This is a genomic window from Novosphingobium colocasiae, from assembly GCF_014652555.1.
GTDB lineage: Bacteria > Pseudomonadota > Alphaproteobacteria > Sphingomonadales > Sphingomonadaceae > Novosphingobium > Novosphingobium colocasiae.
This window is the reverse complement of the sequence record NZ_BMZA01000001.1, coordinates 102758-329406: the sequence shown is the minus strand read 5'-3', so window position 1 is coordinate 329406 and position 226649 is coordinate 102758. Positions and strand designations below refer to the sequence as shown.

At 65.7% G+C, this 226649-nt stretch carries 215 protein-coding genes, 3 tRNA genes, 1 pseudogene and 1 riboswitch (2 of these 220 running past the window's edge); of the genes and pseudogenes, 108 read left to right on the top strand and 111 right to left on the bottom strand.

The window, feature by feature from the left end; all coding sequences use genetic code 11:
- Nucleotides 1–10 carry the 3' portion of an acyl-CoA synthetase gene (locus tag IE122_RS01615; protein ID WP_189619336.1) on the top strand. Its footprint begins 1478 nt before the window's first position, so only the last 10 of its 1488 coding nucleotides appear in the window; its start codon lies off the left edge, out of view; it ends in the stop codon at nt 8–10.
- Nucleotides 11–186: 176 nt separating this feature from the next.
- The gene (locus tag IE122_RS01610; RefSeq protein WP_189619335.1) at nt 187–891 is read left to right on the top strand and encodes a GntR family transcriptional regulator; all 705 of its coding nucleotides are present in this window, start codon (nt 187–189) and stop codon (nt 889–891) included.
- Between the two features lie 63 nt (nt 892–954).
- Here IE122_RS01610 and IE122_RS01605 read toward each other — a convergent pair whose 3' ends face one another.
- From IE122_RS01605 to IE122_RS01590, 4 genes are read right to left on the bottom strand one after another with little or no spacing between them, the layout of a single operon-like run.
- Nucleotides 955–1359: an acyl-CoA carboxylase biotin carboxyl carrier protein subunit gene (locus tag IE122_RS01605; RefSeq protein WP_189619334.1), complete on the bottom strand. Its 405-nt coding sequence runs from the start codon at nt 1357–1359 to the stop codon at nt 955–957.
- A gap of 1 nt (nt 1360) precedes the next feature.
- A complete protein-coding gene (locus IE122_RS01600) occupies nt 1361–3073 on the bottom strand; it encodes a pyruvate, phosphate dikinase (protein WP_189619333.1) in 1713 nt (570 codons plus the stop codon).
- A 6-nt stretch (nt 3074–3079) separates the two neighbouring features.
- Nucleotides 3080–3697, bottom strand: a complete 618-nt coding sequence (locus tag IE122_RS01595) for a hypothetical protein (RefSeq protein WP_189619332.1) — start codon at nt 3695–3697, stop codon at nt 3080–3082.
- A complete protein-coding gene (locus tag IE122_RS01590; RefSeq protein ID WP_189619331.1) occupies nt 3694–4443 on the bottom strand; it encodes a PEP-utilizing enzyme in 750 nt (249 codons plus the stop codon). Before IE122_RS01590 ends, IE122_RS01595 begins: the two co-directional genes overlap by 4 nt.
- Before the next feature lie 161 nt (nt 4444–4604).
- Here IE122_RS01590 and surE (IE122_RS01585) point away from each other — a divergent pair, with 161 nt between their 5' ends.
- Together surE (IE122_RS01585) and IE122_RS01580 are read left to right on the top strand one after the other, a co-directional pair.
- The gene (surE, locus tag IE122_RS01585) at nt 4605–5417 is read left to right on the top strand and encodes a 5'/3'-nucleotidase SurE (RefSeq protein WP_229813625.1); all 813 of its coding nucleotides are present in this window, start codon (nt 4605–4607) and stop codon (nt 5415–5417) included.
- Nucleotides 5414–6091, top strand: coding sequence for a GntR family transcriptional regulator (locus tag IE122_RS01580; RefSeq protein ID WP_189619330.1), 678 nt, complete (start codon nt 5414–5416; stop codon nt 6089–6091). Before surE (IE122_RS01585) ends, IE122_RS01580 begins: the two co-directional genes overlap by 4 nt.
- Before the next feature lie 135 nt (nt 6092–6226).
- Here the strand turns inward: IE122_RS01580 and IE122_RS01575 are convergent, their stop codons facing one another.
- The 6 genes from IE122_RS01575 to IE122_RS01550 form a co-directional block, all read right to left on the bottom strand.
- Nucleotides 6227–6775, bottom strand: coding sequence for a hypothetical protein (locus tag IE122_RS01575; protein ID WP_189619329.1), 549 nt, complete (start codon nt 6773–6775; stop codon nt 6227–6229).
- 599 nt (nt 6776–7374) lie between these two features.
- Nucleotides 7375–8304 (bottom strand): hypothetical protein, encoded by a 930-nt coding sequence (locus IE122_RS01570; protein ID WP_189619328.1) that lies wholly within the window; start codon nt 8302–8304, stop codon nt 7375–7377.
- Nucleotides 8297–8860 carry a DUF6932 family protein gene (locus tag IE122_RS01565; RefSeq protein WP_373299100.1) on the bottom strand — a complete coding sequence of 188 codons (564 nt, stop codon included), beginning with the start codon at nt 8858–8860 and terminating at the stop codon, nt 8297–8299. The genes IE122_RS01570 and IE122_RS01565 overlap by 8 nt, the downstream gene beginning before the upstream one ends.
- Nucleotides 8861–8992: 132 nt before the next feature.
- Complete coding sequence (gene thiC / locus IE122_RS01560) at nt 8993–10918, bottom strand: phosphomethylpyrimidine synthase ThiC (RefSeq protein WP_189619326.1); 1926 nt, start codon at nt 10916–10918, stop codon at nt 8993–8995.
- Between the two features lie 42 nt (nt 10919–10960).
- A riboswitch (TPP riboswitch) is annotated at nt 10961–11071 on the bottom strand.
- Between the two features lie 237 nt (nt 11072–11308).
- The gene (locus tag IE122_RS01555; RefSeq protein ID WP_189619325.1) at nt 11309–13762 is read right to left on the bottom strand and encodes a TonB-dependent receptor; all 2454 of its coding nucleotides are present in this window, start codon (nt 13760–13762) and stop codon (nt 11309–11311) included.
- A 197-nt stretch (nt 13763–13959) separates the two neighbouring features.
- A complete protein-coding gene (locus IE122_RS01550; RefSeq protein ID WP_189619324.1) occupies nt 13960–15714 on the bottom strand; it encodes a tetratricopeptide repeat-containing sulfotransferase family protein in 1755 nt (584 codons plus the stop codon).
- Nucleotides 15715–15838: 124 nt separating this feature from the next.
- Between IE122_RS01550 and IE122_RS01545 the strand changes: the two genes are divergently transcribed.
- The gene (locus IE122_RS01545; protein ID WP_189619323.1) at nt 15839–16231 is read left to right on the top strand and encodes a group II truncated hemoglobin; all 393 of its coding nucleotides are present in this window, start codon (nt 15839–15841) and stop codon (nt 16229–16231) included.
- Nucleotides 16232–16477: 246 nt separating this feature from the next.
- Here IE122_RS01545 and IE122_RS01540 read toward each other — a convergent pair whose 3' ends face one another.
- Genes IE122_RS01540 through maiA form a run of 3 tightly spaced genes read right to left on the bottom strand, consistent with a single transcriptional unit; the run spans nt 16478 to nt 18465 of the window.
- A complete protein-coding gene (locus tag IE122_RS01540; RefSeq protein WP_189619322.1) occupies nt 16478–17287 on the bottom strand; it encodes a crotonase/enoyl-CoA hydratase family protein in 810 nt (269 codons plus the stop codon).
- A gap of 60 nt (nt 17288–17347) precedes the next feature.
- Nucleotides 17348–17818 (bottom strand): Lrp/AsnC family transcriptional regulator, encoded by a 471-nt coding sequence (locus IE122_RS01535; protein WP_189619321.1) that lies wholly within the window; start codon nt 17816–17818, stop codon nt 17348–17350.
- Nucleotides 17815–18465 (bottom strand): maleylacetoacetate isomerase, encoded by a 651-nt coding sequence (gene maiA / locus IE122_RS01530; protein WP_189619320.1) that lies wholly within the window; start codon nt 18463–18465, stop codon nt 17815–17817. Before maiA ends, IE122_RS01535 begins: the two co-directional genes overlap by 4 nt.
- A gap of 136 nt (nt 18466–18601) precedes the next feature.
- Here maiA and phhA point away from each other — a divergent pair, with 136 nt between their 5' ends.
- The 5 genes from phhA to surE (IE122_RS01505) all read left to right on the top strand — a co-directional run bounded on the left by phhA (nt 18602) and on the right by surE (IE122_RS01505) (nt 23037).
- Nucleotides 18602–19489: a phenylalanine 4-monooxygenase gene (phhA, locus tag IE122_RS01525; protein WP_189619319.1), complete on the top strand. Its 888-nt coding sequence runs from the start codon at nt 18602–18604 to the stop codon at nt 19487–19489.
- The gene (gene hppD / locus IE122_RS01520; RefSeq protein WP_189619318.1) at nt 19486–20607 is read left to right on the top strand and encodes a 4-hydroxyphenylpyruvate dioxygenase; all 1122 of its coding nucleotides are present in this window, start codon (nt 19486–19488) and stop codon (nt 20605–20607) included. Before phhA ends, hppD begins: the two co-directional genes overlap by 4 nt.
- Nucleotides 20604–21164 (top strand): VOC family protein, encoded by a 561-nt coding sequence (locus IE122_RS01515; protein ID WP_189619317.1) that lies wholly within the window; start codon nt 20604–20606, stop codon nt 21162–21164. Before hppD ends, IE122_RS01515 begins: the two co-directional genes overlap by 4 nt.
- Nucleotides 21161–22165, top strand: a complete 1005-nt coding sequence (locus IE122_RS01510) for a fumarylacetoacetate hydrolase family protein (protein WP_189619316.1) — start codon at nt 21161–21163, stop codon at nt 22163–22165. The genes IE122_RS01515 and IE122_RS01510 overlap by 4 nt, the downstream gene beginning before the upstream one ends.
- 89 nt (nt 22166–22254) lie before the next feature.
- The gene (gene surE / locus IE122_RS01505) at nt 22255–23037 is read left to right on the top strand and encodes a 5'/3'-nucleotidase SurE (RefSeq protein ID WP_229813624.1); all 783 of its coding nucleotides are present in this window, start codon (nt 22255–22257) and stop codon (nt 23035–23037) included.
- A 276-nt stretch (nt 23038–23313) separates the two neighbouring features.
- Here the strand turns inward: surE (IE122_RS01505) and IE122_RS01500 are convergent, their stop codons facing one another.
- From IE122_RS01500 to IE122_RS01485, 4 genes are all read right to left on the bottom strand, one after another.
- Nucleotides 23314–24273 carry a DUF7064 domain-containing protein gene (locus IE122_RS01500; protein ID WP_189619315.1) on the bottom strand — a complete coding sequence of 320 codons (960 nt, stop codon included), beginning with the start codon at nt 24271–24273 and terminating at the stop codon, nt 23314–23316.
- 12 nt (nt 24274–24285) lie between these two features.
- A complete protein-coding gene (locus tag IE122_RS01495) occupies nt 24286–24813 on the bottom strand; it encodes a hypothetical protein (protein ID WP_189619314.1) in 528 nt (175 codons plus the stop codon).
- On the bottom strand, nt 24810–25997 hold the full coding sequence (locus tag IE122_RS01490; RefSeq protein ID WP_229813703.1) for a phosphotransferase family protein: 1188 nt from the start codon (nt 25995–25997) through the stop codon (nt 24810–24812). Before IE122_RS01490 ends, IE122_RS01495 begins: the two co-directional genes overlap by 4 nt.
- Nucleotides 25998–26070: 73 nt before the next feature.
- Nucleotides 26071–26250, bottom strand: coding sequence for a hypothetical protein (locus tag IE122_RS01485; RefSeq protein WP_189619312.1), 180 nt, complete (start codon nt 26248–26250; stop codon nt 26071–26073).
- 228 nt (nt 26251–26478) lie between these two features.
- On the opposite strand from IE122_RS01485, the gene IE122_RS01480 reads away from it, so the two are divergent.
- From IE122_RS01480 to IE122_RS01465, 4 genes are all read left to right on the top strand, one after another.
- Nucleotides 26479–27360 (top strand): helix-turn-helix domain-containing protein, encoded by an 882-nt coding sequence (locus tag IE122_RS01480; RefSeq protein ID WP_189619311.1) that lies wholly within the window; start codon nt 26479–26481, stop codon nt 27358–27360.
- A complete protein-coding gene (locus tag IE122_RS01475) occupies nt 27357–27776 on the top strand; it encodes a GFA family protein (protein WP_189619310.1) in 420 nt (139 codons plus the stop codon). Before IE122_RS01480 ends, IE122_RS01475 begins: the two co-directional genes overlap by 4 nt.
- Before the next feature lie 13 nt (nt 27777–27789).
- A complete protein-coding gene (locus tag IE122_RS01470; RefSeq protein WP_189619309.1) occupies nt 27790–28896 on the top strand; it encodes an NAD(P)-dependent alcohol dehydrogenase in 1107 nt (368 codons plus the stop codon).
- Between the two features lie 347 nt (nt 28897–29243).
- Nucleotides 29244–30476: a cytochrome P450 gene (locus tag IE122_RS01465; protein WP_189619308.1), complete on the top strand. Its 1233-nt coding sequence runs from the start codon at nt 29244–29246 to the stop codon at nt 30474–30476.
- Nucleotides 30477–30554: 78 nt separating this feature from the next.
- Here the strand turns inward: IE122_RS01465 and IE122_RS01460 are convergent, their stop codons facing one another.
- Nucleotides 30555–32765 (bottom strand): KAP family P-loop NTPase fold protein, encoded by a 2211-nt coding sequence (locus tag IE122_RS01460; RefSeq protein WP_189619307.1) that lies wholly within the window; start codon nt 32763–32765, stop codon nt 30555–30557.
- A gap of 325 nt (nt 32766–33090) precedes the next feature.
- Nucleotides 33091–34074: a LysR family transcriptional regulator gene (locus IE122_RS01455; RefSeq protein ID WP_189619306.1), complete on the bottom strand. Its 984-nt coding sequence runs from the start codon at nt 34072–34074 to the stop codon at nt 33091–33093.
- Nucleotides 34075–34126: 52 nt separating this feature from the next.
- On the opposite strand from IE122_RS01455, the gene IE122_RS01450 reads away from it, so the two are divergent.
- The 4 genes from IE122_RS01450 (at nt 34127) to IE122_RS01435 (ending at nt 37357) form a co-directional block, all read left to right on the top strand.
- Nucleotides 34127–35356, top strand: a complete 1230-nt coding sequence (locus IE122_RS01450) for an acyl-CoA dehydrogenase family protein (protein WP_189619305.1) — start codon at nt 34127–34129, stop codon at nt 35354–35356.
- A gap of 408 nt (nt 35357–35764) precedes the next feature.
- Nucleotides 35765–36493, top strand: a complete 729-nt coding sequence (locus IE122_RS01445; protein ID WP_189619304.1) for a hypothetical protein — start codon at nt 35765–35767, stop codon at nt 36491–36493.
- A 67-nt stretch (nt 36494–36560) separates the two neighbouring features.
- The gene (locus IE122_RS01440; RefSeq protein ID WP_189619303.1) at nt 36561–37088 is read left to right on the top strand and encodes a cytochrome c oxidase subunit 3; all 528 of its coding nucleotides are present in this window, start codon (nt 36561–36563) and stop codon (nt 37086–37088) included.
- Nucleotides 37085–37357 (top strand): cytochrome C oxidase subunit IV family protein, encoded by a 273-nt coding sequence (locus tag IE122_RS01435; RefSeq protein WP_189619302.1) that lies wholly within the window; start codon nt 37085–37087, stop codon nt 37355–37357. The genes IE122_RS01440 and IE122_RS01435 overlap by 4 nt, the downstream gene beginning before the upstream one ends.
- 4 nt (nt 37358–37361) lie before the next feature.
- Here IE122_RS01435 and IE122_RS01430 read toward each other — a convergent pair whose 3' ends face one another.
- The 5 genes from IE122_RS01430 to IE122_RS01410 form a co-directional block, all read right to left on the bottom strand.
- A complete protein-coding gene (locus tag IE122_RS01430; protein WP_189619301.1) occupies nt 37362–37895 on the bottom strand; it encodes a DUF2478 domain-containing protein in 534 nt (177 codons plus the stop codon).
- An 85-nt stretch (nt 37896–37980) separates the two neighbouring features.
- Nucleotides 37981–38430: an NUDIX domain-containing protein gene (locus tag IE122_RS01425; RefSeq protein ID WP_229813623.1), complete on the bottom strand. Its 450-nt coding sequence runs from the start codon at nt 38428–38430 to the stop codon at nt 37981–37983.
- A gap of 17 nt (nt 38431–38447) precedes the next feature.
- Nucleotides 38448–39065 (bottom strand): 6-phosphogluconolactonase, encoded by a 618-nt coding sequence (locus IE122_RS01420; RefSeq protein WP_189619300.1) that lies wholly within the window; start codon nt 39063–39065, stop codon nt 38448–38450.
- A 21-nt stretch (nt 39066–39086) separates the two neighbouring features.
- Entirely contained in the window at nt 39087–39545 is a 459-nt protein-coding gene (locus tag IE122_RS01415) for a Dps family protein (RefSeq protein WP_189619299.1), read from the bottom strand.
- Between the two features lie 83 nt (nt 39546–39628).
- Complete coding sequence (locus IE122_RS01410) at nt 39629–40186, bottom strand: hypothetical protein (protein WP_189619298.1); 558 nt, start codon at nt 40184–40186, stop codon at nt 39629–39631.
- Nucleotides 40187–40408: 222 nt separating this feature from the next.
- Here IE122_RS01410 and otsB point away from each other — a divergent pair, with 222 nt between their 5' ends.
- The 5 genes from otsB (at nt 40409) to IE122_RS01385 (ending at nt 45905) form a co-directional block, all read left to right on the top strand.
- Nucleotides 40409–41182, top strand: coding sequence for a trehalose-phosphatase (otsB, locus tag IE122_RS01405; protein WP_229813622.1), 774 nt, complete (start codon nt 40409–40411; stop codon nt 41180–41182).
- Nucleotides 41179–43023 carry a glycoside hydrolase family 15 protein gene (locus IE122_RS01400; protein WP_189619296.1) on the top strand — a complete coding sequence of 615 codons (1845 nt, stop codon included), beginning with the start codon at nt 41179–41181 and terminating at the stop codon, nt 43021–43023. Before otsB ends, IE122_RS01400 begins: the two co-directional genes overlap by 4 nt.
- Before the next feature lie 47 nt (nt 43024–43070).
- A complete protein-coding gene (gene otsA, locus IE122_RS01395) occupies nt 43071–44507 on the top strand; it encodes an alpha,alpha-trehalose-phosphate synthase (UDP-forming) (protein WP_189619295.1) in 1437 nt (478 codons plus the stop codon).
- 194 nt (nt 44508–44701) lie between these two features.
- A complete protein-coding gene (locus IE122_RS01390; protein WP_189619294.1) occupies nt 44702–44956 on the top strand; it encodes a hypothetical protein in 255 nt (84 codons plus the stop codon).
- Nucleotides 44892–45905 carry a M48 family metalloprotease gene (locus IE122_RS01385; RefSeq protein WP_189619293.1) on the top strand — a complete coding sequence of 338 codons (1014 nt, stop codon included), beginning with the start codon at nt 44892–44894 and terminating at the stop codon, nt 45903–45905. Before IE122_RS01390 ends, IE122_RS01385 begins: the two co-directional genes overlap by 65 nt.
- A gap of 4 nt (nt 45906–45909) precedes the next feature.
- On the opposite strand, the gene IE122_RS01380 is transcribed toward IE122_RS01385, so the two are convergent.
- Complete coding sequence (locus tag IE122_RS01380) at nt 45910–46533, bottom strand: (d)CMP kinase (protein ID WP_189619723.1); 624 nt, start codon at nt 46531–46533, stop codon at nt 45910–45912.
- Between the two features lie 131 nt (nt 46534–46664).
- Here IE122_RS01380 and galE point away from each other — a divergent pair, with 131 nt between their 5' ends.
- On the top strand, nt 46665–47669 hold the full coding sequence (galE, locus tag IE122_RS01375; RefSeq protein WP_189619292.1) for a UDP-glucose 4-epimerase GalE: 1005 nt from the start codon (nt 46665–46667) through the stop codon (nt 47667–47669).
- 21 nt (nt 47670–47690) lie between these two features.
- On the opposite strand, the gene IE122_RS01370 is transcribed toward galE, so the two are convergent.
- Complete coding sequence (locus tag IE122_RS01370; RefSeq protein ID WP_189619291.1) at nt 47691–48542, bottom strand: NTP transferase domain-containing protein; 852 nt, start codon at nt 48540–48542, stop codon at nt 47691–47693.
- Nucleotides 48543–48799: 257 nt separating this feature from the next.
- Between IE122_RS01370 and IE122_RS01365 the strand changes: the two genes are divergently transcribed.
- The 3 genes from IE122_RS01365 to IE122_RS01355 are packed head-to-tail and all read left to right on the top strand — an operon-like array spanning nt 48800 to nt 51715.
- Nucleotides 48800–49798 (top strand): glycosyltransferase family 2 protein, encoded by a 999-nt coding sequence (locus IE122_RS01365; protein ID WP_189619290.1) that lies wholly within the window; start codon nt 48800–48802, stop codon nt 49796–49798.
- Nucleotides 49799–49817: 19 nt separating this feature from the next.
- Nucleotides 49818–50207, top strand: a complete 390-nt coding sequence (locus IE122_RS01360) for a GtrA family protein (RefSeq protein WP_189619289.1) — start codon at nt 49818–49820, stop codon at nt 50205–50207.
- Nucleotides 50204–51715: a hypothetical protein gene (locus IE122_RS01355; protein ID WP_189619288.1), complete on the top strand. Its 1512-nt coding sequence runs from the start codon at nt 50204–50206 to the stop codon at nt 51713–51715. The genes IE122_RS01360 and IE122_RS01355 overlap by 4 nt, the downstream gene beginning before the upstream one ends.
- A 12-nt stretch (nt 51716–51727) precedes the next feature.
- Here IE122_RS01355 and IE122_RS01350 read toward each other — a convergent pair whose 3' ends face one another.
- Nucleotides 51728–52345: a hypothetical protein gene (locus tag IE122_RS01350; protein WP_189619287.1), complete on the bottom strand. Its 618-nt coding sequence runs from the start codon at nt 52343–52345 to the stop codon at nt 51728–51730.
- A gap of 206 nt (nt 52346–52551) precedes the next feature.
- Here IE122_RS01350 and IE122_RS01345 point away from each other — a divergent pair, with 206 nt between their 5' ends.
- The gene (locus IE122_RS01345) at nt 52552–52797 is read left to right on the top strand and encodes an AbrB/MazE/SpoVT family DNA-binding domain-containing protein (RefSeq protein ID WP_189619286.1); all 246 of its coding nucleotides are present in this window, start codon (nt 52552–52554) and stop codon (nt 52795–52797) included.
- Complete coding sequence (locus IE122_RS01340; RefSeq protein WP_189619285.1) at nt 52794–53183, top strand: type II toxin-antitoxin system VapC family toxin; 390 nt, start codon at nt 52794–52796, stop codon at nt 53181–53183. Before IE122_RS01345 ends, IE122_RS01340 begins: the two co-directional genes overlap by 4 nt.
- A 27-nt stretch (nt 53184–53210) precedes the next feature.
- Here the strand turns inward: IE122_RS01340 and IE122_RS01335 are convergent, their stop codons facing one another.
- Nucleotides 53211–54263, bottom strand: coding sequence for a ribonucleotide-diphosphate reductase subunit beta (locus tag IE122_RS01335; RefSeq protein WP_189619284.1), 1053 nt, complete (start codon nt 54261–54263; stop codon nt 53211–53213).
- A 290-nt stretch (nt 54264–54553) separates the two neighbouring features.
- On the opposite strand from IE122_RS01335, the gene IE122_RS01330 reads away from it, so the two are divergent.
- Nucleotides 54554–54799 (top strand): DUF2171 domain-containing protein, encoded by a 246-nt coding sequence (locus IE122_RS01330; protein WP_189619283.1) that lies wholly within the window; start codon nt 54554–54556, stop codon nt 54797–54799.
- A gap of 193 nt (nt 54800–54992) precedes the next feature.
- On the opposite strand, the gene IE122_RS01325 is transcribed toward IE122_RS01330, so the two are convergent.
- Nucleotides 54993–55250, bottom strand: coding sequence for a hypothetical protein (locus IE122_RS01325; RefSeq protein ID WP_189619282.1), 258 nt, complete (start codon nt 55248–55250; stop codon nt 54993–54995).
- 221 nt (nt 55251–55471) lie between these two features.
- Between IE122_RS01325 and IE122_RS01320 the strand changes: the two genes are divergently transcribed.
- On the top strand, nt 55472–55693 hold the full coding sequence (locus IE122_RS01320; protein ID WP_189619281.1) for a DUF2171 domain-containing protein: 222 nt from the start codon (nt 55472–55474) through the stop codon (nt 55691–55693).
- A 695-nt stretch (nt 55694–56388) separates the two neighbouring features.
- Here the strand turns inward: IE122_RS01320 and IE122_RS01315 are convergent.
- Nucleotides 56389–58302 (bottom strand): ribonucleoside-diphosphate reductase subunit alpha, encoded by a 1914-nt coding sequence (locus IE122_RS01315; RefSeq protein ID WP_229813701.1) that lies wholly within the window; start codon nt 58300–58302, stop codon nt 56389–56391.
- Between the two features lie 703 nt (nt 58303–59005).
- Here IE122_RS01315 and IE122_RS01310 point away from each other — a divergent pair.
- Nucleotides 59006–59251 carry a GlsB/YeaQ/YmgE family stress response membrane protein gene (locus tag IE122_RS01310; RefSeq protein WP_189619280.1) on the top strand — a complete coding sequence of 82 codons (246 nt, stop codon included), beginning with the start codon at nt 59006–59008 and terminating at the stop codon, nt 59249–59251.
- A gap of 32 nt (nt 59252–59283) precedes the next feature.
- Here IE122_RS01310 and IE122_RS01305 read toward each other — a convergent pair whose 3' ends face one another.
- On the bottom strand, nt 59284–60168 hold the full coding sequence (locus tag IE122_RS01305) for a LysR family transcriptional regulator (RefSeq protein WP_189619279.1): 885 nt from the start codon (nt 60166–60168) through the stop codon (nt 59284–59286).
- A 251-nt stretch (nt 60169–60419) separates the two neighbouring features.
- On the opposite strand from IE122_RS01305, the gene IE122_RS01300 reads away from it, so the two are divergent.
- From IE122_RS01300 to glcF, 3 genes are read left to right on the top strand one after another with little or no spacing between them, the layout of a single operon-like run.
- Nucleotides 60420–61913 carry an FAD-linked oxidase C-terminal domain-containing protein gene (locus IE122_RS01300; RefSeq protein WP_189619278.1) on the top strand — a complete coding sequence of 498 codons (1494 nt, stop codon included), beginning with the start codon at nt 60420–60422 and terminating at the stop codon, nt 61911–61913.
- Entirely contained in the window at nt 61913–63055 is a 1143-nt protein-coding gene (locus IE122_RS01295) for an FAD-binding protein (RefSeq protein WP_189619277.1), read from the top strand. Before IE122_RS01300 ends, IE122_RS01295 begins: the two co-directional genes overlap by 1 nt.
- Complete coding sequence (gene glcF / locus IE122_RS01290; RefSeq protein WP_189619276.1) at nt 63033–64352, top strand: glycolate oxidase subunit GlcF; 1320 nt, start codon at nt 63033–63035, stop codon at nt 64350–64352. The genes IE122_RS01295 and glcF overlap by 23 nt, the downstream gene beginning before the upstream one ends.
- Nucleotides 64353–64654: 302 nt before the next feature.
- On the opposite strand, the gene IE122_RS01285 is transcribed toward glcF, so the two are convergent.
- From IE122_RS01285 to IE122_RS01275, 3 genes are all read right to left on the bottom strand, one after another.
- Nucleotides 64655–66970: a CDC48 family AAA ATPase gene (locus tag IE122_RS01285; protein ID WP_189619275.1), complete on the bottom strand. Its 2316-nt coding sequence runs from the start codon at nt 66968–66970 to the stop codon at nt 64655–64657.
- A 333-nt stretch (nt 66971–67303) separates the two neighbouring features.
- Nucleotides 67304–70147, bottom strand: coding sequence for a DNA methyltransferase (locus IE122_RS01280; RefSeq protein WP_189619274.1), 2844 nt, complete (start codon nt 70145–70147; stop codon nt 67304–67306).
- Nucleotides 70148–70224: 77 nt separating this feature from the next.
- Nucleotides 70225–70298, bottom strand: a tRNA-Gly gene (locus tag IE122_RS01275).
- 195 nt (nt 70299–70493) lie between these two features.
- Between IE122_RS01275 and IE122_RS01270 the strand changes: the two genes are divergently transcribed.
- Nucleotides 70494–71849: a malonyl-CoA decarboxylase domain-containing protein gene (locus tag IE122_RS01270; protein WP_189619273.1), complete on the top strand. Its 1356-nt coding sequence runs from the start codon at nt 70494–70496 to the stop codon at nt 71847–71849.
- Nucleotides 71850–72102: 253 nt separating this feature from the next.
- Here IE122_RS01270 and IE122_RS01265 read toward each other — a convergent pair whose 3' ends face one another.
- From IE122_RS01265 to IE122_RS01235, 7 genes are all read right to left on the bottom strand, one after another.
- Nucleotides 72103–72639 (bottom strand): adenine phosphoribosyltransferase, encoded by a 537-nt coding sequence (locus IE122_RS01265; RefSeq protein ID WP_189619272.1) that lies wholly within the window; start codon nt 72637–72639, stop codon nt 72103–72105.
- A gap of 100 nt (nt 72640–72739) precedes the next feature.
- Nucleotides 72740–73576, bottom strand: coding sequence for a cytochrome c1 (locus IE122_RS01260; protein WP_189619271.1), 837 nt, complete (start codon nt 73574–73576; stop codon nt 72740–72742).
- 28 nt (nt 73577–73604) lie between these two features.
- Entirely contained in the window at nt 73605–74891 is a 1287-nt protein-coding gene (locus IE122_RS01255; RefSeq protein ID WP_189619270.1) for a cytochrome b, read from the bottom strand.
- Between the two features lie 23 nt (nt 74892–74914).
- A complete protein-coding gene (gene petA / locus IE122_RS01250) occupies nt 74915–75448 on the bottom strand; it encodes a ubiquinol-cytochrome c reductase iron-sulfur subunit (RefSeq protein WP_189619269.1) in 534 nt (177 codons plus the stop codon).
- A gap of 218 nt (nt 75449–75666) precedes the next feature.
- Complete coding sequence (pgeF, locus tag IE122_RS01245) at nt 75667–76458, bottom strand: peptidoglycan editing factor PgeF (RefSeq protein WP_229813620.1); 792 nt, start codon at nt 76456–76458, stop codon at nt 75667–75669.
- Nucleotides 76451–79105 (bottom strand): aminopeptidase N, encoded by a 2655-nt coding sequence (gene pepN / locus IE122_RS01240; protein ID WP_189619268.1) that lies wholly within the window; start codon nt 79103–79105, stop codon nt 76451–76453. The genes pgeF and pepN overlap by 8 nt, the downstream gene beginning before the upstream one ends.
- 384 nt (nt 79106–79489) lie before the next feature.
- Complete coding sequence (locus IE122_RS01235; RefSeq protein ID WP_189619267.1) at nt 79490–80812, bottom strand: NAD(P)/FAD-dependent oxidoreductase; 1323 nt, start codon at nt 80810–80812, stop codon at nt 79490–79492.
- 360 nt (nt 80813–81172) lie between these two features.
- Here IE122_RS01235 and IE122_RS01230 point away from each other — a divergent pair, with 360 nt between their 5' ends.
- Together IE122_RS01230 and IE122_RS01225 are read left to right on the top strand one after the other, a co-directional pair.
- The gene (locus IE122_RS01230) at nt 81173–82384 is read left to right on the top strand and encodes an acetyltransferase domain-containing protein (RefSeq protein WP_189619266.1); all 1212 of its coding nucleotides are present in this window, start codon (nt 81173–81175) and stop codon (nt 82382–82384) included.
- Between the two features lie 51 nt (nt 82385–82435).
- Nucleotides 82436–83155 carry a cupin domain-containing protein gene (locus IE122_RS01225; protein ID WP_229813619.1) on the top strand — a complete coding sequence of 240 codons (720 nt, stop codon included), beginning with the start codon at nt 82436–82438 and terminating at the stop codon, nt 83153–83155.
- A 183-nt stretch (nt 83156–83338) separates the two neighbouring features.
- Here the strand turns inward: IE122_RS01225 and IE122_RS01220 are convergent.
- Nucleotides 83339–83412: transfer RNA gene (locus tag IE122_RS01220), tRNA-Gln, on the bottom strand.
- Nucleotides 83413–83577: 165 nt separating this feature from the next.
- Between IE122_RS01220 and IE122_RS01215 the strand changes: the two genes are divergently transcribed.
- Both IE122_RS01215 and IE122_RS01210 read left to right on the top strand, forming a co-directional pair.
- Nucleotides 83578–84930 carry a Ppx/GppA phosphatase family protein gene (locus tag IE122_RS01215; RefSeq protein WP_189619265.1) on the top strand — a complete coding sequence of 451 codons (1353 nt, stop codon included), beginning with the start codon at nt 83578–83580 and terminating at the stop codon, nt 84928–84930.
- The gene (locus IE122_RS01210; RefSeq protein WP_189619264.1) at nt 84927–85592 is read left to right on the top strand and encodes an RlmE family RNA methyltransferase; all 666 of its coding nucleotides are present in this window, start codon (nt 84927–84929) and stop codon (nt 85590–85592) included. Before IE122_RS01215 ends, IE122_RS01210 begins: the two co-directional genes overlap by 4 nt.
- A gap of 287 nt (nt 85593–85879) precedes the next feature.
- Here IE122_RS01210 and IE122_RS01205 read toward each other — a convergent pair whose 3' ends face one another.
- Entirely contained in the window at nt 85880–86482 is a 603-nt protein-coding gene (locus tag IE122_RS01205; protein WP_189619263.1) for a c-type cytochrome, read from the bottom strand.
- Nucleotides 86483–86616: 134 nt separating this feature from the next.
- Between IE122_RS01205 and IE122_RS01200 the strand changes: the two genes are divergently transcribed.
- The 14 genes from IE122_RS01200 (at nt 86617) to IE122_RS01135 (ending at nt 99191) form a co-directional block, all read left to right on the top strand.
- Nucleotides 86617–87525 carry a prephenate dehydratase gene (locus IE122_RS01200; protein ID WP_189619262.1) on the top strand — a complete coding sequence of 303 codons (909 nt, stop codon included), beginning with the start codon at nt 86617–86619 and terminating at the stop codon, nt 87523–87525.
- Between the two features lie 60 nt (nt 87526–87585).
- Nucleotides 87586–87939 carry a type II toxin-antitoxin system RelE/ParE family toxin gene (locus IE122_RS01195; RefSeq protein ID WP_189619261.1) on the top strand — a complete coding sequence of 118 codons (354 nt, stop codon included), beginning with the start codon at nt 87586–87588 and terminating at the stop codon, nt 87937–87939.
- A gap of 5 nt (nt 87940–87944) precedes the next feature.
- Nucleotides 87945–88304, top strand: coding sequence for a type II toxin-antitoxin system RelB family anti-toxin (locus IE122_RS01190; RefSeq protein ID WP_189619260.1), 360 nt, complete (start codon nt 87945–87947; stop codon nt 88302–88304).
- A 102-nt stretch (nt 88305–88406) separates the two neighbouring features.
- Entirely contained in the window at nt 88407–89063 is a 657-nt protein-coding gene (locus tag IE122_RS01185) for a hypothetical protein (RefSeq protein WP_189619259.1), read from the top strand.
- Nucleotides 89060–90379 (top strand): DUF4350 domain-containing protein, encoded by a 1320-nt coding sequence (locus IE122_RS01180; protein ID WP_189619258.1) that lies wholly within the window; start codon nt 89060–89062, stop codon nt 90377–90379. Before IE122_RS01185 ends, IE122_RS01180 begins: the two co-directional genes overlap by 4 nt.
- Nucleotides 90376–91350 (top strand): AAA family ATPase, encoded by a 975-nt coding sequence (locus IE122_RS01175; protein WP_189619257.1) that lies wholly within the window; start codon nt 90376–90378, stop codon nt 91348–91350. Before IE122_RS01180 ends, IE122_RS01175 begins: the two co-directional genes overlap by 4 nt.
- 13 nt (nt 91351–91363) lie before the next feature.
- Nucleotides 91364–92701 carry a DUF58 domain-containing protein gene (locus IE122_RS01170; RefSeq protein WP_189619256.1) on the top strand — a complete coding sequence of 446 codons (1338 nt, stop codon included), beginning with the start codon at nt 91364–91366 and terminating at the stop codon, nt 92699–92701.
- Entirely contained in the window at nt 92698–93744 is a 1047-nt protein-coding gene (locus IE122_RS01165; protein WP_189619255.1) for a stage II sporulation protein M, read from the top strand. Before IE122_RS01170 ends, IE122_RS01165 begins: the two co-directional genes overlap by 4 nt.
- Nucleotides 93741–94646, top strand: coding sequence for an RDD family protein (locus IE122_RS01160; RefSeq protein ID WP_189619254.1), 906 nt, complete (start codon nt 93741–93743; stop codon nt 94644–94646). Before IE122_RS01165 ends, IE122_RS01160 begins: the two co-directional genes overlap by 4 nt.
- Nucleotides 94646–95161 (top strand): GNAT family N-acetyltransferase, encoded by a 516-nt coding sequence (locus IE122_RS01155; protein WP_189619253.1) that lies wholly within the window; start codon nt 94646–94648, stop codon nt 95159–95161. Before IE122_RS01160 ends, IE122_RS01155 begins: the two co-directional genes overlap by 1 nt.
- 5 nt (nt 95162–95166) lie before the next feature.
- Nucleotides 95167–95817, top strand: coding sequence for a tetratricopeptide repeat protein (locus IE122_RS01150; protein ID WP_229813618.1), 651 nt, complete (start codon nt 95167–95169; stop codon nt 95815–95817).
- A 98-nt stretch (nt 95818–95915) separates the two neighbouring features.
- Nucleotides 95916–96791, top strand: a complete 876-nt coding sequence (locus tag IE122_RS01145) for a VOC family protein (RefSeq protein WP_189619252.1) — start codon at nt 95916–95918, stop codon at nt 96789–96791.
- A gap of 37 nt (nt 96792–96828) precedes the next feature.
- Complete coding sequence (locus IE122_RS01140) at nt 96829–98499, top strand: FAD-dependent monooxygenase (protein WP_189619251.1); 1671 nt, start codon at nt 96829–96831, stop codon at nt 98497–98499.
- A 158-nt stretch (nt 98500–98657) separates the two neighbouring features.
- Nucleotides 98658–99191, top strand: coding sequence for a VOC family protein (locus IE122_RS01135; RefSeq protein ID WP_189619250.1), 534 nt, complete (start codon nt 98658–98660; stop codon nt 99189–99191).
- Nucleotides 99192–99208: 17 nt separating this feature from the next.
- Here the strand turns inward: IE122_RS01135 and purU are convergent, their stop codons facing one another.
- The 3 genes from purU to ispG all read right to left on the bottom strand — a co-directional run bounded on the left by purU (nt 99209) and on the right by ispG (nt 101852).
- Nucleotides 99209–100063: a formyltetrahydrofolate deformylase gene (gene purU, locus IE122_RS01130; RefSeq protein WP_189619249.1), complete on the bottom strand. Its 855-nt coding sequence runs from the start codon at nt 100061–100063 to the stop codon at nt 99209–99211.
- An 88-nt stretch (nt 100064–100151) separates the two neighbouring features.
- Nucleotides 100152–100679, bottom strand: coding sequence for a retropepsin-like aspartic protease family protein (locus IE122_RS01125; protein WP_189619248.1), 528 nt, complete (start codon nt 100677–100679; stop codon nt 100152–100154).
- Nucleotides 100680–100724: 45 nt separating this feature from the next.
- Nucleotides 100725–101852: a flavodoxin-dependent (E)-4-hydroxy-3-methylbut-2-enyl-diphosphate synthase gene (gene ispG, locus IE122_RS01120; RefSeq protein ID WP_189619247.1), complete on the bottom strand. Its 1128-nt coding sequence runs from the start codon at nt 101850–101852 to the stop codon at nt 100725–100727.
- Nucleotides 101853–101927: 75 nt separating this feature from the next.
- On the opposite strand from ispG, the gene IE122_RS01115 reads away from it, so the two are divergent.
- A complete protein-coding gene (locus IE122_RS01115) occupies nt 101928–102950 on the top strand; it encodes a zinc transporter ZntB (protein ID WP_229813617.1) in 1023 nt (340 codons plus the stop codon).
- A gap of 92 nt (nt 102951–103042) precedes the next feature.
- Here the strand turns inward: IE122_RS01115 and rpsI are convergent, their stop codons facing one another.
- The 4 genes from rpsI to IE122_RS01095 all read right to left on the bottom strand — a co-directional run bounded on the left by rpsI (nt 103043) and on the right by IE122_RS01095 (nt 105564).
- Nucleotides 103043–103549 (bottom strand): 30S ribosomal protein S9, encoded by a 507-nt coding sequence (gene rpsI / locus IE122_RS01110; RefSeq protein WP_189619246.1) that lies wholly within the window; start codon nt 103547–103549, stop codon nt 103043–103045.
- Nucleotides 103549–104028 (bottom strand): 50S ribosomal protein L13, encoded by a 480-nt coding sequence (gene rplM / locus IE122_RS01105; RefSeq protein WP_189619245.1) that lies wholly within the window; start codon nt 104026–104028, stop codon nt 103549–103551. The genes rpsI and rplM overlap by 1 nt, the downstream gene beginning before the upstream one ends.
- Nucleotides 104029–104159: 131 nt before the next feature.
- Entirely contained in the window at nt 104160–104501 is a 342-nt protein-coding gene (cutA, locus tag IE122_RS01100; RefSeq protein ID WP_189619244.1) for a divalent-cation tolerance protein CutA, read from the bottom strand.
- Nucleotides 104494–105564 carry a COX15/CtaA family protein gene (locus IE122_RS01095; protein ID WP_229813616.1) on the bottom strand — a complete coding sequence of 357 codons (1071 nt, stop codon included), beginning with the start codon at nt 105562–105564 and terminating at the stop codon, nt 104494–104496. The genes cutA and IE122_RS01095 overlap by 8 nt, the downstream gene beginning before the upstream one ends.
- Before the next feature lie 166 nt (nt 105565–105730).
- Between IE122_RS01095 and IE122_RS01090 the strand changes: the two genes are divergently transcribed.
- From IE122_RS01090 to IE122_RS01045, 9 genes and pseudogenes are all read left to right on the top strand, one after another.
- Entirely contained in the window at nt 105731–106096 is a 366-nt protein-coding gene (locus IE122_RS01090; protein WP_373299078.1) for a MerC domain-containing protein, read from the top strand.
- A gap of 224 nt (nt 106097–106320) precedes the next feature.
- Nucleotides 106321–107359, top strand: a pseudogene (thiS, locus tag IE122_RS01080) (sulfur carrier protein ThiS).
- A gap of 142 nt (nt 107360–107501) precedes the next feature.
- Nucleotides 107502–108029 carry a hypothetical protein gene (locus IE122_RS01075; RefSeq protein WP_189619240.1) on the top strand — a complete coding sequence of 176 codons (528 nt, stop codon included), beginning with the start codon at nt 107502–107504 and terminating at the stop codon, nt 108027–108029.
- A 69-nt stretch (nt 108030–108098) separates the two neighbouring features.
- Nucleotides 108099–109379 carry a murein hydrolase activator EnvC family protein gene (locus tag IE122_RS01070; protein WP_229813615.1) on the top strand — a complete coding sequence of 427 codons (1281 nt, stop codon included), beginning with the start codon at nt 108099–108101 and terminating at the stop codon, nt 109377–109379.
- A 116-nt stretch (nt 109380–109495) separates the two neighbouring features.
- Entirely contained in the window at nt 109496–110872 is a 1377-nt protein-coding gene (locus tag IE122_RS01065; protein ID WP_189619239.1) for a S41 family peptidase, read from the top strand.
- Nucleotides 110873–110889: 17 nt separating this feature from the next.
- Nucleotides 110890–111399: a disulfide bond formation protein B gene (locus IE122_RS01060; protein ID WP_189619238.1), complete on the top strand. Its 510-nt coding sequence runs from the start codon at nt 110890–110892 to the stop codon at nt 111397–111399.
- A 2-nt stretch (nt 111400–111401) separates the two neighbouring features.
- Entirely contained in the window at nt 111402–111923 is a 522-nt protein-coding gene (locus IE122_RS01055; RefSeq protein ID WP_189619715.1) for a demethoxyubiquinone hydroxylase family protein, read from the top strand.
- A 141-nt stretch (nt 111924–112064) separates the two neighbouring features.
- Nucleotides 112065–112628, top strand: coding sequence for a hypothetical protein (locus IE122_RS01050; RefSeq protein WP_189619237.1), 564 nt, complete (start codon nt 112065–112067; stop codon nt 112626–112628).
- A gap of 240 nt (nt 112629–112868) precedes the next feature.
- Entirely contained in the window at nt 112869–113705 is an 837-nt protein-coding gene (locus IE122_RS01045; protein WP_229813614.1) for a sulfite exporter TauE/SafE family protein, read from the top strand.
- Nucleotides 113706–113783: 78 nt separating this feature from the next.
- On the opposite strand, the gene fabI is transcribed toward IE122_RS01045, so the two are convergent.
- From fabI to IE122_RS01030, 3 genes are all read right to left on the bottom strand, one after another.
- Complete coding sequence (gene fabI, locus IE122_RS01040; RefSeq protein ID WP_189619235.1) at nt 113784–114587, bottom strand: enoyl-ACP reductase FabI; 804 nt, start codon at nt 114585–114587, stop codon at nt 113784–113786.
- A complete protein-coding gene (locus IE122_RS01035; RefSeq protein WP_229813613.1) occupies nt 114584–115621 on the bottom strand; it encodes a YihY/virulence factor BrkB family protein in 1038 nt (345 codons plus the stop codon). Before IE122_RS01035 ends, fabI begins: the two co-directional genes overlap by 4 nt.
- A gap of 71 nt (nt 115622–115692) precedes the next feature.
- A complete protein-coding gene (locus IE122_RS01030) occupies nt 115693–116643 on the bottom strand; it encodes a DnaJ C-terminal domain-containing protein (protein ID WP_189619234.1) in 951 nt (316 codons plus the stop codon).
- 240 nt (nt 116644–116883) lie between these two features.
- Here IE122_RS01030 and pdxH point away from each other — a divergent pair, with 240 nt between their 5' ends.
- The 3 genes from pdxH to IE122_RS01015 all read left to right on the top strand — a co-directional run bounded on the left by pdxH (nt 116884) and on the right by IE122_RS01015 (nt 118804).
- A complete protein-coding gene (gene pdxH, locus IE122_RS01025; RefSeq protein WP_189619233.1) occupies nt 116884–117510 on the top strand; it encodes a pyridoxamine 5'-phosphate oxidase in 627 nt (208 codons plus the stop codon).
- On the top strand, nt 117507–118478 hold the full coding sequence (locus tag IE122_RS01020) for a cation diffusion facilitator family transporter (protein ID WP_373299077.1): 972 nt from the start codon (nt 117507–117509) through the stop codon (nt 118476–118478). Before pdxH ends, IE122_RS01020 begins: the two co-directional genes overlap by 4 nt.
- An 89-nt stretch (nt 118479–118567) precedes the next feature.
- Nucleotides 118568–118804, top strand: a complete 237-nt coding sequence (locus IE122_RS01015; protein WP_189619232.1) for a hypothetical protein — start codon at nt 118568–118570, stop codon at nt 118802–118804.
- A 73-nt stretch (nt 118805–118877) separates the two neighbouring features.
- Here the strand turns inward: IE122_RS01015 and IE122_RS01010 are convergent, their stop codons facing one another.
- Entirely contained in the window at nt 118878–119549 is a 672-nt protein-coding gene (locus IE122_RS01010; protein ID WP_189619231.1) for a glutathione S-transferase family protein, read from the bottom strand.
- Between the two features lie 180 nt (nt 119550–119729).
- Here IE122_RS01010 and IE122_RS01005 point away from each other — a divergent pair, with 180 nt between their 5' ends.
- The 6 genes from IE122_RS01005 to IE122_RS00980 all read left to right on the top strand — a co-directional run bounded on the left by IE122_RS01005 (nt 119730) and on the right by IE122_RS00980 (nt 125602).
- Nucleotides 119730–120125: a hypothetical protein gene (locus tag IE122_RS01005; protein ID WP_189619230.1), complete on the top strand. Its 396-nt coding sequence runs from the start codon at nt 119730–119732 to the stop codon at nt 120123–120125.
- Nucleotides 120126–120215: 90 nt separating this feature from the next.
- A complete protein-coding gene (locus tag IE122_RS01000; protein ID WP_189619229.1) occupies nt 120216–121385 on the top strand; it encodes a glycosyltransferase family 4 protein in 1170 nt (389 codons plus the stop codon).
- Nucleotides 121386–121420: 35 nt separating this feature from the next.
- The gene (locus tag IE122_RS00995; protein ID WP_189619228.1) at nt 121421–122752 is read left to right on the top strand and encodes a replication-associated recombination protein A; all 1332 of its coding nucleotides are present in this window, start codon (nt 121421–121423) and stop codon (nt 122750–122752) included.
- Nucleotides 122753–123640 (top strand): hypothetical protein, encoded by an 888-nt coding sequence (locus IE122_RS00990; RefSeq protein ID WP_189619227.1) that lies wholly within the window; start codon nt 122753–122755, stop codon nt 123638–123640.
- Nucleotides 123641–123702: 62 nt separating this feature from the next.
- The gene (locus IE122_RS00985; protein WP_229813612.1) at nt 123703–125451 is read left to right on the top strand and encodes a DUF885 domain-containing protein; all 1749 of its coding nucleotides are present in this window, start codon (nt 123703–123705) and stop codon (nt 125449–125451) included.
- A 76-nt stretch (nt 125452–125527) separates the two neighbouring features.
- Nucleotides 125528–125602: transfer RNA gene (locus IE122_RS00980), tRNA-Thr, on the top strand.
- Between the two features lie 20 nt (nt 125603–125622).
- Here IE122_RS00980 and IE122_RS00975 read toward each other — a convergent pair.
- The 9 genes from IE122_RS00975 to IE122_RS00935 all read right to left on the bottom strand — a co-directional run bounded on the left by IE122_RS00975 (nt 125623) and on the right by IE122_RS00935 (nt 133996).
- Nucleotides 125623–126444 carry a cupin domain-containing protein gene (locus IE122_RS00975; RefSeq protein ID WP_189619225.1) on the bottom strand — a complete coding sequence of 274 codons (822 nt, stop codon included), beginning with the start codon at nt 126442–126444 and terminating at the stop codon, nt 125623–125625.
- An 8-nt stretch (nt 126445–126452) separates the two neighbouring features.
- Nucleotides 126453–127256 carry an enoyl-CoA hydratase/isomerase family protein gene (locus tag IE122_RS00970; RefSeq protein ID WP_189619224.1) on the bottom strand — a complete coding sequence of 268 codons (804 nt, stop codon included), beginning with the start codon at nt 127254–127256 and terminating at the stop codon, nt 126453–126455.
- Nucleotides 127257–127276: 20 nt separating this feature from the next.
- The gene (locus tag IE122_RS00965) at nt 127277–128446 is read right to left on the bottom strand and encodes a thiolase family protein (protein ID WP_189619223.1); all 1170 of its coding nucleotides are present in this window, start codon (nt 128444–128446) and stop codon (nt 127277–127279) included.
- Nucleotides 128443–130029, bottom strand: a complete 1587-nt coding sequence (locus tag IE122_RS00960; RefSeq protein WP_189619222.1) for an AMP-binding protein — start codon at nt 130027–130029, stop codon at nt 128443–128445. The genes IE122_RS00965 and IE122_RS00960 overlap by 4 nt, the downstream gene beginning before the upstream one ends.
- Before the next feature lie 10 nt (nt 130030–130039).
- Nucleotides 130040–130444, bottom strand: a complete 405-nt coding sequence (locus IE122_RS00955; RefSeq protein WP_189619221.1) for a Zn-ribbon domain-containing OB-fold protein — start codon at nt 130442–130444, stop codon at nt 130040–130042.
- A gap of 3 nt (nt 130445–130447) precedes the next feature.
- Entirely contained in the window at nt 130448–131674 is a 1227-nt protein-coding gene (locus IE122_RS00950; RefSeq protein WP_189619220.1) for a thiolase family protein, read from the bottom strand.
- Nucleotides 131675–131677: 3 nt separating this feature from the next.
- Nucleotides 131678–132151: a MaoC/PaaZ C-terminal domain-containing protein gene (locus IE122_RS00945; protein ID WP_189619219.1), complete on the bottom strand. Its 474-nt coding sequence runs from the start codon at nt 132149–132151 to the stop codon at nt 131678–131680.
- 72 nt (nt 132152–132223) lie between these two features.
- Nucleotides 132224–132820: a TetR/AcrR family transcriptional regulator gene (locus IE122_RS00940; RefSeq protein WP_189619218.1), complete on the bottom strand. Its 597-nt coding sequence runs from the start codon at nt 132818–132820 to the stop codon at nt 132224–132226.
- A gap of 36 nt (nt 132821–132856) precedes the next feature.
- The gene (locus IE122_RS00935) at nt 132857–133996 is read right to left on the bottom strand and encodes an acyl-CoA dehydrogenase family protein (RefSeq protein ID WP_189619217.1); all 1140 of its coding nucleotides are present in this window, start codon (nt 133994–133996) and stop codon (nt 132857–132859) included.
- A 127-nt stretch (nt 133997–134123) separates the two neighbouring features.
- On the opposite strand from IE122_RS00935, the gene IE122_RS00930 reads away from it, so the two are divergent.
- Nucleotides 134124–135776, top strand: a complete 1653-nt coding sequence (locus tag IE122_RS00930; protein WP_189619216.1) for a class I adenylate-forming enzyme family protein — start codon at nt 134124–134126, stop codon at nt 135774–135776.
- A 7-nt stretch (nt 135777–135783) separates the two neighbouring features.
- On the opposite strand, the gene IE122_RS00925 is transcribed toward IE122_RS00930, so the two are convergent.
- The 12 genes from IE122_RS00925 to IE122_RS00870 form a co-directional block, all read right to left on the bottom strand.
- Complete coding sequence (locus IE122_RS00925; RefSeq protein WP_189619215.1) at nt 135784–137022, bottom strand: spinster family MFS transporter; 1239 nt, start codon at nt 137020–137022, stop codon at nt 135784–135786.
- Between the two features lie 163 nt (nt 137023–137185).
- A complete protein-coding gene (locus IE122_RS00920; RefSeq protein WP_229813611.1) occupies nt 137186–138358 on the bottom strand; it encodes a CaiB/BaiF CoA transferase family protein in 1173 nt (390 codons plus the stop codon).
- 69 nt (nt 138359–138427) lie between these two features.
- The gene (locus IE122_RS00915) at nt 138428–139444 is read right to left on the bottom strand and encodes an amidohydrolase family protein (protein ID WP_189619213.1); all 1017 of its coding nucleotides are present in this window, start codon (nt 139442–139444) and stop codon (nt 138428–138430) included.
- An 18-nt stretch (nt 139445–139462) separates the two neighbouring features.
- The gene (locus tag IE122_RS00910; protein ID WP_189619212.1) at nt 139463–140257 is read right to left on the bottom strand and encodes an SDR family NAD(P)-dependent oxidoreductase; all 795 of its coding nucleotides are present in this window, start codon (nt 140255–140257) and stop codon (nt 139463–139465) included.
- Nucleotides 140254–141930 carry a flavin-containing monooxygenase gene (locus tag IE122_RS00905; RefSeq protein WP_189619211.1) on the bottom strand — a complete coding sequence of 559 codons (1677 nt, stop codon included), beginning with the start codon at nt 141928–141930 and terminating at the stop codon, nt 140254–140256. The genes IE122_RS00910 and IE122_RS00905 overlap by 4 nt, the downstream gene beginning before the upstream one ends.
- Before the next feature lie 105 nt (nt 141931–142035).
- Nucleotides 142036–142938, bottom strand: a complete 903-nt coding sequence (locus tag IE122_RS00900) for an SMP-30/gluconolactonase/LRE family protein (RefSeq protein WP_229813610.1) — start codon at nt 142936–142938, stop codon at nt 142036–142038.
- Between the two features lie 37 nt (nt 142939–142975).
- Nucleotides 142976–144436 carry an aldehyde dehydrogenase family protein gene (locus IE122_RS00895; RefSeq protein ID WP_189619210.1) on the bottom strand — a complete coding sequence of 487 codons (1461 nt, stop codon included), beginning with the start codon at nt 144434–144436 and terminating at the stop codon, nt 142976–142978.
- On the bottom strand, nt 144433–144873 hold the full coding sequence (locus IE122_RS00890; protein ID WP_189619209.1) for a hypothetical protein: 441 nt from the start codon (nt 144871–144873) through the stop codon (nt 144433–144435). Before IE122_RS00890 ends, IE122_RS00895 begins: the two co-directional genes overlap by 4 nt.
- A complete protein-coding gene (locus tag IE122_RS00885; RefSeq protein WP_189619208.1) occupies nt 144870–145892 on the bottom strand; it encodes a phosphotransferase family protein in 1023 nt (340 codons plus the stop codon). The genes IE122_RS00890 and IE122_RS00885 overlap by 4 nt, the downstream gene beginning before the upstream one ends.
- The gene (locus tag IE122_RS00880; RefSeq protein WP_189619207.1) at nt 145889–147010 is read right to left on the bottom strand and encodes an Rv3169 family protein; all 1122 of its coding nucleotides are present in this window, start codon (nt 147008–147010) and stop codon (nt 145889–145891) included. The genes IE122_RS00885 and IE122_RS00880 overlap by 4 nt, the downstream gene beginning before the upstream one ends.
- A 25-nt stretch (nt 147011–147035) precedes the next feature.
- On the bottom strand, nt 147036–148100 hold the full coding sequence (locus IE122_RS00875) for an LLM class flavin-dependent oxidoreductase (RefSeq protein WP_189619206.1): 1065 nt from the start codon (nt 148098–148100) through the stop codon (nt 147036–147038).
- 73 nt (nt 148101–148173) lie between these two features.
- On the bottom strand, nt 148174–149703 hold the full coding sequence (locus IE122_RS00870; RefSeq protein ID WP_189619205.1) for a class I adenylate-forming enzyme family protein: 1530 nt from the start codon (nt 149701–149703) through the stop codon (nt 148174–148176).
- Between the two features lie 158 nt (nt 149704–149861).
- Here IE122_RS00870 and IE122_RS00865 point away from each other — a divergent pair, with 158 nt between their 5' ends.
- Genes IE122_RS00865 through IE122_RS00855 form a run of 3 tightly spaced genes read left to right on the top strand, consistent with a single transcriptional unit; the run spans nt 149862 to nt 153403 of the window.
- Nucleotides 149862–151109, top strand: coding sequence for a cytochrome P450 (locus IE122_RS00865; protein ID WP_189619204.1), 1248 nt, complete (start codon nt 149862–149864; stop codon nt 151107–151109).
- Nucleotides 151106–152746, top strand: a complete 1641-nt coding sequence (locus IE122_RS00860; RefSeq protein ID WP_189619203.1) for a thiolase C-terminal domain-containing protein — start codon at nt 151106–151108, stop codon at nt 152744–152746. Before IE122_RS00865 ends, IE122_RS00860 begins: the two co-directional genes overlap by 4 nt.
- Before the next feature lie 18 nt (nt 152747–152764).
- Nucleotides 152765–153403: a TetR/AcrR family transcriptional regulator gene (locus IE122_RS00855; RefSeq protein ID WP_189619202.1), complete on the top strand. Its 639-nt coding sequence runs from the start codon at nt 152765–152767 to the stop codon at nt 153401–153403.
- Nucleotides 153404–153409: 6 nt separating this feature from the next.
- On the opposite strand, the gene IE122_RS00850 is transcribed toward IE122_RS00855, so the two are convergent.
- Genes IE122_RS00850 through IE122_RS00840 form a run of 3 tightly spaced genes read right to left on the bottom strand, consistent with a single transcriptional unit; the run spans nt 153410 to nt 157575 of the window.
- A complete protein-coding gene (locus IE122_RS00850) occupies nt 153410–155533 on the bottom strand; it encodes a 3-hydroxyacyl-CoA dehydrogenase NAD-binding domain-containing protein (RefSeq protein ID WP_229813609.1) in 2124 nt (707 codons plus the stop codon).
- A gap of 10 nt (nt 155534–155543) precedes the next feature.
- Entirely contained in the window at nt 155544–156749 is a 1206-nt protein-coding gene (locus IE122_RS00845) for an acetyl-CoA C-acetyltransferase (RefSeq protein WP_189619201.1), read from the bottom strand.
- Between the two features lie 31 nt (nt 156750–156780).
- The gene (locus IE122_RS00840; protein ID WP_189619200.1) at nt 156781–157575 is read right to left on the bottom strand and encodes a TetR/AcrR family transcriptional regulator; all 795 of its coding nucleotides are present in this window, start codon (nt 157573–157575) and stop codon (nt 156781–156783) included.
- 134 nt (nt 157576–157709) lie between these two features.
- Between IE122_RS00840 and IE122_RS00835 the strand changes: the two genes are divergently transcribed.
- The gene (locus IE122_RS00835; protein ID WP_189619199.1) at nt 157710–158870 is read left to right on the top strand and encodes an acyl-CoA dehydrogenase family protein; all 1161 of its coding nucleotides are present in this window, start codon (nt 157710–157712) and stop codon (nt 158868–158870) included.
- Entirely contained in the window at nt 158867–159955 is a 1089-nt protein-coding gene (locus IE122_RS00830; RefSeq protein WP_229813608.1) for a CaiB/BaiF CoA transferase family protein, read from the top strand. Before IE122_RS00835 ends, IE122_RS00830 begins: the two co-directional genes overlap by 4 nt.
- 817 nt (nt 159956–160772) lie before the next feature.
- On the opposite strand, the gene IE122_RS00825 is transcribed toward IE122_RS00830, so the two are convergent.
- Genes IE122_RS00825 through IE122_RS00815 form a run of 3 tightly spaced genes read right to left on the bottom strand, consistent with a single transcriptional unit; the run spans nt 160773 to nt 163862 of the window.
- Nucleotides 160773–161918 carry an Rv3169 family protein gene (locus IE122_RS00825; RefSeq protein ID WP_189619198.1) on the bottom strand — a complete coding sequence of 382 codons (1146 nt, stop codon included), beginning with the start codon at nt 161916–161918 and terminating at the stop codon, nt 160773–160775.
- Nucleotides 161915–163144, bottom strand: coding sequence for a cytochrome P450 (locus IE122_RS00820; protein ID WP_189619197.1), 1230 nt, complete (start codon nt 163142–163144; stop codon nt 161915–161917). Before IE122_RS00820 ends, IE122_RS00825 begins: the two co-directional genes overlap by 4 nt.
- Nucleotides 163145–163187: 43 nt before the next feature.
- A complete protein-coding gene (locus IE122_RS00815; RefSeq protein ID WP_229813607.1) occupies nt 163188–163862 on the bottom strand; it encodes a TetR/AcrR family transcriptional regulator in 675 nt (224 codons plus the stop codon).
- A gap of 221 nt (nt 163863–164083) precedes the next feature.
- On the opposite strand from IE122_RS00815, the gene IE122_RS00810 reads away from it, so the two are divergent.
- Nucleotides 164084–165691 carry a class I adenylate-forming enzyme family protein gene (locus IE122_RS00810; RefSeq protein WP_189619195.1) on the top strand — a complete coding sequence of 536 codons (1608 nt, stop codon included), beginning with the start codon at nt 164084–164086 and terminating at the stop codon, nt 165689–165691.
- A gap of 374 nt (nt 165692–166065) precedes the next feature.
- On the opposite strand, the gene IE122_RS00805 is transcribed toward IE122_RS00810, so the two are convergent.
- The 7 genes from IE122_RS00805 to IE122_RS00775 form a co-directional block, all read right to left on the bottom strand.
- Nucleotides 166066–168405 carry a TonB-dependent receptor gene (locus IE122_RS00805; RefSeq protein ID WP_189619194.1) on the bottom strand — a complete coding sequence of 780 codons (2340 nt, stop codon included), beginning with the start codon at nt 168403–168405 and terminating at the stop codon, nt 166066–166068.
- 98 nt (nt 168406–168503) lie between these two features.
- Complete coding sequence (locus tag IE122_RS00800) at nt 168504–170117, bottom strand: Vgb family protein (protein ID WP_189619193.1); 1614 nt, start codon at nt 170115–170117, stop codon at nt 168504–168506.
- Nucleotides 170110–171063 carry a PDR/VanB family oxidoreductase gene (locus IE122_RS00795; RefSeq protein WP_189619192.1) on the bottom strand — a complete coding sequence of 318 codons (954 nt, stop codon included), beginning with the start codon at nt 171061–171063 and terminating at the stop codon, nt 170110–170112. The genes IE122_RS00800 and IE122_RS00795 overlap by 8 nt, the downstream gene beginning before the upstream one ends.
- Nucleotides 171060–171470 (bottom strand): hypothetical protein, encoded by a 411-nt coding sequence (locus IE122_RS00790; RefSeq protein ID WP_189619191.1) that lies wholly within the window; start codon nt 171468–171470, stop codon nt 171060–171062. The genes IE122_RS00795 and IE122_RS00790 overlap by 4 nt, the downstream gene beginning before the upstream one ends.
- Nucleotides 171457–172467 carry a phosphotransferase family protein gene (locus IE122_RS00785; protein WP_189619190.1) on the bottom strand — a complete coding sequence of 337 codons (1011 nt, stop codon included), beginning with the start codon at nt 172465–172467 and terminating at the stop codon, nt 171457–171459. Before IE122_RS00785 ends, IE122_RS00790 begins: the two co-directional genes overlap by 14 nt.
- Nucleotides 172464–173246 (bottom strand): SDR family NAD(P)-dependent oxidoreductase, encoded by a 783-nt coding sequence (locus tag IE122_RS00780; RefSeq protein WP_189619189.1) that lies wholly within the window; start codon nt 173244–173246, stop codon nt 172464–172466. The genes IE122_RS00785 and IE122_RS00780 overlap by 4 nt, the downstream gene beginning before the upstream one ends.
- Nucleotides 173247–173253: 7 nt before the next feature.
- On the bottom strand, nt 173254–174054 hold the full coding sequence (locus IE122_RS00775) for an enoyl-CoA hydratase/isomerase family protein (RefSeq protein ID WP_189619188.1): 801 nt from the start codon (nt 174052–174054) through the stop codon (nt 173254–173256).
- A 286-nt stretch (nt 174055–174340) separates the two neighbouring features.
- On the opposite strand from IE122_RS00775, the gene IE122_RS00770 reads away from it, so the two are divergent.
- Complete coding sequence (locus IE122_RS00770; protein WP_189619187.1) at nt 174341–175987, top strand: flavin-containing monooxygenase; 1647 nt, start codon at nt 174341–174343, stop codon at nt 175985–175987.
- 63 nt (nt 175988–176050) lie between these two features.
- On the opposite strand, the gene IE122_RS00765 is transcribed toward IE122_RS00770, so the two are convergent.
- The 9 genes from IE122_RS00765 to IE122_RS00725 form a co-directional block, all read right to left on the bottom strand.
- Nucleotides 176051–176308: a cytochrome C oxidase subunit IV family protein gene (locus IE122_RS00765; protein ID WP_189619186.1), complete on the bottom strand. Its 258-nt coding sequence runs from the start codon at nt 176306–176308 to the stop codon at nt 176051–176053.
- Nucleotides 176301–176915: a cytochrome c oxidase subunit 3 gene (locus IE122_RS00760; RefSeq protein WP_189619185.1), complete on the bottom strand. Its 615-nt coding sequence runs from the start codon at nt 176913–176915 to the stop codon at nt 176301–176303. The genes IE122_RS00765 and IE122_RS00760 overlap by 8 nt, the downstream gene beginning before the upstream one ends.
- An 83-nt stretch (nt 176916–176998) precedes the next feature.
- Nucleotides 176999–177739 (bottom strand): hypothetical protein, encoded by a 741-nt coding sequence (locus IE122_RS00755; RefSeq protein WP_189619184.1) that lies wholly within the window; start codon nt 177737–177739, stop codon nt 176999–177001.
- 154 nt (nt 177740–177893) lie between these two features.
- A complete protein-coding gene (locus IE122_RS00750; protein ID WP_189619183.1) occupies nt 177894–178640 on the bottom strand; it encodes an SDR family NAD(P)-dependent oxidoreductase in 747 nt (248 codons plus the stop codon).
- A gap of 106 nt (nt 178641–178746) precedes the next feature.
- Nucleotides 178747–179229: an acyl-CoA thioesterase gene (locus tag IE122_RS00745; protein WP_189619182.1), complete on the bottom strand. Its 483-nt coding sequence runs from the start codon at nt 179227–179229 to the stop codon at nt 178747–178749.
- Between the two features lie 37 nt (nt 179230–179266).
- Nucleotides 179267–179470 (bottom strand): ferredoxin, encoded by a 204-nt coding sequence (locus IE122_RS00740; protein WP_189619181.1) that lies wholly within the window; start codon nt 179468–179470, stop codon nt 179267–179269.
- Between the two features lie 34 nt (nt 179471–179504).
- Nucleotides 179505–180284 (bottom strand): enoyl-CoA hydratase/isomerase family protein, encoded by a 780-nt coding sequence (locus IE122_RS00735; protein WP_189619180.1) that lies wholly within the window; start codon nt 180282–180284, stop codon nt 179505–179507.
- A gap of 4 nt (nt 180285–180288) precedes the next feature.
- Nucleotides 180289–181530 (bottom strand): cytochrome P450, encoded by a 1242-nt coding sequence (locus IE122_RS00730; RefSeq protein ID WP_189619179.1) that lies wholly within the window; start codon nt 181528–181530, stop codon nt 180289–180291.
- A 171-nt stretch (nt 181531–181701) separates the two neighbouring features.
- Nucleotides 181702–182679: a hypothetical protein gene (locus IE122_RS00725; protein WP_189619178.1), complete on the bottom strand. Its 978-nt coding sequence runs from the start codon at nt 182677–182679 to the stop codon at nt 181702–181704.
- Between the two features lie 72 nt (nt 182680–182751).
- Here IE122_RS00725 and IE122_RS00720 point away from each other — a divergent pair, with 72 nt between their 5' ends.
- Nucleotides 182752–183552 (top strand): crotonase/enoyl-CoA hydratase family protein, encoded by an 801-nt coding sequence (locus tag IE122_RS00720; protein WP_189619177.1) that lies wholly within the window; start codon nt 182752–182754, stop codon nt 183550–183552.
- 3 nt (nt 183553–183555) lie between these two features.
- On the opposite strand, the gene IE122_RS00715 is transcribed toward IE122_RS00720, so the two are convergent.
- The 3 genes from IE122_RS00715 to IE122_RS00705 are packed head-to-tail and all read right to left on the bottom strand — an operon-like array spanning nt 183556 to nt 186326.
- On the bottom strand, nt 183556–185055 hold the full coding sequence (locus tag IE122_RS00715) for an AMP-binding protein (protein WP_189619176.1): 1500 nt from the start codon (nt 185053–185055) through the stop codon (nt 183556–183558).
- A gap of 25 nt (nt 185056–185080) precedes the next feature.
- Nucleotides 185081–185572: a MaoC family dehydratase gene (locus tag IE122_RS00710; RefSeq protein WP_229813606.1), complete on the bottom strand. Its 492-nt coding sequence runs from the start codon at nt 185570–185572 to the stop codon at nt 185081–185083.
- Entirely contained in the window at nt 185556–186326 is a 771-nt protein-coding gene (locus IE122_RS00705) for an IclR family transcriptional regulator (RefSeq protein WP_189619175.1), read from the bottom strand. The genes IE122_RS00710 and IE122_RS00705 overlap by 17 nt, the downstream gene beginning before the upstream one ends.
- Nucleotides 186327–186412: 86 nt before the next feature.
- Here IE122_RS00705 and IE122_RS00700 point away from each other — a divergent pair, with 86 nt between their 5' ends.
- From IE122_RS00700 to IE122_RS00685, 4 genes are all read left to right on the top strand, one after another.
- Entirely contained in the window at nt 186413–187210 is a 798-nt protein-coding gene (locus IE122_RS00700; RefSeq protein ID WP_189619174.1) for a 2-keto-4-pentenoate hydratase, read from the top strand.
- 1 nt (nt 187211) lies between these two features.
- Nucleotides 187212–188168, top strand: a complete 957-nt coding sequence (locus IE122_RS00695) for an acetaldehyde dehydrogenase (acetylating) (RefSeq protein ID WP_189619173.1) — start codon at nt 187212–187214, stop codon at nt 188166–188168.
- Nucleotides 188165–189205, top strand: coding sequence for a 4-hydroxy-2-oxovalerate aldolase (dmpG, locus tag IE122_RS00690; protein ID WP_189619172.1), 1041 nt, complete (start codon nt 188165–188167; stop codon nt 189203–189205). Before IE122_RS00695 ends, dmpG begins: the two co-directional genes overlap by 4 nt.
- Nucleotides 189206–189332: 127 nt before the next feature.
- Entirely contained in the window at nt 189333–190475 is a 1143-nt protein-coding gene (locus IE122_RS00685) for an acyl-CoA dehydrogenase family protein (protein ID WP_189619171.1), read from the top strand.
- Nucleotides 190476–190520: 45 nt separating this feature from the next.
- On the opposite strand, the gene IE122_RS00680 is transcribed toward IE122_RS00685, so the two are convergent.
- The 5 genes from IE122_RS00680 to IE122_RS00660 all read right to left on the bottom strand — a co-directional run bounded on the left by IE122_RS00680 (nt 190521) and on the right by IE122_RS00660 (nt 196474).
- A complete protein-coding gene (locus IE122_RS00680) occupies nt 190521–191528 on the bottom strand; it encodes a phosphotransferase family protein (RefSeq protein ID WP_229813604.1) in 1008 nt (335 codons plus the stop codon).
- Nucleotides 191525–192445, bottom strand: coding sequence for a DUF7064 domain-containing protein (locus IE122_RS00675; protein ID WP_189619170.1), 921 nt, complete (start codon nt 192443–192445; stop codon nt 191525–191527). The genes IE122_RS00680 and IE122_RS00675 overlap by 4 nt, the downstream gene beginning before the upstream one ends.
- Nucleotides 192446–192478: 33 nt before the next feature.
- On the bottom strand, nt 192479–193273 hold the full coding sequence (locus IE122_RS00670) for a FadR/GntR family transcriptional regulator (protein WP_189619169.1): 795 nt from the start codon (nt 193271–193273) through the stop codon (nt 192479–192481).
- Nucleotides 193274–193407: 134 nt separating this feature from the next.
- Nucleotides 193408–195627 carry a TonB-dependent receptor gene (locus IE122_RS00665; RefSeq protein ID WP_189619168.1) on the bottom strand — a complete coding sequence of 740 codons (2220 nt, stop codon included), beginning with the start codon at nt 195625–195627 and terminating at the stop codon, nt 193408–193410.
- A 178-nt stretch (nt 195628–195805) separates the two neighbouring features.
- Complete coding sequence (locus IE122_RS00660; RefSeq protein WP_229813603.1) at nt 195806–196474, bottom strand: class II aldolase/adducin family protein; 669 nt, start codon at nt 196472–196474, stop codon at nt 195806–195808.
- A gap of 151 nt (nt 196475–196625) precedes the next feature.
- Here IE122_RS00660 and IE122_RS00655 point away from each other — a divergent pair, with 151 nt between their 5' ends.
- From IE122_RS00655 to IE122_RS00630, 6 genes are all read left to right on the top strand, one after another.
- Complete coding sequence (locus IE122_RS00655) at nt 196626–197879, top strand: aromatic ring-hydroxylating oxygenase subunit alpha (protein ID WP_229813602.1); 1254 nt, start codon at nt 196626–196628, stop codon at nt 197877–197879.
- 1 nt (nt 197880) lies between these two features.
- Nucleotides 197881–198372: an aromatic-ring-hydroxylating dioxygenase subunit beta gene (locus IE122_RS00650; RefSeq protein ID WP_189619166.1), complete on the top strand. Its 492-nt coding sequence runs from the start codon at nt 197881–197883 to the stop codon at nt 198370–198372.
- A gap of 23 nt (nt 198373–198395) precedes the next feature.
- Nucleotides 198396–199319 (top strand): VOC family protein, encoded by a 924-nt coding sequence (locus IE122_RS00645; protein WP_189619165.1) that lies wholly within the window; start codon nt 198396–198398, stop codon nt 199317–199319.
- Complete coding sequence (locus IE122_RS00640; RefSeq protein WP_189619164.1) at nt 199312–200073, top strand: SDR family NAD(P)-dependent oxidoreductase; 762 nt, start codon at nt 199312–199314, stop codon at nt 200071–200073. The genes IE122_RS00645 and IE122_RS00640 overlap by 8 nt, the downstream gene beginning before the upstream one ends.
- A gap of 52 nt (nt 200074–200125) precedes the next feature.
- Complete coding sequence (locus IE122_RS00635; RefSeq protein ID WP_189619163.1) at nt 200126–200971, top strand: alpha/beta fold hydrolase; 846 nt, start codon at nt 200126–200128, stop codon at nt 200969–200971.
- A gap of 66 nt (nt 200972–201037) precedes the next feature.
- Nucleotides 201038–201688: a TetR/AcrR family transcriptional regulator gene (locus IE122_RS00630; protein WP_189619162.1), complete on the top strand. Its 651-nt coding sequence runs from the start codon at nt 201038–201040 to the stop codon at nt 201686–201688.
- Nucleotides 201689–201712: 24 nt separating this feature from the next.
- Here IE122_RS00630 and IE122_RS00625 read toward each other — a convergent pair whose 3' ends face one another.
- Both IE122_RS00625 and IE122_RS00620 read right to left on the bottom strand, forming a co-directional pair.
- Nucleotides 201713–203014 carry a dihydrolipoamide acetyltransferase family protein gene (locus IE122_RS00625; RefSeq protein ID WP_189619161.1) on the bottom strand — a complete coding sequence of 434 codons (1302 nt, stop codon included), beginning with the start codon at nt 203012–203014 and terminating at the stop codon, nt 201713–201715.
- A gap of 3 nt (nt 203015–203017) precedes the next feature.
- Entirely contained in the window at nt 203018–205360 is a 2343-nt protein-coding gene (locus IE122_RS00620) for a thiamine pyrophosphate-binding protein (RefSeq protein WP_189619706.1), read from the bottom strand.
- Between the two features lie 148 nt (nt 205361–205508).
- Between IE122_RS00620 and IE122_RS00615 the strand changes: the two genes are divergently transcribed.
- The 10 genes from IE122_RS00615 to IE122_RS00570 all read left to right on the top strand — a co-directional run bounded on the left by IE122_RS00615 (nt 205509) and on the right by IE122_RS00570 (nt 217158).
- Entirely contained in the window at nt 205509–205955 is a 447-nt protein-coding gene (locus IE122_RS00615; protein ID WP_308430381.1) for an Lrp/AsnC family transcriptional regulator, read from the top strand.
- A 490-nt stretch (nt 205956–206445) separates the two neighbouring features.
- Nucleotides 206446–208947, top strand: a complete 2502-nt coding sequence (locus IE122_RS00610) for a TonB-dependent receptor (protein ID WP_189619159.1) — start codon at nt 206446–206448, stop codon at nt 208945–208947.
- Nucleotides 208948–209112: 165 nt separating this feature from the next.
- A complete protein-coding gene (locus IE122_RS00605; protein WP_189619158.1) occupies nt 209113–211494 on the top strand; it encodes a membrane-bound PQQ-dependent dehydrogenase, glucose/quinate/shikimate family in 2382 nt (793 codons plus the stop codon).
- A complete protein-coding gene (locus tag IE122_RS00600) occupies nt 211491–212258 on the top strand; it encodes an SDR family NAD(P)-dependent oxidoreductase (protein ID WP_189619157.1) in 768 nt (255 codons plus the stop codon). The genes IE122_RS00605 and IE122_RS00600 overlap by 4 nt, the downstream gene beginning before the upstream one ends.
- A 7-nt stretch (nt 212259–212265) precedes the next feature.
- Complete coding sequence (locus tag IE122_RS00595; RefSeq protein ID WP_189619156.1) at nt 212266–212673, top strand: nuclear transport factor 2 family protein; 408 nt, start codon at nt 212266–212268, stop codon at nt 212671–212673.
- Nucleotides 212674–212705: 32 nt separating this feature from the next.
- Nucleotides 212706–213116 (top strand): nuclear transport factor 2 family protein, encoded by a 411-nt coding sequence (locus IE122_RS00590; RefSeq protein ID WP_189619155.1) that lies wholly within the window; start codon nt 212706–212708, stop codon nt 213114–213116.
- Nucleotides 213117–213262: 146 nt separating this feature from the next.
- Entirely contained in the window at nt 213263–215050 is a 1788-nt protein-coding gene (locus tag IE122_RS00585; protein WP_189619154.1) for an FAD-dependent monooxygenase, read from the top strand.
- Complete coding sequence (locus IE122_RS00580) at nt 215047–215391, top strand: hypothetical protein (RefSeq protein ID WP_189619153.1); 345 nt, start codon at nt 215047–215049, stop codon at nt 215389–215391. Before IE122_RS00585 ends, IE122_RS00580 begins: the two co-directional genes overlap by 4 nt.
- A 59-nt stretch (nt 215392–215450) precedes the next feature.
- Entirely contained in the window at nt 215451–216710 is a 1260-nt protein-coding gene (locus IE122_RS00575; protein ID WP_189619152.1) for an aromatic ring-hydroxylating oxygenase subunit alpha, read from the top strand.
- A gap of 22 nt (nt 216711–216732) precedes the next feature.
- Nucleotides 216733–217158, top strand: coding sequence for a nuclear transport factor 2 family protein (locus IE122_RS00570; RefSeq protein WP_189619151.1), 426 nt, complete (start codon nt 216733–216735; stop codon nt 217156–217158).
- Between the two features lie 74 nt (nt 217159–217232).
- Here IE122_RS00570 and IE122_RS00565 read toward each other — a convergent pair whose 3' ends face one another.
- The 3 genes from IE122_RS00565 to IE122_RS00555 form a co-directional block, all read right to left on the bottom strand.
- Complete coding sequence (locus IE122_RS00565) at nt 217233–218180, bottom strand: DUF7064 domain-containing protein (RefSeq protein ID WP_189619150.1); 948 nt, start codon at nt 218178–218180, stop codon at nt 217233–217235.
- A gap of 1 nt (nt 218181) precedes the next feature.
- A complete protein-coding gene (locus IE122_RS00560) occupies nt 218182–219108 on the bottom strand; it encodes a DUF7064 domain-containing protein (protein ID WP_189619149.1) in 927 nt (308 codons plus the stop codon).
- 74 nt (nt 219109–219182) lie between these two features.
- On the bottom strand, nt 219183–220802 hold the full coding sequence (locus IE122_RS00555; RefSeq protein ID WP_189619148.1) for an FAD-dependent monooxygenase: 1620 nt from the start codon (nt 220800–220802) through the stop codon (nt 219183–219185).
- A gap of 298 nt (nt 220803–221100) precedes the next feature.
- Between IE122_RS00555 and IE122_RS00550 the strand changes: the two genes are divergently transcribed.
- The 6 genes from IE122_RS00550 (at nt 221101) to IE122_RS00525 (ending at nt 225873) form a co-directional block, all read left to right on the top strand.
- Complete coding sequence (locus IE122_RS00550) at nt 221101–221859, top strand: SDR family NAD(P)-dependent oxidoreductase (protein ID WP_189619147.1); 759 nt, start codon at nt 221101–221103, stop codon at nt 221857–221859.
- Nucleotides 221860–221950: 91 nt separating this feature from the next.
- Nucleotides 221951–222706 (top strand): SDR family NAD(P)-dependent oxidoreductase, encoded by a 756-nt coding sequence (locus IE122_RS00545; RefSeq protein ID WP_189619146.1) that lies wholly within the window; start codon nt 221951–221953, stop codon nt 222704–222706.
- An 11-nt stretch (nt 222707–222717) separates the two neighbouring features.
- Nucleotides 222718–223098 (top strand): EthD domain-containing protein, encoded by a 381-nt coding sequence (locus IE122_RS00540; protein WP_189619145.1) that lies wholly within the window; start codon nt 222718–222720, stop codon nt 223096–223098.
- Nucleotides 223099–223110: 12 nt separating this feature from the next.
- Complete coding sequence (locus tag IE122_RS00535; protein ID WP_189619144.1) at nt 223111–224127, top strand: zinc-dependent alcohol dehydrogenase family protein; 1017 nt, start codon at nt 223111–223113, stop codon at nt 224125–224127.
- 40 nt (nt 224128–224167) lie between these two features.
- Nucleotides 224168–225376 (top strand): phosphotransferase family protein, encoded by a 1209-nt coding sequence (locus IE122_RS00530; RefSeq protein WP_189619143.1) that lies wholly within the window; start codon nt 224168–224170, stop codon nt 225374–225376.
- Nucleotides 225376–225873, top strand: coding sequence for a hypothetical protein (locus tag IE122_RS00525; protein WP_189619142.1), 498 nt, complete (start codon nt 225376–225378; stop codon nt 225871–225873). The genes IE122_RS00530 and IE122_RS00525 overlap by 1 nt, the downstream gene beginning before the upstream one ends.
- Nucleotides 225874–225944: 71 nt before the next feature.
- Here IE122_RS00525 and IE122_RS00520 read toward each other — a convergent pair whose 3' ends face one another.
- On the bottom strand, nt 225945–226649 hold the 3' portion of the coding sequence (locus IE122_RS00520; RefSeq protein WP_229813600.1) for an SDR family NAD(P)-dependent oxidoreductase. The gene runs 51 nt beyond the window's last position; 705 of the gene's 756 nt are visible here — the last part of the coding sequence; its start codon lies beyond the right edge, outside the window; it ends in the stop codon at nt 225945–225947.

Here is a 226649-nt window from a genome sequence, read left to right as displayed (position 1 = left end):
CTGGGAATAGGCGATCACCCGCTCCCGCCCGACCGCGGCGTGGCGGGTGCAGTTCGTTCGCCAATATCATTCGACGATGTAATGGGTCTCCTTTGGGCAGCCGGCTATCCAGCGACTTTGTGCCGGGATATGGACGCGAGGGCCCGGCAACGGTAATGCCCGCCCATGGAGGGCTCCGAACCAACGATGACGAACGCCGCGACAAATGGATCTGCGCGCAGCGCTGCTGCGGAACCGGAAAGCGCAACCGACAAGGTCGCCGACGCCATCACCCAGGGCATCCGTTCGGGCGTGTTCGTGCCTGGCCAGCACCTGCTCGAACCCGATCTGACGCGCCGGCTCGGCATCAGCCGGGGATCGCTGCGTGAATCGCTCAAGCACCTGGCGGCGGCCGGGATCGTCACCCTCAGCCGTTATCGCGGGGCCTATATCGGCCTGCTGGATCGCACCGCCGTCGCGCAATTGCTCGATACGCTGGAGCCGCTGGCACGCCTGGCCGCCCGGCTGGCGGCGGAAAACTGCACCACGCCCGCCACGCGCAGCCAGATGGAACGGGCCGACGCCGATCTGGAGGCCGCCGCCCGCAGCGGCAACCGCGCCACCTATCTCGAAGCGCGCCGACGCTTTTACGACGCGATGATCGACATCGGCGGCAACCGCGAACTGGCCCGGGTCATCCCGCTTTCGCGCACCGACCTGATGCGGGCGCAGATCGAGACGGTGCAGACCGAAGTCCACCGCAAGCGCCACGCTTCGGGATATGGTCCGATCGCGCGGGCGATCATCGCCGGAGACGCGAAAAAGGCCGATCTCGCCGTCAAAAAGCACTTCGACGGCACCCGCAGGACGATGCTTGATCTGCCGGACAGCGCCTTTCCCGGCATGTCCTGATCGCGGACAGCGGACAGCCGCCGGAGCAGGCCGAAACATCGTCCCGCCGCCTTTTCTGCGCGCTCAGGCCGCCAGCAAGCGGACCAGCGGCGCGGAATATTCGACCAGCGCGCCAGCTTCGGCCAGCACTTGGCTAACGGTGCCGGCGCGGTCAGCCGGCACGGCAATCTCTTCGCCGAGCAGCTCGATCCGGGCTACGGCCTCGCCCGCCGCAACGGTGCTGCCGACCGGCAGAGCGGACAGGAACGAGGCGATGTGCGGGGCCACCACGATCAGGTCTGCGCCGGGATCGCCCGCAGGCGCTGCGTCTGCGCCTGCCGTCACTTCGCCCGCCAGCAAGGGATTCGCTGCGCCGTCTGGCGAGGAGAAGAACGCCTCGTAATCGCCCAGCCGGATGTGCATGTCCTTGTACCCGGAATGGCGGAACAGCCGCAGGAACGTGCGGGTATCGCTGACAAGCTCGCTCATCTCAGGCCACCTCCTCGATCATCGCCAGCAGCGCCGGCAGGACCGGCTCTGTCACGATGGTGCGCACGCCCTGTGCCCGCGCCAGCCGCGCCGTATCGGGATTGGCGAGCGCCGCGCCTTTCGCCGCGACCGCGCCATGCAGCAGGCTCTTGAGCCCATCCGCCTCGCCATCCGACAACTGCGCATCGACATCGACGCAGCCTTCGACACCCCCGGCATCGGCCGGACGCAGCACCTGAACCGTGCTGCGGGCGCGGGCCCAGTCGATCAACCGGGCAAGCCGCGCGTCCGCCGCCTCATCGGGCATCTCTACCGGCAACTGCCCGGCATAGACCCGCCCGCTTTCACCATCGACGGTCACGATCGCGCCGGGTTGCGGACCCTTGCCGACGCCGACCACGCACGGCCGCCCGAGGGCCCGGCTGACGACGGCGGCGTGCGAAGTGGAGCCGCCCTGTTCGGTGACCACGGCAACTGCCGCGATCATCCCGTGGATATCGTCTGGGCTGGTGGTCGAGCGTACCAGCACCACCGCTTCGCCGGTGCGCGCGCGCCTTTCAGCCTCGTCGGGGTCGGTCACCACCACGCCGCAGGCAACGCCGGGACAGGCCCCCTCGCCCTGCGCGGCAACCGCAGCCGCGTCGAGCGCGCCGGAACCCAGCCGTGGCAGCAGCAGCGCCTGCACCTGTTCGGGGCTGACCCGGGCCAGCGCCTGGCCGACATCGATCAGGCCCTCGCCCACCATGTCCACCGCCGCACGCACCGCCGCGTCGGGCGCGCGCTTGGCCGAGCGGGCCTGCAGGAGATAAAGGACGCCGCTCTGCACCGTGAACTCGATATCCTGAATATCCCGGTGCTCGGCCTCCAGCCGGGCGCAGGCAGCCAGCAGCGCGGCATGCGCCTCCGGCTCCATCGCCGCCATCGCATCGAGGCCGAGCGGCGTGAACTTGCCGGAGACCACGTCCTCGCCTTGCGCACGCGGCAGGTATTCGCCGTAGGGCAGCGGTTCGCCGGTCAGCGGATTGCGGCTGAACAGAACCCCGGTGCCGCTGTGCTCGTCAAGGTTGCCGAACACCATCGCCTGGATGGTAACCGCAGTGCCCATATCGTGGGGAATGTTGTTGTGATCGCGGTAGCGCTTGGCCCGGCGGGTGTTCCAGCTTTCGAACACCGCTCGCACCGCGCCCAGCAGCGCCTCGCGCGGGGTGGCCGGGGCAGCGACCTGCTCGCGCCAGCTTTGCGGCGCGGCGCCATGGTCGAGTTCGACCGGCAGCTTGAGCACGATCGAGGCGTAGAGTTCCAGGAACCGGCGGTGTGTATCGCGGGCAAAATCGGGCAGGCCCGATTCCGCCGCCAGTGCCGCTTCGGCGGCATCGTCGATGCCCAGGTTCAGCACGGTGTCCATCATCCCGGGCATCGAAATCGCCGCGCCCGACCGGACCGAGAGCAGCAGCGGCCGCTCCGCCCCGCCGAACTGGCGGCCGGTCGCGGCATCGAGCCAGGCCAGCCCGGCATCGATTTCCGCTTCGAGGCCGGCGGGAAACGCGCCCTGCTCCAGATAGGCGAGGCAGGCCTGCGTGGTGATCACGAAGGCCGGCGGCACCGGCAGGTCCATTGCCCGCATAAGGGCGATGGACCAGGCCTTGCCGCCGATAAGGCGGCGGTCAGGCAGCGTCGATCCGTCCAGGCGGACGGTCCAGTTCTCGGCAGTCATCAGGGCTTATTCCTCCCGGACCCGCCCCATGACGCGGAGCAGGTCCTCATGCAATTCGAACCATACGGTGTGGTAGCTGTCGCGACGGATATCGCTGACCCATTCGTGCTCGCCATCCTCGGCGGCCTCGAGCGCGGCCAGCAGCTTCTGCGCGTAGATGGCAAGGCGCGGCCATCGGGCCGAGAGCGCCGCCAGGATCGGCTCGACCTGTTCGTGAATTTCACCCAGCCGGTCGATCACGTCTTCGTCGTGCGCGCGATCGCTGTGGTCGTTGGCCACCTTGTTGCCGCCGATCGTGACGGTCTGCCAGTCGGTGATGACCTGCTTGAGCGTCTTGTTGACCCGTTCGAACGCGAGATAGGCGGTTTCAAACGCCTTGTCGGCGCGCAAGTGGCCGAAGTGGCGGCTGTAGCGCCCTTCCAGCGCCACCCGGGTCAGCGGTGCCAGGATATAGGCTCCGCCCGCATCCACCACCCGCCCGGTTGCCACGGCCTGGTCCAGCAACGCGGACACGCGCGGTTCGGGCAGGCCGACCAGTTCGGCGATGGCGGCCGGACCCGCGTGGCGCTTGATCGCGACGCCGTGGAACACGAGATCGCGCTCGTCGATCACAGCCCCGCTCATGCCACCGCTTCCTCTGGAACGATCCGCCACACCCGGCCCACCCGTTCCACACCCTGCTGGTAATCTTCGGTGGTCTTGGCCTGCGCGCTCGCCTCGATAATCACCGTGTCGCCGTCGGCGATCCCGGCGATTTTGGCGTTCATCAGGCAGGGAATGTTGTATTCGCGCGTCAGGATGCCGAGGTGCGAGCGGACGGTTCCGCCGGCGCAGATGACCCCGGCAAACTGTTCGATGATCGGCGCGGTCAGCGTGCCGCCCGAATCGTCGATCACCGCGACGGTGCCCGGGGGCACCCCGTTGGTCAGGTAATCCAGCACCCGTTCGTTCGTGCGGATGAACCGGGCGACGCCGCGCCGGTCGGCTTCGTGGCGGACCACGTTATCGCCCACTCCGGCCAGCGCCCGTCCTTCGCCATCGGGCTCGCCCTGCGGCGCGTCGGGATGCGCGAAACTCTCGTCGATCCGGTCGCCATCGCCGCGCGGGCGGTAGATTTCGGGCGCTTCCGCCACCGAGATACCCGCCGACCAGTCGAACCGGTAGCCGGTCGAGAGGACGCGCCGCTCGATCTCGGCCGCATCAGCGGCGGTGAAAGCTTCGGCGCTGCCCCGGAACGTGTCCCAGTCCTGGCCCGAAGCGGCCAGCCGACCGCGCAGGGTTTCATGCATCAGGCTCAGTGTCGCCTCGACCAGCGGCGATGCCGGCGGCTTGTCGCCGATCCTGGCATCCATCGGCAAACCCGCCTCCATGCCTCTCTCCTTGTCTTGTCCGAGTCCGTTGCCCGTCATCGCGGATGTGCCGCGTCGGCACCGGGCTGTCAAGCGTATGACGGATGAAATCGTCCGACGATATTGACGGAAAAGACGAATCCGATTAGCCTGCCCGCAAAGAAATATCGTGGAGCGAATGCGTGAACGCCAAGGCCGTGCTGTCCAAGCCCAACCCCCGGGTGCTGATCGTCAACGACGACGGGATCGATGCGCCCGGCATCGTCCTGCTCGAAGAGATCGTGCGCCAGTTCACGGATGACATCTGGGTCGTCGCCCCGGACGAGGAGCGCTCGGGCGCGGGGCATTCCCTGTCACTCTCCTATCCGATCCGCATCCGCCAACGCGACGAACGCCATTTTGCGGTCAAGGGCACGCCGACCGATTACGCGCTGCTGGGCGTTTACGAACTGCTCGGCGATCGCAAGCCGGACCTCCTCCTTTCGGGCATCAACCGCGGCCCCAATCTGGCCGAGGACATCACCTATTCGGGCACCGCTTCGGCTGCCATCGAAGGGGCGATGCTGGGCATCCCGTCCATCGCGCTCAGCCAGATCTGGTCCTACAACACGCCGGTCCACTGGGAGACCGCGCGCCATTATACCGCGCAGATCCTGCCCGGCCTGATCGACATGGCATGGACGCAAGGCAGCTTCGTCAACGTCAACTTCCCTCACTGCCCGCTCGACGAGGTGACCGGGGTGCGCGTGACCACGCAGGGCATGCGGCCGCCCGGATCGTTCCGTCCCATGCGCCGGGTGGATGAACGGCATGTGCCCTATTACTGGATCAAGATCGCCTTCCCCGATGGCGGCGCGGCCGAAGGCAACGACCTTGCCGCCGCGCGCGACAAGGCCGTTTCGATCACGCCGATGCAGCTCGACATGACCGCTTACGACCAGCTCGACGCGATGCGCGCGCGGTTCGAACGGGCCGGGATCGTCCAGCCGGCATGACCGCCACCCCGGCCCCGCGCGATGCCACCACCGGCACGACCGAGAAAGTGGCCGATGCCATCCGCAACGGCATCCGCACCGGTCAGTTCGTGCCCGGCCAGCATCTGGTCGAGGCCGAGCTGACGCTGCGCCTGCAGATCAGCCGATCCTCGCTGCGCGAGGCGCTGCGCCACCTCAACGGCGATGGCATCGTTGCCATCCACCGCTATCGCGGCGCGCATATCTGCCGCCTGAGCCGGCGCGACACCCGCGATCTGCTGGCGGTGCTCGAACAACTGGTGCGCCTCGCCGCGCGGCTGGCGGCGGCTTCGACCCACGAAAAGCGCGCGCTGATGGACGCCGCGCTCGACGCCGCGCGCCGCCATGACGAGGACGGCGACCACCGCTCCTACATCGCGATCCGCCAGGCGTTCTACGATTGCCTGTTCGAAGTGGCCGCGAACCGCGAACTGCCGCGCGTCACCCCGCTGCGCCGCGCCGATCTGTTCCGCGCCCAGATGCGCCCCTACCAGAGCTGGGAACAGCAGCAGATCCACACCGCCGGCTACCGCCGGATCGCCCAGGCCGTCGTCGCCGGCAACGTGGAAGCCGCGGAAGCGGCGGTGCAGGCGCTGTTTGCGGAAACCCGCGCGATGGTGACGGCCCTGCCGGACGCGGCGTTCGAAGAGGGGTAGGCCGCGACGCCTTGCGAAGTTTACAAAGGTTACACCTTGTAACTTTCCAGATCGGCCATATCATATTGAATTATATATTTTTTATGGCGATTTGCGAAAGTTACAGATGAACGGGCAAAATCACTCGCCAGCCGCTCACGCCGAGCCGGTATCGCCCGCCCTGCCGCCATCCTCGTCCCAGTCATCGCCATCGTCCGACGCGCTGTTGCGCCAGATTTCGGGCCCTTGCGCGACGCGCGACAGAAGCGCGCGGAAATCGTCGACCTCATAGCCGGCCGCTTCATGCCAGTGCGGTGCCGGCGGGCGCAGGAGCGCGTGGCGCATGGCGAGCAGCGCCACGGTCAGCCGCTCGTCGAACCGCCGCGAAGTACCGACCAGTTCGCCCTTGTGGAAATGCGGCACCTCTACGCCATTGAGCGCCCGCTCCATGGCCGCTTCGGCAAGCCGGTCGAAAGCGGACTGAAAGGCGGCATCCCACGCCAGATCGAACGGCTCGCCGCGCAGGCGCGCGCGCAACCGATAGGCCGACTGCCGCGTCATGCCGACGCTGCGCGCCGCCTGATCGACGCTATGCGTGGCGGCAAGGGCGCGCAGGAACCCGGCCTGGCGTTCGAGCGTCCAGCCGTCGCGGCGGACGGCGGGCAGGGAAACGGCCCCCTGCTGGCCTTTTCGCGATGTGGTCATCGGCCAGTTTAGGACAGATTTTCGGGGAGTAGGAAAGTGGGAAGTGGGATGGGCGGTGTGAGCCATCGGACCTGTTCAGTGAATGAAGGCGTCGATAATGGTGCCTGGCCCACCCCGCTGCGACTAGCTTCGCCTGCGGCTCAGCAAGTCTCGCTCCCCTCCCGCAGCGGGCGGGGACACGCGCGTTCGCCCGCCCGCTTGCGGGAGGGCCGGAAGGCTTGGCGGTGTACCGCCTAGCCGGACGGGGTGGGCCGAGGCGATGTGCGCAGCCGCCGGAGGGCCCCGGAAACAAGTGCCGTAGGTGTCCGGGATGACGAGGAAGGAGATCTGTGCAGCGTGGCCGATCAGACGAATGCTGCCTGCCTCAGTTAACCCTCGACAATGCGTTGCCGGAACCAGTCGGCCAGTTCATCCTCGGACAGATGCAGCACATCACCGGGACCCACACGCAAACGCGCCAAAAAGCCCTTGAACAGGACAAACCCGGCGGAATTTGCCGATCTTGAGGGTGGTGGTCGTACGAGAATTATAACAAACGCAAGTTAGGGGAAAATAACGAGAATGAGGCACATCCCAACCTTCAAGGACCACCCAACGCATTATTCTGGATGGATGAGGCCTGTTAGTATGTATTCAATCTTCTCGCGACCGTCAGGACGACGAACATTCCTGACCCTTACAGAGGCGCGCCACGCCCTTCCGATGAATTGCTCGTCATTTTCGATGCGCTCAAGAAAATCGGCACTAAGACGTGCATCTATTGGGCCAGAGATGATCTCTTCTGTCCCTCCCAAGTTAAACTCGAACCTACGCGCTACCGGCATGACCCCAACCAGCGTGCCTGCAATTTGGTCTTCACTTTCAGTTACTTCAGTCCGCTCAACGCGCTGATAAGCGCGCTCGACCTTGGCTTCATCAAGTTCTATTTCATTATTATCCTCAACAAGTTTGAACTTTGCACCTTCATTCCTCAATAATTCGATAAAATATTTCACTGAGAGAAAGGTCCGACTATCAATATCGTCTATGGCTTTCTCAAATATTGCGTCTGAAGGATCCGAAAAATCGTGGATGATTTGGGATATAGCAGTCACGGCATCACGCAGCGAAGTGTCGAACATTTGAGCTTCCTCGCTGTCTTCCTCAAGCCGAAAGCCAAACGAACCATGCACAACGTCGACAATATTCATACGGGACAAGCTACGCTCTGGTACCGGCCCCCTCCTTCCAAGCGCTCTACCCGTCAAAGAATTCATGTGCTTCGACAGTGCAGATTGGTATGATTGGAGGGCTTTGCCAGCAAACTCTGCGTCAATACCCCTGGAGCCATCGACGGGTTTGCCATAGAAAAGCAGGGTCACATCGGCGTGATGCTTCTGTTCGCCAAGCTCGGCGAGTTTTTCCTCTATCTTTTTAACCCGCTGACGTAATGAAAGTACCCCTAGCGGGTCAGCATCGCCGGCCTCTGCAATCAGCGATTGGAGGCTCGCAAGTTCGCTCTCCAATGCGGCACGATGGAGCTTACTCATTTTCGGTAACTCCACCCAATGCGACTATTGCCTCAGTGTCGTCTTCATGTAGCGGTAAAGCTAACATACCCTTCCATTGAAATGTTTCGCGTCGGTGCGAGAACAGCCCGCTCCAATACGCAGCCTGCCGAGCGACCAGATACGGAACCGAGTTCAAGTCGACAAAAAAAGTATCGCAAGTAAATTCTTCGCGATTTCGAGTTCGATCAAAAATCCCGCCATTTCCCTGCTCATGCACGAAATCCCTCCAACCCTGCAAATTCAGGGCCAAGCTTTCGGGACGATATGCCAGCGTCACCACGTCGATATCATTTGGTTGCCTTCCGTCTGCCTCGACATCTTCAGTGAAGCTACCGTCCAACCACTGGAAACCTGATACGATACCCTTTTCACGCAGTTGAGAACGAAACTGGAACAATCCTTGTAGTAATCTACGCCGGTGGCTGGATGTGGAAAAACGCTGCACAAGCTCAATAGCAGTGCAATTATAAGGGGAAGACCATGCCATCTGAGCGCCGGGTGTTCCGCCAACGAATGGCGGCAAAACGCCGTTCAAGTTAAACGGTGGTATCAAGCTATTCCCCTTTCCCCGTACAAAGACGGAAATCGGGAAGTAAATCAAGGAATTTAAGCAATCTATTCCGGAAAGTTCGCCTTCTTGACCTTCGTCTTCACCCCACTCAAACCCTCAATCCCGCTCCCGGTCCCCTGCGCCGATGTAGAGCTGGCGGCCGATTTCCTCGTACTTCTCGCTCATCTCCGCCATGCCCTTTTCGGCGGCGTCGGCGGTGAGTGCCTGTGCCTCTCCACCATGCTGCGCATGGTCCCCCTCCCCGGCACGGGGAGGATTGGCGGCGACGAACGCATCGACCGGCTGGTTCTGCTTTGCCGCGAATTCGCGGACTTCCTGGGTGATCTTCATCGAGCAGAACTTGGGGCCGCACATCGAGCAGAAGTGCGCGCTCTTGGCGCCTTCGGCGGGGAGGGTCTGGTCGTGGTACTGCTCGGCCGTATCGGGATCGAGGCTGAGGTTGAACTGATCGCGCCAGCGGAATTCGAAGCGGGCGCGGCTGAGCGCATCGTCGCGCAGCTTGGCGGCGGGGTGGCCCTTGGCAAGATCGGCCGCGTGGGCGGCGAGCTTGTACGTGACCACGCCGACCTTGACGTCATCGCGGTCCGGCAGGCCAAGGTGTTCCTTGGGCGTCACGTAGCAGAGCATCGCCGTGCCGTACCAGCCGATCATCGCCGCGCCGATGCCGCTGGTGATGTGATCGTAGCCCGGCGCGATATCGGTGACGAGCGGCCCGAGAGTGTAGAACGGAGCCTCGCCGCAGGCTTCGAGCTGCTTGTCCATGTTCTCCTTGACCTTGTGCATCGGCACATGGCCCGGACCTTCGATCATCACCTGCACGTCCTGTTGCCAGGCGCGCTTGGTCAGTTCGCCCAGCGTATAGAGTTCGGCGAACTGCGCTTCGTCGTTGGCGTCCGCGATCGAGCCGGGGCGCAGGCCATCGCCCAGCGAATAGGCGATGTCATAGGCCTTCATGATCTCGGTGATCTCGTCGAAGTGCTCGTAGAGGAAGCTCTCCTTGTGGTGCGCAAGGCACCACTTGGCCATGATCGAGCCGCCACGGCTGACGATCCCGGTGACACGCCTGGCGGTCAGCGGGATGTAGGGCAGGCGCACGCCGGCGTGGATGGTGAAATAGTCCACGCCCTGTTCGGCCTGTTCGATCAGCGTATCGCGGAAGATCTCCCAGGTCAGATCCTCGGCGACGCCGCCGACCTTTTCGAGCGCCTGATAGATCGGCACGGTGCCGATCGGCACCGGGCTGTTGCGGATGATCCATTCGCGCGTGTCATGGATATTGCGGCCGGTGGACAGGTCCATCACGGTGTCCGCGCCCCAGCGGATCGACCAGACCATCTTGTCCACTTCGCTCGCCACATCGCTGGCGACGGCGGAGTTGCCAATGTTGGCGTTGATCTTGACCAGGAAATTGCGGCCGATCGCCATCGGTTCGCATTCGGGGTGGTTGACGTTGCTGGGGATGATCGCCCGGCCGCGCGCCACTTCCTCGCGCACGAATTCGGGGGTGACATAGTCCGGGATCGCCGCGCCCCAGTCCTGCCCGTCACGGACGTATTCCTTGAGCATTTCGCGGCCGAGGTTCTCGCGCACCGCAACGTATTCCATCTCGGGCGTGATGATGCCGCGCCGGGCATAGTGCATCTGCGACAGGTTGGCCCCGGCCTTGGCCCGCAGCGGGCGCTTGACGACGTTGGGGAACGCGGGAACCCCGGCCGAACGGTCAGGCCCCTTGAGGCCGTTGTCTTCCGGCTTCACCGCCCGCGCATCGTAAGCTTCGACGTCGCCGCGCGACAACTGCCATTCGCGGCGAAGCTGCGCCAGCCCGGCGGAGATATCGATGGTGACGGCAGGATCGGTGTACGGGCCCGAGGTGTCATAGACACGCACCGGCGGCTCACCGCTGGACGGCTCCAGGTGAATTTCGCGCATGGCGACCTTGAGCGGGCCGACATGGACCTTGTTCGATCCCCGGATCGGTCCGGTGGTGACGCCGATTTCCAGCTTGGAATTGATGTCGGCCATGCGCTTCTTCTCCATCGGGACGGAAAACGAGCGGATTGCCGGAATGCAGGCCGTCCAACTCCCTCCGCCCGTGCTAACGGGTTCAGGTTCGACGGGTCGTGCGGAGCTTAACCCGCACCTCTCAGCCACTAGCTGGCTCCCCGGTGGTGGGCGGATGATAGAGAGAGTGGAGCGGCGCGTAAAGGGGTGGCGGGCGGAGGCCGGCAAAAGGCCCCCGCCCGCGACGGATCATACCAATGTCGCTCTCTCCCCTTCAGGGGAGAGATACGCAGGCTTGGCGGCTTGCCGCCTAGCCGGAGTAGAGAGGGGGCAAAGCGGCGCAGTCCCCCTCTCCCAACCCTCTCCCCTGAAGGGGAGAGGGCTCTGCGTTCGGATCAATGAGCCTTGGTATCAGTAGTCGTAGCCCAGCTTGATGCCGAACATCTGCGGTGTGGTGGGATAGGCGCGCGAATATTGCCCGCAGATCTGCGTCGCACAGACCGAATTGAGCGACAGAACGCCGTGGCTGCTGAACGCATTGTCGAGGAACGCGGAGACGCGATAGTGGTCCCAGTTGATGCCGATCGAGAAATCGACGGTGGTGAAGGCCTTGGTCGGCCCCACCGCCGCGAAGTCCGCATCGGTGAGGAACGAACGGGTGCCGCCCTGATGCGAAACGGTTCCTTGCGCGAAAGCTTTCCCCGATCCGACCGGCACTTCATACCGGGCGGTGGCGTCGCCCTTGAACCTGGGCATGATCGGCAGGCGGGTCCTCTTGGGCGCGGCGGGCGGATCGCCGGGGTTGCAGACGATGTTCTTGGTGACCGGATCGACCTGGCAGAAGTCAGTCGTCAGCTTGGCGTCGACGTAGGTGCCCGCCGCCGACAGAATCAGCCCGCCGAACCGCGCGGCGATATCGCCTTCGATGCCGTAGATCCGGGCGTCACCCGCATTGTAGGTGTTGGTCACCCCGTTCTGGCCGAGCGGGACCAGACCGAACTGGAGCTTCTTCCACTTCTCGTAGAACGCCGCGCCATTGAGGGTGACCGGCCCGAAGCGAGTCTTCCAGCCCACTTCATAGTTGTCCAATGTGTCCGACTTGAACGGATTGACGCCGGGGCGGCGGTTGTTGCCGCCAGGGCGGTAGCCGCGTGACACGGTGGCGTAGACCATGACGTCGGGCGTCATCTGGTATTTGACGCCGGCCTTGTAGATCATGCCCGATTCGTCGCTCGCCTTGTCGACGTTGTGGCATGGCACGGCGGGATCGGTGGACGGCGTGGAGATCAGGCAGTTCCTGGCCGTGGCCGTGCCGGAAAAGCCTGAGATCGTGTTGTGCGACATGAACCCGCGCATGCCGGCAATCAGGGTCACATCGGGGACGATGTCGTATTCCGCCTGCGCGAACACGGCGTAGTCCTGATCCTTGCGCTTGATGCGGGTGCGGAACATCGTATCCGACCCATCGGCGAACTGCGGCAGCCAGATGGGGCTGACGACGCTGCCGAAACCCTTGACGTTGTAGTCCGCAAAGATCTTGTCGGTCTGGATCTGCATGAAGGCACCCGCCGTCAGCCGGAACGGCTTGTCGGACGGCGAGGCGATGCGCAGTTCCTGCGTGAACTTGGTGTACTTGTCCTTGAGGATCGCGTTCTGGGTGGGATCAAGGAATTCGCCGGGGTTGTTCGGGTCCGGGAAATAGGTGGCGTAGCCGTGGTAGCGCGATCCGCTGCTGGTGTAAGTATAGGTATCGTAAGCGACCGAGTAATAGGAATAATCCGGCCGGTTATCGACCTTGCGCCCGAAATAGCCGCCCGCATAGGTCACGTCCCAGTCCGACAGCTTGCCGGTAATGGTCAGCGCCGCCTGATACCATTCATCCTTGTTGGAGCTGGGCAGGTAATCGGTAACCTTGAGGTAGCCCTTCTTGGGATCATACAGGAAGCCGCCGTTGGCCTTCTGGTGCTGGTAAATGATGGACGGCGTGACCGACCAGTTGCCATCGAGATCGATACCCAGCGCGGCGCGGCCGCCGTAAGTCTCGACATCGTTATAGTCATCCTTGACCAGCGCGGCGTTCGTGACCGTCTTGTTGGTCGCGGTATTGCCGGGATCGTTTGCGTTCTCGGGGGTGTCGGGAACCGGCGGGCCATCGTCGAGCGTGAAGGTGCGGGTGCCGGGGATATTGTCGATATACCCGCCGTCCTTCTTGTAGAAGCCGCTTACGCGCAGGGCCATCGTCTCGCTCAGCGGGATATTGACGTAACCTTCCAGGCTGCCGCCAAAGTCGCCCTTACTGAACTTGTTCGCTTCCGCATCGACCGAGGCGCTGAACGCGGTGGGATCGGGCTTGTTCGTGATGAGCCGCAGCACGCCCGAGAGCGAGGACGCGCCGAACAGGGTGCCCTGCGGGCCGGCCAAAGCTTCGATGCGGGCGATATCGTAGACGTGGAAGTCCACCGTGCCGCCGATGGTGGTGACGGGGATATCATCGATGTACATCGAACTGGTGGGCAGCGGGCCGATATGCAGGCCATCGCCGCCCGAGGAAACGCCCCGGAAGAATATCTGCGACTGGCTGGGGCCGAACGACTGGAAGCTGACGCTGGGCAGAATCTTGGCATAATCGTCGAATGAGGCGACGTTCTGCTCCTTGAGCTTCTGCTCACCCAGCACGTTGATCGAAAGCGGCACCTTCTGGAGGCTTTCCGATCGGCGCTGTGCGGTGACGATGATATCGCCGCCGCTGTCAGCCTCTGACGCCGCCGCAGGTTCGGCCTGCGCGCGTGCAACGACCGGTATGACCAGCGACGTGGTGGAGAGCAGCGCACAGGCGAGCGGTGCCGTGCGGATTGCCTTTATCATGTGTGAACCCCCTGAGACCCTGCAGGAAGCGCCATCATTTGTTACATTTGCCTGCGCGCAAAGCTTTTTTTGCGGTGCGACATGAACGAGGTTTCATTTTTTGGCCACAGTGGCCACAAGGACACAGTGCGGAGGCGGAGGCCGAGGCACGCCCCCGCCCCGTCCGTTCGGATTCTTGAGCCGGTACGGAACCCTGCCTACCGCGCGTAATCCTCCAGCACCGGGCCGAGCGCGGTGCGCAAAGGTTCCAGCCGATCGTCCACCGCGCGCCATACGCCCGCCCCGTCGCGGTTGATCGGGCGGCGGACCTGTTCGGAGCTGGCGGTGCGGACGGCGCGGGCGTTTTCGTGAAAGCGCAGGCACGCTTCCTCGAACGGCAGATCAAGCGCGGCGAGCAGGGCGCGGGTGCCGCCTTCCGGATCATCGAGCAGGTCTTCGTGGATCACCCGCACGATCCGCCCCGGCAGGACGGCATCGAAGTGGCGCATCAACCGGACGTAATCGGCATAGTAGCGCCCCACATCGGTCAGATCGTAAGCGAAGGTCTGGCCCTGGGCATAGTGCTGCCGGAAATTGGAATAGCAGCAATCGAGCGGGTGGCGGCGCGCGTCGATGATGCGCGCGTTAGGCAGCATCAGGTGGATAAGGCCGGCGTGGAGCCAGTTGTTCGGCGTCTTGTCGATAAACAGCGGCTTGCCTTCGCGCCGCTGCACGCGGGTGCGATCGAGATAGGCTTCGCCCAGCGCCCGCAGACGTTCCGGCGGCAATGTGCGGACCACCGCAGGATAGTTGCCCTCATCCGAAAGCTCGCCGACCAGCGCGATCACATCGGGCAGTTCCATGGTGCCTTCGACTTGCGAATGGCTCGACAGGATCTGCTCGATCAGCGTCGATCCGGCGCGCGGCATGCCTAGCACGAAGACCGGATCGGCGGCCGGGCAGCCCTGCCCCGCGCGGCTCGCCAGAAACGCCGGGGTATACAGGGCGATCGCCCGGTCGACCGCGCGGGTGGTCGTCTCGGCCCGGTACGGCTGCTGGCGCAGGCGCAGGGCATTGGCGGTGGCATAGCGATCGAACGCCTCGCGCGGGGAGCCGGCATCCTCCAGCGCCTTGGCCAGCGCGAAGTTGAGATGCATCACATCATCTTCGGACGCGTCCGGATCGGCCAGCGCGGCGGTCATCGCGGCGATGTCCCCGGCATCCAGCCGGACCGTCTTGAGGTTGGCGATCGACCACCAGGCATCGCCGAGCGAGGGCTGGATGGCGATGGCGCGGCGATAGGCGGCAATCGCATCGGCTTGCCGCCCCACGGTCTTGAGCGCATGGCCATAGCTGGTCCACACGCGCGGCTGGCGATCGCCGCCGGCCTGCGCCAGCACCTGTTCGTACAGCGCGATCGCCTCGGTAAATTCGCCGAGGCGGCCCAGCGCCGCTGCGCGCAGGACGGCATTGGCGGGGGCATCGGAACTGAGCCGGTCCAGCTCCGCCAGCGCCTCCAGCGTGCGTGCCTGGCGATGCAGGACGAGCGCGAGGTTGGTGCGCGCGGCGACGAAACCGGGTGCCAGTTCGAGGGCGCGGCGCAGCAGTGTTTCGGCGTCGCCTAGCCGGCCCAGCCGCCCGGCCACTTCGGCCAGCATGCGGATCGCCGCCACATCGAACGGATTTTCGCGCAGGCGCTGGCGCAGGATCGGTTCCGCCACCTCGATGCGCTTTTCCACCATCGCCCGGCCCGCCGCGACCAGCACCGGATCGAGCACAGAGGCATCGATGGCGGCCAGTTCAGCGGCGACGGCGCGTTCGTCATCGCCCACCGCCCGCCAGGCGCGGCCCGCCAGCCGATGCGCCTCGGCATCGTCCGGATTGCGGGCCAGCAACGCGGTGCAACCGCGCAGCGCGGCCTGGGGATCGGCGGCGAGCTCTTGCCGGATGGCGGAATAGGCGGACTGCGTCATGGCTGGAACGGCGGGTGCTCCTCGTATCCTGCCCGGCAGGAAGGCATCGCGCGATTGTTAGCCGCGCCGCCGGATTGTGCAAGCGCAGCAGGCGATGCTAGGCGGCATGCAAAGGAGCGCACGAATGAGCGAGGAACAGGCCAGCCTTTACGACCGGATCGGCGGTGCCCCGGCGGTGGACCGGCTGGTCGAGGCGTTCTACGCCGCCATGGACGCGCTGCCGCAGGCGCGCACGATCCGCGCGATGCATGCCGATGATCTGGGCCCGGTGAAAGCGGTGCTCAAGGACTATTTCACCCAGTGGCTGGGCGGCCCCGCGCTCTATTCCGCCCAGCGCGGCCACCCGCGCCTGCGCCAGCGGCATCTCGGCTTCCCGATCGGTGACAACGCGCGCGATGCCTGGATGGCGTGCATGGACGCGGCGCTGGAACAGGCGGTTCCCGATCCGGCGCTGCGCGCGGCTGTCCGCGCCCCGCTGGCACCCCTGGCTGACTGGATGCGCAACACCGCAGACTGATCCTGCGGCCGCATACCAAGGCTCGTTGATCCGAACGCATAGCCCTTTCCCCTTCAGGCTACCGCATGCACACATCGCGGTTCGAGCCAACTTCGCTTTCGAAAATTGCGCGAAAGTGGCGGCTGGGATTCTAAATCGAATCCATTTGGCCGTCTCCGGATTCCATCCAGCATCCTAAAATGAGCCAAAACACGATGTGTGCATGCGGTAGCCTGAAGGGGAGAGAGCTGCATGTGAGGCTTGATATCAACCGGAAGGATCGGCGAAAACTGCAGGCCGCCTCGCCAGCCCCGCCGCCACCGCTTCGCGGTGAGCGGCACCCGTCAGCAGCGCCTGCTGCTCTCGCGCTTCGCACAGCAGCAGTTCGGCATCGGGCAGGCCGGCATCGGCGGCATTGCACAGGCGCTTGGCCGCGCGCACGGCATCGGGGCTGAACCCGGCGATGGCGCGCGCCATGGCGCGGGCGGCGGCCAGCGGATCGGGATCGACCCGGCTCGCCACGCCCAGCGCCACCGCTTCATCGCCGTTGAAGGTGCGCCCGCTGAACAGCAGATCGCGCAGCACATCGGCCCGCACCAAAGAGCGCAACAGCACCAGTCCGGCCATGTCGGGGATCAACCCCCAGACCACCTCCTTGACGCTGAGCGCGGTATCAGGCGCAACGATCCGCACGTCCGCGCCCAGCATGAGTTGCAGCCCCCCGCCCAGCGCATGGCCGTGAACGGCAGCGATCACCGGCACCGGCAGCGTGCGCCACTGCATCGCCGCCTGCTGGAACAGGTTGCATGCACCGTGGGTGCGGGTTTCCAGATGGGCCAGCGGACCGTTACCCACCGCCGCATCGCCGCCCAGCGATGCCAGATCGATGCCGACGCAGAACGACCGGCCATCGCCGCTGAACACCACTGCCCGCACGGTGGGATCGGCCCGCACCTGATCGCCCGCCGCCACGATCGCCTCGAACATCGCCATGTCGAGAGCGTTGAGCTTGTCGGGTCGCGACAGCCGGACTTCGGCCACGCCGTCCACGATGTTGACGGTCACACGCTCGGTCATGCTTGATCCCTCCCCTTAAGCACCGCCCTGTCGTGGCGTTGCCCGGCTCCGGACGCAAGCTTACACCGGCACGGCGGTCGTGTATTTCACCTGAGACAGCGCGAAATGCGTAGATCCGGTGGCAACCGAAGGATGGCGCAGCACGGTGCGCATCAGGAAGCGGTTGTAGTCCTCCACATCGGCGACCAGCACGCGCAGCAGATAGTCCCAGTCACCTGACATCGAATAGCACTCGATGATCTCGTCCCGCGCGGCGACAAAGTTCTCGAACGCCTCGGTCGTCTCGGCGGAGTGGTTGCGGATCTTGATGTGGCACAGCACGTTCACCCCCCGCCCGACGCGCCGCGCATCGACCAGCCGCACCGGCGGCCCCAGCACGCCGTCCGCCTCCAGCGCGCGGATACGCCGCCAGCACGAGGCGCTGGACGCGCCGACCCGTTCGGCCAGTTCGGCGTGGCTCAGCGAAGCGTCGCGCTGGAGTTCGTGGAGCAGGCGGCGATCGATCGCATCGAGGGTGCGTCCCTGCGTCAAGCGTCCGGTCCCGGCGCATCGGGCTGGTTTTCCGGCGCGGCGGCGGCAAACGCCGCGAGCGCCTGGCAGGCGCCATCGATAGCGACGAGGCGCGGATAGGGTTCGAGATCAACCCCGAAGCGGCGGGCGTTGTAGATCTGCGGGACCAGGCAGCAATCGGCGAGCCCGGGTTCATCGCCGAAGCAATACTGCCCGCCATGGCGCGCCACCATGGTTTCCAGCGCCGCGAACCCTTCGCCGATCCAGCGCGCCACCCAGCGGTCACGCGCCGCTTCATCCAGCCCCAGATCGTGCTTGAGCACCTGCAGCACGCGCAAGTTGTTAAGCGGATGGATATCGCAGGCGACGCACAGCGCCATCGCCCGCACGATTGCCCGCTCCCCCGCCCCGGCCGGGAGCAGGGCGGGAGCGGGATGCGTTTCCTCCAGCCATTCGAGGATGGCGAGGCTTTGCGTCAACACCTGCCCATCGGCTTCCAGCGCCGGCACCAGCGCCTGCGGGGCCAGCGCGCGATAAGCGGGCGCGTGCTGCGCGCCGCCGCGCAGATCGTGGCTGACCGGCTGATATTCCAGCCCCTTGAGAGCGAGAGCGATGCGCACGCGATAGGCAGCGGACGAGCGCCAGTAGCCATGAAGGACAAGAGACATCGGCAGCGATCCTTTCCCGACAAGAAATGATACAGTTTAACGAATTTCCGCACCGATGTGAAATGATTCCATCATAATGCTGCGCAGCATCGGTATATGTGAAACGGAATTTCGCACCGGTGCGTTATCCTGCATCATGGCCATTCATCACGCCCCGCCGCCCGAGGCCGCGCCGGACTGGACGATCCCGCAGGACTGGCGGTCCTATACCGCGGCCGAGCATGCGGTGTGGGACCGGCTGTTCGCCCGGCAGACGCGCATGCTGCCGGCGCGGGTCATTCCGGCGTTCATCGACGGGCTCGACATACTGCGCATGACCCGCCCCGGTATCCCCGATTTCGACGAGTTGAACCCTCGGCTGATGAAGGCGACCGGCTGGCAGGTGGTGGCAGTGCCCGGACTGGTGCCGGACGAGGTGTTCTTTTCCCACCTTGCCCGGCGCCGGTTCGTTGCCGGGCGCTTCATCCGCCGGGCCGACCAGAGCGAATATCTGGAAGAGCCCGACGTGTTCCACGACGTCTTCGGCCATGTCCCGCTGCTCGCCCATCCGGCCTTTGCGGATTACATGCAGGCCTACGGCGAGGGCGGGCTGCGGGCGGCGAAGCTCGGGATGATCGAGGCGCTGGCGCGGCTCTACTGGTATACGGTGGAATTCGGGCTGGTCCGCGATGGCGACGCCCTGAAGCTCTATGGCGCGGGGATCGTCTCGTCCCGCGGCGAAAGCCTGTTTGCGCTCGACGACCCTTCACCCCACCGGATCGCCTTCGACCTCAAGCGGGTGATGCGCAGCCGCTATCGCATCGACGATTACCAGCAGAGCTATTTCGTCATCGACAGTTTCGAGGACCTGCTGCGCCAGACCCGCGATGTCGATTTCGCGCCGCTTTACGAACAGTTGCGCGATTGCCCGCCGATCGCGGTGGGCGAACTGATCCCGACCGACCGCGTGATCCATCGCGGCACCCAGGCCTATGCCCGCTTCAGAGCGGCCGGCCAGCCCCCTTTGCCGGAGAGATGCCCATGACCAGTACCACGACCCAGCCCGCCACGCCGCCGCCGTTCGACAACCCGCTGGGTCTTGACGGGTTCGAGTTCGTGGAATTCTGCGCGCCGGAAAAGGGCGTGCTGGAAGCGGCTTTCACGGCCATGGGGTTCACCCGCATCGCCCGCCACCGGTCGAAGGACGTGACGCTGTGGCGGCAGGGCGGGATCAACCTCATCGCCAATTACGAACCGCGCAGTCCGGCCGCCTACTTCGCCGCCGAACACGGTGCTTCGGCCTGCGGCATGGCGTGGCGGGTCCAGGATGCCGCCCGCGCCTATGCCATGGCGATCGAACGCGGGGCCGAGCCGGTGGAAGTGCGCACCGGGCCGATGGAACTGCGCCTGCCGGCGATCCGGGGCATCGGCGGTTCGATCATCTACCTCATCGACCGCTACGAGCGCACACCCGGCGATCTGACGATCTACGACATCGATTTCGTCTACCGGCCCGGCGTTGATCGCCACCCGGCGGGAGCCGGGTTCCAGACGATCGATCACCTGACCCACAACGTCTATGGCGGACGCATGGCGCACTGGGCGGCCTTCTACGAACGGATCGCGGGCTTTCGCGAAATCCACTATTTCGACATCAAGGGCGAATATACCGGCCTGACCAGCAAGGCGATGACCGCGCCGGACGGCAAGATCCGCATCCCGCTGAACGAGGAAGGAAAGGCCGGCGGCGGCCAGATCGAGGAGTACCTGCGCGCCTACAACGGCGAGGGCATCCAGCATATCGCCTTCATCTGCGACGATCTTGTCGCGGCATGGGACCGGCTCAAGGCCATGGGCACCCCGTTCATGACCGCCCCGCCCGCCACCTATTACGAAATCCTGGACGAGCGGCTGCCCGGGCACGGCGAGCCGACGGCGGAGCTGCAAAAGCGCGGCATCCTGCTCGACGGATCGACGAAGGGCGGCGATCCGCGCCTGCTGCTGCAGATCTTCTCCGAGACGATGGTGGGCCCGGTGTTCTTCGAGTTCATCCAGCGCAAGCGCGACGAAGGCTTCGGCGAAGGCAACTTCACCGCCCTGTTCGAAAGCATCGAGCGCGATCAGATGCGGCGCGGCGCGCTGAAGGCGGGGGAGCCGGCATGACCGCCGCGGCCGCCACCAGCGCTCCGTCGCTCACGCGCATCCACCACGTCGCCTATCGCTGCAACGATGCGGCGGAAACGGTCGAATGGTACGCCCGCGTGCTGGGCATGACCTTCACCACCGCCTTTGCCGAGGACACCGTCCCCTCCACCGGGGAGGACGATCCCTACATGCACGTGTTCCTCGATTGCGGCGGCGGCAATGTGCTGGCGTTCTTCGAACTGCCCGGCCAGCCGCCGATGGGCCGTGATCCCAACACCCCGGCCTGGGTCCAGCACCTGGCCTTCGAAGTTCCCGACGAAGCGGCGTTGCTGGCAGCGAAAGCACATATCGAGACGCAGGGTATCGATGTGCTGGGGCCGACGTTCCACGGCGTGTTCCGGTCCATCTACTTCTTCGATCCCAACGGCCACCGCATCGAACTGGCCTGCAACATCGGCACCGACGATCAGTACGCCGAACTGCGCCGGGTCGCGCCGCTGATGCTGGACGAATGGAGCCGGACCAAGCGGGCTCCACGCCATGCCGAATGGCTGCACCGGGACCCGGACGCATGAAGCTTGCCAGCCTTCGCCACGGCCGCGACGGGCGGCTGGTGATCGTCTCCGACGATCTCTCCCGCTATGCGCCCGCCAGTGCCGTCGCCCCGACGATGCAGGCCGCGCTCGACGAGTGGGACGAGGCCGCGCCCCGCCTGGAAGCGCTGGCGGCTGATCTGGATAGCGGCATGATCGCCGCCCGACCGCTGGACCACGCCGCGCTCGCCGCGCCGCTTCCCCGCGCCTATCAGTGGGCGGACGGATCGGCCTATGTGAACCACGTCGAACTGGTGCGCCGCGCGCGCGGGGCCGAGCTGCCGGACAGTTTCTGGCACGATCCGCTGGTCTATCAGGGCGGGTCCGACCGCTTCCTGGCCCCGCGCGATCCGATCCCGCTGGCCGATCCGGCATGGGGCTGCGACATGGAGGCCGAAGTGGTGGTGGTGACCGGCGACGTGCCGCAGGGGGCCACCCGCGCCGAGGCGCTGGCAAGCATCCGGCTGGTCGGCCTCGTCAACGACGTATCGTTGCGCAACCTGATCCCGGCGGAACTGGCCAAGGGCTTCGGCTTCTACCAGTCCAAGCCGGCCAGCGCGCTGTCACCCTTGCTGGTGACGCCCGACGCGCTGGGCGAACGGTGGCGCGACGGCAAGCTGCACGGCACGCTGGCGGTGGACCTCAACGGCCGGCCCTTCGGCCGCGCCGACGCCGGGACCGACATGACCTTCGATTTCGGCACCCTCATCGCCCATCTCGCCAAGACCCGCTCGCTGGGTGCGGGAACGATCGTCGGATCGGGCACCGTCTCCAACCGCGATGCCGATGGCGGGCCGGGCCGCCCGGTGGCGCAGGGCGGGCTCGGCTATAGCTGCATCGCCGAACTGCGCATGGTGGAGACGATCCGCGACGGCGCGCCGTCCACCCCCTTCCTGCAGCCCGGCGATCGGGTGCGCATCACCATGGACGGACCGGACGGCGCATCGCTGTTCGGCGCGATCGAGCAAGTGGTCGGCACATAAATTATCGACCAAAACGGTTTCGGCACCGGCGGTTTCTGGTACGAGCGGCTCCATCGCCCGATCTTTCCCGATCCGGCCAGGAGCACCTGATGACGCACAAACCGTTCCGGCACGTTCTGGTTACCAACGATGACGGCATCGATGCCCCCGGGCTGGCGGTCATGGCCGAAGTGGCGGCGCAGGTTGCCGAAACGGTGTGGGTGGTAGCCCCGGCGCAGGACCAGAGCGGGGTGTCGCACGCGATATCGCTCCATGCCCCGCTGCGGGTCCACCAGCGCGCGGAGCGGATATTCGCCATATCGGGCACGCCCGGCGATTGCGTGGCGATGGGCGCGCGCCATCTGATGGGCGATGCCAGCCCCGATCTTGTCCTGTCGGGCGTCAACCGGGGCGCGAACCTGGGCCGCGAGACGGTGTTTTCCGGCACCGTCGGCGCGGCGATGACGGCGCTGCTGCTGGGCATGCCGGCGATGGCGCTGAGCCAGGCGTTCACCAAGGGCAACCCGATCAAGTGGGATACCGCCGCCACCCTCGCCCCCGATGTGATCCGCCGGTTCGTCGATACCGGGTGGGCGCGGGAATGCTGCCTCAACATCAACTTTCCTGATGTCGCGGCGGACCAGGCGGTCGGCGTGGAACTGACCCGGCAAGGGGCGGGATCGATCGACGATGTCGGGGTCGTCACCATGCAGGATCCGCGCGACATTTCGGCGCACTGGCTGCAACTGCGCCGCAGTTCGCGCGATGCCGAAGCGGGATCGGAAACCGCCGCGATCCGCGCCGGGAAGGTCAGCGTCACGCCGCTGCAATTCGAACGCACCAACCGCGAGGTGCTGGCCGCCCTGCAGGCCGGCGCGGCCACCATCGGCTGAACCGGACGGCGGCGCGCAAACAGGGCGCTCTGCCGCCTTTGCTAGAGCAGCGAGCCTTTAATCAGCATCGCAAGTTCCGTTCGTGTCGAGCGCAGTCGAGACACGGAAAGCACAGTGCCAGCGTGTCTCGACTGCGCTCGACACGAACGGAGATAATTCAGATTTCACGCGCTTGCTATAGAGCGTGACGGCGTTTGATTGCACCGCTTGCTCCCCCTCCCCCAGCCCCTCCCCGCCGGGGAGGGGAGATGCAAGGTGCGGTAATCAAACCCTAATTCAGAAGTATTCGCCCACGTACTGCTGCGCGAAGTCGAAGTAGTTGCGGTTCCAGCAGAACTCGCACCAGCCGGTCCCTTCCTCGCCGACCATCGCCACGGTCACCGCGCCTTCCTTCAGGTAGATCATCGGATCGGCCTGGAACTCGGTGGTGGCATAGATCTTCGTCTCGATCCGGGTTTCCCGGCCCGCTGCGTCGGTAACGACCACGTCGAAGCGCTTCTGGTGCATCGTATCGTCGAAGGCGTAATCGTAATCGATGCGCCGGATTTCTGACATCAGGCCATCGCGGGCCACGAACCCGCGCACGAGCGCCCGCCCGAACGACTGCATCTCGAAAAAGTGGACGTAGGCATTGGCAGTGGTCGCATGGAACCACTTGTAGTGCTGGTTGAGCCCCCACACGCGCGGGCCCCAGCTATGATCGCGCTGCATGAAGTGATCCAGCGCGATCTCCTCTCCGTCGAGCACCATCGTGCCGGTAACCCGGCCATGCTGCTCGGTGCGATCGTCGGCATAGTACGGCGGGCAGCCGTCCTTGTGCGAGCTGAACGCGTAGGGCGGATGGAACGCTTCGTAACGGGCGTCGATCTGGACCCGATCACCGGCGAAGGTGAAGTCCATGGCCTGGTGCACATCGCCTAGCCGCGCGGTCAGCCCCTGCACGTCCCAGTCGGTGAAATCCATGTCGTCCGGGACTTTGACCGAATCGTACCGCTCGATCACCGGCACCGCGATGCCGGGGCCGAAGGCGTAAGCCGCCGCGCCGGCCATGCCGTCCTTGTCGACCCAGAAATAGACGAAGCCGGCCAGTCCGCGTTCGGGCAACTGGAACATCAGGGCGTTCGCCTCGCGGCAATGCGGGACATCGCGCAGCTTGTGGCGGTTATCGTCAGCCGCAGGCACCGGCGGCAGGTCCGAACGCATGGCGAAGGCGGGGGCAAGGGTGGCGGAGGTCATTGGGGGCTCCTTTCAGAACTGTGCGGGCGTGAACATGGTGGCGAGCGACGGCAGCGCGACATCGCCGGTTTCGAAGCCGGTGCTGCGGAACCAGGCGCGATCGCGCTTGGAGGAGAGGCGGTTGTCGGCGATGATCAGGTCATGCGAGACGGCCAGAAAATCCGCATCGCCGTCGGTTCCGCTGGCATCGACGAGACGTTCCACCAGCCCAGAAAGCGCGACCGTGCGGGTTCGCCGCGCCCCGGCATCGGCGGTGCCGCGGTTCTCCAGTTCGGCCCGCAGCGTTGCGGCCGCGGCGATCGTCTGCGCGCCGCCCCCGGCCGCCTGCGCCAGCGCGGTCGCCAGCCGTTCCAGCGCGACCAGTTCGGCCGCTTCATAAAGCTCTGTGTAATCCGCCTGTTCCGCGATCAGGCCAAGGTGGGCCAGCATCAGGTGCGCCTGCTCCATGGCCAGGCCGTTGTCCGGCGCGATCGCCGGGATGATCACGTTGTGCAGCGCGCGCTGCATGCTCGAAATCCGGTCGGCAAGCGATGGGATCATGGCGCGGGGTTCCTCGACAGCAGATCACCGAGTTCGGCGGCAAAGATATGGGCGATCGGGGCAAGCCAGCTCAGCACCACTTCCTGATGGTTATGGTGGTCGCGCACGGCCTTGATCCCGGTGGCGAGCGTGATGACGATGCATTTGTAGGCGGAAAAGACCTCATAGAAATGCAGCGCGGCACGGTCCACGACCCGGCCGGTCCGGGCGGTATAATCGGCGATCAGTTCTTCCCGCTCGAACAGGCCGCCGGCAAGCTGCCGCCCGTCCTCGACGGTGCCGAACAGGCGCTGCAGCGTCCACGCAAGGTCCTCGTGATAATCGCCGAGATGGCCCAGTTCCCAATCGAGGATGGCGGTGATCCGCCCGGTCTCATCATCGAACAGATAGTTTCCGGTGCGATAATCGCCATGGACCAGCACGATTTCGCGGGCCGCGGGCAGGTTCGCGCGCATCCAGCGTTCGGCCAAAGCCACGATCGGCAGCGACTGCGTGCAATCCTCGCGCCAGACCCGTGACCACCAGTTGACCTGCCGCAACGCCGCCTGGCGAGGATCGGCATCGGGGGCATCGAGCGATGCGATAGGGCCCGCCCGCCAGTCATAGCCATGGATCGCGGCCAGATGTTCGAGGAACTGCGGCTTGATGATCGGCCGCAGACGCTCACCGATCACCGTCCCCAGACCGGTGACGCCGCCCTGGCTGCCGCTGGGCTTGGTCACCCCGCCGATGAAGCGGAAAATCGCCGCCGGCTGGCCGAAGCCGGCCCCCTCCTCATCAAGCCAGACCGGCTCCGGTGCCGGAACCGCAGCACGCAGCGCGGCGATGACCTCGAATTCAAGCCGGCGGCTCGATTCCGAGATCGACTGGCGCGGTTCCATGCGCAGGACATAGCGGCCTGCCATCGGATGGCCGGCGGTGATCTCGAACCCGAACTGTTCCTTGGAAGCGCCGCCACCGAGCCGGCCGACATTCATCACCTTCGCGCCCGGACATTCCCGTTCAAGGAACGCGACGATGCGTTGTTCCACCGCTTCGACCGAGATCGGCTGGTAAGCGCCCAACCGCTTGCGCGCCGCGCGCCGTTCCAGCGTCTGTCTGACCGCAGGGTCCAGATCATCGCGGTTATCGGCCCGGAAAGCGGTCGCGGGCTGCAGGTCCAGCGGAGCATCGTCAGTTCGCACGTTCAAGACTTTCTCCCAATCTTCAGGCTGACGCGGTCACTGGGCCGGTCTGTTATTGCCCCTGGCAACGCCTCTAAATCTTCGAAAAATCCCATGGCGGCACGGGGATCGCCACGGCGACCATTTCCAGCAGGGTTTCGAATAGCGACTGGCCTGCCGCATCCGAGGGGGTGCGCATCGAAATCGCCTCGATGATCGCGACGCGGGTGTCCGTGGTGCTGGGCCGGAACTTCTTCGATACGACTGGGGCCATGCGGACTTTCTGGCAGTTCGGCCGGAATTCGCAAGAAACAAATCGTCCGATCGGTAAGTGTCTATGCCGAGAGGATGTCCTCGCAGTGCGCGTTCCGCGCAAGAAATGTCAAATTCGCGCGCAACGCTGTATAATGCTTTCGTGCGCGATCGCCGCTAGACGGAGGGCGTGCGTTCAGGCGTCCGTCTGCCCCGTCAAGAGCGGCAGCGCCGCCACGGGAGAGCAGGCATGGCACGAGTTCGCGCGCCGAACGACGAGGATATCATTTCCGATGCGCTCGGCCGCGCCCCCGATATCGAGATGGGGGCCGAGCATGGTCGCTGGCGGCTGTGCCGGTGGCGTCAGTTCGTAGGCAGTTATACCTTGCCGGCCCTGCCCGATCCGATGTTCGTGGTCCACATCGCCGGCAAGCCGAACGTGCGCACCTGGATGCGCGACGGGTGGAGCGAGACCGCATCGCTGCCGGGCTGCGCGACGATCGTGCCGGCGGGCCAGCCGACCGGGTGGCTGGTCGATGGCGAACTGGACGTCGTGACGCTGAGCGTCGCGTCCGAGGAACTGCAGCGCGCGCCGATCCACGATCAGTTCAAGCGGATGCGCTTCGCTTTTTCCGATCCGCTCGGCGTGGCCCTGACGCGGCAAGTGCTGGGCGAACTCTACACCCCGCAGACCCCGGCGCGCGACGTCTATGTCGGCGCGCTGGTCGATGCGCTCAAGGCGCATATGCTGCGCGGGCCGGCCAGCGCCACCGCCGCCGACATTCCGACCGCCGCGTTCTCCTCGCACCGCATCCACACGATCATGAACGCCATTCTCGACCGCCCCGAAGACAGCCACAACCTGGAGGCGCTGGCCGAGCGGGCGGGGCTGACGCCCACCCATTTCTGCCGCGTGTTCAAGCGGGCGACCGGCGTCTCGCCCCACCAATACGTGATGCGCGCCAGGCTCGACCGGGCCCGGCTCATGCTGGAACAATCCGATACGCCGATGGCGCGGATCGCCGATGCGCTGGGGTTCACCAGCCAGAGCCACTTCACCCGCGCCTTCCGCCAGTTCGCCGGCGAAACCCCCAGCGATTTCCGCAAGCGCCGTCAGGAGACCGTCCAATGAGTACCAGGCCGATCCATGAAGGCGGCTGCCTGTGCGGGCAAGTGCGCTACAGCTTCGCCGGCGATCCGCTGCTGGTGGCGGTGTGCCACTGCCGCAACTGCCAGAAACAGTCCGGCGCGCCGTTCTCGCTGGTGGGCGCGGTGGCCGATGCCGATTACGCCGAGAGCGGCGAAACCCGCGTGTTCGTCGATCATGGCGAAAGCGGCGCGGCGGTGGATCGTCATTTCTGCCCGCAGTGCGGCTCGCCGATCCGGTCGATGGCGGCGGCGCTGCCGGGGCTGACGATCGTCAAGATGGGAACGCTGGATCGGCCCGACCAATGGCCGCCGGTGCTCGAAGCCTATTGCGACAGTGCCGCGCAGTGGATGCCCGCGCTGGCGCAGCAGCGCTTCCCCCGTTCCAATATCGAAGCCTGACGGAGCGCCGGCTATGACCACCACAACCGCCGCCGTTGCCCGTGCTGCGCACGCCCCGTTCAGCATCGAGCCCGTGTCCATCGAGGCACCGCGCACCGGCGAGGTGCTGGTGCGGATCGCCGGCGTCGGCCTGTGCCACACCGACCTGATCGCGCGCGACCAGTTCATCCCGATCCCGCTGCCGGCGGTGCTGGGCCATGAAGGGGCCGGCATTGTCGAGGCGGTCGGCGACGGCGTCGGCAAGGTCGCCCCGGGTGACCGGGTGGTGATCGGCTTTTCAAGCTGCGGCAGTTGCCCGCGCTGTGCCGAGGACCTGCCGTCCTATTGCCAGTCGTTCCCGGCGCTCAACTACGCCGGCTGCCGCGTCGACGGCAGTTCCGGGCTGGACGCGGCCGGAGAGCGGGTTTCGGGCCATTTCTTCGGCCAGTCCTCGTTCGCCGGGCTGGCGCTGGTGAGCGAGCGCAATCTCGTCAGGGTGACGCACGAAGACGTGCCGCTGGATATCCTCGGCCCGCTGGGCTGCGGCTTCCAGACCGGCGCGGGCAGCGTGCTGCGCTCGCTCGACTGCCCGCCCGGATCGACGATCGCGGTGTTCGGCGGCGGGCCGGTGGGGCTGGCGGCGATCATGGCCGCGGCGATCCGCCAGTGCGCCACGATCATCCTGGTCGAACCGATCGCCGCCCGCCGCGCCCTGGCGCTGGACCTTGGCGCGACGCATGCGATCGACCCCGCGGCCGGAGACCTGGCCGCGCAGATCCGGGCGATCCTGCCCCAGGGCGTGGAATTCGCGCTGGAGAGCAGCGGCCGCGAGACGGTGATCGAGACCGCGCTGGCCAGCCTGACCAGCCACGGCCTGCTCGGCCTTGTCGGCGTGCCGCCCCGGCCCGACAGCGCCCTGTCGGTCAACATCGCCGCGCTGATTACCTATGGCCACCGCATCCACGGCATCATCGAGGGCGACAGCGACCTCGATACCTTCATCCCCGAACTGATCGACCTCTACCGCGCCGGACGGTTCCCGTTCGACCGGCTGATCACCCGCTATCCGCTGGACCGGATCAACGAGGCGATCGCGGCGCAGGCGCGCGGCGATTGCGTGAAGGCGGTGCTGATCCCCTGACCTACAAACAAATTATTGAAATATATATGATTATCCGTTCGTATCGAGCGAAGTCGAGATACGGGTAGTGCAGCGCCAAGCATGTCTCGACTTCGCTCGACACGAACGGAACTTGTAGTGCCGACTAATACCAAGGCTCGTTGATCCGAACTCATAGCCCTCTCCCCTTCAGGGGAGAGGGTTGGGAGAGGGGGGTAGTGCCGCTGCGCCCCCTCTCTACTCCGGCTAGGCGGACAAGCCGCCAAGCCTGCGTATCTCTCCCCTGAAGGGGAGAGAGCAACATGAGTCAAAGCATTGAGACTTGGTATAAACGCACGATGCTCTAACTCGCCCAACAAGGTGCGCCCATGACCACGAACACCCTTTCCATCGATCTCAAGAACCCGGACCTCTACGTCGACGCGGTGCCGCATGCGGTGTTCGACCAGTTGCGCCGCGACGATCCGGTGCACTGGAACCCGGAAAGCGACGGTCCCGGCTTCTGGGCGCTCACCCGCTACGAGGACATCGTCGAGGTTTCGCGCAACCCGGCGCTGTTCTCCTCGGCCTATGAAAACGGCGGTCACCGCATCTTCAACGAGAACGAGGTGGGCCTGACCGGGGCGGGCGAGGCGGCGATCGGCATTCCGTTCATCTCGGTCGATCCGCCGGTCCATACCCAGTATCGCAAGTTCATCATGCCGGCGGTCTCGCCGGGGCGGCTGGCCGGGATCGAAGGCCGCATCCGCGAGCGCTGCCTGGCGCTGATCGACAAGATCCCGCTGGGCGAGGCGGTGGACATGGTGCCGCTGCTGTCCGCGCCGCTGCCGCTGCTGACGCTGTGCGAACTGTTCGACCTGCCGACCGCCATGTGGACCGACCTCTACCACTGGACCAACGCCTTCGTGGGCGAGGACGACCCCGATTTCCGCCAGTCCCCCGAAGCGATGATGGCGACCCTGGGCGAGTTCATGACCTTCGCGCGCGAGCTGTTCGACACCCGCCGCGCCAACCCCGGCGAGGATCTCGCCACCCTGCTCGCGACGATGGAAGTGAACGGCGAGCCGGTGGCGTTCCGCGAGTTCCTCGGCAACATGATCCTCGCGCTGGTGGGGGCCAACGAGACCACGCGCAATTCGCTCAGCCACACCATGACCGCGTTCGCCGCGCATCCCGAGCAGTGGGACGCGGTGCGGGCCGAGCCGGAACTGCTGCGCAACGGCGTGCGCGAGATGGTGCGCCATGCCAGCCCGGTGATGCACATGCGGCGCACCGCGATGGCCGATACCGTGGTGGGCGGCCGGCCGATCCGAAAGGGCGACAAGGTGGTGATGTGGTACATCGCCGCCAACCGCGACGAGAGCGTGTTCCCCGATCCGCACCGCTTCGATATCCGGCGCGGCAATATCCAGCACCTGGGCTTCGGCACCGGCCAGCACGTCTGCGTCGGCTCGCGGCTGGCGGAAATGCAGTTGCGGGTGGCCTTCGGCATCCTCGCGGAGCGTGTGAGCCAATTCACCCTCCTCGCCCCCCCGCGCCGCTTCCGGTCGAACTTTATCAACGGGCTGAAGAACCTCGATATGCGGCTGACGGCGGGTTAGGGGGTGGGGGCGAGGGGATGGTTGGGGGATGTAAAAGGTTGGGACATTTCTGCGGTTCAGCGTGGGAATGGGAACGCTTTAAAAGCCGTCGTCATCTCTAAATGCGCGCGCCAATGCCTTAGCGCGAACCTCCAGCGCATTATTCCCAATGCGCAAAGCTTCAATCCGCTGACGGGCATCGTCGAAATCCAGGAACGCATCGAGGTTGCCTCTGCTGAGGACAGAATAGGAGCCGCGATCACTGCTGGTGTGAATGGTTGTCATTTTCTCCAAAACGCCGATGAGGCCTGCGTCAGTCTCGATGCCCCTTCTCAACATTTCCCGTGGACCATCCTCATCGCCAGCCTGCTTCCATGCGAACAGGATGTCTAGCGGGCGTACCGTTGTAAGCAGTTCGTCGATGGTCAGTCGCCGAATCCTTTCCAACATGAGCTCGAAAATTTCGTCCAGCTCCTCATTCGTAAAGAGCCACTCGGAATCGGGCTTCGCTCGATTCCCGTATCGACCATGCGCAAAAGTCTCTTTGCGCATGAGCGTGGTCAACCAGCCCAGTGCCCGCCCTTCGCCGAAGATATGCCGGATCAGCACTGCCCGCGGATCGGGTTCCAATCGGGCAACCATCCGGGCGATCAAGGCCGTTGCGCGACTCCACAACGAAACGATCCACCCCTGATCAAATGGCCGCGCGCGATAGGCATCGTCCATTACGTCAGCGAAACCAGCTAGGATATTCCAACATCGGTTTGGCGTCAGCATTTCGTCACCCACGCCCCCCAGTCGCTCCAAAAGCAAGTCGGCCTTGCTGAGCGAGCCGGTAAGTTCGATGGCGTACAACTGCAACAGGACTGCAGCGACACGGTCGGGCGACTTATCGGCTGCGGCCCAAAATGCGTCATAATCGCAATGGGTCAGCGCATGTGACGGCCCCGACAGTGCAAAATATAGGCGGTAGTGATCGGGGCTCGCTAAGCGCCCAGCGGTGATGGCAGCATCTCGTTCCACATCGCTCACGCGTTGGAAGAGCGTGAAACCATTGCCGTCCTGGGCAAAATCCACACTGGCGGCGGGGAGAGGATCAGCAAAATAATAGCGGTAATTATGGTCGGCGAAATGCTCTGGCGCGACGGCTGCATGCAAGGCTTTAAGCTGCTGCGCACGCTCAGCGTCATCAACGCGCACCGTTCCGAGGGTTAACACGGCGGCGGTAGCGCAATAATCCTCTATCCACCGATAGAGTGCTGGGTTGCTGTCTTTAATTAATTGAACCCAAACTAGATCTGCGAGATCGCCCCCGGCGTCACGGATCGGCGGCCAGAAGAAGCGCAGCGAATCGAGCGCCCGAACAACCGACCGAGGCGTTCTGAGCTGGCGCCCACCCTCGACATCCACGACGGAACGCAGCCGTGACAACTCGTCTTCGGATCGCGTGGATGAAAACTGGCGCAATTCGTCGCCAAACCATTGTCTGAGGCGAAACGGCTCCGGCTGGGGCACCATCACGGTAAGCTGGACGATCTTTTCAAGGTACGCCCGCCCATCTTGCACGCGCGAAGCCTGTTCGACGCTGTGTGCGAGGATGTCACAGTCGTAGCAAAGTAGATAGATGACATTGGGGAGGTCAGCGACGGAGCGGGCCAGCCGCAGAACTTCGATAACTTCAGCCGGTTCGAGCCGATCGACGTCATCGATGGTGATGATGAACCGATGCCCCAGGTCTCGGAGCGATTGGACCAACCGGTCCTTGAGAACGTCCAGAGACGGATCGGCTGATTTACCTTTCGCCCAGCTACCGGCCACACGCAGACCTTGTCCGATCCATTTCAGTGGCGCGAACGCTATTGCGTCTCCGGCTAATTCAACAGCCGACCCTGCATTGCCAAGGCCCGACACGAACTTTCGCAGCGCTTCACCTGCCGCTTTCGCCTTTTCTTTGGATATGCCGCTGGCATCACCCGCCCGGAGTGCGACAAGGTTTATCTCTTTGGACAGGGATGCAAAAATATTGGCCAGCAACGCATCGCGATTGCCAACAAGCCAGGGACGGAAATTGATAACTGACGGACGTTGCGCTTGCGGCAGTTTGGCCAATTCGTCTTCGATCAGGAAGAGCAGGCTTGATTTTCCGGAGCCCCATGCCCCTTCAATCCCAATCACCAATCCCTTGTCGGAGGCATGATCTACAAGCGATTGGGCTATCCGACGCGCTACATCACGAAAGCCAAGCTCATCCTCGCCACCTGTCCCCAGCGGCCGGTCCCCCGCCACACCGCTATGTTTGGTTGATACCATGATTTCAGATACCAGCGCGTTTGCATCTAGTCAGCATCATTGTACGAGTTTGCGCATATCCATCGACGATGCTGGTGCGCAAGTGGAGCAAAAGCGATCGAGGGGATTTGACTGAACGAACGGCAAGTTCCAAGCCTTTTAGCTTGGTGATTGGAATGACTGCTTAGTCAGCGTGAGTGGGCCAAATGGTTGAGCACATTCATTGACAGGTTTCGGCATAAGTGGGCGTTGAAATTGTTTGCTTTGAGCGGCAAGAGTTGGGCGCAGACGTCCGTTCAAATTACCCACCCGCCCGCAGCGCAAAGCCCCAGTACCCTCACCACCCTCACCCCCCACCCGAACCGTCCGGCATAAAACCACCCTCACCCGGCAGCCATTCGCTGCGCCCTTGCGCCACGATGTCCTGCAGTTCGGCCCGCAGCCAGGCGTGGATGGGATCGTTGCGGTGGAACGAGGACCAGAACGCGCAGACCTCCAGTTGGGGGAACGGGATCGGCAGTTCGTGCAGCGCGATCGGCAGGAAGGCCGCGAACCAGTTGGCGACGTGGCGCTGCACCATCGCCACCGCGTCCGAGCCGGCCACCATCATCGGCAGCAGGGTGAACTGGGAGACCTGGATCTGATCGGGCCCCCGCCGCCCCGGCAGCGCGCCGTGCAGGTAGCTCTGGTTGTCCAGCCGGCAGGCGATCGACGGCAGTTCGTCGAGCAGTTCGAGGGTGAGCACGCCGTCGATCCGGGGGTGGTCCTTGCGGGCGATGCAGACCCAGTCCTCCCAGTAGACCGTGAAGCGATCGAGGCCCTCTTCATCGAACACGGTGTTCGGCACGATCCGCCGGGGGATGATGAGGAAATCGATCTTTCCCTCATCCAGGTCTGATCGGGTCACCGCGTCCACCGTCACGAAGTGGACGGTGGTGCGCGGGGCGTGGCGCGCCAGCCGGTCGATCAGGCCCTGCGCCAGCGCCAGCGACACCGTATCGCCGGTGGCGATGACGATCTCGCGCTCGTTGTCGGCGGGATCGAAGCGGGCGGGTTTGAGCAGATCCTCGGTCGCGCCGAGGATATCCTCCAGCCGGGGCGCCAGCGCCAGCGCGACGGCGGTCGGCACCATCTTGCGCCCGGCCTTGACCAGCAGTTCGTCATCGAACTGCGCGCGCAGGCGGCGCAAGGCTTCGCTGACCCCGGACTGGGTGAGGTTGAGATGCTCGGCCGCCAGCGTGACGCTGCGGTGCCGGATCAGCTCGCGCAGGATCGGCAGCAGGTTGAGATTGACCGCCCTCAACGATCGCGCGCCGTCCCGTCCGCTCATGTCGTCAATTCATCAACATTCATGATACATTGCATACTATTTATCGAATTCAATGATGGCACTCAAGCCGCTACACCCGGGTCCATCGCTGCCTGACAGCGCGGGATGGGAGAACGAGATCATGAACCTTTCGGAAACGCTGATCGGGCGCGCGCGCGATATCGCGCCGATGGTCGCCAGTGCCGCTTACGACACCGACCGCAACCGCTACGTCAGCAGCGACGTGATCGACGCCTGCCTGGATGCCCAGTTGTTCGAGATCCTCGTCCCCAAGGTCTACGGTGGCCATGAACTGAACTATTCGACGATGGCATCGGTGGTGTACGAATTCGCCCGCCACTGCGTATCCACCGCCTGGGTCGTCTCGTTCTACATCGGCCACAACTATCTGCACGCGCTGTGGCCCAAGGGCTTCCAGGACGAGGCGTTCGCCAAGGGCCCCTGCTCGTTCACGCCCGGCACCATCGCCCCCAACTTCCGGCTGACCCCGGTCGACGGCGGGTTCATCGCCAATGGCCTGAGCCAGTGGAATTCGGGCAGCGCGCGGGCAGACTGGTTCCTCAACAGCGGCCTCGTCATGGTGGACGGCAAGCCGCAGGGGGCCAAGGCGTTCATGGTCCCGGTCGCCGATGTCGAGGTGATCGACAACTGGGACATGGCCGGGATGCGCGGCACATCCAGCGGCGATGCCCGGCTGACCGACGTGTTCGTGCCGATGCACCGCGTGGTCGATGTCTCCGATCTGCTGGAAGGGACCACGCCGGGCGCGCAGCTCCACGCCAACCGCATCTATGGCCTGCCGGTGCTGCCGTTCGTGTTCGGGGAAACCATGCCGGTGATGGTCGGCGCCTATCGCGGCGCGGCCGAAGCGTTCCAGCGGCTGACCGAAGAACGCTATACCACCTTCACCTCGTCCAAGGTGCAGGACAAGCAGACCGCGCAGATCCGCATCGGCAAGGGCCTGGCCGGGGCATCGGTGGCCGAAGTGCTGCTGCGCGATTACATGAACCTGCTCGACACTGCCGACCCGCAGGACCTGCGCCCGATCGCCCGGCGCGCCGAAATCCGCGCCCGGATCGGCATGGTCAGCGATTACGTGAAGACCGGCATCGACGATCTGATGCTGGGCGCGGGCGGCGGCGCATACCGCAACACCAGCCCGCTCCAGCGCTTCTCGCGCGATATGAACGTGCTGCGCGTCCACGGCTTCCTGGACACGGAAACCGCCGCCGAAAACCTTGGCCGCGTGACCCTCAACCTGCCGCCGAACTGCCCGCTGTGATACCAAGGCTCGTGATCCGAACGCATAGCCCTCTCCCCTTCAGGGGAGAGGGTTGGGAGAGGGGGGCCGCGCCGCTTCGCCCCCACTCTACTTCGGCTAGGCGGACAAGCCGCCAAGCCTGCGTATCTCTCCCCTGAAGGGGAGAGAGCGGCCAGAGTCAAAAATATATCGAGACTTGGGATAAGCCCGGACCCTCTCCCCGGGCGGTCATTCGCAATACTCGGCTGCCAACCCTTGCAGCCCGCAAGCAACTGGCTGTTGCCATCGCGCGCAAGCCGGGGCATCAAACAGTGCGAGCGCTCGGTTTGTGTTGGACCCCTTCGGCCACCCGCAACCCCAGCCGCACACCGGGCAATTTCACGGCGTCACAACAATGAACGGGATGCGCCCCCACGGAGAGGACATGGCATGAACCCTTATCGCTACGGCAGGTTTCTGGGCTGGACCGGCATTATCATGCTGGTCGGAACGATCGTGTTCTGGGCCATTCTCGGCCAGAACATCCCCCCCTATTCCCCTGCGCTCAGCGCGGATCAATTCGCCGCGCAGATCAGGGCGCACCAGGGCCAGATCAGGCTCGGCATGATCGGCCAGCTCGCGATATCGGGCATGTGGCTGACCTGGGGCATCGCCATCGCCATGGTCATGCGCGCGATCGAAAAGGAAAACGGCGATAACGACATCCTGTCGACGCTCCAGATCTGGGGTGCCGGCTTCACCACGCTGGTGTTCATCGTCCCCTGCTCCGCCTGGCTGGCCGTCGCCTATCGCCCCGACGTGATGGACCCCAGGACGCTCCAGATGATGTTCGATTTCGGCTGGATGATGTTCGACTGCTCGTATGCGCTCACCACCTTGCAGATCATCGCCTGGGGCGTGTGCGTGCTGCAGGACAAGCGCGAGACGCCGCTCTATCCCGGCTGGGCCGTGTGGTTCTCGATGTTCGTGGTGGTCAGCTTCGCGCTCGAAACCTTCATGCCGCTGGTCTATGACGGGCCGTTCTCGCGCAGCGGTCTGGTCAACTACTACGTCGAATTCGGGCTGTTCTTCGTGATGTGGATCGTCATCGCGGTCTATACCCTGAAGGCCCTCACCCGCCTGCAACTGGAACACCTGGCCAATCATGCACGCACATGACGGCGGGCCGGTAACGACCGCGGGGGCGCGGCACCAACGCGCCCCCGCGATCTGGATTTTCATCCTGATGGACTGCAGCAGCTTCGGCCTGCTGTTCCTGGTGTTCATGATCGAGCGCATGCGCCAGGTGGCGCTGTTCGATCAGTCCAGCCATCATCTCAACGCCGGGCTCGGCTTCTTCAACGCCTGCGTGCTGATCACCTCAAGCTGGTTCGTGGCGCGGGCCAACGTGTTCGGGCGCGAAGGGCAGTTCGACGCGGCACGGCGGCAGTTGTGGATCGGGATGGCGATCGCCGCGATCTTCGCGGTGGTGAAGGTCTTCGAATATTACGTGAAGGTATCGGCCGGGATCACGGTCAAGACCAACGCGTTCTTCCTGTTCTATTACGCCCTCACCGGCATCCACCTCGTCCACTATCTGGGCGGGATGGTGATCCTGGGCATCCTTGCGCAAGGGCCCAGCCCGTTCCTGCCCGATGCCGAGGCGAGGCCGCATTACCTGCGGTGGCTGGAAGGCGGCAGCCTGTACTGGCACATGGTCGATCTGCTGTGGATCTTCATCTTCTCGATCCTCTATCTGATAGGTGCGCGATGACCGGAAAGCTGCTGGCCGCGCGCAATGCCTGGGTGCTGCTGCTGGTGATCTCCGCCGTCAGCTTCCTGGCGGCCGAACTGGTGGGCCAGCGCACGGTGGCGATCGCGGCGATCATGATCATCGCGGCGGTGAAGATCGCGGTGATCCTCGTCCGCTTCATGGACGTATCAACCGCGCCTGTGGCTATCCGCCGCTATCTCTATGTCTGGACCGGGGCGGTGGCGGCCGCAGTCATCGCGCTGTGGCAGGTATCGGCGACCGCCGGCTGAACGCTCAGCCGGTGGCGCGGGCCGCCGCCCAGCTATCCCACCAGCCCCCGATCGCCGCGTCGTCGCACGCTACTTTCATGAACAGCGGCGCGGCGAACCGTTCCCACTGCGGCCAGTAGCGGGACGAGACCGAGGTCAGCACCGGCAACCCGGCATCGAGCGCGGCGGCGAACGCAGGCACCAGCCCGGAGCCGCTCTCTGCCTCCAGCTTGCCGAACTTGCTCAGCACCACCAGATCGCAGCCCTGGGCGATATCGTCGCACACCGTAAGCCCGGCCTGCACAACGGCGGCGGGGAGCAGGTTGCAGCCGGATGCGGCGCAACCGCGCGCCTCGAACAGGGTGAAATCCTCCCCCCGCGTCAGCGAGCGCAGCGACACTGCCTTGTGCGGCTCCGCCGCCGCATCATCGAAAATCTCGATCACCCCGGCGATCCGCGACCGGGTACCTTGCGCGGCGACGAATGCCGCGAGACAGCCCTGGACCGCGCGCGGATCGTCGCCGCTGACGACGGCGAGGGGAAGCTGACCGGAAAGCATCGCCCGCCCTTTCAGCGCAAACGCCGCGATCGGTCCAGTGCTTTGCGGTCGAAGCCCGCGCGCTTGATACGCAGTGCCCGGAGCGCTATGGCGCGGCGCTTTCCAGCCAAGCGGGCAGCGCCGCGGCCAGGCCTGCGGGGAGAGCTTCCGGCAACCCGTCGAGCGCGAAAAAGGCACCCTCCACGATCTCGCGGCCGTCCACCCGCAGGATGCCGCGCGCTGCGCCGACGACGATGTGGACGCGGTTGCTGGCCCCGTGAAGGTCTTCGGTGGAAACGGCCACAAGCCGGGCCTGCGCCAGGACGATGCCGGTCTCTTCCGCCAGTTCGCGGCGGGCCGCGTCCAGCGGATCTTCGCCCGATCCGAGACCGCCGCCCGGCGGCAGCCATAAGCCCGAACGATAGGAATGGCGGACGAGCAGCACCCGCCCCTGATCGTCACATGCCAGCACGCGCACGCCCTCCACGCTGGGCCGGCGGACCTTCCACACTTGTCGCCGTGCCCAATCGGCGACGCGGTAAAGCAGCCGGTGCAAGGGCGCGGGCAGGAACTTCAGCAGAAGCAGGTGACCTTGTGATGCAGCGCCCGCAGCAGCCGCGCCACCGGCAGATCGTTCTGCCCGGCAGCAGCGGCCGCGAACAGCGCCCGCTTGTCCGCCCCGCGCATGACGAACAGCGCCTCGTCACAATCAGTCAGCGCCGGGATCGTCATGCTCAGCCGATCGAACGGCGCTTCGGGCGGCAGCGGATCAGGCGTCAGCCGGCGGACGGGGCGCGGATCGTCAGCGCGTGGATCGGTGTTGGGGAACAGCGAGGCGATGTGGCCGTCCAGCCCCATGCCCAGCCACGCCAATGCAAAGTGCGGCGGGCGAGCGTCCGGCGTCAACGCGACCACCCGCGCGCCCGCAGGTTCCAGCCGGGCGCGGATCTTGCCGACGTTGCTGGCCGGGTGGTCTTCCGGCACTACCCGATCATCGCCCGGCCACACTTCCACCCGCGACCATGGCAGTTCCATCGCCGCCAGCCGATCGAATATCGGAAACGGGGTGGAGCCGCCCGGCACCGTGATCGCGATGTCGGGCGCGATCGCCAGCGCCGCCGTCAACCGCCCGGCAATCCACGCGGCGATATCGGCCTCTGAGGCATGTTCAATGAAGTCGACCGGGGGCACGCGGCGAACTGCGCTCCGGCTTCAGGCCATGATCTCGCGCAGGAACCACGCGCGCTGTTCGGCCTGATCGGTCCAGTCATCGACGATGCCGTCCGTGGCGTTGTCGCCCGCTTCGCCCGCCGCTTCCTTCACTTCGCGCAGGCGTTCGATATAGGCGAGATTGTCGGCATGCAGTTCCTTGACCATCGCCATGGCATCGAGCCCGGTCGCGTCCTGGGGCTTGATGCGGGTCTTGGCGCTGATCGCATCGGGGCTGGTCAGCGTGGTGCCGCCCTGCTTGCGCACCCGTTCGGCCACCAGATCGGTCAGCGCGAAAATCTCGGTCGCGTGCTCGTCGAACAGCAGGTGAAGATCGCGGAACTGCGGGCCCTTGACGTGCCAGTGGAAGTTCTTGGTCTTGATGTAGAGCGCGAACGTATCGGCGAGCAGGCCGTTCAGGCTGTCGATCAAAGCGCCCTGGGCGTTATCCTTGGAAGTCATCGGTCGGTTCCCTCGTCTGACGTGAAGATCAATATACGCGACAAAACCCGAAGTTTAAGCTTCGGTTCTATCGGTTTTTCCGATCAGAGAATGCCGAATTCCGAAAGCGCGAGGCCGATCGCCACCATCAGCAGCACCGCACCCACCAGCCGCCGTGCCACGCGCAGTGCCGGTCTGGCGAACAGGTGCGGCCAGCCCCAGGCGACGGCGGCCAGCACCACCCCGCCGATCACCCCGCCGATCCCCGCCGGCACCACCGCGTTCGTGCCCACCGCCACCCCGAAAATCATGAACCGCGCGGCATCGGTGACCTGGTGGATCAGCAGCACCAGAAAGGTCGCGAACAGCGAATGCGTCGGCTCTTCAAGATCGCGGCGGGGGACAAGCACCAGCGATTCGAGCCCCGCCATGCCCAGCGCGATCCCGGCGAAGATCGCCCGCGCCGGGGCAGGCAGTTCGGTCAGTATCACCTGCGCGGCATAAGCGGCGAATCCGGCGGTGAGGACGGCGGCCAGCACGGCCACCAGCAGCAGCCCCGGATCGCGCCCGCGCCGTGCGGAAAGCGCCGCCATCGTCATCTGATCGCGCGAGCCGAGCCCCGCCAGCAGGACCGCAATGAACGTGAAATAGAGTGCGGGCATCGCGGTCGGAAAGCTCCAACGGGCCGGCACGGGGCCCCGGCCCCGCTCTATCCGCCATATCGCTCCACCTGTCCACCAGTGCGTGGCGGGCGCGAACAAGGCGCGGAACCCTTCCCCGCCCGGCGGGTTAGGCCCGGCAATGCGGCATTTCCCGGCGCGACGACGCGCCTTCCCGGCCGCGAAGGGTGGCCCCGTTGCGGTGAAGGTGGAAGAATGGACACGATGACTGACCCGACCGATCGTGTTTCGACGGCAGCCACTGCGCTGCCACAGCCGCCACTACTCTCGTGCATCGCTTCGGAGACTGCGCTGTTCCTCGATTTCGACGGCACCCTGGTGGAGATCGCCGATCATCCCGATGGCGTCCGCGTAGCGCCGGGCCTGATCGGGCTGGTCGAACGGCTGGCGCGGCGGCTGGACGGCCGGCTGGCGATCGTCACCGGGCGATCGCTGGAATCGCTCGAACGCCTGCTGGGGCCGCTGGCGATCGCCGTGGCAGGATCGCACGGCGGTGAATTCCGCCCGGCCGGGGCGGCAGAGGCGCAACCGCTGGCACCGCTTTTGCCGGCCGGGGTGCTCACCCGCCTGAACCGCATCGCGCAGGACCATGGCGGCTTGCTGGTGGAGGCCAAACCGTTCAGCGCCGCGATCCATTACCGCCACCACCCCGCCGCGCGCGATGCCCTGCTGGCTGAGGCACGCCGCATCGCCGATGACGAAGGACTGGGGTTGACGCACGGCAAGATGGTGATCGAACTGACCACGCCGGGAGCCGACAAGGGCAGCGCGCTGACCCGATTCATGGACCTGCCGCCGTTTGCCGGCGCGACCCCGCTGTTCCTGGGCGACGATACGACTGACGAACATGCCTTTGCCGCCGCGCGCACGCTGGGCGGCGGCGGCGTCCTGGTCGGCCCCTCGCGCGAGACGGCGGCGCAGTGGCGGCTCTATGGCGTGGCGGCCGTCCACCATTGGCTCAAGGAGGCGCTGACTTGACCGGTTCAACCCCCGCCGCGCGGCAGGAAACCACGCTGGAACTGTGGCCGATCGGTAATTGCCAGGTATCGGGCCTCATCGACACCAGCGGCGCGCTCGTCTGGGGCTGCGTCCCGCGCGTGGACGGCGATCCGACGTTCTGCGCTCTGCTGCGCGGAGCGGACGGGCAGGACGCCGGGACCTGGCGCTTCGAGCTGGAGCATCAGGTATCGGTCAGCCAAGGCTATATCCGCAACACCCCGGTGCTGGTCACCCGGCTGACCGACCGCGACGGCGGCGCGGTGGACGTTATCGATTTCTGCCCGCGCTTCGAACGCGCCGGGCGCATGTACCGCCCGGTGGCCTTCGCGCGGATCGTGCGGCCGGTGTCGGGATCGCCGCGCATCCGCTGCGTGCTGACGCCGATGAGCGGGTTCGGCGCGGAACTGGCTCCGTTTACCCGCGGCTCCAACCACATCCGCTATCTGGTCGAACGCAACACCCTGCGGCTGACGACCGACGCACCGGTGGGCTATGTGCTGGACGAGCGCTGGTTCCGGCTTGAGCGGCCGCTGCACTTCTTCCTCGGCCCGGATGAGGCGTTCGACGGCAATGTCGAGCATGAACTGGGCCGGATGCACCAGCAGACGCGCAGCTACTGGGCGCACTGGGTGCGGGGCCTTGCCACCCCGCTCGAATGGCAGGACGCGGTGATCCGCGCCGCGATCACGCTCAAGCTGTGCCAGCATGAGGAGACCGGCGCGATCGTCGCCGCGCTCACCACCTCGATCCCCGAAGCCCCCAATTCGCAGCGCAACTGGGATTATCGCTACTGCTGGATCCGCGATGCCTATTACACCGTCCAGGCGCTCAACCATCTGGGGGCGCTGGACGTGCTGGAAAAGTACCTGGGCTACCTGCGCAACATCGTCGACGATGCCGAAGGCGGGGCGATCCAGCCGCTTTACGCGGTCAGCGGCGCGCGCGAGATCATCGAGTGGGAGGCGGCGAACCTGCCCGGTTATCGCGGGATGGGGCCGGTGCGCATCGGCAATGCCGCCTATTACCAGATCCAGAACGACTGCTACGGCCAGATCGTCCTCCCCTCGATCCAGGCGTTCAGCGACCAGCGGCTGCTGCGCATGGCGAACAAGGACGATTTCGCCAGCCTGGAGCAGGTCGGCGAAATGGCATGGAAGACCCATGCCGATCCCGATGCCGGCCTGTGGGAACTGCGCACCCGCACCGCGGTGCACACCTATTCGGCGGTGATGAGCTGGGCCGCGTGCGACCGGCTGGCCAATGCCGCCGAACACCTGGGGCTTGAAGAGCGCCGGCAGGTCTGGGCCGAACGCGCGCAGGCCATCCGGGCCGAGATCGAGACGCAGGCGTGGCACGCGGTTGAAGAACCGGCGTTCGAGGATTTCGGTGCCAAGGGCCATTTTGCCGCCGCCTTCAACACCAGCCTGCTCGACGCCAGCCTGCTGCAGATGGTGGAACTGCGGTTCGTGGCCCCTGACGATCCCCGCTTCCAGGCCACGCTGCACGCGGTCCAAAAGGGCTTGCGGCGCGGCGAACACATGCTGCGGTATGACAGCGAGGACGATTTCGGCCTGCCCGAGACCGCGTTCAACATCTGCACTTTCTGGCTGATCGAGGCACTGCACCGCAGCGGCAAGGACGACGAGGCGCGGGCGCTGTTCACCGCGATGCTGACACATCGCACCGCTTCCGGCCTGCTTTCCGAGGACATGGACTTCGAGACCGGCGAGCTGTGGGGGAACTTTCCGCAGACCTATTCGCTTGTTGGTATCATCAACTGCGCCGGGCAACTGTCCCGGTCGTGGCGGGACTGGCGCTGAGCGCGGCCTCCCGCGCGCTGGCCGGCAGTTGCCCGGGGGATTATCGCATGAGCCGACTGATCGTGATTTCCAACCGCGTCTCCGTGCCGAAGGCAGCGGGCGCGGCTGGGGCACAGGGCGGGCTCGCGGTCGCGCTCAATTCGGCGCTGCGGGAACATCGCGGCATCTGGTTCGGCTGGTCGGGGCAGGAAACGCAGGAGTTCACCGGCCACCTCGACATGCAGCGCAACGACGACGTGACCACCGCAACGATCGACCTGGAACCGCAGGACATTGACGAATACTATAACGGCTACGCCAACCGCACGCTGTGGCCGCTGTTCCATTTCCGCATCGACCTGACCGAATACAACCGCGATTTCGGCGAGGGGTATGAACGGGTCAACCGCCGCTTTGCCGATAGTGTCCATCCCCTGATAGAGCCGGACGATCTGGTCTGGGTCCACGATTACCACCTGCTGCCGCTGGGTTCGATGCTGCGCGCGAAGGGCGTGAACAACCGCATGGGCCTGTTCCTGCACACACCGTGGCCGCCCACCCGACTGCTGGTATCGCTGCCGTTCCACGAGAAGCTCGTCACCTCGATGCTCGAATACGACGTGATCGGCTTCCAGACCACCGAATGGCTCGAAAGCTTCCTGCACTATGTACAGAAGGAGCTGGGGCTGAAGGTCAACCTCGACAATTCGATCAGCTATCAGGGTCGCCGCGTCGTTGCCCGCGCGTTCCCGATCGGGATCGACCATGCCGAATTCACCGAAGCCGCCGCCAGCGAGGAAGCCCAGGAGGCGCATGATCGCCTCAAGTCGAGCGTGCGCGGGCGCAAGCTGCTGATCGGGGTCGATCGGCTGGACTATTCCAAGGGGCTGGGCGAACGCTTCCAGAGCTTCGGCCGTTTCCTGACCGATCACCCGGCCGAAGCCGGGGCGGTCGTGTTGCTCCAGATCGCCCCCCCGAGCCGGGGCGATGTGGCCAGCTATCAGCAAATCCGCGAGGACCTTGAACGCAAGACCGGCCATATCAACGGCGCGCATGCCGATGTGGCCTTCGTGCCGATCCGCTACGTCAACCGCGGCTATCCGCGCGCGCAACTCGCGGGCTTCTACCGCGCTGCCAACATCGGTCTGGTGACGCCGCTGCGCGACGGCATGAACCTTGTCGCCAAGGAATTCGTCGCGGCGCAGGACCCCGAGGACCCCGGCGTGCTGATCCTGTCGCAGTTCGCGGGTGCTGCTCTCCAGCTTACCGATGCGTTGCTGGTCAATCCCCACTCCGTCGAACACGTCAGCGAGGCGATCCGCCGCGCGCTCGACATGCCGCTGGCCGAACGACAGCGCCGGCATGCCAAACTACTCGCCTCGGTCCGCGATTTCGACGTCATCCACTGGCGCAACGCCTTCGTCTCGGCGTTGGAGGGCAAGGGCAATAATGGCGGGCGCAATGCCGAAGAACAGGCCGCTTCCGCCTCTGTAAGGGCCGCCTGACGGGCCATCTGGAAAGCTCCGCAATCGATTATTAATGGCTTAGGTGATAAAAGTCACCTAAGTGTCGCTGGTGTGCCGCCGTAGTGACCTTTAAGAAGGCTAAGGGACTGGATGACCAGAGGTGCTGGCCGATTTTGGTCAAGTGCCCTAACAAAATAGAGAAAGGGCTCGGGAAACCGGGCATACGTTACGGCATGGCCAAGGTTCTTTATGGTGATTGTGTCGCGGATCGCGATTCGGCCCAGGTTCGGATTTCCGAGCTTGCCGGTGCCGGTTGCGAACTCCGCACCGTCGCGGCATCCAGCCCGATCGAAGGCGATGTGGCCCTGTGGATCGGAGCCGTCGGCCCGATCGAGGCGACCGCCGTCCGCCGCGATCGCGAGCATGTCTCGCTCCGCTTCAAGGAACCGCTCAGCAGCGAGATCCTGTATCATTTCGGCTGCGGCTAAAGCTGTCCGCACCCTGACGCGCACCGGCACCCTGCTTGCCGCTGCCGTTGCGATCTCCCTCATTCCCGCCCCCGCCAGTTCCGGTGAGGCACCACCGCTATCCTGGCCCAAGGCCCTGCGCGGGCAGATCGTCCGGCTGACCGAAGTCGGCTATCGGCTCAACGCTGCGGCAAGCCCGCTGTGCCCGCGCCAGGCGTCGGCCACGGGCATCACGGTCGACTACATCGAGGCCTATCCGCAAGCGAGCCGCGCCCTCGTTGCCGCCGAGCTGGCGATGGGCGGCGCGCCGCAAGTGGCGGCAGTCGCCCCCGGCAGCCCGGCACAGGCGGCCGGCGTGCGCGCGGGCGATGCGATCCTGGCGATAGACGGCGTCACCAGCGCGGCCATGGCCGCAGCCTCGCCCCAGCCCGCCCTGCTGGCCGACCAGATCGAGGACCGGCTGGCGGCGACGCCGCAAGGCCGCCGGATCGCGCTGGTGCTGGAGCGCGATGGGGCGCAGGTACCGGTCACGATCGATCCGGTGCAGTCCTGCGCGGCGCGGTTCCTCGTCAAGCCGGAGGCGGGGATGAACGGGTTCAGCGACGGCATCAACGTCGCCCTCGGCAGCCGCCTGATCGACTTTGCCCGCAGCGATGACGAGATCGCGGTGGTTGCCGGGCACGAACTGGCCCACGTGGTCAACGCCGATGGCGACGCCGGCGGGCTGAACCGGCGGCGCGCCATGGAAGACCGGGCCGATGTGCTGGGGGCCGCGCTGGCCCGCTGCGCCGGCTATGATGTCGAGCGCGGGCTCGATATCTGGCGGCGGTTCCGCAAGACCGACGTGTTCGGCTTTCTGGCGGTCCCCGAGCACCGGGGATGGAAGGCCCGCATCGCCAACATGCAGGCGCGGTCGCTCACCGGCCCCTGCCCGCCCTCCCGGGGGCTGGCGAAAGGGCCGCAGACCTGACCGATCAACCCGCCCGCTTCGCCTCGACGATGGCGACGGCAGCGGCAATCGCCTCGTCCGGGCCCAGCGCCGAGGTATCGAGCACCACCGCATCGGCCGCCGCCACCAGCGGCGCGTCCTTGCGCCCGGTATCGCGGGCATCGCGCGCGGCGAGATCGGCGGCGATATCCGCCAGCGCCGCTTGCCGCCCCTGCCCCAGCATCTCGCGGTGCCGCCGCGCCGCGCGGGCATCGACCGAGGCGATCACGAACAGCTTCACATCGGCCTCCGGCGCGATCACCGTGCCGATATCGCGCCCGTCCAGCACCGCACCGCCGGGCTGGCCGGCAAAGGCGCGCTGGCGATCGAACAGCGCACGCCGCACGCCGGGATGGATCGAAACCCGGCTGGCCAGCCCGCCGCTGGCTTCAGAGCGCAGTTCGGGATCGGCCAGCAGGCTGTCGGCGAAGTCGCAGGCCTGCACCGCTTGCGCCGGATCGTCCGGATCGAGCCCGCGCGCGGCGCAGGCGAACCCGACCGCGCGATAGAGCAGCCCGGTATCGAGGTGCGGCACTCCATAGCGCGCAGCCAACCCCCGTGCGATCGTGCCCTTGCCCGAGGCAGTAGGCCCATCGACAGCTATGATCATCGCCACCCCTTCAGTCCGCCGGCCGGTTACCAGCAGCAAGGCCGATTGCACGGTTGCGCGATTGACGCAATGCAGCAAGGGCCATATCCCGGCCCCACGCCTCGCAATCCAACGAAATGAGACGCGCGCACATGACCTCGAAGCCCTCTGTCCTCGTCACCGGCGGTGCCGGCTATATCGGCAGCCATGCGGTGCTGGCGCTTAGGGACGCCGGCTGGCCGGTGGCGGTGATCGACAACCTGACGACCGGCTTCCGCTTTGCCGTGCCGGACGACGTGCCGCTTTACGAAGGCGATATCGAGGATGGCGCGCTGCTCGCCCGGATTTTCGCCGAACAGGGCACCGGCGCGGTCATGCATTTCGCCGGGTCGATCATCGTGCCGGAATCGGTCGAGAACCCGCTGAAGTACTATCACAACAACACCGCCAAGAGCCGCGCGCTGATCGACGCGGCGGTCAAGGCCGGGGTGCGCCACTTCATCTTCAGTTCCACCGCCGCGACTTATGGCGTGCCCGAGGTTTCGCCGGTGGCAGAGGACTGCCCGCAACGGCCGATCAACCCCTACGGCATGTCCAAGCTGATGACCGAGATCATGCTGCGCGATGTCAGCGCCGCGCACCCGCTCAACTTCTGCGCGCTGCGCTACTTCAACGTGGCCGGGGCCGATCCGCAGGCGCGCACCGGCCAGTCGACGGCCGGGGCCACCCACCTCATCAAGGTCGCGGTCGAGGCAGCGCTGGGCAAGCGCGATCACGTTGCGGTGTTCGGCACCGATTTCGACACGCCCGACGGCACCGGCGTGCGTGATTACATCCACGTCTCCGATCTGGCCGATGCCCATGTTCTGGCGCTCGAAGCGCTGATCGCCGATCCCGCCCGCTCGCTGACGATGAACTGCGGCTACGGGCGCGGGTTTTCGGTGCTCGAAGTGCTCGACGCGGTGGACCGGGTGACGAACCAGACCATCGACCGCCGCCTGGAAGGGCGTCGCGCCGGCGATCCGGATTCGCTGATCTCGGACAACCAGCGGATCAAAACCACCCTGCCGTGGGTGCCCAAGCACGCCGATCTGCCCACCATCGTCAGCCACGCACTGGCGTGGGAACGGCGGCTGACGGAACTGCGCGGGAGCTGAAGCGCGCCGTCGGGGCCGCGTTTAGCCGACGGCCCTACGCAGAGGGACCGCGACTGAGATAGCGATCACCGGCGCTGCACTGCGGGCCGCCAGGCAGTCTCCGGCGATGGCATAAGAACGATCGTCATGGACATCGATGGCCTGTGTCCCGTCGTCCAGGATCACCGCGCGCAGCCGCGCGCCCAATCGCGCGGCCAGCCGGTCGGTCAGCGCCTGCACATCGAGCAGCCCGGCGCGCGCCAGGACGAGGTTGAGCAGGCCCAGCGCCCGCACCCGGGCAAGCGCGCTGCGGCCGAGCGGGCCGCGCCGGAACAGGTCTACAGCACGCAGCCCCGCCGGTCCCGTCAGGCCATAGAGATTGCACGGAACGAACGCCCCATCGGCCAGGATGTGACCGGGCCCGGATGCGCGCGGGTGCACCGCGTCCACCGCCTTGCGCCGGACCAGCGCGGCCACCGCATCGGCGGTGGTCAGCGCCTGTGCCACCGCATCGATCGACGCGGCGGTCAGCAGCGGCGTATCGGCGGTGGTGACGATCACCGGCCCGTTCCAGCCGCGCACCGCATCGCGCACGCTATCGGCAAGGTTATCGCGCGCTTCGACCAGTTGCACGGTGCCACGCCCCGGCAGGTGGGTCAGTTCGTCATAGATCGCCTCGAACGCCGCGCGCTCGATCGATACCGCAAGGCTGACGACGCGCGGGTGCGATGCCGCGACGTGCAGGACATGCCCGATCAGCGAACGACCGGCCAGCGGGGCCAGGCAGGCATGGCTGACCGCGAACCGCTGGGCCAGCCGCCCCTGCGCCTTGCCGCCGTTGCCGGCAAGGATGACGAGCCGCAGCCCGGCCACCGCGTCCTGCTCCCCGCTCACCACCCGCGCGCCCGCAGCGGCGGCACGGGTCTATCGGCAGGGCGGGCAAATCGCACGATCATGGCAAGGGCAGCTATGCGGGGCGCGTGTGACAGGTGCGTGAAACGCGCCCGATATGGAAACTTTGCGCCCATCGCGTTCGATCGGGCGATCGCCGGTCGCGCCCCATATCAGGGTAAATACCGCAGTGGGAAATCGCGGATCGCGGCGCTGGGGGACTGGAGCGGCGCGTCCGGCTGCGGTAGAGCGTCCGTGCCATGGGGACTGACGCCACACCGCCTGCAGACGCGCCGCCGAAGCTCTCGGTGGTCGTCCCCTGCTATAACGAAGCGCTGGGGCTCGATGCGCTCGACCGGCGGCTGAACGCCGCCTGCGCCGCCCGCTTCGGCGGCGATTACGAGATCGTCATGGTCAACGACGGATCGAAGGATGCGACGTGGGAGGGCATCCGCCGCCTCGCCGCCGCCAATCCGCGTATCGTCGGCGTCGATCTGTCGCGCAATCACGGCCACCAGCTCGCCGTCACCGCCGGGCTGCAGATGGCGCGCGGCGAGCTGGTGCTGATTATCGATGCCGACTTGCAGGACCCGCCCGAAGTGCTGGGCGCGATGGTCGACCGGATCGAGGAAGGCTATGACGTCGCCTATGGCCAGCGCATCGCCCGCAAGGGCGAAAGCGTGTTCAAGCGCGGCACCGCCAGCCTGTTCTACAAGCTGCTGGGCAAGCTGGCCGATCACGAGATCCCGCTTGATACCGGCGACTTCCGGCTGATGACCCGCCGCGTTGTCGACCAGCTTAACGCGATGCCCGAACGCTTCCGCTTCATCCGCGGCATGGTGAGCTGGATCGGCTTTGCGCAAGTGGCCGTCCCTTACGAGCGCGATGCCCGGTTTGCCGGGGAAACCGGCTATCCGCTGCACAAGATGATCCGCCTTGGCCTGGATGCGATCACCAGCTTTTCCACGCTGCCGCTGCGGCTGGCATCGCTCCTGGGCATGGTGATGGGGGTGTTCGGCATGGTCCTGCTGATCTGGGCGATCAGCGTCTATTTCGCGCATGGCACCGTGGCCGGCTGGACCAGCACGGTGGCGGTGGTGCTGATCATGGGCAGCGTGCAACTGCTGATCCTGGGCGTGTTCGGCGATTACATCGGCCGCCTCTATCTGGAGAACAAGCGCCGCCCGCTGTTCATCGTGCGCGAAGTCTGCGGGGGCACGCCTCCGCCCCCGCCCGCCGCCGCGGCAGCGCGGGACTGAGCACCGGATAGCCGGCGCGATGCTGCAACTTGTCCGCTTCGGCCTGGTCGGCCTCGCCAACACGGCCACCAGCGCCTGCGTGATCTTCGCGGCGATCCGGCTGGGCTCGGGCGACTATGCGGCCAATGCGCTGGGCTATGCGGTGGGGCTGTGCCTGTCGTTCGCCCTCAACCGGGGCTGGACCTTCGGCGTGCGCGGCGCGGTGCGCCTGTCCGAGATCGTCCGCTTCGGCGCGGTGGTCGGCCTGTCCTATCTGGTCAACCTGACCGTGCTGTCGATCATGCGCGACCACGGCTTTCGCGAAAGCGTGATCGGCCAGGGCGCGGCGATGGTGGCCTATTCGGTGTGCTTCTATATCCTGTCGCGCCGCTTCGTGTTCCGCACCCCGACTTCGGAGGCGCGACAGTGAGCGCCACCACCGTCTCGTGGCGCTGGTGCCTGGCGCTGGTGCTGCTGTGCGCGGTGCCGCTGCTCTATCCGCACACCCCGCCGCTGACCGACCTGCCCGCGCACATGGCCCGCTTCATGGTCCAGCTCGACGCCGGCCGTTCGCCCGATATTGCCCGCTGGTATTCGTTCCACTGGAACCTGATTCCGAACCTTGGCACCGATCTGCTGGCGCAGGCGCTGGTGCCGCTGATCGGCCTGGAACCGACGATGAAGGCGATCGCGCTGCTGATCGTCATCCTGCAGGTTTCGGGATACCTGCGGGTGGCGAAAGCGGCGCATGGCCTGCCCGGTGGCGCGGTGCCGATCACCGCGCTGCTGGCGCTGCCGCTCGCCTATGGCAACCCGTTCCAGTACGGCTTCCTCAACTTCACTTTCACCGTCGGCCTCGCCTTTCACGCGCTGGCGTTCTGGATGGACCCGCGCCTGGCCGCACGCCCGCGCTTGCGCTGGGCGATCTTCGTGCCGGTGGGCTGCGCCATCTGGGTCAGCCATCTGGCGGGCTGGGCGGTGCTGTGCCTGATGACCGGTTCGGTCGAATGGATGGCCCGGCTCGACCGCACCGGCCGGCCCATCCCCGCCCTCATCCGCGCCGGCCTTGCCTGTTCGTGCCTGCTGGTGCCGCAAGTGCTGCGAATGGTCTTCCCCGAAGGCGATCCCGGCCACTTGCCGACCGAGGGGCTGTTCCATTTCGACGAGAAGCTGTTCCTTCTCCTCAACGTCCTGGCCGACCGCTGGCAGCAGCTCGACATCGCCTTTGCCGCCGTGCTGATCGGCGCGATCCTGACCCTGTGGGTCAGCCCGCGCTACAAGCTGCACAAGGGGCTGGCACTGGCCGCGCTGGTGCTGTTCACCGCCTTCCTGCTGCTGCCGCGCCGGGTCTACGGGTCGTTCTATACCGATATGCGCATGGCGCCGACGATGCTGGCGCTGGCGGTGCTGGCGGCGGGGCCTCGCCTCGATGCGGTGAAGCGCGGCCTTGCCGTCCCCGCCGCCGCCGTGATCGCCTTCCTGGCCGCGCGGCTGGCGCTGATCGGGGTCAGCATGGGGCTGTGGGATGCGCAGTTCCGGGCCGACCTCGGCGTGCTGGACCGCATCCCCTACGGCACGCAGGCGGTGACCTTCACCGCCATGCCTTGCCGCACCTTCGTGTTGCAGGGGCGCGAACGGCGCACCCACCTTGCCAGCTTCGCGCTGGTTCGCCGCCACGCTTTCGCCAACGACCAGTTCGAGATGCCGGGCGGCCAGCTCATCACCATCCACAACCCCGCCGCCGAGCCGTTCCGGGTCGATCCCTCGACGCTGGAGATCGGCGAGGAATGCTATGGTGCCATCCCGGTGCTCGACAGCGTGGCGAAAGTGCCGCGTGCCACGCGCACGATGTGGATCATCTGGGACGTGCCCGAACTGCCGGTGCGCGGCTGGCGGGTGGTGGCCCGATCAGGCGATTCGGTGCTGTACCGGCGCTGATCCGGGCGGAGGTTACCCGCCCTTCTGCAGATCGGCGCGGGTCAGGCGGCTGGCGATATAGTCCGCGCCGCCGACGTTGTAGCTGTAGAGCGCGACCAGCGGCACGCGCAACTGCCCTTGCCCGCTATCGACGATCACATCGGTCCCCATGACGTTGATGACCTTGCCGATCAGCACGCCGCCCTGCGCATAGATCGGCATGCCCGGCGAAAGCTCGCGCCAGTCGATATTGCGCACGGTGACGACGCGGACATTGGCGAGCTTCGCTTCGGTTTCCGGATCGGTGGCAGTGATCGCCGGATTGGGGACGACTTCGGGTTGCGGGACATAGACGGGCTGCGGCGCTTCCGCAGCCACCGCCACGGCCGGATCGGCAGCCGCCTCGGGCTCAGACGCGCCGGCCTCAGGTGCAGCGGGTGGTGGCGGCAGAGGTTCGGCCGGTTCGGCGGCGGGTGCTTCGGCGGCGGGTTCCGGCGGCGCAGGCTGCTCGGCCGCCGGGTCGGGTGTTCCCTCTGGCGGCAGCGCCGAGACCAGACCATAATCACCCCCCGCCTCCGGTTCGGCCGCATGGAGCGGGAACAGCGGAACCGCCGCAAGGGCAAGGGCGAAAAGGTGAGTCCTGGCAGTCATACGGGAACTCCCGTTGCACAAGTGTGGTGCACTGCACAATACGCCGGATTGCTGCGGGGTTCCATAGGTTCGCGGGCAGGAAGCAAATTATATGGCTGGAGATCGCATCGGACTTGGATGACATATCCGAGCGTGACACAATTTCGATTTCATGACACAAACATCAAGCTAGGCCACACCCGGCAACTTGCGCCATGGAGAAACCGATGACCGTGCAAGTGACGATCACCGCTAGCGGCCGGATGAGCCTGCCCGCCGATATCCGCAAACGGCTGGGCCTCTCCGGGGGTGGGGCACTGCTGGTCGAAGAAACCGAAGATGGCGTCGTCCTGCGGACATTGGCGCAATCCATCGCCCATGCGCAAACGCTGGCGAAGCAATATAGCGCCGGCAAGGCGGACGCTTCGGTTGACGGATTTCTCGATCGCCGCCGGCAAGATTGGGGCGAATGAGCGCGGTCGTGCTGGATGCCTCGGCGCTTCTGGCGCTGCTGCATGACGAGCCCGGGGCTGACAACGTCGCACAGGTGTTGACCGACGCCCGGATGGCAAGCGTGAACTACGCCGAAGTGGTCAGCCATTTCATTCACAATGGCATGCCGGAAGATCAGGTCGAGGCGATGCTTCGGCCACTCCCGATCGCCATCATCGCCGCGGATCGTGCGCTGGCGATGATGGCCGGAGGGTTGCGGGCCGTGACTGCATCCGCAGGCCTGTCGCTGGGCGACCGCTTCTGCCTAGCCCTGGCCCGGCGCGACCGCCTGCCGGCGCTTACCGCAGACAGGAAATGGCGCGATGTGGCGCAGGCGGCCGGCGTGACGGTGTCGGTTATCCGGTAACCGACCGGCCGGGCGCGGAGCTTTACCTCACTCCGCCGCCACGCCCTCGCCGAACAGGCCCGGCTCGCTGCCGTCGTCCTCAACCTCTTCGTTTGCGGCCTTGGCTTTCTGGCGCTTGTCGAAGCTGGTCCAGACGGTGTTCCAGTCACCCCGGGTCGCGCCCTTGGAGTATTCGGTGGCGCGGGTTTCGAAGAAGTTGGCGTGTTCCACGCCGTTGAGCAGCGGGGTCAGCCAGGGCAGCGGGTGTTCGTCGATCATGTAGACCGGATCGAGGCCAAGCTGGCCCAGCCGCCAGTCGGCGATGAAGCGGATGTACTTCTTGATGTCCTTGGCGCTCATCCCCGGCACCGGGCCCATTTCGAAGGCGAGGTCGATGAAGGCGTCTTCGAGCCGCACGGTCTTCTGGCAGCAATCGATGATATCCTCGCGCACGGCCTTGGTCAGGCAGCCGCGTTCCTTGACGAAGGTGTGGAACAGCTTGGTGATGCCTTCGCAGTGCAGGCTTTCATCGCGCACCGACCACGAGACGATCTGGCCCATGCCCTTCATCTTGTTGAAACGCGGGAAATTCATCAGCATCGCGAAGCTGGCGAACAGTTGCAGCCCTTCGGTGAAGCCGCCGAACATGGCGAGGGTGCGGGCGATATCCTCGTCGTTATCCACCCCGAAGGTGTGCATGTAATCATGCTTGTCCTTCAGCTCGGCATATTCGAGGAACGCGCCATATTCGCTCTCGGGCATGCCGATGGTGTCGAGCAGGTGCGAATAGGCGGCGATGTGCACCGTCTCCATGTTGGAGAAGGCGGTGAGCATCATCTTGATCTCGGTCGGCTTGAACACGCGGGCGTACTTTTCGTGGTAGCAATCCTGCACTTCCACGTCGGCCTGGGTGAAGAAGCGGAAGATCTGCGTCAGCAGATTGCGCTCGCTCTCGGAAATCTTCTGCGCCCAGTCGCGGCAATCCTCGCCCAGCGGCACTTCCTCGGGCAGCCAGTGGACCTGCTGCTGGCGCTTCCAGAAATCGTAGGCCCAGGGGTACTCGAAAGGCTTGTAGGTCTTGCGGGCTTCGAGCAGCGGCATGGGACGACTCCGGGTTATGGCGATTCGTGGTGCAGACCCGGCGGAACCGGGCGGAATTTCCGTTGCGCAGCCGGGACATGGGTGTCCCCGGATGCGCGGACGGTCACGATACCCAAATTCATCAGCCTGGGGAGATGGGCAGACCACATATTCACAGGCCAGTGCGACAATATCTTGCGCTTGTGAGGATATGGGAACGCAAGGTCTAGTGACAAGGCGCGGCCTCCGGGAAGCGGGAACCGACCGGCCCCGCCGCTCATTCCACCGGAGCAGACCAGGAGAGACCAGCCATGCCCAGCACCCGCGAAGCTGAAACCAGTTGGCAGACCGCCGCCGGCACGATCCGCAAGGGCATGAAGGTCCTGGCCCCGGACGGCACCAGCATCGGCCGGGTCGCGGCGGTGGCCGGAAATGAGTTGCAACTGACGGGCGGCAGCCACGCCTTCGTGCTGGTCTCGCAAGTCGATGGTGTCAGCGATGACGCGGTGCTGCTGGAGCGACGCGGCGATGACAGTTTCGGGATCGCCGCGGGATAAGCCGCTTCGCCAAGAGATTTCCCGCGCCGCCGGAGCGGGACCGGTGGCAAACCCTGCCGAAACGCACCACGGGCGGGACACACAGTGCCCGGGGTGCGCTCCGGCGCAGGCTTGCCGCCGATCGCGGCACCAGCGGCGCGGGGGCCTCGGGGTCGGCGCTATGCGCGCCCCGCAGCCTCCCGGTCTTCGGAAATCATTTCCAGAACCAGCGCGGGGTCACGATCCGCGCGGCCCGGTTGCGCCACATCTGCATGTAGAGCCAGATCCCGGAGGCCGAAAAGAAGACGAGCGCCAGGCCCGAGAGCACCGAGATGGCGGTGCCGAGGGGGCCAAGGCTTTCGCCCGAATGGAGAGGATGAAACACGCCGGCGAACGAGCCCGTGCCGGTCACCGCGATCCGCAGCATGAAGATGCCGAAGATAACCGATAGCCAGCGGTGCCATGTGTGCATGAGAGATAAAGTCCCGGCGGAGTGCTTAATCCTTGTTGCGTATGGCTCGCAATACGCACCGACTCAAGCCGCAAATTGTCGCAAAGGGTAGCGGGGGATATCCGGGGCGGTTTTCCGCGCTTTCCACGAAGCGTGTGGGCGCTGCGGCCAGTGCCGGAACGAACCGCTTTCGCGCGCCGTTACCCCTTCACAACCCCCGAATACCCTTGAGGAGAATACCCATGTTCGAGAAACTGCGCATCCGCGAACATATGGAAGTCACCACCGCCGGTGGCCAGCACGTCGGCACGGTGGACGAAGTGAAGGACGATCAGATCAAGCTCACCCGCACTGACAGCGCTGATGGCGCGCACCATTTCATCGCCTTCGACGCGGTCGACAAGATCGACGACAACCGGGTCTACCTGAAAGCCGGCACCCAGATCCCCGCCGGCGTGGACTAATCCAAAGCGCTACCCCATAAGCAGGACGGCTGTCCGGTCCCTCGACCCCGGACGCCGTTATGCGGGGGTGCCCCGGCCTTCCTATAGGAAGGTCGGGGTTTTTCGTTTCAGCATGTATGCTGATGATATTAAGCGTAACGGATAAGCTTCCAAGTCACTGCGCGCCCGTTGTGGGGCGGCATGCGATTACCCTTAGCAATCGGTGCAGTCGTCGACGGAACATCCATCGACTGCCAGACCCCGGACTCAGGGCAGGTTTCGCCAGTGTGCGAGGTAGTGCCAATCGGCTTCTTGGAGGCGTAGTAGTTCATAACTTTATTCCTTCATTAATGCGTACCCGCCCTCCGGGGCAGGAAGCGCGTTTCAATGAAGCAAGCAAAGTCGGTGAGTTGGTGTGCTGCGGATGATGACAGCGAACTGCCTTTTCCACAGGATATGCACATGCCCATCCCGCCTGAATCCGGAGACTTCAGGTTGACCAGAACGTCGGCACATGCGATTCAGAGGTTGCAAACAGCAGACTCGAATGCACCGCGTTCAGCTTGCTAGGGGGTCGGTCGAAAGACCGGCCCCCACTTGATTCTTTTTTATCAAAAAAGAATCAAGTAACCTTATTTAGTTGCTCGCCCATATATGAGCGAGTCAACCAACGCACTATATGCGCACTTTTCCACAGTCTAAGCGAATGCCCTACCTCACTGGCAGGCGAGGCACTCGTCATAGTCGGTCGTCTCGCCGATCTCGAACTTGGGCGCTTCGCTGGTGTTGTCAGCCTCTACCCCGCCCGCGAAACCGGCGCGCTGGACCGACTTCGAGCGCAGGTAATAGAGCGACTTGATGCCCTTCTCCCAAGCCTGGAAGTGCAGCATCATCAGGTCCCACTTGTCGACATCGGCGGGGATGTAGAGGTTCAGCGACTGGGCCTGGTCGATATAGGGCGTGCGGTCGGCGGCGAATTCGAGCAGCCAGCGCTGGTCGATCTCGAAGCTGGTCTTGTAGACCGCCTTTTCCTCGGTGCTGAGGAAATCGAGGTGCTGGACCGAACCGCCGTGTTCAAGGATCGAGTTCCAGACATTGGCCGAATCCTTCGACTTGGCCGCCAGCAGCTTCTGCAGATAGGGGTTCTTGACCACGAAGCTGCCCGAAAGCGTCTTGTGGGTATAGATGTTGGCCGGGATCGGCTCGATGCAGGCCGAGGTGCCGCCGCAGATGATCGAGATCGACGCAGTGGGCGCGATCGCCATCTTGCAAGAGAAGCGCTCCATCACGCCCACGTCCGCCGCGTCGGGGCACGGCCCGCGCTCGTTCGCGAGCAGCATCGAGGCCTCGTTGGCCTTCATGTTGATGTACTGGAACATCTGCATGTTGAGCGCCTTGGCCATCGCGCTTTCGAAGGCGATGCCGCGCTTTTGCAGATAGGAGTGGAAGCCCATCACGCCCATGCCGACCGAGCGTTCGCGCGCGGCCGAATACTTCGCGCGGGCCATCTCGTCCGGCGCGCGGTCGATATAGTCCTGCAGCACGTTGTCGAGGAAGCGCAGCACGTCCTCGATGAACACCTTGTCGCCCTTCCACTCTTCCCAGGTTTCGAGGTTGAGCGAGGACAGGCAGCACACCGCCGTGCGATCCTTGCCGAGATGATCGCGCCCCGTCGGCAGGGTGATTTCCGAGCACAGGTTGGAGGTGGAAACCTTGAGCCCCAGTTCGCGGTGATGCGCCGGCATCATCCGGTTCACCGTGTCCGAGAACACGATGTAGGGCTCGCCGGTCTGCAGCCGGGTTTCGACCAGCTTCTGGAACAGCGCGCGGGCGTTGACGGTGCTGCGCACTTCGCCGGTCTTGGGGCTGCGCAGGTCGAACTCGGCCCCGTCGCGCACCGCTTCCATGAATTCGTCGGTCAGCAGCACGCCGTGGTGCAGGTTGAGCGCCTTGCGGTTGAAATCGCCCGAGGGTTTGCGGATTTCGAGGAACTCCTCGATCTCGGGGTGCGAGACGTCGATGTAGCAGGCGGCCGAACCCCGGCGCAGCGAGCCCTGGCTGATCGCCAGCGTCAGCGAATCCATCACCCGCACGAACGGAATGATGCCGCTGGTCTTGCCGTTCAGGCCCACCGGCTCGCCGATGCCGCGCACGTTGCCCCAGTAAGTGCCGATGCCGCCCCCGCGCGAGGCGAGCCAGACATTCTCGTTCCAGGTGTTGACGATGCCTTCCAGGCTGTCGTCCACCGAATTCAGGTAGCAGGAGATCGGCAGGCCGCGCCCGGTGCCGCCGTTCGACAGCACCGGCGTTGCCGGCATGAACCACAGCCTGGAGATATAATCGTACAGCCGCTGCGCATGGTCCTGATCGTCGGCATAGGCATCGGCCACGCGCGCGAACAGGTCCTGATACTTTTCGCCGGGCAGCAGATAGCGATCGTCCAGCGTATCCTTGCCGAATTCGGTCAGCAGCGCATCGCGCTCATGATCGACGGTCACCGCAAAGCGGCGCGCGTGGATCGACTTTGAATCGCCCTTGGGCGCGGATGCGGCGGCGGTGAGTGCGCCGGCCATGGCGGCCGCGGTCGCGCTGGCGACCAGATCGGCGGTTCCCTTGTCGGTCTTGTCCATCGCGATTGCCGGGCGCTCGCCCGTCTCCCTGGTTGGTTGGGCCGCTGCCGGAGCTGCCGGCGCGGCAAAGTTCGAAAGCAGATCACCCTGGCTCATGTCGTCATGCTCCGCGCCGTTTGCGAGATCGGCTCCCAAGTCGGCACTGCCCGTGTTCCTGAAATCCATGTTCGCCCCGCCGTGTCCGTCCGTGGCCGCAGCGGCCACAATGCCCGCGCCCGCCCGAAGGCAGACGAACGATAGCGCCGCGCGCGGGGCCGACCGGACGACAGGGCGGACCATTGCGGCCAGCCTTACCATCAATCGGCACATAAAGGGAACGAAATCCCCTCCCCTGCCCGGAAATCGCCGCAGCCGGAGCCCGCTCCACCCGGAGTCAGGACCGCCAGGCGATTTCCCCACCTGCCTGCAGTCCGATCTAGGTGTTGAGCCCCGGCAGCCACGCCGCCACTACCCATAGTGCCTGTTCTGAAATTCCGTTCAAGACCTCGCCCGCTGCCGCCGGGCCACCGCCGGGCCGGCCCCGAAGCCGCGACGCGCCGGATTTCCTCCGCCGCCGGGCGACGCAAGGGGAAATTGTGCCGCCGGGAAAACCTTTTTATCCACAGTTGCAAGGCCCGTCTGCCAGCGAACCCGGCCGCCCACGCAACTTTGCCCGGCGTCGCGCATTATGGCGCGCAGGGAACACCAAGGAGGGAACCGTTCCATGCTCAACATCATCGGTGCCATCGTCAGCGGCCTGGTCATCGGCATTCTGGCGCGCTTTTTCTACCCCGGCCCGGTGCCGATGAGCTGGCTGGCAACGATCCTGCTGGGCGTGGCCGGGTCGCTGGTCGCCGGACTCGTCACCACCCGCGGCCGCCGGGATTTCGAGCGCGCCGGATGCCTGGCATCGGTGATCGGTGCGATCGTGCTGATCTTCATCGGCAGGGCGATCGGCATCGGCATGTGAAGGCGGAGACGGCCCACTCCGCGCAGCTAGCTCTAAAACGTGAATCCGCCGGAGTTTTCCTTGAGATGCTCGATGAATAGCCGGAACCTCGCCGGTACCACGGGCCCGGGCAGATGCACCGCGAAAATGCCGACTTCCTGCGATCCCTGGTAGTCCGGGAGTACCTGGACCAGTTTCCCGCCGGCGAGTGCCGCAGACACGTCCCACAGCGACCGCAGGGCAATTCCACAGCCCTCCAGCGCAAGTTCTCGCACGACCTCGCTTGAATTGGTGCGCACATGGCTGCAGCCGTCCTGGACGACCTGGCCGTCACTCCCCTCCAGATGCCAGGGAAGCTGGCTCTCGGTGGCGAGCAACCGGTGGTGTTTCAGATCGGCCAGCGTCTGCGGCACGCCGAAACGGGCAAGGTAACCCGGCGCTGCGCACAGTACCCTTCTGCTGGTGCCGAGTCTGTAGCTGACCAACTGGAGATCGATCGTCGCCGCGATCCGTATCGCAACGTCGTGGCCGCCTTCGCGCAAGTCGACGAATTCATCGGACAGGTCGATCTGCAGATCGATCTGCGGATATCGTTCCAGGAAAGCGGGAAGGTGCGGAACCACATGCATGCGGCCGAACGATGTCGGTGCGGTAAGCCGCAACGGCCCGCTCGCGTCGGCGTGCCGCCCGGAAATCCTGTCCTCTACGCCTTCGAGCGAAGCGCCCAGCAGCAGGAGCGCATCGTAGAGCTCCTTGCCTGGAACAGTAAGGGCAAGACGCCTGGTCGTGCGATGGATCAAACCCACGCCCAGCCGCTCTTCCAGCCGGCTCAGGCGCTTGGACAGGCCGGCAACCGAAGCCCCTCTTGCACGTGCAGCCGCAGAAATCGATCCCGCCTGGATGATGTGCACAAACAGGTCATAATCGGGATCGAACATCTTTAACCCAGGCTCAAAGGTCATTTCGTTTTTTTCATTCTAGTGCAAGCCGCGCTTTCCGCCTAGCGCACAAGAGACCTAAAACAAGGAGCGGGAGTCATGTCCGCAAAGGTTGTCAGGGCCGGACTGCAGGGAGCGGTTGCGCAATCGTTCGGTATGCCCTGCACAGAGCTGGCGGCGACAAGTTGTCCGAACACGCCGGCAAAAGCAGCCTGAAGTCTCCCGCACCGTTCTTCTCGCCGAGGCATCCCATGTCCATAAAAATGCCCGTCCCCGACCAAGCGACCCTCGCCAAACGCGCCCGGATCGTCGCGGCGATGCGCAGCATCGTGCCGGGCGAAGGCGTGATCGATGATCCCGATGCGCTCCGCCCGTGGGAATCGGATGGCCTCACCGCCTATCGCCAGCCGCCGATGCTGGTCGTCCTGCCGGAGACGGTGGAGCAGGTGGCCGCCGTGCTGCGCTGGTGCCACGCCGAGGGGGTAAAGGTGGTTCCCCGCGGTTCCGGCACTTCCTTGTCGGGGGGTGCGCTGCCGCTGGCCGACGCTGTGTTGCTGGGCATGGGCAAGTTCAAGAAGATCTTGCGGATCGACTACGAGGACCGCATCGCCGTGGTGCAGCCGGGCGTCACCAACCTTGCGATCACCCAGGCTGTGGAAGGACGCGGTTTCTACTACGCGCCCGATCCATCAAGCCAGATCGCCTGTTCGATCGGCGGCAATGTCGCGGAAAATTCCGGCGGGGTCCATTGTCTCAAATACGGGCTTACCACCAATAACGTGCTCGGCGTGGAACTGGTGACGATGGACGGTGAGATCGTGAGGCTGGGCGCGGACTATCCCGACGCCGGCGGGCTCGACCTGCTCGGTGTGATCGTCGGCTCGGAAGGGCTGCTGGGCGTGGTGACCGAAGTCACCGTGCGCATCCTGCCCAAGCCGCAAACCGCGCGGGCGGTTCTGCTCGGGTTCCCGGACGCGGAAAGCGCCGGTGCCTGCGTCGCTCACGTCATTGCCGAGGGAATCATCCCGGCCGGCATGGAAATGATGGACCGACCGGCAATCCATGCCGCCGAGGCTTTCGTCAAGGTCGGCTACCCGCTCGATGTCGGCGCGCTGCTGATCGTCGAGGTCGATGGCCCGGCGGCGGAGTGCGATCACCTGATCGATGAAATCGCCCGCATCGCCGATGCCAACGGCGCTACCAGTTCCCTCATCTCGCAGGACGAGGCCCAGCGCGTCGCGTTCTGGGCCGGCCGCAAGGCGGCTTTCCCCGCGGTGGGGCGCATCTCGCCCGACTACTACTGCATGGACGGCACGATTCCACGCCGACGCCTGCCCGAAGTTCTGCGACGCATGGAGGCGCTGTCGCAGAAGTACGGTCTGGGTGTCGCCAACGTGTTCCATGCCGGTGACGGCAACCTTCACCCGCTGATCCTCTATGATGCCAACATTCCCGGCGAGCTTGATCGCGCCGAGGAGTTCGGCAACGATATCCTGCGTCTGTGCGTCGAGGTTGGTGGCGTGCTGACCGGCGAACACGGTGTCGGCATCGAGAAACGCGACCTGATGCCCGAAATGTTCGCGCCGGACGATCTGGCGCAGCAACAGCGCGTGAAATGCGCATTCGATCCCGAACTGCTGCTCAATCCCGGCAAGGTCTTCCCGACGCTCCACCGCTGCGCCGAGCTGGGCCGGATGCACGTCCATCACGGGCAGCTTCCCTTTGCCGATCTTCCGAGGTTCTGATGGCCTTCCTGCAACCAAGAGACGCGGACGACCTGACCGAAATCGTGCGCAGCGCTGCAAGCGCCGGAGAAAAGCTGGAACTGCGCGGCGGCGGTACCAAGGCCGACTTCGGTGCCCCGCGCGCGGCGACGGTAGTTTCCGTGGCCGCGCTGTCGGGCGTCATAGACTATGACCCGGCCGAACTTGTGCTGACCCTGCGCCCCGGCACTCCGCTTGCCGAGGTCGAAGCCCTCCTCGCGGCGGAGGGCCAGATGCTGGCGTTCGAGCCCTGGGGCGCACCCGGCGCGACGATCGGCGGCGTCATTGCAGCAGGCGTCGCCGGCTCCCGCCGCATTACGGCAGGCAGCGCGCGCGATCACTTGCTCGGTTTCCAGGCGGTTTCCGGCCGGGGCGAAAGCTTTGTCGCGGGTGCCAAGGTGGTCAAAAACGTCACCGGATATGACCTGCCGAAGCTTATGGCCGGATCGTGGGGCCGCATCGGCGCGATGACCGAGCTGACCCTCAAGGCCCTGCCCGCCCCGCGCATGACCACGACCATGGTCGCTGAAGGTCTGGGCCCGGCTGCGGCCCATGCGCTGATGGCCTGCGCGCTTGGCAGCAACGCCGACGTATCGGCAGCGGCCCACCTCGCACGCGGGTTGACCTTGCTGCGCGTTGCGGGCTTTGCCCCATCGGTGGAAGCGCGCTGTGCCAGCCTTCCCGGCATCGTTTCCGCGCACTGCACTGTCCGGCGTGTCGCTGACGACGAGGCTGCCGGGTTGTGGGACGAGGCGATGACCGGATCGGGGCTCGCGGGAGAAACCTGTTGGCGCGTGCATCTGCCCCCGCGTCATGCGCCCTCTCTGGTCGCGCGCCTTGAGCCGCTCGGGATCGACTGGGCGATGGACTGGGGCGGCAGCCGGGTGTGGATCGCCCATGCCGGAAGCTCGCTCGCTGTGCGCCAAGCCGCCGCGGACCTCGGCGGCGAGGCCACGCTGGTGCGCGCCGATGCCGCGATGCGCGCGGCAGTCCCGCCGTTTCAGCCCCGTGCGCCGGGCCTCGCCGCGCTTGAACAGCGGGTCCGGCTGGCGTTCGACCCCAAGGGCGTCTTCGCCACCACCCGTTTTGCCGAGGATGCCCATGCAGACCTGCTTCCCGCCTGAACGTCTCGCCGATCCGGCGATGCGCGCCTCGGAAGAGGTGATCCGCAAGTGCGTGCACTGCGGGTTCTGCACGGCAACCTGCCCGACCTACGTCCTGCTCGGTGACGAGCTCGATAGTCCGCGCGGCCGCATCTACCTGATGAAGGATATGCTCGAGAACGGGAGCGAGCCGACGGCGGAGATCGTCAAGCACGTCGATCGCTGCCTTTCATGCCTGTCGTGCATGACCACCTGCCCGTCGGGCGTGAACTACATGCACCTCGTCGACCACGCGCGGGCCTATATCGAGGAGCGCTATACCCGGCCTTTGAGCCAGCGGTTCTTCCGGCGGCTGCTGGCCACCGTTCTGCCGCATCCCGGACGGTTCCGGCTGGCGCTCCTGTTCGCGCCGCTGGGCAAGCCGTTCCGGCCACTTCTGAAAACGATCCCGGCGTTGCGCCCGCTCGCCGCAATGATCGATCTTGCACCGCTCAGCCTGCCCGACGCCGCGCCGCTGGATAACAGCCGCCTGCCCAATGCCAAGGGCCGCGTCGCCCTGTTGCAGGGTTGCGCCGAGCCGGTACTCCGGCCGGAATTCCAGGCCGCCGCTGTCCGCCTGCTCGAGCGCTGCGGTCACGCCGTGATCTTCGCGCCGGGCGAAGGCTGCTGCGGCGCGCTCGTCCACCACATGGGCAGGGAAGCCGACGCGCTCGACGCGGCACGGCGCAACGTCGATGCGTGGACCCGTGAATTGGAGGGAGAAGGGCTCGACGCGATCCTCATCACCGCGTCAGGCTGCGGTACGACGATCAAGGATTACGGCTTCATGCTGCGCGAGGACCCCGCCTATGCCCAAAAGGCGGCGCGGATAAGCGGGCTGGCGATGGATGTCAGCGAGTATCTCGCGCGGATCGATCTGCCGCCGGGCGACGGTCGCGGACTGGTGGTGGCCTACCACCCGGCGTGCTCGCTGCAGCACGGCCAGAAAGTGACCGAGCAGCCCAAGCGGTTGCTCGCGCAGGCCGGCTACGACGTGCGCACCCCGGCAGAGGCGCACCTGTGTTGCGGGTCGGCCGGAACCTACAATATCCTGCAAGCCGAGATCGCAGGCCAGCTTGGCCGGCGCAAGGCCGATGCGATCGACGCTCTGAAAGCTGACGTCATCGCCACGGGCAACATCGGTTGCGCGACCCAGATAGGCCGGTTTTCCGGCACGCCTGTCGTCCACACCGTCGAACTGCTGGACTGGGCAACCGGCGGCCCGGCACCCGCCGCATTGCGCATGAAAACTGAATCACTTGCCGTTCGTGTCGAGTGAAGTCGAGACACCTGAGCACAGCGCCAGCGTGTCTCGACTTCGCTCGACACGAACGGAACTTGTGGTGCTGATGAAACGCTCGACGCTCGAGCACAAAGGCTCGTTGATCCGAACGCATAGCCCTCTCCCCTTCAGGGGAGAGGGTTGGGAGAGGGGGTGGTGCCGCTTCGCCCCCCCTCTCTACTCCGGCTAGGCGGACAAGCCGCCAAGCCTGCGTATCTCTCCCCTGAAGGGGAGAGAGCGACATGAGCCAAAGTATCGGGACCTGGTATAACCAGCCCGCGTCAGCGTTCGCCCTCCGGTCAGTCGCCGTGCTTTCGTTCGCGGCGGCTTTCGAGCATGCCGGGCGCGATGAAGCCGATGGGGGTGACTTCCATCGCCCGCTTCTTCAGCTCGCCCTTCATCCGGGCGTACTCGGTCTCCATTTCCTCGGTCACCGTGGCGCGGCTGTCGGCAAGGGCCTCGGCGAAGTCTTCGCCGGTTACCGCATCGACCTTCGCGCCACGCTTGCGGATGGCGATCAGGCCGGCGCGGCGGACCACGTCTTCCAGATCGGCACCGGTAAACCGCTCGGTCTCGCGCGCGATCTGCGCCAGATCGACATCATCGGCGAGCGGCATGCGGCCAGTGTGGATGCCCAGGATATGCTCGCGCCCGGCCGCGTCGGGGGTGCCGACGTAGACCAGTTCATCGAACCGGCCGGGGCGCAGCAGCGCCGGATCGACCAGCGCCGGGCGGTTGGTCGCGCCGATCAGCACCACCGATTGCAGTTCCTCCATGCCGTCCATTTCGGCCAGGATGGTGTTGACCACCCGCGCCGTCACTTGCGGCTCGCCCATGCCGCCGCCCATGCCCCGGGCGGGCACCAGACTGTCGATTTCGTCGATGAAGATCACGCAAGGTGCCACCTGCCGGGCGCGGGCGAACAGCTTGGCAATCTGCTGCTCGCTCTCGCCATACCACTTCGACAGCAGGTCGGACGACTTGATCGAGATGAAGTTCGCCTCGGCCTCCTTGGCGACGGCCTTGGCCAGCAGGGTCTTGCCGGTGCCGGGGGGGCCATAGAGGAGGAAGCCCTTGGCCGGGCGGATGCCCAGCTTGTGGAACGCCTCGGGGTTCTTGAGCGGCAGCTCGATCCCCTCCTTCAGCTTGAGCTGCGCATCGTCGAGGCCGCCGATATCGGCCCAGCCGATGTTCGGCACCTGCACCATCACCTCGCGCATCGCGGAAGGCTGGACGCGCTTGAGCGCGGCGAGGAAATCCTCGCGCTCGACCGACAGCGTTTCGAGCACTTCGGCGGGGATGGTGCGCGCCTCCAGGTCCAGCTTGGGCATGATCCGGCGCACCGTCTCGATCGCCGCCTCACGGGTGAGCGCGGCAAGATCGGCACCCACGAAGCCGTGCGTGGTGCGCGCCAGCTCGTTGAGGTCGATCCCCGCGCCCAGCGGCATGCCGCGGGTGTGGATGCCGAGTATTTCGCGACGGCCGTTCTCGTCCGGCACCCCGATCACGATCTCGCGGTCGAAGCGGCCGGGGCGGCGCAGCGCCTCGTCGATCGCCTCGGGGCGGTTGGTGGCGGCGATGACGACGACATGGGCACGGCTGTTCAGCCCGTCCATCAGCGTCAGCAACTGGGCGACCAGCCGCTTCTCGGTCTCGCCATGCACCTGATCGCGCTTGGGGGCGATCGAATCGATCTCGTCGATGAAGATGATCGCCGGCGCGGCCTTGGCCGCTTCCTCGAACACGGTGCGCAACGCCTTCTCGCTCTCGCCATAACCGGAGCCGACGATTTCGGGGCCGTTGATCGAGAAGAACTGCGCCTCGCTCTCGTTCGCCACCGCCTGCGCCAGCCGGGTCTTGCCGGTTCCCGGCGGGCCGTGCAGCAGCACGCCCTTGGGCGGGGCCACGCCGAGCCGGGTGAACAGTTCGGGATAGCGCAGCGGCAGCTCCACCATCTCGCGCAGCGCGCGGATGGTATCGCCCATGCCGCCGACATCGTCATAGTTGACGTCGCCGCGCGCATCGTGCGCTTCCTCGAAGGTCTCGCGCAGTTCCACCTCGGTGTTCTCGTCGATGTGGACGATGCCGCGCGGGGTGGTGGAGACGACGTTGAGGCGGATCTGGGTCAGCGCATAGGCGGGCGCGTTGAACATCCGGCGCAGTTGCGGCGGGATATCCGCCACCTGCTGCTGCCCGGTGGTGGCGACGAGATCGCCCTGCACCATCGGCCGCCCGGCGAAGTTGCGCTTGAGCGCCAGCGCCGGCCCCTGCAGCCGCATGTCCTTCTGCGCCGGGGCAAACACCACGCGCTGCGCCGGCCTAGATTCGGCCTTGCGCACGGTCACGTGATCGCCCGAGCCGACTTCGGCGTTGCCGCGCTGCAGGCCATCCAGCCGGATCACCTCCAGCCCTTCATCCTCCGGATAGGCCAGCATCGCGCGCGCCACGGTCACCGCCTTGCCGGTGATTTCCAGCACGTCGCCCTCCATCGCGCCGAGTGCGCCGAGCGCCTCGCGCGAGAGGCGGGCGATGCCGTGCCCGCTTTCTTCCTGCCGTGCGGCGGCGACCTGCACCTTGACGGTGCGCGTTTCGACCTGGGTGTCGGTATCGGCCATGCTATCCCTTTCGTGCCCGCCCCTCGTTGCGGAACCCCGGACCTGGGCGTTCGCGTTCGGGTGCTGCTGGGAGACGAAGTAAGCATCCCCTCCGGCGTTTTCAAACGGCCGGCGCAGCGCCCTGTTCCGGCACGGCATTGGCGCGCGAAGTCATACCAAGGCTCGTTGATCCAAACGCATAGCCCTCTCCCCTTCAGGGGAGAGGGTTGGGAGAGGGGGATGGCGCCGCTTCCCCCCCTCTCTACTCCGGCTAGGCGGACAAGCCGCCAAGCCTGTGTATCTCTCCCCTGAAGGGGAGAGAGCGGCATGAGTCAGAGTTATCGGGATTTGGTATCAGCCGGTCGGCGGCTCCTGCTGCTGCGCCTTGCGGCTGACCCGGCGGTTCTTTGCCGCTCCCAGCCGCTCCAGCGGGTTCACCATCGCCTCGTAGCGGCCGAACAAGTGCTCCACCCGCTCGCGATCGGAAGCGAACGGCGCAGGGCGATAGAGCCGGTCCACGGCCGCATCGAGCGCGGCATGGGCCTTGCGCAAGTTGGCGGGCATCGTGTCGGGATCATAGAGATCGGCCAGGCTGGAGGTGGGATGCGCGGCGCGCGCATCGAGCACAGCCTGCGCCAGCACCTCGACTTTCGCGCGCTGGGCCGGCGTGGCGTCAGGCCAGGGGAAGGTGTTGTAAACGAGGCCGATGGAGTAGCGAAATCGACTTTCTAACCGCCCACCAATGTGAGCCAGCCACGCCATGTGCGCGCGGCTGGTCAGGATGGCGAAGTCGAACAAAGTTGTTTTGGGCTGAACGAACAGAAGATCGCTGGCGATCGTGGGCGGTTGCAGCCACCCCATTGGCACGTATTCCCTGCGCTCTGAACTGACCTTGGGGATTACAAGATATGCATCTTTGGGAACAACGGTGACGTGATAACGTGTTGGGTCCGACGCTAGCATCTGTGTCGCTTTGCTTTTGCTAGCTGCTCGCATAGCCCGGACATTCGCAATTCGCTCCAAAACTTTGGGCAGTCGCCTGATTTCATGTGGTGGAGCTTCTGACAGGTGCAGAATGAACCTGACGCCTCCGTTGATGAACTCTTGGCTTCCAAGATAGGGGCGCATAAACACCGTTGCGCCCGGCTCTTCAGCTATGAAGCGCGCGCGCTCATCTGCGTCGAAAATGTAGTGGCCACCATCGATGGGCTTCGAGCCGATCACAATCTTCCCGGCCCCATTGATCGGCCTGCCCTCCTCCTTCACCACAAGATGCCGATTCGCGACGCCCTTCGCATCGAACAGGTACGCCGTCAGCGCCGCGTGGCGGCTCTCCACCGGATCGCCCTTGATGTCCGGATAGCTGAACAGCCGTTTTTCGGCAGGCTCGTGATCGCGGTGGGCCAGTCCGACGATGATGACATGCACATGCGCCTTGCCGCGCGCCTCGCTGCCCCAGGAAAAGGTGCGGTGGGCGAAGGCGATTTCCAGCCCGCACCGGTCGAACAGGATCGGCCATAGCTGCGCCACCTGTTCGCCCTGGCAGATCGAATTGGTCGAAACGAAAGCGATGCGGATGCGGCGGTTGTCCTGCACGAACTGCCCCGCCTTGATGAACCACGCCGCGACATAGTCCAGCGTGCCGCCGCTGCCGCCCAGCCCGGCGATCCGGCGCACCTGTGCCCGCTGCAACTCGTTCTGGTACTTGGCCCCCACGAACGGCGGATTGCCCATGACATAGCTGCACCGTTCGGGCGGCAGCAGGTTCTCCCATGGTTCCTCCAGCGCATCCCCGTGCAGGATATGCGCGCTGTCCTTGAGCGGGATGCGGGCATAGTTGGCCGAAAAGCTCTCGTTCAGGGCGTTGTTGGCGATATGGTCCATCATCCACATCGCCACTTCGGCGATGCGGGCAGGAAATTCCTCGTATTCGATGCCGAAGAACTGGTCGACGGTGACGCGCGAGAGCAGCGCGGGATCGAGAAAGCCCTGGCGGCTGATCTCTCCGGTATCGGACATCGCCTTGGGCCAGCGCGCCTCCAGCGCCTCAAGCTCCAGCCGGCGCAGCTCGCGATAGGCGATGACCAGGAAATTGCCGCAGCCGCAGGCGGGATCGAAGAACGTCAATCGCGTCAGCCGGGTAAGGAACTTGTCCAGTTCCTTGTCGCGCCCGGTCTTGCGCCCGACGATCACCGCCAGTTCGGCCTTCAGGTCGTCGAGGAACAGCGGCCCGATCACCTTCAGGATATTGGCTTCGGTCGTATAGTGCGCGCCCTTGGCCCGGCGTTCCTTTGCGTCCATGACCGACTGGAACAGCGAACCGAAGATCGCCGGCGAAACGCCCGACCAGTCGTGCCTGGCGGCATCGAGCAGATGGCCGCGCATGGCGGCGGTGAAGTGGGCCGTCCGCAGCCGTCCGGCAAACAGCCGTCCGTTGACATAGGGAAATGCGTTCAGTTCCGCTGCCAGCGTGCTCTGCCGCGCGGTTTCCGGGGTATCGAGCACATCGAACAGATCGTTCAGCATGCGGCCCACATCGCTGCCGTCGGGCCGGGTATCGTTTTCTATGAGTTGAAGGAAAATGTCCTTGGGCTGGAAGATGCCGGTATCGTCCGCGAACAGGCAGAACAGCAGCCGGACCAGCAACTGCTCCAGATCGTGCCCGACATAGCCGGATTCCTCCAGCGCATCGTGCAGCTTGCCCATCAGCTCCGCCGCCTTGATGGTGACGCCCGCCTGCGTGGCGAACGTGACCTTGCGGCCCAGCATGAAATCGAACGCGGTAACGTGCTTGTGCAGGTCTTTCAGCGCGAAAGACAGTTCGCGGCCGTTATCGTCCAGATCGATCAGCCGCCAGCGCTGGAAATCGCAGGTCAGGATATAGCGCGGCTGATCGCGCTGCGGCAGCCAGTTGAAATATTCGCTTGCCTGCATCTGCGCGGCCAGCAGATCGCGGCCCGCGCTTTTCTGCTCGACGATCAGCGTGCCGGGCCAGAACAGATCGATGAAGCCGCGACGATTGCTGTCGATCGCCTGCACCTGCTTCTCGTAGACGGCAACCTGCCGCCGCCGGATGCCGAAAATCTCGAAAAAGTCGTTGTAGAAGCTTTGCGTTTCGCCCTTTTCGTAACGGGCGTCCTTCCAGTCCTCGCTGAATGCCTTGGCGCGTCGCCGTATCTCGTCCCAGCCAAGCCGCATCGCCGTCCCCTGTGTGAGACACGGGCTTAGGCGGCAGCGGCCAATTCCGCAACGATCAGGCGAGGGGGTGGGGAAGTTGGAGCGGGTAGCGGGAATCGAACCCGCATAACTAGCTTGGAAGGCTAGGGCTTTACCACTAAGCTATACCCGCCCGTTCCGGTGTGCCGGCGATTGCCCGAGATTGACGGGTTCGTCAACGGCTGACTTGATCCGGATGGCCCGCCCTCACCTCCCCCGTCGCCCTGGCATAAATCCCGCACTGCTCGGCGGGCGGCGGCGGGAAGGTCTTGATATTCTCGCACATGCAGCAATGTTAGGGGCAGATGCCAGACCTAAGGACCCTGCGATGACCGCCGCCCGCACCAGCCTGCCCGCCGAAGCTGCCGCCCCTTCGCGCAAAGGAGGAGCGTTCGACCGGATTTTCGGAGCGGGGCTGGGCAAGTTGCTGCGCGGCTTCGGGGTTTCTACCAAGCGCGACCAGCATGCCGGGTTGTTCGACCTCGCCGATGCGCTGCTGTCGCCGCGCGGGCGCGCTTCGGGTCCGGCACTGGCATCGGCGTTTTTCACGCTCTACGAGCAGAGCCCGATGGACGCGCGCCAGGCATTTCTGGCCAAAGTCCACGATCTCCATCCGGCTGACGCGCAGGCGATCGCCGCCGCGATCGCGCGGTGGCAGCGCGATGGCGATGAAGAGGCCGCCCGCGCGCTCAACGCCGCCACCGAATCGCCCTCGCGCCGGCTGATCCGCCTGCTCAACCTTGCCCCTCAGGGCACCCAGCGGCTGATCGGCATGCGCGAGGATCTGCTGGCCGCGCCCGATCGCAGCCCCGGGCTCAAGGCGTTCGATCGCGAGCTGGAAAGCGCCTTTGCCAACTGGTTCAACGCCGGCTTCCTGGAACTGCGGCGGATCGGCTGGGATACCTCGGCCCGGCTGCTGGAACGGATCATCGCTTACGAGGCGGTGCACGAAATCAAGGGCTGGGACGATCTGCGCCGCCGGCTCGAACCGGTAGACCGGCGCTGCTACGGGTTCTTCCATCCACAGATGCAGGACGATCCGCTGATCTTCGTCGAAGTGGCGCTGACCGATCACCTGCCCGGCGCCATCCACGATGTCATCGCGGCGGAACGCGAGCCGATCGACCCACGGCAGGCGAGCCATGCGATCTTCTATTCGATCAGCAATTGCCAGGTCGGGCTGAAAGGCATTCCCTTCGGCAATTACCTCATCAAGCGGGTGGTCGGCCTGCTCAGCGACGAGCTGCCGCAGCTCAAGACGTTCGCCACGCTGTCGCCGGTGCCGGGCTTTGCCAAGTGGCTGGCCAAGGACCGTCCGGGTGCCGCGGTGCCGGACGGCGACGAACTGCGCTCCATCGCGGCGCGCTATCTGGTCGAGGCCAAGGGGGCGGGGAACCAGCCGGTCGATCCCGTGGCGCGGTTCCATCTCGGCAACGGGGCGCGGCTTGAGGCGGTGCACGCCGGGGCCGATCTTTCGGCCAACGGGCGCAAGCAGGCGCACGGGGTGATGGTAAATTACCTCTATGACCTGGACGACATCGAAGCCAACTACTTCGCGCTGACCGAGACCGGCACCGTGGCCACCTCGAAAGCGGTGCGCGCACTGCTCGAAGAGACGCAAGACGCCAAACCGGCCAAGGGCAAGCGCAAGGGTGATGAACCGAAGACAGCGGAGGTCGCCTGAACAGCGATTGATGGGCGCGCAGAGACGCGGAGACGCAGAGGGATGTAGGGCATCGTGTGCTTAATGAGCACCCCAAGTTCCGTTCGTATCGAGCGAAGTCGAGATACGGAAAGCACAGCGCCAGCGTATCTCGACTTCGCTCGATACGAACGGAGAATGATTCAGATTTGATGCGCTCGGCTTTAAGCCCGACAATCTCTGCGTCGCCGCGTCTCCGCGTGAATCCAAAAATCCTGCTACGGCAGGATCAGGGTCAGTGCCCCGGAAAGTCCATCAGCGACTGCACCGCAACCCCGGCACCACGCAGCCGGTCCGCGCCGCCCAGGTCCGGCAGGTCGATCAGGAACAGCGCATGATCGGCGCGGGCAGTGGCCTTGCGCAGCAGTTCCACCGCCGCCAGCGCGGTGCCGCCGGTGGCGACGAGATCGTCGATCACCACCACCTGTTGCCCGGCGTGGACCGCCCCCGGATCGACTTCCAGCGTGCCCGTGCCGTATTCAAGCGCATAGTCCAGTGCCAGCACCGGCACCGGCAGCTTGCCGGGCTTGCGCACCGGCACGAACGGCAGACCCAGCCGCGCCGCGACTGCCGCGCCGAAGATGAAGCCGCGCGCCTCGATCCCGGCCACCGCTTCGGCCCCGATTGCGGCAGCCTGCTGTGCCAGCAGCGTCACCGCCACAGCGAAGCCTTCGCCATGGCCGATCAGCGTGGTGACATCGCGGAACAGGATGCCGGCGTGCGGGAAATCAGGAACGGTACGGACCAGTGCCTTCAGTTCATCCTGCGTCATCTTCCGCGCCTCATTTCACGATTTCATCACGCCCGAACAAGGAAACGCCCCTGACATCGCGAGGATGCAGGGGCGTTGCCGTTTGGATCGGACGGGAAGCTTAGTGCTTCTTGCCGGCCCAGATGTTGCGATAGGACATGTAGCCCAGGATCGTGGCGAAGAGCAGGAAGCCCAGCACGGCCCAGCCGGTCTGCTTGCGCTTGTCCAGCTTGGGTTCGGCGGTCCAGGTCAGGAAGGCCGAAACGTCCTGCGCCATCTGGTCCACGGTCGCCTTGGTGCCGTCGGCATAGGTCACCTGACCTTCTGCGGTCAGCGGCGGTGCCATCGCCAGATTGAGGTTGGCGAAGTACGGGTTGTAGTGCAGCCCGTTCGGCGTCTTGGCATCCGGGAACTCCTTCAGGAGTTCGGCGGGCTGCTCCTGATAGCCGGTGATCAGCGAATAGACATAGGCGGTGCCTTCGTGGCGGGCCTTGGTCATCAGCGACAGGTCCGGCGGAACCGCGTTGTTGTTCGCGGCGCGCGCGGCGATGTCGTTCGCAAAGGGCTTGGGGAAGTAGTCGGTCGGCAGGCCCGGACGGGTATTCGCCTCACCCGTTGCGGGGTCGATGCCGGGGACCTGGAAGCCCTTGGCAATCGCCTTCACTTCGGCGTCGCTATAGCCGATCGCCTTCAGGTCGCGGAAGGCGACGTGGCTGAGCGAGTGGCAGGCCGAGCACACTTCCTTGTATATCTGGAAGCCGCGCTGCAACTGCTGGTTGTCATAGCGGCCAAAGGGACCGTCGAACGAATGGCTCACTTCCTTGGGGTGGAGGTGGAATTCGTGCTCGGCAGTGGCTGCGGGCGGCTCGGTGATCTGGGTGTAAGCACCCTTGCCGAAGGACCACGCCAGGGCGACCGTGAAGAACAGCCCGACGAGGATCGAGAGAATGCGTGCCATGTCTTTCGTCTTTCGTTCTAGCTGTCGATCAGTGAGCCGCCGGAGCGAGCGCGGCACCCTCGTCCGAACCCAGCACGGATTCGGTGATGGAGAAGGGCAGCGGCTTGGGCTTCTCGATCGCGGAGACGATCGGGATGATGATCAGGAAGTGCGCGAAGTAGTAGAGCGCCGCAAGCTGGCTCAGCATCACGAAGGGTTCGGCCGCCGGCGCACCGCCGCAGTAGAACAGCACCGCCATCGCCGGCAGCAGGCCGAAGAAGAAGAACTTCTTGTACAGCGGGCGATAGGTGCCGGACCGCACGGGCGACTTGTCGAGCCAGGGCAGGAAGAACCACACCAGGATCGCGCCGAACATGGCGAGCACGCCCATCAGCTTGGCCGGGATGAAGAAGAAGTCCTGCGTGAAGGCGCGAAGGATCGCGTAGAACGGCCAGAAGTACCATTCGGGAACGATGTGCGCCGGAGTGCTCATCGGGTTGGCGGGGATGTAGTTGTCCGGGTGGCCCAGCGCGTTGGGGAAGAAGAACACCATCGCGCAGTACAGGATCGCGAACACGCCGATCGCCCAGCCGTCCTTGGCGACGTAATAGGGATAGAACGGAACGGTATCGCTCTCGCTCTTCACTTCGACGCCGGTCGGGTTGGACGAGCCGGGGATGTGCAGCGCCCAGATGTGCAGGATGACGACACCCAGGATCACGAACGGCAGCAGGTAGTGCAGCGAGAAGAAGCGGTTCAGCGCGGCGTTATCGGGGGCAAAGCCGCCGAGCAGCCACTGCTGGAGCGGTTCGCCGACCAGCGGAATCGCGCCGAACAGGCCGGTGATGACCTTGGCACCCCAGAAGCTCATCTGGCCCCAAGGCAGCACATAGCCCATGAAGGCGGTGGCCATCATCAGCAGGAAGATCACGACACCCAGCAGCCACACCATTTCGCGCGGGGCCTTGTACGACCCGAAGTAGAAGCCGCGGAAGATGTGGATGTAGATGACGACGAAGAATGCCGAGGCCCCGTTGGCGTGCGCATAGCGCATCAACCAGCCCCAGTTGACGTCACGCACGGTCATCTCGACGCTGTCGAACGCGACGGCGGTGTTCGAGGCATAGTGCATCGCCATGACGATGCCGGTGACGATCTGGAGGACGAGGCACAGCCCCGCGAGGAAACCGAAGTTCCAGAAATAGTTGAGGTTGCGCGGAACCTCATAACCGCTGCCGACGGCATTGAAGACGAGACGCGGCAGGGGCAGCCTCTCGTCCATCCACTTCATGAAGGGATGGCTCGGCGTGTATTGCTTGGCCCAGGGAAAGCTCATGTCTGGTGATCCTCTCGCTTGGCTCAGCCGATCTTGACGACGGTATCGGAGGCGAATTCGTATTCCGGAACCTCAAGGTTCTTGGGCGCGGGGCCCTTACGGATACGGGCTGCGGTATCGTAGGCGGAACCGTGGCAGGGGCAGAAGTAGCCGCCGAATTCACCCTTGGCCTCACCCTCGCCGGCGCCGAGCGGCACGCAGCCCAGGTGGGTGCAGACGCCCATGGTGATGAGCCAGTTGGTCTTGCCTTCCTTGGTGCGTTCTTCCAGCGTCTGCGGATCGCGCAGCGAGGACACGTCCACGGCATTGGCTTCCTCGATCTCCTTGGGAGTGAGGTTGCGCACGAAGACCGGCTGCTTGCGGAATTCGGCCTTGATCGCCTGGCCGGGCTTGATCGCCGAAATGTCGATCTCGGTGGAAGAGGCCGCGAGAACGTCGGCCGATGCCGACATCTGGCTGACCAGCGGAACCACGATCCCGACGCCGGCCACGCCGGCCGCGCTGACTGCGGCGATATTGATGAAATCGCGCCGCCGAACGCCTTCTGCTTCTGTCATGTTAGCCCTTGCCTTGCTTACGCCAACCACTGGAGGAGGCCCCTGCAAGGTCGGCCGGAACGACCGATAGCATGACTGGAACCCCCATTATCGCTGGCGCACGGACACACTCCGGGCGCACGGCGACTTGGGGGGCCTGATAAACGCGAATGCCCGCGCTGCCAACCGCCTTTTTGGGATGATTAATCGGAGAGTCAGGCGCGGCTTTCGAGCGGGGTTCAGCCGAGGGAAATCACCGAAATCTGCCGACCGTAAGCCGGCTCTCCCCGGTGCGTGGCGCGGCGGAACGAATAGAATCGCCCCGGCGCGGCATAGGTATCAAGGCCCAGGCTTTCGACCGGGCCGATTCCGGCAGCGCGCAGGCGGCCGGCGACATATCCGGCCAGATCGAACTGATGGTGCCCTGCCCGCCCGGCCAGGAACCGGGCAGCATTGGCCGGGTCATCCGCGACGAAGCGCGCGCGGAACGCATCGTCGACCTCGTAGGAAGCCTGGGCAATGCACGGGCCCACCGCCGCCGCGATCCGCTCGCGCTGTGCCCCCAGCGCTTCCATCGCGGCGATCGTGCTGTCGGTCACCCCGCCGATCGCCCCTTTCCAGCCGGCATGGGCCGCGCCGATCACCCCTGCCGCGCGGTCGGCCAGCAGCACCGGCGCGCAATCGGCGGTCAGCACGCCCAGCACCAGTCCCGGCTGATCGGTCACCAGCGCATCGGCCTCGGGCCGGTCGGTCTCCGGCCAGGGCTGCGGGCCAACGGTAGCGCACAGCGCCGAATGGATCTGGTAGACCGTGACCAGCCGCCCGCCGGGCCGCACTGCCTCGGCGGCGCGGCGGCGGTTCTCCGCCACCCGTTGCGGATCATCGCCTGATCCGATGCCCACGTTCAGCCCGGCCACCGCGCCGGTGCTGACGCCGCCGCCACGGCCCAGAAAGCCGTGCACCACGCCATCCAGCACCCCGGCGCGGAAGTGGTCGATCGTCGGCCCCGGCCCCGGCTCGACCTCAACCAAGGCTCTTGGTCACCTGTTCGCGCACGTCGCGCGACAGCGTAGGCTCGGCAGCGATCGCCTTGAGTTCCTCCACCATCAGCGCCCCGCGCGCCGCATCGACCCGCCGCCAGCGCCCCAGCGAGGGCACGAACCGCGCCGCCGTCTGCGGGTTGATCGGATCGAGCTTGCGGATCACCTCGCCGATGATGCGATAGCCTTCGCCCCCGGCGGCGTGGAACGCCTTGGGATTGACCGCCATCGCCATGTAAAGTGCCCGCACCCGGTTGGGATTGCTCATGGTGAAATCGGGATGGTTGGCTAGCGCCTTGACGTGTTCCAGCACGTCCTTGTGGAGCGATCCTGCCTGGAGCGAGAACCACTTGTCGATCACCAGCGCATTGCCGGCATAGCGCGTATGGAAATCGTCGAGGGCGGCGGCGCGCTCCGGCACGTCGAGCCCGCACAGCACCATCAGCGCGCCCTGCCGGTCGGTCATGTTGTCAGCCGCGTCATACTGCGCCCTGGCGCGCGGCGCGGTGCCAACGGCATCTGCCGAGGCGAGATAGATCAGCGCCTGCGTCTTGAGCTTGCGTGCGCCGCGTGCGGCGGCATCGCGCCCGTAGGGGACCGCCCTGACCCGATCATGCAACGCTTCAAGTGCCGCGCCATGCTCACGGCCGAGCCACGCCTTGAGCGCTTCGCGCTGCGCATGGATCGCCAGCGGATCGGCAACCAGCAACTGTTCTGCCAGATAGGTCTCCGAAGGCAGGATCATCAGTTCGCCGCGCATCAGATCATCAAGCGCATCATCGGCCAGGATCGCGCCGAACGCCTCACCGATGGCGGCACGGCCCCGGTCCTGCGCGGCGGCATCGAGCCTGCCGCCGACGATGCCGACCAGATGGCCGACGACCAGGCTCTGCATCGCTTCATAGCGCGCGAACGGATCATCATCGTGCGCGGCCAGGAACACCAGATCGGCAGGATCGCGCTGCGCCTCGATCTGGACCGGGGCGGAAAAGCCGCGGTTGATCGACAGCACCGGCGGTTCTGCCCAGCCGTCGAAGCGCACGGTCTGCCTGGCCTGGTCCAGCACCACCAGTTCCTCGACCCGGTGCGTGGCGGTGGCGCGGTCGAACAGCGCCAGCCGCAGCGGGATCGGCATCGGCTGCTTGTCGGGCTGGCCCGGCGTGGCCGGAACCTGCTGCGCCAGCTCCAGCACCGCCGCACCATCCTCGTGCCGCAGTTCGACGGTCACTTGCGGGGTGCCCGCCTGACCGTACCACAAGCGGAACTGGCCAAGGTCAAGCCCGGTGCCATCCTCGATCGCGCGGACGAAATCCTCGCAGGTCGCCGCTTCGCCATCGTGGCGATCGAAATAGAGGTCGGTCCCTTTGCGGAAGGTTTCGGCACCGGCCATCGTCCGCATCATGCGGATCACCTCGGCCCCCTTGTTATAGACCGTGGCGGTGTAGAAGTTGCTGATCTCCTGATAGGAATCGGGCCGGATCGGATGGGCGAGCGGGCCCGAATCCTCGGGGAACTGCGCCCCGCGCAAGACCCGCACATCCTCGATCCGCTTGACCGCTTCGGAGCCCATGGCGGCGCTGAACAACTGATCGCGCAGCACCGTGAAGCCTTCCTTGAGCGAAAGCTGGAACCAGTCGCGACAAGTGATCCGGTTGCCCGACCAGTTGTGGAAGTATTCGTGCCCGATCACCCCCTCGACCGCGTCATAATCGCCATCGGTGGCAGTCTCGGGGTCGGCCAGCACATAGCGCGTGTTGAAGACGTTGAGCCCCTTGTTCTCCATCGCCCCCATGTTGAAATCCGACACCGCGACCACGTTGAACAGATCAAGATCGTACTCGCGGCCGAACGCTTCCTCGTCCCACTTCATCGAGTTGATGAGCGACGCCATCGCGTGACCGGTGCGGTCCTTGTCCTCCGCCCGCGTCCAGATGTTGAGATCGACGGCGCGGCCGTTCATCGTCGTGAATTGGGCATGGTTCGCCACCAGATCGCCAGCAACGAGCGCGAACAGGTAGCAGGGCTTGGGCCAGGGATCGTGCCATTGCGCCCAGTGGCTGCCGTCCGGTCCCTCGCCGGTCTCGGTGCAGTTGCCGTTGGACAGCAGCACCGGGAACAGCGCCTTGTCCCCGCTCATCCGCACCGAATAGGTCGATAGGACATCGGGCCGGTCAGGAAAGAAAGTGATGCGGCGGAACCCTTCGGCCTCGCACTGGGTGCACAGCATCCCGTTGGAGGCATAGAGCCCCATGAGCTGGCTGTTGGCGGCGGGGTTGAGCGCGGTCTCCACCTCGATCGCGTGGGCATCGCCCGTCAGATCGATCAGCAGGTCGGGCCCGTCCATCCGCCAGTCATTCACCGCCTCGCCATCGACCCGCACCGCCAGCGCGGCGATCTGATCGCCGTTGAGGCGCAGCGTCGGCGTGCCGTTCCCCGCCGGATTGCGCGTGACCGAAAGCCGGGCAATGACATGGGTGGCAGAAAGCCCCAGCCGGAAATCGAGGGCGATTTCAGGCACCAGCCACGCCGGTGCCTGATAATCCTCGCGCCGGATCACTTGCGGCGCGGCGGGGGGCGGCGGGGCATCGGCCAACTGGGTGTCGGCGACGGGCTCTGAAGGTCTGCTGGCAATATCCATAGCCGCTAACCTAGGCGGCGTGGACACATTCCGCAACGCCACGGCTGGAGGCAAAAACCGTCAATTCAAGGAGGCGAGGCGCAGGAATATGTCCATATTTCCAGCCGAGCCGACGCGGAAGTGGCGGTTTTTGGTCCAGCCCCTTCGGGGTTTCCCTGCAAAGCGCCCCGGCAGCGTTGCTCGGCCTTGAAAGAGGCCCACTCTTCCTGCGGCCTCGCGCCTCGCCGGGGCGCTTTGCAGGGAAACCGTGGCGATGCGGAATGTGTCCACGCCGCCTAAACCGTAAACCGGTGGTGTCAAAGCGCCCGCGCGGGGCCGACGCGACCGGGGCACGGGGTGTCGCATCAGCGAGATGCGAGAGCAGGCAGCACTTCGCGTTTCCCGTCAGATCGGCCCGACTTCCACCTTCGATCCATCCAGCAGCCGCGACAGGCGGAACGGGGTCGGATCGATGCTCGGTGTGTCGCCGGCCACCATTTCGGTGATGAGATGGCCGATGCCGGGGCCGACGCCGAAGCCGTGGCCCGAGCAGCCGGCGGCGAGGAACACCCCGCCGAGGCGATCGAGCGCCGAGATCACCGGCACCGAATCCGGGGTGCAATCGACGTAGGCACCCCAGGCCTGTTCGATCTGGACATCGGCAAGTTCCGGAAACGTGCCCCGCACGTTGGCGACGATCTGCTGCACCTGCCGGGCCAGCGGCTCGGGATCGAGGACGCGGGTCTTCTCGAACACCGTGTTGTCGTTCGTCAGCGTCGCGCCCAGCGATTCCGGGCCGGTGACGAACGATTTGCCGATGCTCATCTGCACCGCCTTCAGGCGCTGGATGAACTGCGGCATGAACTGGCGGCCGAAGCGGATGCCCTGCGGCGTCAGTTCCAGCACGGCGCGGCCGCTGATGGCGCAGGTGTAGCTGCCGTCAAGCCTCCGGGTCATCGCGAAATCGGGGGAATAGAGCACTTCGCCGACGTTGGCGGTCGGCCGGGTCCGCAGCGCGGTCTGGCGCACCGCCGCCTGCGGGAAAGTCACCTCGTGCGGACGCAGGAACCGCGAGGCCCAGGCACCGGCGGCGCAGACCACCGCATCGGCCCGGATCAGGCCCTTTTCCGTCACCACGCCGGTGACGCGGCCGTTCGTCACGTCCAGCCCGCGCGCGGCGCAGTTCTGGTGGATCGTCGCGCCCAGCGCCCGCGCGCCCTCGGCCAGCGCCGAAGAAGCCAGCGCCGGCTCGGCCTTGCCGTCTTCGACCGAATGGAGGCCGCCCAGCCACTTGCGGCGGGTTTGCGGGATCAGCGAGGCAGCTTCGGCTGCACCCAGCATGCGGGTGTTGACGCCGAACTCCTCGGCGATCGGCCGCCAGCTTTCCCAGCCCGCCAGCATCTTGGCGTCGTCCGTCGCATAGACGAGGCCGGTGCGCCGGAACCCGAGATCGCGCCCGATTTCGCCGGCCAGCCCGTCCCAAAGCCGCATCGACAGCAGCGACAGCGGCATTTCGCGCCGGTCGCGGTTCTGCTGGCGGCACCAGCCCCAGGTCCGGCTCGACTGCTCGCAGGCCACCGATCCCTTTTCGATCAATGCCACCTTCAGCCCGCGCTTCGCCAGATAATACGCCGAGGCCGTGCCGACGATGCCGCCACCGATGACGACCACGTCAACGGCATCAGGCAGGGTCTCGTCGCTGTGGACGGGCAGGACGGCTGGGATCATCGACTGGAACCTCGACTGCGCAGGGAAAAGGAACGGCGGGGCCCGTGCCCCGGCGGCAAGACTCGCACCGCCGCCCCGGAAGATTGCACCGAAATCGCGCGTGCATACGGCACAAGCGCATGGCCGCCACATGCCGCGCGGCAAACCCGGCGCATGCGGCGGGACCCGCTCCTCAAACCCTGGTACCGGGTCCGGTAGATCGTGCCGACACCTCCGGCGGCGCAAGGCGGCGGTGCCCTGTCATCCGCGCAACTTCCACAGGAAATGCCGTCCGGTTGCCAGCACCATAACGACACCCTACGCAATGCCGCCCGGCCGCACAACGCGCGCGGGATCGCTGCGCAAAAGACGAGAACAGCCATGGCCAACGCCACCGTCATCGCCCCGGACCCCGCGCATGCCCCGACTGCGGGCCCGACCCCTGCCGCCGTGCCCAAGGCGGTCAGCCGCCGGTTGCAGAGCATCGATGCACTGCGTGGCTTCATCATGGTGGTCATGCTGCTCGACCATGTGCGCGAGACGTGGTTCCTCTACATGGCCACGCCCGACCCCATGGATGCGAGCGCCATCGCGCCGTCGCTGTTCTTCACCCGCTTCGCCAGCAATATCTGTGCGCCCAACTTCGTGTTCCTGACCGGGCTCGGGGCCTGGCTGTTCTGCCAGAACCACGGCAAGGCGGAAACCTCGCGCTTCCTGCTCAAGCGCGGGCTGTTCCTGCTGGCGGTGGAAATACTCTACATGTCGCCGGTGTGGACGCAGAAGCTGCCGATGACCTTCTGGCTGCAGGTGATCTGGGCGATCGGGCTGTCGATGATCGTCCTCGCCGGGCTCATCCACCTGCCGCGCAAGGCGGTGGCGGCGATCGGGCTGGTCATCGTTTGCGGACACAACCTGCTCGATCCGATCCGCCTTGTCCCCGGCGACGCGTTCTACGTGCCCTGGGCGATGCTGCACCAGCGCGATCTGATCGCCCTGCCCTTCGGCATGGCCGCCAAGACCTCATACCCGGTGCTGGCATGGATCGGCGTCATCTGCCTTGGCTTCGCGGTCGGCCCGTGGTTCGGCAGGAACGCGGATGTCGAAGCCCGCCCGCGCAAGCTGATCCTGTTCGGCACCGCGCTGATCGCCGCATTCGTCGCGATCCGCCTGCTCAACGTCTATGGCGACAAGCCTTGGGTTCCCGGCATCGACGGCATCCACACCGTGATGGCGTTCCTGGCGCTGACCAAATATCCGCCCTCACTGCTGTTCCTGCTGTCCACCATCGGGGCCGGTTTCGTCCTGCTGGGGCTGTTCGAAAAGGCCGGATCGGCGCGCTGGATCGGCCTGCTCTCGGTCTTCGGGGCGGCGCCGATGTTCTTCTACCTGATGCACATCACCGCGCTGCAGGTGCTGTACCACATCGCCTACGCGATCTACGGCCCCAACCACGGCAGCGTGTTCGGCGTGAACCGCATCGAATGGGTCTGGGCCTGGTACCTGTTCCTGATCCCGGTGTTCTACGTGCCGACCGTGTGGTTCTCGAAGTTCAAGCAGCGCAACCGCCACATCGCCATCCTCAAATACCTCTGATCCGTGCCTCCCCGCGCGATCCCTTTCCCAACCCCGCCGGAGAACTGCCCCGTGATTGCCGAAACCCGCTGCCCCTCTTTCATCGACCTGCGCGCCCTGGCGGCCGGCGCGGCTGCCCCGGCTGCCGACGCCGAACCGTTCGGCCGTGACATGCAGATCCTGCCGATCCGCGCCGGCGAATGCGAAGTCGGATTGTTCAACGTGCCCGCCGGCACCGGCACCGCCACCGAAACCCGGGGCGACGCATTCGTGATCGCCACCAGCGGCGCAGTGGTCCTTACCGACGCGGCCGGCAGCACCGAACTGGCCGCCGGCCAGAGCTGCGTCATCAACAACGGCACCGCCTTTTCGTGGAGTGCGCAGGCCCCGGCGTCGCTGGTGTTCATGCGCTACCTCGGTGCCGGGCCCGGCACGCGCGGGATCACCTTCATCGATAACGCCGCGCAACTGTCCCCGTCCGGCTCCCCCGCAGCAGACCTGCTGACCAGCCCCGCCCCCTCCTGCCGCGCCAACTCGATGTTCATTTCCGACGACGAAGCCTTCAAGTGCGGCGTCTGGGATTCGACGCCCTACAGCCGCAAGGCGCTGTTCTTCCATCACTGCGAACTGATGCACCTGCTCGACGGCGAAGCCAGCTTCATCGACGATGACGGCAACGCCGCGACCTTCACGAAAGGCGATACCTTCATCATCGAACACGGTGCCAACACCACCTGGAACAGCCCGGTGGACGTGACGAAGATCTACGCCACCTGGCGGCGTCCCGCTTAACTGCAAGATCGTTTGGCATACCCCTCGCGATAGCAAGCGGGGTTCCGTTCCGGCTCCGAAACCCTGGGTTTCGGAGCCGTTTTCGTAGGTCGACTTTGTGAGACCCGGTCCATCGGGCGCAGCCGCGCCTCAACGCTGCAGCGCAAGCAATGCGCTCGAATGAGGCCGGATGAAAAAGGAGAGTGGATGCCCCGCGAGGATTCGAACCTCGATAGACGGAATCAGAATCCGTAGTCTTACCTTTAGACGACGGGGCAGCGAGGGGGCCCCTCTAGGGTCGTGTGCGATTCGGGTCAAGCCGGGTCTATACGAATAGGCGCTCTCCTTGCGCGCCCCTTGCGGCAGGGGCGGCGGCGCTATAGCATCGGGGGCAGGTGCCCGGCCGACATGGCCGGGATGATGATTGAAGAGACACGAACCCCATGGCGGAGCACGATCCGCCGGCAGCGAAAGTCAGCGCAGCGGGCCGCAAGGCCCGGCGGAGCAGGGACAAGCGGCGCAAGGCCGCGCGGGGCAAGGCCCGCAAGTCCGCTTCCGGCGCGCCAAAGCCCGAAGTCCGCCCCACCGGCGGCGCTCCGGGCGAGACCGCAGCATCGCCGCGCGAACCCCAGCAGGCGGCCCTTTCGCCGCCACAAGCGCCGCCCGAGCGGACCGCCGCACCGGTGCGCGCCGCCGCGTTCGAGGACCGCGGGCCGGTGGCTTCGGCCAACGGGCTGCCGGGCCGGCCATCCGGGCCGGGGCCGCGCCAGGCCTATGCCGCGATCGATCTCGGCACCAACAACTGCCGCCTGCTGATCGCCCGGCCTTCGGGCGACAACTTCACCGTCATCGATGCCTTCAGCCGCGTGGTACGGCTGGGCGAAGGCGTGGCGCAGACCGGCCGCCTTTCGGATGCGGCGATGGAGCGCACGCTCTCGGCGCTCAAGGTCTGTGCCGACAAGCTGATGCGCCGCAACGTCTTTCTCGCCCGCTCGGTCGCGACCGAGGCGTGCCGGCGGGCCAGCAACGGGGATGAATTCATCGAGCGGGTGCGCCGCGAAACCGGCATCGCGCTCAACGTCATCAGCGCGCGCGAAGAGGCGCGGCTGGCGGTGCTGGGCTGCCATGTCCTGCTGGAAGACGGGCTGGGCCCGGCAATGATCTTCGATATCGGCGGCGGATCGACCGAGCTGGTGCTGATCGAGAGCACCGGCACGGTGCCGCGTATCCTCGACTGGCAATCGGTGCCCTGGGGCGTCGTCTCGCTGTCGGAAAGCTGCGGCCAGGAAGGCGCGACCGAGGCCGAGCGGCTGGCCCGTTATCGCCACATGCGCGAGCTGGTCGCGGAAAGCTTCGCCGCCTTCGCCCGGCGGATCGAGCCATCGCGCGACGGCGCGGCCGAAGCCGGGCCGCTGCGACTGCTGGGCACCAGCGGCACGGTGACGACGCTGGCGAGCCTGCACCTTGAACTGCCGCAATACGATCGCCGGCTGGTTGACGGGCTGGTGGTGCCCGCCGCGTCGATGCGGGCGATCAGCACCCGGCTGTCCTCGCTCGATCTGGCCGGGCGACGCGACATCGCCTGCATCGGCCGCGAGCGCGCCGACCTGGTGGTGGCTGGCTGCGCCATTCTCGAAACCATTCTCGACCTGTGGCCGGCGGACCGGCTGGGCGTCGCCGATCGCGGCATCCGCGAGGGCATCCTGCGCGGGCTCATCGCCGCGCACGGCGGTGCGGGCGATCAGCCGCCACGAACAGCCGGCGGCGCATTCGCCGCAGCGGGAGACCCGTCATGAGCAGATCCGGCCGCGATCCGGGCGAGCGGCTGCGCTCGGCAAAGAAACGCACCTCCAGCTCGGCGCGCTGGCTGACCCGCCAGCTCAACGATCCCTATGTCCGCCAGGCCAAGGCCGAGGGGTATCGCAGCCGTGCCGCGTTCAAGCTGATCGAGCTGGACGAGAAGTTCGACATCCTCAAGGGCGTCACCCGCGCCGTCGATCTCGGCATCGCGCCGGGCGGGTGGAGCCAGGTGCTGCGGCTCAAGTGCCCCAAGGCCAAAGTGGTGGGCATCGACCTGCTGCCGACCGACCCGATCGAGGGGGTGACCATCTTCGAGATGGACTTCATGGCCGACGAAGCGCCCGCCGCGCTGGAAGGCGCGCTGGATGGCCCGCCTGACCTGGTGCTGTCGGACATGGCCGCAAACACCGTGGGCCACAAGCAGACCGATCACTTGCGCACGATGGGGCTGGTGGAAACGGCGGTGGACTTCGCGATCCAGTCGCTCGCGCCGGGCGGCACCTTCGTCGCCAAGGTCTTCGCCGGCGGCACCGATACCGGCCTGCTGACCCTGCTGAAAAAGAACTTCGCGAGCGTGAAGCACGCCAAGCCCCCGGCCAGCCGCAAGGATTCGTCCGAATGGTACGTGATCGCGAAGGGCTTCAAGGGGCGGGAATAGGCGGCGCGGACAGCCGCTCTTCCGAGGAGCGGAAAAAGGAATCGCGCAAAGGCGCAGAGGCGCAAAGGTGTCGCGCTTGCGGCAAAGCCGCCTTCGCTCTTCAACGGGGCGTTTGACGCAATGTCGATGAGAAGGAGGGGCCTGCGGCGCAGGCCGACACCTCTGCGCCTTCGCGCCTTTGCGTGAACCTCATTTTTTTTGTTCTGCTCGACGGCCTCGACCCAAACGAAAAGGGCCCGGAACTCCTCGTCCCGGACCCTTTCTACCCGTTTTCGCAGAGGCGAGACTTACTCGGCAGCAGCGCTCGCGTCGGCGGCCGGAGCGGCGGCGGCGTCAGCGGCCGGGGCTGCGCCTTCCGCGACCGGTGCGGGCAGCGGCACGTTCGAGCCTTGCGAGTTGAGGTAAGCGATCACGTTGGCGCGGTCTTCCGCCTTGGACAGGCCGGCGAAGGTCATCTTGGTGCCCGGCGCGAAGGCCTTGGGGCTCTTGAGCCATTCGTTCAGCAGGTCGAAGTTCCAGGTGCCGCCCTTGCTCTTGAGCGCATCGGAGAAGGCGAAGCCGCCGGCACCCTGGCCGATGCCTTCGCCGACAACGCCATGCAGGTTCGGGCCGAGGCCGTTGGCACCGCCCGCGTTGATCGTGTGGCACGAGGTGCACTTGGCGAACGTCGCCTCGCCCTTGGCCACGTCGGCCTTGGCGAGGAGGTTGGCGAGCGGCTCTTCCTTGGCGCCGCCGCCCTCTTCCTCGACGCCTTCGATGGCATAGCCCATCGTGGCCGGGCGGTTGTGCTTGTCGGCCTTGAAATACATGCCGCTGCCGATGCTCAGGCCCAGGCCGACAATACCGGCAAACAAAGTCCAGCCGGCGATGGTGTTGAAACGGTCGTCCATTCGCGTGTTGCCCCGCAGATGATGTTGCCTGTGGCGATTGCGCTGCGCTCTAGTGCCCGCAATCGCCAAGCGCAAGAGCGCACGTGCATAGGCAATTGCTCTCTTGCGAAAGCTGCCGTAATCGCGCGGCCATCATGCACTCCTATCCCGCACCCGCCATGGCCCTCGTCGCCCGGATGGTCGAAGCCGCCGAGGCCGAACCGGCCCGCGCCGTGGCCTTCCAGGGCGCGCCCGGCTGCAATTCGCACCGCGCCGCGCTCGAATTCGATCCCGCATGCCTGCCGCTGCCGTGCTTCGCGTTCGAGGATGCGCTGGATGCGGTGAAGGAAGGGCGCGCCGCGCGGGCGATCATCCCGATCGAGAATTCGCAGCACGGCCGCGTGGCGGATATCCACTTCCTGCTGCCCGAAAGCGGCCTGTCGATCATCGGCGAGCATTTCATGGGCATCCACCATGCGCTGATGGGGCTGGCGGGCCCCGACGGGGCGGTTGGATCTATCGCCGCCGCCTACAGCCACCCGCAGGCGTTGGGACAGTCGCGCCACTTCCTGCGCCAGCGCGGCATCGTGCCGCTGTCCTATGCCGACACCGCCGGTGCCGCCGCCTTCGTGGCGGAACAGGGCGATGTCTCGGCTGCCGCCATCGCGCCGCGTCTGGCGGCCGAGCTTTACGGGCTGGATGTGGTGGAGGACAATGTCGAGGATTCGCCCGACAACACCACCCGCTTCGTGGTGCTGTCGCAGGAGCCGCTCGATCCCTTCGTGCTGCAGGGCGAGCAGGCGATGACCACCTTCGTCTTCGAAGTGCTCAACATCCCCGCCGCGCTCTACAAGGCGCTGGGCGGCTTCGCGACGAACGGCGTCAACATGACCAAGCTGGAAAGCTACCAGCAGGGCGCCAGCTTCGCCGCCACCACCTTCTTCGCCGACATCGAAGGCGCGCCGGGCGACCCGCGCATCGACCGCGCGCTGCAGGAACTGGCCTTCCACTGCAAATACGTGCGCCCGCTGGGGACGTACAAGCAGGCGCGCAAGCGGGGGTGAGCGCTCAGGAGCAGTCCCGCTCCCTCTCGACAAATGATAACCTTGAGGTTATATAGCCTCATGGCATGGACCGTCTTCTTCCATCGGGCTTTCGAGGACGAGTTTACGGGGTTGCCTCTGGAAGTACGCGAAGCTCTCGCCGCAAGCGCGGGGCTGTTGCAGCTTCAGGGGCCGCTCCTGGGCCGTCCTCATGCCGATACCCTGGCGGGGTCCAAGCATGCCAACATGAAGGAACTGCGGTTCCGCGCGGATGATGGGGTGTGGCGGGTGGCGTTCGCCTTTGATCCCGAGCGCCGTGCGATCATCCTCGTTGCCGGAGACAAGGCCGGGGCGGCGCAGACGCGGTTCTACAAGGGGCTAATCGCCCAGGCCGATGCCCGGTTTTCCGAGCATCTTGATACGTTGAAAGGATAAAGAACATGGCAGCCAGCCAGAAGGCCAGCGTTCTTGGCCGCACGCTCGACGAAGTGATCGCGGCCATGCCGCCCGATAGCCGGGCACGCATCGCCGGGCATACCGCGCAATTGCAGGCAGAGGTGGAAGGGCTGAAGGCGCTCCGCAAGCTTGCCCAGCGCAGCCAGGAGCAGATCGCCCAGAGCCTGGGCGTGAAACAGCCGGCTGTGGTCAAGATGGAGCGACAGGCCGATCTCTACCTCTCGACGCTGCGCCGGTTCGTCGAGGCGGCGGGCGGCACGCTGGAACTGCGCGTCGAACTGCCCGGAACCGGTGCGTTCACGCTCACCGGCGTGGGCGAAATCGCGGTTGCTCAGCACGCTTGATCATTTGAATAAACCAACCAGCTCGTTGCTTCCCCTCCCCCCAACCACAACTTGCCGGACCGTAACTTGCGCCCACCCGCAGGCCATGCCAATCATGGCGGCGTGAGTGCGGGGCAAGGCCAGATCGAACCGGGCGGGAGCGCCGAGGCTGCGTGGCATGCCGTGCGTCGGGGCGGCGATATCCAGTTTTCGCCGCTGGCACCCATGCCGGAGCGCCCGCCGACCCCGCCGCCGGGCTGGCTTGAAGCCTTGCTCAAGGCGCTGGAAGCGCTGTTCAAGCCGATCGGCCGGCTGCTGGGGATGTCCTGGCCGGTGTTCCAGTATGTCCTGATCGGTGGTGCCGCGCTGCTGGTGCTGTTCATCGTCTGGCGCGCGATCCAGCCGCTGCTGGCGCGCCGGGCGGACAGCGGTGGTGAACAGGAAGCCGGCTGGGCCCCGGTCCGCGCCGAGGCGGAAGCGCTGCTGTCCGATGCCGATCGCCTGGCCGCCGAAGGGCGGTTCGACGAGGCGACGCATCTGCTGCTGGTGCGCAGCGTGCGCCAGATCGGCGATGCGCGGCCCGATGCCCTCCACCCGGCCAGCACCGCCCGCGAGATCGCGCGGCTGAGCTTTCTGCCCGCGATCGGGCGCGAGGCCTTCACCACCATTGCCGTGCGGGTCGAGCGCAGCCTGTTCGCACTGCGCGCGCTCGATGCCGAAGATTGGGGCGCGGCGCGTGCTGCCTATGCCCGCTTTGCCCAGGTGGGATTGCCGGGATGAGCGAGCGGCCGGGCCAGCCCGTCACCGTCGGGGCCGATCCCTTCTCGCGCCGCGCGGTGCTGGCGCTGGTGGTGCTGGGCAGCGCGCTGTTCGTGGCGCTTCTCTACATGATCGGCAGCGGGACCGGGCAGGGTTCGGCCAACGATGGCGGCGGCCACGCGGGATCGCGCGGGCTGACCGGCTATGCGGCGATGGCCGATTATCTGCGCGGGCGCGGCTTCGCGGTGCGGCTGGTGCGCAACGAAGGGGCCTTGCGCGCGCCGGGGCTGCTGGTGCTGACGCCCGGGGCCTATGTCGATGGCAAGAAGCTGGCCAAGATCGTCGATGCCCGGCGCGGGATCGGCCCGACCATGGTTGTCACCCCCAAGTGGTTGGAGCAGCCGGCCTTGCCGGGCCAGAGCGCGCGCGCCGGCTGGGTGCGGATCGTCGGCACGGTCGCCCCGCAATGGCGCGGTTTTCTGGATGAGCTGTCGGTCTCGGTCGATCAGCAGGACAAGAGCGAACGGGGCTTGCCGCGTTGGCACGCGCAGGGGCTTTCTGGCAAGCTGCCGGACGGCCGGGCGCTGATGTCGGGCGCGGGGACCGGGCTGGTGCGGCTGGTCTCCGGCACCGGCGGGCGGCACACGCTGGCGGGGTTCATGGACGATGGCGGAGAATATCCCGAGCTGGAAGCCATGGCGCTGGACCGGGTGCTGCATTCCGGCGAGGAAGACTGGCGCTACCCCGTGATCGTGGTGTTCGAACCCGATCTGATCGACAACTATGGCCTCGCGCGGTTCGAGAATGCCCGGCTGGCCGAGGCGCTGGTGCGCGCCAGCGGGGTGAAGCCGGGCGACCAGGTGCTGTTCGACCTGACGTTCAACGGCCTGGGGCAGAGCGACAACCTGCTGACCCTGGCCTTCCGCCCGCCTTTCCTGGCGGCAACGCTGTGCTTCCTGCTGGCCGCACTGGTGCTCGGCTGGCGGGCGCTGCTGCGCTTCGGCCCGCCGCTGCGGGGCGGGCGGGTGATCGCGTTCGGCAAGCGGGCGCTGATCGCCAATGCGGCCGGTCTGGTGCGCCGATCGGGTCGCCTGCACCTGATGTCCCGGCCTTACGCCGATGCCGCGCGCGAGCGGCTGGTGCGTGCATTGGCGCTGCCGCGTCATCTTGCCCCCGAACAGGCCGATGCCGCGATCGACAGCGCGCTCCATGCCCGCGACCGCGCCGCCGAACCGTTCTCCGCCGTCGCCGCCCGTCTGCGCGCGGCGCGCAATTCCCACGATCTTGTCCATGCCGCGCGCGAACTCGCCGCGCTCGAAAGGAAGCTGACCCGATGACCGAGCATGCCCCGCTCAGCCTGACCGACCTTGCCGCGCTGGCCGAAGCGATCCGCGCCGAGATCGGCAAGGCCGTGGTCGGCCAGACCGAGACTGTCGATCATCTGCTGATCGCGCTGATGGCGCGCGGTCATGTCCTGCTCGAAGGGCCGCCGGGCACCGCCAAGACGTTTCTCGCGCAATGCTTTGCCGCCAGTCTCGGCCTCGATTTCGGGCGCATCCAGTTCACCCCCGATCTGATGCCCGGCGATATTCTGGGCTCCAATCTGTTCAACTTCCAGACCAGCCAGTTCACGCTGACGCGCGGGCCGATCTTCCGCGATCTGGTGCTGGCCGACGAAATCAACCGCACCCCGCCCAAGACCCAGGCGGCGCTGCTGGAAGCGATGCAGGAACGCCGCGTCACGCTGGACGGGACGGCGCACATCCTGCCCCCGCACTTCATGGTGGTGGCGACGCAGAACCCGATCGAGAACCAGGGCGTCTATCCGCTGCCCGAAGCCCAGCTTGACCGGTTCCTGTTCAAGCTGCTGATCGCCTATCCCAGCATGGAGGAGGAGCGCCGCATCGTCAGCCGCTATGGCGAGAACCGCGGCGCGCCCAGCCCGGCCGAGCTGGGCATCGCCCCGGTCGCGTCCGCGGCGTTGCTCGCGGCGGCGGCGGAGACGGTGGCCGGCATCACCCTGGCCGACAGCGTGACCGACTATGTCGTGCGGCTGGTGCGCGCCACTCGCGAAAGTCCGGACCTGGCCTGCGGGGCATCCCCGCGCGCCGCCGTGCTGCTGGCCGGCGCCGCGCGCGCCCGCGCCGCGCTCGACGGGCGCGATTATGTCCTGCCTGATGACGTGAAGGCGCTCGCCACCGGCGTCCTGCGCCACCGCCTGCTGCTCAGTCCCGCCGCCGAGATCGAGGGCAAGCAGGTGGAAGCGCTGGTGGCGACGCTCGTCGAACAGACCCAAGCGCCGCGCTGACCGCCCGCCCCCCTTGTCCCGCTTCTCCGCCCCGATCGTCCCCACCGCGCGCGCTGCCGCCCTGCTGGCGCTGGCCGCGCCGCTGGCGCTGGTGATCGCCGCCGTGTCGCCCGGTGCCTGGGTCATCGCGCCGCTGCTCGGGCTGGCGCTGGTGCTGCTGGTGGTAGTCGATGGGTTGCTGGCCGGCGGGCTGGAGAGCTGGGATCTGCTGGTCCCGGCTGATGCCGAGGTGGGCGATCCCTTGGAACTGGTGGCGCAGGCGCGGGTCCGCTCGCGACTGGCGCGGGGGATGGATTGCGCGTTCTCCTGCGATCCCCGGCTTGCTCCAGGTGGCCGGGCCGGGATCGCGCTGGCCCCGCTGCCGGATGACGGGCGGGCGTGGCGGGGCGAAACGGTGCTGGAACCGGCCAGGCGCGGCACCTGCGCGGTCGATCGGGTGTGGCTGCGCTGGACCGGCCCGCTGGGGCTGGGCGCACGCACCGCGCAGGGCCCGCTCGACCGGGCGGTGCGGGTGCGGCCCAATTTGTCCTATGTCCGCTCGCCCGCGTTGCAGACGTTCCTGCGCGATGCCCAGTTCGGCCTGATCGCCCGGCGCATGCGCGGCGAGGGGACGCAATTCGAGGCCTTGAGCGAATACCAGCCGGGGATGGACCGCCGCCGGATCGACTGGAAGGCATCCGCCCGCCACGTCCATCTCTATGCCAAGGAATACGAGACCGAGCGCAACAACCAGATCGTCTTCGCCTTCGATTGCGGCAACGCCATGTGCGAGCCGGTGGCCGGGCTGCCCCGGCTTGATCGCGCGGTTTCGGCGGCACTGGCCACGGCTTATGTCGGCTTGCGGGGCGGTGACCGCGTGTCGCTGTTCGGGTTTGCCGCAAGGCCGGAGGTGGCGACCCCGTTTGTCGGCGATTCGCGCGCGTTTCACCTGCTCCAGCAAGCCGCCGCCGGGCTGGAGTATCGGGCGGAAGAGCCCAACTTCACGCTGGCGCTGGCGACGCTCGCCGCCCGGCTGCAGCGCCGCTCGCTGATCGTGCTGTTCAGCGAATTCGCCGATCCGATCGGGGCCGAACTGATGATCGAAAGCATCGGCCGGCTGGTGTCGCGCCATGTCGTGCTGTTCGTGACCCTGGCGGACGAGGAACTGGAAACGCTCAGCACCGCCCGGCCCGATGATCTGGAAGTGCTGTCGATGGCGGTCGGGGCCGATCAGTTGCTGCGCCAGCGCGCGCTGGTGACGCAGCGGCTGCGGCAGATCGGCGTCGATGTGATCGAGGCGCGCTACGATACCGTGTCCAATCGCCTGATCGACGCCTACCTTCGGATCAAGCGCAGCGGAGCGATCGGATGAGCGCGGTACTTTCACCCGGGATGGGCGCGATCGAACAGGCGGCGCTGCGTTCGGACCGGTTCCGGCTGGAGCGGGAGGGCGACTGGAAGCGGCTGGACGCGATCGTCACCCGGATCGAGAAGGGCCGCGCCAAGGGCCTGCCCGATGAAGATCTGCTGGCGCTGCCGGGCCTGTACCGTGCGGTTGCCTCAAGCCTGTCGATCGCGCGCGAAACCTCGCTCGATGCGGCGACGCTCGCCTATCTCGAAGCGCTGGTCCAGCGGGCCTGGTTCCAGGTCTACGGTCCGCGTTCGTCGCTGGGCGAATGGCTGGCGGGGTTCATCGGCGGCGGCTGGAGCGCGGCGGTCCGGGCGATCTGGATAGACCTGCTGGTGGCGCTGGCGGTGATGGTGGCGGGCACCGTGGTCGGCTGGCTGCTGGTGGCGCACGATGTCGAATGGTACCAAGCGCTGGTGCCCGGCGGGCTGGGCGAAACGCGGGTCCCCGGTGCCAGTGCCGCGGTGCTGCGCGAAACGCTGTTCGGCCATACCGAAGAACAGGGGATGTCCGTATTCGCCGCCTATCTGTTCAGCCACAACGCGCAGATCGCCATCCTCGCCTTCGCGCTCGGCTTCGCCTTCGGGCTGCCATCACTGATGCTGCTGGTCCAGAACACCGCCACGCTGGGCGCGCTGCTGTGGCTGTTTGCCGACAAGGGCCTGCTGATCGACCTGTGCGGCTGGCTGAGCGTCCACGGCACCACCGAACTGTTCGCGATTCTGCTGGCCGGGGCCGCCGGCCTGCATATCGGGCGCGGCATCGCCTTTCCGGGCGATCGGCCGGTGCTCGAATCGGCGGCGCTGGCCGGGCGGCACGCCGCCACGGTGATGGCCGGGGTGGTGCTGATGCTGGTGATCGCCGGGTTGCTCGAAGGCTTCGCGCGCCAGTTGATCGACCAGACGGCCGGCCGCTTCATCGTCGGCGGGTTCATGCTGGCGTTCTGGCTCGCCTATTTCTTCGCCTATCGCGGCCGCCGGCAGACCGCAGGCGGCCACTTCGCATGACCAGCGTCCCCACCAGCCTGCGCCGCTCCAAGCGCGATCGCACGCTGATCACGCCTGAAGGCATCGCCGTGCCGGTGGCGGTGGCCAGCCGCGGCGCGCGGGCGGGGGCGCTGGCGCTGGACCTCATGTTCATCGTCCTGATTATGATCGGCGGCTCGATGGCGCTGTTCTATACGGCGGGCGGGGCGATGGGCCTGCGCGCGGCGGACAAGGGCGTGGCCGGCCATGTCTTCCAGTTCCTGGCGATCGTCTGGATCATCGCCATGTTCCTGCTGCGCAATGCCTACTTCCTCTATTTCGAACTTGGCCCGCGCGGCGCGACGCCGGGCAAGCGCATCGCCGGCATCCGCATCGCCGCGCGCGATGGCGGGCGGCTGACCGCAGAGATGGTGCTGGCGCGCAATCTCCTGCGCGATATCGAAATCCTGATGCCGATCGCCTTCATCGCTTCCGCCGGGGCGGACAGCGGCCTGGCCTGGCTCACTGCCGCCGCGTGGTTCGCGATCTTCCTGCTGTTTCCCTATTTCAACCGCGATGCACTGCGCGCCGGAGACATCATTGCCGGGACCTGGGTACTGGAACGGCCGCGCCACAAGCTTCTGGCCGCGCTGACCAGCCGGCAGGCCGATACGCCCCCTGCCCCGTCGTATGCCTTCAGCGAGGCCGAGTTGGCCGTCTATGGCGAGTTCGAGCTGCAGGCGCTGGAGCGGGTGCTGCGCGATCGCAAGAACATCTCGCTCGATCAGGTCTACCAGACGATCGCCGGCAAGATCGGTCGCAACGATGGCTGGGGCGATGAACGCGCATTCCTGGAGGCCTATTATGCCCAGTTGCGCGCCCGGCTTGAAGCAGGCATGCGCATGGGGCGGCGCAAGAGCGACAAGTACTCCGGAGAAGCTTGATGGACCTCAGACCCGCCCGCCCCACCGATGCCGCCGCGCTCGCCGATCTGGGCGCGCGCAGCTTCATCGCCAAGTTCGGGGACCTTTACAGCCCCGAGGATCTCGCCGGCTTCCTGCGTGATGCCCATCATGCCGACACAGTGGCCCATGAGATCGCCAATCCCGCCTATCGCATCATGCTGGCGATGGAAGGCGATGCTCTGCTCGGCTTCTGCAAGATGGACATGACCTGCGGCTGGCCGGACCACGCGCGCGGCAGCCGGGTGGTCCAGCTCAAGCAGCTCTATACCGAGCCTGATGCGACCGGCCGGGGCATCGGCGCGGCGCTGACCGAATGGGCGCTGGCCGAAGCGGCCGCGTTCGGGGCCGATGAAGTGCAGCTTTCCGTCTATTCCGCGAACGAAGGCGCGCAGCGCTTCTACCATCGCCATGGCTTCACCAAGATTGCCGACATCTTCTTCATGGTCGGCAGCCAGCGCGACGACGAGTTTCTCTACGCGCGGATGCTGGGGTGATCGCTGTGGCACGTCCCCTTCGCCGCTGCGCCCTCGCGGTGCTGGCACCGCTGCTGGCGTTGCTCGCGCCGACTGCCGCATGGGCCGACATGGCCTCCGACGTGAAGGCCCTGCAGGACGGCTGGGCGCACATGACCTATGAAGTCAAAGGCGGGGCTCCTCAGGCCAAAGCGCTCGATCAGCTTGCCCGGCAGGCCGATGCGATGCTTGCGCGTTATCCCGGCAGGGCCGAGCCGCTGCTGTGGGTCGGGATCGTCGCCAGCGAGCGCGCCAACCGCGCCAGCATCTTCCGCAAGCTCAGCTATGCGACCAAGGCGCGGGACCTGATCGCCAGGGCCTATACCATCGATCCGCAGGCGGCGGGCGGCGGCGTCGCGCTTACGCTGGGCGTGCTCTACTACAAGGTCCCCGGCTCGCCCTTCGCCTGGGGCGATGACGAGCGCGCCGGAAAGCTGCTCCGCCAGGCGCTGGCGCTTGACCCCGATGGCCTTGATGCCAACTATTTCTACGGCGATTACCTGCTTGCCCAGGGCGACAAGCCCGGCGCGCGCAGCCATTTCCAGCGGGCCTTGCGCGCTCCGCGCGATGCCAGCCGTCCGGTCTGGGACGCCGGCCGCCGCCGCGACTTGCGCAATCTCATCGCCAAGGCGGGCTGATCCATAGCCCACTCCATTGCATGCTAATTTCCTCCAGTTGATCCCCGTCAAATCCTGCGCGCCCTTTATTGGCCAAATGGTCAGCAAAGGAGAGGCTCATGGAAAAGCCGGTAGTGCGTTTGGGGTATGCAGGATTCCGGGGCGACCGGGCCGAATGGCAGCGCTTCGCTTGTGACATCTTCGGACTGCAGGCAGTCCCGGCCCAGGATAACAACGAACTGCGATTGCGCGCTGACGAGCGGGCCTGGCGGCTGGCGGTGCGCGAAACCCGCGATCCAGGGCTCGACTATCTCGGCTTCGAGGTGGCCAGCCACGAGGACCTCGACGGCATCATGGCCCGCCTGCACGCCCATGGCTTTGCCGCGCACGAGGACCCGGCGCTAGCCCGTCGGCGCGATGTGCAGCGGCTGGTTACCACCACCGCCCCCGATGGCACGCCGCTGGAATTCTTCATCGGCGGGCTGATCGTCTCGCGCCCCTTCGCATCGCCGACCGGCGCGCGCTTCGTCACCGGCGAGGCGGGGCTGGGCCATGTGCTGCTGATCGTTCCCGATGCGGCGGAGGCGCTGCACTATTTCACGCAGGTCATCGGCCTCAGGCGCTCGGATTCGATCGAAGTCGCGCCGGGCTGTGACGGCCACTTCCTCAACGGCGGCCTGCGTCACCACATCGTGGCGGTAGCGGAGATTCCCGGCCTCACCGGCTTCGACCACATCTACGTGGAGGTGGAAGACCTCGTCCATGTCGGCCAGGCCTGGGACAAGGTTTCCGGCGGGGCCGCTCCGGTGGCGCGCTCGATCGGCCAGCACGCGAACGACCCGGCGATCTCGTTCTACACCGGATCGCCCTCGGGCTTCCTGTTCGAATACGGCTGCCATTCGCGGCTGATCCCCGACGTCAACACCTGGGTCGAGACGCGGTGGGAGTCCGCATACCTCTGGGGCGGCACTTACGGCACCCACGCGGTCGGCTGACCGGACGACACCTTCATCCTATCATCGGAGAGCAGACATGCCTGAAGTTATCGAAGTTCCCGTGCTGGTCGTCGGCGGCGGCCCGGTCGGCCTGACCATGGCGATCGAATTGTCCCACTACGGCGTCGGCTCGCTGGTGATCGAACGCAACGCGTCGACCACGCGCCACCCCAAGATGGACCTGACCAACGGCCGCTGCATGGACCTGTTCCGCCGCACCGGCGTGGCCGATCGCATCCGCGCCGCCGGTGTCGATCAGGACAACAGCTATGACATTGTCTGGACCACCGATCTCAAGCCCGGTTCGCACGAACTGCACCGCTTCTGCTATCCCGGCAACCGCGCCGAATACTGGCGGCGGCGCAACTGCAACGACGGCACGCTCTCGCTCGAAGCGCCGCTGCGGGTCAGCCAGATCCTGATCGAGCCGGTGCTGCGCGATATGGCCGAGGCCTGCGCCGACGTCGATGTCCGCTTCGGCCATCGCCTCGAAAGCTTCGTGGACGGCCCGGACGGCATCGTCGCCACCGTGATCAACGAGCAGACCGGCGAGACGCTGATCGTTCGCGCCGGCTATCTGGCCGCTTGCGATGGCGGCAACAGCACCGTGCGCAAGCAACTGGGCGTCGATAGCGACGGCATGCTGGGCGCGGCGCACATGTACCTCGTGCACTTCCGCTCGCGCGATTACGAGCTACTGCACCAGTTCGGGCAGGCCTGGCACTACCAGACCGGCTGGGGTCAGATCGTCGCGCAGGACGATGTGGAGCAATGGACGCTGCACTGCCTGGTGCCGCCCGATGCCGGATTCGAAGCGATCGATCCGCGCCGTCTGGTGATCGACCTGATGGGCAAGGACTTCGATTTCGAGGTGCTGGTCGCCAACCCGGTAACGCTGAACTATCAGGTCGCGCACCAATATCGCGTCGGCCGCGCGTTCCTCGTCGGCGATGCCGCGCACCAGTTCGTGCCAACCGGCGGCTACGGCATGAACACCGGCATCCCCGAGGCCGCGAATCTCGGCTGGAAGATCGCGGCGGCGGTGCACGGTTGGGGCGGCGATGCGCTACTGCAATCCTATCATGACGAGCGCCAGCCGATCGCGCACATATCCAGGGCCACCTCCGAAAGGCATCTGGGCATCCGCGCCGCGATCTACCGGCTCTATGCGGAAGCGGGCGATCTGGCGGGGACCGGCCCGGAGGCCGAGGCGGCGCGCAGCCGCATGGGCCACCGCATCGGCCTTCTGGGCAATATCGAGAATGAAGCCTGGGGCACCGAGCAGGGCTATCGCTACGAAAGTTCGCCCGTGATCCCGGACGAGCCCGGCTATCCGCCGGCGTTCGACATGCTTACGGTCAAGCCTTCGACCTGGCCGGGCCGCATCCTGCCGCATGTCTATCTGGAAGACGGCACCGCCGTGTTCGATCGGCTGGGCAAGTGGTTCACCCTGCTGGTGTTGGACGGGAGCGATGCCGCCCCGCTGGCAGCGGCCGCCGAGGCCGCCGGGCTGCCGCTGGATGTGCTCCACCTCAACGATGCGGTGGCGCGCCGGGTCTATGAAAAGCCGCTGGTGCTGGTCCGTCCCGACCACCACGTCGCCTGGCGCGGCGACAGCCTTCCCGCAGGGGCCGGGCAAGGGAGCTGGCGGATCGGCCAGCCGGTGGAAAGCTGCGCGGATCTGATCGATCTGGTACGCGGGGTCTGAGGTCCATCACGAGGTGCCAACCGGCCCGCGACGGCAAGTCCGCTGCGGGCCGAATACTGACGCGCGACATTGCCCATTGCGAGCGAGGCACCTGACTGTATGGTCAGGATAGTCACCGGCACAGGCCGGGCCCGAAAGCCGCATGGGAGTGCGATGCAATGATCACCACCGGAACCTGCCAGATCGCCTATTTCGTTCCGGATGTGCACGCGGCGGCGCTGCGGCATCACCAGATGTTCGGGTCAGGCCCCTATTACGTGCTGGACGAAGTCTCACTGCCGTTCTGCGAGTATCGCGGGGAGCCGGCACGCTGGAGCATCAGTTCGGCGTTCGGTCAGTGGGGCGATATCCAGGTCGAATTCATGCAGCAGAACGATGCCCTGCCCTCTTTTCTCTACGATGTCTTTCCCGCCGGGTCCGGCCGTTACGGGCTGCATCACCTTGCGATCACCGTCCCGGACCTTCGCGCGGCCGCGGACGAAATGGTGCGCGATGGCCATGACATCGCGCTGAACGCCCGGATGGACAACGGCATCGAGGCGATGCTGATCGATACCATCGCCGAAAACGGCCACATGATCGAACTCTATCAAGACTGCGCGCCGCTGCGCGATTTCTACGATTTCGTCCGGGCGCAATCGATCGGCTTCGATGGCACCGATCCGGTCCGGTCGTTTCCCGCCGCCGGGTAAGATGACCGCCGCCGCGGTCAGGCCTTGAACACCACGGTGCGCGACCCGTTGAGGAATACGCGCGAATCGAGGTGATGGGCCACCGCCGTCGCCAGCACCCGGCGTTCGATATCGCGGCCCTTGCGCACCAGATCGTCAGGCGTATCGGCATGGCTGATCGCTTCCACGTCCTGATGGATGATCGGCCCCTCATCGAGGTCTGCGGTCACGTAGTGCGCGGTCGCGCCGATCATCTTGACCCCGCGTTCGTGTGCCTGATGATAGGGCTTGGCCCCCTTGAAGCCGGGCAGGAACGAGTGGTGGATATTGATGCAACGCCCTGACAGGAACGCCGCCAGATCGTCCGACAGGATCTGCATGTAGCGGGCGAGCACGATCAGTTCCGCCCCGGCCTCCTCGACGATCGCCTTGATCCGCGCTTCCTGCTGCGGCTTGGTGTCCTTGGTGATCGGCAAGTGGTGATAGGGGATGTCGCCGATGGTGGTGGCGAGCGCCTCGCGCGGGTGGTTCGAGACGATGCCGACTACCTCCATGTCAAGTTCGCCGATGCGGTTGCGATAGAGGAGGTCGGCCAGGCAGTGGTCGAACTTGCTGACCAGCAGCAGCACCTTCTGGCGGATACCGTTGCTGCGCAGGCGGATTTCGACGTTGGGGGCATCCAGCTTGGCGGCCAGGTGGCCTTCCAGCCGCTCCATGTCCGCCACTGACCCGCATTCGAACACCACGCGCATGAAGAAACGATCGTTCGCGCGATCGTTGAACTGCTGGGCATCGATGATATTGCCGCCAACCCCCGCAATCGTCGTCGCGACATCGGCGACAAGGCCCTTGCGATCGTCACACTGCAAGGCGAGCGTACAAATTTCGGTCATCGCGGTTTTCGGGCCCCTGGGATTTCGCCTGCGACTTACCGCACCGGGCCCGAAAAGCAATGCGATGGTGCATTGCGGCAGGAGCAGCTCAGTTCTGGCCTTCCAGCGTCATGCGGTCGCCCTCTATGCGCACGCTGTGGACGTGCGACAGGAACGACTGGCCAAGCAGCGAGACGGGCAGACCCTGCGGGATGATCGCGCCGCTGATGCTGCGTGCCATGGTGCCGCCCAGTTCGACACTGTCGAGCGCGACCGGCACGCCGTAGACGGTGCCGCTGGCTCCCTTGCCGATGGGGACGAGATCGTCGTTCGACCACGAAAGGCCCGCCGCGCGGGCATCGTCTGCGGTCAGCGCGACGATGCTGGCCCCGGTATCGACAAGAAACCGGGTGGTGGTGTGGTTGACGCTGGCGCGGACATAGAAATGTCCGTCGGATTGCCGCTCCATCACTGTCGGATCGGTCAGCCAGCCGCCCTCTGCCGCTGCCGGGGCGGGCGACGCGGTGCCCGCTGTCATCGGCGCGGCGATCCCGGCCGGCCCCGCAGACGGCCCGGCCGAAGTCCAGCCGATCGCCAGCGCGACCGCGAAAAGAAGGATGACAAGGCCGCGAACCATGCCCCCGGCATAGCGGCCTTGCCTTAAGCCGGCGTAAAGCGCGCGCTATTCGGCGGCCTGCGCCTCAAGCGAAGCGGCCGCTTCCATCTCGGCGGCCTTGGCTTCGACCAGCGCGACGATGTGGTCCAGCATATCCTCGCTCTGCACATGATGGTCGGTCACGCCGGAGAGATAGACCATGTGCTTGCCGTTGCCGCCGCCAGTGACGCCGATGTCGGTCTCGCGCGCTTCGCCGGGCCCGTTGACCACGCAGCCCAGGACCGACAACGACAGCGGGGTCTTGATATGCGACAGCCGCTTCTCCAGCGCCTCGACGGTACGGATGACATCGAAACCCTGCCTTGCGCAACTGGGGCACGAGACGACGCGCACCCCGCGCGTGCGCAGGCCCAGCGACTTGAGGATTTCGAACCCCACCCGCACTTCCTCTTCCGGCTCGGCCGAGAGCGAGACGCGCAAGGTATCGCCGATCCCGGCCCACAGCAGGTTGCCGATGCCCAGCGCCGACTTGACGGTCCCGCCGATCAGCCCGCCCGCTTCGGTGATACCCAGGTGCAGCGGGCAATCGACCGCATCGGCCAGCCCCTGATAAGCGGCGACGGCAAGGAACACGTCGGAGGCCTTCACCGCCACCTTGTATTCGTGGAAATCGTGGTCCTGCAGCAGCTTGATATGATCGAGCGCGCTTTCGACCAGCGCCTCGGGGCACGGCTCACCGTACTTTTCGAGCAGGTCGCGCTCGAGGCTGCCGGCGTTGACGCCGATGCGGATGGCGCAGCCGTTGGCCTTGGCGGCGCGGACCACTTCGGCCACCCGTTCGCTGCTGCCGATGTTGCCCGGATTGATCCGCAGGCACGCCGCGCCCGCATCCGCCGCTTCGAGCGCGCGCTTGTAGTGGAAGTGGATGTCGGCGATCAGCGGCACCTTGGCGGCGCGAACGATCTCGCGCAGCGCGGTGGTGCTTTCCACGTCCGGGCAGGACACGCGGACAAGATCGGCCCCGGCATCCTCGCAGCGGCGGATCTGGTCGATCGTCGCGGCGGCGTCCGAGGTGGGTGTGTTGGTCATGGTCTGCACCGTGATCGGCGCATCGCCGCCGACGGGGACCGCGCCGACCATGATCTGGCGGCTCTTGCGGCGCTCGATATCGCGCCAGGGACGGATGGATGACATGGCCGGCCTTATAGGGCGGCTGCGTTGCAGTTTGAAGGGCCCTCACGCGACTTTGCGAAAACGCCGTAATGCGGCATGAACCGGGGTATGGACGATGCCGAACCAATCGCAGATTTCGCCACCACACCCCCGCTGCTGTTCGCCCGCGTGCTGGACGGCAAGGGCGGGGCGCGCCCGGCCGGCTGGGAGGAAGTGCAGCACTGGCGGCCGCACGATCACGAGCCGGTGCTGTGGCTCCATCTCGATCGCACCGCGCCCGGCGTCCGCGAGTGGCTGGCCGACCGCTTCGACATTCCCGCGCCGACGATCGAGCTGCTGACCAGCGAAGCCACCCGCCCGCGCGCCTTCCACGAAGGCCACGCGCTGGTCGCCACCCTGCGCGGGATCAACTTCAACCCCGGCGCCGAGCCGGAAGACATGGTGTCGATGCAGCTCTGGGCAAACGGCCACGTCGTCCTCACCTTGCGCCGTCGGCAATTGCAGACGCCCAAGCTGGTGCGCGATGCGCTGGACAACGGGCGTGGCCCGGTCGACGCTGGCGGGCTGGTCACCACGATCACCGAACACCTGATCGACCGGATGAGCGAAACGATCATCGAACTGAACGCCGAGATCGACCGGCTCGACGATGAGGAGTGCGAACTGCCGGCGTCCGAGGTGATCTCCGCGATCGCCGGTATCCGCCGCAGTTGCCTTGCCCTCAAGCGCCACATGTCGCCGCAGCACGAGGCGCTGGAAAACATCGCCCGCGACGCGCCGGCGTGGTTCGAACGGCATGATCGCCGCCAGATCGTCGAGACGATCGACCGGCTGCGCCGCTTCCTCGACGATATCGACATCAGCAAGGAATCGGCGCTGGTGCTGCAGGACGACATGCGCGCCCGCGCCGCCGCGCAGACCCAGCAGACGCAATACCTGCTCACCATCGTTGCGGGCATCTTCCTGCCGCTGACGTTCATCACCGGTCTGCTGGGGATCAACGTCGGCGACATTCCGCTGGCGGAAGCGGGCAGTCACGGGTTCTGGATCATCGTCGCGATTTGCGGCGGAATCTTCGGGGCGGAACTGCTGATCGCCCGCAAGCTGAAGTGGTTCTGACGGGGCGCACTTGCGACCCCGAAACGAAAAAAGGGGCCGTTGCCGACCCCTTTTTCCTGTTTCCTTGCGGGCCGTGAAGCCCGGTTTCCAGCTTAACGCTTGGAGAACTGGAACGAACGGCGGGCCTTGGCACGGCCGTACTTCTTGCGTTCCACCACGCGGCTGTCGCGGGTGAGGAAGCCGGCGGCCTTCACGGCTGCGCGCAGAGCGGGCTCGTAGCGGGTCAGCGCCTGGGCGATGCCGTGCTTGACGGCACCGGCCTGGCCCGAAAGCCCGCCACCCTTGACGGTGGCAATCACGTCGTACTGGCCTTCGCGGCCACCGACGACGAACGGCTGGTTGATGACCAGACGCAGGGTCGGACGGGCGAAGTAGACTTCCTGGTCACGGCCGTTGACGATGACCTTGCCCGAGCCGGGCTTGATCCACACGCGGGCCACGGCGTCCTTGCGGCGGCCGGTGGCATAAGCGCGGCCCTGCTTGTCGATCTGCTGTTCGCGAAGAGGGGCGTTGGAGGTGAAGACCGGGGTTTCCGGGGCCACGTCACCGGCGATGCCGGCGAGATCGGACAGGCTGGAGAGGGTATCGGTGTCAGACATTACGCACCCACCTTGTTCTTGCGGTTCATGGAAGCGACGTCGAGCGCTTCGGGCTGGGTGCCACCGTGCGGATGCTCGGCACCGGCGTAGATGTGCAGGGCGCGCATCTGGGCGCGGCCGAGGGGGCCGCGCGGAACCATGCGCTCAACCGCCTTTTCAAGCACGCGCTCGGGGAAACGACCGGCCAGGACCTTGTCCGCCGTCACTTCCTTGATGCCGCCGGCATAGCCGGTGTGCTTGTAATAGGTCTGCTGCTTGAGCTTGTTGCCGGTGAACTTCACCTTCTCGGCGTTGATCACGACGACATGGTCACCGCAATCGACGTGGGGGGTGAAGCTCGGCTTGTGCTTGCCGCGCAGCAGATCGGCGACGATGACGGCCAGGCGGCCAACCACCAGACCTTCGGCATCGATAAGATGCCACTTCTTCTCCACCTCGGCCGGCTTGATCGACCGGGTGACCTTCGTGAGCGCCTTCATGGCTGGTCAATCCCTACTATTTCTGGCGCGAGGGGAAGCGAATCCCTCCCTTCGCGGGAAGGGGCCAACTCGTCGATCGGCCGCGCAAAGTCAAGCCACGGGCGGGTTTGCAGAGAGGTAAAATGATACCGTCAGATTGCGGCGGGGCTAATCCCGCCCAGCCAGACGCGGGTGCCGGCGCTGGCGGCGTCGCAGATCCAGCCCGTGATCGCGGGCTCCTCGTAAGGATGCAGCATGCCCAGCCGGGCGACGGCCGCATCCAGCAGGGCGGCGTTGGTCTTGACCAGCATGCCGATCTCGCGCGCTTCATCGCGCGCGCCGTTCCACACGAACAGCGAGGTGAGGCCCGGCACCAGGTTGGCGCAGGCGGCCAGCCCTTCATCCAGCAGCGCGCCGGCCACCGCGCGCGCCGCCGCCTCGTCCGGGAACGGGCACCAGATCAGCGCCGGTGCCGGAAGCTGCGCCTCAGCCACGCCGGCTCAGCGTGTGTGCGCCCCACACCGTCGCCACCACCAGCAGCGCGCCGCACAACTGGTGCGCCACCGCCAGCCACAACGATACGCCCGACCAGATCGTCGCGATGCCCAGCAGCACCTGCGTGCCGAAAGCGATGTGGACGGCGACCGAAACGTCGCGGCGATGGATTGCTTTCAAGCGCCGCCCCATCACCACCAGCACCGCGACCACCGCCCAGGCCCACCAGCGGTGGATGAAGTGTGACAGATAGGGATCGCCGAACATGGCGTGGGCCAAGCCCTTGTCCCACTCTATCCCCCCGGGGACAAAGCTGCCCTGCATCAACGGCCAGGCGTCCAGCCGGAACCAGCCGGCCCCGGCGACCTGCCCGGCCCGCTGCCCGGCGACGAGCGCGCCCATGAAAAGCTGGAAGCCCAGCATCGCCAGCGCGACCAGGGTGAAGCGGCTGAGCCCGGCGCGCGGCTGGCCCCGGCTCAACTGGTATAGATCGAGCGCGGTCCAGACGAGGCCGCCCAGGGTGAACAGCGCGGTGACGAGGTGGGCGGCCAGCCAGTAGTGGCTAACCCGGTCCAGCGCATCGGGCGAGAGGCCGGAAGACACCATCAGCCAGCCGATCGTCCCCTGCAGCCCGACCAGCGCGATCAGCGCCAGCAGCCGCGCCTTGTAGCCGAGCGGGATCGTCCGCTTGAACCAGAACCACGCGGTGCCGCCGATCATGGCCAGGCCGATCAGCCGCCCCAGCAGGCGGTGCGCCCATTCCCAGAAATAGATGAACTTGTACTGCGCCAGCGTCATCCCGGCGGGTCCGTTGACGTCGATATACTGGGGGATGCGCCGATAGCCGGCGAACTCGGCCTGCCACTGGGCATCGGTCAGCGGGGGCAGCGCGCCGGTGACCGGCTTCCACTGCGTGATCGACAGGCCCGATTCGGTCAGCCGGGTGATACCGCCGATAGCGACGATCAGGACGACCATCGCCGCCACGACCAGCAACCAGCGGGCCATGGGCAGGATATCGTCGGTGGTGCCGATGATCGGCTTGGCGTGGGCGGATCGCATGGCGCAACTCCCTGATACCTTGCACCGCCCTTGGCAAGAGCGGCGAACGCCCGCCGGGCACGGCCCGCCGTCGCGCTTGCGCCGGAGCGCACCGCCGCCGCGCCGGTCAGTGCTTGATTGATGATACAACATTACATATGTGGAGTGCATGCGGACGGCCATCGCCTTGATTCGAAAGCGTCTCGACCGGGCAGGGATCGTCCTGTCCGGGCTCTGTGCCGTGCATTGCGTGCTCGGCATCGTGCTCGTCGGGTTCCTGGGGCTGGGCGGCGGGGTGCTGCTGTCGCCGGCGATCCATCGCGTCGGACTGGGCGTGGCGGTCGGGATCGGGGCGGTTTCGCTCGGCTTCGGCGTGTTGCGCCACGGCCGCATCGCGCCGCTGGTGATCGGCGGCTGCGGGCTGCTGCTGATGGCGGCGGGCATCCTCGTCAGCCACGGCTGGCCCGAAGCGGTGCTGACGATCTGCGGCGTCACGCTGGTTGCCATTGCCCATCTGCGCAATCTCCAGGGCCACTGCGCACCCGCCCGCTGAGCGTCGGCCGGTCAGCGGCGCGCGCACGATTCCTGCCTTTTTCGTCTCCCCGGGCTTGCCCCCGGGTCCCGCTTCCGATGCGCTGCACCCGAAGAAAAAGCGGGGTCCCGGATCGCGTCCGGGACGACGAAGGTGATGCCGCAAATCCCGGTTTCGTGCGAGACGGTGCTAACCGGTGTGCGCGCCCTTGCGCTTGGCCTCCCGGGCGCTATCTGCAACGGGCCATGGCCGACCAACTTGCCCTTACCGTCAACGGCGAATCGCGCCGCATCGCCGCCGGGGCGAGCATTGCCGATCTCGTCGTCTCGCTGGAACTCGATCCGAAGAAAGTCGCGGTCGAGCATAACGGCGAGATCGCCCCGCGCTCCACGCTGGCCGCAGTGATGCTGGCCGACGGCGACGTGCTGGAGATCGTCCACTTCGTCGGCGGCGGGTGAGGCCGCAGCCTCGTCCCGCAATCTTTTTGAAGGAACCCCTGTCTTGACCGCCACCCCTGCCGATACCTGGACCGTCGCCGGCCGCACGTTCACCTCGCGGCTGATCGTGGGAACCGGCAAGTACAAGGATTTCCGGCAGAACGCCGCCGCCGTCGCCGCATCGGGGGCCGAGATCGTCACCGTGGCGGTGCGCCGGGTCAACATCTCCGACCCCAAGGCACCGATGCTGAGCGATTTCATCGACCCCAAGGTCATCACCTATCTGCCGAACACCGCCGGGTGCTTTACGGCGGACGAGGCGATCCGCACGCTGCGGCTGGCGCGCGAGGCGGGCGGCTGGGATCTGGTCAAGCTGGAAGTGCTGGGCGAGGCGCGCACGCTTTATCCCGACATGCGCGAAACGCTCAAAGCCTGCGAAGTGCTGGCCCGCGAAGGGTTCGCGCCGATGGTCTACTGCGTCGATGATCCGATCGCGGCCAAGCAACTGGAAGAGGCGGGCGCGGTGGCGATCATGCCGCTGGGCGCGCCGATCGGATCGGGCCTGGGCATCCAGAACCGGGTGACCGTGCGGCTGATCGTCGAAGGGGCGAACGTGCCGGTGCTGGTCGATGCCGGCGTCGGCACCGCGTCGGACGCGGCGGTGGCGATGGAGCTGGGCTGCGACGGGGTGCTGATGAACACCGCCATCGCCGAGGCCAAGGACCCGGTGCGCATGGCGCTGGCGATGAAGCTGGCGGTCGAAGGCGGGCGGCATGCCTACCTTTCCGGGCGCATGGCGACCCGCAAATACGCCGATCCGTCGAGCCCGCTGGCCGGGCTGATCTGAAGCTTAACGAAACCCTTGCGGGCGGCTTACGCTGCGGGCCGTAGACAAACCTTTGCATAGTTAATCGCTTGGAAACCTATCTGTGGTGATCATGTCATCGGCGGGAAACGGAGTCTTGCCCCGCCAGATAGGGATCACGACCATGGCTTATGCGGGTACGGCAACTCTGACGATCAGCGAACTGCGCGAGTTCGCCAGCTTCAGCCCTTGCGAGCAGCGCTATATCCGGCGCAGCCTCGATGTCGGACTGGGCCGGCAGGACGCGTTCAAGCTCTGGGCGCGCGATGCCGACGAGATGGCCTCGATCCGCCGCCAGTATGTCGCCTATCAGGACCTCAAGACGCTGCGCACCTGCCGCCCTAACGATGCCGGCTTCGAAGGGCTGGACGATTTCATGGGCAAGCTGATGCGCATGGCCGCGTTCGATCTGGCGCAGGGCAAGCTGACCAGCTTTTCCGCATTCCGCTTTCTCTATGAACGCCTGCTTGGCGCATGGTCGCGGCCGTGGCTGCCCGGGGCGTTCTGCGGGGCCGCCGCGCTGCCGCAGATCCGCCCGGACCGCCGCAAGGTGCTGCTCCATTCGATCAGCGAAGCCGCCGCCACCGCGCCCGGCTGGTCCGATCGCGAGCCCAGCTTCTATCCTGAGTGGATCGAAAAGGAAGCCGCCTGACCGGCTCGCCGTCCACGGCTGATTCTTAACCTGATTTCCCTGGCACGCGATCTGCTTTAAGCGGGTCGCGTGACCGTTTTGCGCGCACTCCTTCCTGCCGCCCCGCGCCGCCGCGCCGCGTTGCTGCTTGGCGTGCCGGGGCTTGCGATCGGAATGATGCTGTCGGGCGGCTGGCCTCGGGCACAAGGGGTCGATCCGGCGCTGCTGGCGACCAACGCCGCGCTCGATGCCCGTCAGGCCGGGGCCGATCTGCGCGCAGCCCAGGCCGAAGGGGGCATCGCCCGGAAACGGGCCGAGCGGCTGGAGGCCAATGCCCGCGCCGTCACTGCCCAGGCCGAGAAGACCGCACGCGAAGCCGCTGCCGTGGCCGCGCGCATTCAGGAAACGCAGGCCGCCATCGCCGCCCAGCAAGCCCGCACGCGCGGCATCGCCGCCGAGCGGGCGGGCTTGCGTGCGCGGATGGCGGCGCGGCAGGCCCCGCTGGCGCGGCTGACCGGCTCGCTCCAGCGGCTGTCGCGCCGCCCCCCGCTGCTGGCGCTGCTGCGGCCCGGATCGGTAAGCGATGTGGTCTATCTGCGCGCATTGCTCGATACGATGCTGCCGCAGGTGGAGGCGCGCACCGCCGCCCTGCGCAGCGAGATCGAGAAAGGCCGCGCGCTCGAACGCAAGGCGCAGGCGGCCGAGGCGGACTTGCGCAAGGTGCAGGGCGAGCTGACCGCGCGCCGCCAGCAACTGGCGGTGATCGAATCGCGCCAGCGGCTGGCCGGGCGCGAGGCTTCGGGCCTGGCCGCGCGCGAAGCCGAGCATGCGCTGGCGCTGGCCGAAAAGGCGCGCGATCTGGGCGGGCTGCTGGACGATATCGGCCGCCAGGGCGCGCTGCGCGATGCGCTGGCCGGACTTCCCGGCCCGGTCATGCGCCCGCCCGATCCGGCGCGCGCGCAAGTGATCGAGGCAGAGGACTTCGCCCCGCCGCCCGAAGGGCTGCCCGGATACATGCTGCCGGTGGTGGGCCGGGTGCTGTCCGGCTTCGGGGAAACCGCCGCCGGGCAGGCGCGATCGGCAGGGCTGACGCTGGTAACCCGGCCGCTGGCCCAGGCCGTTGCCCCCGCGCCCGGCCGCGTCGCATTCGCCGGACCTTATGGCGGCTATGGCCGGATCGTCATCATCGAGCACGATGGCGGCTGGACCTCGCTGGTCACCGGCCTCGCCCGGCTTGACGTGCGGGTGGGGGACACCATCGTCGCCGGATCGCCGCTGGGCATGGCCGGGCCGGGCGCGCCGCGGATCGGCGTCGAATTGCGCCGCAACGGCCAGCCCGTTAATCCCCTGCAATATTTGCAGGCGCTATGATGCGCCCCGGACGCCCCCTGCGCCCACTGGTAATGCCGATAGCGCGCCGGTAGAGTGCCCCCATCCCCTGTGCGCCGGAACGGTATCCGGCCCGCGAACGAAAGCTGATACGCCCGATGAAGCTTGCAGCCCTGATCCGTGCCGGCATGCTGGTGTCTGCGGTCGCCCTGCTGCCCACCGCCACCGCCGGCCTTGCCGCCGTCGATGCCAGGTCCGCCGAAGAGTTCAACAAGCTGTTCGAGGTCTACCGGCTGGTAAAGCAGTACTACGTCGATCCGGTGAACGACGACAAGCTGCTCAAGGGCGCGATCGACGGCATGCTGGCCAGCCTCGATCCGCATTCCAACTATCTCGACGGCAATTCGTTCGACCGGCTCGAAACGATGATCGACGGGAATTACTCGGGCCTCGGCCTGTCGGTGCAGGAGGATGACGGCGCGGTAAAGGTGATCGCTCCGTTCAAGGGCAGCCCGGCGGAGAAGGCCGGCATCAAGGCGGGTGACTACATCACGCACCTGGACGGCGTGCTCTATTACGAACGCGATCTTGATGAAGCGGTCGAAAAGATGCGCGGCCCGGCCGGCACCTCGATCCGGCTGACGATCTTCCGCCCCGGCCGTGATGCGCCGTTCGACGTGACGGTGACGCGCGGGGTGATCGATCTTGAGCCTGTCACCAGCGCGCTCAAGGACAATTCGATCGGCTATATCAGCGTCAACGAATTCTCGCGCGATGTCGGGGCCGATGTCCAGGCGGCGCTGGTGGACTTGCGCAAGCAGGCGGCCAAGGGCCCGGTCGGCCATCTCAGCGGGGTCGTACTGGACTTGCGGCAGAACCCCGGTGGATCGCTGGACGAGGCGGTGGCGCTGTCCGACCTGTTCCTCGACAAGGGCGATATCGTCTCGCAGCGCGGCCGCATCTCCAGCGAGAACCAGGTTTACCGCGCCGAATCGATGATCAAGGGCGATGCCGCCAAAGGCCTGCCGGTGATCGTGCTGGTCGATGCCGGATCGGCCTCCGCCTCCGAAATCGTCGCCGGCGCGCTGCAGGACCAGCGGCGCGCGGTCATCATGGGTGAGCGCACGTTCGGCAAGGGCAGCGTGCAGTCGCTGCTCCAGCTTGACGCCAAGAGCGCGGTCAAGCTCACCACGGCGCGCTATTTCACGCCTTCGGGCCATTCGGTGCAGGAAGGCGGCATCCTTCCCGATATCCGCGTTCCGCAACTGTCCGACCCCGATGCGCGGGTGCGCGCGCAGAACGAGATCCGCGAATCCGATCTGCGTGGCCACCTCATCAACGAGGCGGCGATTGCCGACAAGGATCTGGAGTCAGACAAGACCGATGATCCGCGCTTCAAGGTGACCGCCGAGCAGCTCAAGAAGGAAGGCGTGACCGACTTCCAGCTCGACTATGCGCTGCGTACCCTGCGCCGGACCGATGCCAAGGCGATGCTGGCCGCAGCGCAAGCCAAGGCCCAGGCGCAGAAGAACTGACCGGCGAGTAATTCGGGATGACCGTTGCAACCGTTCCGCAGGATGTCCGCGCCGCGCGCTGGCTGGCGCTGCTGGTGCCTGCCGCGCTGCTCGGCGGGGCCTATGTCAGCCAGTACGGCTTCGGGCTCTATCCTTGCGAGATGTGCTGGTGGCAGCGCTATCCGCATATGGCCGCGATCGTGCTGGCGCTGCTGTCGTTCTTCTGGCGGCCGGTGCGCCCGCTGGTGGCGGTGGCGGCGGTGGCGATCGGCATTTCCGGCCTGATCGGCGCGTTTCACGCCGGGGTGGAATATCACTGGTGGCAGGGTTTCACCGCCTGCACCGCCGAACGGACCACCGGCGGCGGCGATCCGCTGGCGGCAATCCTCGATTCGCCGCTGATCCGCTGCGATACCGCGCAGTGGACGCTCATGGGCATATCGCTGGCCGGCTTCAATTTCATCCTGTCCGGACTCGGTGCGATCGCTATCCTGGCGCTGCTTTCGCGTCGCGGCGCGGGGCCCGAAGGTGCAGGAGCAGGATCATGACCATGCCGCAAGACACCCGCCGCCGCGACCGCATGCTGCGCGTCGATCAGGCCGGCGAATATGGCGCGATCCGCATCTATGCCGGGCAGATGGCGGTGATGGGCACCCGCGCCCCGCTGGCCACCGAAGTGGCCCGCATGGCGGCACAGGAGGAAGATCACCGCGCCCGCTTCGACGCGATGATGGCCGAGCGCGGGGTCCGGCCGACATTGCTCCAGCCGGTATGGTCTGTCGCCGGCTTCGCGCTCGGCGCGGCAACCGCGCTGCTCGGCCCCGAAGCGGCGATGGCCTGCACCGCCGCCATCGAAACCGAGATCGACGAGCATTACAGCCAGCAGCTCCAGGAACTGGGCGACGACGATCCCGAGCTTTCCGGCGTGATCCACGAATTCCGCGAGGACGAGCGCGAGCACCGCGATACCGCCCTCGCCTCGGGCGCGGAGAAGGCTCCGGCCTATCCGCTGCTGTCCGGCGCGATCCGGCTGGGCTGCCGTCTGGCGATCAGGCTGTCCGAACGGATATGAAGCACTGATTTTGCCCCTCCCCCGTTCGTGGGCTTGGTTTGATCTGGGCCATTGACCGCCCGCGCTTCAGCAACCATTCAATCGCTGCGCACCTTATACAAGTCGACGGTACCGGAGCGCGTACCCATGGAGAGCCTCGCGATGATCCGCCCCCTGACTGCCGCCCTTCTTCTCGCCGGCGCGCTTGGTGCCGCGCCCGCCGCACAGGCGCAGGAACAGACCACCGCCGATGGTGAGAAGTACAACATGGTCATCGTCTATGGCGACCAGCCGTGCGAAGCGTCTGCGGACCCGGCGGTGATCACCGTCTGCGCGCGCGTGGGCGATCAGTACCGCATCCCCGAACCGCTGCGCGGCGTCGATTCGCCCAAGAGCGATTCGTGGACCAACAAGGTCACCGCTTACGAAACGGTCGGCGCATTCGGCACCCTGTCCTGTTCGCCGGTGGGCGCGGGCGGTTCGCTGGGCTGCACCCAGAAGCTGATCGATCAGGCTTATGCCGAGCGCAAGAACGGGTCGAACGTGAAGTTCGGCGAACTGATCGCGGCCGAGCGCGAGAAGCGGCTGTCGACGATCGATACCGATGCCGCCGATCACCAGAAGCGGGTCGAAGAGGCGGAAAAGGTCTACCTCGAACAGCAGAAAAAGCAGCAGGCGGCGCAGGATGCCGCCGAAGGTTCGGCCCCCGCCACCCCTCAGCCATGAGGCATCGGTGCTTTACCGGGGCCAAGAAAAACGCGCTTGCGCAACTCTACTTTACCGGTAGATATTCGCGCCACTGCGGTGGACCCCAAGGTTGACCGGAAGGACAAGGCCGGGCCTCGGGCTCCGGGACGGTAGCCGACGAGCGGCCCGTTCGCGTGCGTGGCGCAGGCAGCTTCCGATCAGTCGTGCTGCCGCGATCAAGGGGTCGCCCGAATGAATGCAGTGCAGGTTTTCGACAGCATGCATGCTGTTGCAGGGCTGCTGGTCGGCGTGCTGGTCGGCCTGACCGGCGTCGGCGGCGGGTCGCTGATGACGCCGCTGCTCGTGCTGATGTTCGGCGTTGCCCCCGGCACGGCCGTCGGGACCGACCTGCTGTTTGCCGCCATCACCAAGATCGCGGGTTCAGCCGTCCACGGCAAGCGCGATACGGTGGACTGGCAGATCGTCCGCCGCCTCGCCACCGGCTCGATCCCTGCCGCGCTGCTGACGCTGGGCGCGCTGGCGTGGTTCGGCAAGGTCGGCAAGAACACCGAACATGTGATCCTCGTCTCGCTCGCCGCGCTGCTGGCGCTGACCGCTGTGGCGGTGCTCCTGCGCAAGCGCTTGTTCAAGGCGGCGGTCGATCACGGCCCGATGCAGCCTGCGGGCCGGATCGTGGTGTGGACCGTGGTGCTGGGCGCGTGCATCGGCACGGCAGTCTCGATCTCCTCAGTGGGCGCCGGCGCGATCGGCGTCACCGCGCTGCTGATGCTCTATCCCCGCAGCCCGATGGTCCGCCTGGTCGGCTCGGATATCGCCCATGCCGTGCCGCTGGCGCTGATCGCCGGCTTTGGCCACTGGTTCCTGGGCGATGTGAACCTGGTGCTGCTGGGCAACCTTCTGATCGGCTCGATCCCCGGCGTGATCGTCGGCAGCTATCTGTCGAGCCGGGCCCCGGACCGCGTGCTGCAGCCGCTGCTGGCCTGCGTGCTGGCGGTTTCGTCTTGGCAGCTCTTCCTCAAGGCGCGTGCCGAGGACAAGGCCGACAAGGTGGAAGTGGCGGCCGCCCCGGCCAGCGTCGCCGCGCAGCCGCATTGATCGGGTAGCCGGCACGAAAAGGGGGAACGGCACGAAGCCGCTCCCCCTTTACTTTTCCGGTCTGTCCAGCAGGCGGGCTCAGCTCAGTGCGATATCCGGGGCGTCTTCCTGCTTCATCCCGACGACGTGGTAGCCGCAGTCCACGTGGTGGACTTCGCCGGTGACGCCCGAAGCCAGGTCCGACAGCAGATAGAGCGCGGACCCGCCGACATCCTCGATGGTGACATTGCGGCGCAACGGCGCGTTCAGCTCGTTCCACTTGAGGATGTAGCGGAAATCGCCGATCCCGCTGGCGGCCAGCGTCTTGATCGGCCCGGCCGAGATCGCGTTGACCCGGATGTTGCGGGGGCCAAGATCGTTGGCAAGGTACTGTACCGAGGTTTCCAGCGCCGCCTTGGCCACGCCCATGACGTTGTAGTGCGGCACCACCTTTTCGGCCCCGTAATAGGTCATCGTCACGATCGAGCCGCCATCGCGCATCATTGCGATCGCCCGCTTTGTCACCGCGACCAGGCTGTAGGCCGAGATGTTCATCGTCATCAGGAAGTTTTCGAGGCTGGTATCAACATAGAGCCCGCGCAGCTCGTTCTTGTCGGAAAAGCCGATCGCGTGGACGACGAAATCGAGGCTGTCCCACCGCTCGGCCAGGGCGGCGAACGCGGCATCGATCGAATCCATCTGCGAGACATCGCATTCGATCAGGAAATCGCTGCCCAGGCTTTCGGCCAGCGGCCGCACCCGCTTGGCCAGCGCCTCGCCCTGATAGGAGAACGCCAGTTCGGCACCCTGCTCGTGCAGCTTCTTGGCTACGCCCCAGGCCAGCGACTTGTCATTGGCCAGGCCCATGATGAGCCCGCGCTTTCCCTGCATCAAACCGGTCATTCTTGTCTTTCCCGTGTAGTTTTCGCCTGTGGCCCCGCGGCCGGGGCGGCGCTTTCGTGCATGTCGCGTTCTTCCGGGGTTTCCGCAAGAGCCGCGTTAAGCTCGGCGCCGACGACCATCCCTAAGCCCACCAGCCAGAAAAAGAAAAGCGCGATCATCACTCCGGCAAGGCTGCCATAGGTCAGATCGGTGGCGAAAAACGTGTGCAGGACGCGCGGCATGGCGTTGGCGACCAGCAGCCACCACCCGGTGACCAATGCCGCGCCGGGCCACTTGGGATAGAGCCGCGAGCGGTAGGCGCGCGGGGTCAGCAGCAGGAACACCACATAGATCGAGACAAACAGCACCCCCGCCCCGATCATCCGCGTCAGCACAATCCCGTCGATCACCCAGCCCAGCCGCGGGAACAGCGCCAGCACGATCTCCTCCACCGCCGACACCGTGACCTGGAGCGAAAGCGCGACCAGCAGCAGCAGGACCGAACCGAAGATCACCGCGCTCGACATCGCGCGTTCGCGCCAGAAGCCGTAAGTCCGGCGGGTGCCATATGCCCGCCGCAGGATATCGCGCAGGGTCTCGATCAGGCTGGAGGCCGACCACAGCCCGAACACCCCGCCGATCCACAGCAGATGACCGTGGCGCGCGCCGGCGACATCGCGCGCCACCGGCACGATCACATCGGACACGCGCGGCGGCACGGCGGCGAGGAACGCGGCGATCGAATCGTCCAGCTTGCCCTGCGCCCCCAGCAGCGAGAAGATCGCCGCCAGGACGATGAAGAACGGAAACAGCGAGATCAGCGTCATGTAGGCAAGGTTGCCGGCATGGACGAATCCGTCCTTCCACGCCCCGGTCAGCACCCGCTCGAAGATCACCACCGCCCGGCGGATGCGCCCCCGGCGGCCGGGGATGGACGGGCCATCGCCTTCGCGGGCGCGCCGGGCATGGCGTCGCCGCGCTTCGGGGGTATCCCGCTCGCCCAGATCGGCTGGGTTGCCATCAGCCGGATCGGCAAACGCGCTGTCATCAGCCACCGGCGGCTCGCAAGCGTCGGGTGCCCGCAGCTCCTTCGCGGCGGCGGGGTACTGCTCGTGGCCGGTCCCGGTCAGACGCCCAGCCGGCCGCGAATGTCGCGGGTGTCCCGCCAGCCTTCAAGGCGGCGGGCCAGATCGGCATCCGCATCGGGCAGGACGATCTGTAGCGCGAACAACTGGTCGCCGCGCGATCCGTCCTTGCGGCTCATGCCCTTGCCCTTGAGCCGCAGGACCTTGCCGGAACTGGCACCCGCCGGAACCGTCAGCATGACCGCGCCGGATGCGGTGGGAGCCTTGATCTTGGCCCCGGCCAGCGCTTCATCCAGCGTGATCGGCAAATCGATCCGCAAATCATCACCATCGCGGCGGAAGAACGGGTGCGGCTGGATCTGGATGGTCACAATCGCATCGCCCGCGCCACCGGGGCCCTGCTCACCCTTGCCGGAAAGGCGCATCTGGGTGCCGTCTTCCACCCCGGCAGGCAGCTTGAGATCGATCGTCTTGCCGTCCGACAGGGTGATCCGCTGGTCGCGGCGTTCTGCCGCGTCGGTCAGCGAGACGGACAGGCGATAGGAGACGTTGGCCCCCTTGGGCGCGCGGCCACCGCGCGGGCCGCCGCCCATACCGCCACCCATGCCGCCGAACCCGCCGCCCCGCTGGCCACCGCCGCCGAAGATACCCCCCAGGATATCCTCGAAATCGACGCCGCCGCTTTCGAAGCCGCCGCCAAAGCCGCGCTGGCCACCGCCGAACCCGCCACCAAAGCCGCCGCCGCCCGCGCCGAACGGCATCGACGGATTACCGTCCGCGTCAATCTCGCCCCGGTCGAACTGGGCGCGCTTGGCCTTGTCGGACAGCAGGTCGTAAGCGCGGGTCACGTCGCTGAAACGCTCGGCCGCGCGGGGATTGTCCTTGTTGGTATCCGGGTGCAGTTCCTTGGCAAGCTTGCGATAGGCGGATTTGATATCCTTCTCGCTCGCGCCGCGCGCCACGCCCAGGACGGTATAGGGGTCTGATGCCATGATGCGCCATAGCTAGGGGCCGGGCGGCGGCGCGGCAAGCGCTGCCTTGCGCAAATTGCCATGGAATTGGCCCACATTTTCGTAAATCGTGCGCTTTCCTGACCGCACTTTCCGTCCTAAACGATCGACCTCACGCCGGATGCACGGCGATTTGTCTGCGATCAAGGCATTCGCCGGCTATCGCTGACAAGCTGCCCTGCGTGCCCCCGCCGTTTGCCAGTTTGCTCATCAGGAATTCCCATGGACGCCGATCAGGCCCGCGAGGTCATCCCCCATACCGATCCCTTCAGCCTGTTCCAGACCTGGTACGACGAGGCGCGGGCGAGCGAGCCGAACGATTCGAACGCCATGGCGCTGGCCACCGCCACCCCGGACGGCCACCCGTCAGTGCGCATGGTCCTGCTCAAGGGCCACGGGCCGCAGCTCGGCCCGCGCGGCGGTTTCGTGTTCTACACCAACGGCCACAGCCGCAAGGGCGGAGAGATCGCCGCTAATCCGCACGTGGCGCTGCTGTTCCACTGGAAGAGCCTGCGCCGACAAGTGCGGGTCGAAGGCTCGTTGACCCCGGTGACCGAGGCCGAAGCCGAGGCATACTTCCATTCGCGCGCCCGCGATTCGCAGCTTGGCGCGGTGGCCTCGGACCAGTCCGCCCCGCTCGACAGCCGCGAGACCTTCCTCGCCCGCTACGAACAGGTGCGCGAACGGTTCGAGGGCCGCGAGGTCGACCGGCCGCCGCACTGGACCGGCTACCGCGTCGAGCCCGAGGCGATGGAGTTCTGGCACGACCGGGAATTCCGGCTCCACGAGCGCCGGCGCTTCACCCGCAGCGGCGATGCGGGCTGGACCAGCACGCTGCTGTATCCATGACCACGATGGCGGCACCCGCAGCGGAAAAGGGCGCGCTCAACCGGGCGGCGGCGATGGCGAGCATCGCGGCGGCGGTGACGCTGCTGGCGCTGAAGGCGTGGGCGGCCTGGTCCACCGGATCGACCGCGATGCTCGGCAGCCTGGCCGATACCGCGCTCGATCTGGTCGCCAGCATGGCGACGCTGCTGGGCGTATGGATCGCGGCCCAGCCGGCGGATGACCGGCACCGCTTCGGCCACGGCAAGGCCGAGGCGATCGCCGCGCTGTTCCAGATCGTCCTGATCTCTATCTCGGCGATCGGCATCGCCGCGCGCTCGATCGAACAACTCTTGCGCGGCAGCCGGGTGCAGGAAGCCGAATCGGGGATCGTCGTCTCGCTGGTGGCGATCGCCGTCACCTTCGCGCTGATCGGCTGGCAGCGCTACGTGATCCGGCGCACCGCCAGCCTCGCGATCACCACCGACAGCGTGCATTACCAGTCGGACCTGCTGCTCAACCTCTCGGTCATCGCCGCCCTGCTGCTCGATCATTTCGCCGGGCTGTCCATGGCCGATCCGCTGTTCGGCCTCGGCATCGCGCTGTGGCTCGGCTGGGGGGCGTGGAAGGCTTCAAGCCGGGCGTTCGAGGAACTGATGGACCACGAATGGCCGGTCGAGAAGAAGCGCCGCTTCCTGGAGGTGCTGGCCCGCAACCCCGACATCATCGGCGTGCACGATCTGCGCACCCGTTCGTCCGGCCACCGCGATTTCGTGCAGTTCCACGTCTGGGTCGATCCCGACATGACGGTGCGCGACGCCCACAAGGTGATGGACGATATCGAGGCGCGGCTGCACCGCGAATTTCCCGATATCGAGATCCTGATCCATCCCGATCCCGAAGGCCTGATCGACGAGACCGGCCCGGCCGCGCGCGACGAGCTTTCGGAGGTTAGCGAAGGCCCTGGGCCGGTGCCGGGCACGGCGGCCTAAAGCGGCACGGCGAAAGCAGAGTATGTTCTGCATGACGCAGCGCTGTCAGCCGGTGGCTCCACCCGACCGCAAAAGGATGAGGAGACCAAATGGACAAGGACATGGCCCGAATTTTGGCGAACGGCGGAACCACGGCTTCTCGTGATCTGATGCGGCTGCATGACATTGTGAAGCATCATCTGCCGGAAGATATCGATCTTCGGCAAGGCATAGCGAGCGCAATCGCCGAGGTGGGGCAGCACATTATCCAGCCAGCGTTTGACGCTTGGCCAGAGTTGCAGGAGGAGTTTGAACTTCGGCTCGACAAATACGGCGTAACGACCTGACCGAAACCGTTTTGCCCATGCCGCTCAGGTGTTTTCCGCCTCCAGACCAACACCGCAAGGTTTCAAGCGCCGGTCAGGCGTCCACTTCGGCGTAATGGCTGGGTGGCTGGATCACTTCCATCCGCTCGGATAAAAGCGGCTGAAAGCTGGGCCGCGATTTCATGACCAGATACCAGGCGCGCGCCTGTTCGTGCGTGGTCCAGTCGATCCCGCCCAGATAATCGGCGACGCTGATCTGCGCGGCGGCGGTCAGGTCGGCGAGCGACATCGTCGATCCCGCCAGCCACGGACGGTTGTCGATCAGCCAGTCCACATAGTCCAGATAGTCATGCGCCAGCTTCATCGCCTCGCGCAGCGCCTTGGCGTCGGGAGACTGGCGCAGCACCAGCCGCTTCTTCATCCGTTCGTGCAGCAGCGGGCCCGAGACGTCGCGGAAGAAATTCTCGTCGAACATGGCGACCAGCCGGCGGATTTCGGCGCGCTGCTGCGCGGTGCCGCTGATCTGCGGGTTGCGATCGACGGTTTCCTCGAAATATTCGCAGATCGCCCGGCTGTCGGACAGGACGATATTGCGATCCGGGTCCTTGATCACCGGGGTGCAGCCCGCCGGGTTCATCGCGAAGAACCGGTCCTCTCCCTCCCAGGGGCGGGCGGACTGGAGTTCGTAAGCGATGCCCTTTTCGGCCATGAGCAGGCGCACCTTGCGGCTGAACGGGCAGAGCGGAAACTGGTAGATATGCCACATGGTCGATCGGGAATGCCAAAGCGCGCGCAGGGCGTCCACCCGAAGGGGGAAAGGAGTGGCCGGGAAACAGGTGGATAAGTCGAGCCGCGCCGGCCGAAGCGAAAACGAGGACTCGACAAGCGCTGTGCTTGCCTTCACCCGGCAGAGCGTCGGCCGCCCGGGTCCGGCAGGCGAGGCCGGATGCACGATTTCTTGAGCGAACTGGCAACGGCCGAGGAAATGCAGGCCTTCGAGGCCGGCAGGCCTCTGGCGGGGCCAACCGGGGCGCTGGCAGGCATCGGTTTCGATACCGCCGAAGACGCGCTGGAACTGGCGCTGCGGATATCCACGACGATGTGGAAGATGGCGCGCGAATTCAAGGCATCGTTGGAGGAAGGCGAACCGGGCCGCGCCCTGGACGCGGCCTATTGCTTCCGCATGGAAGGCGAACTGCTGGCCGCCCTGCGCGCGGCGTTCGAGGCGGATACGGGATGCAATGCCGACGGCATCTACGAATTCATGCCCTTTGCACAGAAAGTGGCGCACCACATCAAAACGCAGCTCCCGCCGCCCGAGGGGCGGGTGGAATGGGATTGAGGCGTCAGGCGGAGTGGGTGGGCTGGGCGTTCTGCGCCGAAACTTACTCCCCTCGCCAAGCGGCGATGAGGCCGCTATGCCGACCCCGACATGCAGACGGCCGACCTTCGCATTGCCCTGTTTACCGGCAACTACAACTACGTCCGGGACGGGGCCAATCAGGCGCTGAACCGGCTTGTCGGTTATCTGCTCAGCCAAGGTGCCAGCGTCCGGGTCTATGCCCCGACGGTTGCCGAGCCCGCCTTCCCGCCCACCGGCGATCTCGTCAGCATCCGCTCTATCCCGTTCCCCGGCCGCTCCGAATACCGCTTTCCGTTGCGGATCCAGCGCTCCGTCCGGGCCGATTGCGCCGCCTTCGCGCCCAACGTGGTGCATGTCGCATCGCCCGACGTTTCCGCGCATCACGCCGTCTCGTGGGCCCGCAAGCGCCAGTTGCCGATCCTGGCCAGCGTCCATACGCGGTTCGAGACCTACCCGCGCTACTACAACATGGCCTGGGGCGAGCCGATCATCGAGGCAATCCTGCGCCGCTTCTATCGCCGCTGCGATGCGCTGGTCGCGCCGTCCGAAAGCATGGCGCAAGTGCTGCGCGAGCAGCGGATGAACTACGACATCTCGATCTGGTCGCGCGGCGTCGATCGCGAGACCTTTCACCCCGGCCGCCGCGACAACGCCTGGCGGCAGGCGCTCGGCATCGCCGACGATGTGGTGACGATCGGCTTCCTCGGCCGGCTGGTCATGGAAAAGGGGCTCGACGTGTTTTCCGACACGATCGACGAACTGACGCGGCGGAATGTACGCCACAAGGTGCTGGTGATCGGTGACGGGCCCGCGCGCGGCTGGCTGGAAGCGCGGTTGCCGGATGCCGCGTTCGCCGGGTTCCAGACCGGGGCCGACCTCGGCCGGGCAGTCGCGTCGATGGACGTGCTGTTCAACCCCTCGGTCACCGAAACATTCGGCAACGTCACCCTGGAAACGATGGCCTGCCGCCTGCCGGTGGTCGCCGCCGCCGCTACCGGCAGCCAGAGCCTTGTCGATGACGGCGTTTCCGGCCGGCTGATCCCGCCCGGCGCGGTCCACCAGTTTGCCGAGGCGCTGCGCGCCTATATCGAGCAGCCGCAGCTACGCCTGGCGCACGGCGCGGCCGGAGAGGCGCGATCCGGCGAATTCAGTTGGGACCGCATCAACCAGACGGTGGCGGATACCTATCTGCGGCTGATCCGCCAGAAGCGCGCGGGCTCTCGTCGCGGTCAAGAGTGAGTGCAATCGCGGCCCGGCGTCGCTAGATAAGGGCGATGGCCGACCTTTTCGCCGATGACCTGCCGCAAACGCCCGCAGCGCCCGACCGCGATGACCCACGCGCCGATGCCCCGCTGGCGGATCGGCTGCGCCCGCGCGCGCTCGAAGAGATCGTCGGGCAGGATCACCTGACCGGCCCCGAAGGCGCGATCGGGCGGATGGTGAGTGCGGGGCGGCTGACCTCTATGATCCTGTGGGGCCCACCGGGCACCGGCAAGACCAGCATCGCGCGGCTGCTGGCGGATGCGGTGGGCATGCGGTTCGCGGCGATTTCGGCGGTGTTTTCCGGCGTCGCCGATCTCAAGAAGGCGTTCGCCGAGGCCGGCGTCGCGGCGCAGGCGGGGCGGCGCACGCTGCTGTTCGTGGACGAGATCCACCGCTTCAACCGCGCCCAGCAGGACGGCTTCCTGCCGTTCGTCGAAAGCGGGGTGGTGACGCTGGTCGGCGCGACCACCGAAAACCCCAGCTTCGCCCTGAACGCGGCGCTGCTGAGCCGGGCGCAAGTGCTGATCCTGCACCGTCTGGACGCGGTGGCGCTGAACCGCCTGCTCGACAAGGCCGAAGCGCTGGAGGGGCCGCTGCCGCTGGATGGCGATGCCCGCGCGGCGCTGGTCGCATCGGCAGACGGCGATGGCCGGTTCCTGCTCAATCAGGCCGAAACCCTTTATGCGGCGCGGATCGACGGGCAGCTCGACCCCGCCGGACTGGGCGCGTTCCTGCAGCGCCGGGTGGCGGTGTACGACAAGGATCGCGACGGGCACTACAACCTCATTTCCGCCCTGCACAAGTCGCTGCGCGGGTCGGACCCGCAAGCCGCGCTCTATTACCTCGCCCGCATGCTGACGGCCGGGGAGGAGCCGCTTTACGTCCTGCGCCGGCTGGTTCGTTTTGCCAGCGAGGACATCGGCCTCGCCGATCCGCAGGCGCTGGTGCAATGCCTGGCCGCCAAGGACGCCTACGACTTCCTGGGATCGCCCGAAGGAGAACTGGCGATCGTGCAGGCCTGCCTCTATCTGGCGACCGCCCCCAAATCCAACGCCGCCTATGCCGCGCAGAAAGCCGCGTGGAAAAGCGCGAAGGAAACCGGATCGCTGTCCCCCCCGGCCAACATCCTCAACGCACCGACCAAGCTGATGAAGGATATCGGCTACGGCAAGGACTATGCCTATGACCACGAAGCGCCGGACGGCTTTTCCGGCGATAACTACTGGCCCGAGGGAATGCCCCCGCAGGACTATTACCGCCCGGTCGAACGCGGGTTCGAGCGCGAGGTGGTAAAGCGGCTGGAATGGTGGGACAAACGGCGCAAGGAACGGCGCGAAGCTTAGGTGGCCCGGTTCCGGCACTTCATCGGGATCGACTGGTCCGGCGCGGCCGGTCCCCGGCAAAAAGGCATCGCGGTCGCGCTGTGCTCGCTGGACGGCGCTGCCCCGCGCCTGCTGGAACCGCCGGGGCATCGCCACTGGTCGCGCATGGAGGTGCTGGACCTGCTGCTCCACGGCCTGCCCAGCGATGCGCTGGTCGGAATGGACCTCGGCACCGCCCTCCCCTTTGCCGACGCGGGTGCGTTCTTCCCCGGATTGCCCTCCAGCCCGGCCGACGCGCGGGCTCTGTGGGCATTGATCGATGCCGTCTGCGCCGACGACCCGCACTTGGGTGCCGCCAGCTTCGTCGATCATCCTGACTTCGCGCCCTACTTCCGCCGTCACGGCGGCCGCGAGGGCGCGCTGTTCCACCTGCCCGGCGCGGCCCACCGCCAGGGCCGGATGCGCCTTACCGAGATCGCCCAAGCTCGTGCGGGTTGTCGGCCGACATCGAACTTCAACCTCGTCGGCGCGGCGCAAGTGGGCAAATCGAGCCTGACCGGCATGCGCCTGCTGCATCGGCTGGCGGGGCGAATTCCGGTCTGGCCTTTCGACCCGCTCGCCGGATCGGGGCCGGTGGTGTTGGAAATCTACACCGCGCTGGCCGCCATCGCCGCCGGTCGCCGCGCCGGGGCGGCGAAGATGACCAGCGCTGACGCACTGAACGCCGCGCTCGCCGCGCTCGGCTCGCCACCGGTCACCGCCATGGGTCAGCTTGACGATCACGCCTGTGATGCACTGGTCACGGCCGCGTGGCTGCGCCGCGCCGCCTTTTGCGACGAGCTGTGGTGCCCGCAGGAAATGACGCGCGAAATAGCCTTGACCGAGGGGTGGACGTTCGGCGCGCGATAGTTGAAAAGCAATTCATGTTCTGCCGCCCCCGGCAAGATCGTCCCCATGGTGAGAGGCTACCCGTGACCCGCAAAACCCTCCTCTTCCCCGGCCTGTGCGCGCTTGCGCTGGCCGGTTGCACCACCGTTCCGGCAACGCCGCCCGCCCCCGCCGATGCCGCCGCACCGAGCGCCCCCACCGCCGCTGCCGGCGACTGGAACGGCTTCGTCAAGTCGACCATCGACAAGTGGTTCGCCATCGATCCCGCCTTCGCTGTCTACGAAGGCGCGCACGCCTATGACGGCAAGCTGCCTGACTGGAGCGAGGCCGGGCTCAAGGCCAAGGGTGATTTCCTGCGCGCGGTGATCGCCGATGCGGGGACATATACCGGGCTGACCAAGACGCAGGCGTTCGAGCGCGATTATCTTATCATGGTCGCCAAGGGGCAGTTGTTCTGGCTGGAAGATGCCGACCAGCCGCACCACAACCCGGAATACTATATCAACGGCGGGCTCGATCCCAACGTCTACGTCAGCCGCGCTTATACCGACAAGCCGACCCGGATGAAGGCGATGATCGCGTTCTTCAAGGCGGTGCCCGCCGCCGCCCAGGCGGTGCGCGCCAACCTTCGCGCACCGATGCCGGCAAGCTATGTCAAGCTCGGTGCTGAAGCCTTCGCGGGCTATGCCGATTACTACAAGGGTGACGCCCGCGCCGCGTTCGCCGATGTCGCCGACCCGGCGTTGCAGGCGGAATTCAGGACCACCTCGCAAGCAGCATCAGATGCGATGGCGGGGCTGGCGAAGTGGATGGAGGCCCAAAAGGCCGGAGCCACCCAGGATTTCGCGATGGGGCCTGAGCGCTTCTCGCGCATGTTGCTGGCGACCGAAGGGGTCGATGTGCCGCTGGCCGAACTGGTGCGCGTGGGGCAGGCGGACCTCGCCCGTAATACCGCCGCGATCCGCGAAGCCTGCGCACGCTACGCCCCCGGCAAGACCATCCCGCAATGCGTCGCCCGGATGAATAGCGACAAACCCAAGGACGGCCCGGTAGCCGAAGCGCGCCGCCAGATCCCCGAACTGGTCGCCTTTGTGAAGGCCAGGGACGTGCTGACCATCCCCGGCGACAAGATGGCGCAGGTCGAGGAAAGCCCGCCCTACAACCGCGCCAATTCCGCCTACATGGACCCGCCGGGGCCGCTCGAAGCCAACGGATCGTCGATCTACTATATCTCGCCGCCCGACCCGACGTGGTCGAAGGCGATGCAGGACGATTATATCCCCGGCAAGTCGGACCTGCTGTTCACCACCGTGCACGAGGTGATGCCGGGGCATTACTTGCAGTTCCTCCATTCCAACGCGGCGGCATCGCCGGTAGGGCAACTGTTCGTCGGCTATGCCTTTGCCGAAGGCTGGGCGCATTACACCGAAGAGATAATGTGGGAGGCCGGGCTGGGCGATGGCGCGCCCGAAGTCCACATCGGCCAGCTCACGAACGCGCTGCTGCGCAACTGCCGCTTCCTGTCCGCGATCGGCCTGCATTCGGGCACGATGACGCAGGCGCAATCGAAGCAGATGTTCATCGACCAGTGCTTCATCGACGAAGGCAACGCCGAGCAGCAGGCCGCGCGCGGCACATACGATCCGGCCTACCTCAACTATACGCTGGGCAAGCTGATGATCCGCAAGCTGCGCGAGGACTGGACCGCGACGCGCGGCGGCCGGGCCGCGTGGAAGCAGTTCCACGATGAATTCCTGAGCTATGGCGGGCCGCCGATCCCGCTGGTGCGCCAGGCGATGATGGGCGAGGATACACCCCGCGCGGTATTCTGATCGCGGCGCGCGCGTACAAAACCACTGGACCGGGGCCCATGCCGCAAGCTAAGGGCCCCGGACTGTCAGCAGGCGGGCCGGGTTAGCACAGCGGTAGTGCAGCGGTTTTGTAAACCGAAGGTCGGGGGTTCGATCCCCTCACCCGGCACCAGCCCCCCCCACCAGCGGCGTTCAGCGCGGCCAGCAGTGTTCATCCGCGATCACCAGCACCGCCACCTGCACCGCGCTTTCCACCCGGTCGATATGCCCGATGCCGATCCGGTCCTCGGCCAGGCATACGTCGCCGGCGCGGAACACCTGCACCTCGCCGCTGCCGCTCACTTCCAGTTCGAGCCCGCCGGACATCACCAGAACCAGGTTGTTCGTCACTTCGGGGTGCCAGTCGACGAAGGTGTCAGCCGCCATGGCGATGAACTTCAGACCGAGCGCGGGGCGCACCGCGCTCCAGCCGCCGGGTGCCCCGAACAGATCGGCGAAATCGTGGTAATAGGACAAGCCGTCCGGTGCCGTGGTCATCCGGCGCAACAGCGGCTCGCGCCCGGCTGCAGAGGCGGAGGTTTCGCCTGCAGCAGGCACCGGCCGCGCCCTGGGGCCCGGCCAGTCGGCATCGACGCGTATCTGGACCAGCCGGCAATGCCCGCCCACCCGTGTCGCCGGTGGCCGATCCGCCGCCGCATCGGCGAGGAATAGCGCGCCAGCCCCGAGCCGCAATTCAGTGCCGTCGGCAAGCGCCAGCACGACTTCCCCGCTGACGACAAAGGTGAGCAGCGGGCCGGGCAGGTCGAACAGCGCCACAGTCCCCGCTTCCGCCCCGGCATCGAGCGTGCGCAGGCCGCCGACCGCAGCCATCGATTCGCGCAAGGGCGGGCCACCCACGGCAGCCACGCGGAACGGTTCGGGATCGACAACACCGGATGCCTGCGGCATGCGCAGCGGCAGATCGGCCACCACGAAACCGCGCCCGGCCTCATGCGTCAGGCGCAGCGCCGCCACGGCCGACGTCAGCCGTCGGTCTGGTTGTAGCGGGGCGCGCGCTTTTCCAGCGCCGCGTTGACCCCTTCGCGCAAGTCCGCCGTGTGGGTCATCGCCGCGACACCCCAGAAGCTCATGTTCATCGAGCCAATGAGGTCCATGTGCCAGGACTGGCGCAACTGGTTCTTGGTCGCCTCGATCGCCAGGCGCGGACGCTCGGCAATCCGCGCTGCCAGTGCGACCGCGCTGTCGATCAGGTCTTCGGGGGCGACCACCCGGTTGACGAGGCCGATCTCCAGCGCCCGGTCGGCGTCGATGATGTCCCCGGTCAGCGCCAGTTCCGCCGCCATGCCGCTGCCGATCAGGCGGGGCATGAAATAGGTGCCGCCATTGCCCGGGTTCAGCCCCAGCTTGATATAGGTTTCGCCCATCTTCGCCGCTGTCGATGCGATGCGCATGTCGCACGCCAGCGCCAGGTCGAGCCCGCCGGCGGTGGCCCCGCCATTGATCGCCGCGATCACCGGCAGCCGGCACGAAGCGAGGCGCTGGGTGACCGGGAACAGCACGCGGGCGTTGTAAGGCTCCTGCGTGCGGGCGTGGTCGGTCTCCAGGTAGCGCTTGAACTCGACCAGATCGGCCCCGGCGCAGAATTGCTTGCCGGCACCGGTGAGGACCAGCACACGCACCGAAAAGTCCGCCTCCAGCGCGGCCAGGGCGTGGACCAGATCGGCGGCCATCTCCGGCACCACGCCGTTCCCGCGTTCGGGCCGGTTCAGCGTGATGAGGGCAACGCCGGGGGCCGGACGGTCGAGCAGGATCGTTTGGTAAGTCATGGCTGTATCTGCGACTCGTCTCAGAGGCGTTCGAGGATGGTCGTGATGGTAAGCGCGTAGCTGTTGTCGAGCCAGCCGCCGCCGTTCACCGCCATGGCGATGCGCGCATTGTCCACCTGCCGCTCGCCCGCCTCGCCGCGGAGCTGGGTGACGATCTCGTGCAACTGGGCGCAGCCGGTCGCGCCGAGCGGATGGCCACGGCTCAGCAGGCCGCCGGAAAGATTGACCGGGTAGCGTCCCCCGGCCGCAGTCACCCCGTCGCGCAGCAGCAGGTGGCCCTGCCCCGCTTCGCACAGCCCGATATCGGCATATTGCGTCAGTTCGGCCGGAGCCGCCGCATCGTGGAGTTCGAACAGATCGCAGTCCTTCGCGCCCAACCCGGCCCATTCGAACGCGCGATTGGCCGAATCGAACACCGGGCGGTTGCGCGCGCCCGAGGCGTTCTGGCAGGCGCGGATGACGACCATCGGCACGTCCAGCGTCCGTGCCCGCTCTTCGGAGCAGACCAGCACCGCCGCCGCGCCGTCAGTAATCGGCGAGCACATCGGCAGGGTCAGCGGATCGGCGATCATCCGCGCGGCCAGCACGTCCTCGATCGTCTGGGGGTTGCGCATGAACGCCAGCGGATTGTGCATCGCGTGGTTGCGGTTCTTGACCGCCACGCGCGCGAAATCCTCCGGGCTGGCACCGTAATCCGCCAGATAGCTGCGGGCGACGCCAGCGTAATACTCCATCAGGATGGAATTCGTTGCCTCGGTGCCCGGCGTCTCCTCGCCGATATCGTCGATATCGGTCGATCCGCGTAGGGCGTGGAACGGCCGGGTGCGATCGGTGTGCGACATCTGCTCGACGCCCAGCGCCAGCGCCACTTCGACACAGCCGCTGGCCACCGCCTCGACCGCCAGCAGGAACGCCGAACCTGACGAAGCGCAGGCGTTCTCGACGTTGATGAGCGGAACTTCGCCGAGCGGGTGGTTGCGAAAGATCACCTGCCCTTTGATCATGGTCTGCTGGACGACGGTCCCGGCGATGGCATTGCCGACATAGATCCGTTCGACATCGGCAAACCCCAGCCCGCGCGCCGAGCGGAAGGTCGCGTCCAGCGCCTCCATCGACAGCGCCCTGAGGCCCGCACCGGTTCGCCGACCGAACGCCGACATCCCCGCCCCGGCGATCGCTACCTTCTTCATCCCTGCACTACCTTTGCCCCGGCTCCGCCGCCGATCCGGCTGGCGTGCCCCTCCCAATAGCGATCGCGCACTTCGCGGCGCAGGATCTTGCCGTATCCGCTGACCGGCAGTTCAGCGACGAAATCGACGGCCTTGGGCTTCTTGTAGCCGGCCATGTATTCGCCGCAGAAATCGATGATCTCGCGCGCGGTCAGCGTCTCGCCCGGCTTGGGAACGACGACGGCGTGGACCGCCTCGCCCCAATATTCGTCCGGAATGCCGAAGACGACGCAGTTGGCGACGCGCGGGTGGAGGATGATGACCTCCTCCACTTCGCGCGGATAGACGTTGTTGCCGCCGGAAATGACCATGTCCTTGGCCCGGTCAAGCAGGAACAGGAACCCGCGTTCATCGAAGTAGCCGACATCGCCGGTATGCAGCCAGCCGCCGCGCAGCGCTTCGGCGGTGGCTTCCGGGTTGGCCCAGTACCCGGGCATCACGACATCGCCGCGCGCCACCACTTCGCCCACTTCGCCGGGGGGGAGCGGGTTGTCATCGGCATCGACGCAGTGCGCTTCGACATCGGTGCGGATCTGCCCGGCGGAACCGATCCGCGCATCGCCCGCATCCAGCAGTTCCTGATGCAGGCGCGCGCTCATCCCGGTGATGGTGATCGGGCTTTCGCCCTGCCCGTAAAGCTGGACGAAGATCGAGCCGAAGGTTTCGACCGCCTTGCGCAACTGATCGACATAGATCGGCGCGCCGCCATAGCAGATCGCCTTGAGCGAGGAGATATCGTGGCGGCCCGGTACGTATTCTTCCAGCATTTTGACGATCTGGGTCGGGGCCATGAACGCGATATGCGAAACTTTCAGCCGCTCCACCGTCGCCAACAGGGCATCCACGTCGAAGCTGGCGGAATCCATGATCGCGTTGACCGCCCCGCGCGCCACCGTAGGCAGCGCGATGATGCCGCTGCCGTGCGACATCGGCGCACAGTGCAACACCATCTCGCCGGGCTGGATATTGTGCAGATCGGCCAGGTAATTCATGATCACGCAGCGGACCATGCGGTGGTTCCACATGGCACCCTTCGGCTTGCCGGTCGTGCCCGAGGTGTAGAACAGCCAGCACAGATCTTCCGGCTTCGCCTCAACACCGGCCGTCAGGGCCCTGGCCGGGTCATACAGGTCGTCCAGCGGGTTCGCCCCTGCTGCCGGCTCGGTACAAAAGCGGGTGACGCCTTCGAACAGCGTCTCGTTCTCGATGATGCCGTCCTGGTATTCGGCACCATGGATCAGTACCCGCGCGCCGCTGTTGCCGACGATATAGGCGATCTCGCGGGCGTGCAGCCTTGCGTTCACGGGCACCACGATCAACCCGGCGGCGAAGCACCCGTAGATCACTTCCATGATGCGCGGCGAATTGGCGAGACAGAAAGCGACGCGATCCCCCGCGCCCAGCCCCAGCGCCAGCAGGTTGCCGCCGACCGCGAGCGCGCGATCGTGAAACTCGCGGTAACTGACAACCTCGTCCCCCTGGACGAGCGCCGGCGCGTCAGGCCGCTGGCGGGCAGCCTTCTCGAGGAATGCGAAGGTGTTCACGGGTCTTCCCTCAGGCGGCCAGGCGGCGGAAGCGGGCGCAGGGCCGGCGTTCGATCTGCTCCGCATCGACGGCGACGAACGACACCCGGTCGTCGCACCGGTAGCTTGACCAGTCGTCCGGGGCATCCGGCTCCAGCCGGACCAGCAACTGCACGCCTTCGTCCAGCTTCACCACGCCGATGGCATAAGGCAGATCTTCCTCGAACCCTTCGGGCGCGCCCTGACGCAGCACGCAGAACGTGTGCAGCGTGCCCTGCCCGGCGGATTCCACCCAGCCCAGGTTGTCGGACTGGCAATGCGGGCAGGCATAACGCGGCCACATGTTGGGCTTGCCGCAATCCGAGCAGTTCTGGATCAGCAGCTTGCCGGAGGCGAGGCCGGCGCGGAAATCGGCGACGATCTTGGGCGTATTCATCGATCAGGCCCCCAGCTTGGTGCGTTCGAGAAGGAGGATCTGGGCGTCCATGTAGCTGCCGCCGGAACCGCCGATGATGGCCCGCTGGCAATCTTCGACCTGGCGCTTGGCCGGGGCCCGGTGGAGAAGCTGGCGGATGCCTTCGACCAGCAGCGCGGTGCCGCCACCGACGCCGGTGTGGCCGGCAGACAGCAGACCGCCGTTCGTGTTCATCGGCAGCTTGCCGCCGGGATTGCCATGGCCGGCGGCGAACCAGCGCGCGCCTTCACCCTTTTCGCAGATGCCGATACCCTCGATCGCGATGGCGGTGACGGCGGCGTAGCTGTCATAGATCTGGGCGATGTCGGCATCCTGCGGCCCCCAGCCGGACTGGTTCCACGCCCGTTCCGCTGCCAACGGCCAGCCCAGCACGGCCTGGTCGCGTTCCTGGCTGAGGCAGTAATGGCTGACGCAGCCGCCCGAACCCGCCACGCGCACCGCATTGGTGATGCCGCGCTTCCTGGCGTTTTCGCTGGTGGTCATGACGAATGCGCAAGCGCCGTCGGCCATCGGCGGGCATTCGTAGCTGTGCAGCGGATCGGCCACCATGCGCGAGGCGAGGATCTGCTCGACCGTCAGCGGCTTGCGGTAGAACATCGCGTTTTCGTTGAGGTTGGCCCAGTTGCGCAAGGTGACGCAGATCGAAGCCATCTCTTCCGGGGTGGACCCCGAAGCGTGCATGTAGCGTCGGGTGATCATCGCCCCGATCGCGTTGAACTGAGTGCCGGTGGGCAGTTCCCATTCCCCGGGGATGCCGTTCTTGGACAGCATCGTGATCATCTCGTTGAGGTCCGCCGAACCCCAGCGCTCCGCCTGCAGGACCAGCACCGTCTGCGCGTGTCCGGCGGTAATAAGACCATGGGCCGAGCGCACCGCATTGTCGCTAGTGGAGCCGCCCGAATGGACCATGTAGCTCGACTTGCATGAACCGTGGATGCCCAGTTCCTCGACCATCCGCGAAAACACAAGGTCAGCCTGGTCCGCCGCACCATGCAGGTTGGGGATCAGCAGGATGGTATCGACATCCTTGGGTGCCATTCCGGCATCCTTGAGCGCCAGCAGGGCGACCTTGGTCAGCGCCTCGATAAAGCCGCGATCCGGGAACTTGCCTGTCGGCAGTTCGCCGACGCCGACGAAAACCGGATCATTCGGCGCACCGGGCCCCACGTGCAGCGTCCACTGCTCTGCCATTTCTCAGTTCTCCCCCTGGCGACGTTTCGCCAGCATTGTCTGGAGGAAGCTCATCACCTCCTCGTCGTTCTGGTTGCGCACGGAATAATTGACGCCGAGCGTCCCGTATTTCGGCCCGCTGGCGTCATGCGTGACGACGGTGGCGACCACGTGGACGGTATCGCCGGCGAACACCGGCTTCATCGCCTTGAGCGCGGTAATCTCGATCAGCGCGGCGATGGCATCGCCATAGAACCCGCTGAGCCCGATCAGGCCGACCGCCAGCGTGAAGGTCAACGGCCCGTGCGCGATGCGCTGGCCAAAGCGGTTGCCGGCCATGAAGGCAGCATCGGTGTGCAACTGATAGTGATCGCCGGTCAGCCCCGCGAAGGTTGTGATATCGCCGATATCGACCGTCCGCCCGCGCGTGGTCATCACATCGCCGAGCTCGAAATCCTCGAACCACTTCGGCTCCGGATCTACGAAATTACGTGCCATTCCCCACCTAAAACAATCATTTGTTTTTGACTAGACCCGGAAAAGTGCCGAGTCAAGCGGATGCGCTGGCTGTCAGGCCAGAATTCCGCGCAGCAGGGTGTTGGCCATATGCTCACCCACCTCCCCTGCGCCGAGTTTGCCGTTGGGTGAAAACCATTCAGGCGTCCAGTTGAGCGCGCCCAGGATCGTGCGCACTTCGATGCGCAGGTCGATATCGCTGCGCATCTCACCACTGCTCACGCCCTGTTCGACGACGGTGATGAACAGCGATTCGTACTGCCGCCGCCGATCGACCGCGACCGGGAGATTGCCTTCGCCAAGGAAGCGCCACTGGTGGAACACCACTTGCGAGCGTTCGGGATTGTCCGCCACCACTTCGACGTGCGCGACGATCATCTTGCGCAGGCGTTCGGCCGGGGTGCCGCTGCCGGCGGCGAGCGGCCCGACCGCCGCGAGGAACCGGCCGATACCGTCCGAGACGATCGACAGCAGCAGCGCTTCCTTGCTCTGGATATGGGCGTAAAGGCTGCCGGGCAGCAGGCCGACTGCATTGGCGATATCGCGCATGGACGTACCGGTGAAGCCCTGCTTGCCGAACAGGTGCATCGCCACATTCATGATCGCGCCCCTCGGCCCGCCTTCCTGATCCGCATTCGGGGCAATAGCCATTACGTCAACGCTCTCCTTCACGCGGCGACCCGCGCCTCAGATTCCCATCGACTTGGCGATGATGCTGCGCAGGATTTCGTTCGTTCCGCCGCCAACCATGCCGTGCTTGGCTTCCCTGAAATAGCGTTCCATATGGTATTCTGGCAACTGGGCATAGCCACCCAGCGCCTGCATCCCGTTGGTCGTTATATCGAAAAGCGTCTGCGAGGTGATGAGCTTGGCCTGCGCGACCAATGCAGTGGCGTCCTCGCCGCGCGCCAGCGCCGAGGCGGCGGCATAGACCAGATAATAGGCAGCAGAGAGCCGCGCCTGGTCTTCGGCCATGCGGTGCTTGAGCACCTGGAAATCCGAAAGCTTGCGCCCGAACGCCATCCGTTCGCTCAGGTATTTGACGGTATCGTCGAGCGCGGTGCGGGCGCTGCCCAGATGCGAAGCGGCGATCGACAGCCGCTCGAAGTTGAGATGCTCGCCGATATACTGCCAGCCCCTGCCCACTTCACCCAGCAGCGCATCCTGCGGCAGCCGCAGATCGTCCATGAACAGCGACGTGGTGCCGAGGCTCTTGCGGACCAGCGTGTCCATCTTCTGGATTTCGAGGCCCGGCGTGTCGTTGGGGATCAGCAGCACGCTGAAATCGTAGCGCCCTTCGCCGGTGCGCAGCATCATCTGGATGCAGGTATCGGGATGGTGGGCGCCCGAACACCACACCTTGGAACCCTTGACCACCCATTCATCGCCGTCGAGCCGCGCCGTCGAGCGGGCACCGGCGGCGTCCGAACCCGATTGCGGTTCGCTGATCGAGATCGCGAACTTCGCCTCACCGGCCAGGAACGGATCGAGATAGCGGGCGCGCTGCTCTGCAGTGCCGTGCCGGGCGACGTTGCCGGCGGTGAACATCGAGGTCATGATGCAGGCGGCGGTATCAAGGCTGTACTTGCCGATCGCTTCGCAGAAGATCGCGAACATCACCGGATCGCGGTCCATGCCAAGGCCACCCTGCTCTTCAGGGATCAGCAGGCCCAGCCAGCCTTCGGCGGCCATCTTGCGATAAAGCTCTTCCGGAAATTCGCGCGAGAGGTCATGCTGGAGCGTCAGGTCGCGGCCGAATTGGCGATCCATGAAACTGTTGACCACATCGCGCCACATGCGCTGCTCTTCAGTGAAGCTGAAATCCATCGATCCTATCCCGACGGCGCTGGGGGAAGCGCCAACTTGTCATTGAACAAACATTTGTTATGAGAATGTCCGGACGGAGTCAACGAGGGAGAGCAGGCTTGTGAACACGCCGCAGGAACGGCGCAAAATGCTGGAATCGCGTTATCCGCAGTGGCCGGATTGCCGGCTTCACGTGCTGTTCGAACGGATCGCCACTCAGTTTCCCGATCGCCCGCTGATCCTGACCGACACGCACTGCTGGACTTACGCCGAAGCCGCCCGCGCTTCGCGCGCCGTTGCCGCCGGGCTGGTCGCGCTCGGGGTGCAGCCGGGTGACCGGGTGGCGCTGATCATGGCCAACCACCCCGAATTCGTGATCGCCAAGCTGGCCATCGCGCGGGCGGGCGCGGTGGCGGTAGCGATCAATTACCTGCTGCGCGAGGACGAGCTGGCTTACGTGCTGGAGCAATCGGGCTCCCGATTCGTCTTCGCCATGGATGCCTTGCGCGATCGCGATTATCGCCCCGATCTCGCCGCCGTGCTGCGCCGGGTGGAGGGCCTCGAACAGGTGATCCTCCAGGGTGCTGTGGGCCAGACCGGATTCCTCAACTTTGACGCGCTCGCCGCGATGGCGAGCGCGGATGACGATGCCGCGCTGGCAGCGCACGAAGGCCCCGGGCGCGCCGATACGCTGAGCGACATCGTTTACACCTCCGGCACCACCGGCCGCCCCAAGGGCGTCATGCTCACGCACGACATGATCCTGCGCGCGGGCTATTCCTCGGCCCTGACGCGTGCTTTCGAGGACGGCCGCCGAGTGCTGTTCGCGCTGCCGATGTATCATGTGTTCGGCTATGTCGAATGTTTCGTGGCGGCGCTGTTCGCCGGCGGCGCGATCATCCCGCAGACGGTGTTCGATCCCGCCGCAATGCTCGATCTCGCCGATCGCCATGCCGCGACCGACATGGTGTGCGTACCGGTAATGACGCACCAGCTCCTGGAAGCGGCGCAGGCACGCGGGGCCCGCCCTGCGCATCTTCTCGCCTATTTCAACAGCGGCGGAGCGAACGTGCCCGGCGTGTGGGACCAGATCCGCACCATCCTCGGCCCCCGCGAAATCCACACCGCCTATGGCATGACCGAAACCACCGCGTCTGCGGTCTGCACCCGGGCCGAGGACGGCGACGGGCCGCTGCTGGACACCAACGGCCGGGAAAAGCTGGCCGGGATTGCCGGCGATCCGGCGCTGGACGGGTTGGTCGCCCGTTACCGCGTCGCCGATCCGGTCAGCGGCACTGTCCTGCCCGAAGGCGCGGACGGGGAACTGCAGGTGCGCGGGCCGGTGGTGACCTGCGGATACTTCGGCAAGGACGACGAAACGCGCGAGGCATTCACCCCCGATGACTGGCTGCGCACCGGCGATATCGGCCGGCTGCTGCCCGGCGGGCACTTGCGGCTGACCGGGCGGATCAAGGAAAGCTACCGCTGCGGCGGCGAAATGGTGATGCCGCGCGAGATCGAGGACCTGGTGTCCGGCCTCCCCGGGGTGCAACAGGCGCTGGCGGTGGGCGTGCCGGACCCGCGCATGGGCGAGACGGGCTGCCTGTGCATCGTGGCGGCGGGTGACGGCGAGGCCGCACTGGCCGATACGATCCTCAGCCACTGCGCCGCCCGTCTGGCGCGCTTCAAGGTACCCCGCCACGTGCTGTTCATCTCAGCCGCGGAAGTTCCGCTCACCCCCACCGGACGCCCCCAGAAGTTCCTCCTCGCGGCGCTGGCAAGGGAGCGGTTGGGGCTATGATGTCCGCCTAAAACTCCAGGTTCGCCAGCGTATGGCGGTAAGGGCGGCGGCACAGCCAGAACAGCAGGGCCGCGAAAGGCCCGGCCAGAGCCACGGTGGCGGTGATCGAATGGCCGATCGCCATTTCGTTGCCGAACACATGATCGGTGAAGGCTGCCACGACCGTGGGACCAAGGCCGATCCCGAACAGATTGGCGAGTAGCAGATAGAGTGCCGTCATCTGGCCGCGCATCTGGTTCGGGGTGATCTCCTGCAACGCCGCCGCAAGGCCGCCGAACGGGATGGCACAGCCGAACTGAAACACGAAGACCAGTGCCAGTACCACCCAGGCCGACCCTACCAGCCCGCTCACCAGCCCGGCGGGAACTGCCAAGGCGCAGGCGATCAGGCCAAGGAGGATATAGGCATCGGCAACGCCTTTGCCGCGCAACCACCCCGCCAGCACACCCCCCGAAAGCACGCCGCACACCCCGGAAATCAGGATCACCGTTCCGAACCGCGAACCGACCTCGGCGGTAGTCCACCCGAACACGCGCATGAGATATGTCGGGTACCACGCCAGCGGCGCGTTCCACACCAGCGTCAGCATCGAAGCCGCCAGCATCAGCAGGCCGTAAGTGCGCAGATGCGCGAAGAAATAGCGGCGGGTATCGGCAAACCCGTTTACCGCTCCCGCCTTGACCCGGGTGCGCCGGGGTTCGCGCAGCGTCAGCACCAGCGCGGCGACGAGAACGCCGGGCAGGCCGATCACGATGAACACCGCCTGCCATGGCTCCAGATGGCCGATCACCGGCACCGTCGTCGCCGGCATGGCGGAAATGATCGCACCGCCGATGATCGTCGCCAGCCCCGCGCCCAGATAGATGGCGCAGTTGTATATGCTGAGCGCCAGCGGCAGCCGCCGCGCCGGAAAGCTGTCGCTGATCAGCGAATAGGCCGCCGGAGACAGCGCCGCCTCGCCCGCGCCCACGCCGACCCGGGCGAGAAACAGGTGCGTGAAATTGCGGGCCAGGCCGCAGGCGGCGGTCATCACGCTCCACACGACGATGCCGATCGCCACGATCCGGGTCCGCTTGCGGCTATCCACCAGACGGCCGATCGGCAGGCCCAGGATCGAATAGAAGATGGCAAAGGCAAAGCCGTGAAGCAGGCTGAGGTGGGTATCGGAAATGTCCAGCGATGCCTTGATCGGCCCGACCAGCAACGTCAGCGACTGGCGATCGAGATAGGAGAATGTGTAGGCCATAATGAGTACGCCTAACATACACCAGGCCCGCAGACCGCCCGAGGGCTCATCCTGAATATCGACTTGTGGCGACTGCGCCTCTGGTCCTGTCATCGCACCTGATCTCCCGTCCGTATGCCCGGATTTCCGGTGCTTTTTGCTGGCTGAGGCGGCCAGTTCACTATCAGTCTGCGGCGACTGTCGAGCCGGGCGCACAGCGGATCACACCGTCACGCGCCAAGCCTTCGATCTCCTCCATGCTGAAGCCGAGCTCATTAAGCAAGACCGCTGCGGTATCCTGCCCCAGTTCGGGCGGCGGCGCGGCGGGCCGCGCGGGCGTCCGGCTCATGTGCTGGAGCGGGTTCGCGATCAGCCGCATGCCATCCGGACCAACCGGCCAGATCAGGTTTCGCGCACCGCTCTGCGCGTCGGCCATCGCCTCGGCGATGTCGAAGATCGGGCTGAGCGGCACCATTGCTGCCCGGAATGCAGCTTCCCACTCGGCGGTCGGGGCAGTTATGAAGCGCGGCGCCAGCAGGGCGGAGAGTTCGGCACGGTTGCGCACGCGATCGGTGTTAGTCATGAAGCGGGCATCGTCCGGCAATTCGGCAAGGTCCATCGCCTTGCACATGCGCCGGAACTGGTCGTCGTTCGCCACAGCCAGGGTGACCCAGCCGTCGCTGGTCTGGAACGGCTGCCCGGGAGAGAAATTGCGGTTGATCCCGCCCAGCCGGCTCTGCACGTGGTCATGGTCGAGATAGTCCTGCCCGGCATCGACCAGCATCATGATGCCGACATCGAACAGCGAAACGTCGATCCGCTGCCCCTTGCCGCTCCGCGCACGTTCGTTCAGCGCGGCAAGGACGCCGACCGAGCCGACCATGCCGGACATGATATCGACCATCGGCAGGCCCGCGCGGGCGGGCGGGCGATCGGGCTCCCCGCACAGCGTCATGATCCCGGTCATCCCCTGGATGATCGTATCGTACCCGGGCTGCGCGCTGCGTGGTCCGGTCTGGCCGAAGCCGGTGACCGAGAGGTAGATGAGGCCGGGGTTGGCCTCGCTCAGGCTTTCATAGTCCAGCCTGTAGCGGGCGAGATCGCCCACCTTGAAATTTTCGAGCATGATGTCGGAACGCAGCGCCAGCGTGCGCACCAGTTGCTGCCCGCGCGGATCCTTGAGATTGACAGCGATGCTCTTCTTGCCGCGATTGATGGCGCGGAAATAATGCGTGCCCCAAGTACGGGTATCGTCCCCGCCCATCGCCTCGACCTTGATGACCTCCGCCCCCAGATCGCTCAGCATCTGTCCCGCGAACGGGGCGGCAAGGACGCGCGACAGGTCCAGAACCTTCAAACCTTGGAGGGCATGCGAAACCATGGCGGGACAGCAACCTTTTGATGATGCGAAGGGGCAGCCGCCCCGTCAGATGCGATAGACGGCGCGCGCGTTACCGGCGAAGAACGCCTGCTGCCCGTCGCTGCCGAGGGGCGCGGTCAGATGCTTCATGGCGTTGACCAGCGTCAGCAGCGGCATAGCCGCCTTGTCGACCGGGAAGTTGCTCCCGAACATGCAGCGCCCCGCCCCGAAGCCGGCCAGGCAATGATCGACCCAAGGCTGGCACAGATCAGCCACTTCGTGCGATGATGGCGGAGCCTCGCGGCCATCGGCGCTCACGATGGCCAGCCGCGAAATGGCGAATCCGCCGATCTTGACAGAGACATTGGCGAGCGGGGCCAGCCCGGCCATGCCTTCCGCCCAGCGCGCGAAGACCTGTTCGCGTTCGTCGGCATAGTGGCTGATGCCCAGCGGCCCGCCGATGTGGTTGAGCACGATCGGCAGGTCCGGGAAAGCCCGGGCCAGGTCTGCCACCTCGCCAAGCTGGGTATGGAAGGCATAGAGATCGAGAACCTGGCCCGCTGCCTGCACCTGCGCAACGCCCCTGCGGAAGTCGTCGCGCAGCATCAGCCCCGGACCGATGCCGTCCGCGCCATAGCCGGCCCTGGGGTCCGGATCATACGTAGCGCGCGCGCGAACGCCGCGAAACCGCCCGCCACCGGCCTGTTCCAGCGCCGCCAGCACCGGAGCCACCGCATCACCCAAAGTGAGGTCAGCCCAGCCGACGATGGCCGCCGCGACGTCTACGGGGCCAGGCGCCGCCTCGGCCTGGGCGCGGGCGAAGGCCACCTCGCCGACCGGCTCGAGTTCAACCGGGCCATCCTCGCGATAGGCCATCGTGCAATCGACATAGACCGAGGCCGTGATTCCGGCCGATACGGCATCGCGCGTATAGGTTTCCACGAAGTAGGCAGGATCGCTGAAATCCCACAGGTGAATGTGGGAATCGACGATTTCGATCACCGGACCCACCGGCACTTCCGCGCCGCGCGCCAGCCAGGCTTCGTCCACCGGATGGACATGAGGCTTCTTGTGCTTGGACATGACTGCAGCTCTTTGCGATCAGGACAGCAGGCCGCCGTCCACGGGAATGATCTGGCCGGTGACCATCGATGCGCCCTCGCCGGCGAGGAAGGCTATCACCCAGCCGATCTCCTCCGGTTCGGCAAGCCGGCCGAGCGGGACTTTCTCGGCGGTCGCCGCCTCGCGGGCAGGATCGTCGGTCAGGCGCTTGATCATTGGCGTGCGGACATAACCGGGCGCGACGGCGTTGACCCGGATCCCCTTGCCCGCCCACTCCACCGCCAGCGCGCGGGTCAGGTTGACTACCCCGCCCTTGCTGGCGCGATAGGAAGGGTTGGCATTCGCCCGGCCCGTGATCCCGGCGCTCAACCCGCCAACGGATGCGACGTTGACGATCGCCCCGCCCACCCCGCGATCGATCATCGACCGCGCGGCACAGCGGCTGGCTACGAACAGCCCGGTCAGGTTGACGTCCAGCACCTTGTGCCAGGTGTCGAGTTCGTAATCGACGCTGGCCCCCGATACGTTCATCGCCGCCGAATTGACCAGCACGTCGATCCCGCCGTGTTCCCCGGCGATGCCGGCGAACGCCTGCTCTATCGCGGCTGCATCGGACAGGTCGATCAGCACACCATGCGCGGCACCACCCCGCGCCCGGCATTCCGCCACCGCCTCGTCCAGCATGGCCCGGTCGCGGTCGAGAAAGACCGTCGTCGCACCAAGCTGGGCCAGCAGAGCCGCAGTGGCGCGGCCGATGCCGCTGGCCGCACCGGTGACCAGCGCAACCTTGCCCGCAAGCGAAAGGCGCGCTTCAAGGAACCCGGCTACGTTCACGCAGGCTCGCCAAGCTTTTCGGCAGGCGCGCCATCGAACAGGAAGCCGCGCCAGTTATCGCCCTCGATGTCCTTACACAGGTCCTTGAACGCCTGGTTGCCGCCGGCATAGAACAGCACCTCGCGCTTCTGCGCCCCGGCCACGTTCTTGTTCACGCCGGTGAACCACGAATTCACCTTGCCGATCAGGCCATGGCTGAGCAGTTCGTGGCACAGCTCGTTCCATTCCTCCTGCGCCTCGGGTGCCGCTTCCAGCACCTTGACGTGGTGCTCCTTGACGAAGTTCATCAGCCCTTCGTTCCAGTCGATCGCGGTCGCCGAGCAGCGCGGGATGTTGCAGAAAACGGTGCCGTTCTGCGGGCCGACCAGCGTGAAGAAGTTCGGGTAGTTGTCGATCATCAGGCCCAGGTAGGTCTTGACGCCGTCTTCCCGCCACAGCTCGTTCAGCGACTTGCCGTCCTTGCCATAGACCTCGATCCGGCTGAGCGAACCCCGGATAGCGTAGAAACCGGTGGCGTAGACGATGACATCGACTTCGTAGAGCTTGCCGTCCGAAGTGCGGATGCCATTGGCCTCCACCTGCTCCATCGGCGTTTCCCGCAGGTCGATCAGGTGGACGTTATCCTGGTTGTAGCATTCGAAATACTTGGTTTCCTGCGGGATGCGGCGGGTGCCATAACCGTGATCGGTCGGGATCAGCTTCTCGGCGATCGCCGGATCCTTCACCCGCTGGCGGATCTTCTTCTTGACGAATTCGGTGACGAGCGCGTTGGATTCCGGGTTCTCCAGGTAATCCTTGTAATTGCCCAGCCACAGCCGGAACCCCGGCCCCTGATAGAGATCCTCCCAGGTCGCCTCACGCTCCTCGGGCGAGACATCGACCGCGTTCTTGTCGATCCACTTGTGCGGAAAGCCCGACAGCGTGGTGTTGCAGAAGTTGTTGAGCTCTTCGTAATTCGCCTTGATCTCGTCCATCTCTGCCTGGCTGAGCGGCGCGTTGCCGAGCGGGCAGCACCAGTTGGGCGAGCGCTGGAAGACGTAAAGATCCTTGGCGACCTTGGCCATTTCCTGGATCACCTGCACGCCCGAAGCGCCGGTGCCGACAACCGCCACGCGCTTGCCGGTGAAATCGATCTTGGCCCCAAAGTTGCTGTCGGGATCGCGCGGCCAGCGGCCGGTGTGCCACCACTGGCCCTCGAACGTGTAGATGCCCGGCACGTTGGGCATCTGCGGGGCCGAGAGCGGGCCCATCGCGGAAAACAGAAAGCGCGCGGTCATCGGGATCGAGCCGCCTTCTTCAAGCTGGATGATCCAGTAGCTGTTCTCGTTGTCCCAGCGTGCCCAGCGCACGCGCTGGTTGAAGATATAGTCCTTGCGGATGTCCATCAGGTCTGCGGCGGTCTGGAGATAGCTCAGCACTTCGGGCTGGCCGGCGAACCGCTCCGTCCAGTTGAACCCCTGCAGCAGTTCCTCGGACCAGTAATAGCTGTAGGTGTGGCTCTCGGAATCCACCCGGCAACCGGGATAGCGGTTCCAGAACCACGCACCACCGACATCGGGCGCGCCTTCGATGCCTTTCACGCGGAACCCCTGCTCGCGGAGGCGATAGGTCTGGTACATTCCGGTAATGCCGGCACCGATCACAACAGCGTCAAAATCCGGTTCCTTGCTCATCATTCTCTCACCTAAAACAACTGTTTGTTTTTACTGAAATGCGCGGACACCGGCAGATTGTCAAGTGGGTCGATGCCGGATGGGCGCTGGCTTGCACAGGCACTTTCATGCTTTGGATACCATGAAAGCCGGCAGGTCGATGATGAAAAGCTGGGCCTCGCGCACGGCGGCCCGTTTCAGGTCGTCGTAATCGGGGGCGCAGCAGACCAGCAACTGGTTGCCGTCGGCCCCGCCCAGTGCGCAGGAATAGAGCCCCATCCCGGGCGGCGCGGCGATTTCAGCAATGATGCCACGGCCTTCCGCCACCCGGACCACCCGCGCGCCCATCGCATCGGCCATCCACACGCACCCTTGCGCCTCGATCGCGCAGCCATCAGGCATGATGTCGGTCTGGAGCAGCGAATGCAGCTCGTCCCATGGTGGCATCCGGCCGACTTCGGCCCAGACCCGCCGATCGCCCAGCGATCCGTCCGGCCGAATCGCGAATGCGGACAGCCGGGCCCCGAAGGTTTCCGCCACGATCAGCGTCTGGCCATCCGGGGTGACGACCATGCCGTTGGGGAACAGCAGATCGGCCGCGACGATCCGCGCCGTGCCGTCGGGCGCTACGTGGACGAGGTCGGCGGGGCGCGGCTTCTCGCCTACGAACAGGTCGAAGCCGAGATTGCCGACCCAGGCGTTGCCGCGCGCATCGGTGACCATATCGTTGGCATAGCAGGCGGTTAGCGCGCGGATATCGGCGTGCACCCGCGTGGTCCCGTCCGCCGCCACCGCGATCACCCGGCGATCCTTCATGGACACCACCAGCAAGGTGCCATCCGCCAGCCACCCCAAGCCCGAAGGCTGGCCATCCACCCGCGCGATGACCCGCGTCGCGCCGTCCGGCGCGATGCGCAGCACCTCGTGGGCATAAAGATCGGACACCCACCAGGCACCGTCGCGCCAGCGGGCCCCTTCGAAGAAGTGGCCCTTGCCGCCCAGCGGCGTCATCGTGTGCGTGATCGCCATTCCTGCCTCCATCTCCCGCTCTCCCTTTGCTGTCGGGCTATCCCGCCTTGCGCGGCAGGGCGACGCTCAGCGTCTGCAGCTCGGCATAGGCATCCATCCCGGCCTGGCCGTTGGCCCGGCCGATCCCGCTTTGCTTCATGCCGCCGAACGGCACCTCGGGCTGCACCAGCCCGTGGCGGTTGACCCAGGCCGAGCCGGCCTCCAGCCGCCGCGCCAGCGCGAGCCCGCGTTCCACGTCCTCGGTCCAGATCGAGCCGCCGAGGCCGAACTGGGTGCCGTTGGCCGCCGCGATCGCCTCCTCCTCATCGTCATAAGCGATGACCGGCAGCGCCGGGCCGAACTGCTCGTCGGCCACCAGCGGGTTGTCCGCCGCAGCATCGCGCACGATCGTCGGTTCGAAGAAGAACCCGGCGCGATCAAGCGCTTTGCCGCCGCTGGCGATCACCCCGCCCGCTGCCACTGAAGCCGCCACCAGCGCCTGCACGCGATCGAACTGCGCCCGGTTGGAGATCGGACCCAGCGTGGTCTCTGGATCGAACTGCCCGCCCGGCACCGCCTGGCGCGCCAGCGTGCCGAGCGCATCAACCCAGCCATCGTACTGCGCGCGGGGCACGTAGAGCCGCTTGATCGCGGCGCAGACCTGCCCGGTGCGGTAGAAAGCTCCGAAGAACAGCTTGGCGGCAGTCTTGCGCAGATCGGCATCGGCCAGCACGATCGCGGCGTCGTTGCCGCCCAGTTCCAGCGACAACCGCTTCAGCGTTGGCGCGGCGGCAGCCATGATCGCGCGCCCGGCGCGGATGCTGCCGGTGAACGACACCATGCCAACACCGGGATGTTCCACCAGCGCCCGCCCGGCAGCATCATCGCCGTTCAGCACCTGCAACACCCCGTCGGGCACTAACGGCTGCACCAGTTGGGCAAGGTAAAGCACCGCCAGCGGGGCCAGCGGCGAAGTCTTGACGACCACCGTGTTGCCGGCGGCGAAGGCGCTGCCGATCTTTTCGCAAGCGATCATGATCGGCGCATTCCACGGCAGGATCGCGGCAACGACCCCGGCCGGATGGCGCGCCACTTCGATGCGCTGGCGACCATCATCAACCAGCGTGTCGACCGGCGCGACATAAGCCGCGCGGCGGCGCAGGAAAAACTCGCCCACCGAAATCTCGTCCGTCGCCACCGCCAGCGGGAGCCCGGTTTCGAGCGCGAGGAGATGCGCCAGCGCGGACCTGGCCCCGGCCACCGCATCGGCCATCGCCGTAAGCGCAGCAGCCCGCACTGCCGGATCGGCCGCCCAGCCCTGCCGCGCGGCTGCCGCGCGCCCGACGGCGGCATCGATCAGCGTGCCCCCGGCCAGCGGCGCTTCGAACACCACCGCATCGCGGGCAGGATCGACGACGGCATGCGTGCCTTGCGCCGCCCCGCCCAGTCCGTCCAGCAGGGTATCGGGCCGCAGCAGTTCCAGCGCGCGGGTGGCGGCATCCGCCAATGGGGTGGTCATCCGGGTTCCTCTCCAGTTGCGAATACCGATTGCCAGCCGAGCCGGGCCTGCGCCTGGCCGGCGAGCGTGGCGACGATGCGCGCGGCAAGATCGGCGGCGGCGGGATCGCTGCGCCCGTGCAGCGCGCACAGCACTTCCCCGACCCGGATGCCGATCGCGTCCTGCAACGCCAGTTGGTCCGTCAGCGCAGCCGGCCCGGCCGCAAGGCGGCAGCGGAGGTCTTCGGTTTGCGTCGCCCCGGCTTCGTCGATCAGATCGAGCAGCGCGCCGCTTTCCGCAGGCAACAGCGCGGGCAGGGCGTCGAGCTGGGCCCCGGTTTCGGCGAGCAGCTTGATCGCGGCGCGCAGTTCGCTGCGCAAGTGCGCCGGGGTTTCGGCCAGCAGCGTATCAGCGAGGAAGGCACGCACCGCGTCCAGCGTTTCAAAGGGTGAGATCATCGCACCGCCTCCGCTGCGACCGGTGCCAGCGCCGCGATCTGCCGCGCCAGTTGCGCATCGATCCACGGCATTGCGCGCAACAGCATCGCATGGGTCGGGCGCAACCGGGCAGCCCCGCCCTCGCCTGCCAGGCTGGCGGAACGCACGAAGATCGCCGCGAGCTTGACTAGCGCGAACAGGTTCCAGAACGCCAGCCGTCCGCGATCGACCGACCTACCGGCCACCGCTTCGTAAGCGGCCAGATAAGCGTCGGCCGGATAGATGCCGCCGACCAGATCGAACGGCGTGGTCCACAGCATCGTCCAAGCCAGGTCCTCCAGCGGATCGCCGAGATGCGCCAGTTCCCAATCGATCACCGCCAGCCGGCCATCATCATCGCAGACCACGTTGTTGGTCTTGAAATCGCCGTGGACGAGCCGTGGTTCGCCCGGCGCGGGGCATGCGCGGCGCAGCCGGTCGATGGCGGCGACCAGCAGCGCGTCGCCCGCGCCGATACCGTCCAGCGCGATGGCGGACCAGGTATCGACCTGCTGCGCCGGGCTGCGATATCCGTGCTCAGACAGGAACCGCGCCGGCAGCCGCGCCACCTCGCAATCGTGGAGGCGCGCCTGGGCTGCCACCAGCGCCAGCCCCAGCGCCGGCCGGTCCGGCTCGGGGCCCGCCAACCGCTTGCGCAGATCGCCGCCCGACAGCCTTTCGCAAATTGCGTAGGCGGTACCGACCGGCGACCCGGCGGCTCCCTGCGCGATCGTGCGCGGCACCGGCAACCCTTGCGCATGGAGCGCGTGCAGCAGATCGCATTCCGCCGCCAGCGACACATCGAGCGCCGCCCCCGCGAATTCGCGGCGCAGGATCAGCGGATGCACCACCGCGCCATCATCGGCATCGAATGCCCAGCTATCGTGCGACGTGCCGCCGGTCAGTCGCCTGAGAGCACTGATCGCAACGTCCCTGCCCCATTGCGTGCCCAGCACGTGCGTCAGCGCCCGCGCCATGTCCTGCGGCGTTGCCCCGGTCACTCGTGGAACCCGTAACGCGGATAGGCCCCGAACACTTGGGTTTCGAACGTGCCGTAACCCACCGCGCCATCGTCGCGCTCCATCCGGCACAGCACATGGGTCGGGCCGATCTTGGCGGTCACCGCCGGATCGGAGAGGTCATAAGTGACCGAGTGGCACCAGTCTTCGCCCATATACATTCCGTGCCGCCACGGATCGGGGCCGCCATAGCCGGTGCCTGCGCGCAGATAGGCCCGGCGCAGCGGCGTCAGCCTGACGTGACGGCGCGTGCCATCCGCCTCGAGATAGCTGATCGAAGACCCTTCCAGCAGTTCGCGGGTTTCGAGATCGAACCGCAGGTCATGCTCGGCACCGCCCAGCATTTCCTCGACCGCGGCCGCACCATCCGCGCCGAAGCCGGGCATGCGCCGCACCGTCTCGATATCGCGGCGACCATCGGGATACTCGGAGAGCGAGAAATGTACCGTCTCGTCGCCGAATTGCATCGGCGACCAGATCCACAGCGTCGTGCGGGCCTTGTTCGCGCCCTTGGCCTGCTGGATGCCCTTGGGTTCGCGTTCAAGGCCGATCGAGCGAACGCCCCAACTGCGATCGCGCGCGCCCCAGGCGGTGTCCGGATCGAGCTCTATCACCTGCCCCTCGCAGGCGATGTAGCCGCTCCAGGTGCCGGTCTGGATCAGGCGGGTGGCCTGTTCCATCACCCGGCCCATCACGCGCTGGAGGATCGGCGGCTCCTCGAAGGCGGGAACCGCCGCGTTCCATTCCAGCGCGAAATGCACCGCCTGCCCCTCTGCCGGGTCGCAGCGCACCGACAGGCGCTTGAGCCCCTCGTGCACTTCGACATGGAACGGGCCGATGGCGCGCGTGTTCATCCGGTCCGAGCCCAGCTCGCGCGAGGCGCGGGTTGTGTACTGCCGCGATCCCAGGGCAACCGAGCCGAAGGCATCGATGACCCCCAGGTTCGGATAAGCCCCGATCCCGATCATGAAGAACAGATCGTCGGCGCAACGGTGGCCGGTGAAGAAGTAGCGATCGTAAAAACGACGATCGCTGGTTGCCGCATAGCGAACCGGCTCATGCGTCTGGTGGATCAGGAAATCGTCGGCCGGACCGATCATGCTCATACTCTCCGTGTGGGCCCGTTCACCAGGTCTTGAGTTCGGGGATGACGTGCTTGCCCAGCATGCGCATCGAGTTCTCGACCTCAGCGTAAGGCAGGCCGGCGTAGCTGGTGATCGAGTTCCATTCGAAATCGCCGATGATCGCGCGGCGTGCATCCAGCTTGTCGAGGATCTGCTGTGGCGTGCCCCAGCACTGGTGCTGGATGTAATCCTGCACGGCATCTTCAAGACCAAGCGAATTCAGGAACTTGGCGGATTCGCCATAGGCTTCGTAGCCCTTCAGTTCCTTGTGGTAATCGGCCATGAATTCATAGTGCTTGAGCAGCGAGACGTAGTTCGCCGCCATGTGCTTCTGCATCATCTTTTCGGCGTGACCGGCATCTTCGTGGCAGTAGGTGAAGTCTACCAGCAGCGTCGGGCCCGGCTCCTTGCCGTGGTTCCTGCGGAACTCGTTGCGGAAGATGTCGATGTTGCCCAGGTGCTTTTCCATGGCGAACTGAACGAAGGTCATCATCCGGCAATCGTGCATCGCGATCTGCTTCGCCGAATCCGGCGACATCGCCACGCAGTAGAGCCGGTCCTTGAGCGACACCGAAGGCAGCGGCCGGATTTCCGTCGCCGGGGTCGGGAAATGCGGGCCATCACCCTGGATCACGCCGGTTTCCAGGCCCTTCACCAGCATCGCCGCCATTTCATCGAAGCGGGTGCGCGATTCGTCCATCGGCACACCGAAAACTTCGAACTCCTTGCGGGCCAGGCCGCGCGCGAAGCCGATCACGTAGCGCCCGTTCGTCATCGCATCCATCGTCGTGATGCGGCCCAGCACGCGCGCAGGCTGGGTCCACCAGGGCAGGACGATGCAGGCGCTGCCCAGCTTGATCTTTTCGGTGCGCGCGGCGAGCCAGGACAGGATCTGGTGGCTGTCGACCGCCATCGAGTAGTCCTCGAAGTGGTGTTCGGGACAATAGATCGTGTTGTAGCCCAGCCCTTCGGCCATTTCCGCGATACGCAGTTCCTCGCGGATCATGGCGTCGTCCGGCATGTTGTCATGCAGGTTGGACAGGAACATCATGTAGCCTACTTCCATCGGGCATCCCTCCTCTTGTGCGTTGCCCCTCCGCGATGTCCCTCATGCGCGAAGGGGAATTCCTCCCAAAATCTCAGCTTCCCGCAACGCGGCGGCCGGCTCCCTGCCAATAGGGTTCGCGCAACTGCTTGCGGTTGATCTTGCCCACGGCGCTGCGTGGCAGCGGCGCACGGCTGAACTCCACGCGGGACGGCTTCTGGTATCCTCCCAGTTCGCGGGCCACGAGATCGATCACGTCACGCTCGGCCATCTCGGCCCCTGCCGCGAGCACGCACAGCGCCATCGGGCTTTCGCCCCAGCGAGCGTGCGGAACCCCGAACACGGCAACTTCAGTGACCCGCGGATCGTTCGCGATCACCCGCTCGATCTCGCCGGGATAGATGTTGTATCCGCCCGAGATGATCGTGTCGGCGGCCCGATCGATCAGGTAGACATAGCCGTTAATGTCGATCCGGCCGATGTCACCGGTCTTGATCCAGCCATCCACCATGCGCTCGGCGCTGGCCTCGGGATCGTTCCAGAACTGGCTCATCATCCCGTCGGACTGGGCAACGATCTCGCCTATCTCGCCCAGCGGCAGCGGCCGGTTCTCCTCGTCCCAGATTTCCACCCGCGAAAACGGCATGACCATGCCGCAGGCGCGCAGCGGCGCTGACCCTTCGACTTCGGCGAACCACTGCTGCGGCCCCATGAAGGCGATCGGCAGCACTTCGGTTTCGCCGTACCCCTGGTACAGTACATCGCCGAGCAGGGCGCGAGCCTCCAGCGCGGTCCGATCACTGACCGGCGCTGCACCGACCAGAACGCATTTGAGCGAGGAGAAGTCGCGGGCGGCGGAACCGGGGAAATCGATCATCGCCCGCAGCATCGCCGCCACCGCCTGGAAATAGCCGATCCGTTCGTGCTCGATCAGGTCCAGCACCAGTTCGGGCTCGAAATGGTCGATCAGCACGTTGCAGCCACCGGCGAACCACACCGGCAGGAACTGATAGCCCGATGCGTGCGAGATCGGCCCGCAGTGCAGGCAGGAATCGCCGGCGACGACTTGCGGGAAGATGTAGAACCAGTCGCGGCAGGCTGAGAGCCAGCTCCGGTGCGAATAGGCGACCGCCTTGGGGCGGCCGGTGGTGCCGCCGGTATGGCGGATGATGTACCAGTCCTGCGGCTCGATGCGGATGTCAGGCTCAATCGCGCTCTGCGCCGCCAGCCACCCTTCGTAGCCGGCATCACGGACCAGCACATGCTCGACCACATCGCCCAGCGCCGCCGCTTCGGCTGCATAGCGGTCGCTCGCCACCAGTGCGCGACACTGGGTATTGGCCAGCATGTGCGCATGGATATCGACCGCGTTGCGGGCGTAGAGCGGCACGCGGACCAGATTGGCGATCGCGCAACCGGCGATGATATCGACCGATTCGAAGCTGTTGTCCTCCAGCACGCCGACCCGATCGCCCGGCTGCAACCCCAGCGCCAGCAGGCCGTTGGCGAACCGCGTCGCCCGGTCCCACGCTTCACCGAAGGTGATGCGCCGCGCATCATGGACAACGGCCGTGCGCCGGCGGTTCGTGGTCACGGCCTGTCGCATGAGATCGCGCACGTTCATCGGTCCAACTCTCTCCCGTGATTGCGGATCACGATTGACTTCGTCCGCACTGTTCTCTTATTTTGGTATATCATGATATAAAAAGTGCAACGGGTTTTTTCGAAGGAATTGAAAACCGGCAAAGGCGGTGATCGACACCAGCGGCGAGGGGAAAGAAGATGCCTGAAATCAGCGAGATAGCGGTGCCGGAGTATGATCTCGATATCGTCGGCCCAGACGCGGTGCGCGATCCTGCGGGCTATTTCGGGGCGCTGCGCGATGCGAATCCGGTGGTATGGGACCGCCGCTCGCGATCGTGGATCGTGACCGGCTATCCGCAGATCGCCCGTGCCCTGCGCGATGACCGCGCATTTTCCTCGGATCGCATCCGGCCGTTCATCGACCGCAAGCTGAGCGGCCCGGACACCGACCCCAAGGTACGCGCCGCATTCGACGTGCTGGCGAACTGGCTGGTGTTCAACGACAAGCCCAAGCACCTGCGGCTGCGCAAGCTGATCAACCAGGCCTTCATGAGCAAGGCGATGGAGCGGCTCGCCGGGCGCTTTGCCGAACTTTTCGAAACCGTGATCGCCGCTGCGCCCGGTTCCGGCGAGATCGATCTGCTTCAGGACGTGGCCGTGCCGTTCTCGGCCTCCGTCATTTCCGAAATGCTGGGGGTGCCGCCGGAAGACCGGTACCGATTCGCCGACTGGCACCGCCTGTTCGGACCGATCATCGGTGCCAGCCTGGACGATGCCAGCCGCTACGACCTGCTGGCGCAGGGGGTGGAGGAACTGCTGATCTATGTGCGCACGCTGCTGGCGCGCTATCGCGAAACGCCGGGCGACAACCTGCTGAGCGAACTGATCCGCGCGCGCGACGCGGAAGAGGCGCTGAGCGAGGAGGAAATCCTCGCCACCTGCACGCTGGTGCTGTTCGCCGGATCGGAAACCACTGCCAACCTGATCTGCAACGCGATCATCGCCCTGATCGAGCACCCGGGTGAAATGGCAAGGCTGCGCAACGGCGAGGTCGCTGCCGGGCCGGCGGTTGAGGAATTCCTGCGCTACAACGGCTCGGGCAAGGCGATCACCCGCGTGGTGCGCGAGGGTACCGATGCGCTGGGGGTGCCGATGAAAGCGGGGCAGCGAGTGTTCCTGATCGTCGCCGCCGGCAATCACGATCCGCTGGTGTTCGACGATCCCGACGCGCTGATCCTCGACCGCATGAGCGAGCGCCAGCATCTCGGCTTCGGCTATGGCCTGCATAGCTGCATGGGCCTGCAACTGGCGCGGCTGGAAACCGCGATCGCGGTGCCCGGCATCCTTGGTAGGTGGGGGCAGATCGAGCTGGCCGGGCCGATCGAGTGGCACCCGCAACTGCTGGCGCGCGGGGTCAAGGCGCTGCCATTGCGCGTCTCGCCATGAACGCACCCGCGCCCCCACCGCGCCCGTTACCGACGCTGGATGAAGAGACCGGCTGGTTCTGGACCGCCAGGGCCGGAGGCCGGCTGCTGATCGGCTTCTGCGAGCCTTGTGCGCGCTGGCTGCACCCGGCGCAGACGCTGTGTCCTCACTGCCTTGGCGAACCGGACCACCGCCCGGTCTCCGGGCGGGCGACGGTGCTGACCGTCACCCGCAACGACCAGCCTTGGCATCCCGCCCTGCGCCCGCCTTACATCATCGCTATCGTCGCCCTGGCCGAAGATCCCGCCGTCCGCCTGACCACAAATCTCGTCGGCGAAGGCGCAGCGGCGCTGGGCCCGGGCTCACCGGTTCGCATTCGTTTCGAGCAGCACGGATCGGTGTGGCTGCCGCTGTTCGAAGCCGACGCGGACACCGGTTCTGCGCCGCCGTCAGTGACGCTCGATCCGCCGGTACTGCCACCGATGCCCGCGATCATCCAGCCGCGCCCGGAAGACCGGGTGGTGATTTCCGGGGTCGGTGCCTCGGCGATGGGACGCAGCCTTGGCCGCCCCCAGACCGCGCTCGCCGTGGATGCGGCGCTGGCCGCGCTGGCGGATGCGGGGCTGGAGCGCACCGATATCGACGGCATCTGCTGCTATCCCGGATCGGACGGGATGCCCGGCCTGTCACGCGGCGGGGTTCGCGGGCTGGAGCAGGCGCTGGGGATCAACCCGGTCTGGCATAGCGGCGCTAACGAAGTGCCGGGACAGATCGGCGCGGTCATGGCCGCCATGCTGGCCGTCGCCGCAGGCTTGTGCCGCCATGTCTTGTGCGTAACCAGCTTCGCGGCGCGCAATCCGCCGCGCGCGCTGGCCGACCCGGATGGCCGCGTGGCCGGCGAGCCCGCCTTTGCCGCGCCGTTCGGCTGCTTCTCTCCAGCCAACTGGCTGGCGTTGTACGCCGGAGCCTATTGCCACCGCTATCAGGTCGATCCCGAATTCCTCGGCACCATCGTCAGCGCATCGCGGGCGCAGGCGGCGCGCAATCCGCTGGCGCTCCAGCGCGAACCGTTGACGCTGGACGGCTATCGCGCATCGCGGATAATCTCGACGCCGCTGCGGCTGGCCGATTGCGACATGCCGTGCGACGGGGCCAAGGCGGTGGTGGTCTCTGCCCGCCAGACCGCGCCGGACTTGCGCGGCCCCGCGGTCCGCGTCCTGGCGCTGGGGTCGCGCATGGCCGAACCGCAATCGTGGGACCAGGGCACCCTCACGCATCAGCCGCAAGTCTTCGGTGCCGCTGCGCACATGTGGTCGCGCACCGATCTGACGCCCGACGATATCGACGTGGCAATGCTGTACGACGGCTTTTCGTTCAACCTCGTCTCGTGGCTGGAGGCGCTGGGCTTTTGCGCGCCGGGCGAAGCTGCCGCGTTCATCGGCGATGGCAGCCGCATCGGCCCCGGCGGCACGTTGCCGGTCAACACCGATGGCGGCCACCTTTCGGCCGGCCGTTCGAACGGCTGGGGTCACCTGATCGAAGCGGTCCAGCAACTGCGCGGAGACGCGGGAGCACGGCAGGTTCGCGGCGCGCGCACCGCCGTCGTCACCACCGGCGGCGCGATTCCGGCAGGCTGCTGCTTGCTTCAACGCAACTGACAGGGCTAGGTCATAATCGTGACCCAGATCAGCAAGCGCGAACAGCAGAAGAATTTACGGCGCGGAACCATCCTCGACGTGGCCGAACGGCTGATCCGCGAGACCGGCGGGACGGACTTTCCGATCCGCACCCTCGCCGCTCAGGCCGACGTGGCCTTTGCCACCCCGTTCAACCTGTTCGGCTCGAAAGAGGGCCTGCTCTATTCGCTGCTGGCACGCTCGCTCGATCAGATCACGGCAGCCGGCCTCGCCTTCACCGAGCCGCGCCCGGCCGACCGGGTGATCGAGACGACCCGCAGCGCGGTCGCCTCTTTCCTCGCCGATCCCGAACTGCTGCGTCCGCTCTATCTGGTGCTGCTCAGCGTGTCGCACCCGGACCATCGGCCTAGGTTCATGGCGCGGGCGCTGCGGTTCTGGCACACCGCCGCGCGCGCCGCCAGCGATCCGGCGCGGACCATCGACGATGCGCTGGTCGATGCCGTCGCGCGCTCGATGATGGCGCACTTCGTCGGCGTGCTTGAACTATGGGTCCACCGCGACATCAGCGACGAACAGTTCGAGCGGCAGACAGTGATCGGCACCAGCCTGCTCGCCCGCGCCATCGTCAGCCCCGAGGACAGCGAACGCCTGCTGCACCTGGCCGAAGCGAACGCCTGATCCGCTTCAGGCCGCCGCCTTCTCGCGCAGCGAGGCGGGCGGCGTGAAGCGGGGGCCGAACCGCGCGGCAAAATCGTCCGCCCGGGCAACGAACGCCTTGACGCCGACAGTATCGATGTACCCCAGCGCGCCGCCGGTCCAGGCGGGATAGCCGATCCCGAAGATCGAGCCGAGATCGGCATCGATCGCGTGTTCGATGATCCCGTCTTCCACACAGCGCGCGGATTCGAGCGCCTGGGCATAGAGATAGCGTTCCTTGAGCGTCGCGCTGTCGGGCTGTTCGGCCGCCGCCGGGAACTCCGCCGCCAGCCCCGGCCACAGCCGCTTGCCGCCCGGCGCGTCGTATTCGTAGAAGCCGGCCGAGGTCTTGCGGCCCAAACGGCCCAGCTCCTTCATCCGGCGCAGGATTTCGACGCCGGGCGGCACCTCGTAAGCATCGCCCTCCTGCGCGATGGCCTGATCGACGATGCGGATCGCCAGATCGATCGCCACTTCGTCCAGCAGCGCCAGCGGGCCAACCGGATAGCCGGCCGAACGCCCGGCATTCTCGATCCGCGCCGGTTCCACCCCTTCGGCCAGCATTGCCGCGCCTTCGATGATGTAGCGCTGCACTACCCGGCTGGTGTAGAATCCGCGCCCATCGTTCACCACGATCGGCAGCTTGCGGATCTGCCGCAGGAAATCGAGCCCCGCCGCGAGCGTGACCGGCGAGGTCTGCCGGCCCATCACCACTTCGACCAGTTCCATCAGTTCGACAGGCGAGAAGAAGTGCAGGCCGATGACCTGATCGGGCCGCGCGGATTGGCCGGCAATGCCGGTGATCGGCAGGGTTGAGGTATTGGTGGCATAGATCGCATCGGCGGCGATCACCGCTTCCACCTTGTGCAGCGTTTCCGCCTTGATCGCGGCATCCTCGAACACCGCCTCGATCACCAGCTCGCACGGGGCGAGCGCGGTGAAATCGGCGGTCGGCGATACCCGCGAAAGGATGGTTTCCGCCTGTTCAGCCTTGAGCCGCCCCTTGGTCACCAGCTTTTCAAGCCCGGTGCCGACGCGGGCCTTGCCGGCCTCGGCCGTCGCCTGGTCGCGATCGACCAGCACCACCGCGATCCCCGCCTGCGCCGCCGCCGAAGCGATGCCGCAGCCCATCAGCCCGGCCCCGACGACACCCAGCGTCTTTACGTCGCGGCGCGGCACATCGGCCGGACGGCGTGCGCCCTTGAGCGCGGCGTTGCGACCGAGGAAGGTGGTGCGGATCAGGTTGCGCGCCACCGGATCGACCAGCAATCGCGCGAAATACTTGCTTTCGATCGCAAGGGCGCGATCGAACGGCAGTTGCAGGCCTTCGAACAGGCACGACAGGATGGCGACCGGCGCTGGCATGTTGAACCCCGCCTTCCCGGCCACGGCGGCCGTTGCCATCGAAAAGCCGACCGCGACTTCGGGTATCGCCAGCCCCCGGCTTTCCGGCATCGCAAAGCCCTTGCGATCCCACGGCTTGGTGGCGTCCGGGCCGCTGGCAATCCACGCCTTGGCTGCCTCAACGCCCTGTCCGGCGGCGAACAGTTCGTCCACCAGCCCAAGCTCCAGCGCCTCTGCGGGCCGCACGCTGCGCCCGCTCAGCAGCAGCTCGCCGGCCTTGCGCGAACCGAGCATCCGGCCCAGCCGCTGGGTGCCGCCGGCACCGGGCAGCAGGCCGAGTTGCACTTCGGGCAGGCCGACGACAGCCTTGGCATCATCAAGCAGGAACCGGCGATGGCACGCCAGCGTGAGTTCATAGCCCCCGCCCAGCGCCGCGCCTTCGATCACGGCGGCGGCAGGCTTGCCGAGCAGTTCGAGCCTGCGCAACAGCTTGCTGATCTGCTGGCTGAGCGCAAAGCCCGAAGCCAGCGTCATCGTCGGGAAGGCGGCGTCGAGCATCGCCAGGTCGGCCCCGGCCAGGAACGTCGACTTGGCGGAAACGATCACCACACCGCGACAGCCTTCGGCTGCGCCGAGCTGATCGAGGACAGTGGCAAACTCGGCCATCCACGCATCGGAGATGACGTTGGCCGCCGCGCCCTGCTGGTCCAGCGTCAGAATGGCGATGCCGTCCTGGCCGATGTCGAGCCGCATGTGCTGCATGGTCATGTCCCCCTCCTCAAACCCGTTCGATGATGGTGGCCGAACCCAGGCCATTGGCTGCGCACAGCAGCGCCATCGCGGTCGATTTTCCACTGCGCTCCAGTTCGTCGAGCGCGGTCCCCAGGATCATCACCCCGGTCGCGCCCAGGGGATGCCCCATCGCGATCGACCCGCCGTTCACGTTGATCCGGTCATGCGCAATGCCCAGCCGGTTCATGAAGCGCAGCACCATGCTGGCGAACGCCTCGTTCAGCTCGAACAGGTCGATATCCGCGACCGCCATGCCGGCCTTGGCCAACGCCTTCATGGCCACCGTCTCGGGCGCGGTGAGCATGATCGTCGGCTCGGAACCGACCGTGGCCCACGATACGATCCGCGCGCGCGGCTTCAGACCCGCCTTTTCGCCGAACGCGGCATCGCCCAGCAACATCGCGGCGGCCCCATCGACGATGCCGCTGGAATTGCCGCCGGTGTGGACGTTCTGCAAGGCCTCGATCTGCGGGTAGATTTCCTGAGCGATCCGCTCGTACCCGGCCTTGGCCAGCGGGGCGAACGCGGGCTTCAGCGCGGCCAGATCATCGGCGCTGGTGCCGGGGCGCATCGCCTCGTCGCGGTCCAGCACGACTTCGCCGATGAGGTCGGTCACCGCGACGATCGAGCGGGCGAACCGCCCTTCAGCCCACGCCTGCCCGGCGCGGCGCTGGCTTTCGGCGGCGTACTCATCGACGTCGCGGCGGGTGATGCCGTCGATCGTGGCGATGATATCGGCACCGATGCCTTGCGGCGCGAAATGGTTGTGAAAGGCGATGCGCGGATCGCTGGTCCAGGCCCCGGCATCGCTGCCGAACGGCACCCGGCTCATCGATTCCACGCCCGCGCCGATCCCCGCTCCCGCCATCCCGGCACGCACGTTGGCGGCGATGAAGTTCACCGCATCGAGCCCCGAAGCGCAGAACCGGTTGAGCTGGATCGCCGCGACCGACTGCGCATATCCCGCCGCCAGCACCGCCGCGCGCGGCAGCACGCCGCCCTGCTCGGCCACTGCTTGCGCCACGCCCAGGGCGACATCATCGAGCAGCGCGGTGTCGAGCGCGTTGCGGCGCTGCAACGCCTGCAATTGCTGCGTGACAAGCTGCACCGCCGGGATTTCGTGGAGCGCGCCATCGGGCCGCCCCTTGCCGCGCGGCGTGCGCACATGGTCGTAAACGAAAACCTCGTTCATGGTCCTGTCCTCTTCCCGCTTTTTTCCAAATCTAGCCCGGCCGCGCCATCGCGTCGACATCATCGCCGAGCAGCCGGGCCAGCCAGTTTTCTATCCGGCCGATCCGCTCATCCAGCAGGCGGCGGGGACCGCGCACGTCGGCGAGCAGTTCTTCGACCCGCTGCCCGGCTTCGCCCTGCGTGACCCCGGCCAGATAGGTATAGACCGCTTCGAGCAGCACCGGCAGCAGCGCCGCGCCGTCGATATCGTCGGCCAGCCATTCCTGGTTCACCGCGAACTGCAACGCCGCAAGGTTGGCGATCACGCGATGGGTGTCGACCCCGTCCCGCAACTGCCGCCGCGCCCGCGCCACATCGAGCCAGGGCCGGAAGAACCCCGCCCCGACCCGGCGCAGTTCCACCCGCACCTCCGGCCCTGACTGGCTGGAGAAATAGAGCGATACGACCGCGGCGAGATAGGGCCGGATCTGCAGGTTGCGCAGATTGAGCGCCACCGCCGTATCGATCACGGTTTCGAAATCATAGGGATTGCGCTGTTCCGTCACCGCCACCAGGAACTTGTCGTAATACTGGCGGATCGCCGCCAGGATCAGCACTTCCTTGCTCCCGAACGCATTGTAGAGCGTGCGCAGCGAGACGCCCGAGCGGTCCGCCAGTTCGCGCATGCCGAAGCCATCCGCCCCTACTTCGCTCATCAGCCGCCGCGTTTCGCCCAGGATGCGCCGCCGCCTGGCGTACATCGCCGGGCTGGCCCGCTGCATCGCCCCCAGCGAAGCGATCGCGGCATCGTCTGCCGAAGACGGGACATCGGGTGCGGGCCTGCTCATAATTGCACTCGTTACATTTTTGACTTGTCAAAACAAGCCAAACTTCAGCATGGTCGCTTCATAACCAACCAATTCACGACGATTCTCTGCAAATCCATGTTGCAGGCGTTGAAGCATTTTTCGGGAGAGCACGGATGGCGACGGGAGGCCTGGGACAACCCGCCTATATGGCGGACGAAGAACTGGCGATCTTCGCCGATTCGGTGGCGCGGTTTGTCGCGGACGAATTTCCGCCCGAACGCCTGGCCGCCTATCGCACCGCCGGCATCGTCGATCGCGCGGTATGGACGCGCGCCGGGGCTGCCGGGCTGACCGCGATCTCGCTGCCCGAGGAATATGGCGGGGCGGGCGGCGATTTCCGCCATGAAGCAGTGCTGATCGAGGCACTGGGCCATGCCGGTGTCGAAGGCTGGGACATCACCCTCAGCAACGCGGTGATCGCGCCGTATATCGTCCACTACGGCACCGAGGAACAGAAGCAGCGCTGGCTGCCCGGCATCGCTTTGGGCGAGATCGTGCTGGCCATCGCCATGACCGAGCCGGGCACCGGGTCCGACCTTCAGGGCATCCGCACCCGAGCGGTGCGCGATGGCGAACACTTCGTGCTCAACGGCGCGAAGACGTTCATCACCAACGGCCAGACCGCCGATCTCGTCATCGTCGTCGCCCGCACCGGCGACCAGCCGGGAGCCAAGGGGCTGTCGTTGATCGCGGTGGAAACCGCCGATGCGCCGGGCTTCGAACGCGGCACCAATCTCGACAAGATCGGCCGCGAGTGTGCCGATACCTCGGAACTGTTCTTCAATGACGTGCGCGTGCCGGTCGCCAACCTGATCGGCGGCGAAGGCAACGGCTTTTCCGCGCTGATGGAAAAGCTGCCGCGCGAACGGCTGGTGATCGCGATGCAGGCGCTGGCGGGGATCGAATATGCGCTGACCCTCACCATCGCTTACGCCAAGGAGCGCAAGGCCTTCGGCAAGGCGCTGATCGAGTTCCAGAATACCCAGTTCGTGCTGGCCGAATGCAAGACCGATGCGGTGATGGCGCGCGCCTTCGTCGAACGCTGCGTGGCGCTGCATCTGCAGGGTGATCTGGACAGCGCCACCGCATCGATGGCCAAGGCCGCCGTGACCGAGATGCAGGGCCGGATCGTCGATCGCTGCCTGCAACTGTTCGGCGGCTATGGCTACATGGCCGAATACCCCATCGCCCAGGCTTACAAGGATGCCCGCGTCACCCGGATATATGGCGGGACGACCGAAATCATGAAATTGCTGATCGCGAGGACGCTGTGAGCGGCCCGCTGTCCGGCATCCGCGTGGTCGAATTCGCCGGGCTCGGCCCCGCGCCGTTTGCGGCCATGCTGCTGGCCGACATGGGGGCCGAAGTCCTGCGCATCGACCGGCCCGACCTGCCGCCCGACCCGCGCGACGTCGGCCTGCGCGGCCGCCTGTCGCTGGCGCTGGACCTCAAGGACCCGGCCGCCATCGCCACCTGCAAGGCGCTGGCGGACAGCGCCGACGTGCTGATCGAAGGCTTCCGCCCCGGGGTGATGGAGCGGCTCGGGCTGGGGCCCGATACCCTGCTCGCCGGCAATCCCCGCCTCGTTTACGGGCGGGTGACCGGATGGGGGCAGGACGGCCCGCTGGCACAGGCGGCCGGGCATGACATCAACTATATCGCGCTGACCGGCGCGCTCGCCGCGATCGGTGGAGCCGATGGGCCGCCTTTGCCGCCGCTCAACCTCGTCGGTGATTTCGGCGGCGGCGCGCTCTATCTGGCGCTCGGCGTGGTCTCCGCGCTGTTCGAGCGCAGCCGCTCGGGACAAGGGCAGGTGATCGATGCCGCCATCGTCGATGGTACTGCATCGCTGATGAACTTCTTCATGGGCGTAGTTCCGCAGGGCATCACCACGATGGATCGCAAGGATTCGTTGCTGGCCGGGCAAGCGCCGTTTTATGGCTGCTACGCCTGCGCTGACGGGCTGTTCATCGCGATTGGCCCGATCGAGCCGCACTTCCACGCCAGGCTGCTGCGCCTGCTGGAGATCGACCCGGCCAACTTCCCGCCGCAGTATGAAAGAGCCCGCTGGCCCGAAGCCCGGGCACTGCTGGAACAGGCCTTCGTCCGCCGATCGCGCGCCGCATGGTGCGCCTTGCTGGAAGGTACCGACGCCTGCTTCGCGCCGGTCCTGACTCTGGACGAAGCGCCATCGCACCCGCACATGATGGCCCGCGGCGTCTACCGCGAACGGGACGGCCGCGTGGAAGCCCAACCCGCCCCGCGCTTCTCACGAACGCCCGGGGCCGCGGGGGATGCGGTGTGTGGCGATAGCGATGCGGTTGCGGCGCTGCTCGAGCGGTGGGGGATGGGCCTTTAGGGTGGAGCGGCCGGAAACGCCGAAGCCGCTGGCACCGCGCTGGGCCCACCCCGCTGCGACTATCTTCGCCTGCGGCTCAGCAAGTCTCGCTCCCCTCCCGTGAACGGGAGAGGAAATCCGGATTTGCCCGCCCGCTTGCGGGAGGGCCGGCAGGCTTGGCGGCTTGCCGCCTTAGCCGGACGGGGTGGGCATGAGCGACGCCCACCCCTCGCCGCTCTCGCGGACGTGAGCCGGGAATCGCAAGAAGGAAAAACGGGTTCACGCAGAGGCGCGAAGGCGCAGAGATGCCATGCTGGCCGCAGCGTCGCTATCCTTTCGGTGGTGCGTTTGCCATGCCGTTGAAACCGGGAGAAAGCCTGCGGCGCTGCACGATACCTCTGCGCCTTCGCGCCTCCGCGTGAACCACTCTTTCGTCTTCAGGCCGACCGGATGCGGATGCCTCGCGCACGGGGCTGGCAGGTGAACCCGATTCAGGGCCCATCAGTTTCCTACACGCCCCATTCCCGCTACAATCGGCGCGCTGCTCTTTCCTATCGTCGTACCCCTTTTCCCGCACCCCGGACGTAAATCGGGCGCAAGACTGTAACTTTCGCAAAGTGCGCCTGACATCATGACATTGAACAGAAATATGGCCATTTTCAAAAGTTACACGGTGTAACCTTTGTAAACTTCGGACGGCGAAATGAAGCCGCTGGACGCGGCCGCGCCTCATACCCACGCCTGCTGCTTCCGACCCAATTCTCCGCGCATGGGTTCGGATCGACGAGCGCGCGATGGGAGGGTTATGAAGACCCGGTGGCCATCGGCCGGGGTACCCCTACAGAAACCTCCAGCCCGGCTCGCCCCGGCGGCAGGCCTCGTAAGCGTCCGGCTCCAGCGGTTGCAAAATTCCGGTGGTGTCCTCGCCGTCGCAGGTGATGCGGCAATGGTGTTCGTTGAGGCCGCGCAGCGCGAGGCGGGTGGCGGGATCGTTGAGGTCGAAGCAATCGCCTTCCACCCGCTCGCCCACGGAGTCGCCTTGCCAGATCGTGCCGTCGGGCGAGCCGCCGTAAAGGCCGCATTTCATGTACGCACTCTGCTGGCCGATCTTCTCGAAACGGACCCGCTTGACGCTGCCATCATCAAGCGTGAAGTCGGCTTCGCCGTGAGAGAAAACCTGCGTGCCTTCCTCGAAGGCCAGCCGGCGCGCAACCTTGCGCACCTTGCCATGACGGCGGCGGACATCGCCGAACGGATAGAGGACGATCGGCCCCCAGATGGCGAAGCTGGGAAAGGCGATCCAGACGCCGCCGATCCAGCCGGCCTTGGGTGCCCGCCCCCCCGGCTGGAAGCGCGGCCCGCCGACGCCGCGGCCGATGCCCCAGTGCCGATCGCGGGTGCCGCGCCCGGTCAACTGGTGGCGTTCCCCGGCGATCTCCACCCAGCCGGAAACGGTGCCGAACCCCTCGAACCCGGCGGTGACATGGCGTTGGCCGCCGGATGGGCTGCCGGTTTCCAGCGATCCGTAAGCGGCGCGATAGACCTGGCGGTGGCTGTCACGCCAGTCCAGGTCATAGGCGATGCCGAACGCGTTCGCGGCCAGTTCGTGCCGCCAGCGCCGCATCCCTTCCAGCACCGTCGGGCGGATCGGTCCGACCTGGATGTTGCCCCGGTTCGCCCCGATCGGGCGGAACGCGCGGACAGAGCGCTGCACGCCCTTGTGCGTGACGATCGCGAACGCCTCGGCCGTATCGAGGTTGGGGTAGAAGCTGCCGCCGGTGACCACCAGCAGGTCGCCGGTCTGGTCATGGAAGACGTTCCAGTGCCGTTCGAAGAAGCGCGGATCGGTGGATGCCACGATCCGCATCGGATCGGGGGTCTGGTGGATCAGGTGATCATCGAGCGGGGAAAGCGGGAACTGCTCGGCGAAATGGTCGTCCGCTTCGAAGGCCCAGTCGCTCCCCGCGCCCGGCCCGGCGGTCATCGCGACAGGCGCAGCGGCAGCCGCGAGGGGCCGCGCGTGACCAGCGAGTTGATCCAAGGCACGTTCTCGATCGGCTCGGCCAGTTCGATGCGGCTGAACCGTTCGAGCACCTGGCGCAGCACGATCTGCCCTTCGATCCGGGCCAGCGGCGTGCCGAGGCAGAAGTGCGGCCCCTTGCCGAACGCCATGTGCGGATTGGGATCGCGGGTGACATCGAGAGTGAAGGGATCGTCGAACACCTCGGCATCGCGGTTGGCCGAAAGCAGCATGAAGAACACCCGCTCGCCCACCGAAAGCTGCTTGCCGCCCAGTTCGGTCTCTTCCTTGACGATCCGGCCGACCGACAGGATCGGACTGTCGTAGCGCAGGAATTCCTCGACCGCCGTCGGCATCGCCTCGGGCCGGGCGCGCAGCCAGTCGGCCACCTCGGGATGGCCGGCCAGCGCGGTCAGCGAGTTGTTGATGAGGTTGGCGGTGGTTTCGTGCCCGCCGTTCAGCACCATCATCAGGCAGCCGATCAGTTCATCGTCGCCCAGCCGGTGCCCCTGCACTTCCGAGACGATGAGCTGCGAAAGCATGTCGCCCTGCGGATCGGCACGGCGGCGGGCGATCAGCTCGCGGAACAGCGCCGCCATCTCGGTCGCCCCGCGCCGGGCGCGCTCGTACTTGTCAGGCACGCCGCGGGCGCTGCCGATGAACAGCATCATGTCGTCCGACCAGCCCTTGACCTCGAGCAGGCGGCTGCGATCGACGCCCATCAGCTCCATCACCACCATGCCCGGCAGCAGGATCGAGAAGCGGCGCAGCATATCGAAAGGCTCGTCGGCCGGGAGGGTGTCCAGCAATTCCGCGCTGAGGCTTTCGATGGTGCCGTGCAGTGATTCGAAGACCGGGAGGTTGAGCACGGCGGCCATGTGACGCCGCAGCCGGGTATGATCCGGCGCGTCGCGAAACACCATCCAACTGCTGAGATAGCGCAGCACTTCCTCGGCCGAAGCCATCGCCGGTGCAGGCAGATGCTTGCGCACGTTGGTCAGCCGCTCGGCCGAGAAGGTCCGGCCATCGGTCAGCCCTTCGGTGATGTCGTCATAAGTGGAGACGATCCAGCCGGACATCGGCTCGCTCCAGTGCACCGGATCCTCTTCGCGCAGCCGGGCAAAGACCTGGTGCGGATTGCGCAGGATCGCGGGATCGCCGGGATCGTATACCAGTTCATCCAGTGTCATCTCTCACCCCCATTGTTGTTTTCGTGCGCCCGCCGGCGACAGGCTATTCGGCCGCCGGCAGCAGGCGCGACAGGATCAGATCAAGCTGCTCGGCAAAGACATCGTCGCGTTCGCGATCCTTGAAGGCATAGCCCTTGAGCGCGCGCATGTGCGAAAGCAGGATGATCTCGTAAGCGAGCACGCGATCATCGACTTCGCGGAATTCGCCCAGGATCGTCCCGGCCCGGATCAGATCGCCGAGGTATTCAGCCAGCCGGCGCTCTTCCTCGCGATAGCGCTGCTGGGCTTCTTCGCTGAACGACGGATATTCGCGGTACGCGACCAGGATTGCGGCTGAGCATTCCCAGTGGCGCATCCAGTACGTGCGCACCGCCGCTTCGAGCTTGGCGGAGACGCCGGCCTGAGCGGCGGCCGCTTCCTTCATCTCTTCCAGCAGGCCAAGGTTGATTTCATCGCAAACGAGTTCGAGCAGATCGCTTTTGGTAGCGATGTGGCGATAGAGACCGCCGACGCTGATCGACGCGCGCTCCGCAACCTCGTTGATCGAGATGCCGGCGAAGCCCTTTTCGCGCACCAGTTGCATCACCACTTCGGACAGCACCTGCCGCCGCCGTCGCGATCGTTCCTGCTTGGCATCGCGGTTGCGGCCCGGCCCTTTTGCACCATCCACCACGCTGAGTCGCGCCGCCATCTTGTTCCCGCTTTCGATCAAGGTCATCATGCAGCGAGCGCTGCCATCAGGGCCGATATGTCAAAGCAAAAGGCGAGCGTCAACTCGCTTTGCGATCCCAGCGAAAAACCAGTGCGAATTTGCCACTTTTTTTCAGCTTAGATCGCGATATTGACGTTGCCTATCGAACCCATTATCCGGATAAAAGTGAGCGTTTGATCGCATAATAGAAGCCGGATGTCCGGCCGGTCGAAAGGGGGAGTGGCACCATGTCCGAAACACCAGGCAGCGACCGGGCCGGAACCGGCACGCCGGTCTACCGCCACGATCACCTCGTGCCCGATGCCATCGCCCGCCACGCCCGGCTGAACCCGCAGCGCATCGCCGTGACTTGCGGCGACGAACGGCTGTCGTGGGCCGAGTTCGACCAGCGTATCAATCGCCTGGCCCATGCGCTGATCGGCCGGGGCTGCGCGAAGGGCGATCGGGTCTGCATGATCCTGCCCAACGGCATCCCGTCTTTCGTGCTGTTCTGGGCTGCGATCCGCGCCGGCGGGGTCATCGTCCCGCTCAACCCGATGCTGGATGATGAAGCGCTGGCCCGACTGGCCGGGGACTCGGGGGCGCGGCTGATCTTCGCCGGCGATACCACCGCCGCACAGGTCGATCGCATCCGCAACCGGCTGGCCCACATCGGTGCCGATGGCTATTTCCTGTTCGGTGCCGACACACCCGGCTGGGCCGATGCTGCTGCCTTCGCCGAAAGCGGCGCGGCGCATGCGCCGGACGTCCCGCTCTCGCCGGGCGATCCGATGACGATCTTCTATTCATCGGGCACCACCGGGGAGCCCAAGGGCATCGCCCATACCCATTTCGGGCGGCTCAACTATTGCTACGGCTTCGGCGCGGGGCTTGGGGTTAACCGCTATACCGTGGCGGTCTGCACTACGCCGATCTACGCATCAGGCACGCTCATCACCATGCTGCCGACGCTGTACTATGGCGGCAAGGTGGTGCTGGTCGAAAAGTTCAGCGCACCCGCGTTCTTCGAAGCGGTCACGCGCGAAGGGGGGACGCACGCCTTCATGGTGCCCGCCATGTACGTCAGCGTGGTGCAGCATGACGACGATGCGGCGGATCTGTCCAGCCTGCAGGTGCTGATCAGCGCCGGCCAGTCAATGCCGCTGGCGCTGCGCGAAACCCTGGCGGCGCGCATTCCCGGCTCGGGCGTGTACGAAGTCTATGGGATGACCGAAGGGTTCTTCACGCTGGCCCTGCCCGGCGATTTCGCGGGTGGAAAGCGCAACACCGTGGGGCAGCCGGGGTTTCTGGAGGACATCCGGATCATCGACGATGAAGGCCGCGAACTGCCGGCCGGAGAGACCGGAGAAATCGTCGCCTATGGAGCGGGGATGATGACCGGGTACTTCGGCAAGCCGGAGCTGACGGCGGAGAACCTGTGGATCGGACCCGGCGATCGGACCTTCCTGCGCAGCGGCGACCTCGGCCACCTCGACGAGGACGGGTTCCTCTATGTCTCGGGCCGCAAGAAGGAAATGATCAAGTCCGGCGGCATCAACATCTATGCGATCGACATCGAGGAAGTACTGGCACGCCATCCCGATGTGCGCGAGGCGGCGGTGGTCGGCGTGCCGCATCCGCGCTGGATGGAGACGCCGGTGGGCGCGGTAGTGCTGAGAGCCGGGGCGCTGACCGATGCCGACGCCTTGCTGGAATGGGTCAACACGCGCCTCGCCCGCTATCAACGGCTGAGCGCGATCCACCTGCGCACCGATTTCCCGCGTGCCACGTATGGCAAGATCCGCAAGGACCGCCTGCGCGACGAACTGGCCGAAAACGCACCCAATCCCGCCTGATACCGGGGCTGGCCGCACCGTTTGCGGCGAGCGGCCGCTGCAGGTACCGTAGCGCTCCGGACTTGCTCCGGCGTATGCGGCGGGATGGATGCTGAAACGAGGTAAACATGACGGGGTGAGGTAGGCCTGTCACCACCTGCAAGATCACTGCCTGGTCAACCTGAACTTGTTTCAGGGCCCATTCCTCGGTCTACACCGAAGCGGAGGGACGCCCAGCGTTCCGGCGCAACCATCGTGCTCTTGTCGCGAAACAGGGCGCCACCGCTGCGGTGACGCCCTGTTGCCCTGTATCCGAAACACTGCCCCGCCCTTGTCGCCCCCACGACGTGGGCAGAGCCTTGCGCCGCCCCGGCAGGGCCGGCGCAAGGTTGGGATCAGAACTTGTAGCCGACCTCGACACCCCAGGTGCGCGGCGGCGCGACGAGTGCCGCATTGGCACCGAACACGGCGCTGAGCGCGATGCCGCCCGAGTAGTACTTCTCGTTCGTCAGGTTCTGCACGAAGGCCGCGACCGACAGGTCGGTGCCCAGCATGTCGTTCCATTCGGCGCGACCGTTGAACACGGTATAGCCGGGCAGCTTCGTGCCGGGGGAAATCGTGTCGTTGGCATTGCTGTAATAGAAGCTGGCCTGCGAATACATGTCGCCGCGCAGGGCCAGTTCGCCGGCATCGCCGGGGAGTTCGTCATGCAGACGGAAATACGCCGATCCCGAAGTCTTGGGCGTATCGGCATAGGGCCCGAAGTAGAACACCTGCGGCGGCGAGGTCGGAACCGTGGCAAGCGGGTTGGTATACCTCGCCTTGGTGTAGGTGAAGGCACCGCCCAGTTCGAGGAAGTCGGCAGCTTCGATCATAGCGTCCACCTCGACGCCGCGCACGCGCGCCTTCTTCACGTTGCCGCCCACGGCCGCGATGCCGATATACGGCGCGCGCTGCACGTCCTTGATGTACTGATCGTAGACGGCGATGTTCATCCGGGCGCGACGCCCGCCGATCATGCCGGCATACTTGGCACCGATTTCGAAATCATAAGTGGTTTCGGGTTCGAACGTCGAAGGCTTGGTCGGATCGACGAAGTCGTTCGAGGTTCCGTTGAACCCGCCGGTGCGCCAGCTTCCCCGTTGGGCGGCATAGATCATCAGGTCCGGCGTCACCTTGTAGTCAAGGCTGAACAGCCAGCTCGGCTTGCTGTCCTTGCGCTTGCCGTAACCGCCGGGGTTGTTGCTGGACATGGTGTGCTGCAGCGAGATGTTTTCCCATGTATAGCGACCACCGGCCGTGAAGTTCAGCGCATCGGTGATGTGATAGGTTGCCTGCGCGAAGATGGCCTTCGACTTGTCCGTGATGGTGAATTCGTAACGCCCAGCCAGAAAGCCTGCAACCGTATCGGGCAGCACCGCGAGCGGAATGTTGTTGTAGGTCTTTTCTTTGGAGTAAAAGACGCCGGCGATGAAGTTCAGGGCACCCAGATCGCCCGTGATCTGGAACTCGTCCGAGAACTGCTTGGTGCCGTAGTTGTAGCCGCGATCCTTCTGCGCGATCGCCGAATTATCGGTGAACGGCTGATCGTGGCCGATCGTCAGCCACTGGAACGGGCTGCCGTCAACGTCGGTCGGATCGAACGAGAACACCTTGTTGTAACCCAGGATGTTCTTGATCGCGAGACCATCGCCGAACTCGTAGACGGTCTTGTTGGACAGGAACTTCTGCGTGGCGCGGTGGGTATCCTCGCGGTCGTTGTAGACGTCCCAGAAACCGATCTTCTTCTGCTTGGTCAGGAAATCGCTGATCCCGGTGAAGCCGAGTTCGGCGATGCGTGGATCAAGCGAGGGCAGCGCATCATAGACCGCGAAGCTGGTGTTGAGCGGATGCGTCAGACCATCGATCGGCGAGACATAAGTGCTTGGCGCACCGTTCACGCCGTTGGCGTTCTGCATCTTCAGGCCGATCGACGATCCGCGATACTTGCCGTACTGGAACACAAGGTTGTTGCTGAAGCCCGATCCCGGGGGGGCGATCAGCAGGCTGGCGCGGATCACGCTGTTGTCCAGCTCGCCCAGATACTTGTCGTTATACAGGTTGTGCTGGAAACCATCGCGGACCTGATACTTGCCGGCCACACGCAGCGCCGCCATGTCGTTGACCGGCAGGTTGACCGCGCCTTCGAAGCTGCGATCGTTGAAGCGACCGAACCCGGCCTTCATGAAACCGCTGACCGCATCGAGCTTGGGCGCGGCCGACTGATAAAGCACCGCGCCGCCGGTGGCATTGCGGCCGAACAGAGTGCCCTGCGGCCCCTTGAGGACCTGCACCGATTCGAGGTCGAAGAACGAGGTGGCCGAGGTGCCGTTAGTCGGAACTTCGTTGAAATAGGGCAGCACCGCCGGTGCCGAATAGGAGAACGAATCGATCGACTGGCCGCGGATCGAATAGTTGAGCTGGTTCGACGAGCTGGTGGCGCGCACGGTCAGGCCCGGCGTTGCCTGCTGCAGCGAGGTTTCGCTGGTGATGTGCTGTTCACTCAGCGCCTTGGCACTGATCGCGGTGACGGCCACGGGAACGTCCTGAAGGCGTTCCTCGGCGCGCCGCGCGGTCACGATGATGTCACCGCTGTCGGTGGCGGCTTCCGCCAGGGCTACGTCGGCAAAGCCGATCGCGCCGCACGCGGCGCTGGCCGCCAAGGCGCAGCGAAACAGGTGAGTACGGGTCTTCATGCTATTCTCTCCCCTCATGTTCACGGGCGGCTTCACTGACCACCACTGACAAACAATCATTTGTTTAGATCGCAATACAGATAAAAGATCAAGAGGCTTTACGCAGGACTGATCGACAGCAACGAACCATTGGTGTCGGCACCGGCAATCAGCGATCCGCACGGCATCGCGCACAGATCGGCGAACGGCAGCAGCGGGCCGGGCATCAGGTCGGCTATCCCCGGCAACACATTGGGATGAATGCCTTTTCCCGGCCCTGTCGGCAGGTCTTCAGCGATCACCGATGCGACCCCGTGCGGATCGACACAGTGCAGCGAGGCGGTGGCGCGATCGATCACGAAGATGCTGCCGCGCGTGCAAGCGACGCCATGCGGCTCGCTCATGCCGTTCATGACTGTTGCCGCCTCGCCACAGGCAGACAAGTGCAGCAGACGCCCCCCAGCAGCTTCGGTGACGAGCAATCCGCCGTCGTTAGCGACAGCGATGCCTGTGGGTCGCTCTAGCCCGCCGGCGACGACCCGGACCGCCCCGGCGGAATCGATGCCGAGGACCCGGCCCGCGCCCGCTTCGCACAGATAGATGTCATCGCCGTGGCGCAGCACACCCATCGCTTCATCGAGCGAATCGGCCAGCACTTCCGCCTCGCCGCCGGGCCGGTAGCGGCAGCACTGGCCGGCACTGTTCGTGACGATCCACGCCCCCTCGGCACCTTCGGCCACCCCCCGGACATAACCGGGAAAGCCATGCTGCAGCAGCATGGCCGGGCGATCGACGGTGCCATCGGTGGCCACGGCCGCAATACTCATGCCGTCCGCCACGCGCACCGTGCCGTCTGCACCGGCGCACAGGCCATAGGGCCCGGACAGGCCGCCGGCCACGGCCACACGCCGGGTGCCGTCCGGCGCGATCTCGATCACCTCGCCGTCCGTGAAGTGCGAAACGAACAGCCGTCCGTCCGGCGCGAAGGCAAGATTGTCGATCCCGTAGGCGACTTGCGCGAAGAGGCTGGCGCTGCCGGTCCCGATATCGACGCGGGTTACCGCGCCGCTGCCCGATTCGACCACCACCAGCCTTCCGGCGGGATCGAATTTCACCGCCGTCGGTATATCCAGCCCGCCGACCACCCGCTGCGCTGCGCCACCTTCCACCGGTACCCGCCACACTTCACCCAACGGAACCAGCGGGAAATACAGCCAGCCGTCCGGCCCCAGGCACAGCGCGTTCGGCATCATCAGCCCTGACGCGATCAGGCGGGGCGCGGCACCATCGGCATAGAGTTCCCAGATTCGCCCTTCCGGCCGGAACTCGCTCATGAAGATGCGGTCGGCGTGGACGGTGATACCGTTGGCGACCGGTACATCGCCGGCTATCACGTCGATCGCGCCGTTCGGCCGGATCACGCTCACCCGCGCGCTCATCACCTCGGTCGCGTAGAGGTTGCCATGGCTGTCGAACGCCAGATCGTCAGGCGCGATGATGGCACCATCGGCAGCCGATACCACCCGCGCCGCGCCCGTTGCGGGATCGACCGAGCTGATCTGCGACCCGAACGCCTGGGCAACATAGAGCAGCCCGTCCGGCCCCATCCGCATACCGTTCGCGCCGATCAGCGCAGCGGGGGGCAGCAGCGCTTCCAGCTTCCAGCCGGGAGCCAGTTGCGGTGCACCGGTATCGCCGCCGGTGCGGCTCCTGGTGTGCTTAGCCTCAGACATCGAGCACCAGCCTGGCGCTCAGCGAGCGCGAGCAACACGGCATGATCCGCTTGTTCTCCGCCCGCTGTTTGGGGCGCAGGAAAGAATCGCGGTGATCGGGCAGCCCCTCGATCACCTTGGTGATGCAGGTGCCGCAAGTGCCTTCGTTGCACGAACGCGGGATATAGACCCCGGCATCCTCGGCCACGTCAGCGATCGTGCGATCCGCCGGGACCTCGATCGTGATGCCCGATTGGCGCAGTTCGACAAGGAAGCTGCCTGCTGCAGCGGGTGGCGCGGCCTGCATGCGCGGGTGGAACCGTTCCAGTTGCAGAGCCTCCTCCGGCCAATCGGCACAGTGCGCCTCTACGGCGGCGATCAGCGGTTCCGGGCCACAGCAGTAGGCAACCTTGCCCGGCGCATCGGCCCCGAGGAAACCGGCGATATCGAGCAATCCGCATTCGTCCGCCGGGCGCACGATCACCCGGTCGCCGAATTCGGCCAGCGGCTCCAGAAATGCCATGCTGGCGCGGTTGCGACCGCCATAGAGCAGGGTCCAGTCACGCCCCTGGCTTTCCAGTTGCCGCGCCATGGCGAGCAGCGGGGTGATGCCGATCCCGCCCGCCACCAGCAGGTAGCGATCAGCCTCAACCAGCGGGAAATTGTTCCGGAGAGCCGCCACTTCCAGCGTATCGCCCACAGCCACGGCTTCGTGCAGGAAGCGCGAGCCGCCCCGGCCCGCCGGTTCGCGCAGCACGGCAAAGCGCAGGGTCATCCCGTCCGCGCTGCCGCCGCACAGCGAATACTGCCGGCCAAGCCCTTCGGGCAGGGCAAGATCGAGGTGCGCGCCGGGCGACCAATAGGGAAAAGCCTCCCCATCGCAGCGGACCACACCGAAGGATTTGACCCCTTCGGCTTCGGCGGCGACGTCCACCACACGGATGCGAAACGGAGTTGTCCCGGTCATGCGCTGTGCTCCGGCACCCTATCGCCGACGAACGCGCAATCGCGCGCGGCCATGCGGCGGCGCAGCGCCTGCAGTTCGGCACCATCGGGCAAATCCAGCAGCGCTTCCTGCAATGCGAGATTGCGGGCGGCCAGCGCGCGTAGCGCCGGATCGTTATATCCGCGCGGCGCAGCGGTTGCGGCCACCGGGTCTTGGTACCCAAGTGCAGCCAGCGTTGCCTCGATATCGGCATTGTCCGCCGCGAGATGTGCGGGGGTGAGATCCCAAATCCGCTCCAGCCGGGAAATCAGGTGCACCGCCGCCTTGAGCTGGCGACGCGCCGTGCCATCGGGAAGCGCAGCCAGCACTTCGGTTTCGAGCGCGCGGCCAAGGCCGGCCAGCAGTTCACCGGTGCTAGGCCGCTGCATCGACGATCTCCCGTTCCCACTGACCGATCCAGTCCAGCGCTTGCGCGACGCAGCCGGGCACTTTGGCGGCGCGATCGGCGTGGCGCAGATTGGCGGTCTTCCCGGCGGCAAAGGCGTGCGACGCCGCGAGCGAGATCGTCGCGAACTTCACTTCGGTGAAGATACGATAGAATGCGACACTGCGCGGCGGCACCCGGAACCCGGCGCGCGCGGCATGTCGTTCGCAGAATTCCGCCAGCGGAACGAACCGCTCCGGGCTCCACATCGCACGGTATATCCAGGCGATGTCCTCGGCCGGGTCGCCGGGGTGGGCCATTTCCCAATCGAGGATCGCGGTAACCGCTGCCCCGTCGTAGAGAAAGTTGCCCGGCCGCAAGTCGCCGTGAACCATTACTGTGCGTACCGGCCGGGGCGCGTTGGCGCGCAGCCAGTCGAATAGCCAGGCCATCAGCGGCAAGGGTTCCGCGCGATGTTCGATATACCGCGCCCGCCACGCCTCAATCTGGGCAGCAACGGGATCGGCCACAGACCAGCGGGGATGCCGGGCCAGCGCGCCCGCCTGCCAGTCGAACCGGTGGAGATCGGCGGTGGCATCGGCCAGGTCCAGCGTCAGCGCCCGCCCGGTGCCGGCGTCCAGCTTGAGGAACCGCACGGCGTTTGCCTCGCCGCCGATGCGCGCGAGGACGATGCCCGGCCCACCGGCAACGGTGCCCCCGGCGTCAAGCGCCAACGCCTCGGGCGCGCGCACGCCGGAACCGTTCAGCGCGTGCAGCACGGCGAATTCGTCGGCGGTATCGCTTTCGACATGGCTGCCGCCCGCCTGGCACAGCATGATGCAATCGCAGGCGCGACCATCGGGCAGTGCGGCCGTGAAAGCGAACGCCCGCCGGGCATTGCCGCCGAACACGCGGGTGAGCCCGGTGATCGTCGCCCCGGACATCAGTACGGCGATCCGCGCGCCGAGCGCGGCGTCTTCAGAGGCAGTGGCAGCGTTCATCGCGTACCGGCCGCAACCCTCAGCACTTCGCCGGTCACCGCATCGGACTGCGGTTCGAGGAAAAAGGCGATCCCTTCCGCCTCGTCCTCCACGGTGGCGAAGTGGCCGAGCGCGGTATAGCCCAGATGCCGGTCCACATAGGCGCCGCCGAACGTCTCGGTGACCTTCGGGCTGAACACCAGCCCCGGTGCCACCGCATTGACGCGAATGCCCTGGCGGCCGAGCAGGAGGCTGAGTGTCTGGGTCAACGCCACCACCGCCGCCTTGGCCGGGTTGTACGCCGTATCGCCCAGGTCCGGCCGATTGGCGAACGCCGCCAGCGACGCGACATTGCAGATCTTGCCATAGCCTTTGGCCACGAAGTGCGGCTCGGCATGCTTGCACATCAGGAACGCGCTATCGACGTTGACCTGGAAGGTGCGGCGGAAATAGTCGAGCCCGATGTCCGCCAGCGGCCGGTCCATCGATGCCGCTTCGATCCCGATCATCCCGCCGGCCACATTGGCGATGCCGGTGAGGTCCCCGAAGGTATCGAGGCAACAGGCGATCACCGCGCGCACCTCATCCTCGATCGAGAGATCGGCGCGATAGGTGGCCAGCCGGCCCGGCATGTTCGAACAGCTCGCCGCAAAGGTATCGAGCCGGCGCTGGCTGATATCGACCCCCAGCACATTGGCGCCGGTCGCCAGCAAGCGCTTGACGGTGGCCCCGCCGATGCCGCCGGCGGCACCGGTGACGATATAGGTTCTGGGCTGTTCACCCTGCTGCAATTCGGACATCGGTTCCTCAGACGTAGGAGACGGGGTTGAAACGGGGCGCGCGCTTTTCCTTCAGCGCATCCAGCCCTTCGCGCGCTTCGGGGCTGGTGAAGCCGAGGATGCCAAACGCCAGCGATGCCTCGAAGGCGGGCCAGGCGTTCTTCATCCAGTTGTTGAGCGACAGCTTGGTCCAGCGCACCGCCGCCGGCGGGCCGCTCGCAAGCCGCGCAGCGATGTCCAGCGCGCGGGGCACGCATTCATCGTCGGGCACGCAGAAGCTGACGAGGCCGATCCGCTCTGCCTCGGGGCCGCTGATCGGTTCGCTGGTCATCAGGTAGTACTTGGCCTTGGCCATGCTGGTCAGCAGGGGCCAGATCGCCACCGCGTGATCGTCAGCGGCCACGCCGAGCACGGTATGGCCATCGACCAGCTTGGCCGATTGCGCCGCCACCGTCACGTCGGCCAGCAGGGCGACCGCCAGGCCGCCGCCCGCCGCGGCACCGTTGATCGCCGAAACGATCGGCTTGCTGCAGCCGAGCATCGAATCGATCATCGTGCGCGCGTCCTTCCACATCTTGCAGCGGAAATCGTGGTCGGCGATGATATTCTCGATCATGTCGAATTCGCCGCCGGCGCTGAACGCGCGGCCTTCGCCGGTAATCACCACACAGCCCACATCGGGATCGCGATCGATCAGGCCCCAGATGTGCGCCAGATCGTGGTGCAACTGGAAATCCATCGCATTCATCTTGCCGCGCGAAATGGTGACCCTGAGCACCCCCGCCGACGGCCAGTCGAGCCTCAGACTTTCGTATTGCGGATAGGTCATCCCGGCAGCCCCCGCCGGCCGCGGCGCAACATTGTCATTCGCATGCCCTCCCGATTGAACCACTCGCCCCATTAAAGCGAGCGTTCATTCTCTCATTGCCTCATTCTTGAGCGAAGATTCGCGACTCGTCAAGCGCCAACCTGTGGCATCTTTGGCCGTATAATTCAGCATTATCCGCCGAACTGCGATATTGTCAGGCCCGCTTGCCACGTCGTTAAAATTATGCGAGTGTTCATTCGCTAAATAAAAGCGCGACGATCTGACGCGCCGATGTGCGAGGGGTTTCATGCGGGAAGACAAGACGGGAGCAGCGACGACCGGAACCGATCCGGACGTGGTCATCATCGGTGCCGGGTTCGGGGGCGTGCGTGCGCTTCACGAAATGCGCCGGATGGGCAAATCGGTGCGGCTGTTCGAAGGCGGTTCGGACGTGGGCGGGACCTGGTACTGGAACCGCTACCCCGGCGCGCGGACCGACAGCGAGGCCTGGGCCTATTGCTTTTCGTTCTCCGAAGAACTCCAGCGCGAATGGGACTGGAACGAGCGGATGCCGACCTGGGATCAGGTGCAGGCCTATATCGGCCATGTCGCCGACCGCTTCGGCCTGCGCGAGGATATTGCGTTCAATACCATGGTACGGTCCTGCGTGCGCGACGAGGCGAACAATCAGTGGGTGGTCACGACCGACAAGGGCGAAACCGTGCGCTGCCGCTATCTCATCACGGCAGTGGGCTGGTTCGCAGTGGCGGTGAAGCCGCCGTTCGACATGAGTGCGTTCAAGGGCGAATGGTATCTCTCGTCCAAGTGGCCCAAGGACGAGGTCGATTTTACCGGCAAGCGCGTGGGCATCGTCGGCAGCGGATCGACCGCGGTGCAGATCCTGCCGATCATCGCCAAGCGCGCGGAGCATGTCACGCTGTTCCAGCGCACGCCCAACTACGTCCTGCCCGGCCGCAATCACCCGCTCGACGATAACGATCGGGCCGCGATCAAGGACAATTACGACGCCATCTGGGAGCAGGTGCGCAAGCAAGTGTTTGCCTTCCCGATGGACACCTCGGCACTCACTTACGACGATGTCAGCGATGAACAGCGCCAGCGCATCTTCGAATATGGCTGGGAACAGGGCGGCTTCCGCTTCCTGTTCGAAACCTTCGCCGACATCCTGACCGACGAGCGCACCAATGCGGCGGCAGCGGATTTCGTGCGCGCCAAAATCCGCGCCATCGTCAAGGACCCGGCCACGGCCGAGCTGATGTGCCCGCAATACCCGATCGCGCTCAAACGCCCGCCGCTGGGTAATTTCTATTACGAAAGCTTCAACCGCGACAACGTGACGCTCGTCGATGTCAGCAAGCACCCGCTTGTCGGCGCGACCGCGACCGGGCTGAAGACCGATGTCGCCGAGTACGATTTCGATATCGTCATCTTCGCCATCGGCTTCGATGCGGTTACCGGCCCGCTCGCACATATGGATATGCGCGGCAGCGACGGGACGCTGATCCGCGACAAGTGGCAGCAGGGCCCACAGACCCACCTGGGTATCGTGATGGACAACTTTCCCAACATGTTCATCATCACCGGCCCGCAAACGCCGTTCTCGAACGTCCCGCCGGTGGTCGACGCGGCGGTGGACTGGATCGCACAGGTTATCGGCAAGGCCGATGCAGCGGGCGCGGACCGGATCGAGGCGAAGCCCGAAGCAGTGGCGGCGTGGAGCAAGCTGATGTTCGACCTGCTCGACGCGACGCTGCTGGGCCGTGCCACCGAGCTGGGTTCGTGGTTCATGGGTGCCAACATCGAAGGCAAGGCGCATGCGCCGCTGCACTATTTCGGCGGTGCCGCCGGCTATTTCGATGAACTGGACAAGTCGGTCGCGTCGGGCTTTGCCGAGCTGAACTTCACCACTGCCGATACGACCTGCCCCGCCTGATCGGGGACGATACCGCACAAAAAAGCGGCCCCGCACCTCCCGGCGCAGGGCCGCTTTTTCGTATCACCAGAACAGGTGGGCCAGCAGCAGCACGCCGCCGATCACGACGATCCAGGCGCGATAGAGCGTGTTCCACACCGGTAGCGCGCGGCCCACTTCCATGAAGTTGACAGCGACGAGCTGGCCCTTGAGCACGGCGACCCCGAAGATCATGGCGAAGATCATCTGGCGGCTGTTCAGCAGTTCGGCGGCCGCCACCGACCCCAGAGTCATCGCGATGAGAATGGCCCAGCACAGCACCGGGCGAAGCGGTTCAACCATGGGCGTGTCCTCCGGTCAGGTAGATCAGCGGGAAAATGAACAGCCACAGCAGATCGACGAAGTGCCAGAACAGGCCGACGTTTTCGATCTTGCGGCGATAGGCCTCGCTCCCCGCCTGTTCGCGGGCGCGGGCGAAGCAGTGGAGGATGAACCCCGTCCCGCCCAGCACGTGCAGGAAATGCACGCCGGTCATGAAGAAATAGAAGCTGTAGAACGAGTTGGTGGCGGGGCCGTGCCCTTCGGCGATCTTGTGGCTGTATTCGATGATCTTGTTGATCCCGAATGCGACCGAACAGGCGACGCAGAGCGCAAGGTTGCGCCGGATGCGGGCCACGTCCACCGCGGCGGGTGCCTTGGCGGCAGCGTGCACCGCTTCGACCATGAACAGCGAACTGGTCAGCAGCACCAGCGTATTGGCCATTCCGAACCCGAACGGCAACCCGGCCTGCGCTGCGGCAAAGACATCCGGCAACCGCGCCCGTTCGCTCAGAAACACCATGAAGATCATCGAAAAGACGATCATGTCGATGAAAACGAAGGTCCAGGGGCCGTTGGTCCCCGGCTGGCGATCGAGGGCGCGCTGGTGGGCGTCCAGACTGGAATGCATGATCGTGACACCTGAAACGGTCGAGCCGACCGCCGAAATGTTCCGGCGATCGGCTCAGGTCTGAAACATCATGGGTGGCGTCATCAGGCGGGGAGCAGGATTCCCGATGCCCGCTCGCGCTCTTCGGTCGACTTGTAGACGTGCTTGAGCACGTAGACGTTGTAGACGAAGAAGAAGGCGAGAAGCCACGTACCGAAAATGATCCAGTAGTTCCAGATGCCGCCCACCGCAAACGGGCCTTCGGTGACGAAGGGCATGAGGACGAGCGCGAGGAAGCTGGTGCCGATAGCGATCGAGGTCCAGCCGGCCCAGGCCGGGAACATCGTCTGGCGCTTGTTGAGCACGGTCCACAGGCCGAGACCCACCATCTGCATGGTGGTGATCATGTAGGTGCAGTCATAAGCGATCCAGCCGACGACGTGCAGTGCCTTGATTGTGCCGGGATCGAGTTGATCGACGAGGAACGAGCAGGTCGCCCACAGCACCGGGATGGTGGACAGGAGCCAGCCCGTCAGTATCCCGCCGGCCAGTTCCAGGAACGTGAGCACGGTGTAATTGCCGTTCTCGTCCTTGATGAGCGAGGCCAGGAGGCAGGACCACACGGTATAGAACAGCCCGAATGCCGCGCAGCCTATATAGGCCACCTTCAGTTCGGGGAACTTGCCGTAGAATTCTGAGACCAGTTGCTCGGGCGACATCGCCATCATGTTCGGCGGCGGCAGATTGTGCCCCAGTATGCCGAAGAAATAGATGTACGTGACCACGAACAGCGGCCCGGTCCAGGCTATCGCGCGTTCGACTGCGCGTTTTGTACCCTCCTCCATCTTCTCATCCCCTTCCGGTTAATCGGTTCGTGGGAGGCCGGGCGTCGGCCATGTTCGCCGCAGAGGCCCCTCACCAACCAAACATTTGTTTATATCATGATATATTTATCGCAGCAGCGATTCTGTCAATACTTTCGTAGTGAAAGGAAATCGCTCAGGAGGCGGTCATGCCGCCATCGATGATATGTTCGACGCCGGTAATGAACGAGCTTTCGTCCGAGGCGAGGAAGATGGCGAGGTTCGATACTTCTTTGGGATCGGCCAGCCGGCCCAGCGGGATCATCGCCACCGCCTCACCGCCGTCCTCGTCGGTCGCGGCCGCCATCATCGGCGTGCGGATGAAGCCGGGATGGATGGTGTTGCAGCGGATGTTATCCTTGCCGTATTCGATGGCGATCTGCTTGGTCATGCCGCGCACCGCAAACTTGCTGGCCACGTAGGCAAGGTTGGGGGCACCATAGACGGCGAACATGCCGGCGATCGACGAAATGTTGACGATCGAGCCACCGCCCGCCTTGATCATGCCGGGCAGCACCGATTTCATGCCATAGAATACGCCCATCTCGTTGATGTCCATGACGAACCGGTAATCGGCGTCGGACATTTCGACGGTCGAGGCGATCTTGCCGATGACGCCGGCGTTGTTGATCAGCACGTTGACCGTTCCGAAGCGCGCCTCGCCCTCAGCCAGAACCGCCTGCCATGCTTCTTCGCTGGCGACATTGTGCTGGATGAACAGGGCATTCTCGCCCAGTTCGGCGGCCAGCTTTTCACCCAGTTCGGTCTGGATGTCGGTGAGGATCACCTTGGCACCTTCCGCCACGAAATTGCGGGCATGCGCCTCGCCCATGCCTTGCGAGGCACCGGTGATGATCGCAACCTTTCCTGAAAGCCTTCCCATTGCAACGTCTCCCTTAAATCACTGATGTGTTCACGATGGCGCGACTCGCCCCGATCCCGTTTCTTGGTGCCATGCCGCCATTCATGCGGCGCAGCCTGCGCCCCGCCTAAGCGTCCCCTGCGTCGATCATGGCCTGACGCATCAGTGCCCGCGTGCCTTCGGAAAACGGCTGCGCGCGCATGCTGGCGATGTTCACTTGGACCACCGTGCTCGTCGATGACGCGACGCAGCGGCCATGCTGGAAAAGCCCCTGTCGGAACGACAGCGAGCTTTTGCCCACACGCTCGATCCCGGTGCCGATCACCACTTCGCCCGGCCAGTGCAGTTCGCCGAGGAAGTCGATCGTCGCGGTGGCGATCATGTACTGGCACCCCTCGTCGCGCAGTTCGAACCGTTCGTGCAGCAGGTCCGAGCGCCCGGCTTCGAGGAAGAAGGCGAAGTTGACGTTATTGACGTGGCCCTGGCGATCGGTGTCGCTCAACCGGATCTTCTCCGTGATCGTCGTCGGATAGTCTTCGACCCGCCGCCCCAATGGCGCAGGCACGGGCGTGCTGCCACGATCGGGCCAGTCGTTGATGGCAGCAGTCATATCCACCTCGGCAGCTTCACCTTGTCCGCACGGGAGCTTATTCGGCAACGACTGTGATCGCGCGTTCCGGGCAACTGCGGATGCCGATGGCGGCGTTCTTCTCTTCCGCGGCCGGCACGTCGATCGTCTGGCCACGATCGGCGTTGTAGCCGTCGTCGTCGCTCAGCCGGAAAACCTCCGGCGCGTACTTGGCACAGCGTCCGTGGCCGCTGCATTTGATCTCGTCGATGTGGACTTTCATCGTTCCCCTCCGTGTCGTTGGTTGGATGCCGGGCTTACTTGCCCTTGGCACCGGAAAGCAGATCGATCGCCGCCAGCGCTTCGAGGCCGAGCCCCAGGCTCAGCCCTTCATCCATCAGCCGCTTCAGCCGCTGGGTCAGCGCGACCCGGGCGTAGCGCAGCGCCAGATCGGTCTTGCCGGCGAAGATGCCGGCAATTTCAAGTGCCCTTTCCACCACCCGTTCCTGCGGCAGCAGTTCCTGGACAACACCATAATCCAGCGCCTGTGCCGCATTCAGTTCCTGCCCCATGAGCAGGAAATAGCGGCCCCGGTTCGGCCCCAGGACATGCGTCCAGCAGACATGCGCGCCATCGCCGGGGACAATCCCGCCCATGAAATGGGGCGCATCCTGGAACACGGCGGTATCGGCAGCGATGACTATATCGGACAGCACCGGGATTTCCGGATGGAACCGGGCCGGGCCGTTGATCGCCGCGATGATCGGCACTTCGATGTCGAGCAGATTGTTGAGCAACTTGCGGCCATCGTAGAACGTGTGGTCCCACTCAGCCGGGTTGTTCAGGTGGAAGCTCGCGAAATCGATCTCGTCGCACCACACCGCGCCGGTTCCGGTCATCACGATGACCCGGTTTTCCCGATCGCCGCCGATGTCGGCGAAGCAATAGCCCAGTTCCTCGTGGCTTTCCTCGCTCCACACGAACGGGCCGCCGTTTGTGTGCAACCGCATCAGCAGCACCCCGCGTTCGTCCCGGTCGAGCGCGATGTTGCGATAGCGGTCGCGATAGTCGGTCAGTCGTGGGGCAAGCCGGCTCATGCGCTTACCATTCGAGCTGCAGCGTGCGCATCGAACGCAGGTAGCCGGTGACATAGGTCGGCTCGGTGCCGGCCTTGACGCGGAATTCGGGAATGCGCTTCAGCCATTCCTCCAGCGTCGCGGTCAGTTCCACCCGCGCGAGGTTCGATCCGATGCAACGGTGCGGGCCGACGCCGAAGGTGGAGTGGGGAATACCCTCGCGGCGCACGTCGATCTTCTCCGGCTCTTCCATGTGGCGCGGATCGCGCGATGCGCAGGCATAAGTCAGGATGACGAATTCGCCTTCCTTGATGGTCGTGCCCGATACTTCGACATCGCGGGTGGTGGTGCGGCCAAGGCCGACAACCGGCGGGAAGAAGCGGGCATATTCCTCGATCGCATTCTCGATCAGCGAGGGATCGCCGATGAGCAGTTCGCGCTGATCGGAGTGCGTGGCGAGATGGTGGATCGCCGAGCCCATGACGAACGTGGTGGTGGCGATACCGCCGAAGGTAAGATCCACGAGGATGCTGACCTTGTGCTCCCACGGGCTTTCGGTACCATCGTCATACGTCACCCCGGCAAGGATCGTATCGATCAGATCGCCGCGCGAAGGCTGGGTGGCGCGCCACTTCAGGTGATTTTCGAGATAGCCGAAAACTTCCGCGAAATGCCGTGCGCGCTCGCTGAGATCGGGGTGGAAAGTGCCTTCCTCGACGCCGTTGACCAGCATCGCCAGGTCGTCGATCGGCAAGCCCAGCACGTTCTTGAAAAACGCCCAGCCCGGCAGCAGTGCGCCGAATTCGGAGATGAATTCGCAACTCCCCCGATCGATGAACCGGTCGATCAGCTCGTTCACATCGTCGCGCACGGCCTGTTCATAGGTGGCGACCGTCTTCGGGCTGAGATGCGGATTGAGCTTGGCCCGCCAGCGCGTATGGATCGGCGGATCGGATTCCTCGGGCATCAGATAAGGCAGACCTTCGGGGCGATTCGGCATGTAGCCCTTGGCGCTGCTGAACGTCTGCCAGTTCTGGGCAGCGGCCCGCACGTCGTCCTGCGTGTTGATCAGGTAATAGCCCCGACCGACCTTGGAGTGGACCACGGGGCACTTGCGCACCATGAAGTTCAGCGTCTCGTCGAACTTTTCGTTGAAGGCGGGGTCGTCAAGGTCGAAATCGTTGACCAGATCGCGGCCGAAACGCTCGATCAGCGCGTCCGGCGTGGTTTCCGGATCAACGGGCACAACGGTTGCATCATCGCTCATGGCGCTTTTCCACCTCCCAGATCGTGGAATTAAACAATCATTTGTTTTTGGCAGAGTCGCCTCACAGGGTCAAGATGCATCTTCCTGCGGGCCCGGCCCAGCAAATTTTTTGTATCATGATACATTTTGTTGAAAACGTCGAAGGTGCGCTTCGGCGGAGCGTGGTCTGGCTCAGGAACGGCCTGCACGACGCAGCGCGGCGGCCCGAAAATATTCGCCCAGCGCGACCGACGCCAGCGCACGGTGGGGGTCGATCCGTCTGACCGGCTCGGCAGCGGCATCGCCCCATTCCGCCAGCAGCGCCAGCATTTCGGCGTGAAGTTCGCCCAGCCGCACTGCGATCGAGCCGGGAACCAGAGGCATGCTGCGGGCTGCGGGCAACGGCTCATCGCCTCCGGGCAGCGCAAGGGTCCAGCCCATCGCTGCCAGCAGGACGGCGGCTCGGGCCAGCCCCTCGTCCGGCATGCTTGGGTCAGAAACGGAGTGGTTCGGCAGCCCTTCCAGATATCGGGCCAGCCGTGCTGCCGGCACTTCGTGTTCCGCGCCACCCGGCTCCAGAAAGCGGTCCGCCAGTCGGCCCGCCGGGTCGATGCACCACACCGGCGTGCCGCAGGCCAGCGCGAACGCCACCGTGTCGCGCGTACCGCCGCGTCCCCGTGGCGGCAATTGCGGGTCCCACACGGCGATCAGCAGATCGACGTTGCGCACTACCATGCGGCCGATCGCTTCGTAGCTGGACACCAGCGTTTCACCGTCGCCGGTGCCGCCATCGAGTTCCATGACGCCGTTCCCCGCCGCCTCCGTCAGGGCATGAAATGACGCGACCGGATCATCAGCACGGCCCGTTTCGAAGTTGGCGAGGTATTCCGGTTGGGAAAACGGGATCGGTATCTCCAGCGAAATCGCCACACCCTGATCCCGCGCCGCTTCGCGCCGGTCCAGCGCCACCCGCGCGAACAACTGGTCCGCCCCTTCCGCCAATGGCGACAGGCAGCGCAGCATAGCCGGACGGCCCGCCACCGCCAGCCGCGCCACGGCCGTGTCCAGCACCGCGCGCAGCGACGCCGTCAGCGCCGGGGGCGCGGCCTCTGGGCAGCCGGAAACCGCCCGGATGCCGGTCACGCCAATTCGCACCACGCCTGGGGTCATGGCGCAGCCTTGCCATGCCTTGACAGGCGATTCAAACCCCCGCAGCCACCGGGGCCTGCAATGGAGATCCATGTGAGCGAGCTGGTACGCTACGACAACCGCGATGGCATCGTCACCCTGACGCTGGATGATCCCGCCACCCGCAACGCGATTTCGGGCATGCCGATGGTCGAGGCGATCCTGGCCGCGCTGGCCCGGCTGGAGGCTGACGATACCGCGCGGGTGGCGATCCTGACCGGTGCCGGCCCGGTGTTCTCGTCCGGCGGCAACGTCAAGGCGATGGGCGAGGCAGGAGGGCTCAACGATCCCCTGCCCGCGCGCACCCGCCGCAATTACAAGCGCGGCATCCAGCGGCTGCCGCTGGCGTTCGCCGCGCTTGAAGTGCCGGTGATCGCGGCGGTCAACGGCGCGGCGATCGGGGCGGGCTGCGATCTCGCCTGCATGTGCGACTTGCGCGTGGCGGCCACCTCCGCGCGCTTCGCCGAAAGCTTCGTGAAGCTCGGCCTCATCGCCGGCGATGGCGGCGCCTGGCTGCTGCCCCGCGTGATCGGCTTTTCGCGCGCTTGCGAAATGGCGCTGACCGGCGATGCGATCGACGCGCAGACTGCGCTCGAATGGGGCCTGGTTTCGCGTGTGGTGGAAGACGCGGCGCTGCCCGGCGCGGCGCAGGAGCTTGCGGCGCGGATCGCCGCCAATCCGCCGTTCGCTGTGCGCATGACCAAGCGCCTTTTGTGGGAAGCGCAATCGGCCAGCCTGCCCAATGTCCTCGAAATGGCGGCGGCGATGCAGGCGGTCAATCACGCCACCGCCGATCACAAGGAAGCGACCGCCGCCTTCCTCGACCGGCGGCCGCCCAGCTTCACCGGCGATTGAGCCTCAGTCGAACAGGGCCGCGTACCGGCGGCGCAGCGCCGCCTTTTCGACCTTGCCCATGGCGTTGCGCGGCAACTGATCGACCACGATCACCCGCTTGGGCGTCTTGAACGCGGCGATCTTTTCGCGCAGCGCCGCGACGATCGCGTCGCCATCCACCGTTTGCCCGGTGCGCGCGACCACCACGGCGATCACCGCTTCGCCGAAGTCGGGGTGCGGCACGCCGACCACCGCGGCTTCCTCTACCCCGTCCAGCTCGTCGACGATCAGTTCGATCTCCTTGGGGTAGACGTTGTAGCCACCGCTGATGATAAGATCGCTGCCGCGCCCGACCAGCGCGACCCGGCCGTCATCGGCGATCGTGGCGATATCGCCGGTGCGGAACCAGCCATCGGCGGTGAACGCCTCGGCGGTCTTTTCGGGGTTGAGCCAGTAGCCGGTGAAGACGTTCGGGCCGGTGATCTCCAGCACGCCCGGCTCGCCCGCCCCGGTGTCCGCCGCCAGCCGCGCCGAGACCCCGTCGAGCGGATAGCCGACGGTCCCGGCCACGCGCGGGCCGTCATAGGGGTTGGAGGTTATCATCAGCGCTTCGGTCATGCCGTACCGTTCCAGGATGGCCTGCCCGGTCCGTTCCGCGAAGGCCTTGAACACCGGCTCGGTCAGCGGCGCGGAGCCCGAGATGAACAGACGCACCCCGGCGGCCAGATCGCGGGTGAACCGCTCGTCCTTGAGCAACCGCACATAGAACGTCGGCAACCCCATCAGCACACTGGCGCGCGGCAGGTCCGCCAGTACGGCATCGGCGTTGAACGTGCGGTGGAACAGAATGGTCGAACCGCCGGCGATCGCCAGATGGAGGGCCACGAACAGGCCGTGGACATGAAAGATCGGCAGGGCGTGGACCAACACGTCGTCGGCCTGCCAGCGCCAGGCCTCCTGCAAGGTGCGCAGGTTCGACAGCAGGTTGCCATGCGTCAGCATCGCGCCCTTAGAGCGCCCGGTCGTGCCGGAGGTATAGAGGATCGCGGCGATATCATCTGCTGCGCACTGCGCCACGTCCGGCGCAGGCGGTGCCGCGCCGAGCGCATCGGCGAACGGCCCGTCTCCATCGGCTTCCAGGGCCAGGGTGCGGGTGCCTGCCGGGATCGAGCCGGCCTGCTCCAGCCGGGCGATCGTCTCTGACGAAGCCACGAACAGGCCGGGCTGGGCGTCGGAGAGGAAGTAATCGAGTTCGGCGGCGGTATAAGCGGTGTTGAGCGGGATATAGACAATCCCCGCCCGCAGCGCGCCGAGATAGAGCCAAAGCGCGGGCACCGATTTCTCGACCTGCACCAGCACCCGCCGTTCGCCCCCGGCGAGATGTTCCGACAGGACGGCAGCCGCCCGCGCCGACATGTCGAGAAGCTGCGCATAGCTATGCGTCGCGCCGGCTTCTTCCACGAAAGTCTTGTCGCCCGCCTGCGCCGCCGCTGCGGCAAAGGCGCTGAAGATATTTGCGTTCATCGATCGTTCCTGCTCGATTGCGATTTCAATCGGGCGAAAGGCCCAGCAACCGCGTTTCCATCACCTGCTCGCCGTGCTGGTTGAACACCCTGATCTGAAAGGCGACCTTGCTCATGCCCGGCAGCTTCGCGAACGGCTCCTTGCTGACCACGGTGGTCTCGCACGACAGAACGTCATCGGCATAGACCGGCTTCATCCAGCGCAGCCCGTCAGCGCCAAGGCCGATGCCGCCGCGCTCCACGTCCACCACCGGCGGCCCTTCGCGCACCAGCATCCCCATCATCATCGCACAGGTGTGCCAGCCGCTGGCGGCGAGCCGCCCGAACGGCGATGCGGCGGCGGCTTCCTCGCTGAGGTGGAAGGGCTGCGGATCGTAAAGCGTGGCGAAGGCGATGATCTCATCGCGCGTGACATGGTGGCTGCCGAACCGATGGGTATCGCCCACCGTCAGCTTGCTGTCCCCCGCGCTGGTCATCGTCCCGCCCCCGTCATGGCCGTCATCATCGATCCGCCGCACCGAAAGCGGCAGCTTCGATCCGCGTCGCCATTGCCTTTAACGGGCCGATCCGATCGCGCAATGCCTCGTACCGGCCGGGGTGGACCGGGCCCGAGGCGGACAGCGCGGCCACCACCGCCCCCGCCCGATCGCACACCGGCACCGCCGCGCAGGCAAGGCCCTCGGCGATCTCCTCGCGGTCGAAGGCATAGCCATCGCGCGCCACTACGGCCAGTTCGGCAGCCAGTGCTTCGGGAGCGGTGATCGTTTGTCCGGTCAGGGCGATGAACGGGCCGTTGGCCAGATAGCGCTCCCGATCCGCCTCCGGCAGGCCCGCCAGCAGCACCTTGCCGATGCCGGAACAATAGGCCTCAAGCTGGCCGCCGACCTGGGTGAACAGCCCCGAAGCCGCGTTGCCGGCCTTGACCCGGTAAGTCACCATATCGTTCTCCAGCGTGCCAAGCTGCACCACCGCGCCCAGATCGCGCGCCAGCCCCGGCAGCAGCGGCGCGGCAATCCGCGCCAGCACTTGCGCCAGATCCACCGCCGCACCCAGCCGGATCAGGCGAGGCCCGGCCACGTGCCGCCCACCGCCTACCGGGGTCAGCAGGCCCTCTTCAACCAGGCTGACGACATGGCGGTGCGCCGTCGCCACCGGCACCGCATGACCGCGCGCCAGCTCGGAAATGCCGGACCGGCCGCCATCCGCCAGGATCGCATCGAGCAGCGCCATCACGCGCCCGAAGCTGGAAAGAGTTGGCGTTCCGGTTCTCACATTTCGAGAAATATGCATAACCCCCGCCTAGCGCAAGGTCTCGGTCGGCCGTATCTCTCGGGCTCGACGGAGAGGGAGTACGGTTCATGCAGGACGTGAAAAGCGAAGTGACGCTGGACGATCTGGCGCTGCGCCTGCGCAATGCCTACACCGGTGGCACCGTGCCGCCATTGCGTGACGGGCTCGATCCGGTCGATGCCGCCGGCGCTTATGCCGTACAGGAAATCAACACCCGTTACTGGCAGGGCCAGGGCCGCCGGATCGTCGGCCGCAAGGCCGGGCTGACCGCCAAGGCGGTGCAGACGCAACTGGGCGTGGACCAGCCCGATTTCGGCGTCCTGTTCGATGACATGCAGGTGGCCGACGGCGCGACGCTTTCGCCCGCCCGGTGCATCCAGCCAAAGGCCGAAGCCGAAATCGCCTTCGTGCTCGGCAGCGACCTGCCCTCTGTTGACACTACTCCGGAACAGGTGGCCGAGGCCGTCGCCACCGTCCACGCCGCGATCGAGATCGTCGATTCGCGCATCGCCGACTGGAAGATCACTTTCGCCGATACCGTGGCCGATAACGGATCGTCAGCGTTCTTCGTGCTCGCCGACGAAGGCAAGCCGCTGCCCGGGCTCGATCTCTACACCGCCGGCATGGTGATGGAGATCAACGGCGAAGTCGCCTCGCTCGGTGTCGCCGCTGCGGCGCTGGGCCACCCGCTCAACGCCGCCGCCTGGCTGGCGCGGACGCTCGCGGCGCGGGGCGATCCGCTGAAGGCCGGCGATGTGCTGCTGGCCGGCGCGCTGGGCCCGATGGTGGCGCTCACCCCGGGTGACCGCGTGCGCGCCGTGGTCGGTGGCATCGGCGAATGCAGCTTCACCTATGGAGACGCCTGACATGGCCAAGACCAAGGTAGCCATCATCGGCTCCGGCAACATCGGCACCGACCTGATGATCAAGATCATGCGTCTTTCCGATAGCCTCGAAATGGGCGTGATGGTCGGTATCGACCCATCATCGGACGGCCTGGCGCGCGCGCAGCGGATGGGGGTCGCCACCACTGCCGACGGGATCGACGGCCTGATCGCCATGGCCGAGTTCGCCGAAGTGGAGATCGTGTTCGACGCCACCAGCGCCGGCGCACACCAGCGCAACAGCGAAATGGTGCTGGCCGCCGGCAAGCGCATGGTCGATCTGACCCCGGCGGCGATCGGCCCCTATACAGTGCCCCCGGTCAACGGCGATGCCAACCTCGATGCGCGCAACGTCAACATGGTGACCTGCGGCGGCCAGGCAACGATCCCGATCGTCGCCGCCGTCAATCGCGTCGCCAAGGTCCACTATGGCGAAATCGTCGCCTCGATATCATCCAAGAGCGCCGGGCCCGGCACCCGCGCCAACATCGACGAATTCACCGAGACCACCAGCCAGGCCATCGTCGATGTCGGCGGAGCAACGCGCGGCAAGGCGATCATCATTCTCAACCCGGCCGAGCCGCCGCTGATCATGCGCGATACCGTCTATTGCCTGTGCGAGGACGGCGATCGCGATGCGATCCGGCAAAGCATCGAGGCGATGGTGGCCGAAGTGCAGAGCTACGTCCCGGGTTATCGCCTCAAGCAGGCGGTGCAGTTCGAGCATATCGGATCGAACCAGCCGCTGCGTATTCCCGAAATGGCCAGTTTCGGCCAAACTTCGTTCACCGGACTCAAGGTTTCGGTGTTTCTCGAAGTCGAAGGCGCAGCGCACTACCTGCCCGCCTATGCCGGCAACCTCGACATCATGACCTCGGCGGCGCTGAAAACGGCCGAGAAGATCGCCGCGCGCATGCACCGCCAGGGAGCCCCGGCATGACCCTCAACAGCCACTTTTCTGACCCTACCGCCCAGAAGCTCTACATCCAGGACGTGACGCTGCGCGACGGAATGCACGCGATCCGCCACCAGTACGGCATCGAGCATGTCAAGGCGATCGCCCGCGCGCTCGATCTGGCCAAGGTCGATGCCATTGAGGTTGCCCACGGCGACGGCCTGCAAGGCTCCAGCTTCAACTACGGCTTCGGAGCCCAGACAGACTGGGACTGGATCGGCGCGGTTGCCGAAGTGCTCGAACATGCGGTGCTGACCACGCTGCTGCTGCCCGGCATCGGCACCGTCCACGACCTCAAGCACGCCTGCGAGATGGGCGTGAAGTCGGTCCGTGTCGCCACCCACTGCACCGAGGCGGATGTTTCGAAGCAGCATATCGAGGCCGCCCGAAACTTGGGCATGGATGTCTCCGGCTTCCTGATGATGAGCCACATGACCAGCCCGGAAGCGCTGGCGCAGCAGGCACTGCTGATGGAAGGCTATGGCGCGCAATGCGTCTATGTGACTGACAGCGGCGGGGCCATGAACATGGACGAGTATGCGGCACGGCTGCAGGCTTACGACCGCGTGCTCAAGCCCGAAACGCAGCGCGGTGTTCATGCCCACCACAACCTGTCGCTTGGCGTCGCCAACTCCATCGTCGCGGTGCAGAACGGCGCGGTGCGCGTCGATGCCTCGCTGGCGGGGATGGGCGCCGGTGCCGGCAACGCGCCGCTCGAAGTGTTCATCGCCGCTGCCGATCGGATGGGATGGAACCACGGCTGCGATCTCTACGCACTGATGGACGCCGCCGAGGAACTGGTTCGCCCGCTGCAGGACCGCCCCGTCCGCGTCGATCGCGAAACGCTGACGCTCGGCTATGCCGGGGTTTATTCCAGCTTCCTGCGCCATGCCGAAAAGGCCAGCGCCGATTATGGCGTCGATACCCGCGCGATCCTCGCCGAAGTGGGGCGGCGCAAGATGGTCGGCGGCCAGGAAGACATGATCGTCGATATCGCCCTGGACTTGTCCCGCACGGAGTGATCGCGCCGGAAATTGCTTGCAGGCCGCAAGAAAGATAACCGGTTTACAATAATCCTGACCTAGGTTACGGATTGCCCTTGAGCGCGCCGGGATCGATCAGGTCCGGCGTATCGAGGGAGAGACCACGATGCTGCACCGCGACGATAGCCTGCTGTTCAATGACGATCATCGCATGTTCCGCGAGACGGTGCGGCGTTTCATCGATCGCGAATTCACGCCGCGCATCACCGAGTTCGATGACGCCGGCAAAGTGGCGCGCGATTTCTGGGCGAAGATGGGCGACAACGGCTTTCTCTGCCCGGGCGTGCCGGAACGCTTCGGCGGGCTCGGCCTCGATTTCCGCTACAACGCGATCCTCAACGAGGAACTGACATACGCGATGATGACCGACAGCGTGACGCTGCAATCGGACATCACCATGCCCTATCTGCTTCATTACGCGAGCGACGAGATCAACGAGAAGTGGCTGCCCCGGCTGCTGAGCGGAGAGGCTGTTTCGGCGATCGCGATGACCGAACCGGGTGCCGGGTCCGACCTCCAGGGCGTGCGCACCACCGCCCGGCGCGAAGGCGACGAGTATGTCATCAACGGCTCCAAGACCTTCATCACCAACGGCCAGAATGCCGACATCATCATTACCGTGTGCAAGACCGAGCCCGATCTGGGCGCAAAGGGTACTTCGCTGATCCTGGTCGAGGCGGATCGCGCCGGCTTCGAACGCGGCCGCAACCTCGACAAGATCGGCCAGTGGATGAGCGACACGTCCGAGTTGTTCTTCAACGACGTGCGGGTGCCGGTCGGCAATCTCATCGGCCAGGAAAATCGCGGCTTCATCTATCTCGTCAGCGAACTGGCGCAGGAACGCCTGTCGATCTCGATCTCGGCGCAGACGGCCGCGCAGCGCGCTTATGACGAAGCGGTCAAGTTCACCCGTGATCGCAAGGCGTTCGGCAAGCCGGTGATCGATTTCCAGAACACCCGCTTCACCTTGGCCGACATCAAGGCAAAGCTCCAGGTCGGCTGGGCCCATCTCGACTGGGCCACCGCCCGCCACGTGCGTGGCGAACTGTCGCCGGAAGAGGCGGCGGCATCCAAATACTGGCACACCGAAATGGCCTGGCTCGCCTGCGACGCGGCACTCCAGTTGCACGGCGGTTCGGGCTACATGAACGAATACCCGATCGCCCGCGTCTGGCGCGACGCCCGCGTCCGCCGCATCTATGGCGGTTCCAGCGAGATCATGCGCGAACTGGTCGGCCGCTCGCTCTGATATCGCCGCGCCCTGCTGTTCTGCAGCGGGGCGGGCATCGCGCGCTCAATCCCGACAGTAGAAGGCCGCTTCAGCGAGGAAGCGGTCTTCGTGTTCCTCGACGAAGTAGGGATCGTGGCCGGCGAGGCGCGAGTAGCGGTAGAGGGTGGCGAGCTTGAACAGGACCATGACCTGGTACCACGCAATGTCCGCCGGCGCGCGGCCCGACAAGGCGAAGTAGCGCGCCACCAGCGCGGCGGGCTCGGGGGTGCCGGGGGCGATCAGCGCGGCGGAGAGGTCCTGCACCGGAGTGTGCGTGGCCCCCTCGCGCGGGGCGGAGCAGACGAGGTAGGCTAGGTCCAGCAGCGGATCGCCCACCGTCGCCAGTTCCCAGTCGAGGATCGCGGCGATCCGCGCCGGGGCCTGCGGGGCCCACATCACGTTGCCGAGCCTGAGGTCGTTGTGGATGATCGTCGCACCCGAAGGTTCGGGCACGTTCGCCTCCAGCCAGGCCGCGATGCGGGCATAAGGCGGCAGTACGCCCCCAGCGCCGTCATCGACCATGCGGCGGAATATCCTGAAATGGCGGAGGTTGAACGCCTCGGGCCGGGCCTTGGCGGCGAGCGTGGTCCGTGTCCAGTCGATCGCGTGCAACTGCGCCATCGCCGCCACCAGCGCCTCGGCCATCGCCGGGGCGGCAGCGGCCTCATCGAGCGGAGCCTTGCGCGTTTCGGTGAGCACCACACCGTCGATCATGCCCATGACATAGAACGGCACGTCGAACACCGCGCCGGTCTCGCCCGTCGCCAGCACTTCGGGCACCGGCAGACCGGCCCCGCCGACGGCCGCGAGGAAGCCCGCCTCACGTAGCACGTCGTTGCTGCCCGGTGGCAGTGGCGGCGGCGGCGGCCTGCGGAGGACCACGGCGCGGCCTTCGATGTCGATGCGGAACGTCAGGTTGCTGTGGCCGTCGCCGATCGGAGCGATCACCATAGCGCCGGGCGCAATTCCGCGCGCCTCCAGGAAGGCGCACAGGGCCTCGCGGGTCGGCTCGTCGAACGTCCAGGTGGTCAACGGGTTGCCCCGCTTTCAACGAGGTGATCGAGATAGGACTGCTGCCAGTGCGTTTCGTACTGCCCGGCGGCGGTGAGCCCGTCGATCGTCGCGGTGCAGGCAGCTTCCTGGATCAGCGTGCCGAACTTGTCCTTGGTCGGCAGCTTGACGAGGCCGAAGCGCTGCATTTCGAGGAGGCAGGTGCCTCCATCTGTATCGACGATCTCGGCACGCAGGGTGTCCTGGCTCATGTCGTCGCGATAAGTGCCCTTCTGGGCGATCGTGGCGATGGGCGTCAGCACGCCGTCGCGCACGACATAGCCGGCGCAACCCCATTCGCCGCGCGCGATCCAGATCCAGCCGTTGATCATCCGGCTGCCGTCGGGGGTATAGGCGCAGAACCACTTCCAGTGCTGCGGCACGCCCCAGTTGCGGTTGCCCCAGCTATGATCGCGGTGGGCCATGCCGTTCAGGGGGATGGTCAGGTCGCCGGCGCGGATTTCGCCGTCGATACGCCCGGTCTGCTCATAGCGGTTCATCGCGAACCACGATGGCAGGCCGTCGGGATTGTCGAGATAGCTGTGCGGCGGATGGGCGGGAGTGAAGGTGAAATCCATCTCCACCTTGTCGCTACGGTAGCTGACCTTGGCCGCTTCGCCGAACCCGGTCTTGCGCAGTTCGAGACCCTTGAAGCTCAGGGCATCGAGATTCATGTCGGCCGGGATCTCGCCGTTGACCAGTTCCAGCACGATCGGGCGCTTTTCCTCGCCCCAGACCACGATATTGAAGCCCGCCTTGCCCTCGTTGGTCAGGTAAAGATAGGCCTGAAAGCCCAGCTTGCGATCCGGCATGACCGATTGCCAGAACAGCGAATCGCGCATCCGTCCGCTGGCATCGGGGGCGTGGCGGAGATGGTCGGTGGGGGAAAAACGGGACACGATGCCTCCAGGGTGTTCGATCGTTGAACGCGGCTAACCGCCGTCGTTATGCCAGTTGCCGATGCGCGCGAGGACGTAGTTGGTCGTCGCCTCATAATGCACCCGCAGCAGCTCGCAGGCCCGCGGGCCATCGCCCGCCCGCAGCGCGGCAACGATGTCGCGGCGCGGCTGGACCAGTTCCATCTCGGTCGGCAGCTTGTAAACCTTGAGGATATCGGTGACGATGTCCGCCACCGAATCGATCAGCATCTCCAGCACCAGATTGTGCGAAGCGCTGCCCAATACGCGGTTGAAGCCGACCACCGGGCCCACCGTCTTGACGGCATCACCTTCCTCGATCGCCTCACGCAGATCCTCGATGTTGCGATCCAGCGCTGCAAAATCGGCTTCGTTGGCGCGCATGGCGGCCAGTTCGGCTGCCTGGACCAGCAGGTTGACCCGCACGACCATCAGATCGACCAAGGGCATGCGCCCCAGGATGATCATGTTCTTGATCGACTGGCCCACTCCGTCAGCGCTGTTCTCGCGGATGAAGGCTCCGCCGCTGGCCCCCTTGGCGAACCGCAGCACCCCGGACATCTCCAGCGTCCGCAACGCTTCGCGCACGGCGTGGCGATTTACCGAAAAGGCGTCGGCCAGCGCTCGCTCGCTGGGCAGCTTGTCACCGGGGCGCAGCTTCTCTTCGCGGATATCCTGAAGGATTGCTTCGCTGACCCGCTCGAAGGCGCGCTTGGCACGTACCGGCTTGGTGCTTGTCTCGTTCACGTCATCGGCCGCCATTCTGGAGGAATTCTGCACCTCGCAGATCGTTGACGGGCTTTCAACCATGACATGACAACCGCTGCGCCCCGGAAAATCCGAAAAATCGCGGCATTCGACCCCGCCGGGACCGGAAGGGTGACGGATGGGGTCTGGCCCGGTCCCATCCTTCCCCACCGATCCCGGCGCGGGCCTGTTCACTCTTACATCGACCAGCCGATGGTCGCGCCATAGGTGCGCGGCTGGCCGTAGATGCTGATGACCTGGCCGGGCAGCGCCAGCACGGTACGACGATAGGTCACGTCGAAGGCGTTCTGGATCCAGCCGGCAATCTTGAAATCGCCCATCCGGTACGTGATGCGGGCATTGCTAAGCACATAGCCGTCTTCCGAGGTGAGCGGAATCGTGCTGCCGTACTTGATGTCGCCCTGGCCCGGTTCGTGGAAGAAATCGCTCAGCATCGATGCATCGGCGTGGAAGGTCAGGTCGCTGTTGCTGCCGGTCTCGACCGTGTAGGTCGCACCGACATTGACCGAGTGCTTGGGCGCGCGGACCATGCGGGTATCCGAAAAGTCCAGCGTGGACGCTGCACCCTTCGGCCCGGTCAGGTACTCATCGTACTTCGCATCGGTATAGGCGTAAGCCACCGTGACATCGAAGCCGCGCACCGGCTGGATGGTCAGATCAAGCTCCGCACCCTTGATCTTGCTCTTGCCGGCGTTGTCGATCAGCGACGGCGTGGAGCCATCGGGCAGCAGGACGACGCGCGAGACCTGAAGGTTCTTGTAGTCGTACTGGAAGACCGCTGCATTGGCGCGCAGCGTGCCGTCAAGCCAGGTGCTCTTCACGCCCGCTTCCCATGCGCGGATGGTTTCCGGGTTGAATACCAGCCCAGCCTGCGCGGCCGTCAACGGCGTGTACTGGTACCCGCCCGACTTGAAGCCCTTGCTCCAGCTTACGTAGAGGTTGAGATCGCGGGTCGGCTGGTAGGACAGCACGAACTTGGGATCGAACGAGGTAAACTTCTTGGTCGGGTTGGTGACGTCGAAGTTCGCCCTGACCAGCGGCAGCGCATCGTTGGTGCGCCCGCCCAGCGTCGCCTTCTTCCTGTCCTCGGTATAGCGCGCGCCGAGGGTGAAGGTCAGTTGGTCGGTGAAGTGGAAGGTCGACTGGCCGAACACAGCGACGCTCTTGGTCTTATAGTGACCGAACGTCAGGTCATCGCCGCCGGCAGCCACGCTGTCCGCGCCGAACAGGAAGTTGTCCTGATGGTAGCTGGTGTCCTTGTAGTAGTAGACGCCGAGGATCCAGTCGACCGCGCCGTTGAACGACAGCGCGCCGTCATTGGCCGACACGAAGCGGAACTCCTGCGAGAACTGCTTTGACCTCTCGGCGCTGATCTGCTGGATCACGTCGAGGTTGGTGTTATCGAAATCGCGATCATCGGTGTACTTCAGCTTGCGATACGACGTGACCGAAACGAAATCGCCGAGGTCCGTGCTGTAGTTGAGCTTACCGGTGAAGGCATCGATGTGGCGGTTATATTCGGGATCGGTGGTGTAGTACTGCTTGTACGGATCGTCCGACTTTTCAGGGACGAGGCCGGCCTTGCCGAGCAGGATGCCGTTCGGATTAAGCGTGCTGCCGATCGATTCACCCTGGAACGAGCGGCCGGTGTCGCGCGCGATTTCAGCGATCAGGTCGATCTTGAGCTCCGAACTGGGCTCGATCGCCAGACGGGCGCGGCCACCCCAGTTGTCCGTGCCCTGCGGATGGTTGCCGGTGGTCAGGTTGGTTACATAACCGCGCGCCTTCGTGCGCCAGCCGGCGATCCGGCCCTTGACCACGTCGCCCGCAATCGGACCCGAGACGGCACCGAACACGTTCCACGCATCGTAGTTGCCGTAACCGGCTTCGGCTTCGGCCGAGAAGGTATCGGTCGGCCCCTTGGTGATGACGTTGACCGCGCCGGCGATGGTGTTCCGGCCATAGAGCGTGCCCTGCGGCCCCTTGAGCACTTCGACACGTTCGATATCCTTGAGCGAACCCAGCACGCCACCGGTGCGGCCGAGATAGCTTTCATCGACGAACACGCCGACGGAGGACTCCGAACCCGGATCGAACTGGCGGGTGCCGATGCCGCGAATGTAAAGCTGCGGGCGGGCCGAGCCGAAGCCGCCGGCGTAGAAGCCGGGGACGCGCGGGGCGACGTTGCTGATGTCGGCGACGCCGCTCTGCGTGAGCATCGCGCTGTCGAGCGCGGAAATCGAAGCCGGGATATCCTGCAGGCGTTCCGAGCGGCGCTGCGCGGTGACAATGATATCGCCGCCGGCCTCTGCCGTCTCGGCGGCGTTCTCCTGCGCCTGGACGACCTGCGGCATCGCGCAGGCAGCCAACAGCGCTGCCTTCCAGTACTTACGCATAGTTCTCTCCCTTACCTTGCTTTTTTGCTCCGGTCCTCACGACCGTCGCTGCAACCGCACAATGGTTGGACCAACTTTGGTTGGACCGTTTTTTGCGATGTCGAGTGATTTAGTCAAGATGTTTATTGTTTCTGGAAAACCCCGTCGGCAGGGTTCTTCCCGAGGCGTGGCAAAATGGTCACGGTCGGTCGTGGCGGTTCAGCCAGGTCCACATCCTGCTGATGACATCGCCTGCCCAAACCTGCCGCGCCTGGGTTTCCTGCGTGTCAAGCCGGCCAGCCTGCGGATCGAGCCCCATCATCCGCACGTCGCGTTCGATCCGGGCCGCGTCTTCGAGAAACCAGGTCAGCGTTACCGCCTGCTCCAGCGATTCGCCGACGACTACCACGCCGTTGCCGCGCAGCACGATGGCATGGCCGGCACCCAGTTCCTGCGCGACGTTGCGGGCCGATTCGTCATCGCGCAACAGGCGCGGATCGTTCCACAGCGCCGGACCCTCGGCAAAATACGCACCGATGCCGTGGCGGGCCACCGGGACAATCCCGTAAGTCGATAGTGCCATGAGCGCCGGCGGCATCGAACGGCAGATGCCGTTCACGTCCGGGCGCAGCGCATAGATCTGCTGATGGACCCGCACTTCGCCCAGCACGCCTTGCGGCAGCGCCCCGCGTATGGGCACCACCGTGCCGGGCTGATCCTCGATCACCCCCATCGGCAGCGCGGCGCAGACCATGAAGCTGTCGGCATCGATCCGCATGGAACAATGACCGTAAGCATGGGCAAGGCCGTTGCGCCCCAGTGCCCGCGCCGCCATGCGGACCGTTTCGTCGATGTCGGGAATACACACCTCTCCTGGATTGCTGTATGCTTCTGGCGATGCGGCCGTGCCGGTAAACCCGTTGACAAGTTCGTCTGCGGAATTTACAAACCAAGCGCTCGGTTTCTTTATCGGATTTTAATCGGGCTGTTTTGGGAGTCAACACGATATGGAGAGGACAGTGTCCGGGATCATCGATGATCCGGTTGCAAACCGCTTTCTGGTGCCGCGCCGCAATTTTACGGACCGTGCCGTATTCGAGCGCGAATATGCCGCGATCTTCGACCGCTGCTGGCTTTACCTGGGCCATGCCTCGGAACTGCCCGAACCCGGCTCGTTCGTCACCCGCACGGTCGCCCGCCGCCCGGTGCTGTTCACGCGCGACAAGGAGGGCGAATTCCGCGCCTTGCTCAACGCCTGCCCGCATCGCGGCGCGCTGGTCTGCCGCGAACGCAAGGGCAAGAGCCGCGCGTTCATGTGCATGTACCACGGCTGGACCTTCGGTTCCGACGGCCACCTGATGACCCTGCCGGGCAGTTCCGGCTATCCCGAGGGGTTCAAGACCGATCCGCAAAAGCAGATGGTCCACGTGCCCCGGATGGAGCGCTTCGGCGACTTCTTCTTCATCAATTTCTCGCGCGATGGCGAAGATCTGGCGACGTATCTTGCCGGTGCCGGCGATTACCTCAAGCTGGTCGCCGAGCATTCGCCCAGCGGCATGCAGGTGGTGGGCGGAACGCAGGAATATTCGATCCGCGGCAACTGGAAGCTGCTCTCCGAAAACAGCTTCGACGGCTATCACGCCGCCTGCAACCACTCGACCTATCTGGAATACCTCAAGAGCACCAAGGGCGCGCTGGGTGTCGATCCGCTGGTCGGCGTCGAACATACGCTGGGCAACGGCCATGCCGTGGTCGAATATACCGCCCCGTGGGGCCGGCCGATCGCCAACTGGATTCCGGCCTGGGGCGAAGAAGGCAAGGTGGAGATCGACAAGGTCTATGCCGAACTCGTCACCCGTCTGGGTGCCGAACGGGCCGACCGACTGGCGCGCAAGAGCCGCAACATGGTGATCTTCCCCAACCTGGTGGTGAACGACATCATGGCGGTGACCGTGCGCACCTTCTTCCCGACCGCTCCCGATTACATGGAGATCAACGCCTGGGCTTTGGCCCCGGTCGAGGAGAGCGAATGGCTGCGCAAGTATCGCCTGTACAACTTCACCGAATTCCTCGGCCCCGGCGGCTTCGCCACCCCCGATGACGTCGAAGCGATCGAAAAGTGCCAGCAGGGATACGCGGTGGGCGGCGAAGCCGTCTACAACGACATCTCCAAGGGCATGAACCGCTCGGACACCCCCTCCTTCGACGATGAAGAACAGATGCGCGCGTTCTGGCGCGAATGGGATCGCCGGATCTCGGCGGTGGAGGCCTGACATGGACGATATTCTGACGCTGCGGCTGAAGGTCGAGGATCTGCTGTTCCTCGAAGCCGATCTGCTTGATCGCTGGATGCTGAAGGAATGGCTGGCGCTGTTCACCGAGGATGCCTGGTATCACGTCCCCCCCAGCGACGTGGACGGCGATACCGCCGATCCCGACAAGTCACTGTTCTATATCGTTGATGACAGCATGCGCCTGCGTGAGCGGGTCAACCGCCTGATGAAGATCGGCGCGCACTCCGAACATCCGCGTTCCAAGGTCCGCCACCTCGTATCGAACGTCCGCGTGGAGCGCGATGGCGACGTCATCCGCGCGCGCTCGTCCTTCGTGGTCTACCGCAGCAAAGACATCACCAGCGACGCCTTCATCGGTCATTACATCCACGAGATCGTCGAACGCGACGGCAAGATGATGATCGCGGGCAAGAAGGCCGTCCTCGACATGGAAGCATTGCGTCCGCACGGCCGCATCAGCATCATCCTGTAAACCGGCAGGGGAGAAGAAAAGACATGGCACATCCGCTCCGTTTCGCCAGGCTTGGCTATTGCCGCCTGAGCTGTCCCGATCTCGAAGCCAGCATCGCTTTCTATCGCGGCCTCGTCGGCATGACGCTGGCCGGCCGCGACGAGAAGACTGCGTGGCTGCGCTGCAGCGACAAGCCCTATGACATCGTCCTCGATTCCGGCGATGCGCCGGGCATCTCGATGATCGGCTTCGAACTGGCGTCCGACCAGGAACTCGACAGCGCCTACGCCATCGCGGAAGACCTCGGGCTCGACCCGGTCTGGCGCGACGCTGAAGGCTGTGCGGCGATGAAGGTTGCCCGTTCGCTGCTGTTCACCGATCCGGTGACCGGCATGGAACTCGATTTCTATGCCAGCCAGCAGATCGAGACGGCCCCGCTTGACGGGATGCTGACGAAGATCGTGCGGATGGGCCATGTCGTCCTCAATGTCGAGGATCTGGGTGCCGCGCACGATTTCTGGGTCGAGAAGTTCGGCTTTGCGGTTTCCGACCGGGTCGAAGGTCTGGCCGAATGGCTGCGTTGCTGGCCGAACCCGTTGCACCACAGCCTGGCGCTACTGCAAAGCCCGACCCGGACCAACACGCTCCATCACATCAACTTCATGGTCACGGATATCGACGATGTCGGCGGGGCGATGAACCGGATGAAGAATGCCGAAGTGCCGATCGTGTTCGGCCCCGGCCGCCACCTGCCTTCGACCAGCATCTTCCTCTATTTCCTCGATCCCGACGGCAACACCGCCGAATTCAGCTTCGGCATGGAGCTGTTCGAGGAAGAAGGCGCGCGGCCACCTCGCGAACTCGAACACAAGGCCGAAGTCATGGACACCTGGGGCGGTCGACCCGACCCGCGCTTCGGCAAGGGCAGCGCGGTCATTACCCGGCAGGTGCCGGTGGGCAATGCCTGAGGCGGCGGCGGCAGCCGGTCCGCTGGCCGGACAGGTCGCGATCGTCACCGGTGCCGGCCGCGGCATCGGCAAGGCCATAGCCGAGCGGTTGCACCGCGACGGTGCCAAGCTCGTCGTGGCCGATCTCGATCCGGACGTGGCCAATCGCCTGGCCCACGACCTGGACGGGATCGGCTGCGGCGGGGACCTGGCGGACGAAAGCGTTGCCCGCGCACTGGTTACCGCGGCGCTGGAGAAGTTCGGCCGGATCGATATCCTGGTCAACAACGCCGGGGGCGGTGTCATCAGGCCGTTCCTCAGCCACACTCCCGACACCCTGCGCGCGACGATCGATCGCAACTTGTGGTCGGCATTGTGGCTGTGCTGGCTGGCGCTGCCGCACATGAAAGCGGCGGGGCATGGCCGGATCATCAACATCGGCGCGGATTCGGTGCGCAATGGCCTGGTCGATCATGCCGCCTACAATGCGGCCAAGGGCGGCGTCCACGGGCTGACCACCGGCCTTGCGCGCGAATTCGCCCGCGATGGTATCACCGTCAACACCGTTGCTCCCTGCGCCGTGCGCACCGAACAGTACGACGAGATCGAGGCGGTCAATCCCGAGCTGATCCGCAAAGTCGTGGAGGTGATCCCGATGGGCCGCGCCGGCACGGTCGATGAAGTCGCCTCGATGGTCGCCTATCTGGCCTTGCCCGAAGCGGCGTTCGTGACCGGCCAAGTCGTCAGCGTCAACGGCGGCACCACGATGCTGTAAGCGGCGAGCGCCTTTCATCCCAGAACATACCCCCACCGGGAGAACCCCTGACATGACTACTACCGCAACCGACACCGCCAATCCCGAAATCGGCGAACGTATCGATGTCAACGGCATCGGCACCAACTACATCGTCGCCGGCGAAGGCGAACCGCTGATTCTGATCCACGGCTCCGGCCCCGGCGTCACCGCCTATGCCAACTGGCGCGGCGTGATCCCCGATCTGGCGAAAAGCTTCCGCTGCTATGCGCCCGATACGCTGGGCTTCGGCTACACCGACTTTCCTGCCGATATCCAGGGCTTCGACATGGACCGCTGGATCGCTCACCTCACCGGCTTCATGGACGCGCTGGGGATCGAAAGCGCGCACTTCATCGGCAACAGCTATGGCGGCGCGCTGACGCTGGCACTGGCTGCGCGCCATCCCGAACGGGTCCGCCGCGCGGTGCTGATGGGCGCGGCCGGCGTGCCGTTCGATGTCACCGAAGGGCTCAAGAAGGTCTGGGGCTACGAACCCTCGGTCGATGCGATGCGCGATCTGATGAACACGTTCGCCTTCGACAGTTCTCTGGTGAAGGAAGAGATCGTCCGCTCGCGCTTCGAGGCCAGCGTGCGCCCCGGCGCACACGAAGCCTATTCCAGCCTGTTCCCCGAACCACGCCAGCGCTGGCTCGATGCGCTCGCCAGCAGCGAGGCCGACCTGAAGGCGTTGCCGCACGAGATCATAGCGATCCACGGGCGCGAGGATGTGATCGTGCCGTTCGAGGTTTCGCTGCGCTTCAGCCAATTGATCCCCAACTGCGAACTGCACATCTTCGGCAACTGCGGCCACTGGACCCAGATCGAAAAGCGCGACCGGTTCATCGCGCTGGTCACGCCGTTCCTGCACGGCGCGTGATCGGGCCTTCGTCGGGGATGGCGGCAACCACGGCCCATGGCCAAGATTGACAATCGACCCGATAGCTTGGCTAATCGAATCACGCCAAGCTATCGGGAAGCCGCATTGTCATCGTCCGCCAAGCCCCAACGTCGCACCCAGGCAGAGCGCAGCGAAGCCATGCGCGCCCGCCTTGCGGCGGCGGCGTTCGAAACCATCTCCCAAGGCGGCTTCAATGCGCTGCGCATGCGCAACGTCGCCAATGCGGCCGGGGTTTCGCAAGGTGCGCTGATGCACCACTTCCCCGACAAGAACATGCTGGTCCTTGCCGCCGTGGAACAGGCCCTGGAACTGGCCCGCCACGATAGCGATGCGTCCGCTCTAGCGCCTGACGCTTCGCCCGAAACGGTCCTGCGCGCGCTGATCGATGATCTGCACGGGTTCTTCTTCAGCGACCGGTTCTGGGTAGCGATCGGCATCACCCTCGAAGCCTCGCGCGACCAGGAATTCTACCCCGACGTGCGCCGCCGCGTCAGCGGCTTGCGCACGCCGTTCTACGAAGGCTGGCAGCAACGGCTGGTTGTAGCCGGGTGGACCGAAGAGCAGTCGCGGATCATGGTGCGCTCGGCGGCGGCCATGGTCTCGGGATCGGCGATCCGCCGCTTCTGGGCCCCTTCGGATGAGTTGGAAGCCGCCGTGACCGACCAGTGGGTCAACGACTGGCTGGCGCGCCGCTGATCGCAGCGCCGCGCCAACGAGGGTTTACGACAGGCTCAGCAGCGGCGTTTCGACGAATTCACGCAACGCCGCCATGAACTGGGCCGCCACCGCACCATCTATCGCGCGGTGATCGAAGCTGGCGGTTGCGGCCATGATCGTCGCCAGACCGATGGCATCATCGACCTTCCACGGCTGTTCGATGCCGGCACCGATGCCCAGGATCATCGCCTGCGGCAGATTGATTACCGGGAACATCTCGTCGATGCCGAACATCCCCAGGTTGGAGATGGTGGCGGTGCCGCCAGTGTAGTCTTCCGGCGTCAACTTGCCGTCGCGCGCCTTGGCTGACAGCGCCTTGCTGTCCCTGGCAATGGCGGCGAGCGAGCGGCCACCGGCGTCGCGGATCACCGGAGTGACCAGCCCGCCATCGATCGCCACCGCCATCGCGATATCGACGCGGTCGAACCGGTGCAGTTCATCACCGCCGAACTGGACGTTGGCATCGGGCACTTCTTCCAGCGCACGCGCCATCGCCTTGATCAGCATGTCGTTGACCGAAACCTTGACCCCGGTCGCGCCGAGCGCGCCATTGATTTCGGCCCGCAGCGCCAGCAGCGCATCGAGCTGGCAGCGCGCGGTCAGATAGAAGTGGGGGACGGTCTGCTTGCTCTCGGTCAGCCGCCGCGCGATGGTCTTGCGCATGGTCGACAGCTTTTCGGACCGCACCGGAACCCCGGCAGGCGGCGGCAGGATTGCGGCCGTTGCAAGAGCGTAAGCCGCCGGAACCGTTGCTGCGGGCGCGGCAACGGCGGGCTCAAGACCGAGGTCCGCCTTGACGATCTTGCCGCGCGGACCGGTGCCGGCAATACCCGCCAGATCGATCCCCTTGAACGCAGCGATGCGCCGGGCCAGCGGCGTCGCGTTCGCGCCCTGATCCTGCGCCGGAGCTATGATTGCGGGAGCGTCAGGGGCCGGCACCGGCGCGGGCGCGGGCGCAGGCGCGATCGGAGCGGCCGTGATCGGCCCTGCCACGGCGTCTTCCAGCTCGCGCTCCGGGATCGCCGCTTCAGGCGTGGCGGCCGCCGCCGGAGCGATCGCTTCATCACCCTCAGCCAGCGTCGCGATTACGGTGCCGACGCTGACATCGGGGCTGCCTTCGGGGATCAGGATCGCGGCGATGCGGCCATCGGCATCGGCTTCCATTTCCATCGTCGCCTTGTCGGTCTCGATCTCGGCCAGCATGTCCCCGGCCTTCACGCTATCCCCCGGCGCGACCAGCCACTTGGCGAGCGTGCCCTTCTCCATCGTCGGTGACAGCGCGGGCATCCTGATTTCGGTGGTCATGGCTCAGTCCTCAAGAAACAGTTCGGCGGCAGCATCGACGATCGCGTCGGTATCCAGCCGGTACGTGCGGTACAGATCGGGCAGATCGCCGGTCTGGCCGAAGCGGTCGGTGCCCAGCGGGCTGACGCGCATCCCCTTGACACCGCCCAGCCACGACAGCGCCCCCGGCGAACCATCGAGCACGGTGACGAGACCGGCCCCCGGTGCCAGAGCTGAAAGCAGCGTTTCGACATGGCTGGGCTCGCTGGCCTTGCCTTCCCAGCGCGCCGCGCGCCGCGCCGACCAGCCGCGATGCAGCACGTCGGGCGAAGTCACCGCCAGCAGGCCGAGGCCCGGAATATCGTCGGCCAGTTGCTCCCACGCCGCCAGCGCTTCGGGGGCGACCACGCCGGTGAAGGCGATCGCTGCCGTAGCATCCGGCCCTGGCGCGCGCAGCCAGTAGCCGCCCTTCAGCGCATCGGCTTCCCAACCATCGTCTGCCCGCGCGATCTGCGGGATCGAGCGGGTGGACAACCGCAGGTAAACCGAGCTGCCATCGGGCTGCTGCATGTGATCGAAGGCCCAGCGCATGAACAGCGCCACTTCATCGGCATACGCAGGTTCGTAATAGGCAAGGTTGGGCTGCCCCATCCCGATCAGCGGCGTGTTGATCGACTGGTGCGCCCCGCCTTCGGCCGCCAGCGTCAGACCCGCCGGGGTGCCGACCAGCAGGAAGCGCGCATCCTGATAGCAACCGTAGTTCAGCGCATCGAGCCCGCGCGACACGAACGGATCGTAGACCGTGCCGACCGGCAGCAGCCGGGTGCCGAAATGCGGCGCGGCCAGGCCGAGCGAGGTCAGGGCGATGAAGAAGTTGTTCTCGGCGATGCCCAGCTCGATGTGCTGGCCGGCCGCATGCGCCGCCCACTTCTGCGCCGAAGGGATCTTGGCCTTGTGAAACACGTCCGCCAGTTCCTGCCGGCGGAACAGCCCGCGCTGGTTGACGAACGCGCCGAGGTTGGTGGTCTGGGTCACGTCGGGCGCGGTGGTGACGATTCGATCCGCCAGTTCCTCGCCTGACTTGGCGATATCCAGCAAAACCCGCCCGAACGCGGCCTGCGTCGATTGCTCGGCACCTTCAGGCACCGGGAATCGCGCCGGGACCGGCACCGCCGGTGCCACCGGCTCGGCCGCCTTGAGCGCCAGCGCGCTTTGATGGACGAACGCATCAAGGCGCGCGGCGACGTTATCGCCAAGGCCGCCATACGGCTCCCATTCCTGCCCTTCGGCAATGCCCATCGATGCCCGGAACTGTTCCATCTGAGGGTTGTTCATCATCCCCGAATGGTTGTCCTTGTGGCCCGCCAGCGGCAGCCCGTGACCCTTGACGGTATAGGCGATGAACAGCGTGGGCCGATCATCGTCGCATGCGTCGAAGGCGTCCATCAGCGTTTCGACGCAGTGACCGCCCAGATTGGTCATCAGTTCGGCAAGCTGCTCGTCGTCGAAACTGCCGATCAGCTTCTTCGCCGCCGCGTTCTTGCCCAGATCGGCCAGCAGCCGCTCGCGCCAGGCCGGACCACCCTGGTAGGTCAGCGCCGCGAATTCGGCGTTGGGGCAATTTTCGATCCAGTCCTCGATCGCCTTGCCGCCCGGCCGCGCGAACGCGGCGCGCTGCAGCTTGCCGTACTTCAGCGTGACGACACGCCAGCCGCAGGTCTCGAAGATATCGTCGAAGCGGCGGAACATCCGGTCAGCCGTGGTCGCGTCGAGCGACTGGCGGTTGTAATCGACGATCCACCAGCAGTTGCGCAGATCGTGCTTGTAGCCTTCGATCAGGCACTCATAGATATTGCCCTCGTCCAGCTCGGCATCGCCCATCAGCGCGATCATGCGGCCGGCATCTTCCTCGCGCACCTGGCCGTGAGCGATGAGATAGTCCTGAACCAGGCTGGTGAACGCGGTGACGGCCACGCCAAGGCCGACCGAGCCGGTCGAGAAATCGACCGGGATGGTGTCCTTGGTGCGGCTGGGATAGCTCTGCACCCCGCCCAGGCCCCGGAAGCGCTGCAACTTGTCCAGCGTCTGGTTGCCGAGCAGGTAATGGATCGCGTGCAGCAGCGGGCCACCATGCGGCTTCACCGCCACCTTGTCCTGAGGGCGCAGCGCGTGGAAATAGAGCGCGGCCATGATCGCCGTCATCGACGCACAGCTCGCCTGGTGACCACCGACTTTGAGGCCATCGCGCTTCTTGCGGATGTTGTTGGCGTTGTGGATGGTCCAGGCTGAAAGCCACAGCAGCCGCTTCTCCAGCGCTTCGATTGTGGCAACCGTCTCCTGGCGGTCCTGTGCGATCGTCGTGACCATCATCTTGTCCTTATGCTCAGTCTGGCCTCTTTAGCCGCGCGAGGGCCACCGTGTCCTTGCGTTTTCCGCCAACTCACCGCATAGATTTGGCAGATACTGCCTTTATTCCAGATTCTGGAGACCGATCTTGCCAATTTCTGCACTTGATGTGTTAGACCGCAAGATGTTGCAGGAACTGCAGCAGGACGGCCGCATCACGAACCAGCGCCTGTCCGAACTGGTCGGCCTGTCCCCCTCTCCATGCCTGCGCCGGTTGCGCCAATTGGAAAGCGAAGAGGTCATCACCGGCTATGTCGCGCTGGTCGATCCGGTGGCGGTGGGCCTGTCCGTCACCGCGTTCGTGCGAATCCGGCTGGACCGGCAGGACGATCGCCACCTGGCCGCGTTCGAGGAAGCAGTGGCGGGCTTTCCCGAGGTCATGGAGTGCTATCTGATGTCGGGAGAGGCGGATTACCAGTTGCGCGTGCTGGTCCCCTCGCTTGCCGCATTCGAGGATTTCCTGCGCTTCAAGCTGACCCGCATCCCGGCAGTGGCGGAAGTGACGACCAGCTTCGCGCTGCGCCCGGTGGTCTATCGCACGGCCTTGCCGGTGTAGGGTGACACGGGTACCCGCCTCCCTTTGAACATCGCGCGACCGAAGCGACGCCGACCGCATTTCGACGCACCACACAAGGTTGGATGTTGAGCAATAGGTCAGTGCATATCGACCGGCCAGCCGCTGGTGGCGATGCGTCCGGATCGCCGACGTAAGGCAAAGCCGCCCTTCACGGTGACAAGAATTGACCATTCACGTCGAAGTCGGCCACATCTCAATTCCACAGAACGGCCTATTGATGCGCCGCATGCCATGGCCCGCTACAAAGCCGAAGTTCATAAATTCACCATAAATCATACACTTATTTCACACCTTCGTTGAGAGTGCTGCACGAATGCCACACTCCCCGGGCGTGATGCGTGACGCGCGCAATTGCGCTTGACCGCCGCACCGCCCCGGTTAAATACCAAATGGTCAAGATACGGTAGCCAGGTAGGAATAGTCAGCACGGCTGGCTAGTCCTGGCCAACCGTTTTGGGAGGAGGCATTCATGAAGTTGATTCACAGAACCATTCTGTTCGCCGGTTGCTCGGCCATGGCGCTGGGCGCTGCCGCAACCAGCGCAGCCGCGCAGACCGCCGAGGGCGCTGCTGACGCCGGCAACGAGATCGTCGTGACCGCCAACAAGCGCGAACAGAACCTGAGCGAAGTCGGCTCGTCGGTTTCGGCCGTCTCGGGTGAAGCGCTCAAACTGCAGCAGATTTCGTCTGTCGCCGATCTGGCCAAGATCACCCCGGGCCTGACCTTCGCGCCCACCCCGAACGCCACGCCGGTCTACACCATCCGCGGCGTCGGCTTCTATGACAGCTCGCTGGCCTCGTATCCCGACGTCGCCGTCTATCTCGACCAGTTCCCGCTGGCGCTGCCCGTCATGTCGTCGCAGACCGGCTTCGACCTCCAGCGCGTCGAAGTGCTGAAGGGTCCGCAGGGCACCCTGTTCGGCAACAACGCCACCGGCGGCGCGATCAACTTCGTGGCCAACGCTCCGACCAAGGACATGTCAGGCGGTGCCAACCTCAGCTACGGTCGCTTCAACGCGGTTGATTTCAATGCCTTCGTCAGCGGCCCGCTCAGCGACACGCTGCGCGCCCGTCTCGCGGTCAAGAAGGCCTATGCCGATCCCTGGCAGAAGAGCTACACGCGCGACGATCGCAACGGCAAGACCGACGTGATGGCCGGCCGCTTCATCCTCGAATTCGAACCCAGCAGCGATTTCAAGGCGAGCATCAACCTCAACGGCTGGCGCGACCAGAGCGAGCCGCAGGCTCCGCAGAAGATCGCCTATGTGCCGCAGAACGACGTATCGGGCACCCCGGCCGGCGCTCCCGCAGGCAGCGGCCCGGTGCCCTATCCGCAGGCCACGTATCCGAATTCGCCAATGAACGCCCGTTCGGCGGACTGGACCGCCGGGCAGTACAGCCCGAGCCAGGACAACCGTTTCAAGCAGGCGCTCGGCCGCTTCGACTATACCTTCGGTTCGATCACGCTGACGTCGCTGACCGGCTACAGTGACATGAAGTTCCGGAACACCACGGAAGGCGGCGGTACCGCGCTGGTCGATCTCGATCTGCGCAACGACCAGGGCAAGATCAAGAGCTTCACTCAGGAACTGCGCATCGCCAACGACCCGAAGAGCGCGTTGCGCTGGGTGTTGGGTGCCAACTACGAGAACACTAAAGTCGACGAGACGACGTATCTGTCGTATGCTGACACCAGCTCAACGTATGTCAATGGCATCGTCACCAGCAACTATCAGACCAACCAGCGTATGAAGAACTACGCCGCGTTCGGTAACATCGAATTTGATGTGATGGACAACCTGACGTTCAAGGCAGGTATCCGGCGGACTCAGGCGAAGCGCTTTGCGACGGCGTTCAACGGCGATCTTGCTTCGGGTCCGATCCTCCCCACCGATACGACCTTTGGCGGCACTCCGGGCGTGTCGCTGACGAACTTCTTCAATGCCGTGTACGATTCGCTTCAGGAACTCTACGGTGGTGCCGGCTACAACATCCCGACCATTGCCCCCGGCGGTTCCATCATCCTCGACACCCGCGGGCTGGTGCTGGGCGATCCCGCGTCGAACGATCCGGTCAATCCCGACACCTTCCTGACCGCCGACATCGTGCGCACCAAGATCAAGGAAAACAGCACTTCCTGGATGCTGGGCGCGGACTTCAAGCCGGTTGACGGCCTGCTGCTCTACAGCAACGTCTCGAAGGGCTATAAGGCGGGCAGCTTTCCGCATCTTTCGGGCGCGATCTTCGATGCTTACGCTCCGGTGAAGCAGGAATCGATCCTCGCTTATGAAGCAGGCTTCAAGGCCCAGCTCATGGGTAACGCGATCTCGATCAACGGTGCCGCGTTCTACTACGACTACAAGAACAAGCAAACCCGTGCGAAGTTCGTCGATCCGATCTTCGGTGCGCTCGACAAGCTGCTCAACGTGCCCAAGTCGCGGATCAAGGGTGCGGAAATCGAAGTCAGCGGTCGCCCGGTCGAAGGGCTGACGATCTCGGCTTCGGCAACCTATCTTGACGCCAAGGTCAAGCGGTACGTCGGCGCGGTGGATTCGGTGCTGGTCTCGGGCGTTCGCGTCCCCGTCAACGCCTCGTTCGCCGGTGTCGATCTGCCCTTCTCGCCCGAATGGCAGTACTCGATCCGCGCCGACTACCAGTTCCCGGTCTCCTCGTATGTCGATGCCTTCCTGGGCGTCGGCGCGAATGGCCAGAGCAAGTCGGTCTCGGCGCTCGTCGTCCCCGGTTCGACCACCTTCGGTGCCGACTCGGATCTCTACAAGATCAAGGCCTACACGCTGGTCAACGGCAACATCGGGGTGAAGTCGGCCGACGGCACCTGGACCGCCAGCGTCTGGGGCAAGAACATCTTCAACAAGTACTACTGGAGCAACGCGACCCAGGCATACGACACCTTCGTGCGCTACACCGGTCGTCCGGCTGAATACGGCGTCAGCCTCGGCTTCAACTTCTAATACCCTACCCTTCCTTGCGGATTTTCCGGACCCGGAGAGCCTCGGCTCTCCGGGTTTTTTCTTGCCCGCATCCGTTGCGCCACCCGCAAGCAGAATTCTCCTGTCAATATTGACCAATCGGTAAGCCGCGTTTAGCCTGCCGCAAAATCACAACGGGGAACGTGGATGACCGAAGCGGCAACCAAACCGGCCGGCGGATGGGCGGCAGCTATCCTGGGTATCGTCGTGATCGCTTGCGGCATCGCCTTCGTGGCGGGCGGCGGGTATCTCGTCGCACTGTCGGGTTCCCCCTACTATCTCGTCACCGGCATCCTCCTGCTCGTTGCCGGCGCGATGGCGCTGCGCGGGCGCGCGCTGGGCGGTTATCTCTACGCCGCGTTCCTGCTCGTCACGCTCGCCTGGGGATTTGCCGAAGCCGGTGCGGAGCCGTGGGCACTGACCGCCCGGCTGTTCGCGCCCGCCCTGCTGGGCCTGCTGTTCCTGCTGCCGCCGGTCTCGCGCAAGCTGGGCAAGGGTGCGCTCGGGGCTGGCCTCGCCGGCGCGATCGGCGTGATCGCGGTGATCGGCTGCTTCGCCCTGCGCGACAGCCACGATGTCCGCAACACCGTGCCTGCCGGCGCGCTGGCAGCCGTTCCCGAAGATGCCGCCGGTGATGAATGGACCGCGTGGGGCGGCACCCGCTCGGGCGCACGGTTCTCCCGCCTCGACCAGATCACGCCCGCCAATGTCGGCAAGCTGGAAAGCGCCTGGACCTTCCATACCGGCATCGCGCCCGACGCCGCCAGCGGCTACCTCTCGGCCACCCCGCTAATGGTCGATGGCAAGCTGTACCTGTGCGCGCAGGACAACTCGGTCTTCGCGCTCGATCCTGAAACCGGCAAGACGATCTGGAAGGTCGACCCCAAAGTTTCACCCAAGGGCGCATCCGCCGTGCGAACCTGCCGCGGCGTATCCTATGTCCGCACCGCCGCAGACGGCGTTTGCGCCGGGCGTATCGTCTCCGCCACCTTCGACGGCCGGCTGATGGAACTGGACGCGGCGGACGGCAAGCCGTGCCCCGGCTTCGGCAAGAACGGCGTGGTCAACCTCTATGCCGGCATGGGCGTGGTCAATCCCGGCTTCTACTATTCCAGCGCCCCGCCCGCGATCGCCAACGGCAAGATCGTGATCGGTGGCTGGGTGGCGGACAACCAGAGCACGGATGAACCTTCAGGCGTCATTCGCGGCTTCGATCTGCTGACCGGCGAACTGGCCTGGGCATGGGATGCCGGCAATCCCGCCAACGTCCATGGCCCGGCCGCCGGGCAAGCCTATTCGCGGTCCACGCCGAACGCCTGGGCGGTGATGAGCGCCGACGAAAAGCTCGGCCTCGTCTATGTCGCCACCGGCAACCCGACCCCGGACCACTATGGCGCGCTGCGTTCACCGGCGAGCGAGAAGTACGGGTCTTCCGTGGTCGCGATCGATGTTGCCAGCGGCGCTGTGCGCTGGTCGTTCCAGACGGCGCATCACGATCTGTGGGACTATGACGTGCCCGCCCAGCCCACGCTGTTCACGCTCAACAAGGGCGGCGCGCAGTTCCCGGCGATCGCCATTTCCACCAAGCGGGCTGAAATCTTCGTACTCGATCGGCGGACCGGGCAGCCGCTGATCCCGATCACGGAGAAGCCTGCGCCACAACGCGGCGCGGTTGAAAAGCTTGCCCCCACGCAACCCTATTCCGCTGTCCACTCGATGGCAGGGCCCGATCTGACCGAAGCCGCGATGTGGGGGCTTACCCCGTTCGATCAGTTGTGGTGCCGGGTGCGGCTCAAGCAGTTGCGCTATGACGGCAAGGTGACCCCGCCGGGCCTCGACGAAGCGCTGATCTATCCCAGCATCGGCGGCGGCATGAACTTCGGCGGCGTTGCCATCGATCCGATGCGCCGTCTGCTGGTCACTAACGCCCTTTACTACGGCACGATCGTGCAAATGGTGCCCCGCGCCGAGACCGAAAAGCTGCGTGCTGCGGTGGACAGCCATTCGGTCACCAGCTTCGGCGTGCCCCTGCCGCAGGAAGGAACCCCCTTCGGCGTCCGCCTGACCCCGTTCGCCTCGCCGCTCGGCGTGCCTTGCAACAATCCTCCGTTCGGCCGGATCGCGGCCATGAACCTCGATACCGGCAAGCTGGCGTGGGAACGCCCGTTCGGCACTGCGCGGGATGCCGGGCCATTCGGCATGGCGCTCGGCCTCCCGCTGGCAATGGGTGCTCCCAACTTCGGCGGTGCGCTGACTACCGCCAGCGGCCTGACTTTCATCGGTGCGGCACGCGAGAAGGCCTTCCGCGCCTTTGATACGCGCACCGGCGATGAATTGTGGTCGGTTCGCCTGCCGGCCAGCGCCCAGACCTTGCCGATGACCTATCGCGGCCCGCGCGACGGATGCCAGTACGTCGCTGTCACCGCCGGCGGGCACAACATGCTCCAATCGCCGCTGTCCGATACCGTGGTCGCCTTCCGGCTGCCCGGATGCAAGGACGGCCATTCAAGAGGAAATCCCGTAAAATGAACCGTCTCCACAACAAAGTTGCCGTCATCACCGGTGGGGCATCGGGCATCGGCGCAGCGGTCGCCCGCCTGTTCGTCGCCGAAGGGGCGCGGGTGATGGCCTGCGACATCCAGGACCCGCTAGATACCGAACTGGCCCGCCTGCTTCAGGAAAAGCCGGAATCGGTGCGCTTTTCGCGTTGCGATGCCTCGAACGAGGCGCAGGTTTCCGCCACTGTCGCGGCCACGCTGGCGGCGTTCGATGCGCCGATCAGCGCCGCTGTCGCCTGTGCCGGGGTTCCGGGGCAGGGTAGCGACATCGATCTTGCGGTCGAGGAATGGGATCGCATCATGGCGATCAACGCGCGTGGCGTGTGGCTGCTGACCAAGCATGTCCTGCCTTCCATGATCGCCGGTGGCGGCGGTTCGATCACGAATATCTCGTCCGCTTACGGTTGCGTCGGCGCGCCGGGCTTCGCCGCTTACTGCGCGTCCAAGGGCGCGGTGCGCACTTTCACCAAATCGACCGCGATCGAACATGCCCGCCAGGGCGTGCGCGCCAACTCTATCCATCCCGGCGTGATCGAGACGCCGATGCTGCAGGGCATCTTCGATCGATCGGGCGATCCCGACGCCACCCGCGAGGCATTTTCCGCGCAGCAGCCCAACGGCTTCAACGGCGCACCCGAGGACATCGCCTGGGGCTGCGTCTACCTCGCCTCTGACGAAGCCCGCTTCGTCAACGGCATCGAACTGCCGATCGACGGCGGCCTGCTGGCAGGGTGAGCGGATCATGACGACATACGCGGAACAGGCGGCCGCGCTGGTCGGCACATTCGGGATCGACATGGCTCCCTGGTGGGACGCCGCGCACGACGATCTCGTGCTGGAATTCCCGTTCGCGCGCTCGATCGGCATGCCCGAACGGGTGGCGGGCAAGGCCCCGGCGCGAACCTACCTTGAAAAGGTGGTCTCCGGGCTCGCCGGCCTGCACTTCACCAACATCCGCGCGCGCGACACCGGCACGCCGGGCGAAGTGGTGGTGGAATACGAAGGCCAGTGCCCCGCCCCTAACGGCACATACGACCAGCGCTACATCACCATCATGCGCTTTGCCGACGGCAAGCTCATCCTGTTTCGCGAGTATTGGGACACGACCGAAGTCAGCCGCGCGTTCGGCGACCTCGGCGCGGCGTTCTGATCCGCAAAACCTCTGAAGCGAAAAGGACTGCCATGACCACTAACAAGGATCGCGCGATCGAGGCGTGCCGCCACCTCTCCGACCGCAATCTCGATCCGGTGTTCGCCGCCTTCGACGATGAAGGCACCTGGACGATGCCGTACCTGCCGGAGCGTTTCGCCTTTGCCGGCCGGCGCAACAAGGCCGACATGCGCGCGCTGCTGGACGGGTTTCTCGGCGCGTTCGACACGTTCGAATTCCGGGTCGAGCAGGCGATCGCCGATGGCGACTGGGTGGCGATCAAGGGCGCATCGACCGGCACCGGTCCCGGGACTGCCCGCTACGAGAACACCTACCACCTGCTGTTCCATTACCGTGACGGCAAGGTGCTGGAAGTGCGCGAGCTTTTCGACCCCTATCAGGTCGAAGCGTATATCCAACAGGTCGAAGCGCAGGGGGCCTGATTCATCCATCTTGACTGTTTGGTCAGGATGGGTCTTTGTCTCGAAGCCGCACGCCGATCAGCCTCGCCGGAGTCAGCGTGCGGACAAGAGTGCGCTTGCCGTCGAAGCAACGGCCGGCGGCCCGGAATTTTTGGAGAGGTTTTCACATGGCGCACATCGAAGTCCCGGTATTGATCGTTGGCGGAGCGGGCTGCGGCCTGACCAGCGCCAATCTGCTGGGCCGCCTCGGTATCGAATGCCTGGTTCTGGAACGCTACCCGGCAACCTCGCCCGCCCCCAAGGCCCACTACCTTAACCAGCGCACGATGGAGATCCTGCGCGAGGAAGGGCTGGCGGACTATATCTATGCCAACAGCACCCCGGCCGAGAACATGTCGCGCGTGGGCTGGTACACCAGCCTGGGCGGTGACGGCCCGCTGGACCGCAAGCAGATCGGCATCATCGACGCGTTCGGCGGGCATTCGCTGAAGGACGCCTATCAGGCCGACAGCCCGGTGCGCTCCGCGAACTTCGCGCAGATGTATATCGAGCCGCTGCTGCTGGAACACCTGAAGACCTACCCCACCTCGCAGATCCGTTTTCACCAGGAAGTGAAGAGCTTCACGCAGGACGATACCGGCGTGACCGCCCAGGTCGAAAACCGCGATACCGGCGAAATCTACGAAGTGCGCGCGCAGTACATGATCGCCGCCGATGGCGGACGCATGGTCGGCCCCGCGCTCGGCATCGAGATGGACGGCATACCGCGTCTGATCGACATGGTGACGGTGTGGTTCGCCGCCGACCTGTCGGACTATATCGAAGACGAATCGGTAATGATCCGCTGGTTCACCAACCCCGAGAAGGGCGGCTCGTGGGGCAGCGGCGTGATGGTGGCGCTGGGCCCCAAGACCTTCGGCAAGGGCAGCGAGGAGTGGCTGATGCACTTCGCGTTCCCGCCCGACGCCGCCGGCCCGCTCAACCCGGAAAGCGCGATCCCCGAAATCCGCAAGCTGCTGCGCATCCCTGATCTCGACGTCAAGGTCATCCGGATGAACGACTGGAAGGTGCAGGGCGTGCTCGCCCGCAAGTATCGCGAAGGCCGCGTCTTCCTGGCCGGCGACGCCGCGCATCGCCACCCGCCGACCACCGGCCTCGGACTCAATAGCGCGGTGTGCGATGCCCACAACCTGACGTGGAAGCTGGCCGCCGTGCTTAAGGGCGAGGCCGACCCGAGCCTGCTCGACAGCTACGAGCCGGAACGCCGCCCGGTCGCTGCCAACAACATCGCCTGGGCGATGATGACTTTCCAGAACCACCTGACCATCGATGCCGCGATCGGCCTGATGCCGGGTGCGCCGGTCGAATTCAACGTGGCCGCCTACCACAAGCTGTTTTCGGACACGCCCGAAGGCGCTGCCCGCCGCCAGATGGTAAAGGAAGTGGTCGGCACCCAGCGCGCCGAATTCCAGGCCCACGACATCGAGATCGGCTTCCGCTACGACGAGGGGGCCATCATCCCCGACGGCACCGAACCACCCCCGCGCGGCCTCTTGGGCGATACGCACGTGCCGACCATGCGGCCGGGCCACCGCCTGGCCCATGTCTGGCTGGAAAAGGACGGCCGGCAAGTCTCCACCCTCGACCTCACCCGCCTGGACCGCTTCACCGTGTTCACGAACGGACCCGCCGGCAAATGGGCCGATGCCGCTGCTTCCGCTGCCGAGGCCGGTGGCCTTACGATCGATGTCGTCAGCGTTGGCGAGGATTACCGGACCACCGGTGATCGCTGGGCCACCGTTTCGGGCCTCAAGCCCGGCGGCGCGCTTATCGTCCGGCCGGACCAGCATGTCGCCTGGCGCGGGGCCGATGCTGTGGCCGATCCGGCCGCCACGCTGGCGCAAGTGCTCTCCACCGTGCTTGGCAAGCCGGTTACCCAGACGGTGCCGGCATGAGCGGCGCGGTGCTGCCGGCGGGCTTCGAAGCACTCGAGCCCTTCGTCGGCTATTGGGCCGTCGCGGGGGTGCAGCAACGGCGCGAGCGGCGCGAGAATGCTTCGATGGACGACATCGAGACGTTCTATAATGCCATGCTCGCCCTCGCGCCGCAGGCCATCGCCCACCTTGAAGGGCGGCAGATTGTCGATCTGGAGGGTGCCGATCGCACGCTGATGGAACTGCTGCTGGCGCTTGCCCATGCATCGATGGCTACCGAGTTGCATCGCCAGCCACGCGCGCCCTTTACCCCCTGGCCGCACGAAGTCCGGCTGGTCGAAGCCCCCGCCATTTTCGGATAACACCGGCCGAGCGGGTGATGCGCCCTGAGAGCGCCAACCGCCTTCAAGGAGAGTAACGCATGAACGATCAGGTCGCTGATTTTCGCGCCGAGAAGACCAACCTGACCGAACTGGCCGGACTTGGCAAAGGCCCGGTCTCGCTGGAGCCTTATCGTTCGCAGGAGTGGTTCGAGAAGGAAGTTGAGCAGGTCTTCAAGCGCGCCTGGCTGTGCCTCGGTCGTGAAGAACGGATCGGTAACCCGGGCGACTATTTCGTTCAGACGATCGAAGTGGCAAAGGCTGAAATCCTGGTCACCCGCACCCGCGAGGGCGTGCGCGCGTTCCACAATGTCTGCTCGCACCGCTCGAACAAGGTCGTGCTCGACCGTGGCGGGAACGCCTCGCGGTTCGTGTGCCGGTATCACAACTGGACCTACAAGAACGACGGCGCGCTGATCGGCGTGCCGGACGAGAAGAACTTCTTCGATTTCGACAAGAAGCGCTGCGGCCTGACCAAGGTGGCGTGCGAGACCTGGGAGGGGTGGATCTTCATCAACCTCCAGCCGGTCCCCGAAGTGTCGCTCACCGAGTTCCTCGGCGATTTCGGCCAGATCTATACCGGCATTCCCTATCCGCACTCGGATAAGTCGATCCTGTTCGTGTCGCACCTCAAGGCCAACTGGAAGGTCATCGCCGACGCGTTCGCCGAAACCTACCATATCCCGGCGATCCATCCCGAAACCATCGGTTCCACCTTCGCCAGCAACGAGAACCCGTTCGCCCGCCCGATCAGCGCGCAGACATGGGGCCCGCATCGTTCGGTGTCGACTTACGGCAATCCCGAATACGTGCCGCCGATCGGATCGCAGGTGGAACGCCTGTTCTACAGCAACATCGCCACCGGCAACGTGCTGAGCGCTGCCAGCCTTGAGGATACCGAAGTGTTCCTCAAGCATCCGGCGATCAACCCGACCAAGTCGGGAAGCTGGGCGGTGGACGTGACCTGGCTGTTCCCGCACTTCCAGTTCGACGTTTCGCCCGGCGGCTTCTGGACGCACCACTTCTGGCCGGTCAGCGTCAACGAAACGCGCTGGGAGGCCCGCTTCCACATCCCCGACGCACCCGACGTGTGGAGCCGGCTGCAGCAGGAGCACTATATCGCGCGCCTGGGCGAAATCCTGCTGGAGGACGTCGGCAACACCGAACGCACGCAGGAAGGAATCAATTCGGGTGCCAAGGAGCATATGGTCCTGCAGGACGGCGAAGTGATGATCCGCCATTCGCTGCACCAGCTCGAGAAATGGGTGCACGCCGAAACCGTGCGCGAGGCGCTGGCCTGAAATCTGATGGGAGAATAACGATATGGCAGAATTCGAAAAGGCGACCAGCGACCGCACGGTCGCTGCGGCCGAAAAGCTGATGGCGGCATTCGGCAAGGACATGGACTCGTTCTGGCCCATGGTTTCACCGGACCTGCACATGGATTTGCCGTTTGCGGGAACCGTCCGCATGCCTACCGAACTGCACGGGAAAGATGCGCTGGAGATGTTCCGCACCGCTGCGGAAGTGTTCGACGTCAAATTCAATTCGGTGGTGGTGACGCCTCTGGCCGATCCTTACCGCGTGCTGGTCGAATATCGTGGTTATGGAGAGCCGCAAGGCGCGATTTACGACCAGATGTACGTCGGTGTGCACGAATATCGCGACGGCAAGCTGGTATACTACAAGGAATATTTCGACACCGGCGTGGTCATCAACGCTTTGGGAGCATTCCTGCCGGCTGAATAATCTGCTGCGCTCCAGACAACAGAAAGGCCGGCACCGAGGGCTTCGGTGCCGGCCTTTCTGTTTGTCTTACGGGATCAGTATGCGCCGGTTTGCGCGATGTGCTTGAGATAGGAGATCGGCCAGCCCATCTCCATCCAGCCGCTACCCATCTGGCCATCGATACGAATATGCGCGGCACCTTCGTTAAGGACGAAGTTTTCCGCAGCCGGCAGCGGGAACACGCCGAAAACCTCGGCTTCGACGCGCGTCCGGCGGCCCAGTTCGTCGACCACGTCGCACTGGAACGCGGTCTGGTCGAGCTTGTTGTCGCCCTGCCAGTCGACCGCGAGTTCGGTGATCTCGGCCATCTTGCCGTCCTTGTAGACGTAACCGCGGACCGCCCGCTTGCCCAGCGCGTAGAATTCCCAGAAGTGGACCGAATGGCTGGTCCCCACCTGGCACTGCAACCAGCGGTAATAATGCAGCGCGTCCCAGTCGCGGCGGCCCCAACTATGATCGCGGTGGCCGGGGGTATCGAATTCGATCACCCGATCGCCGATCTTCAGCGTGCCGATGCAGCGCCCGCTCTGTTCGATGCGATCGTTCGCGGCATAGGCCGGGCAGCCGTCCTTGTGCGTCGCATAGGAATAAGGCGGGTGGAAGGCCTCATAGGTAAAGGCGATTTCCGCCTGCTCGTTCTTCCAGGCGATTTCGGCGCGGTTGAAGGCCAGGTCCTGCTTCATGGTGAAGCCATCGATCTGCCAGTTGTCGAAGCCCATGTCCGCCGGCACCTTGCGGTTGGGCAGTCGCTCGAAGATCGGCGGGCCATCCAGCCCCCGGCCCCACACACCTACGGCAGCGCCGGCATCGCCGTCCTTGTCGACATAGGTGTAAGTGAACAATGCGATCTCGTGCTCGGGAATGACCACGCAGTAAGGGATCGATTCGCGCATCAGCGGCAGATCGGGCAGCGTGTGCCGCCCGTCGTGCACGGGATCGATAGCCATTTCCGGACGCACCAGGCTGGCGGGATCGAATGCCATTTCAGTCTTCTCCGTTACCGCCCCAGGGGAAGCGGAAACCGCATTCGCCCAGTCCATACCCCTTGGTGCCATCGGCCAGCGTGAATTCCATCATGTGCTCGGTCAGCGCATAGGTGTCGAAAGGGAAAGTCCAGCGGAACAGCGAGCGCGCCGTGAATTCGTGAACGTCGCCCTCTTCGTCGGTAACCCGCCACTCCATGCGCTCCAGCGTCATCTCGTCGGCTTCGTAGAAGTTCTTGTCCTCGACCTTGGACACCGCGATCCAGCGACCGTTCTTGCCGGCCATCTTGATGTAGGCATCCTGCCCGGTGGTCGACTGGCCATGCGTGGCGACGAGGGCAAGGCCGTTGTCGAAGATCGGCCAGGCGAGGCGGTAGTGCTTGAGCCCGTCCCAGTTGCGCGGGCCCACCGCGATATCGCGGAAGCCCTTGCCGTCGATCGGGATCACCTCGCCGGTAGAAAGGGTGATCGTGCCGGTAACGCGGCAGGTGCCTTCCATGTGAATGTGGGCGATGTTCTTGGCAAAGGCATCATCTTCGCCACCGGCGCTCAGATTGATGGCGTCCTGCATCGGCAGGATCGCTTCCCACATCAGGTCCACCTTGAAATCGCGCTCGTCAAAGGTGATGTGGACCTTCTTCATCGGCTCGAGCGAACGCGCGCGCATGCCGGCGATCTGAAGCCCGTCACCCTCGCCCAGACGCTTGTCGGTGTAGGGCAGGTTCATGTTGAGGCGGGTGAACAGCGGCTTGCCGTCGCGGAAAAACGAGAACCAGTTGTTCGATTCCTGCAGGTTTTCCAGGATGCCGACGCGGATGAAGCAGCCGGTGCGCTGGGCAGGATCGTAAAAATTGAAATAGACGCTCTGGTTCCAACGCTCGTTGTCGTTGGCCTTCCAGTATTCCTCGGGGCTCTTTTCGGGCTGCACGGGTTCAATCTCCGGTCAAAAAACGAAGCCGGCCCCCGACGGTGCGAAACCGCCGGGGGCCGGCCTGGATGGGTTCAGCGGCCGCAGACCAGCGCCAGCAGGGCAGCGCTGTCGTCCGGCAGGGCATCGCCGCGCCAGGCGACGTGCTGGTCAGGACGGACGAGCAGCAGGTTACGTTCGTAGATCGGCCGCAGTTCCGGCTGGTTGAGGCGCAGGATCTGCAGCGGTACGCCCTGTTCGGCGGCGGCAGCCTCGATCGCGGCAGTATCGCTGTCCTCCAGCGCGACGAGGGTCCAGAACACGCCCAGCTTGTCATGCAGGGCCACGCCATCGGCAAGGAAGACGTGCGGCAGGCGCGCGCCGGGCCAGGTCGATGGGGTATAGGTGATCGGATCGATCGCAGGTGCATCGCCCTCCTTGGCCACCACCGGCGACTGATCGTAGCGATAGCCGAATTCGACGCCCCAGCTTTCGTTCTCGGCATTGCCGAGGGCGGCGATCTTGGCGGCGAGGTCAGCGCGGCGGGCATCGCCCTCCGGACCTTCCTCCTCGACGTCGCCAGCCTCCATATAAAGCATGGTGATCTGCTGGCGCACGCCCATGTGGCGACGCGACGCCTCTAGGTGCCACCAAGCGGTGGGCCGACGCTCAAGATCGTAGGCATCGAGCAGCTTGTCGCCGCCCCAGCCAAGGAGATTGGCGGCCAGAACCCAGGAAATGGCGGCCGAATCGGCGATGCCCGAATTCATCCCGTAGCCGCCGGTCGGGATATACTGGTGCGCGGCGTCACCGGCGAGCAACACGCTATGGTCACGGTACTTCTCAGCCACCACGAAGTGGGCATGCCACGGGTTGGCCTGCAGCACCTCATAATCGAAATGGGTACCGATCCAGCCTTCCAACACGCCTTCGGGGGTCATCGTCGATGGGTCCATCCCCGGCAGCAGCCAGGCCTGGAGCGTGTAGACGTCATGGTCGTTCTGGGCGATAATCGTGCCCATGCCCGATTGCAGGTGATAGACCGGGCCCCAGCGCTGGAGCAGCGCGCGATCATCGGTGCGGAAGTGGACCATGAACGCCCCGGCGACGTTTTCCTCACCGTCGAGCTGAATGCCCAGGTTGCGGCGCACGCGGCTGCCGCCGCCGTCGCAGCCGGCGAGGAAGCGACAGTGGACAGTATCGCTCTCACCGGTCGCCTCGTTGACGATTTCAGCGATGACGCCATCGGGACCGTTCTCGACCAGCTTGTCGAAGCGGGTGCCGAACCGCACGTCGATCAGCGGATTTTCGTCGATGGCCTTCTTGAGGACCGGCTCGATCTGTATCTGGCTGACGCGGAGCGGCGCTTGTGCGCCATGGCTGCCGTCATTCTCGGCACGGATGATATCGGTCTTCTCGGCGGCCGACGGATAGTGGAACCGGTGCAGGTCGTGCCCGACCAGCGAGGTGATCCACAGGATGTCGAACGCATTTTCGCGCGGCACGCCGGCATCGCGCAGGTTTTCATCCAGCCCGAGACGATGGAACAGCTCCATGCTGCGGCCGTTGGTAAGGTCCATCTTGGGATGGCGCGTGGTCGTCGGATTGCGCTCGACCAGCAGGGAGCGGATTCCGTAACGCGCCAGGTTGAGGGCCGTCGTCATACCCACCGGCCCGCCGCCGGCGATAAGCACCGGGACATCGATCTGCGCCATTCATTCTCCCCTTACCTAAGGCTTGCCCGCCTCGATTTCGCCGGACGGCGATGCTTGGCATAGCTCGCCTTGGCATTCATCTACCATATGGTCAACTTGCGATACTGAAGCGGCCGCGTCAACCCGGCGGCCGCAGATCGCCACATATACCGACGCCTCGTCTTGCAGCCCCTATTGCCCGGTCAGCAAGGTTGGGCTTGACTCATGCTGACCTTTTGGTCTGTTTTGGGCGCAGAATGGCGACGGTGCACGGAGCGTGCCCGGACGCTGCCAATTCAGACTTCCCATGGAGAGGTGAATGACCGAAGGCAAAGGCCGCTTGGCTGGCAAGGTGGCGTTGATTTCCGGCGGCGGCAGCGGCATCGGCGCTGCCCATGCCCGCGTTTTCGCGGCCGAAGGCGCAAAGGTGGCGGTGACCGACATCCGTCTCGGCGCGGCCGAATCGGTCGTCGCTGAAATCGTCGCCGCGGGCGGTGTCGCCATCGCAATCGAGCATGACGTCGCCAGCGAGGATTCCTGGGCCGCTGCCGTGGCGCAGGCGGTCGATACGTTTGGCGGGCTGACCACACTGGTGAACAACGCCGGCCTCAACCACATGCGCGGGGTCGAGGATGAGACGATGGAGGGCTGGAACCACATCGTCTCGATCGACCAGACCGGCACCTGGCTGGGCATGCGCGCGGCGATGCCGCATTTGCGCGCCAGCGGCAACGGTTCGGTGGTCAACATCTCGTCCGTGCTGGCGATGATGTCGACCGTCACCTGCTTCTCGTTCCACGGTGCAAAATCGGCCATCCGCGGCATGAGCAAGGCGGCGGCGCAGGAATATGCCGACAAGGGCGTGCGCGTGAATTCGATCTATCCCGGCATGATCGACACCCCGCAACTGGCGACGATGCTGCCCGAAGAACGCGAGATGATCCGCACCTCGATCCCGATGAAGCGCATCGGCAATCCCGAGGAGATCGCGCGTACCTCGCTGTTCCTCTGCTCGGACGACGCCTCCTATGTCACCGGCTGCGAGATGATCGTGGATGGCGGCCTGTTCCCCGGCTGACGCGATGACCGGCAGCGCGCCCGCCACCTGAATTAGCAACCGTCGGCGGCCACCGCCGGCTGACCCTGCCTCCCTTCAAGGAAACGCCCGAATGCTCAACGATAAGTCCATCCTCATCACCGGTGCCGCATCCGGCATCGGCAAGCAGTGCGCCGAAACCTTCGCCGCCAACGGTGCCCGCGTCCTCGTCACCGATCGTTCGGTGGACGCTGGCGAAGCGGTCGCCCAGGCGATCCGCGATGCCGGCGGCGAGGCGCACTTCCAGGTCTGCGACGTGGCTGACGAAGCCAGCGTTTCCGCCGCGGTGGACAAGGCGGTCGAACTGTTCGGCAAGCTGGATGGGGCGATGAACAACGCCGGCATCGAGATGCGCAACAAGCCGATCCACGAACTGACCGCCGACGATATCAACGCGGTGATCGGGATCGATCTGGTCGGCGTGTTCTACTGCATCAAGCATGAATTCCGGGTGATGAAGGATACGCGCGGCGGTTCCATCGTCAACACGGCGTCTTCCTCGGGCCTGCGCGGCCAGATCAACGCTTCGGACTATGTCGCCGCCAAGCACGGCGTCGTCGGCCTGACCAAGGCCGTTGCCTGCGACGGCGGGCCGCTGGGGATCCGCGTCAACGCCATCTGCCCCGGCTTCATCATGACGCCGATGGCACGCGGACTGATCGCCGATCCGGTGTTCTCGCAAGCGCTCGAAGGCCTGCGCCAGCGCCACGTGATCGGCCACTTCGGCGAAATGGAGGACATCGCCAACGCGACGATGTTCCTGCTTTCCGACATGTCCAAGTTCATGACCGGGGCGCCTATGATCGTCGATGGCGGCTACTCGATCTAAGGAGAACGATAATGATAAAGATGGTGGTGGAAGTCTGGAAGAAGCCGGAAATGACCGACGAGCAGTTCCGCGAGCGGTGGCTGGTGGAACACGGCGCGCTGGTGCGCAAGCATGCCAAGGCGATGGGCTTCGTGCGCTATATCCAGAGCCACAAACGCGTCTCTCCCGAGATCGAGGCGTTCGGTGAAGGCCGCGGCTGGAAACGCCCGCCGGACGGGCTGACCGAAGTGTGGTGGGAAAGCGAGGAAGCGATGCAGGCCGCCTTTGCAACCCCGGAAGGACAGGAGGCGAGCCGGCTGCTTCAGGCGGATGAGGAGCAGTTCATCGACCCGCCCAAGATCAGCGCGTTCCTTGCTGACGAAGAAGTGATCTTCGATTACACCGCTGCCTGAGAGGATACCATAATGACGCAGAACCGCACCTACACGATCCAGCCCGGCAAGGGCGTTGCCGGCCTTCAGCTTGAAGACCGCCCCGTTCCCACGCCCGGCAGGGGCCAGGTGCTGCTGCGCATGAAGGCCTTTTCGCTCAACTTCCGCGATCTGCTGATGGTGGACGGGCTCTATCCCGTCGCCATGCCCGAACGGGTGGTGCCGCTTTCTGACGGTGCGGGCGAGATCGTGGAACTCGGTGAAGGCTGCAACCGCCTTGCCGTCGGCGATCGGGTGTGCCCGATCTTCATGCAGAGCTGGATCGGCGGCGACATGGCAGACGCCGACGCCGGATCGGCGCTGGGCGGCGGGATCGACGGCGTGCTGGCCGAATACATCGTCGTCGATGAAGCCGGGCTGGTGCGCATCCCCGCGCACATGAGCTATGCCGATGCCAGCACCCTGCCCTGCGCAGCGGTTACCGCCTGGAACGCGCTTTACGGCAAGGAACCGATCCAGCCGGGATCGACCGTGCTGGCACTGGGCACCGGCGGCGTCGCTATCTGGGCGCTGCAACTGGCCAAGGCTGGCGGGGCGAAGGTCATCATTACCACGTCCAGCGACGCCAAGGGCGAACGCGCCAGCGCAATGGGCGCGGACCATGTCGTCAACTACGCCAAGGATGCCGACTGGGGTGCCAGCGTGCGCGCGCTGACCGGCGGGCGCGGGGTCGACAAGGTGGTCGACAGCGCCGGCCCCGGCACCATGGCACAAACCATGGCAGCGCTGCGCCGTGGCGGTGAGATCGCCATGGTCGGCGTGATCGCGCAAGGCACCATCGATCCGCTCGCCATCCTCGTCAGCGGCCTCTTGGTGCGCGGCATCATGGTCGGCTCACGCCAGCATTTCGAAAACCTGGCCGCCGCGCTCGAAACGCACGGCATCGCGCCGGTCATCGATCGCAGCTTCCCGTTCGAAAAGGCGGGTGACGCTTTCGAATATCTGCGCAAGGCCTCGCACCTCGGCAAGGTTGTCATCGAACTGGGCTGATCGACACCATCTTCAACTCCAGACGGAAAATCCCCACCCCATGCAAGCTACAGACATTCGCGATTGCCCCGATGATGCCTTCATCGAACGCATGCGCGCGCGTTTCCCGGTCGAGACCGAGATCGACCGCACGCTGACCCGCAAGATGCGCCTGCGCCGTAATGGTGAGCGTTACGCCGCCCACACGCTGGACGAGCTGGTCACCGCAACGGCCAGCCTGATCCGCGCCAACGTCGGCGATGATTTCACCATCGCAAATCCCCGCTGGCTAACCGGCGGGGCCTCCAAGATCCAGGTCGCCTTCGACCTCGATTGGACCGAGAACGGCGAACGCCGCCAGTCGCCGATGGTGCTGCGCATGGAGCCCACCGAATCGGTGGTGGAAACCAGCCGCAAGCGTGAATTCGAGCTGCTCCAGGCGCTGGATGGCGTGGTGCCGGTGCCGCCGTGCTTCTGGGTCGATGCCGAAGGCGAACATCTGCCACATCCGGCGCTGATCTACGGCTTCGCCCAGGGCGTGACCAAGCCCTCGAACCTCACCTCCCAGCAGGTGACGGGGATCGGCCTCAACTACGGGCCGGACTTGCGCGCGACGATCGCCGAGCAGTTCCTTGAGCAGATCGGTCGCTTCCACCGCATCGGTGCCGAACTGGCCGACAAGCTGCCGAGCTATGACAAGGCCGAAGTAGGTTCGAACGAAAGCGTGATCCGTTTCGTTAACTGGTGGCGTCGCGTTTGGGATGAAGACCGCCGTCAGGACGAGCCGCTGATGGATGTCGCCTATGATTGGCTGATCGCCAATGCGCCCCCGCTCGACCATGTAAGCCTTGTCCATGGGGACTGCCGCGCCGGCAATTTCCTTTACGACGAGGACACGAACGAGATCACCGCCTGGCTCGATTGGGAACTGGCGCTGCTGGGCGACCGGCACCAGGACCTGGCCTGGTCGATGATGGATTCGTTCGGCCACTTCAACGAGGAAGGCACCGAGCGCCTGATCTGCGGCATGCTGCCTTACGAGGAATATCTGGCTGCCTACGAGCGCCTGTCCGGGCTGACGGTCGATCGCGAACGCCTGACCTACTACCGCGTGCTGTGCAACTACATGTCGATCGCGATCTGCCTCGGCACCGGCTATCGCGTGGCGCACGCAGCCAAGACGCACCAGGACATCGTTGTCGGCTGGCTGGCCATGGTCAGCTTCCCGCTCATCGAACAACTGCGCCGCACGCTCAAGGAGGTAATCTGATGGTTCCCGATTCCGACCTCCAGTTGCAGATGGTCATCAAGGCCCTGCAGGAAGCCGTGGCCCCGGGCCTCAAGCTGGACGAAAAGATCGCCGCGGAACAGTTGCACCTGTCAATCGCGACGCTTGGCATGGTGCGCCAGCACCTGCCGATTACCCGGCGGTTCATTCGGGCCATGTCGCGTGATGCGCTGGATCTGGCTGCCAGGCTTGACGCGGTCGTTGCGACCGAAACGCTCAAGGCACCAACTGCGGCACTTGAAGCCGCGCTGGCCGACCCCGCGATCGAAAATCAGGACATCGAGGAAGCCCGCGCCGCACTGCACGGCGCGATCTCGGCGCTGATCGATGGGCTTGACGCTGCGGATCGGCCCGCCGTGCGCGCGATCGTAGTCGATGCGATGGCCCTGCCCATCGAACGCCAGCGCGCATGGTTCCTGGGTTCGGGCTTTGAAGCCGATCCCGGCATCATCCGCCAGATCGGCGAACTGATCGGCTGACCGGCCGGACACGGACGTAAAAAAGGGCCCGGTTGCATCGCTGCAACCGGGCCCTTTTGTATTGCGGCCGATCAGCTCAGTATCTTGCCGATCGTCTGCACGGTCGTCCCGATCGACCAGCCGCCATCGACGAACAGGTTCTGGCCGGTGATGTAGCTCGCATCGCTGCTTGCCAGGAAGTGAACGGCGGCGGCGATATCGTCAGGCTGGCCTTCGCGTCCCGCAGGCGTCAGCACTTCCAGTGCGCGGGTCAGTGCATCGCCGTTGATCGAGATCGACAGCGGCGTGGCGATCCCGCCGGGGCTGATCGCGTTGACCCGGATGCCGAGCGGGCCGAATTCCAGCGCGGCGGTCTGCGTGGCGGAAATGATCGCCGCCTTGCTCATCCCGTATTCGCCCCAGCCCGGCGTACCGCGCGCACCCGAAAGCGAGGCGATGTTCACGATCGCGCCGCCGGGCTTCATCCGCTTCACCGCCTCGCGCATGCCAACCAGCACGCTCATCGCGTTGATCCGGAAATAGCGTTCCGCCCGCGCCTCGTCGGCCTCGGCCATATTGTGGACACCGGCGGCGGCGGCGTTGTTGACCAGGACGTCAAGCCCGCCATGCAGTTCCACCGCCTTGTCCAGCAGCCCGGTCATCTGCGCCGGGTCCGAAACGTCGGTGCGCTGGAACGCGCAGCCCCATTCCGCTGCCTGCGCCGCTCCATCGGCGAGATCGCCGATCAGCACATTCGCCCCGGCGCGCCGCAGGCGCTGCGCGGTGCCCGCGCCAAT

Coding starts and splice junctions, on each gene's coding strand:
- IE122_RS01050 (WP_189619237.1), top strand. CDS start 112,065: ATGATCCGCCCCCTGACTGCCGCCCTTCTTCTCGCCGGCGCGCTTGGT.
- IE122_RS01345 (WP_189619286.1), top strand. CDS start 52,552: ATGACCGTGCAAGTGACGATCACCGCTAGCGGCCGGATGAGCCTGCCC.
- IE122_RS01265 (WP_189619272.1), bottom strand. CDS start 72,639: ATGACGCAGGATGAACTGAAGGCACTGGTCCGTACCGTTCCTGATTTC.
- IE122_RS00780 (WP_189619189.1), bottom strand. CDS start 173,246: ATGTCCGAATTGCAGCAGGGTGAACAGCCCAGAACCTATATCGTCACC.
- IE122_RS01140 (WP_189619251.1), top strand. CDS start 96,829: ATGCCTGAAGTTATCGAAGTTCCCGTGCTGGTCGTCGGCGGCGGCCCG.
- IE122_RS00595 (WP_189619156.1), top strand. CDS start 212,266: ATGACGACATACGCGGAACAGGCGGCCGCGCTGGTCGGCACATTCGGG.
- IE122_RS00820 (WP_189619197.1), bottom strand. CDS start 163,144: ATGACACTGGATGAACTGGTATACGATCCCGGCGATCCCGCGATCCTG.
- IE122_RS01320 (WP_189619281.1), top strand. CDS start 55,472: ATGTTCGAGAAACTGCGCATCCGCGAACATATGGAAGTCACCACCGCC.
- IE122_RS01595 (WP_189619332.1), bottom strand. CDS start 3,697: ATGAGCGGGGCTGTGATCGACGAGCGCGATCTCGTGTTCCACGGCGTC.
- IE122_RS00940 (WP_189619218.1), bottom strand. CDS start 132,820: ATGGCTATTGCCCCGAATGCGGATCAGGAAGGCGGGCCGAGGGGCGCG.
- IE122_RS00605 (WP_189619158.1), top strand. CDS start 209,113: ATGACCGAAGCGGCAACCAAACCGGCCGGCGGATGGGCGGCAGCTATC.
- IE122_RS01380 (WP_189619723.1), bottom strand. CDS start 46,533: ATGATCATAGCTGTCGATGGGCCTACTGCCTCGGGCAAGGGCACGATC.
- IE122_RS01270 (WP_189619273.1), top strand. CDS start 70,494: ATGACCGCCGCCCGCACCAGCCTGCCCGCCGAAGCTGCCGCCCCTTCG.
- IE122_RS00635 (WP_189619163.1), top strand. CDS start 200,126: ATGACTACTACCGCAACCGACACCGCCAATCCCGAAATCGGCGAACGT.
- IE122_RS00775 (WP_189619188.1), bottom strand. CDS start 174,054: ATGACCTATCCGCAATACGAAAGTCTGAGGCTCGACTGGCCGTCGGCG.
- IE122_RS01340 (WP_189619285.1), top strand. CDS start 52,794: ATGAGCGCGGTCGTGCTGGATGCCTCGGCGCTTCTGGCGCTGCTGCAT.
- IE122_RS01540 (WP_189619322.1), bottom strand. CDS start 17,287: ATGACCGAGCGTGTGACCGTCAACATCGTGGACGGCGTGGCCGAAGTC.
- IE122_RS01605 (WP_189619334.1), bottom strand. CDS start 1,359: ATGAGCGAGCTTGTCAGCGATACCCGCACGTTCCTGCGGCTGTTCCGC.
- IE122_RS01190 (WP_189619260.1), top strand. CDS start 87,945: ATGGCAGCCAGCCAGAAGGCCAGCGTTCTTGGCCGCACGCTCGACGAA.
- IE122_RS01465 (WP_189619308.1), top strand. CDS start 29,244: ATGACCACGAACACCCTTTCCATCGATCTCAAGAACCCGGACCTCTAC.
- IE122_RS01470 (WP_189619309.1), top strand. CDS start 27,790: ATGACCACCACAACCGCCGCCGTTGCCCGTGCTGCGCACGCCCCGTTC.
- IE122_RS00965 (WP_189619223.1), bottom strand. CDS start 128,446: ATGAAGAAGGTAGCGATCGCCGGGGCGGGGATGTCGGCGTTCGGTCGG.
- galE (WP_189619292.1), top strand. CDS start 46,665: ATGACCTCGAAGCCCTCTGTCCTCGTCACCGGCGGTGCCGGCTATATC.
- IE122_RS00810 (WP_189619195.1), top strand. CDS start 164,084: ATGTCCGAAACACCAGGCAGCGACCGGGCCGGAACCGGCACGCCGGTC.
- IE122_RS00530 (WP_189619143.1), top strand. CDS start 224,168: ATGCAAGCTACAGACATTCGCGATTGCCCCGATGATGCCTTCATCGAA.
- IE122_RS00650 (WP_189619166.1), top strand. CDS start 197,881: ATGGACGATATTCTGACGCTGCGGCTGAAGGTCGAGGATCTGCTGTTC.
- IE122_RS00945 (WP_189619219.1), bottom strand. CDS start 132,151: ATGGCACGTAATTTCGTAGATCCGGAGCCGAAGTGGTTCGAGGATTTC.
- IE122_RS00700 (WP_189619174.1), top strand. CDS start 186,413: ATGCAGGACGTGAAAAGCGAAGTGACGCTGGACGATCTGGCGCTGCGC.
- IE122_RS01570 (WP_189619328.1), bottom strand. CDS start 8,304: ATGAGTAAGCTCCATCGTGCCGCATTGGAGAGCGAACTTGCGAGCCTC.
- IE122_RS01285 (WP_189619275.1), bottom strand. CDS start 66,970: ATGGCCGATACCGACACCCAGGTCGAAACGCGCACCGTCAAGGTGCAG.
- IE122_RS01550 (WP_189619324.1), bottom strand. CDS start 15,714: ATGACGCAGTCCGCCTATTCCGCCATCCGGCAAGAGCTCGCCGCCGAT.
- IE122_RS01115 (WP_229813617.1), top strand. CDS start 101,928: ATGAACCGGGGTATGGACGATGCCGAACCAATCGCAGATTTCGCCACC.
- IE122_RS00550 (WP_189619147.1), top strand. CDS start 221,101: ATGACCGAAGGCAAAGGCCGCTTGGCTGGCAAGGTGGCGTTGATTTCC.
- IE122_RS01455 (WP_189619306.1), bottom strand. CDS start 34,074: ATGAGCGGACGGGACGGCGCGCGATCGTTGAGGGCGGTCAATCTCAAC.
- IE122_RS00785 (WP_189619190.1), bottom strand. CDS start 172,467: ATGAACGCTGCCACTGCCTCTGAAGACGCCGCGCTCGGCGCGCGGATC.
- IE122_RS01575 (WP_189619329.1), bottom strand. CDS start 6,775: ATGACCACATCGCGAAAAGGCCAGCAGGGGGCCGTTTCCCTGCCCGCC.
- IE122_RS00765 (WP_189619186.1), bottom strand. CDS start 176,308: ATGGTTGAACCGCTTCGCCCGGTGCTGTGCTGGGCCATTCTCATCGCG.
- IE122_RS00900 (WP_229813610.1), bottom strand. CDS start 142,938: ATGGCGATCACGCACACGATGACGCCGCTGGGCGGCAAGGGCCACTTC.
- IE122_RS00970 (WP_189619224.1), bottom strand. CDS start 127,256: ATGACTTACCAAACGATCCTGCTCGACCGTCCGGCCCCCGGCGTTGCC.
- IE122_RS01200 (WP_189619262.1), top strand. CDS start 86,617: ATGCACTCCTATCCCGCACCCGCCATGGCCCTCGTCGCCCGGATGGTC.
- IE122_RS00870 (WP_189619205.1), bottom strand. CDS start 149,703: ATGAACGTGCGCGATCTCATGCGACAGGCCGTGACCACGAACCGCCGG.
- IE122_RS00925 (WP_189619215.1), bottom strand. CDS start 137,022: ATGGCCTACACATTCTCCTATCTCGATCGCCAGTCGCTGACGTTGCTG.
- IE122_RS01055 (WP_189619715.1), top strand. CDS start 111,402: ATGCCGCAAGACACCCGCCGCCGCGACCGCATGCTGCGCGTCGATCAG.
- IE122_RS00670 (WP_189619169.1), bottom strand. CDS start 193,273: ATGGTTGAAAGCCCGTCAACGATCTGCGAGGTGCAGAATTCCTCCAGA.
- phhA (WP_189619319.1), top strand. CDS start 18,602: ATGGCCATTCATCACGCCCCGCCGCCCGAGGCCGCGCCGGACTGGACG.
- IE122_RS00930 (WP_189619216.1), top strand. CDS start 134,124: ATGCTGGAATCGCGTTATCCGCAGTGGCCGGATTGCCGGCTTCACGTG.
- IE122_RS00625 (WP_189619161.1), bottom strand. CDS start 203,014: ATGACCACCGAAATCAGGATGCCCGCGCTGTCACCGACGATGGAGAAG.
- IE122_RS01135 (WP_189619250.1), top strand. CDS start 98,658: ATGATCACCACCGGAACCTGCCAGATCGCCTATTTCGTTCCGGATGTG.
- IE122_RS00580 (WP_189619153.1), top strand. CDS start 215,047: ATGAGCGGCGCGGTGCTGCCGGCGGGCTTCGAAGCACTCGAGCCCTTC.
- IE122_RS01510 (WP_189619316.1), top strand. CDS start 21,161: ATGAAGCTTGCCAGCCTTCGCCACGGCCGCGACGGGCGGCTGGTGATC.
- IE122_RS00715 (WP_189619176.1), bottom strand. CDS start 185,055: ATGAACGCAAATATCTTCAGCGCCTTTGCCGCAGCGGCGGCGCAGGCG.
- IE122_RS00640 (WP_189619164.1), top strand. CDS start 199,312: ATGCCTGAGGCGGCGGCGGCAGCCGGTCCGCTGGCCGGACAGGTCGCG.
- IE122_RS00585 (WP_189619154.1), top strand. CDS start 213,263: ATGGCGCACATCGAAGTCCCGGTATTGATCGTTGGCGGAGCGGGCTGC.
- IE122_RS00995 (WP_189619228.1), top strand. CDS start 121,421: ATGGCCGACCTTTTCGCCGATGACCTGCCGCAAACGCCCGCAGCGCCC.
- IE122_RS01440 (WP_189619303.1), top strand. CDS start 36,561: ATGGACTGCAGCAGCTTCGGCCTGCTGTTCCTGGTGTTCATGATCGAG.
- IE122_RS01430 (WP_189619301.1), bottom strand. CDS start 37,895: ATGCTTTCCGGTCAGCTTCCCCTCGCCGTCGTCAGCGGCGACGATCCG.
- IE122_RS00890 (WP_189619209.1), bottom strand. CDS start 144,873: ATGATCTCACCCTTTGAAACGCTGGACGCGGTGCGTGCCTTCCTCGCT.
- IE122_RS00685 (WP_189619171.1), top strand. CDS start 189,333: ATGCTGCACCGCGACGATAGCCTGCTGTTCAATGACGATCATCGCATG.
- IE122_RS01145 (WP_189619252.1), top strand. CDS start 95,916: ATGGAAAAGCCGGTAGTGCGTTTGGGGTATGCAGGATTCCGGGGCGAC.
- rplM (WP_189619245.1), bottom strand. CDS start 104,028: ATGAAGGCGCTCACGAAGGTCACCCGGTCGATCAAGCCGGCCGAGGTG.
- IE122_RS01000 (WP_189619229.1), top strand. CDS start 120,216: ATGCAGACGGCCGACCTTCGCATTGCCCTGTTTACCGGCAACTACAAC.
- IE122_RS01160 (WP_189619254.1), top strand. CDS start 93,741: ATGACCAGCGTCCCCACCAGCCTGCGCCGCTCCAAGCGCGATCGCACG.
- IE122_RS01365 (WP_189619290.1), top strand. CDS start 48,800: ATGGGGACTGACGCCACACCGCCTGCAGACGCGCCGCCGAAGCTCTCG.
- IE122_RS01445 (WP_189619304.1), top strand. CDS start 35,765: ATGAACCCTTATCGCTACGGCAGGTTTCTGGGCTGGACCGGCATTATC.
- IE122_RS01385 (WP_189619293.1), top strand. CDS start 44,892: ATGTCTCGCTCCGCTTCAAGGAACCGCTCAGCAGCGAGATCCTGTATC.
- IE122_RS00850 (WP_229813609.1), bottom strand. CDS start 155,533: ATGACCATGCAGCACATGCGGCTCGACATCGGCCAGGACGGCATCGCC.
- IE122_RS00695 (WP_189619173.1), top strand. CDS start 187,212: ATGGCCAAGACCAAGGTAGCCATCATCGGCTCCGGCAACATCGGCACC.
- IE122_RS00840 (WP_189619200.1), bottom strand. CDS start 157,575: ATGAGCAGGCCCGCACCCGATGTCCCGTCTTCGGCAGACGATGCCGCG.
- IE122_RS01310 (WP_189619280.1), top strand. CDS start 59,006: ATGCTCAACATCATCGGTGCCATCGTCAGCGGCCTGGTCATCGGCATT.
- IE122_RS01435 (WP_189619302.1), top strand. CDS start 37,085: ATGACCGGAAAGCTGCTGGCCGCGCGCAATGCCTGGGTGCTGCTGCTG.
- IE122_RS00795 (WP_189619192.1), bottom strand. CDS start 171,063: ATGACCGGGACAACTCCGTTTCGCATCCGTGTGGTGGACGTCGCCGCC.
- IE122_RS00725 (WP_189619178.1), bottom strand. CDS start 182,679: ATGACCCCAGGCGTGGTGCGAATTGGCGTGACCGGCATCCGGGCGGTT.
- IE122_RS01060 (WP_189619238.1), top strand. CDS start 110,890: ATGACCGTTGCAACCGTTCCGCAGGATGTCCGCGCCGCGCGCTGGCTG.
- IE122_RS01125 (WP_189619248.1), bottom strand. CDS start 100,679: ATGGTTCGCGGCCTTGTCATCCTTCTTTTCGCGGTCGCGCTGGCGATC.
- IE122_RS01280 (WP_189619274.1), bottom strand. CDS start 70,147: ATGCGGCTTGGCTGGGACGAGATACGGCGACGCGCCAAGGCATTCAGC.
- IE122_RS00575 (WP_189619152.1), top strand. CDS start 215,451: ATGAACGATCAGGTCGCTGATTTTCGCGCCGAGAAGACCAACCTGACC.
- IE122_RS00835 (WP_189619199.1), top strand. CDS start 157,710: ATGGCGACGGGAGGCCTGGGACAACCCGCCTATATGGCGGACGAAGAA.
- pdxH (WP_189619233.1), top strand. CDS start 116,884: ATGGACGCCGATCAGGCCCGCGAGGTCATCCCCCATACCGATCCCTTC.
- IE122_RS00915 (WP_189619213.1), bottom strand. CDS start 139,444: ATGTCCAAGCACAAGAAGCCTCATGTCCATCCGGTGGACGAAGCCTGG.
- IE122_RS00935 (WP_189619217.1), bottom strand. CDS start 133,996: ATGGATTTCAGCTTCACTGAAGAGCAGCGCATGTGGCGCGATGTGGTC.
- surE (WP_229813624.1), top strand. CDS start 22,255: ATGACGCACAAACCGTTCCGGCACGTTCTGGTTACCAACGATGACGGC.
- IE122_RS01555 (WP_189619325.1), bottom strand. CDS start 13,762: ATGATAAAGGCAATCCGCACGGCACCGCTCGCCTGTGCGCTGCTCTCC.
- IE122_RS00735 (WP_189619180.1), bottom strand. CDS start 180,284: ATGAGCCGGCTTGCCCCACGACTGACCGACTATCGCGACCGCTATCGC.
- IE122_RS01415 (WP_189619299.1), bottom strand. CDS start 39,545: ATGACTTCCAAGGATAACGCCCAGGGCGCTTTGATCGACAGCCTGAAC.
- IE122_RS00525 (WP_189619142.1), top strand. CDS start 225,376: ATGGTTCCCGATTCCGACCTCCAGTTGCAGATGGTCATCAAGGCCCTG.
- otsA (WP_189619295.1), top strand. CDS start 43,071: ATGAGCCGACTGATCGTGATTTCCAACCGCGTCTCCGTGCCGAAGGCA.
- IE122_RS01305 (WP_189619279.1), bottom strand. CDS start 60,168: ATGTTCGATCCCGATTATGACCTGTTTGTGCACATCATCCAGGCGGGA.
- IE122_RS00600 (WP_189619157.1), top strand. CDS start 211,491: ATGAACCGTCTCCACAACAAAGTTGCCGTCATCACCGGTGGGGCATCG.
- IE122_RS01485 (WP_189619312.1), bottom strand. CDS start 26,250: ATGGCCCCAGTCGTATCGAAGAAGTTCCGGCCCAGCACCACGGACACC.
- IE122_RS00895 (WP_189619210.1), bottom strand. CDS start 144,436: ATGACCACCCCATTGGCGGATGCCGCCACCCGCGCGCTGGAACTGCTG.
- IE122_RS01255 (WP_189619270.1), bottom strand. CDS start 74,891: ATGAGCTTTCCCTGGGCCAAGCAATACACGCCGAGCCATCCCTTCATG.
- IE122_RS01095 (WP_229813616.1), bottom strand. CDS start 105,564: ATGCGATCCGCCCACGCCAAGCCGATCATCGGCACCACCGACGATATC.
- IE122_RS01360 (WP_189619289.1), top strand. CDS start 49,818: ATGCTGCAACTTGTCCGCTTCGGCCTGGTCGGCCTCGCCAACACGGCC.
- IE122_RS00760 (WP_189619185.1), bottom strand. CDS start 176,915: ATGCATTCCAGTCTGGACGCCCACCAGCGCGCCCTCGATCGCCAGCCG.
- IE122_RS01580 (WP_189619330.1), top strand. CDS start 5,414: ATGACCGCCACCCCGGCCCCGCGCGATGCCACCACCGGCACGACCGAG.
- IE122_RS01315 (WP_229813701.1), bottom strand. CDS start 58,302: ATGGACAAGACCGACAAGGGAACCGCCGATCTGGTCGCCAGCGCGACC.
- IE122_RS01015 (WP_189619232.1), top strand. CDS start 118,568: ATGGACAAGGACATGGCCCGAATTTTGGCGAACGGCGGAACCACGGCT.
- glcF (WP_189619276.1), top strand. CDS start 63,033: ATGCAGACCTGCTTCCCGCCTGAACGTCTCGCCGATCCGGCGATGCGC.
- IE122_RS00540 (WP_189619145.1), top strand. CDS start 222,718: ATGATAAAGATGGTGGTGGAAGTCTGGAAGAAGCCGGAAATGACCGAC.
- IE122_RS00875 (WP_189619206.1), bottom strand. CDS start 148,100: ATGGAAGTAGGCTACATGATGTTCCTGTCCAACCTGCATGACAACATG.
- IE122_RS01020 (WP_373299077.1), top strand. CDS start 117,507: ATGACCACGATGGCGGCACCCGCAGCGGAAAAGGGCGCGCTCAACCGG.
- IE122_RS00620 (WP_189619706.1), bottom strand. CDS start 205,360: ATGGTCACGACGATCGCACAGGACCGCCAGGAGACGGTTGCCACAATC.
- IE122_RS01005 (WP_189619230.1), top strand. CDS start 119,730: ATGCACGATTTCTTGAGCGAACTGGCAACGGCCGAGGAAATGCAGGCC.
- IE122_RS01065 (WP_189619239.1), top strand. CDS start 109,496: ATGAAGCTTGCAGCCCTGATCCGTGCCGGCATGCTGGTGTCTGCGGTC.
- ispG (WP_189619247.1), bottom strand. CDS start 101,852: ATGTCATCCATCCGTCCCTGGCGCGATATCGAGCGCCGCAAGAGCCGC.
- IE122_RS01300 (WP_189619278.1), top strand. CDS start 60,420: ATGTCCATAAAAATGCCCGTCCCCGACCAAGCGACCCTCGCCAAACGC.
- IE122_RS01600 (WP_189619333.1), bottom strand. CDS start 3,073: ATGACTGCCGAGAACTGGACCGTCCGCCTGGACGGATCGACGCTGCCT.
- IE122_RS01410 (WP_189619298.1), bottom strand. CDS start 40,186: ATGCCCGCACTCTATTTCACGTTCATTGCGGTCCTGCTGGCGGGGCTC.
- IE122_RS01155 (WP_189619253.1), top strand. CDS start 94,646: ATGGACCTCAGACCCGCCCGCCCCACCGATGCCGCCGCGCTCGCCGAT.
- IE122_RS01450 (WP_189619305.1), top strand. CDS start 34,127: ATGATGGCACTCAAGCCGCTACACCCGGGTCCATCGCTGCCTGACAGC.
- IE122_RS00825 (WP_189619198.1), bottom strand. CDS start 161,918: ATGACCGCCGGGCCGGGCGCGGGGAGCGACTGGGCCTTCGAAGCGGAC.
- IE122_RS01475 (WP_189619310.1), top strand. CDS start 27,357: ATGAGTACCAGGCCGATCCATGAAGGCGGCTGCCTGTGCGGGCAAGTG.
- IE122_RS01045 (WP_229813614.1), top strand. CDS start 112,869: ATGCATGCTGTTGCAGGGCTGCTGGTCGGCGTGCTGGTCGGCCTGACC.
- IE122_RS01260 (WP_189619271.1), bottom strand. CDS start 73,576: ATGGCACGCATTCTCTCGATCCTCGTCGGGCTGTTCTTCACGGTCGCC.
- IE122_RS01390 (WP_189619294.1), top strand. CDS start 44,702: ATGGCCAAGGTTCTTTATGGTGATTGTGTCGCGGATCGCGATTCGGCC.
- IE122_RS00770 (WP_189619187.1), top strand. CDS start 174,341: ATGCGGGAAGACAAGACGGGAGCAGCGACGACCGGAACCGATCCGGAC.
- IE122_RS00750 (WP_189619183.1), bottom strand. CDS start 178,640: ATGGGAAGGCTTTCAGGAAAGGTTGCGATCATCACCGGTGCCTCGCAA.
- IE122_RS01325 (WP_189619282.1), bottom strand. CDS start 55,250: ATGCACACATGGCACCGCTGGCTATCGGTTATCTTCGGCATCTTCATG.
- IE122_RS00800 (WP_189619193.1), bottom strand. CDS start 170,117: ATGTCTGAGGCTAAGCACACCAGGAGCCGCACCGGCGGCGATACCGGT.
- IE122_RS00545 (WP_189619146.1), top strand. CDS start 221,951: ATGCTCAACGATAAGTCCATCCTCATCACCGGTGCCGCATCCGGCATC.
- IE122_RS00590 (WP_189619155.1), top strand. CDS start 212,706: ATGACCACTAACAAGGATCGCGCGATCGAGGCGTGCCGCCACCTCTCC.
- IE122_RS01030 (WP_189619234.1), bottom strand. CDS start 116,643: ATGGCATCAGACCCCTATACCGTCCTGGGCGTGGCGCGCGGCGCGAGC.
- IE122_RS01330 (WP_189619283.1), top strand. CDS start 54,554: ATGCCCAGCACCCGCGAAGCTGAAACCAGTTGGCAGACCGCCGCCGGC.
- IE122_RS01195 (WP_189619261.1), top strand. CDS start 87,586: ATGGCATGGACCGTCTTCTTCCATCGGGCTTTCGAGGACGAGTTTACG.
- IE122_RS01180 (WP_189619258.1), top strand. CDS start 89,060: ATGAGCGAGCGGCCGGGCCAGCCCGTCACCGTCGGGGCCGATCCCTTC.
- IE122_RS01230 (WP_189619266.1), top strand. CDS start 81,173: ATGGCCAACGCCACCGTCATCGCCCCGGACCCCGCGCATGCCCCGACT.
- IE122_RS00555 (WP_189619148.1), bottom strand. CDS start 220,802: ATGGCGCAGATCGATGTCCCGGTGCTTATCGCCGGCGGCGGGCCGGTG.
- IE122_RS01175 (WP_189619257.1), top strand. CDS start 90,376: ATGACCGAGCATGCCCCGCTCAGCCTGACCGACCTTGCCGCGCTGGCC.
- IE122_RS01495 (WP_189619314.1), bottom strand. CDS start 24,813: ATGATCCCATCGCTTGCCGACCGGATTTCGAGCATGCAGCGCGCGCTG.
- IE122_RS00755 (WP_189619184.1), bottom strand. CDS start 177,739: ATGGAGGAGGGTACAAAACGCGCAGTCGAACGCGCGATAGCCTGGACC.
- IE122_RS01480 (WP_189619311.1), top strand. CDS start 26,479: ATGGCACGAGTTCGCGCGCCGAACGACGAGGATATCATTTCCGATGCG.
- IE122_RS01335 (WP_189619284.1), bottom strand. CDS start 54,263: ATGCCGCTGCTCGAAGCCCGCAAGACCTACAAGCCTTTCGAGTACCCC.
- hppD (WP_189619318.1), top strand. CDS start 19,486: ATGACCAGTACCACGACCCAGCCCGCCACGCCGCCGCCGTTCGACAAC.
- dmpG (WP_189619172.1), top strand. CDS start 188,165: ATGACCCTCAACAGCCACTTTTCTGACCCTACCGCCCAGAAGCTCTAC.
- IE122_RS01295 (WP_189619277.1), top strand. CDS start 61,913: ATGGCCTTCCTGCAACCAAGAGACGCGGACGACCTGACCGAAATCGTG.
- IE122_RS00845 (WP_189619201.1), bottom strand. CDS start 156,749: ATGAACGAGGTTTTCGTTTACGACCATGTGCGCACGCCGCGCGGCAAG.
- maiA (WP_189619320.1), bottom strand. CDS start 18,465: ATGTCTCTTGTCCTTCATGGCTACTGGCGCTCGTCCGCTGCCTATCGC.
- IE122_RS00905 (WP_189619211.1), bottom strand. CDS start 141,930: ATGAGCAAGGAACCGGATTTTGACGCTGTTGTGATCGGTGCCGGCATT.
- IE122_RS01205 (WP_189619263.1), bottom strand. CDS start 86,482: ATGGACGACCGTTTCAACACCATCGCCGGCTGGACTTTGTTTGCCGGT.
- IE122_RS00570 (WP_189619151.1), top strand. CDS start 216,733: ATGGCAGAATTCGAAAAGGCGACCAGCGACCGCACGGTCGCTGCGGCC.
- IE122_RS01010 (WP_189619231.1), bottom strand. CDS start 119,549: ATGTGGCATATCTACCAGTTTCCGCTCTGCCCGTTCAGCCGCAAGGTG.
- IE122_RS00535 (WP_189619144.1), top strand. CDS start 223,111: ATGACGCAGAACCGCACCTACACGATCCAGCCCGGCAAGGGCGTTGCC.
- IE122_RS00865 (WP_189619204.1), top strand. CDS start 149,862: ATGCCTGAAATCAGCGAGATAGCGGTGCCGGAGTATGATCTCGATATC.
- IE122_RS00565 (WP_189619150.1), bottom strand. CDS start 218,180: ATGGCATTCGATCCCGCCAGCCTGGTGCGTCCGGAAATGGCTATCGAT.
- IE122_RS01075 (WP_189619240.1), top strand. CDS start 107,502: ATGGCTTATGCGGGTACGGCAACTCTGACGATCAGCGAACTGCGCGAG.
- IE122_RS01460 (WP_189619307.1), bottom strand. CDS start 32,765: ATGGTATCAACCAAACATAGCGGTGTGGCGGGGGACCGGCCGCTGGGG.
- IE122_RS00880 (WP_189619207.1), bottom strand. CDS start 147,010: ATGATCGGTCCGGCCGACGATTTCCTGATCCACCAGACGCATGAGCCG.
- IE122_RS00745 (WP_189619182.1), bottom strand. CDS start 179,229: ATGACTGCTGCCATCAACGACTGGCCCGATCGTGGCAGCACGCCCGTG.
- fabI (WP_189619235.1), bottom strand. CDS start 114,587: ATGACCGGTTTGATGCAGGGAAAGCGCGGGCTCATCATGGGCCTGGCC.
- IE122_RS00805 (WP_189619194.1), bottom strand. CDS start 168,405: ATGAAGACCCGTACTCACCTGTTTCGCTGCGCCTTGGCGGCCAGCGCC.
- IE122_RS01500 (WP_189619315.1), bottom strand. CDS start 24,273: ATGACCTCCGCCACCCTTGCCCCCGCCTTCGCCATGCGTTCGGACCTG.
- IE122_RS00610 (WP_189619159.1), top strand. CDS start 206,446: ATGAAGTTGATTCACAGAACCATTCTGTTCGCCGGTTGCTCGGCCATG.
- IE122_RS01590 (WP_189619331.1), bottom strand. CDS start 4,443: ATGGAGGCGGGTTTGCCGATGGATGCCAGGATCGGCGACAAGCCGCCG.
- IE122_RS01165 (WP_189619255.1), top strand. CDS start 92,698: ATGAGCGCGGTACTTTCACCCGGGATGGGCGCGATCGAACAGGCGGCG.
- petA (WP_189619269.1), bottom strand. CDS start 75,448: ATGACAGAAGCAGAAGGCGTTCGGCGGCGCGATTTCATCAATATCGCC.
- IE122_RS00860 (WP_189619203.1), top strand. CDS start 151,106: ATGAACGCACCCGCGCCCCCACCGCGCCCGTTACCGACGCTGGATGAA.
- IE122_RS00730 (WP_189619179.1), bottom strand. CDS start 181,530: ATGAGCGATGATGCAACCGTTGTGCCCGTTGATCCGGAAACCACGCCG.
- IE122_RS00665 (WP_189619168.1), bottom strand. CDS start 195,627: ATGCGTAAGTACTGGAAGGCAGCGCTGTTGGCTGCCTGCGCGATGCCG.
- IE122_RS01350 (WP_189619287.1), bottom strand. CDS start 52,345: ATGACTGCCAGGACTCACCTTTTCGCCCTTGCCCTTGCGGCGGTTCCG.
- otsB (WP_229813622.1), top strand. CDS start 40,409: ATGACTGACCCGACCGATCGTGTTTCGACGGCAGCCACTGCGCTGCCA.
- IE122_RS00740 (WP_189619181.1), bottom strand. CDS start 179,470: ATGAAAGTCCACATCGACGAGATCAAATGCAGCGGCCACGGACGCTGT.
- IE122_RS01515 (WP_189619317.1), top strand. CDS start 20,604: ATGACCGCCGCGGCCGCCACCAGCGCTCCGTCGCTCACGCGCATCCAC.
- IE122_RS00645 (WP_189619165.1), top strand. CDS start 198,396: ATGGCACATCCGCTCCGTTTCGCCAGGCTTGGCTATTGCCGCCTGAGC.
- purU (WP_189619249.1), bottom strand. CDS start 100,063: ATGACCGAAATTTGTACGCTCGCCTTGCAGTGTGACGATCGCAAGGGC.
- IE122_RS01215 (WP_189619265.1), top strand. CDS start 83,578: ATGGCGGAGCACGATCCGCCGGCAGCGAAAGTCAGCGCAGCGGGCCGC.
- IE122_RS00815 (WP_229813607.1), bottom strand. CDS start 163,862: ATGACCTTGATCGAAAGCGGGAACAAGATGGCGGCGCGACTCAGCGTG.
- pepN (WP_189619268.1), bottom strand. CDS start 79,105: ATGGATATTGCCAGCAGACCTTCAGAGCCCGTCGCCGACACCCAGTTG.
- IE122_RS00955 (WP_189619221.1), bottom strand. CDS start 130,444: ATGAATACGCCCAAGATCGTCGCCGATTTCCGCGCCGGCCTCGCCTCC.
- IE122_RS01235 (WP_189619267.1), bottom strand. CDS start 80,812: ATGATCCCAGCCGTCCTGCCCGTCCACAGCGACGAGACCCTGCCTGAT.
- thiC (WP_189619326.1), bottom strand. CDS start 10,918: ATGGCCGACATCAATTCCAAGCTGGAAATCGGCGTCACCACCGGACCG.
- IE122_RS01545 (WP_189619323.1), top strand. CDS start 15,839: ATGAGCGAGGAACAGGCCAGCCTTTACGACCGGATCGGCGGTGCCCCG.
- IE122_RS00790 (WP_189619191.1), bottom strand. CDS start 171,470: ATGCAGCGGCCTAGCACCGGTGAACTGCTGGCCGGCCTTGGCCGCGCG.
- IE122_RS00950 (WP_189619220.1), bottom strand. CDS start 131,674: ATGGCAGAGCAGTGGACGCTGCACGTGGGGCCCGGTGCGCCGAATGAT.
- IE122_RS01610 (WP_189619335.1), top strand. CDS start 187: ATGACGAACGCCGCGACAAATGGATCTGCGCGCAGCGCTGCTGCGGAA.
- rpsI (WP_189619246.1), bottom strand. CDS start 103,549: ATGTCTGACACCGATACCCTCTCCAGCCTGTCCGATCTCGCCGGCATC.
- IE122_RS01210 (WP_189619264.1), top strand. CDS start 84,927: ATGAGCAGATCCGGCCGCGATCCGGGCGAGCGGCTGCGCTCGGCAAAG.